Annotated in this window: 210 protein-coding genes and 7 pseudogenes (2 of these 217 running past the window's edge); 112 read left to right on the top strand and 105 right to left on the bottom strand. The window is 61.4% G+C overall.

Features of this window, described 5'->3' with window-relative positions; genetic code table 11:
• From NKH80_RS04110 to NKH80_RS04095, 4 genes and pseudogenes are all read left to right on the top strand, one after another.
• Positions 1-694, top strand: the 3' end of a protein-coding gene (locus NKH80_RS04110; protein ID WP_352989789.1) for a mannose-1-phosphate guanylyltransferase/mannose-6-phosphate isomerase. The gene continues 722 nt to the left of window position 1, outside the view; the window shows 694 of its 1,416 coding nt (coding positions 723-1,416); its start codon lies beyond the left edge, outside the window; it ends in the stop codon at positions 692-694.
• A 645-nt stretch (positions 695-1,339) separates the two neighbouring features.
• Positions 1,340-1,666: pseudogene (locus tag NKH80_RS04105) on the top strand (DUF4917 family protein); the annotation flags it as partial.
• 237 nt (positions 1,667-1,903) lie between these two features.
• Positions 1,904-2,362: a (2Fe-2S)-binding protein gene (locus NKH80_RS04100; RefSeq protein ID WP_352467057.1), complete on the top strand. Its 459-nt coding sequence runs from the start codon at positions 1,904-1,906 to the stop codon at positions 2,360-2,362.
• A gap of 3 nt (positions 2,363-2,365) precedes the next feature.
• A complete protein-coding gene (locus NKH80_RS04095; protein WP_352989787.1) occupies positions 2,366-4,567 on the top strand; it encodes a xanthine dehydrogenase family protein molybdopterin-binding subunit in 2,202 nt (733 codons plus the stop codon).
• Between the two features lie 597 nt (positions 4,568-5,164).
• On the opposite strand, the gene NKH80_RS04090 is transcribed toward NKH80_RS04095, so the two are convergent.
• Positions 5,165-5,305 carry a hypothetical protein gene (locus NKH80_RS04090; protein ID WP_352989785.1) on the bottom strand — a complete coding sequence of 47 codons (141 nt, stop codon included), beginning with the start codon at positions 5,303-5,305 and terminating at the stop codon, positions 5,165-5,167.
• Positions 5,306-5,639: 334 nt separating this feature from the next.
• Between NKH80_RS04090 and NKH80_RS04085 the strand changes: the two genes are divergently transcribed.
• The 3 genes from NKH80_RS04085 (at position 5,640) to NKH80_RS04075 (ending at position 7,503) form a co-directional block, all read left to right on the top strand.
• Positions 5,640-5,822: a DUF982 domain-containing protein gene (locus NKH80_RS04085; RefSeq protein ID WP_352881831.1), complete on the top strand. Its 183-nt coding sequence runs from the start codon at positions 5,640-5,642 to the stop codon at positions 5,820-5,822.
• 165 nt (positions 5,823-5,987) lie between these two features.
• Complete coding sequence (locus tag NKH80_RS04080) at positions 5,988-6,626, top strand: DUF1326 domain-containing protein (protein ID WP_352989780.1); 639 nt, start codon at positions 5,988-5,990, stop codon at positions 6,624-6,626.
• Between the two features lie 4 nt (positions 6,627-6,630).
• Positions 6,631-7,503, top strand: a complete 873-nt coding sequence (locus NKH80_RS04075; protein ID WP_352989777.1) for a DUF2182 domain-containing protein — start codon at positions 6,631-6,633, stop codon at positions 7,501-7,503.
• A gap of 5 nt (positions 7,504-7,508) precedes the next feature.
• On the opposite strand, the pseudogene NKH80_RS04070 reads toward NKH80_RS04075, so the two are convergent.
• Positions 7,509-7,706 (bottom strand): annotated as a pseudogene (locus NKH80_RS04070) (multicopper oxidase domain-containing protein); the annotation flags it as partial.
• Between the two features lie 199 nt (positions 7,707-7,905).
• Positions 7,906-8,658 (bottom strand): TetR/AcrR family transcriptional regulator, encoded by a 753-nt coding sequence (locus NKH80_RS04065; protein WP_352989774.1) that lies wholly within the window; start codon positions 8,656-8,658, stop codon positions 7,906-7,908.
• Here NKH80_RS04065 and NKH80_RS04060 point away from each other — a divergent pair.
• A complete protein-coding gene (locus tag NKH80_RS04060; protein WP_352989769.1) occupies positions 8,657-9,532 on the top strand; it encodes a class I SAM-dependent methyltransferase in 876 nt (291 codons plus the stop codon). The two genes, NKH80_RS04065 and NKH80_RS04060, sit on opposite strands and share 2 nt — an antisense overlap.
• Positions 9,533-10,021: 489 nt before the next feature.
• Here the strand turns inward: NKH80_RS04060 and NKH80_RS04055 are convergent, their stop codons facing one another.
• The 8 genes from NKH80_RS04055 to NKH80_RS04020 form a co-directional block, all read right to left on the bottom strand.
• Positions 10,022-10,576, bottom strand: coding sequence for a hypothetical protein (locus NKH80_RS04055; protein ID WP_352989766.1), 555 nt, complete (start codon positions 10,574-10,576; stop codon positions 10,022-10,024).
• Positions 10,573-11,229: a DsbA family protein gene (locus NKH80_RS04050; RefSeq protein WP_352989763.1), complete on the bottom strand. Its 657-nt coding sequence runs from the start codon at positions 11,227-11,229 to the stop codon at positions 10,573-10,575. The genes NKH80_RS04055 and NKH80_RS04050 overlap by 4 nt, the downstream gene beginning before the upstream one ends.
• Positions 11,230-11,404: 175 nt before the next feature.
• Positions 11,405-12,157, bottom strand: coding sequence for an SCO family protein (locus NKH80_RS04045; RefSeq protein WP_352989760.1), 753 nt, complete (start codon positions 12,155-12,157; stop codon positions 11,405-11,407).
• Positions 12,157-12,705, bottom strand: coding sequence for a TlpA family protein disulfide reductase (locus NKH80_RS04040; protein ID WP_254819350.1), 549 nt, complete (start codon positions 12,703-12,705; stop codon positions 12,157-12,159). The genes NKH80_RS04045 and NKH80_RS04040 overlap by 1 nt, the downstream gene beginning before the upstream one ends.
• Before the next feature lie 7 nt (positions 12,706-12,712).
• On the bottom strand, positions 12,713-13,153 hold the full coding sequence (locus NKH80_RS04035; RefSeq protein WP_352691287.1) for a DUF411 domain-containing protein: 441 nt from the start codon (positions 13,151-13,153) through the stop codon (positions 12,713-12,715).
• 28 nt (positions 13,154-13,181) lie between these two features.
• Positions 13,182-14,618: a multicopper oxidase family protein gene (locus NKH80_RS04030; RefSeq protein WP_352989757.1), complete on the bottom strand. Its 1,437-nt coding sequence runs from the start codon at positions 14,616-14,618 to the stop codon at positions 13,182-13,184.
• A gap of 139 nt (positions 14,619-14,757) precedes the next feature.
• A complete protein-coding gene (locus NKH80_RS04025) occupies positions 14,758-15,534 on the bottom strand; it encodes a phosphorylase family protein (RefSeq protein WP_352989755.1) in 777 nt (258 codons plus the stop codon).
• Positions 15,535-15,729: 195 nt separating this feature from the next.
• Positions 15,730-16,398, bottom strand: coding sequence for an ArsR/SmtB family transcription factor (locus NKH80_RS04020; RefSeq protein ID WP_352648338.1), 669 nt, complete (start codon positions 16,396-16,398; stop codon positions 15,730-15,732).
• A 70-nt stretch (positions 16,399-16,468) separates the two neighbouring features.
• Between NKH80_RS04020 and NKH80_RS04015 the strand changes: the two genes are divergently transcribed.
• Both NKH80_RS04015 and NKH80_RS04010 read left to right on the top strand, forming a co-directional pair.
• The gene (locus NKH80_RS04015; protein ID WP_352989751.1) at positions 16,469-17,206 is read left to right on the top strand and encodes an MBL fold metallo-hydrolase; all 738 of its coding nucleotides are present in this window, start codon (positions 16,469-16,471) and stop codon (positions 17,204-17,206) included.
• A gap of 78 nt (positions 17,207-17,284) precedes the next feature.
• Positions 17,285-18,475, top strand: coding sequence for an MFS transporter (locus NKH80_RS04010; protein ID WP_352989748.1), 1,191 nt, complete (start codon positions 17,285-17,287; stop codon positions 18,473-18,475).
• A 56-nt stretch (positions 18,476-18,531) separates the two neighbouring features.
• Here NKH80_RS04010 and NKH80_RS04005 read toward each other — a convergent pair whose 3' ends face one another.
• Together NKH80_RS04005 and NKH80_RS04000 are read right to left on the bottom strand one after the other, a co-directional pair.
• On the bottom strand, positions 18,532-18,726 hold the full coding sequence (locus NKH80_RS04005) for a hypothetical protein (RefSeq protein WP_352740979.1): 195 nt from the start codon (positions 18,724-18,726) through the stop codon (positions 18,532-18,534).
• Between the two features lie 160 nt (positions 18,727-18,886).
• Positions 18,887-19,143: pseudogene (locus tag NKH80_RS04000) on the bottom strand (KUP/HAK/KT family potassium transporter); the annotation flags it as partial.
• A 122-nt stretch (positions 19,144-19,265) separates the two neighbouring features.
• Between NKH80_RS04000 and NKH80_RS03995 the strand changes: the two are divergent.
• On the top strand, positions 19,266-19,910 hold the full coding sequence (locus NKH80_RS03995) for a hypothetical protein (protein ID WP_352989745.1): 645 nt from the start codon (positions 19,266-19,268) through the stop codon (positions 19,908-19,910).
• Positions 19,911-20,076: 166 nt separating this feature from the next.
• On the opposite strand, the gene NKH80_RS03990 is transcribed toward NKH80_RS03995, so the two are convergent.
• The 10 genes from NKH80_RS03990 to NKH80_RS03945 all read right to left on the bottom strand — a co-directional run bounded on the left by NKH80_RS03990 (position 20,077) and on the right by NKH80_RS03945 (position 30,524).
• Entirely contained in the window at positions 20,077-20,988 is a 912-nt protein-coding gene (locus tag NKH80_RS03990; RefSeq protein WP_254819358.1) for an ABC transporter permease, read from the bottom strand.
• A complete protein-coding gene (locus tag NKH80_RS03985) occupies positions 20,985-22,085 on the bottom strand; it encodes an ABC transporter permease (RefSeq protein WP_352509020.1) in 1,101 nt (366 codons plus the stop codon). Before NKH80_RS03985 ends, NKH80_RS03990 begins: the two co-directional genes overlap by 4 nt.
• On the bottom strand, positions 22,082-23,608 hold the full coding sequence (locus NKH80_RS03980) for an ABC transporter ATP-binding protein (protein WP_352752477.1): 1,527 nt from the start codon (positions 23,606-23,608) through the stop codon (positions 22,082-22,084). Before NKH80_RS03980 ends, NKH80_RS03985 begins: the two co-directional genes overlap by 4 nt.
• Positions 23,609-23,610: 2 nt before the next feature.
• Positions 23,611-24,705 carry a BMP family ABC transporter substrate-binding protein gene (locus tag NKH80_RS03975; protein ID WP_352509036.1) on the bottom strand — a complete coding sequence of 365 codons (1,095 nt, stop codon included), beginning with the start codon at positions 24,703-24,705 and terminating at the stop codon, positions 23,611-23,613.
• Between the two features lie 27 nt (positions 24,706-24,732).
• Positions 24,733-26,112, bottom strand: coding sequence for an amidohydrolase (locus NKH80_RS03970; protein ID WP_352704690.1), 1,380 nt, complete (start codon positions 26,110-26,112; stop codon positions 24,733-24,735).
• 1 nt (position 26,113) lies between these two features.
• Positions 26,114-26,773: a glutathione S-transferase family protein gene (locus NKH80_RS03965; RefSeq protein ID WP_254819361.1), complete on the bottom strand. Its 660-nt coding sequence runs from the start codon at positions 26,771-26,773 to the stop codon at positions 26,114-26,116.
• Positions 26,770-27,615 carry an aromatic ring-hydroxylating dioxygenase subunit alpha gene (locus NKH80_RS03960; RefSeq protein ID WP_352479347.1) on the bottom strand — a complete coding sequence of 282 codons (846 nt, stop codon included), beginning with the start codon at positions 27,613-27,615 and terminating at the stop codon, positions 26,770-26,772. The genes NKH80_RS03965 and NKH80_RS03960 overlap by 4 nt, the downstream gene beginning before the upstream one ends.
• The gene (locus NKH80_RS03955) at positions 27,612-28,262 is read right to left on the bottom strand and encodes an aromatic ring-hydroxylating oxygenase subunit alpha (RefSeq protein ID WP_352479346.1); all 651 of its coding nucleotides are present in this window, start codon (positions 28,260-28,262) and stop codon (positions 27,612-27,614) included. Before NKH80_RS03955 ends, NKH80_RS03960 begins: the two co-directional genes overlap by 4 nt.
• Positions 28,263-28,403: 141 nt before the next feature.
• On the bottom strand, positions 28,404-28,673 hold the full coding sequence (locus NKH80_RS03950) for an acylphosphatase (RefSeq protein WP_254819364.1): 270 nt from the start codon (positions 28,671-28,673) through the stop codon (positions 28,404-28,406).
• Between the two features lie 816 nt (positions 28,674-29,489).
• The gene (locus NKH80_RS03945) at positions 29,490-30,524 is read right to left on the bottom strand and encodes a LacI family DNA-binding transcriptional regulator (RefSeq protein WP_352704847.1); all 1,035 of its coding nucleotides are present in this window, start codon (positions 30,522-30,524) and stop codon (positions 29,490-29,492) included.
• A 167-nt stretch (positions 30,525-30,691) separates the two neighbouring features.
• Between NKH80_RS03945 and NKH80_RS03940 the strand changes: the two genes are divergently transcribed.
• The 12 genes and pseudogenes from NKH80_RS03940 (at position 30,692) to NKH80_RS03885 (ending at position 39,998) form a co-directional block, all read left to right on the top strand.
• Positions 30,692-31,738: a sterol desaturase family protein gene (locus tag NKH80_RS03940; protein WP_352740937.1), complete on the top strand. Its 1,047-nt coding sequence runs from the start codon at positions 30,692-30,694 to the stop codon at positions 31,736-31,738.
• A 91-nt stretch (positions 31,739-31,829) separates the two neighbouring features.
• Positions 31,830-32,795, top strand: a complete 966-nt coding sequence (locus tag NKH80_RS03935) for a sugar ABC transporter substrate-binding protein (protein WP_352509023.1) — start codon at positions 31,830-31,832, stop codon at positions 32,793-32,795.
• A 134-nt stretch (positions 32,796-32,929) separates the two neighbouring features.
• Positions 32,930-33,940, top strand: coding sequence for an ABC transporter permease (locus tag NKH80_RS03930; RefSeq protein ID WP_352989861.1), 1,011 nt, complete (start codon positions 32,930-32,932; stop codon positions 33,938-33,940).
• Positions 33,941-33,949: 9 nt separating this feature from the next.
• Positions 33,950-34,972: an ABC transporter permease gene (locus tag NKH80_RS03925; RefSeq protein WP_352704698.1), complete on the top strand. Its 1,023-nt coding sequence runs from the start codon at positions 33,950-33,952 to the stop codon at positions 34,970-34,972.
• A 57-nt stretch (positions 34,973-35,029) separates the two neighbouring features.
• Entirely contained in the window at positions 35,030-35,824 is a 795-nt protein-coding gene (locus tag NKH80_RS03920; protein ID WP_287219718.1) for an ATP-binding cassette domain-containing protein, read from the top strand.
• A gap of 138 nt (positions 35,825-35,962) precedes the next feature.
• The gene (locus NKH80_RS03915; protein WP_352989741.1) at positions 35,963-36,967 is read left to right on the top strand and encodes a Gfo/Idh/MocA family oxidoreductase; all 1,005 of its coding nucleotides are present in this window, start codon (positions 35,963-35,965) and stop codon (positions 36,965-36,967) included.
• Positions 36,964-37,923, top strand: coding sequence for a sugar phosphate isomerase/epimerase family protein (locus tag NKH80_RS03910; RefSeq protein WP_352989738.1), 960 nt, complete (start codon positions 36,964-36,966; stop codon positions 37,921-37,923). The genes NKH80_RS03915 and NKH80_RS03910 overlap by 4 nt, the downstream gene beginning before the upstream one ends.
• An 11-nt stretch (positions 37,924-37,934) precedes the next feature.
• Positions 37,935-38,240 (top strand): MocE family 2Fe-2S type ferredoxin, encoded by a 306-nt coding sequence (locus NKH80_RS03905; protein WP_352704704.1) that lies wholly within the window; start codon positions 37,935-37,937, stop codon positions 38,238-38,240.
• A gap of 5 nt (positions 38,241-38,245) precedes the next feature.
• Positions 38,246-38,332: pseudogene (locus NKH80_RS30085) on the top strand (hydroxypyruvate isomerase); the annotation flags it as partial.
• Positions 38,333-38,382: 50 nt separating this feature from the next.
• Complete coding sequence (locus NKH80_RS03895) at positions 38,383-39,207, top strand: 3-methyl-2-oxobutanoate hydroxymethyltransferase (RefSeq protein ID WP_352479337.1); 825 nt, start codon at positions 38,383-38,385, stop codon at positions 39,205-39,207.
• 5 nt (positions 39,208-39,212) lie between these two features.
• On the top strand, positions 39,213-39,563 hold the full coding sequence (locus tag NKH80_RS03890) for a MurR/RpiR family transcriptional regulator (protein WP_352479336.1): 351 nt from the start codon (positions 39,213-39,215) through the stop codon (positions 39,561-39,563).
• A 36-nt stretch (positions 39,564-39,599) separates the two neighbouring features.
• On the top strand, positions 39,600-39,998 hold the full coding sequence (locus NKH80_RS03885; RefSeq protein ID WP_352648295.1) for an MBL fold metallo-hydrolase: 399 nt from the start codon (positions 39,600-39,602) through the stop codon (positions 39,996-39,998).
• A gap of 209 nt (positions 39,999-40,207) precedes the next feature.
• Here NKH80_RS03885 and NKH80_RS03880 read toward each other — a convergent pair whose 3' ends face one another.
• The gene (locus NKH80_RS03880) at positions 40,208-41,077 is read right to left on the bottom strand and encodes a LysR family transcriptional regulator (protein WP_352648298.1); all 870 of its coding nucleotides are present in this window, start codon (positions 41,075-41,077) and stop codon (positions 40,208-40,210) included.
• 234 nt (positions 41,078-41,311) lie between these two features.
• Between NKH80_RS03880 and NKH80_RS03875 the strand changes: the two genes are divergently transcribed.
• Both NKH80_RS03875 and NKH80_RS03870 read left to right on the top strand, forming a co-directional pair.
• Entirely contained in the window at positions 41,312-41,467 is a 156-nt protein-coding gene (locus tag NKH80_RS03875; protein WP_352648301.1) for a YjiS-like domain-containing protein, read from the top strand.
• 10 nt (positions 41,468-41,477) lie between these two features.
• Entirely contained in the window at positions 41,478-42,461 is a 984-nt protein-coding gene (locus NKH80_RS03870; protein WP_352989730.1) for an aldo/keto reductase, read from the top strand.
• 153 nt (positions 42,462-42,614) lie between these two features.
• On the opposite strand, the gene NKH80_RS03865 is transcribed toward NKH80_RS03870, so the two are convergent.
• Together NKH80_RS03865 and NKH80_RS03860 are read right to left on the bottom strand one after the other, a co-directional pair.
• Positions 42,615-44,414, bottom strand: a complete 1,800-nt coding sequence (locus NKH80_RS03865) for a calcium-binding protein (RefSeq protein WP_352989727.1) — start codon at positions 44,412-44,414, stop codon at positions 42,615-42,617.
• A gap of 1,097 nt (positions 44,415-45,511) precedes the next feature.
• Positions 45,512-47,443, bottom strand: coding sequence for a calcium-binding protein (locus tag NKH80_RS03860; protein ID WP_352989724.1), 1,932 nt, complete (start codon positions 47,441-47,443; stop codon positions 45,512-45,514).
• An 886-nt stretch (positions 47,444-48,329) separates the two neighbouring features.
• Between NKH80_RS03860 and NKH80_RS03855 the strand changes: the two genes are divergently transcribed.
• From NKH80_RS03855 to NKH80_RS03840, 4 genes are read left to right on the top strand one after another with little or no spacing between them, the layout of a single operon-like run.
• Positions 48,330-49,550: a glycosyltransferase family 4 protein gene (locus tag NKH80_RS03855; RefSeq protein WP_352884552.1), complete on the top strand. Its 1,221-nt coding sequence runs from the start codon at positions 48,330-48,332 to the stop codon at positions 49,548-49,550.
• Positions 49,547-50,803 (top strand): O-antigen ligase family protein, encoded by a 1,257-nt coding sequence (locus NKH80_RS03850; protein ID WP_352704724.1) that lies wholly within the window; start codon positions 49,547-49,549, stop codon positions 50,801-50,803. Before NKH80_RS03855 ends, NKH80_RS03850 begins: the two co-directional genes overlap by 4 nt.
• A gap of 4 nt (positions 50,804-50,807) precedes the next feature.
• Complete coding sequence (asnB, locus tag NKH80_RS03845) at positions 50,808-52,802, top strand: asparagine synthase (glutamine-hydrolyzing) (RefSeq protein WP_352989722.1); 1,995 nt, start codon at positions 50,808-50,810, stop codon at positions 52,800-52,802.
• A gap of 1 nt (position 52,803) precedes the next feature.
• Positions 52,804-55,020, top strand: a complete 2,217-nt coding sequence (locus tag NKH80_RS03840) for a GumC family protein (RefSeq protein WP_352884549.1) — start codon at positions 52,804-52,806, stop codon at positions 55,018-55,020.
• 315 nt (positions 55,021-55,335) lie between these two features.
• Here the strand turns inward: NKH80_RS03840 and NKH80_RS03835 are convergent, their stop codons facing one another.
• The 5 genes from NKH80_RS03835 to NKH80_RS03815 form a co-directional block, all read right to left on the bottom strand.
• Complete coding sequence (locus NKH80_RS03835) at positions 55,336-56,382, bottom strand: class I SAM-dependent methyltransferase (RefSeq protein ID WP_352507241.1); 1,047 nt, start codon at positions 56,380-56,382, stop codon at positions 55,336-55,338.
• A gap of 95 nt (positions 56,383-56,477) precedes the next feature.
• Positions 56,478-57,521: a glycosyltransferase family 2 protein gene (locus tag NKH80_RS03830; protein WP_352507240.1), complete on the bottom strand. Its 1,044-nt coding sequence runs from the start codon at positions 57,519-57,521 to the stop codon at positions 56,478-56,480.
• Positions 57,518-58,768: a lipopolysaccharide biosynthesis protein gene (locus NKH80_RS03825; protein WP_352507239.1), complete on the bottom strand. Its 1,251-nt coding sequence runs from the start codon at positions 58,766-58,768 to the stop codon at positions 57,518-57,520. The genes NKH80_RS03830 and NKH80_RS03825 overlap by 4 nt, the downstream gene beginning before the upstream one ends.
• Positions 58,769-59,215: 447 nt before the next feature.
• Positions 59,216-60,298 carry an NAD-dependent epimerase/dehydratase family protein gene (locus NKH80_RS03820; protein ID WP_352989858.1) on the bottom strand — a complete coding sequence of 361 codons (1,083 nt, stop codon included), beginning with the start codon at positions 60,296-60,298 and terminating at the stop codon, positions 59,216-59,218.
• Positions 60,299-60,541: 243 nt separating this feature from the next.
• Positions 60,542-61,252, bottom strand: a complete 711-nt coding sequence (locus NKH80_RS03815) for a helix-turn-helix transcriptional regulator (protein WP_352507238.1) — start codon at positions 61,250-61,252, stop codon at positions 60,542-60,544.
• 287 nt (positions 61,253-61,539) lie between these two features.
• On the opposite strand from NKH80_RS03815, the gene NKH80_RS03810 reads away from it, so the two are divergent.
• A complete protein-coding gene (locus tag NKH80_RS03810) occupies positions 61,540-63,279 on the top strand; it encodes a PAS domain S-box protein (protein WP_352507237.1) in 1,740 nt (579 codons plus the stop codon).
• Positions 63,280-63,460: 181 nt separating this feature from the next.
• Here NKH80_RS03810 and NKH80_RS03805 read toward each other — a convergent pair whose 3' ends face one another.
• Positions 63,461-64,135: a LuxR C-terminal-related transcriptional regulator gene (locus NKH80_RS03805; RefSeq protein ID WP_352480474.1), complete on the bottom strand. Its 675-nt coding sequence runs from the start codon at positions 64,133-64,135 to the stop codon at positions 63,461-63,463.
• A gap of 511 nt (positions 64,136-64,646) precedes the next feature.
• Here NKH80_RS03805 and NKH80_RS03800 point away from each other — a divergent pair.
• The 6 genes from NKH80_RS03800 (at position 64,647) to NKH80_RS03775 (ending at position 70,823) form a co-directional block, all read left to right on the top strand.
• Positions 64,647-65,369, top strand: coding sequence for a nucleotidyltransferase family protein (locus NKH80_RS03800; RefSeq protein ID WP_023675619.1), 723 nt, complete (start codon positions 64,647-64,649; stop codon positions 65,367-65,369).
• Between the two features lie 47 nt (positions 65,370-65,416).
• A complete protein-coding gene (locus NKH80_RS03795; RefSeq protein WP_352480475.1) occupies positions 65,417-66,553 on the top strand; it encodes a DegT/DnrJ/EryC1/StrS family aminotransferase in 1,137 nt (378 codons plus the stop codon).
• A complete protein-coding gene (locus NKH80_RS03790; RefSeq protein WP_352507236.1) occupies positions 66,550-67,224 on the top strand; it encodes a sugar transferase in 675 nt (224 codons plus the stop codon). Before NKH80_RS03795 ends, NKH80_RS03790 begins: the two co-directional genes overlap by 4 nt.
• 74 nt (positions 67,225-67,298) lie before the next feature.
• Positions 67,299-68,303, top strand: coding sequence for an SDR family NAD(P)-dependent oxidoreductase (locus tag NKH80_RS03785; RefSeq protein WP_352480477.1), 1,005 nt, complete (start codon positions 67,299-67,301; stop codon positions 68,301-68,303).
• Positions 68,300-69,574, top strand: a complete 1,275-nt coding sequence (locus NKH80_RS03780; RefSeq protein WP_352507235.1) for a hypothetical protein — start codon at positions 68,300-68,302, stop codon at positions 69,572-69,574. Before NKH80_RS03785 ends, NKH80_RS03780 begins: the two co-directional genes overlap by 4 nt.
• Positions 69,561-70,823, top strand: a complete 1,263-nt coding sequence (locus tag NKH80_RS03775) for a polysaccharide biosynthesis/export family protein (protein ID WP_352507234.1) — start codon at positions 69,561-69,563, stop codon at positions 70,821-70,823. Before NKH80_RS03780 ends, NKH80_RS03775 begins: the two co-directional genes overlap by 14 nt.
• Before the next feature lie 37 nt (positions 70,824-70,860).
• Here NKH80_RS03775 and NKH80_RS03770 read toward each other — a convergent pair whose 3' ends face one another.
• Both NKH80_RS03770 and NKH80_RS03765 read right to left on the bottom strand, forming a co-directional pair.
• The gene (locus NKH80_RS03770; RefSeq protein ID WP_352507233.1) at positions 70,861-72,159 is read right to left on the bottom strand and encodes an HlyD family type I secretion periplasmic adaptor subunit; all 1,299 of its coding nucleotides are present in this window, start codon (positions 72,157-72,159) and stop codon (positions 70,861-70,863) included.
• A 242-nt stretch (positions 72,160-72,401) separates the two neighbouring features.
• Positions 72,402-74,153, bottom strand: coding sequence for a type I secretion system permease/ATPase (locus NKH80_RS03765; protein ID WP_352989719.1), 1,752 nt, complete (start codon positions 74,151-74,153; stop codon positions 72,402-72,404).
• Between the two features lie 406 nt (positions 74,154-74,559).
• Between NKH80_RS03765 and NKH80_RS03760 the strand changes: the two genes are divergently transcribed.
• On the top strand, positions 74,560-75,252 hold the full coding sequence (locus tag NKH80_RS03760; protein ID WP_352802995.1) for a N5-glutamine methyltransferase family protein: 693 nt from the start codon (positions 74,560-74,562) through the stop codon (positions 75,250-75,252).
• Between the two features lie 85 nt (positions 75,253-75,337).
• On the opposite strand, the gene NKH80_RS03755 is transcribed toward NKH80_RS03760, so the two are convergent.
• The 7 genes and pseudogenes from NKH80_RS03755 to NKH80_RS03725 form a co-directional block, all read right to left on the bottom strand.
• Positions 75,338-75,604 (bottom strand): acyl carrier protein, encoded by a 267-nt coding sequence (locus tag NKH80_RS03755; RefSeq protein WP_254819389.1) that lies wholly within the window; start codon positions 75,602-75,604, stop codon positions 75,338-75,340.
• Between the two features lie 56 nt (positions 75,605-75,660).
• A complete protein-coding gene (locus NKH80_RS03750) occupies positions 75,661-77,217 on the bottom strand; it encodes a class I adenylate-forming enzyme family protein (RefSeq protein ID WP_352651107.1) in 1,557 nt (518 codons plus the stop codon).
• On the bottom strand, positions 77,214-79,235 hold the full coding sequence (gene asnB / locus NKH80_RS03745; RefSeq protein ID WP_352507230.1) for an asparagine synthase (glutamine-hydrolyzing): 2,022 nt from the start codon (positions 79,233-79,235) through the stop codon (positions 77,214-77,216). The genes NKH80_RS03750 and asnB (NKH80_RS03745) overlap by 4 nt, the downstream gene beginning before the upstream one ends.
• A 3-nt stretch (positions 79,236-79,238) precedes the next feature.
• Positions 79,239-80,222 (bottom strand): NAD(+) synthase, encoded by a 984-nt coding sequence (gene nadE / locus NKH80_RS03740; RefSeq protein WP_352989855.1) that lies wholly within the window; start codon positions 80,220-80,222, stop codon positions 79,239-79,241.
• Positions 80,219-82,957, bottom strand: a complete 2,739-nt coding sequence (locus NKH80_RS03735) for an AMP-binding protein (protein WP_502900902.1) — start codon at positions 82,955-82,957, stop codon at positions 80,219-80,221. Before NKH80_RS03735 ends, nadE begins: the two co-directional genes overlap by 4 nt.
• Positions 82,958-83,217: 260 nt before the next feature.
• Entirely contained in the window at positions 83,218-83,466 is a 249-nt protein-coding gene (locus tag NKH80_RS03730) for a hypothetical protein (protein WP_254819531.1), read from the bottom strand.
• Positions 83,467-83,727: 261 nt separating this feature from the next.
• A pseudogene (locus NKH80_RS03725) lies at positions 83,728-84,040 on the bottom strand (proline iminopeptidase-family hydrolase); the annotation flags it as partial.
• On the opposite strand from NKH80_RS03725, the gene NKH80_RS03720 reads away from it, so the two are divergent.
• The 6 genes from NKH80_RS03720 (at position 83,966) to NKH80_RS03695 (ending at position 89,153) form a co-directional block, all read left to right on the top strand.
• Entirely contained in the window at positions 83,966-84,271 is a 306-nt protein-coding gene (locus NKH80_RS03720; RefSeq protein WP_352989713.1) for an oligopeptide/dipeptide ABC transporter ATP-binding protein, read from the top strand. The pseudogene NKH80_RS03725 and the gene NKH80_RS03720 sit on opposite strands and share 75 nt — an antisense overlap.
• A gap of 311 nt (positions 84,272-84,582) precedes the next feature.
• Entirely contained in the window at positions 84,583-85,791 is a 1,209-nt protein-coding gene (locus NKH80_RS03715; RefSeq protein ID WP_352989711.1) for an ABC transporter substrate-binding protein, read from the top strand.
• A gap of 11 nt (positions 85,792-85,802) precedes the next feature.
• The gene (locus tag NKH80_RS03710; protein ID WP_352989708.1) at positions 85,803-86,576 is read left to right on the top strand and encodes an ABC transporter ATP-binding protein; all 774 of its coding nucleotides are present in this window, start codon (positions 85,803-85,805) and stop codon (positions 86,574-86,576) included.
• A complete protein-coding gene (locus NKH80_RS03705; RefSeq protein ID WP_352507224.1) occupies positions 86,569-87,279 on the top strand; it encodes an ABC transporter ATP-binding protein in 711 nt (236 codons plus the stop codon). Before NKH80_RS03710 ends, NKH80_RS03705 begins: the two co-directional genes overlap by 8 nt.
• Positions 87,280-87,286: 7 nt before the next feature.
• Positions 87,287-88,174 (top strand): branched-chain amino acid ABC transporter permease, encoded by an 888-nt coding sequence (locus tag NKH80_RS03700; protein WP_352507223.1) that lies wholly within the window; start codon positions 87,287-87,289, stop codon positions 88,172-88,174.
• Between the two features lies 1 nt (position 88,175).
• Positions 88,176-89,153: a branched-chain amino acid ABC transporter permease gene (locus NKH80_RS03695; protein WP_352507222.1), complete on the top strand. Its 978-nt coding sequence runs from the start codon at positions 88,176-88,178 to the stop codon at positions 89,151-89,153.
• Positions 89,154-89,172: 19 nt separating this feature from the next.
• On the opposite strand, the gene NKH80_RS03690 is transcribed toward NKH80_RS03695, so the two are convergent.
• The 4 genes from NKH80_RS03690 to NKH80_RS03675 are packed head-to-tail and all read right to left on the bottom strand — an operon-like array spanning position 89,173 to position 93,202.
• Entirely contained in the window at positions 89,173-90,348 is a 1,176-nt protein-coding gene (locus NKH80_RS03690) for an ABC transporter ATP-binding protein (RefSeq protein ID WP_352507221.1), read from the bottom strand.
• Positions 90,341-91,483, bottom strand: coding sequence for an extracellular solute-binding protein (locus tag NKH80_RS03685; protein WP_254819524.1), 1,143 nt, complete (start codon positions 91,481-91,483; stop codon positions 90,341-90,343). Before NKH80_RS03685 ends, NKH80_RS03690 begins: the two co-directional genes overlap by 8 nt.
• 22 nt (positions 91,484-91,505) lie before the next feature.
• Positions 91,506-92,327 (bottom strand): ABC transporter permease, encoded by an 822-nt coding sequence (locus tag NKH80_RS03680; RefSeq protein WP_352507220.1) that lies wholly within the window; start codon positions 92,325-92,327, stop codon positions 91,506-91,508.
• Positions 92,324-93,202, bottom strand: a complete 879-nt coding sequence (locus NKH80_RS03675; RefSeq protein WP_254819522.1) for an ABC transporter permease — start codon at positions 93,200-93,202, stop codon at positions 92,324-92,326. Before NKH80_RS03675 ends, NKH80_RS03680 begins: the two co-directional genes overlap by 4 nt.
• A gap of 252 nt (positions 93,203-93,454) precedes the next feature.
• On the opposite strand from NKH80_RS03675, the gene NKH80_RS03670 reads away from it, so the two are divergent.
• The 6 genes from NKH80_RS03670 (at position 93,455) to NKH80_RS03645 (ending at position 100,415) form a co-directional block, all read left to right on the top strand.
• On the top strand, positions 93,455-94,381 hold the full coding sequence (locus NKH80_RS03670) for an ArsR/SmtB family transcription factor (RefSeq protein ID WP_352507219.1): 927 nt from the start codon (positions 93,455-93,457) through the stop codon (positions 94,379-94,381).
• Between the two features lie 185 nt (positions 94,382-94,566).
• Positions 94,567-96,078, top strand: a complete 1,512-nt coding sequence (gene arfA / locus NKH80_RS03665) for an arabinosylfuranosidase ArfA (protein WP_352507217.1) — start codon at positions 94,567-94,569, stop codon at positions 96,076-96,078.
• Positions 96,079-96,127: 49 nt separating this feature from the next.
• Positions 96,128-97,219, top strand: a complete 1,092-nt coding sequence (locus tag NKH80_RS03660; protein WP_352507216.1) for an ABC transporter ATP-binding protein — start codon at positions 96,128-96,130, stop codon at positions 97,217-97,219.
• Between the two features lies 1 nt (position 97,220).
• Entirely contained in the window at positions 97,221-98,156 is a 936-nt protein-coding gene (locus NKH80_RS03655) for a carbohydrate ABC transporter permease (RefSeq protein ID WP_352507215.1), read from the top strand.
• Positions 98,153-99,001, top strand: coding sequence for a carbohydrate ABC transporter permease (locus tag NKH80_RS03650; RefSeq protein ID WP_352507214.1), 849 nt, complete (start codon positions 98,153-98,155; stop codon positions 98,999-99,001). Before NKH80_RS03655 ends, NKH80_RS03650 begins: the two co-directional genes overlap by 4 nt.
• 94 nt (positions 99,002-99,095) lie before the next feature.
• A complete protein-coding gene (locus NKH80_RS03645) occupies positions 99,096-100,415 on the top strand; it encodes an ABC transporter substrate-binding protein (RefSeq protein ID WP_352475706.1) in 1,320 nt (439 codons plus the stop codon).
• 183 nt (positions 100,416-100,598) lie between these two features.
• Here the strand turns inward: NKH80_RS03645 and minE are convergent, their stop codons facing one another.
• From minE to minC, 3 genes are read right to left on the bottom strand one after another with little or no spacing between them, the layout of a single operon-like run.
• Complete coding sequence (gene minE / locus NKH80_RS03640; RefSeq protein ID WP_023677151.1) at positions 100,599-100,871, bottom strand: cell division topological specificity factor MinE; 273 nt, start codon at positions 100,869-100,871, stop codon at positions 100,599-100,601.
• On the bottom strand, positions 100,868-101,683 hold the full coding sequence (gene minD, locus NKH80_RS03635; RefSeq protein WP_254819515.1) for a septum site-determining protein MinD: 816 nt from the start codon (positions 101,681-101,683) through the stop codon (positions 100,868-100,870). The genes minE and minD overlap by 4 nt, the downstream gene beginning before the upstream one ends.
• A 19-nt stretch (positions 101,684-101,702) precedes the next feature.
• Positions 101,703-102,422: a septum site-determining protein MinC gene (gene minC / locus NKH80_RS03630; RefSeq protein WP_352737328.1), complete on the bottom strand. Its 720-nt coding sequence runs from the start codon at positions 102,420-102,422 to the stop codon at positions 101,703-101,705.
• 236 nt (positions 102,423-102,658) lie between these two features.
• Between minC and NKH80_RS03625 the strand changes: the two genes are divergently transcribed.
• On the top strand, positions 102,659-103,519 hold the full coding sequence (locus NKH80_RS03625; protein ID WP_352989704.1) for an alpha/beta hydrolase: 861 nt from the start codon (positions 102,659-102,661) through the stop codon (positions 103,517-103,519).
• A 98-nt stretch (positions 103,520-103,617) separates the two neighbouring features.
• Here the strand turns inward: NKH80_RS03625 and NKH80_RS03620 are convergent, their stop codons facing one another.
• Positions 103,618-104,724 (bottom strand): glycosyltransferase, encoded by a 1,107-nt coding sequence (locus NKH80_RS03620; protein ID WP_352989701.1) that lies wholly within the window; start codon positions 104,722-104,724, stop codon positions 103,618-103,620.
• An 8-nt stretch (positions 104,725-104,732) separates the two neighbouring features.
• On the bottom strand, positions 104,733-106,283 hold the full coding sequence (locus tag NKH80_RS03615) for a GumC family protein (protein WP_352822618.1): 1,551 nt from the start codon (positions 106,281-106,283) through the stop codon (positions 104,733-104,735).
• A gap of 166 nt (positions 106,284-106,449) precedes the next feature.
• Between NKH80_RS03615 and NKH80_RS03610 the strand changes: the two genes are divergently transcribed.
• Positions 106,450-107,727 carry a VpsF family polysaccharide biosynthesis protein gene (locus NKH80_RS03610; RefSeq protein ID WP_254819510.1) on the top strand — a complete coding sequence of 426 codons (1,278 nt, stop codon included), beginning with the start codon at positions 106,450-106,452 and terminating at the stop codon, positions 107,725-107,727.
• Between the two features lie 19 nt (positions 107,728-107,746).
• Here NKH80_RS03610 and NKH80_RS03605 read toward each other — a convergent pair whose 3' ends face one another.
• Positions 107,747-108,868: a glucosamine inositolphosphorylceramide transferase family protein gene (locus NKH80_RS03605; protein WP_352989697.1), complete on the bottom strand. Its 1,122-nt coding sequence runs from the start codon at positions 108,866-108,868 to the stop codon at positions 107,747-107,749.
• A 522-nt stretch (positions 108,869-109,390) separates the two neighbouring features.
• Between NKH80_RS03605 and wecB the strand changes: the two genes are divergently transcribed.
• From wecB to NKH80_RS03590, 3 genes are read left to right on the top strand one after another with little or no spacing between them, the layout of a single operon-like run.
• On the top strand, positions 109,391-110,545 hold the full coding sequence (gene wecB / locus NKH80_RS03600) for a non-hydrolyzing UDP-N-acetylglucosamine 2-epimerase (RefSeq protein ID WP_352507206.1): 1,155 nt from the start codon (positions 109,391-109,393) through the stop codon (positions 110,543-110,545).
• Positions 110,538-111,869, top strand: coding sequence for a UDP-N-acetyl-D-mannosamine dehydrogenase (wecC, locus tag NKH80_RS03595; protein ID WP_352989694.1), 1,332 nt, complete (start codon positions 110,538-110,540; stop codon positions 111,867-111,869). Before wecB ends, wecC begins: the two co-directional genes overlap by 8 nt.
• On the top strand, positions 111,866-112,669 hold the full coding sequence (locus tag NKH80_RS03590; RefSeq protein ID WP_352507204.1) for a WecB/TagA/CpsF family glycosyltransferase: 804 nt from the start codon (positions 111,866-111,868) through the stop codon (positions 112,667-112,669). The genes wecC and NKH80_RS03590 overlap by 4 nt, the downstream gene beginning before the upstream one ends.
• A 43-nt stretch (positions 112,670-112,712) precedes the next feature.
• Here the strand turns inward: NKH80_RS03590 and NKH80_RS03585 are convergent, their stop codons facing one another.
• Positions 112,713-114,152, bottom strand: coding sequence for a lipopolysaccharide biosynthesis protein (locus NKH80_RS03585; protein WP_352989691.1), 1,440 nt, complete (start codon positions 114,150-114,152; stop codon positions 112,713-112,715).
• A 169-nt stretch (positions 114,153-114,321) separates the two neighbouring features.
• On the opposite strand from NKH80_RS03585, the gene NKH80_RS03580 reads away from it, so the two are divergent.
• Complete coding sequence (locus NKH80_RS03580; protein WP_352507202.1) at positions 114,322-115,440, top strand: glycosyltransferase family 4 protein; 1,119 nt, start codon at positions 114,322-114,324, stop codon at positions 115,438-115,440.
• Here the strand turns inward: NKH80_RS03580 and asnB (NKH80_RS03575) are convergent.
• A complete protein-coding gene (asnB, locus tag NKH80_RS03575; protein WP_352989689.1) occupies positions 115,414-117,339 on the bottom strand; it encodes an asparagine synthase (glutamine-hydrolyzing) in 1,926 nt (641 codons plus the stop codon). The two genes, NKH80_RS03580 and asnB (NKH80_RS03575), sit on opposite strands and share 27 nt — an antisense overlap.
• Positions 117,340-117,505: 166 nt before the next feature.
• Positions 117,506-118,747, bottom strand: a complete 1,242-nt coding sequence (locus NKH80_RS03570; RefSeq protein ID WP_352989686.1) for a glycoside hydrolase family 5 protein — start codon at positions 118,745-118,747, stop codon at positions 117,506-117,508.
• 116 nt (positions 118,748-118,863) lie between these two features.
• On the opposite strand from NKH80_RS03570, the gene NKH80_RS03565 reads away from it, so the two are divergent.
• The 3 genes from NKH80_RS03565 (at position 118,864) to NKH80_RS03555 (ending at position 123,190) form a co-directional block, all read left to right on the top strand.
• Positions 118,864-120,792: a heparinase II/III family protein gene (locus NKH80_RS03565; RefSeq protein WP_352989685.1), complete on the top strand. Its 1,929-nt coding sequence runs from the start codon at positions 118,864-118,866 to the stop codon at positions 120,790-120,792.
• 236 nt (positions 120,793-121,028) lie between these two features.
• Positions 121,029-122,024, top strand: a complete 996-nt coding sequence (locus tag NKH80_RS03560; RefSeq protein WP_352989681.1) for a sterol desaturase family protein — start codon at positions 121,029-121,031, stop codon at positions 122,022-122,024.
• A 185-nt stretch (positions 122,025-122,209) separates the two neighbouring features.
• A complete protein-coding gene (locus tag NKH80_RS03555; RefSeq protein ID WP_352989678.1) occupies positions 122,210-123,190 on the top strand; it encodes a GNAT family N-acetyltransferase in 981 nt (326 codons plus the stop codon).
• A 111-nt stretch (positions 123,191-123,301) separates the two neighbouring features.
• Here NKH80_RS03555 and NKH80_RS03550 read toward each other — a convergent pair whose 3' ends face one another.
• The 5 genes from NKH80_RS03550 to NKH80_RS03530 form a co-directional block, all read right to left on the bottom strand.
• Positions 123,302-123,613, bottom strand: a complete 312-nt coding sequence (locus NKH80_RS03550; protein ID WP_036238601.1) for a UBP-type zinc finger domain-containing protein — start codon at positions 123,611-123,613, stop codon at positions 123,302-123,304.
• Positions 123,610-125,301, bottom strand: a complete 1,692-nt coding sequence (locus NKH80_RS03545) for an FAD-dependent oxidoreductase (protein ID WP_352989675.1) — start codon at positions 125,299-125,301, stop codon at positions 123,610-123,612. The genes NKH80_RS03550 and NKH80_RS03545 overlap by 4 nt, the downstream gene beginning before the upstream one ends.
• Positions 125,302-125,662: 361 nt before the next feature.
• Positions 125,663-126,586 carry an NADP-dependent oxidoreductase gene (locus NKH80_RS03540; RefSeq protein WP_352989672.1) on the bottom strand — a complete coding sequence of 308 codons (924 nt, stop codon included), beginning with the start codon at positions 126,584-126,586 and terminating at the stop codon, positions 125,663-125,665.
• A gap of 113 nt (positions 126,587-126,699) precedes the next feature.
• The gene (locus NKH80_RS03535) at positions 126,700-127,137 is read right to left on the bottom strand and encodes a CBS domain-containing protein (protein WP_352472517.1); all 438 of its coding nucleotides are present in this window, start codon (positions 127,135-127,137) and stop codon (positions 126,700-126,702) included.
• 490 nt (positions 127,138-127,627) lie between these two features.
• Positions 127,628-128,425, bottom strand: a complete 798-nt coding sequence (locus tag NKH80_RS03530) for an AraC family transcriptional regulator (protein ID WP_352989852.1) — start codon at positions 128,423-128,425, stop codon at positions 127,628-127,630.
• A gap of 277 nt (positions 128,426-128,702) precedes the next feature.
• On the opposite strand from NKH80_RS03530, the gene NKH80_RS03525 reads away from it, so the two are divergent.
• The 6 genes from NKH80_RS03525 to NKH80_RS03500 all read left to right on the top strand — a co-directional run bounded on the left by NKH80_RS03525 (position 128,703) and on the right by NKH80_RS03500 (position 137,697).
• Positions 128,703-130,169, top strand: coding sequence for an alpha-glucosidase/alpha-galactosidase (locus NKH80_RS03525; RefSeq protein ID WP_254819493.1), 1,467 nt, complete (start codon positions 128,703-128,705; stop codon positions 130,167-130,169).
• Between the two features lie 125 nt (positions 130,170-130,294).
• Entirely contained in the window at positions 130,295-132,379 is a 2,085-nt protein-coding gene (locus tag NKH80_RS03520) for an ABC transporter substrate-binding protein (RefSeq protein WP_254819492.1), read from the top strand.
• A 105-nt stretch (positions 132,380-132,484) separates the two neighbouring features.
• A complete protein-coding gene (locus tag NKH80_RS03515) occupies positions 132,485-133,492 on the top strand; it encodes an ABC transporter permease (RefSeq protein WP_352650414.1) in 1,008 nt (335 codons plus the stop codon).
• 1 nt (position 133,493) lies between these two features.
• On the top strand, positions 133,494-134,627 hold the full coding sequence (locus NKH80_RS03510; protein ID WP_292653801.1) for an ABC transporter permease: 1,134 nt from the start codon (positions 133,494-133,496) through the stop codon (positions 134,625-134,627).
• A gap of 10 nt (positions 134,628-134,637) precedes the next feature.
• The gene (locus NKH80_RS03505; RefSeq protein WP_352989850.1) at positions 134,638-136,305 is read left to right on the top strand and encodes an ABC transporter ATP-binding protein; all 1,668 of its coding nucleotides are present in this window, start codon (positions 134,638-134,640) and stop codon (positions 136,303-136,305) included.
• 21 nt (positions 136,306-136,326) lie between these two features.
• Entirely contained in the window at positions 136,327-137,697 is a 1,371-nt protein-coding gene (locus tag NKH80_RS03500; protein WP_352989669.1) for an alpha-glucosidase/alpha-galactosidase, read from the top strand.
• A gap of 96 nt (positions 137,698-137,793) precedes the next feature.
• Here the strand turns inward: NKH80_RS03500 and ftsZ are convergent, their stop codons facing one another.
• Together ftsZ and NKH80_RS03490 are read right to left on the bottom strand one after the other, a co-directional pair.
• Entirely contained in the window at positions 137,794-138,801 is a 1,008-nt protein-coding gene (ftsZ, locus tag NKH80_RS03495; protein WP_023677189.1) for a cell division protein FtsZ, read from the bottom strand.
• Positions 138,802-139,021: 220 nt separating this feature from the next.
• Entirely contained in the window at positions 139,022-140,140 is a 1,119-nt protein-coding gene (locus NKH80_RS03490) for an NAD(P)/FAD-dependent oxidoreductase (protein ID WP_352989665.1), read from the bottom strand.
• Positions 140,141-140,305: 165 nt separating this feature from the next.
• Here NKH80_RS03490 and NKH80_RS03485 point away from each other — a divergent pair, with 165 nt between their 5' ends.
• On the top strand, positions 140,306-141,682 hold the full coding sequence (locus NKH80_RS03485; RefSeq protein ID WP_352989662.1) for an aspartate aminotransferase family protein: 1,377 nt from the start codon (positions 140,306-140,308) through the stop codon (positions 141,680-141,682).
• Between the two features lie 5 nt (positions 141,683-141,687).
• Here the strand turns inward: NKH80_RS03485 and NKH80_RS03480 are convergent.
• The 4 genes and pseudogenes from NKH80_RS03480 to NKH80_RS03465 form a co-directional block, all read right to left on the bottom strand.
• Positions 141,688-142,787: pseudogene (locus NKH80_RS03480) on the bottom strand (alcohol dehydrogenase family protein).
• A 9-nt stretch (positions 142,788-142,796) separates the two neighbouring features.
• Positions 142,797-144,176 carry an aspartate aminotransferase family protein gene (locus tag NKH80_RS03475; RefSeq protein WP_352989659.1) on the bottom strand — a complete coding sequence of 460 codons (1,380 nt, stop codon included), beginning with the start codon at positions 144,174-144,176 and terminating at the stop codon, positions 142,797-142,799.
• A 33-nt stretch (positions 144,177-144,209) separates the two neighbouring features.
• Positions 144,210-145,703 (bottom strand): NAD-dependent succinate-semialdehyde dehydrogenase, encoded by a 1,494-nt coding sequence (locus tag NKH80_RS03470; protein ID WP_352989848.1) that lies wholly within the window; start codon positions 145,701-145,703, stop codon positions 144,210-144,212.
• 127 nt (positions 145,704-145,830) lie between these two features.
• Entirely contained in the window at positions 145,831-146,322 is a 492-nt protein-coding gene (locus NKH80_RS03465; protein WP_031211913.1) for an Lrp/AsnC family transcriptional regulator, read from the bottom strand.
• An 82-nt stretch (positions 146,323-146,404) separates the two neighbouring features.
• Between NKH80_RS03465 and ehuR the strand changes: the two genes are divergently transcribed.
• The 10 genes from ehuR to doeB all read left to right on the top strand — a co-directional run bounded on the left by ehuR (position 146,405) and on the right by doeB (position 156,124).
• A complete protein-coding gene (ehuR, locus tag NKH80_RS03460) occupies positions 146,405-147,790 on the top strand; it encodes a MocR-like ectoine utilization transcription factor EhuR (RefSeq protein WP_352989657.1) in 1,386 nt (461 codons plus the stop codon).
• Between the two features lie 122 nt (positions 147,791-147,912).
• The gene (ehuA, locus tag NKH80_RS03455; RefSeq protein ID WP_023677199.1) at positions 147,913-148,698 is read left to right on the top strand and encodes an ectoine/hydroxyectoine ABC transporter ATP-binding protein EhuA; all 786 of its coding nucleotides are present in this window, start codon (positions 147,913-147,915) and stop codon (positions 148,696-148,698) included.
• A gap of 65 nt (positions 148,699-148,763) precedes the next feature.
• Positions 148,764-149,615, top strand: coding sequence for an ectoine/hydroxyectoine ABC transporter substrate-binding protein EhuB (gene ehuB, locus NKH80_RS03450; RefSeq protein ID WP_254819482.1), 852 nt, complete (start codon positions 148,764-148,766; stop codon positions 149,613-149,615).
• A gap of 187 nt (positions 149,616-149,802) precedes the next feature.
• Positions 149,803-150,462, top strand: a complete 660-nt coding sequence (gene ehuC, locus NKH80_RS03445; protein WP_254819481.1) for an ectoine/hydroxyectoine ABC transporter permease subunit EhuC — start codon at positions 149,803-149,805, stop codon at positions 150,460-150,462.
• Positions 150,463-150,478: 16 nt separating this feature from the next.
• Positions 150,479-151,138, top strand: a complete 660-nt coding sequence (ehuD, locus tag NKH80_RS03440; RefSeq protein WP_254819480.1) for an ectoine/hydroxyectoine ABC transporter permease subunit EhuD — start codon at positions 150,479-150,481, stop codon at positions 151,136-151,138.
• Positions 151,135-151,908: an ectoine utilization protein EutA gene (gene eutA / locus NKH80_RS03435; RefSeq protein ID WP_352989654.1), complete on the top strand. Its 774-nt coding sequence runs from the start codon at positions 151,135-151,137 to the stop codon at positions 151,906-151,908. The genes ehuD and eutA overlap by 4 nt, the downstream gene beginning before the upstream one ends.
• A gap of 10 nt (positions 151,909-151,918) precedes the next feature.
• Positions 151,919-152,911: a hydroxyectoine utilization dehydratase EutB gene (eutB, locus tag NKH80_RS03430; RefSeq protein WP_352989651.1), complete on the top strand. Its 993-nt coding sequence runs from the start codon at positions 151,919-151,921 to the stop codon at positions 152,909-152,911.
• Positions 152,908-153,900 (top strand): cyclodeaminase, encoded by a 993-nt coding sequence (locus tag NKH80_RS03425; protein WP_352989648.1) that lies wholly within the window; start codon positions 152,908-152,910, stop codon positions 153,898-153,900. The genes eutB and NKH80_RS03425 overlap by 4 nt, the downstream gene beginning before the upstream one ends.
• Before the next feature lie 38 nt (positions 153,901-153,938).
• Entirely contained in the window at positions 153,939-155,117 is a 1,179-nt protein-coding gene (gene doeA / locus NKH80_RS03420) for an ectoine hydrolase DoeA (protein ID WP_352989645.1), read from the top strand.
• Between the two features lie 5 nt (positions 155,118-155,122).
• The gene (gene doeB / locus NKH80_RS03415) at positions 155,123-156,124 is read left to right on the top strand and encodes a N(2)-acetyl-L-2,4-diaminobutanoate deacetylase DoeB (protein ID WP_352989642.1); all 1,002 of its coding nucleotides are present in this window, start codon (positions 155,123-155,125) and stop codon (positions 156,122-156,124) included.
• Between the two features lie 98 nt (positions 156,125-156,222).
• On the opposite strand, the gene NKH80_RS03410 is transcribed toward doeB, so the two are convergent.
• Positions 156,223-156,882: a GntR family transcriptional regulator gene (locus NKH80_RS03410; protein ID WP_352989846.1), complete on the bottom strand. Its 660-nt coding sequence runs from the start codon at positions 156,880-156,882 to the stop codon at positions 156,223-156,225.
• Between the two features lie 322 nt (positions 156,883-157,204).
• On the opposite strand from NKH80_RS03410, the gene NKH80_RS03405 reads away from it, so the two are divergent.
• The 8 genes from NKH80_RS03405 to atzF are packed head-to-tail and all read left to right on the top strand — an operon-like array spanning position 157,205 to position 165,472.
• Positions 157,205-158,332 (top strand): BMP family ABC transporter substrate-binding protein, encoded by a 1,128-nt coding sequence (locus NKH80_RS03405; protein ID WP_352704823.1) that lies wholly within the window; start codon positions 157,205-157,207, stop codon positions 158,330-158,332.
• Between the two features lie 20 nt (positions 158,333-158,352).
• Positions 158,353-159,477, top strand: coding sequence for an ABC transporter permease (locus NKH80_RS03400; protein WP_352704825.1), 1,125 nt, complete (start codon positions 158,353-158,355; stop codon positions 159,475-159,477).
• A complete protein-coding gene (locus NKH80_RS03395; RefSeq protein WP_352989638.1) occupies positions 159,477-160,403 on the top strand; it encodes an ABC transporter permease in 927 nt (308 codons plus the stop codon). The genes NKH80_RS03400 and NKH80_RS03395 overlap by 1 nt, the downstream gene beginning before the upstream one ends.
• A 14-nt stretch (positions 160,404-160,417) precedes the next feature.
• Positions 160,418-161,119 carry a biuret amidohydrolase gene (gene biuH, locus NKH80_RS03390; RefSeq protein WP_352989635.1) on the top strand — a complete coding sequence of 234 codons (702 nt, stop codon included), beginning with the start codon at positions 160,418-160,420 and terminating at the stop codon, positions 161,117-161,119.
• Positions 161,120-161,177: 58 nt separating this feature from the next.
• On the top strand, positions 161,178-162,656 hold the full coding sequence (locus NKH80_RS03385) for an ABC transporter ATP-binding protein (protein WP_352989843.1): 1,479 nt from the start codon (positions 161,178-161,180) through the stop codon (positions 162,654-162,656).
• On the top strand, positions 162,656-163,324 hold the full coding sequence (locus NKH80_RS03380) for a cysteine hydrolase family protein (RefSeq protein ID WP_352803558.1): 669 nt from the start codon (positions 162,656-162,658) through the stop codon (positions 163,322-163,324). Before NKH80_RS03385 ends, NKH80_RS03380 begins: the two co-directional genes overlap by 1 nt.
• Complete coding sequence (locus tag NKH80_RS03375; protein ID WP_352989632.1) at positions 163,317-163,667, top strand: cupin domain-containing protein; 351 nt, start codon at positions 163,317-163,319, stop codon at positions 163,665-163,667. Before NKH80_RS03380 ends, NKH80_RS03375 begins: the two co-directional genes overlap by 8 nt.
• The gene (atzF, locus tag NKH80_RS03370; RefSeq protein WP_352507102.1) at positions 163,664-165,472 is read left to right on the top strand and encodes an allophanate hydrolase; all 1,809 of its coding nucleotides are present in this window, start codon (positions 163,664-163,666) and stop codon (positions 165,470-165,472) included. Before NKH80_RS03375 ends, atzF begins: the two co-directional genes overlap by 4 nt.
• 5 nt (positions 165,473-165,477) lie before the next feature.
• Here atzF and NKH80_RS03365 read toward each other — a convergent pair whose 3' ends face one another.
• Both NKH80_RS03365 and NKH80_RS03360 read right to left on the bottom strand, forming a co-directional pair.
• Positions 165,478-166,035, bottom strand: coding sequence for a cytochrome c (locus NKH80_RS03365; protein WP_352507103.1), 558 nt, complete (start codon positions 166,033-166,035; stop codon positions 165,478-165,480).
• 17 nt (positions 166,036-166,052) lie between these two features.
• Entirely contained in the window at positions 166,053-166,595 is a 543-nt protein-coding gene (locus NKH80_RS03360; protein WP_352507104.1) for a phosphatase PAP2 family protein, read from the bottom strand.
• Between the two features lie 41 nt (positions 166,596-166,636).
• On the opposite strand from NKH80_RS03360, the gene NKH80_RS03355 reads away from it, so the two are divergent.
• Positions 166,637-167,119, top strand: a complete 483-nt coding sequence (locus NKH80_RS03355) for a DUF2127 domain-containing protein (protein ID WP_352452336.1) — start codon at positions 166,637-166,639, stop codon at positions 167,117-167,119.
• A gap of 42 nt (positions 167,120-167,161) precedes the next feature.
• Here NKH80_RS03355 and cueR read toward each other — a convergent pair whose 3' ends face one another.
• Entirely contained in the window at positions 167,162-167,560 is a 399-nt protein-coding gene (gene cueR, locus NKH80_RS03350; RefSeq protein ID WP_352452335.1) for a Cu(I)-responsive transcriptional regulator, read from the bottom strand.
• 254 nt (positions 167,561-167,814) lie between these two features.
• Between cueR and NKH80_RS03345 the strand changes: the two genes are divergently transcribed.
• The 4 genes from NKH80_RS03345 (at position 167,815) to NKH80_RS03330 (ending at position 171,585) form a co-directional block, all read left to right on the top strand.
• Positions 167,815-168,882, top strand: coding sequence for a type III polyketide synthase (locus tag NKH80_RS03345; protein WP_352507106.1), 1,068 nt, complete (start codon positions 167,815-167,817; stop codon positions 168,880-168,882).
• Entirely contained in the window at positions 168,879-169,592 is a 714-nt protein-coding gene (locus tag NKH80_RS03340; RefSeq protein ID WP_352989629.1) for a methyltransferase domain-containing protein, read from the top strand. Before NKH80_RS03345 ends, NKH80_RS03340 begins: the two co-directional genes overlap by 4 nt.
• Complete coding sequence (locus tag NKH80_RS03335) at positions 169,589-170,809, top strand: NAD(P)/FAD-dependent oxidoreductase (protein ID WP_352989626.1); 1,221 nt, start codon at positions 169,589-169,591, stop codon at positions 170,807-170,809. Before NKH80_RS03340 ends, NKH80_RS03335 begins: the two co-directional genes overlap by 4 nt.
• A 179-nt stretch (positions 170,810-170,988) precedes the next feature.
• Positions 170,989-171,585 (top strand): cation efflux transmembrane domain-containing protein, encoded by a 597-nt coding sequence (locus tag NKH80_RS03330; protein WP_352645553.1) that lies wholly within the window; start codon positions 170,989-170,991, stop codon positions 171,583-171,585.
• Positions 171,586-171,870: 285 nt separating this feature from the next.
• Here the strand turns inward: NKH80_RS03330 and NKH80_RS03325 are convergent, their stop codons facing one another.
• The gene (locus NKH80_RS03325; protein ID WP_352989623.1) at positions 171,871-172,293 is read right to left on the bottom strand and encodes a hypothetical protein; all 423 of its coding nucleotides are present in this window, start codon (positions 172,291-172,293) and stop codon (positions 171,871-171,873) included.
• Between the two features lie 189 nt (positions 172,294-172,482).
• On the opposite strand from NKH80_RS03325, the gene NKH80_RS03320 reads away from it, so the two are divergent.
• The 4 genes from NKH80_RS03320 (at position 172,483) to NKH80_RS03305 (ending at position 177,636) form a co-directional block, all read left to right on the top strand.
• Positions 172,483-173,295, top strand: a complete 813-nt coding sequence (locus tag NKH80_RS03320; RefSeq protein WP_352989620.1) for a class I SAM-dependent methyltransferase — start codon at positions 172,483-172,485, stop codon at positions 173,293-173,295.
• A 570-nt stretch (positions 173,296-173,865) separates the two neighbouring features.
• Positions 173,866-175,374, top strand: coding sequence for a tlde1 domain-containing protein (locus NKH80_RS03315; RefSeq protein ID WP_352989618.1), 1,509 nt, complete (start codon positions 173,866-173,868; stop codon positions 175,372-175,374).
• Positions 175,375-175,736: 362 nt separating this feature from the next.
• Positions 175,737-176,522 (top strand): ThuA domain-containing protein, encoded by a 786-nt coding sequence (locus NKH80_RS03310; RefSeq protein ID WP_352989615.1) that lies wholly within the window; start codon positions 175,737-175,739, stop codon positions 176,520-176,522.
• A gap of 55 nt (positions 176,523-176,577) precedes the next feature.
• Positions 176,578-177,636, top strand: a complete 1,059-nt coding sequence (locus NKH80_RS03305) for a Gfo/Idh/MocA family protein (protein ID WP_352989612.1) — start codon at positions 176,578-176,580, stop codon at positions 177,634-177,636.
• A gap of 228 nt (positions 177,637-177,864) precedes the next feature.
• On the opposite strand, the gene NKH80_RS03300 is transcribed toward NKH80_RS03305, so the two are convergent.
• The 10 genes from NKH80_RS03300 to NKH80_RS03255 form a co-directional block, all read right to left on the bottom strand.
• The gene (locus tag NKH80_RS03300; protein ID WP_352989609.1) at positions 177,865-178,440 is read right to left on the bottom strand and encodes a hypothetical protein; all 576 of its coding nucleotides are present in this window, start codon (positions 178,438-178,440) and stop codon (positions 177,865-177,867) included.
• A 100-nt stretch (positions 178,441-178,540) separates the two neighbouring features.
• Complete coding sequence (locus NKH80_RS03295) at positions 178,541-179,191, bottom strand: TrmH family RNA methyltransferase (RefSeq protein ID WP_352879965.1); 651 nt, start codon at positions 179,189-179,191, stop codon at positions 178,541-178,543.
• A gap of 142 nt (positions 179,192-179,333) precedes the next feature.
• The gene (locus NKH80_RS03290; protein ID WP_352989606.1) at positions 179,334-180,062 is read right to left on the bottom strand and encodes an amino acid ABC transporter ATP-binding protein; all 729 of its coding nucleotides are present in this window, start codon (positions 180,060-180,062) and stop codon (positions 179,334-179,336) included.
• 29 nt (positions 180,063-180,091) lie between these two features.
• Positions 180,092-180,766, bottom strand: coding sequence for an amino acid ABC transporter permease (locus tag NKH80_RS03285; protein WP_352989603.1), 675 nt, complete (start codon positions 180,764-180,766; stop codon positions 180,092-180,094).
• Positions 180,763-181,434 carry an amino acid ABC transporter permease gene (locus NKH80_RS03280; RefSeq protein ID WP_352989840.1) on the bottom strand — a complete coding sequence of 224 codons (672 nt, stop codon included), beginning with the start codon at positions 181,432-181,434 and terminating at the stop codon, positions 180,763-180,765. The genes NKH80_RS03285 and NKH80_RS03280 overlap by 4 nt, the downstream gene beginning before the upstream one ends.
• Before the next feature lie 110 nt (positions 181,435-181,544).
• Entirely contained in the window at positions 181,545-182,333 is a 789-nt protein-coding gene (locus NKH80_RS03275; protein WP_254819451.1) for an ABC transporter substrate-binding protein, read from the bottom strand.
• A gap of 109 nt (positions 182,334-182,442) precedes the next feature.
• Entirely contained in the window at positions 182,443-183,606 is a 1,164-nt protein-coding gene (locus NKH80_RS03270; protein ID WP_352507118.1) for a saccharopine dehydrogenase family protein, read from the bottom strand.
• Positions 183,603-184,106 (bottom strand): Lrp/AsnC family transcriptional regulator, encoded by a 504-nt coding sequence (locus NKH80_RS03265; RefSeq protein WP_352507119.1) that lies wholly within the window; start codon positions 184,104-184,106, stop codon positions 183,603-183,605. The genes NKH80_RS03270 and NKH80_RS03265 overlap by 4 nt, the downstream gene beginning before the upstream one ends.
• A gap of 317 nt (positions 184,107-184,423) precedes the next feature.
• Positions 184,424-185,467, bottom strand: coding sequence for an acyltransferase family protein (locus NKH80_RS03260; RefSeq protein ID WP_352507120.1), 1,044 nt, complete (start codon positions 185,465-185,467; stop codon positions 184,424-184,426).
• A 215-nt stretch (positions 185,468-185,682) separates the two neighbouring features.
• Positions 185,683-186,408: a 3-keto-5-aminohexanoate cleavage protein gene (locus NKH80_RS03255; protein WP_352989600.1), complete on the bottom strand. Its 726-nt coding sequence runs from the start codon at positions 186,406-186,408 to the stop codon at positions 185,683-185,685.
• A 161-nt stretch (positions 186,409-186,569) separates the two neighbouring features.
• Between NKH80_RS03255 and NKH80_RS03250 the strand changes: the two genes are divergently transcribed.
• Positions 186,570-187,313, top strand: coding sequence for a 2OG-Fe(II) oxygenase (locus NKH80_RS03250; RefSeq protein ID WP_352507122.1), 744 nt, complete (start codon positions 186,570-186,572; stop codon positions 187,311-187,313).
• A 28-nt stretch (positions 187,314-187,341) separates the two neighbouring features.
• Here the strand turns inward: NKH80_RS03250 and NKH80_RS03245 are convergent, their stop codons facing one another.
• Positions 187,342-188,697 carry a sigma-54-dependent transcriptional regulator gene (locus NKH80_RS03245; RefSeq protein WP_352690371.1) on the bottom strand — a complete coding sequence of 452 codons (1,356 nt, stop codon included), beginning with the start codon at positions 188,695-188,697 and terminating at the stop codon, positions 187,342-187,344.
• Positions 188,698-188,703: 6 nt separating this feature from the next.
• Positions 188,704-190,563: a sensor histidine kinase gene (locus NKH80_RS03240; protein ID WP_352507124.1), complete on the bottom strand. Its 1,860-nt coding sequence runs from the start codon at positions 190,561-190,563 to the stop codon at positions 188,704-188,706.
• Between the two features lie 236 nt (positions 190,564-190,799).
• Between NKH80_RS03240 and NKH80_RS03235 the strand changes: the two genes are divergently transcribed.
• The 4 genes from NKH80_RS03235 to NKH80_RS03220 all read left to right on the top strand — a co-directional run bounded on the left by NKH80_RS03235 (position 190,800) and on the right by NKH80_RS03220 (position 194,435).
• On the top strand, positions 190,800-192,131 hold the full coding sequence (locus NKH80_RS03235) for a dicarboxylate/amino acid:cation symporter (protein ID WP_254819444.1): 1,332 nt from the start codon (positions 190,800-190,802) through the stop codon (positions 192,129-192,131).
• Between the two features lie 470 nt (positions 192,132-192,601).
• Positions 192,602-193,669, top strand: coding sequence for a glycosyltransferase family 2 protein (locus tag NKH80_RS03230; RefSeq protein ID WP_352989596.1), 1,068 nt, complete (start codon positions 192,602-192,604; stop codon positions 193,667-193,669).
• A gap of 152 nt (positions 193,670-193,821) precedes the next feature.
• Entirely contained in the window at positions 193,822-194,100 is a 279-nt protein-coding gene (locus NKH80_RS03225; protein ID WP_352507177.1) for a type II toxin-antitoxin system RelE/ParE family toxin, read from the top strand.
• Between the two features lie 26 nt (positions 194,101-194,126).
• Positions 194,127-194,435, top strand: a complete 309-nt coding sequence (locus tag NKH80_RS03220; RefSeq protein WP_352507126.1) for a HigA family addiction module antitoxin — start codon at positions 194,127-194,129, stop codon at positions 194,433-194,435.
• A 43-nt stretch (positions 194,436-194,478) separates the two neighbouring features.
• On the opposite strand, the gene NKH80_RS03215 is transcribed toward NKH80_RS03220, so the two are convergent.
• The 6 genes from NKH80_RS03215 to NKH80_RS03190 all read right to left on the bottom strand — a co-directional run bounded on the left by NKH80_RS03215 (position 194,479) and on the right by NKH80_RS03190 (position 199,940).
• Positions 194,479-194,766, bottom strand: a complete 288-nt coding sequence (locus tag NKH80_RS03215; protein WP_352475640.1) for a DUF982 domain-containing protein — start codon at positions 194,764-194,766, stop codon at positions 194,479-194,481.
• Positions 194,767-194,854: 88 nt separating this feature from the next.
• The gene (locus NKH80_RS03210) at positions 194,855-195,661 is read right to left on the bottom strand and encodes an ABC transporter permease (RefSeq protein ID WP_352507127.1); all 807 of its coding nucleotides are present in this window, start codon (positions 195,659-195,661) and stop codon (positions 194,855-194,857) included.
• Positions 195,662-195,665: 4 nt separating this feature from the next.
• A complete protein-coding gene (locus NKH80_RS03205; protein ID WP_352507128.1) occupies positions 195,666-196,499 on the bottom strand; it encodes an ABC transporter permease in 834 nt (277 codons plus the stop codon).
• 24 nt (positions 196,500-196,523) lie between these two features.
• Positions 196,524-197,639, bottom strand: a complete 1,116-nt coding sequence (locus NKH80_RS03200; RefSeq protein WP_352507129.1) for an ABC transporter substrate-binding protein — start codon at positions 197,637-197,639, stop codon at positions 196,524-196,526.
• A 67-nt stretch (positions 197,640-197,706) separates the two neighbouring features.
• The gene (locus tag NKH80_RS03195) at positions 197,707-198,801 is read right to left on the bottom strand and encodes an ABC transporter ATP-binding protein (protein ID WP_352507130.1); all 1,095 of its coding nucleotides are present in this window, start codon (positions 198,799-198,801) and stop codon (positions 197,707-197,709) included.
• Between the two features lie 251 nt (positions 198,802-199,052).
• Positions 199,053-199,940: a LysR substrate-binding domain-containing protein gene (locus NKH80_RS03190; RefSeq protein ID WP_254819437.1), complete on the bottom strand. Its 888-nt coding sequence runs from the start codon at positions 199,938-199,940 to the stop codon at positions 199,053-199,055.
• Between the two features lie 75 nt (positions 199,941-200,015).
• Here NKH80_RS03190 and NKH80_RS03185 point away from each other — a divergent pair, with 75 nt between their 5' ends.
• Both NKH80_RS03185 and NKH80_RS03180 read left to right on the top strand, forming a co-directional pair.
• On the top strand, positions 200,016-201,608 hold the full coding sequence (locus NKH80_RS03185) for a zinc-binding metallopeptidase family protein (RefSeq protein ID WP_352507178.1): 1,593 nt from the start codon (positions 200,016-200,018) through the stop codon (positions 201,606-201,608).
• Between the two features lie 33 nt (positions 201,609-201,641).
• Complete coding sequence (locus tag NKH80_RS03180; RefSeq protein ID WP_352989590.1) at positions 201,642-202,574, top strand: dimethylarginine dimethylaminohydrolase family protein; 933 nt, start codon at positions 201,642-201,644, stop codon at positions 202,572-202,574.
• Between the two features lie 12 nt (positions 202,575-202,586).
• Here NKH80_RS03180 and NKH80_RS03175 read toward each other — a convergent pair whose 3' ends face one another.
• On the bottom strand, positions 202,587-203,594 hold the full coding sequence (locus NKH80_RS03175; protein ID WP_352507132.1) for an ornithine cyclodeaminase family protein: 1,008 nt from the start codon (positions 203,592-203,594) through the stop codon (positions 202,587-202,589).
• 160 nt (positions 203,595-203,754) lie between these two features.
• Here NKH80_RS03175 and NKH80_RS03170 point away from each other — a divergent pair, with 160 nt between their 5' ends.
• Positions 203,755-204,216, top strand: coding sequence for an Lrp/AsnC family transcriptional regulator (locus NKH80_RS03170; RefSeq protein WP_352690359.1), 462 nt, complete (start codon positions 203,755-203,757; stop codon positions 204,214-204,216).
• Between the two features lie 118 nt (positions 204,217-204,334).
• Here the strand turns inward: NKH80_RS03170 and NKH80_RS03165 are convergent, their stop codons facing one another.
• Together NKH80_RS03165 and NKH80_RS03160 are read right to left on the bottom strand one after the other, a co-directional pair.
• Positions 204,335-204,718 (bottom strand): YybH family protein, encoded by a 384-nt coding sequence (locus NKH80_RS03165; RefSeq protein WP_352705684.1) that lies wholly within the window; start codon positions 204,716-204,718, stop codon positions 204,335-204,337.
• Between the two features lie 161 nt (positions 204,719-204,879).
• Entirely contained in the window at positions 204,880-205,629 is a 750-nt protein-coding gene (locus tag NKH80_RS03160; protein WP_352989587.1) for an SDR family NAD(P)-dependent oxidoreductase, read from the bottom strand.
• Positions 205,630-205,725: 96 nt separating this feature from the next.
• Here NKH80_RS03160 and NKH80_RS03155 point away from each other — a divergent pair, with 96 nt between their 5' ends.
• A complete protein-coding gene (locus NKH80_RS03155) occupies positions 205,726-206,619 on the top strand; it encodes a LysR family transcriptional regulator (RefSeq protein WP_352989584.1) in 894 nt (297 codons plus the stop codon).
• Between the two features lie 79 nt (positions 206,620-206,698).
• On the opposite strand, the gene NKH80_RS03150 is transcribed toward NKH80_RS03155, so the two are convergent.
• Positions 206,699-207,118: a VOC family protein gene (locus NKH80_RS03150; RefSeq protein ID WP_352989581.1), complete on the bottom strand. Its 420-nt coding sequence runs from the start codon at positions 207,116-207,118 to the stop codon at positions 206,699-206,701.
• A gap of 217 nt (positions 207,119-207,335) precedes the next feature.
• Between NKH80_RS03150 and NKH80_RS03145 the strand changes: the two genes are divergently transcribed.
• A complete protein-coding gene (locus tag NKH80_RS03145) occupies positions 207,336-208,538 on the top strand; it encodes an MFS transporter (protein WP_352989578.1) in 1,203 nt (400 codons plus the stop codon).
• An 88-nt stretch (positions 208,539-208,626) separates the two neighbouring features.
• On the opposite strand, the gene NKH80_RS03140 is transcribed toward NKH80_RS03145, so the two are convergent.
• Positions 208,627-209,529 carry a sigma-70 family RNA polymerase sigma factor gene (locus tag NKH80_RS03140; RefSeq protein ID WP_352705678.1) on the bottom strand — a complete coding sequence of 301 codons (903 nt, stop codon included), beginning with the start codon at positions 209,527-209,529 and terminating at the stop codon, positions 208,627-208,629.
• 18 nt (positions 209,530-209,547) lie between these two features.
• On the opposite strand from NKH80_RS03140, the gene NKH80_RS03135 reads away from it, so the two are divergent.
• The 6 genes from NKH80_RS03135 to NKH80_RS03110 all read left to right on the top strand — a co-directional run bounded on the left by NKH80_RS03135 (position 209,548) and on the right by NKH80_RS03110 (position 216,830).
• Complete coding sequence (locus tag NKH80_RS03135; RefSeq protein WP_352884529.1) at positions 209,548-211,140, top strand: MFS transporter; 1,593 nt, start codon at positions 209,548-209,550, stop codon at positions 211,138-211,140.
• A gap of 226 nt (positions 211,141-211,366) precedes the next feature.
• Positions 211,367-211,702: a hypothetical protein gene (locus tag NKH80_RS03130; protein ID WP_352690348.1), complete on the top strand. Its 336-nt coding sequence runs from the start codon at positions 211,367-211,369 to the stop codon at positions 211,700-211,702.
• Positions 211,702-212,895 carry an acyltransferase family protein gene (locus NKH80_RS03125; protein WP_352989575.1) on the top strand — a complete coding sequence of 398 codons (1,194 nt, stop codon included), beginning with the start codon at positions 211,702-211,704 and terminating at the stop codon, positions 212,893-212,895. The genes NKH80_RS03130 and NKH80_RS03125 overlap by 1 nt, the downstream gene beginning before the upstream one ends.
• 2 nt (positions 212,896-212,897) lie before the next feature.
• The gene (locus tag NKH80_RS03120; protein ID WP_352989573.1) at positions 212,898-214,001 is read left to right on the top strand and encodes a glycosyltransferase family 2 protein; all 1,104 of its coding nucleotides are present in this window, start codon (positions 212,898-212,900) and stop codon (positions 213,999-214,001) included.
• 63 nt (positions 214,002-214,064) lie between these two features.
• Entirely contained in the window at positions 214,065-215,036 is a 972-nt protein-coding gene (locus NKH80_RS03115; protein WP_352649671.1) for a glycosyltransferase family 2 protein, read from the top strand.
• Positions 215,037-215,045: 9 nt separating this feature from the next.
• The gene (locus NKH80_RS03110) at positions 215,046-216,830 is read left to right on the top strand and encodes an ABC transporter ATP-binding protein (RefSeq protein WP_502900901.1); all 1,785 of its coding nucleotides are present in this window, start codon (positions 215,046-215,048) and stop codon (positions 216,828-216,830) included.
• An 850-nt stretch (positions 216,831-217,680) separates the two neighbouring features.
• On the opposite strand, the gene NKH80_RS03105 is transcribed toward NKH80_RS03110, so the two are convergent.
• The gene (locus NKH80_RS03105; RefSeq protein ID WP_352989570.1) at positions 217,681-219,702 is read right to left on the bottom strand and encodes a diguanylate cyclase; all 2,022 of its coding nucleotides are present in this window, start codon (positions 219,700-219,702) and stop codon (positions 217,681-217,683) included.
• A 477-nt stretch (positions 219,703-220,179) separates the two neighbouring features.
• Here NKH80_RS03105 and NKH80_RS03100 point away from each other — a divergent pair, with 477 nt between their 5' ends.
• Both NKH80_RS03100 and NKH80_RS03095 read left to right on the top strand, forming a co-directional pair.
• Positions 220,180-220,401: a hypothetical protein gene (locus NKH80_RS03100; protein WP_254819423.1), complete on the top strand. Its 222-nt coding sequence runs from the start codon at positions 220,180-220,182 to the stop codon at positions 220,399-220,401.
• A 112-nt stretch (positions 220,402-220,513) separates the two neighbouring features.
• Positions 220,514-221,218 carry an SOS response-associated peptidase gene (locus NKH80_RS03095; protein ID WP_352989567.1) on the top strand — a complete coding sequence of 235 codons (705 nt, stop codon included), beginning with the start codon at positions 220,514-220,516 and terminating at the stop codon, positions 221,216-221,218.
• Here NKH80_RS03095 and NKH80_RS03090 read toward each other — a convergent pair.
• Both NKH80_RS03090 and NKH80_RS03085 read right to left on the bottom strand, forming a co-directional pair.
• The gene (locus NKH80_RS03090; protein ID WP_023677293.1) at positions 221,215-221,475 is read right to left on the bottom strand and encodes a hypothetical protein; all 261 of its coding nucleotides are present in this window, start codon (positions 221,473-221,475) and stop codon (positions 221,215-221,217) included. The two genes, NKH80_RS03095 and NKH80_RS03090, sit on opposite strands and share 4 nt — an antisense overlap.
• 3 nt (positions 221,476-221,478) lie before the next feature.
• Complete coding sequence (locus tag NKH80_RS03085; protein ID WP_352989564.1) at positions 221,479-221,739, bottom strand: hypothetical protein; 261 nt, start codon at positions 221,737-221,739, stop codon at positions 221,479-221,481.
• Positions 221,740-221,875: 136 nt separating this feature from the next.
• Between NKH80_RS03085 and NKH80_RS03080 the strand changes: the two genes are divergently transcribed.
• Positions 221,876-222,055 carry a hypothetical protein gene (locus NKH80_RS03080; protein ID WP_352989561.1) on the top strand — a complete coding sequence of 60 codons (180 nt, stop codon included), beginning with the start codon at positions 221,876-221,878 and terminating at the stop codon, positions 222,053-222,055.
• Positions 222,056-222,226: 171 nt separating this feature from the next.
• Positions 222,227-222,766 (top strand): hypothetical protein, encoded by a 540-nt coding sequence (locus NKH80_RS03075; RefSeq protein ID WP_352989558.1) that lies wholly within the window; start codon positions 222,227-222,229, stop codon positions 222,764-222,766.
• 72 nt (positions 222,767-222,838) lie between these two features.
• Here NKH80_RS03075 and NKH80_RS03070 read toward each other — a convergent pair whose 3' ends face one another.
• From NKH80_RS03070 to NKH80_RS03030, 9 genes and pseudogenes are all read right to left on the bottom strand, one after another.
• Entirely contained in the window at positions 222,839-226,237 is a 3,399-nt protein-coding gene (locus NKH80_RS03070) for a TIR domain-containing protein (RefSeq protein WP_352989556.1), read from the bottom strand.
• 1 nt (position 226,238) lies between these two features.
• Positions 226,239-227,846 (bottom strand): anti-phage dCTP deaminase, encoded by a 1,608-nt coding sequence (locus NKH80_RS03065; protein WP_352900757.1) that lies wholly within the window; start codon positions 227,844-227,846, stop codon positions 226,239-226,241.
• A 295-nt stretch (positions 227,847-228,141) separates the two neighbouring features.
• Positions 228,142-228,236, bottom strand: a pseudogene (locus tag NKH80_RS03060) (BA14K family protein); the annotation flags it as partial.
• 12 nt (positions 228,237-228,248) lie between these two features.
• A complete protein-coding gene (locus NKH80_RS03055; protein ID WP_352989865.1) occupies positions 228,249-228,428 on the bottom strand; it encodes a hypothetical protein in 180 nt (59 codons plus the stop codon).
• A gap of 9 nt (positions 228,429-228,437) precedes the next feature.
• Positions 228,438-228,587, bottom strand: a complete 150-nt coding sequence (locus tag NKH80_RS03050; protein WP_023677295.1) for a hypothetical protein — start codon at positions 228,585-228,587, stop codon at positions 228,438-228,440.
• Between the two features lie 3 nt (positions 228,588-228,590).
• Positions 228,591-228,920 (bottom strand): DUF2934 domain-containing protein, encoded by a 330-nt coding sequence (locus NKH80_RS03045; protein ID WP_352989553.1) that lies wholly within the window; start codon positions 228,918-228,920, stop codon positions 228,591-228,593.
• Positions 228,921-229,036: 116 nt separating this feature from the next.
• Positions 229,037-229,666 carry a BA14K family protein gene (locus tag NKH80_RS03040; RefSeq protein ID WP_352989550.1) on the bottom strand — a complete coding sequence of 210 codons (630 nt, stop codon included), beginning with the start codon at positions 229,664-229,666 and terminating at the stop codon, positions 229,037-229,039.
• 168 nt (positions 229,667-229,834) lie between these two features.
• Complete coding sequence (locus tag NKH80_RS03035; protein WP_502900900.1) at positions 229,835-230,605, bottom strand: ABC transporter ATP-binding protein; 771 nt, start codon at positions 230,603-230,605, stop codon at positions 229,835-229,837.
• 32 nt (positions 230,606-230,637) lie between these two features.
• Positions 230,638-230,686: the final stretch of an ABC transporter substrate-binding protein gene (locus NKH80_RS03030; RefSeq protein ID WP_352822725.1), read on the bottom strand. The gene runs 950 nt beyond the window's last position; 49 of the gene's 999 nt are visible here — the last part of the coding sequence; its start codon lies off the right edge, out of view; it ends in the stop codon at positions 230,638-230,640.

The following is a 230,686-nucleotide window of genomic DNA, read 5'->3' as shown; positions in this document are numbered from 1 at the left end:
TTTCGGCTCCGCGCCGCGAATCTCGCTCGACCACGCTGTCATGGAGAAGACGAACAAACTTGCCGTGGTTGCCTGCGACATGGATTGGAACGACATCGGATCCTGGAACGCAATGGCCGATTTGATCGCCGCCGACGAAAGCGGGAACAGGATACGCGGTGATGTGCATATGGTCGACACGACCGGCAGCTATGTGAGCTCCGACAAGCGCGTCATCGGCACGGTCGGTGTCAGCGATCTGGTGATCGTCGATTCCCCGGACGCTTTGCTTGTCGCATCCCGCGACCGCGTTCAGGACGTCAAGAAGCTGTTCGAGGGCCTCAAGGCTTCAGGACATGAAGCTCACCTGGTCCACAGCACGGTACACCGGCCGTGGGGTACCTACACGGTTCTTGAGGAAGGCGAGCGCTTCAAGATCAAACGCATCGAGGTGAAGCCCGGTCGGCGGCTGAGCCTGCAGATGCACTATCATCGTTCGGAGCACTGGGTCGTGGTCAGCGGCTCCGCGAAAATCGTCAATGGCGAGCAGGAGTCGTTCCTGGCGACAAACGAATCAGCCTACATCCCCTGCGGCCATAAGCATCGGCTGGAGAACCCAGGCAGAATTGACCTAGTGATCATTGAAGTGCAGAGCGGCGATTATCTCGGCGAGGATGATATCGTTCGCTTCGACGACGTATATGGTCGAACGTAGATTTCACCCGCATGAGGAGAACGGTCAACGTGTCGCTGACTAATTACCACTAGGAAGGCCGTCTGCCCACTCAGGACCGGATGCTTGTGGAATCGGGAATTGACCAAGGCAGCGGCGAAGGACCGCAATCGGCATCAGGGGTGGGACAAATCAACCGGAAAAGACCGGAGAGCATAGTAACGCAACACAGTCCCACTGTCGAATAGCCTTTGATATTTCTGACTTTCCAAGCACCCTTAGGGCCCACCAAAATTGTATCAATGGCTTATGGCCGACTTTGCTCTGAAGTGGGCCAAATCGACCTCGCTATCCCCGCAGCACTCAGTTTGATTGTTTTCGCATGAAAACGAGCAAGGACAGGGAAGGGCGATCTTGTGCTGGCTTCTATGTCCAATCTTGCTCCTGTTCGTCGTCAGGTTGTGTGCAGCCACATAGCGCGGCTATCGCGAGGCTGGAAGGCCTCCGATCGATAGGTGCGGCGAACGGCGGCAACGAGGTGCGAATAGGATGGCTGAGCGTATGATCGAGAATACCGCAGCTGCGGTCTAGCGCGAAATGCAGCGTCTGTGACTCATCGGTCATTGCAGCGCGATGAACTGGAAATCATGACCCTAAGCCGCCCTTCATCAGCCCACCAGCGCCCAGAAGAAGGCGAAGATCCGTCACAATGCCTACCTGTACCAAGGCTTCAAGCAGTTCACCGCAAATGTGAAGACCGCCAGCCATTGCTTCTTCATTTTCGGCCATTCGCTCGCTACGAATGACGACCACATCCTTAACCGCATAGCGCGTGGCAAGTTTCGCAAGCTCGGTGTTGGCATCTATGGTGAACCAGCATCCGCGCATAACCAGCGGATCATGAACCACGCGAACGAGCTAGCGGTGCAGCGCAACGAAAAATCGCCGCTTGATGTCGTCTTTTATGATGCTGCTACAGTTCATGTCTGGGGTTTAGGCTTAGAAGCGGAATGACTGCCAACCAGGTCATTGAGCCGGAAACTGACCGGCCGGTCGGCCCAAAAATGACATTCAGTTGCCTCCAGCCTTTCGACACGAGCCACTTCACGATCTCGCGATTGCCAGCTAGCGGCTTGTTGCTCGAGCTGCGCGATCCTAGTCTGTGGTCGCTATGCCTCAGCAAGAAGAGTCCGGTTCCTAGCCGGGCGGAGGCGCAACGAGATAGCCAGCTCAGGACAAGGAGAGCAAGCCATGGTCGCTTTTACCCTCAATGGCGAGGCGCGAACACTCGACGTCGATCCAGAGATGCCGCTGCTCTGGGCGATCCGTGACGGCATCGGACTCACAGGAACGAAATTCGGTTGCGGCCTTGCCCAGTGCGGCGCTTGCACGGTTCACGTTAACGGCATGCCGACGCGCTCGTGCCAGACCGCAGTCGGCGACATCGAAGGAGCCTCGATCACCACCATTGAGGGCGTGTCGGGCAAGATCGGCGAAACGGTCCAGGCCGTGTGGGCCGAGTTCGACGTACCTCAATGCGGCTATTGCCAGTCTGGCCAGATCATGTCGGCCGTGGCCCTCCTGACAGAGACGCCGAAGCCGACGGACGATGATATTGATTCGGCGATGAGCGGCAATCTCTGCCGCTGCGCCACCTATCATCGCATCCGCGCGGCCATCCACGAGACCGCCAACCGGCTGGAGACCTGAGGCATGTTGCAGTTTCTCCCGAAGCATAATGCCGTGGGGCCCACGCGCCGCCAGTTCCTCCTCGGCACGGCCGTCACCACCGCGGGCCTCGCCGTGGGCTACCGGCTAATGATGGCCGCGCCCGCCAACGCACAAACGACGCCTGCAGCGGTCCAGGCGAACCCCTTCCAGACCTATGTCGAGATCACACCGGAGAACCGAATCGTCATCCACTCGTCGCAGTTCGAGATGGGACAAGGCTCCTATTTCGGCATCGCCACCCTGGTTATGGAAGAGCTCGACGGCGCCTGGGCGCAGGTCCACGTGGTCGGCGGATATGGCAATACCGCGCTCTACGGCAATCTCGCCTGGGGCGGGGCCGCGCAGGGAACCGGTGGCTCCACGTCGATGAGCTCGTCGTGGGAGCGCTACCGCAAGGCGGGTGCTGCCGCACGGGCCATGCTGGTGGCGGCCGCGGCGCAGCGGTGGGACGTGCCAGCCGGCGAGATCACAGTCGCTTCCGGGGTCGTGTCGCACGCCTCAGGGATGCAGGCGCGCTTCGGTGACCTGGCTGAAGCCGCAGCGGGAATGCCGGTTCCCGACGACGTGCCGCTAAAGCCGCGCGACAAGTGGGCCCAGATCGGATCGGACAGCCTTAAGCGCTACGATTCCGCCGGCAAGACCAATGGCGCGCAGACCTACACGATCGACCTCAAGATGGATGGACTCAATACGGCCGTTATGATCCATCCGCCGAAGTTCGGCGCTGAGATCGAGAGCTTCGACGCCTCCAAAGCCAAGGCACTCGACGGCATTGTCGATGTCGTCCAGACGCCGCGCGGCATTGCCGTGGTCGGCAGGGACATGTGGACGGCGCTCAAGGGCCGCGATCTCGTGGAGGTGACCTGGAACGAAGAGAAGGCCGAAAGGCGCGGCACGGCCGAGATCATGGCCGAATACACTAAGGCAGCAGACGATCCGGGCGCGGCCACCGCGCGCGACGACGGTAACACTCCCGCAGCGTTGGCCAGTGCTGAGAAAGTCATCCAAGGGCACTACGAATTCCCCTATCTTGTCCATGCTTCGATCGAGCCACTCAACGCGGCCGCCCGAATCAACGAAGACGGCACCATCGACGTCTGGGGCGGACACCAGATGCCCGACCTTTATCAGGCGGCTGCCGCTCAAGTAGGCGGCACCACGCCGGACAAGGTGAGGCTGCACGTGATGAAGACCGGCGGCAGCTTCGGCCGCCGAGCGGTCTCGGACGCAGATCTCATTATCGAAGCTGTTTCCACAGCGCGTGCACTGGGACCCGGCAAGCCAGTGAAGGTGCAGTGGACCCGCGAGAACGACATGCGGGGTGGGCGGTACCGGCCGGTCTATGTGCACGCAGTCAAGGCGGGGCTCGACAAGGAAGGCAATGTCGTCGCTCTCCATGACCACATCGTGGGCCAATCGATCGCGGGCGGTTCGCCCTTTGCGGCGATGATCGAGAACGGCATCGATCCGACCTCCGTGGAGGGCGCCACCAACCTGCCCTATGCGATCCCGAACCTGAAGGTCGAGCTGACCACGACGGACGTGAACATCCCAGTGCTGTGGTGGCGTTCGGTAGGCTCCACCCACACCGCTTACGCAATGGAAACCCTGATCGATGAGCTCGCCGCCGCTGCGAACCGTGATCCGGTCGATTTCCGCTTGTCGATGCTCGGTCACCATCCACGGCATGCCGGCGTGCTGAAATTGGCTGCTGAGAAGGCAGGCTGGGACAAGCCTCTGCCGGAAGGCCGTTTCCGCGGCGTGGCCCTGCATGAAAGCCTCTCGACCTATGTCGCCGAGGTGGTGGAGATCACCTTCAACGATGGAAATGATTTCAAAGTCGACCGCGTCGTCTGCGCGGTAGATTGCGGCACCGCGATAAATCCTGACCAGATCCGCGCTCAGATGGAGGGCGGTATCGGCTTCGGGCTAGGCGCGATCCTCCAGGAGGAGCTGACCCTGACGGGCGGTGTCATAGACCAAGAGAACTACGACACCTATACGCCGCTCAGGATCGAGCAGATGCCGCGCGTCGAGGTGCACATTGTGCCGTCCGACGAGCCGCCCACGGGCGTTGGCGAGCCCGGTGTGCCGCCGATCGGCCCGGCCGTCGCCAACGCGCTACGGGCGGCGACGGGCAAGACGATCCGCAAGCTGCCGATCATAAAGAACTTATCAGCATAGCCGGGAATGACACCATGAAAACGGCCGCGATGAAGATCGCGGTCGTAGGTCATTTTTGAACGCCTCCTGACAGGCGATCACCTCCATTCGATCTATTTCCGGCGGCTGCCCGGTCCAATATCCGGTTTAGAGACGGTAACCCGTGTTCTGAACGACCGCAGACGGTCGTTGGTGCTGGTAGCACTGAAGAAACGCTTTCGAGACGCAAATGCCGCACGCAAATGTCTCGAAAGGGTCACGCTAGAGACTTTTGTACCACCTAGTTGCATGTCTGCTATCGCTTTCTGGGCGAGAAGCGGCCGGTCCTCTGACGGCCCCATAACAGGACATTGATGTCTTCGCGCTGAGCGTCAGCAGTTGGCTCTACCGCGACCTTTCTCAGGAAGGCTGCACACCGACGCGATCTTCCTTTCACCTTGCGCAAACCTCCCTTCCGAGTGAGGCGTTCAGTGCGTCGGTTTGGTGGACTGAGGCACTTCTGAGTGGGACAACAACATCGAAAAACATTGGAAAAGATTTGAATGCTTTGAAGTCCCACTGATCTCTTACCAATTGATTTTTATGGCTTTCTGAATACCCTCCGGGCCCACCATTGGCTCACCTGCTGCCATTGCCCGCCAGTGCGCACGAAAGCTCGGCCGCGAGCTCCGGCAGCAACGGCAATTCGACGACCACCGGCTGGCTGCGCACCTTGCTTTTGTCTGTCTTGCACGGCTTGATCCGGATCCACTTCTCCACGGGTCGGACTGCCCAGTGCGGCAAAAGGGCGGCTGCGGCGTGAAAATAGGACAGGAGAAGAGGCCGATCTGGTCCGCGTTCTGCGCAGAGGGTGAGCGTGTGCCATAGACCAAGCGAGTGACGTTCGTTCAACCCACCGGCTGGACCGAGCGGGCCGTCGCCTGAGTAGCACTCACCGTGTCCGTCGTAACCGAGGACTTTTGTCGGATAGCGCACTGGCTTCATGCGGTCTTGACGTCGAAAATCGGCCTTCACATATTTCCCGCAGGTCGCTGCCGATTGCTGGGGCGACCATCCTCAACCACCTGAAATCGTTCAAAGATTGGAGGTTTCGATGAGCGAGAGAGCATTTGAGAGTCCCGTGTTCGTGAGAGCCGCGGAAGGTCTCATTCAAGAGATCGCCTGTCTTGAGGATGCTTTCGATTTTCTCGACGAATGGCCGAAGCATCGGCGAGGCGTGATCTACGAAACGGCAAAGCGTGCGTGTCACCGCGCCTTCGATGGCTTCGCTGACTAGATGGGGTAACGGACCGCCAAGCAGGCCGCGAGCGGAGCGCGCCATTCAAGCGCCGTCGCAAAGTGAGCCGCCCGCTTAGCGGCCCATTACCCCGCCTAGGTAAGACGTGGCGCCGCGAGCGCCGACGGAGTAATCTTGCCCCATCAGTTCTCGGGAGTAAGAGCCATGAACGCAGTTCCTCGATGGCGGCTCGCAGGCGACTGGTTCGACATCTGCAGCTGCGACATCCCTTGCCCTTGCGAATTTGCACAGCCGCCGACCGGCAATCACTGCCAGGGCGTGCTCGCCTGGCACGTGCGTGAGGGCCAATACGGCGACGTGAAGCTCGACGGCCTGACGCTGGTGGCGCTCGGAGAGTTCGAAGGCAATCTCTGGGCCGGCGAGGCAAAGGCCGTCATGGGCATGTACCTTGATGAGAAGGCCAACGAGAAGCAGCGCGAGGCGCTGCAGACCATCTTCGGCGGGCAGGCCGGCGGCTGGCCGGCGGGCTTTGCCGCCAACATTGGCGAAATGCGCGGCATGGAGTTTGTGCCGATCGCCTTCGAGGTGGCGGGCGACCTCGCCACCTGGCGGGTCGAGATCCCTGGCCGCGTCGTCGGGCGTGCGGAAGCGCTTTCGGGGCCGACTACCCCACCCGGCAAGCGCGTGCAGACGATCAACCCACCGGGCTCCGAGGTCGGTCCCGGCCAGGTTGCCACCTGGGGCCGTTCCGTCGAGGTCAGCACCAAGGGCTTCGGCCTCGACTGGACCGGCACTGCCCGCTGGAGCAAGCACATACCGTTCGAGTGGACCGGCCCGAGCTGAGGCGGTGGCAGACCCACGCGCCATCGGCCGGTTCTCCTTGCCGCCGCCTGTCAGAAGGCTGGGCGGCGTGCCACTCGGCCTGCTTGCTTCCCTCGCGCTGCTGACGGCGGCAGCCTGGGCGGTCACGCTCTACCAAACCCTCAGCATGAACATGCCGATGGGCATTGCCGTGCGCGGCCGGATGGAAGGCGTGGAGGGTATGGCCGACATGGCGATGGGCGGCATCGCCGCCGAGCCTTGGTCGATCGGCAACGCCGCCGTGTTTCTCGCGGTATGGACCGTGATGATGGCGGCGATGATGCTGCCTGCTGCTGCGCCGATGACCTTCATGTTCGCGTCGGCACAGTCAAGGCGCGAACGCCGCGTTGCAGTTCCGACCTGGATCTTCGTCGCCGGCTATATCCTCGTCTGGGCTGGAGCCGGCTTTCTAGTGTATGCGCTGGTCCAGCTCGGCAGCGATATCGCGAGAAGCTTCGATCCGCCTCAGCGTTCGCGTTGGGCGCCGCTCGCGCTCGGCGCCACGCTCGCAGCGGCTGGGCTCTACCAGTTCACGGCGGCCAAGCACATCTGCCTCGGGCACTGCCGCTCGCCACTGGCTTTCATTGCCGAGCACTGGCGCGACGGGCGGATCGGCGCCCTTCGCATGGGGCTGCGGCACGGCCTGTACTGCCTCGGCTGCTGCTGGGCGCTGTTTGCCGTTCTGGTCGCGGCCGGTGTCATGAGCCTCGCCTGGATGCTGCTTTTGACGCTGGTCGTCTTCGTCGAGAAGCTGTTGCCGCGCGGCCATCGCTTCGAGGCGACGGTGGGGATCGCGTTGATAGCACTCGGTATCGCGGTGGCGAGCGGCGCGGTGGCGATGCCATGGATGGCAGGGTAGCGCCGACGCTGGCCCGGTCCGACATTACGGGTTCGGCAAGGAAGCGGGCCGAAGGGGAATCGTCTCTCCGTCGCGGGCGACCACCTCGAAGGGTCCGCCATGGATGTGCATGGGGTGGATGAAGCCCTTGTTGGTGCCGATGAAATGCACTTTCAGGTCTCGCCGACCTTCACGCGGATCGTCTCTGTCGCGGGATATGCCTTGCTGGTCCGGCAGGTTGAAGGCCGTACGCAGGGTAGCCGCAAGATCGGCTGCCGCCATGTCGGATGCCAGGCCGGCTGTGGCGCGAGCCGCTGGAGTGGAGCTTTCTCGCCATCGGCACTTCGGCAAGTCCAGCCCGATAAGTCCTCCTGGCGGCCGCTATCAGGCGCCACGTCTGCCGCCGCCAAGGCCAATCCCGTTTTACGAATCGGAGCCTGACGTATCCCAGGCGCCGACACCGTTTCCCGCCATTCCCTGGAACAGATCATCCGCTTGCGCCGGCGAAAGGTTCGTGTCGGTGGCGACCCACCAGGTGAGGACCGCAAGAAATGCGCCGGCGATGAACTGGACGGCGAATTCGACGGGCACTCCACCTCCACCGCCCCGCTTTTCGACAAGTTCTGCTCGAACGGCGCGCCGGATACGCTCGCGCAATTCGCCATGGATCGTGTCGCCGCTGCTCGCAAGCAGCGCGTGGTGAAGCGACCGGAACGCAAGTGCATGTTCGAACATGGGAAGGCTAAACGCAAACAGGCGAGCACCAATCTCCTGACTTGCCGACATGCGCCCACGGCTTAGCGACCCCAGATGCGCCTCGATGGTCGCGCTGCGTAGAGCATCCTTGTCTGCGTAGTGGGTATAGAAGGTCGACCTGCCGACATTTGCTCTCTGGCAAATGTCGTCGACCGTGATGGCCGCATATGCGCGCTCCGGGATCAGGGCAATAAGTGCATCCTGCAGCAGCGCGCGTGTCCGCGCGACGCGGCGATCGATGGTGTTTGAGTCGCTCGTCCGGTCGATTTTTATGGTCATCGCCACTTTCGGCGCCTGCTTCTGGACATTCAAAGCTCTGGTGTCCGGAATCTCATGCTGGACATTGTGTCCAGTATGATACGCCAAGTCCAGAAGCTCAAATCGTATATTGGACAGGCCGCAACGGAAGGTCGCCGACATGCACTTATCTGGTCACCGCACCGGCAACGGGCGGCATTCGCGCAAGGGCGTGATCGCGATGGCCCTGCTTGCCAAACTGTCGCTCGTCGCCGGCTTCCTCTTTCTGGCCAATTTTGGCATGGGCTACATCGGCGCCGGCGCCTGGGTGGCGGCATTCCACGGCCTTATCCTAGCGGCAATCGCGATCGTATTGCTGTGGGGCTTCCTTTCTCGCATAGGCCTCGGCGGAAAAGGCACGCACGGCGCGAGCGACAGGGGGATCGGCATCGTCCTGCACCGGGCGGCGGGCTATGACTGGCTTGCGCGCGTTCTGACCCTCGGCCGCGAGGGGCGGTTTCGCGAGCACATGCTTCGCATGGCGAAGCTCCGGCCCGGCGAAGCGGTGCTTGATGTCGCCTGCGGAACGGGAACCCTTGCGATTGCCGCGAAGCGGCTAGTGGGTTCTGATGGAGGTGTCACGGGCGTTGATGCATCGGCTGAAATGATCGAGAGGGCGCGCGCCAAGGCCAAAAGGTCTGGCCTCGATCTGACTTTCGTCAACGGGACGGCGCAGAAGCTTCCCTTCAAGGACGCACGGTTCGACATTGTGATCGGCACGCTGATGCTGCATCATCTGTCGAAGCCCGTTCGATCGGCCTTCGTCCGCGAGGCAGCACGCGTCTTGAAGCCCACTGGCCGGCTGTTGCTTATCGATTTCGGCAGGCCGGTACGCAAGTCCAGATTGCCGAGATTTCATCGACATGGTCACGTGGACATGAATGGGATCGCCTCGTTGTTGACCGAGAGCGGATTCAAGGTCGGCGACATCGGCGCCGTCGGAACCAAGGACCTGAACTATGTTCGCGCGACGACGGACAAGGTCCGATCAGCGTGACCGAGGCATGCGACAGCCGCCAGACTTAAGCGTCGCCCCGAAAAGTCACGCGACATGGAGCCCGGGCCTCGAAGGCGTAGCAGTCTGGCGGGTCGTGCGAACTGAGCGCCAGCCTTGCCGACTCGTGGCAGGGTCGTCGACGTGGGTCGTGACGGCAAGCCCCTGATCCGCATGTCGTTGCTGATCTCGGCCGAAGCCCGCCGCGGCGGCCAACGTCTCGGCGCTTCAATCGGTCAGCGTTGTAGATATTTGACGAGCGCCGCGATCGCGAGCACGAGGGCGACCAACACCAGGATCCAGATGAGGCCCATCCCACCCATCAACCACATGCCCTCTGACCCATCCATCATGGAAATGATCCTCTAGCGCGAAGGCTGAGTTCGCCGCCCACGATTGGCGAGTGCAAGCTAAGTTAAGTCGCCGGCAACCTCCGCCAAGACAACGGTGATTCCGGTTACAGAACGGGGAAAGATGCATACTCCGGCAATTCTACATTCCCCCGCCGCAGCCGTCGGACAGGTCCCATACATTCACAATTTGCCTGCCGTCAAAGCCGTGTTCGTGGATCAGGTATTTCGCCAGTCCGCCATACACTCTCCAGCGCCAGCACGGGCAGCAGCAGGGGCCCTTCTCCTCGGAATTGGCCATCGCGTAATCGTAGGCCTTCTGCTCGTCCCCGGTGAGCTTCAGATCGTAGTAAGGCAGCATCTGCTGCGCGGTCGCCGCCGGTATGTCGTACGGGTCGCTGGGGATCATCGGGATGGCGCGATATTGGGTAAGCCCATCTACCTGCTCGCGATAGCGTTTCAGTTCCATCGGGCTGCAGCACGAGCCCTTGATGCGCGCCATCGCGGGCATGGTCGCGATCGACTCGGTAAACTTGGCCGAGCAGGTGCTGTTGCCGCTCTCGCTAAGATCTTTGAAACGTTTGGTCAATTCGGGATCGTCGGCAGCGATTGCCAAATCCGGTCCGAGAAAGCCTGCAGCCGTGGCGGCGCCGAAGACGCCGAGAATGACCGTGCGTCGATTTGGGGTCCTTATCATTTGCCGCTCCTCGCCTGCTCGATGAGCTTCTTCAGCGTCGCAAGATCGGTGGCGCCGGGAAAAATCTGGTCGCCGGCGATAAATCCCGGCGTTCCCGTTATTCTCAGCGCCTGGGCCAGTTCCATGTTGCGGTCGATCAGCGCCTGGATGTCCGGCTGCCGCATATCGCCCTTCATGCGCTCGACGTCCAGCCCGGCCTCGGCGGCGATCTTGAGGACGGCCGCCTCGGTCACCCTTGTCTTGGACCCATAGAGCGCCTTGTGAAACGCTGTGTATTTGCCCTGCTTGTCGGCGGCGAGCGCCGCCTTGGCCGCGAACACCGAATCTGGGCCGAGGATGGGGAATTCCTTGTAGACGATCCTGAGTTGCGGATCGTCGGCCGCAGCCTGTTCGATGACCGGCGCCATCTGCCTGCAATAGGGGCAATTATAGTCGAAGAACTCGACCAGGGTAACGTTGCCCTCGGCGTTGCCGCCGACTGGACTTTGCTTGTCACGGAAGATGTCGTCCGCGCGCGCCTTGAGCACCTGCCTGGCCTGGGCTGCATCTGCTTCACGCTGGCGCTGGTCCAGGCTTTTCAGCGCCTGCACGAGAACCTCCGGATGCGCCAGGATATAGTCGTGTATCCGCTGGTCGAACTGATCCTGGGACATCTCGCCTGCAGCATTCGCCTGTATGGCTTGAAAGCCCGGATTGAGCAGGAACCATCCTGTCGGCCGGCAAAGAGCAGGGCGCGGGCGATGCCGCTGCAATACCTGGCTGCATCTCTTGGCTTGGTGAACATGCGCGTCTCCCTTTCTTGTCGTCGAGAATGTCGGTGCCTCTCCGTCAAAAGAGGCTCTTCAATTTTGCCAGCCAGCCTTCGTCCCGTTCGTGGTGCGTGCGCTCGACATTGTTGGTGAGCGCGTTGACGAAGGTGACGAGATTGACGGGCGCGAAGTTCAGGCCGTGGAAATTCGCCCGCCAGCGGCCCTCCTTGTCGATCACATGCGTGACGATCCCGTGCATCTGGTAGCCATCATTGGTCAGGCTGAATTTGTGACCGAAGGCTTCCGCCAGATTGCGGGTCATATCCTCCGGCTGGCCCGGGGCAGTGGTCAGGAACAGCCAGTTGACAGGGTCGAGCCCATGCGCCGGTCCATAGGCATTGAGCACATCGGGCTTGTCCTTTGTGGGATCGGTGGTGATCGTCACGAAGGTGACCTGATCCTTCATCGGCGTGCTATTCACCATCTTCTGGATCTCGGCGATCTTCTCGGCATGCAGCGGGCAGACGTCCGGGCACGATGTGTAGATGAAATGGAGGACGACGACCTTGCCGATGAGGTCGGCCGGCCGCACGATGCGACCGTCGGCGGTGCGCAGCGTGAAATCGGGCGTTGGCCTGTCGATCTGCTGGAAATATTTCTCGTCGTTCTGCAGCATGGCGTCGACTTCGTCCATTGAATGCGCCCGCGCTCCATGCGTGAAGCCGGCGATCAGCGCGGTGAAGACGATCAGGCCGCACAACAGACGCCTCCATTCGTTCCAGGCGGATGAAACGTCCCGAACCGCCGGCTCGTCCCGGTTTCTGGCAAGCATCAGCCTTTTCCTTTCGGGCTAGCGGCAATACGGCTGCGGATGAAATCGACCATGTCGGGAGAATCCCATTCAGCCGGCCCGATCAGCCGGCCGATCTCCTTGCCGTCGCGGTTGATAAGCACGGTCATCGGCAGGCCCACCGCGCCGAGCGTGAACATGACTTTGGCCGAGGTATCGATGTTCAGCGCAAGGTGTGTAACGCCGGTCTCGGCGAAGAATTTCTTCACGGCGTCGGGACCCTTCCGGTCCATCGACAGCGCGACGACCTCGAAATCCGGTCCGCCGAGCTTGGCCTGCAGCCGATCAAGCGTCGGCATTTCCTTGCGGCAGGGCGCGCACCATGTCGCCCAGATGTTGAGCAGAACCACCTTACCGGAGAAATCGGCGAGCGTTTTCGGCTTGCCGGTGCCGTCCTCGAAGCTGATTTCCGGCACGGCGGCGGGCGTATCGAGCAGTGTGAAGTTCTCAGATGCCCCCGCTGCCACGGAGGGCGGCGGAAACGCCAGCAGCGAGCAGACAAGGAAGATAGCCCATTTGCACTTGATCATGGTGCGCTCACTCGGTAGCATAGACGGTCGGCGCCTTGCCGTCCTTGGTGAAGGCGTAGATCGTCCAGGTCTCGGACTTCTCGCCGCCCATGCCGGGCGCGCCTGCCGGCATGCCGGCCAGCGTGATGCCGCTAATGGCTGGCCGCTCGGTCAACAGCTTCTTGACGATTTCGACTGGCACAAGGCCGTCGACGACATAGCCGTCGACAATCAGTGTATGGCAGCCCTCAAGGTCCGCCGGCACGCCGGCATCGCTGCTGATTTGAGAGAGATTGTTGACCGGCTTGATATCGACCTTGAAGCCATTGTGCTCAAGATAGTTGGCGTAGGATTCACAGCAGCTGCATTGCGGGTTCTTGTACATGACGGCGTTGATCGTTGCGGCGAAGGCGGGCAGCGGCGTTGCGATCAGCAGGGACAGTGCGGCAAGGCGGTAGGTCAGTTTCATTGCAGTTCTCCTTGGTTGGATAAAACTTTCAGGTCACGCGGAACACTGTCATCAGGCCGGCCATCTGGTGATCGGCGACATGGCAGTGCAGCATCCAGCCACCGGGATTGTCGGCAACGAAGGCGCATTCGATTGTGTCCTTGGGGGCGAGCAGCACCGTGTCCTGCCATTGCCGGTGCGGTACCGGCAAGCCGTTGCGCGAAAGCACCGACAGGCTGAAGCCGTGAACGTGCATGGGGTGCCACCAGGCGGTTTCGTTGCGCACAGTGAGGTGGCAAGTCACGCCGCGTTTGAGCGTAAACTGCGGCGCCATGCCGGCATGGCCATCGCCAGTCATCGACATGCCGTTGATTGCCCAGGCGGCGGCGCCGTTCATGCCGGGCATCGCCATGCCCATCATGCCGCCGACGCCGGCCAGCTTGCCGCCGCCCATCATGCCGCCTTGCAGGACGATCTCATGCTGTTCAGCCTTGGCCAGGTCGGGGGCCGGCAGCGGATTGGCGGGCAGGCGACGCGGAGCATCGAGAAGATGGTGGCGCAGCGGCGGCGCCTTGTCATAGGCAAGCGTTGTCAGCGTGTAGACGAGGCCGTCATAGAAGTCGTCGACCACCGCGTGCCTGCTGCCGGGACCACCCTGCATGTCGAGCATAATGTCGATGCGCATGGCCGGTGCCAGCACCAGGCGGCCGTCTTCCGGTTCATGCGGGTCGCAGGGCTGGCCGTCGACCGCGACGATCACCGGACGGTGACCCTCGAAGCGCAGCGCCACCATGCGGGCAAGGCAGGCATTGGCGAGCCGCAGTCTGACGCGCTCACCTGCCGTCACGCTCAGGTCGGCCGGCGCCGCGCCATTGATGGTGACGGCATTGCCGACGCGGCCCGACATCGACGCATCCATCATGCTGCCGAAGCCGCCGGCGATCTGGCCGTCGCTGGTGAGCCGCCAGTCCTGCAGCAGCCAGAGGAGATCGCGGTCGGCGGCGACGGGTTCACGTTCCTCAACGATCAGCGGGCCGGCGAGTCCACGGCCGATCTGCACCAGGCTGTCGGCATGCGAATGGTACCAGAAGGTGCCGGCATCTGGCGGCGTGAACTCATAGACGAAGTTCTCGCCCGGTCCGATCGGCCTCTGGGTCAGGCCCGGCACGCCGTCCATGGCGTTCGGCAAACGGATGCCATGCCAATGGACGGTCGTGTCTTCGTCTAGTCCGTTCTCGACAGTGATGCGGACCGGCTGGCCCTGCCGCAGGCGCAATGTTGGGCCGGGGGTGGTGCCGCTATAGGTCCAGACTGCGGTAGACGGACCGTCGGCGCCATTGAGCAGCGCCTGGCCCGGGCCGGCCTTGATCCTGCGCTCGTCCTCGGTCGAGGCGCGTGCAGGACGCAGCGAGCAGGACACGGCAGCGCCCGCCGCGGCCGCAAAAAACCCGCGGCGCGATATCGAATGACTGAAATCGTATTTCACCCTGCTTGCCCTTTGCGATCTCGATCGATGGCGAGCCACTCGGCATCGAACTGGAATGCTGTATGCGCCCGCGCGCGCAACGATGCGCAACACAGGCGATCAGGCGCCGGGAATCAGCCGCGTCACGGCTGAAACGGCGTCAAGCGCTGAGTCGGGGAGGGTATGGGTCGGGTAGGGAACTTCGTCCCTGCAGGAACGGGGCAGCTTGCGTCGATGGCTGCTGCACGTGGAGAACTGCCGTCACCGCAAGGTCTTGCGGCAGCACCGCCAGCACCGGTGCGATGCAGGTCGGCGGACAATGCGTCGGGTTGCCACTGTCGCCGATGTCTTTGAGGCACGCCTTGCAGTCGCCGTTCATGGAAGCACCGGCCAAAGTGCCTGTGCTGGCACCGCTGGGCATCGCCATAGCGTCCGCCATCTTGGCCGACATGACGCTGGCCTGAGCCGCAGACAGGCTCAATCCGGCGGTCAGGAAGACCGCTATTAGCATGACGAGGAGATGTTTTGGCGACAGCCGGGCCATCATCCGCCTAGGCTGGCGGCAAAATGCAGCTTTTGCAAGTCCCCGATGCTGCGACATCAAGACTTCCGCGATAAGCTCTGGATCGGCTTCGCTGAATTCAGCGTGCGGAACGTAATGATGGCTAGTTCCCTCATCGCGAAGGCCCCGGTCGATCAGCACGAAATAGGGCGGTGGTCCAAGCGCCGTGATCTGGCCGGCCGAGGTGATGCTGATCAGCAGGCGGCACCCCGACGCGAAAAGCTGCTCGGCGAACAGCACGGCGAACGAGGAGCCGACCGCACAGCCAATGATGCCAAGCGTCTGGCCATCCAGTTCGAACTCGTGAAGGACGGTATGATAGCAGGCCCAGCCTGACGATGGGCGCGCGCGGCCTTCTTTGCGCAACCGGCACACTACGTCGCCGTCCGGATCAAGGACACACAGAAGGCACGCGTTCCGGCGACAGGCCTTTTTGCCGCCGCGCCTCGCGAAGCATGCTTTCAACCTGAAACACGGACTCGGCCGAATAGTCCTTCAGCTCAAGCAGCGGTGATCGCGGAACTGGTGGCGTCATGTTGTTCGACCGAAAACTTTTGGCTGCGGGACCACTCAGGCCGCTGCCTCAATTGGAAGGCCTGCGGCCTTCCAATCGGGATACCCGTCCTCGAGCCGGTGAGCGACATACCCTCGCGCCCGCAGTGCCGCGACAGCCTCGAACGAGAGAACGCAATAAGGGCCGCGGCAATAGGCAATGACCTCCCGGTTCGCGGGAAGTTCCGCCAGCCGGTTTTCAAGTTCAGCGAACGGGATGTTGAGCGCTCCCGGTAGATGTCCGAGCGCGAATTCGTCCTCCGACCGGACATCGAGAACCGTGACAAGGCCATCACGCAACCTTGAGACAAGCTCTTCACGCGACACAGCCTCCAAGGCGTCGCGAGCCTGGAAATAGTCGGTCATGACGCGGTTGACCTCGGCGACGTTCCGCTCGCCCACGCGTCCCAGAGCCTTCATTAATTCAACCACCAGAACATCTCCTGCAAGGCGATAGAGCATGTGCTTGCCCTGCCGCTCGGCCTCGACAAGTCGCGCGCGTCGAAGGATTTGAAGGTGGCGTGAAGCGTTGGCAAAGTTGAGGCTGGCCCGAGCCGCAAGTCCTTCGACGCTGCGTTCACCCTGTGCGAGGTGCTCCAGCAATTCCAGCCGGTGCGCATGCCCGAGCGCCTGAGCCACCTCGGCAAGGCTGGCGAAAATCGCCTGTTTTGGTCCAATGCTTGACACGACTGTTCCTCGGTGAAACATTCAGCAGAATAATTGAATATTACCGCAGGCGAGGTAGGGAGCGCAAGCCATGATCCTCCGTCAATTCCTCCATTCCGATCCCGTCGCCGCATCCTACCTGTTCGGATGTGGTGGAAAATCGGCCGCTGCGGTGGTCGATCCGGTCGGTGACATTGCGCCTTACCTTAGGGTCGCCGAGGCGACGGGCATGCGCATCCTCTATGTGGTCGACACGCACATCCATGCCGACCACATTTCCGTCGGGCGGGCGCTCGCTGCAGCGTCCGGCGCGGAATACCTGCTCTTCGAAGGCGCGGAGGCCGGGTTCCCGTTTCTGCGCGCCAAGGACGGTGACGTGCTCGAACTCGGCAATGTGACGATGGCCGTCATGCACACGCCCGGGCATACGCCGGAGCACATTTCGCTCTTGATCACCGATCGGACACGCGCGAGCGAGCCGTGGTTCGTGCTGACAGGCCACACGCTGATGGTTGGCGATCTCGGGCGAACCGAACTGGCAACCGACGCCGAGGCCGGCGCGCGGACGCTGTTTTCCAGCGTGCGCCGTCTCAAGCAACTGCCGGATCACGTCGAGGTGCTGCCCGGCGCATATTCCGGCTCGGTCTGCGGGCGCTCGCTCAGCGGCAAGCCGACATCGACGATTGGCTTCGAGAAGCGCTTCAACAAAGCATTCCGCATTGAGGACGAGGGCACCTTCGTCGCCACGATGGTCGCCGACATACCACCCCCGCCGCCGGATGCGGCGCGCAACCGAGCCACCAATGCCGGGTTGGTCGCCGCGGCCTGACCGATGGGCGTTTCGCGGTCAGCAGGCTCGACTGTCAGACTTGGGCTTAGGGAAAACTGGCGGCAGTTTGCTCTCCTGATGCTGGTGAATGCTTTTGTCGGCGGCATGGTCGGGATCGAGCGAACGGTCGTGCCGCTCATCGGATCGGAAGAGTTCGGCATCACGTCGACGACACTTGTCGTCTCCTTCATCGTGAGCTTCGGCGTGGTAAAGGCGCTTGCCAATCTCGTCTCCGGCCAACTCGCCGATAGCTGGGGGCGCATGCGCGTTCTCGTCCTCGGCTGGCTTGTCGGCTTGCCGGTTCCGTTCATGATCATCTGGGCTCCGAGCTGGGGATGGGTGATTGCGGCCAATGCACTGCTCGGCATCAATCAAGGACTGGCCTGGTCGATGACTGTGGTCATGAAGGTCGATCTCGTCGGTCCGAAATCACGTGGCCTTGCAGTCGGCCTCAATGAGTTTGCCGGCTATCTCGCCGTCGGCGTAACGGCATTCCTCACGGGCTATCTCGCTTCGCGATACGGCCTGCGCCCGGTGCCCATCTATCTCGGGATCGGCTACGCCATCGTCGGCACCGTATTGTCGGTGCTGCTAATCCGTGACACGCGCGACCACCTCCGGTTGGAAACATCCGCTCACGCAATGCAATCCGCGCCGATCAGTTTCCGGGAGGTGTTTGCGCTGACCTCGTTCCGGAATCGCAATCTGTTCGCGGCTTCGCAAGCCGGCCTCGTCAACAACCTCAACGACGGCATGAGCTGGGGTATTTTCCCATTGTTCTTCGTGTCCTTCGGACTTGGCATCGAGCGCATCGGCATCCTGAAGGCGGTCTATCCCGCAACATGGGGAATCCTGCAGGTCGTCACCGGCCCCTTGAGCGATCGCTGGGGCCGCAAGGGCCTGATCGTCGCCGGGATGTGGACCCAGGCCGGCGGTCTGTTTCTTACCGCCGCCACGGGCCGGTTCGAATGGTGGCTCATCGGCAGTCTTCTGCTCGGCCTTGGAACGGCAATGGTCTATCCAAGTCTGATCGCTGCCGTTTCCGACGCCTCGCATCCCAGCTGGCGCGCCCGCTCGCTCAGCGTCTATCGGTTCTGGCGCGATCTCGGCTACGCGATCGGCGCGCTCTCAGCAGGTCTCATCGCCGATCGCTTCGGGCTCTCGTGGGCGGTAACATCGATTGCCGCATTGACGTTTGTCTCTGGCGCAATTGTTGCCATCGCGATGCAGGAGGCCGCCAAAGGTTCGCGCCAACCTTCCCGCAGATAGTCGACCGGGGGTCGGCCTGATATCCGATGGCACTCACGGACTCGCTCACGCTCATCCTACGGTACATTGGTGTTGCGCAACTGGCCATCATTGCCGGCCTGGCCGTTCGTGATCTGCGCTTCAGTCTCGTCGGCTACCTCGTTGCGGTGTTCTGCTTTGGGGTCGCCTCCAGCACCAGATTGCGAGCCTGCCGGCTCGGCAATCCTTAGCGTGTAGTATTCGATCGGAACGCCTCTCGTACCGACGCGCATCAGCTTGTTCCTCGCTAAAGGAACGCGTTCAGGCAGTATGCTCGCATGGGTTGGACAAATCCATATGATGTCGACGCGAGCCAATGCGCCTGTGGGCTCACGTGGGTTGACGGATGGGCAGGTGCCAAGTCGGACCAGCGCCTACTGTATATGCAGAAGCTTAGACAGCCACCTGGGTTCCGATCTCGACCACACGTCCGGTCGGAATCTTGCAATATTCAGTCGCATCAGCCGCCGTGCGCGCCAGCCCGGTGAACAGCTTGTCCTGCCAGACTGGCATGCCGGAATTGGGCGATGTCTTGAGCGAGCGCCGCGACAGGAAGAAGGATCTCGTGATGTCGAACTTCCAGCCTTCTTGCGGCAGATCGCCAGCGCGCGGGGGATGTTGGGCTGCCCCATATAGCCGAAGGTCAGCGTCCCGAAAAACCTTGGTCAAGCAACGGGGTAGAGCCCTCCAATTTCTGGAGCAGGGAACTTGCTTCTTCACGGGAAACACCGGAGGAATGATGATCAACTGAGAATTGATTCGGAGCTTGTGCATGCGCGGGGTGCAAGCGGCTTTGGCTGCGCTGATTCTGACCGGTTCCTTCACTTCCGCCCTCGCCGACAACAGTTCTCCCTTCATCTATTTTGCAACCGAAGATCCTTTCGCTGCCGGTCAACCGACGAAGAACGACGTCTATGTTTTTGGGGGCGTCTTTGTGACCGGGTCCTTCGGGGATACTATCAACGTCTTCGGGGCCGACTATACGAACAATTACATGATTGGAGCTGCTTACGGCCGTGATTTCGCCGATGTTGGCGCCGGTTTTGTCCTTGGCGGTGTGACTGGGGCTGCCATAAGGTTTGGCGAGGACGACGATACATCCGGAGAGCTTTGGGCCGGGATGCGGCTTCGCCACCAGGGCCTTGTCATCGGCGATCTGGCGATTGCGCCAGCGCTGACGGCCGGTGTCAGTGCCGTTACAGGCGTCACCGAGATCGAGCACGCCCGCGAAATCCATTACAATGGCGATGCATCCTTCCTTGGTTTTATCGGCGCGGAGCTTTCTTTCAGACTGAGGCAAGCTCCCAACGTCGAGCTTGTCTATCAACTCCATCACAGATCCGGCGCCGGTGGCACGTTTGGAAACATGGGAGAGGGTTCCAACGCGAATACTGTTGGAGTGCGTTATCGCTTCTAGCTGACGCCTGAATGCTTCGAGTCGGGGCTGACATTCTGTGAAGGTGCGCCGGTTGCCGCCGCCCGTAGGCGACGAGCGGGGCCGAGTCGGCGCGCTGGATGGCTTCAGAGTGCGGGCGCAATCCACCGTTCTTCACGGGATCCTCGATGGGCCGTACCAAGCGACACTATCGTTCGAAAGGTTCTCCCAGCGAAGCCACGCCGTTGAGCTTGAGCAGACGGCGGTTCGAAGAGATGATGCCGAGCACGATCACGGTCACGAGATAAGGCAAGCTCGATAGAAGTTGCGAGGAAACGTCCAGCCCTGTCGCCTGGGCCGCGAGGCTTGCGAGGGACACGGCGCCGAAGAGGCACGCACCGAGGAAGATACGGCTGGCAAGCCAAGTGCCGAAGACGACGAGCGCAATCGCAATCCAGCCGCGCCCTGCGATCATGCCATCGGCCCAGAGCGGAGTGTAGACCACGGATGCGTAGGCACCGGCGAAACCTGCCAACGCGCCGCCGAAGGCGACCGCGGCGAAGCGCACGGCGATCACCGGATAGCCGAGCGCACGGGCCGCCTTGGGGTTCTCGCCGACGGCGCGGACGACGAGGCCTGTTTTGGTGTAGGCGAACATCGCCCAGATGGCGACGGTCGCGGCAAGCGAAAGCCACACGACAACGTCTTGGGCGAACAAGCCGCCGATCACCGGGATATCCGAAAGCCCGGGCAATGAAAGCTTCGGAAGCCCCTTAACCGTGAGGCTCTCATAGCTCTTGCCGAACAGCGCCGAGAGGCCTTGGCCGAGGATGCCTATGGCAAGGCCTACCGCAACCTGGTTTGCGCGAAATCCCAGCGCGATGACGGCAAAGACCAGGGAAAGAGCCGCGCTGGCGAGGCCTGCGGCGAGGAAACCGAGGAGATGCCCGCCGCCTTGATAGACGATAATGAAGGCGATGACGGCGCCGAGGGCCATCAGTCCCTCCACCCCGAGATTGAGGACGCCGGCCCGCTCGGCCACCAGTTCGCCGAGCGCCGCCAGGAGAAACGGCGTAGCCGCCGCCAACATCCCGGCGATGATGAACTCGACGGCGTTCATGACGTGCTTCCGTGGGCGGCATGGCGCCATTCGAGCCGGTAGCGGACGAAGGCGATGGCGACGAGATATGCGAGCAGCAGGCTGCCCTGGAAAACCCTGACCGCAGCGACCGGCAGATTTGCCGAGACCATGGCGTTATCGCCGCCGATATAGAGGGCCGCCATGAGCAACGCGGAAAAGGTGATGCCGACCGGGTGAAGGCCACCGAGATAGGCCACGATGATGGCGGCATAGCCGTAGCCGGTCGAGATGGAGCGCTGCAGCTGGCCGAGCGGCCCGGCCACCTCGGCCGCTCCGGCGAGGCCTGCCGCGAAACCGCCGATGAGCAGGGAAAGCCAGATCGCCCGTCCTTCGTTGAAGCCGGCGTATCCGGCCGCGCGCGGCGCGAGGCCGCCGACCTGCAGCTTGAAGCCGGCGAAACTCCTCTGCATGAAGATCCAGGCCGCAAGGGAGAGCGCGCAGGCGATAAGCAGCGAGACGTTGACGCGGGTGCCGGGGATCAGGATCGGCACCATCGCGTCGGACTGGAACATCACCGATTGCGGGAAGTTGAACCCGTTTGGGTCCTTCCAGGGGCCGAGAAGCAGGTAGTTGAGCAGTTGCGCGGCAACGAGCGCCAGCATGAGCGATACGAGAATCTCGTTTGCATTGAGCTTCACGCGCCAGAAGGCGGTGAGCGACGCCCACAGAGCGCCGCCCAGCGCACCGATGACAAGCATGGAGGGCCAGATCCATTGGCCCGTTGCCTCTGGGAACCAGATGGGAATGGCCGATGCGAAGATCGCGCCGAGGATGAACTGGCCCTCGGCGCCGATGTTGAAGACCTTTGCGCGAAAGCCGATCGCAAGCCCCTGCGCGATCAGCAGTAGCGGCGCGGTCTTAAGCAGGACTTCCGAGAAAGAGGCCCAGGACAGGAAGGGCTCCAGAAGCATCGCGTGGAAAACGGCTACCGGATCGCGGCCCATAAGGAGGTAGATCCCGAGATTGAGAAGCGTCGCCAAGGCGAGCGCGACGGGCGGGGCGATCAGTTTGACGGGAAGCGAGGCATGCTCCCGGCGAACGAGAACAGGCAGGAGCGGCGCGGACAGAGCGCTCATGCAGGGACCTTTTTGGCCGTCGAATGCGCGCCGATCATGTAGCGGCCGATCTCCTCGGGTCTCGTGTCGCGCGTCACCAGCGGCGGGCTCAGCCGGCCTTGATGGATCACCTGGATCGAATCGCAGAGTTCGAACAGTTCCTCCAGTTCCTCCGAGATGACGAGGATACCCATGCCTTCGTTGCGCAGGGCAACGAGGCGCCGGCGGATGGCGGACGCGGCGCCGATGTCGACGCCCCAGGTGGGTTGCGCCACGAACAGCAATTGCGGGGACAGCATTATCTCTCGACCGACGATGAACTTTTGCAGATTGCCGCCCGAAAGCGAGCCGGCCTCCGCTTCCGAACCGGGCGTGCGCACGTCGTATTGCCGGATGCAGTCCTCGGTGAAAGCCTTCACCTGGTTCGTGTCGACGAGGCCGCGTTTCAACAGGCCGAACGGATGGGCGGTCAGAAGGCTGTTGAGGACGAGCGACATTTCCGGCACCGCGCCGCGGCCGAGCCGTTCCTCGGGAACGAAGGCGAAGCCCAGTCGGCGGCGGGCGGCCGCGTCGAGCGCGCCGACATCCTTTCCCATCATGTAGATACGGTCGGACTGTTCGCGCGGCAGCACCGTTTCGCCTGAAATCAACGCTGCCAGTTCACTTTGCCCGTTGCCCGATATGCCCGCGATCCCGAGGATCTCGCCGGCCCGGACCGTCAGGCTGACGTCGGAAAGCGGCACGGCGAAGGGATCGTCCGGCCGCCGATGGTCGAGGCCGACGATTTCGAGGCGCTTTTCACCGCCGGAATGCGCAAGCGCCGGCATGGGCTGCGGCATGTCGCGGCCGATCATCATCCGGGCGAGGTCGTGCGCGTCGTGGTCGCGCGGGTCCACGCGGCCGGTGATGCGCCCACCGCGCAGGATGGTCGCGCGGTCGCAGACCGCGCGGATCTCCTCCAGCTTGTGCGAGATGAACAGGATGGACACGCCGCGGTCGCGCAGCCGCCGCAATGTCTCGAATAGCTTGTCCACCGATTGCGGGGGCAGGACGGAGGTCGGCTCATCGAGGATCAGGAGTTGGGGTTCGGTCATCAGGCAGCGGATGATTTCCACCCGCTGCCGCTCTCCGACAGAGAGCGCGTGCACATGGGCGAGCGGATCGACTTCGAGTCCGAACTCGCGGCCGAGCATGCGGATGCGATCCGCAAGATCCGATTTGCCCCTGGGCACGACCAGCCGGATGTTCTCCACCACCGTCAGCGTCTCGAACAAGGAGAAATGCTGGAAGACCATGCCGATCCCCTTGCGCCTCGCATCCGCCGGGGAAGCGAGGACCAGGGGTTCCCCTTTCCAGGTCGCCATTCCGGCGTCCGGCTGCTCGACGCCATAGATCAGCTTCATCAGCGTCGACTTGCCCGCTCCGTTTTCCCCGAGGATCGCATGGATCGAGCACGGAGCCACATCCAGATCGATGTCTCTATTGGCATGGATTTGGCCGTAGCTCTTGGAGATGCCGCGCAGCGACAGGAGCGGGGTGGTCACGGTCACTTGGGCAGCGGCGTGGTGACACCCTTGACGTGCCAGTCCATTGCGACGATATCGGCATCGGTCATCGTTTTGCCGGCGGGGACTCCCTCGCTGCCGTCGGCCTTGGCGACCGGACCGGCAAAGGGCGAGAAGCTGCCGCCGGCGATCTTGGCTCCAACCTCTTTGATCCTGTTCATCGTGTCGGCCGGGATACCCGGGTTCCAGTCAACGACCTCTACAACCTTGTCGCCGACACCCAGGAAAGCGTTGGCGCCCTTGAACTTGCCGGCGAGGTGGGCGTCGACCGAGGCTTTGAAGAAGGGTGACCAATCCGTCGCCACGCAGCCGAGATAGGTTTTAGGCGCGTATTTCTTCATCGACGAATTGAGGTTGAAGGCAGGGACGCCGGCCTCCTCGCAGGCCGACACGACGGAGGGCGTGTCCTGCGCGTTGGAGAAGATTACGTCGCATTTCTGCGCCAGCAGCGCCTTGGCGGCTTCCTGCTCCTTGGCCGGATCGAACCAGGAGTTCACCCATACGACCGAAACCTCGACATCGGGTTTCACTGCTTGCGCGCCCAGCGTGAAGGCATTGATGGAGGTGATCAGTTCGGGAATGGCGAAGGCGGAGACCGAGCCGAGCTTGCCGGTCTTTGACAGCGCGGCGGCCGCCATGCCCATCAGGTAGGTACCTTGGAAATATTGGGCCGCGAAGGGCGAGAAGTTCGGCGCTACCTGGAAACCGGAAGCATGCAGCACGGTGACGTCGGGGTTACGGCGCGCGATCTGCAGGGCACCGTTCTGGTAGCCGAAGGAGCCGGCGATCAGGAACTTGTTCCCGTCGGCGACCACCTTGTTCATGATGCGGTCGGCATCCGGTCCTTCCTGTATATTCTCGATGATGGTGACCTTCACCTTGTCGCCGTAGGCTGCCTTCACCGGCTCGAGCCCGTCGGCGAGCGCACGGCCCCAGCCGACATCGCCGACCGGCGACGGGACCACGAGCACGATGCCCAGAGGTTCGTCGGCAGCAAGCGCGCGGCCACCCACCGCTGCGACGAGTCCGGAGGCGGCCGCGCCCTTCATCAATGTTCTGCGGGTAAGATTTGTCAGCATGTAGGTTCCCCTTGTTTTCGGTTTCTAGAATTCCACGGTCGCGAGCGCCGCCTCGGCTTCAGCGAACAGCTGCGCCTCGTCGAGCCCCGGGAACTCGCCCTTGGCCCAGACGATGCGGCCGTTGATCATGGTCATGTCGGTCGGCATCCCGATGCCCACCTTGGCAAGCAGGCTCAGCGGATCGTGCCGCGTGCCGACATAGTCCATGCGCCGCGTGTCGATGGCGAAAAGGTCGGCAGCCATGCCAGGCGTCAGCCTGCCGATGTCGCCGCGCCCGAGCAGCGCCGCGCCCCCGGTCGTCGCATAACCGAGAAAATCGGCCGGCGGCGGAACGGGATGGTCGCGTGTCGATGCCGACAGACATTGCAGCATGTAGGCGGAATGGATGCAGTGCATCAGGTTGGAATTGTCGTTCGAGGCTGCACCGTCGCAACCTAGTCCTATGCTGAGGCCGAAGGCCGACATCGCCGGGATATCGGTGATTTCGGCGCCGACGAGATAGACCGGCTCAGGGCAATGCGAAACGCCGGTGCCGCTTGAGGCCATCTTGCGCAGCTCGTCGTGGGTTAGCTCCCAGCAATGGGCATAGAAGGCATCCGGCCCGCAGAAGCCGATCTCCGCGCAGTAATCCACCGTCCGCATGCCGTGACGGTCCTCGATGACCGGGCTTTCGCCCTCGCCGACATGGGTATGCATACGCACCCCGCGATCACGCGCTAGCGCCACCGATTCCACGAAGGTCTCGCGATAGCAGTTGACTGGCTGGCAGGGCGCGACGGCCACCTGGCGCATGCTGAAAGGACCGGCATCATGATAGGCGTCGATCAGCCGGGCGCAATCGGCGATGAACTCGTCCGTCGTCTCCAGCATGGCATCGGGGATGGTCGAGCCTTTCGATTTCGGTAGCGTGTTGCCGCCGCGTCCGGCATGGAAGCGCATACCGAGGAGTTCGGCTGCTTCGAACTGCCGGTCGACCAGCCGCTTGCCGGCCTTCCACGGAAAGCAATACTGATGGTCGAATGCGGTCGTGCAACCGTGCTTTATCAGCTCGGCCATCGCCGTGACCGAAGCGTGGTAGAAGCATTCCTCGGTCAGCCGCGAGAAAATGGGATAGATGCGGTCGAGCCATTCGATGACCGACAACTTCGTCCAGTCCAGATCGGCGCGGTTGCGCACGAAGCATTGAAAGAAGTGATGATGGGTGTTGACGAGGCCGGGATAGACGAACCAGCCGGCGGCGTCCTGCGTGACGGTCCCGACGGGCAACTCTCCCTTGTCGAGGCCTTCGCCGATGGCCCGTATCGCCGGGCCGTCGGTCAAGACATCGACATTGCGCCGGATGTCCGGACCGTTGCCCTCGTCCACGATGACCGCTGCGCAGTTCTTCAGCAAGTGGCCCGCCAAGTCACGCCTCGCCGGCTTCGAGGACGGGCTCGGGCTTCAGTTCGTGCAGCCGGTGGATACCGGGCATCTCGATGAAGCCCTCGAGACTGCGGATCGCCCGCGACCAGAGCCGGATCGCGGGATAGGGGTCGAGCGAAACGCCGCCGTCCGGCGCCAGCGCCACATAAGGAAAGCAGGCGACGTCCGCGATCGTCGGCCTGTCCGACGCGAGGAAGCGCTGGCCGCGGATATGCTGTTCGACGAGGCCGGCTTCCAGCTCCCGCAGGGCCGCTATCCCCTGCCCATGCAGGGTGGCGATATCGCCCGGACGCAGCAGCATCTCGTGCAAGCGCGCCGCCCCCAGGCTGCCGGTCAGCCGATGCGAGAAGGAAAGCCATTGCTGGACGCGTGCCGCCTGCAGAGCAGTATCGTTGCCCAGCCATTGCGGTGCGGCCTTCGCGGCAAGATAGACCAGCATGGCCGAGGATTCGGTCAGGACGAGGTCGCCATCCTCCAGGATCGGGATCGAACCCGCCGGATTGAGCGCCATGAGTTCGGGACCGCGATGCTCGGCGCCGGGATGGAAATCGACGGGGCGGATGTCAAGCTTCACCCCGGTCAGCGCCGCCATCAGGCGCGCCTTGTAGCAACTCGGGGACAGCACGTAGTCGTAGAGCTTCATTGCGCCACCAGTTGCGCGCCGTAGGTGTAGCCGTGGCGTTTCAGCCAGCGCCGGTAGGCAACCGATGTCAGGTCCGCCCTTGTGGGGATCTCCATGCCCGGATCGAGCGGCAGCAGCCTCGGGATCTGGTTTTCGAGAATCGACCGGTCCTGAAGGAAGATCGTCTGCTGGAAATGGATCAGGTCTGCCATCGATGTTTCGTCGTCGAACAACGCCATCCACGGCCAGACGTCGCACAGGTCTTCGGCAAGCGGCTGCACGAAAAGCGTGATGACGTCCCATTCATCCGGGCGCGGCGGGCAGGTCTTGTAGAGGATCGAGCAGGTCGGCGCAGGCACGCGATACATGTATTCGGTGGTTATGCCGCCTTCCGCCGACTTGGCGGCCTGCGGCTGGTAGAACTTCACCTGGGTCGCCCAAACCTCGTCTTCGTCCTCCCGTATCTCGACCTTGTAGTTCGGGACTTCCGTGTGCGGTTCGGCCCCTAATATGTCCGTATGCACGAAGGGGAAATGCGCAATGTCCAGGAAGTTCTCCACCGCGCGCAGCGGCGAGCAGCGCACGCGCACAACCCCGACATCGACGAGCCGGCGGCCGGGCTGATCAGCCTCGGGGATGGCAAAGAGCGCCTTTTGCGGGTCGCCGAGCGACGACCAGACATGGCCGTAGCGGATGCAGACCGGCAGGGCACGCCCGTTGCTGCCCGTAACCTTCGCGTTTCCGTCTGCGCCGAGCCTCACCCCGATCGGCTCGCCCATGAGCGCCGTCTGGCGCTCATGCGTGTCAAGCCGGCCGGCAAGGCCGACCGGATACCATTCGTCGATCATCGCGTTGCGGGTCATTGGGCGACGCCACCGCGCAGAATATCCTCGGCCGTCCGCCGTAGCGTCTCGGCTGCCCTCGACGCAGCGATACGCTTGGCCGGACCAGTGCCTTCGTCGACCAGAACATGCATCAGCGTCCGCGCTTTCCCCTGGGGGGTCAGCAGTAGCCGTAGGGTCTGGGCATTTTGCGCGTAGTCGAGCAGGCCTCCGTCGGCCTTCGTACCGGCGGCCGCCTCCAGCGCGGCAATGCCCGCCTCTACTATCATGGAGCGAAGAGGGGCTAGGCCGTCGAACCGCGGCGGCCGAGCGGTGGGTTCGCCTACGGAAATCCATATGATTCCGCCGCTGTCCTCGACGGGCTGTGTTGCGACACCAATCGTTTCCGGCGGCGTCAGGCCCGGATGGGCCGGAATGCGCAAGCAGTTTCCGGCCTGGGCATAGCTCCAACCGTGATAAATGCAGGACAGGGCCTCGCCGCGCACGAAACCACGGGAAAGGCGCATGCCGCGATGAGGGCATCTGTCCGCAAAGGCCGCCGCGCGGCCGGACCGGCTTCGCCAAAGGGCAATCGGTCCGACCGGGGTTTGCGCCGGCATTACGGTTCCCGCTGGCAAGTCCGCGGAGAGGGCAACTGGCATCCATGAACCGGACGGATAGGGCAGCATGCATCAACCTTCGAACGACATCGACCCATCTTCCCAAATGCAGATTCGCGGTCAAGACATGACGATCAGTCCGATCACGTTTGCACAATATTTTCGCACTGGCAACAATGCCCAAAAAAGAGGCAGAGACCCGGTCCCAACCTAGCCTGATTCGTTTTCTATCGGCGTCCGACGAATGGCCTCGACCCAGACATCGATTGGTCCAAGAGAGCACCCCATCTCCATCATATCGACCAGTTCCGCAGGACCGGCAACGTCGAGTTCGATCCGGTCGGCACCGGCAACGAATATTGCCGGCGCGAGGCCGAGCTTGGCGGCATGACGCTCGATCCATGGAAGAAAGGATGCCGCTTTGACATCGCCGAGGATTGTCATGCGCTCGCGCGTAAAACGTCGATCTTGCTCGTTCATGAAGGACCTTAGCAACGAAATTGATATACAGATACGTCGTATCCAATCACGTGGCTAAGGGCGTGAAAAGGCGGGCGGATCTTTCGCCGACAAGAACGCTCGTCATCCTCGCCGACCGGTCAAGACCGGTCGCTGCCGTCCCGATGCTCCTTGGTAAGCGACAGACCTTTGACGGCCATGTCCGGTAGCCCGTCATCGAGGGATCGGTTCGGAACTGCGTCGCAAGATCGGTCATCCGGCTCCAGGACTTTCCTAAAAGCGTATTTTCGGGAAACCAAGCCAGACGGCACCTGCGGAATAGTGGCGCCGGGGTCGCGGAACCATACGGAACGATGCGGGAAGATTTCTGATTTATACGAAAGGAGTACAATTCATTGAGGTCGGCCAGGAACCACCGACGGCTGGCGGTTGGCCAACTCCTGAAGGGCTCACGCAAAGGGCTGTATCGATGGCCACAGCGTTGGTTGTTCAAAGCGCTGCAGCCGGGATTGCTCGGCGCCGGAGATGGCGCGCAGCTCTTCGTGGATGATGCGAAGCAGGCATTTGGTGTGGCCAATTTCAAAGCGTCCGGTGGGGGCGGAACGATACGAGACAATACGGGAAACTCTCTGATTTAGGCCCACGAAAAAGCCAATAAAATCAATAGTTCGAGGACGTCCTCCAACAGTGCGCGACAGTGACCGTCCTACCAATAATGAATGGTGCCTTTAAATTGTTCATGCAGTCTCGACGAGGTTCGGAACCAGCGATCGGCAGCCTTGGCCGGACTAGCCCGATCCGCAAAGCACCGCTTGAATCATCGCCGAGATAAAAGCGTCAGATGTTTTCCGGCGTGACTATTTCAAAAGGTATAGACCGCTGAAGGGTCGCGACCGGTGCTTGCGGTCCAATCACGTCAATCATCGTCTGCACAAGGAGAGCCGAGGTCGCCTCGAGTGGATGACAAAGAGCTGCAGTGATCATTCCCTCGGACAAGCCTTTTCGCGTATCGGGGCCAATGTCACGGCAAACCAGCTTGATGCCCGCCCGCCTTTCGGCAGGGATCTCTCGAAGCGCACGGAGCACTCCAGTTATTCCGCCGCCCACGATCAGAATTCCTACGAGATCATCAGTCGTCTTCAGGAGTTCGGCCACCATACGGTAAGCCTCGCTCGATTCCTCATGAGTAGGGCGACTTTCTTCCACTGTGAGCCGCGGAGCGTGTTCGCGCAAATACGAACGGAAGCTGGCATCTGAAACGTCTTGGCATTGATATCGGTGATTTCCTATGAAAACCGCAATGCGACCCGGACCTTGGGTGGTTTGCGCAATCAAGAATGCCGCCGTACGCCCCAGCTTCCAGTTGTCTGTGCCCACGTAGGCCGCTCTTTCCGGCGCGGATTGGTCGGTAATGTAAGCAACAACGGGCTTCCCAATTTCCTTCAGTGAACGGATGGCCTGTCCTATGATAGGGTGATCTGGTGCGATCACCGCGACTGCGTCGCAGGTGTTGCCGAGCGCGATAAGGCGGCTAGAGATAGTCTCCGGCGTCAGTAGATCCACAAACTCGACGATGGCCTCGACCACCTCATCGCGACGATCGCGACAGGCTGCGATGATTTTCTTCCCGAACAGTTGGTAGAGTTCACGGGTCGATTGCTGCAACAGGAAACCCAATCGATGATGCGGCGATATTTTCTTGGCACGGTCGTCGATCGCTCCGATCCCATAGAAGCCGATTTCTTCGGCTGCTCTTTGTACGCGTTGAACAGTCTTTGGGCGAACCGAGACAGTGCCGCTGAGGATTCTGTTCACGGTCGCTACGGATACGCCGGCGGCTTGAGCGAGGTCGCGAATCGTAGGCCGCCTCATTAATCCTCCCAATGCTGTATCATCATGATTGCCACTAAATGATACGAATGCGATCTCCATACTATTTTTGTATTCCGATGATATCAAGCCTCCGATATGAATCGCCTCCGCACTAGAGCCCGAACTGGTTCAAGGCCGATTGGATGGTCGGTCGGGAGGCTGTTAAGATGGATGACCTTCAGTATGGAATGCGCGACAAACGCGGAAACTGGGTCCCGCACCGCCGCGCCGAGCCGGTGCCGATCTGGCATCGCCCGTTCAACGCCAAAAAGGTACTAGCCTGGATTCCCGAGTTTCTTTGGCCTTGGAACGCGTTCCACATGGCCACGGCAATCATCTGGGTCAACTTGCTCATCCCGAGCTGGGACAGCCTGGCAAGCTTTTCGCTGCTCAACTACCTTTGGCTTTACGGGCTGAACGCGGGGGGCATTTTTCTCTTCTACGGATTCTTTGAGCTGCGCTATTACATCCAGCGCAAGCAAGAGACGCGCTTCAAGTATAATCCGAAATTCCCCTCCGACGCGCCGTCCGACGTCTTCTGGTTTCAGAGCCAGAATATCGACAATTTCAGCCGGTCGTTTTTCATCACCATACCGCTGTGGACCGTGGTCGAAATCGTGATGCTATGGGCATACGCGAACAGCTGGGCCGTCTGGCTGCCGTGGACGACGCATTGGCTGTACCTGTCGTTCCTCGTCATCATCGCTCCGGCTGTGCACGAAGTGTACTTCTTCTTCCTGCACCGCGCGATCCACTGGCCGCCCCTCTACAAATGGGTTCATTCGGTTCACCACAACTCGATCAACCCCAGTCCGTGGTCGTCGCTGTCCATGCATCCGGTCGAGGGGTTCCTCTACCATGCCGAGGCCTGGCTGCACCTGCTGATCCCATCCAACCCGGTCTGCGCGTACTTCACGCTGCATGGGGCCGGCTTCGGCGCGGTGAATGGCCATCTTGGGTTTGAAACCTTCGAACTCACCGACAAGGTCAAGCTCGATAGCCATTCCTACGTCCACTACCTGCACCACAAGTATTTCGAGGTGAACTACGGCGGTGACGGTCTGGTCCCTCTCGATAAGCTTTTCGGCACTTGGCACGACGGTAGCAAAGAAGCTGACCAGGCTATGAAGGCGCGCTTCCGCAAGAAGAAGGAAAAGCTCCGCGCCAAGCAGGAAGCCTCCGACGGCAGGGCCTCTGACATGCCGGCAGAGTAATCAACCGCCGCTGTTTCGTGTGCCCAGAGGAGGGGGCGGATCAGCCATGTTTTTTTCAAACCCGCGGGGCGGGTAAACCGGGAGGAAGACTATGAAGCTTTTCAAGATACTTGTGTCCACAGCAGTGCTGGCTGCGTACAGCACCAGCAGCACGCTCGCCGCCGACATCTTCGTTATCGGCGGCAAGCCGGACGATCCATTCTGGTCAATCGTCAAGCGTGGTGCCGAAGACGCCGGTAAGGTGGTCGAAGCTCAAGGTGGTAAAGTCACCTGGCTCGGGCCGCAGAACTACGACAATCTGGGTGTGGACGCGGCCGAACTGATCCGCCAAGCCATCGACCAGAAGGCCGACGCCATTGTCGGTCCGGACTGGGTGCCGGAAGCCATGGATCCGGCGTTCAAGGCGGTTGTGGACGCTGGCATTCCGCTTGTTATCTACAATGCCGGCGGTTTGCAGGCGGCTGATCGCCTCGGCGCTATGAACTATGTCGGCTCGGACGATTACAAAGGTGGCGTCGCCGGCGGCGAGTATCTCGCTAAGGCCGGCAACAAGAAAGGCGTCTGCATCAACACACTGCCGGGTGCGGCCAATATCGAGGCCTACTGTGGTGGCTTTAGGGAAGGGATGAAGAATGGCGGCGGCGAGGCCGATGTGTTGCCGTTGCCAGCTACCTCCTTCGGCTCGGCAACAGCAGTGGCGCAGGCGGTGAAGGCCTATCTGCTGCAGCATCAAGCCGTGACCGCGGTGTTCACCATCGGCAATGTCGACGCCAATTCGGCCATGAACGGTATTACCCAGGCCGGCAAGGCCGGGCAGGTTCAACTCTGCGGCATCAACTTTGACGAGACCATCCTGAACAACATCAAGGATGGAAAACAGGCCTGCGCGATCGACCAGCAGGGCTACTGGCAAGGCTATCTCGCCGTCTCAATCTTGAATGGCAAGGTAAACTACGGGCTGACTGTGCCGACGCGCGAGATCCTCACCGGTCCTGGTATCATCGACAAGAACACTGTCGAGCTGACCATTGCGGGCGTGAAGGCCGGCGCGCGCTAGGTGTCCTTACGGCCGCCCGCCGTGTGAGGCGGGCGGCCAGTGCATTCTACTTCCATAGCGACCGCAATTTTTGGCGCTCGATAACTCGCGGATTACCCATGACGGCACATCCCGTGACATCCACCCCAACGCCGATGGCAAATCGCGGCCGTTCTGGACTGGCCCCAGGTCATCTGGCACGGCGGCCCGAGACGGGCTCGTTCCTGGGCATGGTCGCAGTCTTTTTGTTCTTCGCCATATTCGGAGGCAGTGGCTTTTTGTCAGCAGCCGGTACGGCCAGTTGGCTGAGCATCGCCTCCGAGATCGGCATCATCGCTCTGCCGATAGGGCTGCTGATGATCGCTGGTGAGCTGGACATTTCGGTCGGCGCCGTGATTCCCGCGGCCTCTCTAACGGCCGCGATCATATCCGGCTACTATGGCCTGCCTGATTGGCTCGGCATCACGGCCGCCCTTGGGCTCGGTCTCGCCATCGGCTTAATCAACGGCGTGTTCGTCACGCGAACCGCGATCCCGTCCCTGATAATCACAATAGGAACGATGTTCGGCACAATGGGCCTGACGCTGGGCCTTACTGTGATGATCGCCGGCAGCACCGGTGTCTCGCTGGTACCCGACGAACTCACGAAGATGCTTCTCGGCCAATATCTCGGGGGCATGTTCCAAGTGACGATTCTCTGGTGGCTCGTCTACATCGCCGCCCTTCTCTGGCTCCTCCACATCTCGCCCGTGGGCAACTGGATCTATGCACTCGGGGGCGACAAGGAGAGCGCGCGCAACGCGGGCATCCCCACCAAGCGGCTTACCATCGGTCTATTCATGCTTTCGGGGTTTTCCGCCGCGTTCGTCGGAGTCAGCCAGGTGATGGTCTACCAGAGCGCTCAGGTTCTGGCTGGGCAGTCCTTCATCTTCAATTCGATCATGTGCGTAGTCATCGGAGGCGTTCTGCTTACCGGCGGATTTGGCTCTGTCGTAGGTATCGTGTTCGGCACGATCACCTTCTCTATCGTAAACCAGGGCATCTACTTCACGAGTATCGATCCCAACATGGGAAGCGTCATCATCGGCGCGCTTCTCCTGATCGCCGTACTCACCAACGACACCTTTCGGCAGCTGGCGCTCAGCTACTCATCGAAGAAGGCTTGAGGGACCGCCATGACTGAGGCAATCAAATCCTTGTTGCGCCGCCCGGAAGCAGGCTCGATCCTCAGCCTGATCGGGGTGGTGCTGTTCTTCGTATTTTTCGGTGGCGTGGACCTGGGCACACTCCTTGGGGCGGCGAGTTGGGTGAACTTCGCCGCCAATCTCGGCATTGTCGCCATTCCGGTCGGTCTGCTGATGATCTCGGGTGAACTCGACATCTCCATCGGCGCATTGATTCCCGCGGGCTCTATGACCACCGCCATCCTTAGCGGCTACTATGACCTGCCCATCGCGGTGGGCATGGCCGGCGCCCTGGCGGTCGGTGTGGCGGTCGGCCTTGTCAATGGTTTGCTGACGATCCGCACCTCGGTGCCTTCGTTGATCATTACGCTCGCCACCCTGGTTGCGATGCAGGGCTTGGTGCTCAGTGGGTCCGTGTTGCTAACTGGCAACGCTAGCGTTGCCGTCACCGCGCCCGAATGGGCCAAATTCCTGTTCGGACAGCTTATCGGTGGAAGCCACCAGGTCATCATCGTCTGGTGGGTGGTGTTCGCTGTCATCATTGGCTTCGTGCTGCACAAGACCCGCTTTGGCAACTGGCTGTTTGCAATGGGCGGCGATCGCGTCAGCGCCCGCAATGCAGGCATTCCGACAAGCCGCATGACCATCGCACTGTTCGTGCTGTCCGCCGTCAGCGCCACATTCGTTGGCATGTGCCAGGCGATCCTGTTCAACTCGGCCCAGGTTTCCGGCGGAATGAACTTCATCTTCAACGCGATCGTGTCCGTGGTGGTCGGCGGCGTGCTGCTCACGGGAGGGTTCGGCTCGGTCATCGGCATCTTCGTCGGTACCATCACGTTCGCCATTGTCAGCCAGGGCATCTACTTCACCCAGATCGACCGGAACTGGTCGAACCTGATCATCGGCGTGATGCTTTTGACGGCGGTGCTGATGAATCAGGCATTCCGGGAACTGGCTCTGTCTTACCGGCGAGGTTCAAAACAAAGCGTGCCGAGGGCACCCATACAGCACTGAGCGATGCGGCTGCAGTTGCGATCAGCGACTGCTTGGAAGAACGAAGATGCGATAATTATGAGCGAAAAACCTGCCATTCTCGAACTGAAAAATGTCAACAAGTCTTTCGGCCCGATCGACGTGTTGCATAACATCTCGCTGCAAATTCGCCGGGGTGAGGTCTTGTGTCTCCTCGGCGACAACGGCGCAGGAAAGTCCACTCTCATCAAGGTGTTGGCAGGCGTCCACAAGCCGACCAGCGGCGAGATACTGATGGACGGAAAGGCGGTCAGCTTCGACCGTCCGAGCGCTGCGCAGGAGCGGGGCATTGCCACCGTGCACCAGTTCGGCGGAACGTTCCCCTTAATGAGCATCGGCCGCTCCTTCTTCGTTGGGTTGGAGCCGACAAAGGGTTGGGGTCCGTTCAAGATCTACGACCGCAAGCGCGCCAACGAGATCGCGGTGAAAGCGGTGCGGGATTTCGGCATCACGCGTATCGACGACGGTGACCGGCTTGTTGGTGGCCTGTCAGGCGGGGAACGCCAGTCTTTGGCCATTGCCCGCGCCGTGCATTTCGGCGCTCGCGTTCTGATCCTCGATGAGCCGACAGCAGCGCTCGGCGTCAAGCAGGCAGCTCACGTGCTGCGCATCGTCAATGAAGCCAAGCGGCGCGGTCTCGCGGTCGTCTTCATCACCCACCAGGTGATGCACGCGATGGCGGTGGGAGACCATTTCGCCGTCCTCATTCGCGGTGCGATCGCCGCCGATTTCCGGAAGCGCGAGAAAACCCGCGAGGAGATCACCGATCTGATGGCCGGCGGTGAAACCATGGCTGACCTCGAGGCGGAAATCGAACATGAATTGCATGCATGATCACAATGAAAATGCGCCGCCTCTCGAGCTGGATGGGCGGGCGGCCCGATCGTTTTCCTCGGGAAACCTCTGCCTTCGACCGGCCCTGATGACCCTTGGCGCCACCAGCCTCTTCACGTCGAACAAAGCAGAAGAAATATGACAATACGGATTGCGGTGATCGGTGCCGGTGTGATGGGCGCCGACCACGCCAGGATAGTGGCGGAAGACCTTCCCGGAGCAAGCCTTCAGCTGGTGTGCGACATGGATGAGGCGCGTGCCCGCACTGTTGCCGACACCTTTGGTGCGCTCGACATCTCCACCGATCCAGAAGGCGTTGCCGCGCGGAAGGACGTGGACGCAATCATCGTGGCGAGTCCCGATGCCACGCATGCGCCGCTGTCGAAAGCTTGTATTGCCGCCGGCAAGCGTGTGTTGTGCGAAAAGCCCCTCTCCCAAGCGTCCGCTAACTGTATCGCGGTGATGGAGGCCGAACAGAAGTCGGGCGCGAAATTCGTCCAGCTTGGTTTCATGCGGCGCTACGATCGCTCCTACGAAGAGATTAAGCGGGCGCTCGCAGACGGCCGCCTTGGCCGGCCCCTGATTATGCACAATTTTCACCGGAATGTCGAAACGCCGGCTGCAGATTTCACCGGCGCAATGGCTATCACCAATTCGGCTCCACACGAGTTCGATGTCGTGCGCTATGTGCTCTCGACGGAATATGCGTCGATTTCGGCCTTCCAGCCGAAGCGCTCAGATGCCCGGGTCGCGCCTGTCTTCATGGTGCTGGAGACGGTCGATGGCCAACTCGTCAACATCGAGATCAACAACAATGCCGCCTATGGTTACGATGTCCGTGCCGAGCTGATCGGCGAGCGGGGCACCGTTGCGATGAACAACGTCGCCTACACTCGCATCGATTCTGCGCTTACACAGAGCACGAGCTACGACTCCGACTGGCGGACCCGCTATGCCGATGCCTACCGTCGGCAGAACCGCGACTTCCTACGCTTCGTCATGACTGGTGAGTTCCCCGCAACCGCAGCGAATTGCTGGGACGGTTATTGCGCCGCCATCGTTGCCGAGGCGGGCGTGAAGGCGCTGCATGAGGGCCGCCGCGTACCTGTTCAAATGATCGCAAAGCCGGAGTTTTACGCGTGAAGCTGGGTTTCGTTTCAGACAGCCTCAGCAACCTGCCCTTCGAAACGATGCTGGATCATGCGAAGCGCATGGGTGTCTCCGGCGTCGAGGTAAACACCTGTGGCTGGTCCACGGCACCGCATTTTCGGCTTTCGTCCATGCTGGGCAACAAAGAAGGCCAGAAACGTTTCGTTGGAGCATTCGAGGAGCGTGGGCTTGAGATCATCTGCCTCAACGCAAATGGCAATCCGCTCCACCCAACCGACCCGGCCCAGCGCGAAGGGCTGAGAGACACAATCCGTGTCGCTGGCGAACTTGGCATCCGTACCGTCTGCACCATGAGCGGGCTCCCGGCCGGCAATGCTACCGACACGATACCTAACTGGATCGTCTCGTCCTGGCCTCCGGAAACGCAGACCATCCTGAAATACCAGTGGGAAGAGAAATTGATCCCGTTCTGGACCGAGATCGTCGCGCTTGCGAACGCGAACGGCGTCGAGCGCATTGCGCTGGAGCTCCATGGCAACCAGTGCGTCTACAACGTACCCTCGCTTTTGAAACTACGGCAGGCGGTCGGACCGATCATCGGCACCAATCTGGACCCTTCCCACCTGTTCTGGATGGGTGCCGATCCGCTTGTGGCCGCCCAGGCGCTCGGCGAGGCCGTTTATCACGTTCATGCCAAGGACACGATGCTCAACGCACCGGTGCAGGCGACGACCTCTCTGCTCGAGAATGGCAGCCTGATGGATCTTCCGGCCCGGTCATGGAGCTACATCACGCTTGGCTTCGGCCACGGGGAGGAGTGGTGGCGGCAATTCTGCTATCGCCTCAAGATGGCCGGCTATGACGGCTGGCTTTCCATCGAGCATGAAGACGTCCTCCTGAACTCTCTGGAGGGACTCGAAAAGTCCGTGGCGCTGCTGCAGGGGGTCATGCCGTCCGCCCCCGCCGATTACAAACCGCAAGCCATCTGAAGGAAGATTCCATGCCTTGGATCGACGCCTGTGCCGCCGACATCGAAGCCGAGGAAGCCAGGCGCTTCGATCATGGCGGTCGCACCTTTGCGATCTTTCGAAATGACGGGGACGAATATTTCTGCACCGACGGGCTTTGCACGCACGAGAGTATTCATCTCGCTGACGGCCTCGTCATGGGGAATACAGTGGAGTGCCCTAAACACGCATCCGTCTTCGACTTCACGACCGGCGACGTAGAGACCCCGCCCGCTTGCGAGAATCTCAAGACGTACAAGACGAAGGTCGAAAATGGCCGCGTCATGATCGAGATCTGAGCCATATGGACCAGCCGTTCCAGCTTGCAGCCTGCGCCGAGATGCTCTGGCGCGACCGCCCGATTACTTGGCGCGCCGAAATGAATTGGCCATTCATCGCCAAGGCGCTGTTTGACGGCCTGATCCCCTGCGGAGGCTGATTATGGGCATGTATCACAACCGTCCTCATGTCGAGGACATCCGCAAGATGAAGAAGAGCGGACAGAAAATCTCCATGCTCTTCGTCAGCACGCCGGATGAGGCGGCTGCCGCAGCCGCTGCCGGCATCCATATGCTCTCCATCGAAGGTCGATATTTCGATCCGGAAATGCGCCAAGCAGCCGGCGATTGTTTCGTACAAGTCGGTTTGCCATATGGCAGCTATGGGAGTTTCGCGGGCCGCCCGCTCGCAACAGCGGAGGACTATCTGCGTGCAGCGTTCCACTTTGCCGGCACAGGCGGCGACGCCTTTTATTGTGCGGCGTCATACGACATCCAGAAGACGTTATGCGACAACTACATTCCTGTCGTTGGCCATATCGGCCTAGTGCCGTCTTATATCACCTGGACGGGTTGGCGCGCAGTCGGCAAGACCGCGGACGAAGCAGTGCGCATTTGGCGACACACCCAAAAGCTGGAGCAAATAGGAGTCTTCGGCGCGGAGCTGGAAGTCGTCCCAGATCGCGTCGCGAAATTCCTCACCGAAAACTCCTCGCTTGTCATGCTAGGCATGGGCGCTGGCAAATATGCCGATGCGCAGTACCTCTTCACAGAAGACGTTTGCGGTTACGGCAAGAACCATAAGCCGCGACACGGAAAAGTTTATCGAAACCTTGGCCCTGAGCTGGAGAAGATTCAGGACGAGCGCGTCGCTGCCTTTAAGGACTACAAGGCAGACGTCGATTCAGGCAGATATCCCGGTTACGAGCACACGGTTCCGATTGTGGATGCCGAGTTCGATATCTTCATGAAGATAGTTAAAGGTTGAGAACTATGTCTGTGGGCTCATCTTATCCCTCACGGACATGCGGTCGACAGCGCGTATCAGTTGACAACCGACGAGCGCCATCGCTTGACGAGCTCAAAGCGCTGATTGCCAAAAGGGAACTGACACTTCCGGAGAAGTCGGAGGCTGTCGCCCGGGTGATATTTGCGGAGCCGGATTACGTGGCTTTCGAAAATGCCGCCGCAATCGCGCGCCGATGCCATGTATCACCCGCGACCGTGTCCCGACTTGCATCGCGTCTCGGGTTTGGGTCGTTTGTGGAAATGCAGAGCTGCTTCCGAAATCATATACTGCATCGATTCAAACTTCAGGAAGAACACGTGAAGGCGAACTGCTGAGGATCATGTGCACGGACTTTTGACCCCGACAGCCGAGTGCTCTTTCCAAACTTGACGGCGATCGTAATTCCCGAGGCGGCTGTTGGGAGCTTTTTCGCTTACGCCCACCTTGCGCAGTTCCGGCCCCTGCTGAAGCCTGTCGAGAATGGCGACCTGGTGGGTGAGCGATTGAGGGCGGTCGCCCTGCCGGGTCATGCTCCCGGTCATACCGGCTACGCGTTCGACACGGACGAGGACCGTTTCCTATTCTTCGGGGACGTCGTTCATGTGCCGGCCTTGCAGTTCGGCAATCCCGCGTTCAGTTGGGGCCATGACGACGATCAGCCGACGGCGCGCGCAACCCGCCTGAAGGTTTTCAGTGACGCGGCCAAGGCGGGGGACGTGGATCGCCGGCGCGCACCTTGGCTGGCCGGGCATCGGTCGCGTGGTGCGTAAGGGCGAAGCATACGGCTATGAGCCGGCAGGAGGACGAGTGACCGGATAGGCGGCCCGGTGCTGATCGGTTTATACCGCTCCCTTCGCCCAAGGCAAGGATCTCGACGAGCAGCGCGCCTCACTCCGGCGTCCTCAACAGCGGCGGCGCATCGTCCGGCCCACAAAATATCTGATTCTTGATCCACTGGCGGCCGATCGACGCCTGAGGCTTACCGGATCGGCGTCTCGCCGCGAAACAGCGGCTGGTGCGCCCGCATCAAGGCGGCAATCCGGTCGGCGACTTTTCGTACCGGCGGCGAGTGACGTTCCTCGTGATGGGTGACGATCCATTGGTCGGTTTCGAGCTCGGGGATAGGCTGAGCGACGCGAACCAGCCGCGGATCGCTGTCACCGACGAAGCACGGAAAGACCGAAAGGCCGGCGCCGGCGGCCACCAGTTCACGCACCGCATGGGTGTTGTTGCCACGTACGGCGATGCGGTCGCCGTGATGGGCTTGCAGCCAGCGCGCCGATGCAACGTTTGCGCCTTCGCCGGTGACGCCGACGAACAATCCAGCGGCGATGCCGTTGATCAGGTGACGTCCGGAATAAATGGCGTGAGCGACTTTGCCGCTCTGACGGCCGGCCAGCCACTGCTCGGTCGGACGCTCGCTGCGGATGCCGATGTCGGCGGCACGGCGGCCGATGTCGACCCGCTCGGTCGTGGTGACAAGCTCCACCCTTATGCCGTCATCGACCGTCCAGATCTCGCCGATATGGGCGGAAACGAAGGCCGACGTCCATGGCCCGGCCGAGACGCGGACAATGCGGTCGGGCAGGTTTCCCTCGCGCCAGCGGGTCAGCGACTGCATTGCTGCCTCGACGTCTTCGGCGCGCCGCAGCAGTTCTTCGCCGACCGGGGTCAGCCGGTAGCCGGTCTGCTGGCGCACGAACAGAGGTTCGCCGATCTGCTTTTCCAGCGCGGTGACGCGTCGTCCAAGGGTGGCTGCGCTGAGGCGCGTGGTTCCCGTCGCTGCGCTCAAGCCACCCAGCCGCGCAACGTCGAGAAACAACCTCAGATCGTCCCAGCCGATATCCATTTTGCAGAAATGAAAAACTCCTTGCGACCGTGGCTGTAGCGCGAAGGGGCATCATGCGCAAGTATGCAGGCGTTGGACGCGTTGGACATTCTTGCTTGGCGGGACAGTGACAAGCGCCTCGGCTGGCTAAGAAGCCACCGCAATCTTTTCGATCGCGCATGCGCTTCGCGCCGATGCTTTGCGCTTTCGACCAACCCAAGCGCGCGGGCATTCTCCACGCCAAAGGAGACGATCATGTTGGATGAACTTCGACACCGTTTCGCCCGCTGGCTTGCCTATCGCCAGACGCTTGCGAGCTTGAGGCGGGCCCCAGACAGCACACTTGCGGATGCTGGCATTTCTCGCGAAGAGATCCGCGAGCATGCCCGCCACGCCAGCGTGCGTCGTTGAGGAACCGGGCATGCAGATGATTGAGCTTTGGGATGGCCGCTCGGTACCGGGCATTGGCATCGGCACCTGGGCGGCGGGTGGCCCCGCGCGTTGGCGTGACACGGCGACAACCTATGGCGAGGTCGATGACATCAGGTCGCAAGCCGCGCTGGCGATGGCCTATGAGATCGGCGCGCGGGTGTTCGACACGGCGGCCGCCTATGGCGCCGGCAATGCCGAACTGATCCTCGGGCGAGCGTTGACGGGTAAGGACAAAGCCGTCATCGTCACCAAGGTCGGCTATTTCGGCGATCCTGAAACGCGCAAGATTGCTCCCGAGGATGCCTCTGCCGCAGCGATCCGGACATCGATCGACAATTCGCGGCAGCGCCTGCAGCGCGATTGTATCGACGTCGCGCTGCTACATATCAACGAGTATCCGATCGAGCGCGCCGGCGAGGTGTTCGATACGCTCGGCCTGTTGCGCCAGGAGGGCAAGATCGGCGGCTTCGGCTGGAGCACCGATCACCGCGAACGGCTTGCCGCCTACGCGCCGCGCGAGGGCTTCGTCGCCGTAGAGAACGACTTCAATGTGTTTACCCCGGCGAACGGGCTGATGGCCGTTGCGGCGCGCGAGAACCTCGTCTCGTTCAGCCGGCTGCCGCTGGCAATGGGGTTGCTCACCGGCAAATACACGCCGGCCATGCGGCTGCCCACCAACGATATGCGCGGCGGCAATGCCGAATGGATGGTATTTTTCAGGGATGGGGCCGCCAACCCGCATTATCTGTCAAGGCTCTCGGCAATCCGCGACCTGCTCACGTCGGGCGGACGCACGCTTGCGCAGGGCGCGCTCGGCTGGATCCTCGCCAAGTCGGCAATCGCGCTGCCGGTTCCCGGCTTCACGCGGCCCGAGCAGGTCGAGGACAATCTCGGTGCGCTGGAAAAAGGGCCGCTGCCGGCAGCGGTGATGGCCGAGATCGACGCCGTGCTGAAAATTGCCGAGACTGCTTAGGGTGTGGCGAATCCGAAATTCGCATTGGCGATAACGCGACCAACTTCGATCTCTCTGCTGTCTGCCGACATCGCATTTTTCTTAGTCAAGCTTCCGTGGCGCGATTGAAGGAGCGGCGGACACGCTCGAGTTGAAGGTCCGCCGCTCCGGTTTTCAGATCAAAGAGTGATGCTGCAACGGGAGATGGGTGGCGAGCTGCGCTTGAGCTGAGCCGCCGACCGCGTCGCTGTCGAGAGAGAGCGACCCGGTTGAGCTGTCAAAGATGATGTGGTGGGAACCATCATCCGTGGCCGTACCAGCAGGAGACGCATGCAATGAAAGCCCGCCCGACTTAAGCTCGGCAAGAGCGGCTTGATCGAGGTGGAGCTTGTCCTGAAGCTTGCTGAAGTCGAAGGCATCGTTGCCTCCGTGACCCGACATGATCTCGGCGGCGGCGCCGTTCTTTGCCTGGGCCCCGACATTTTCACCGCTCTGCACGGTCTGGGCGAACCCATGGCCGGTCAGGTTGGTTGCCGTTCTGTCGGAGTGATTGTTGGTGGCGAGAAACTCCGAGCCGGCAGAAAGAGCATGGCTCAACACAGCCAGCACCCGGTCAACGCCGCTGCCCAAATCGTCCATCTTGTTGCCGCCAGTGTCGACATGGGAGGTGTCGTTGCCGCTATGGCCCGCCATTTCGTCGGTGCTTGCACTTGCATGGGAGGCATCACTGGTGGCCTTTCCGTGACTGGCCGTGCGGTGGGAAGTCGCAGCTCCAGCAGAATTACTATCGCTAGTGCTGGCGTCGGAAGGGGCGATGGCGGTAGCAGTCGCAGTAGAAGTGCCATGGCTGGTCTTGGAGTCGGAGGCGGCCACAGTAGAGCTATTATCGGCAGCGGTGGCAGCGGAAGGCACAATTGCAGTGGAACTGCTATCGCCCGTCGCGGCTTCGGAAGAGGCCGCGGCAGTCGAACTGGTATTGCCGGTGGCGTCGTCGGAAGCGGCAGTTACAGTCGAACTGCTATCGCCGGTGGCGTCATGGGAAGGGGCCGTGGCAGTCGAACTGATATCGCCGGTGGCGTCATGGGAAGGGGCAGTCGCAGTCGAAGTGTTGTCGCCGGTGGCGTCATGGGATGGGGCAGTCACAGTCGAACTGCTATCGCTGGCGGCGGCATCGGAAGGGGGTGTCGCGGCAGCGCTGCCGTCGCTGGTGTCGGAAGGTTCGGCCCCGGTGGTAGCGAGGTTGTGCTCCCGGAAAACGGCTTGCAATTCGGAGGAGCTTTCAAGCGCGGTGTCGCCGTTCTGCGTTCCCCATTTGTAGGTGTAGTCGAAGCCGGGCGTCGGAACCAATGCGGCCCAATGATCGATCATGGTTTGCATCTGTTCGGGGGTGGGCATGACATGTCTTCCGCCATCGGAAGTCTCCCAGTTACCGCCGCCAAAGGCCTGATATACCGGAACGATGTTGTTAGCCGGGATGCCCGACTTCACCGCTGCAGCCACGGCTCGATCGATCATGTCGTAATCGACCGTGTCCGTTCCCGTGCGCACCGGATAGGGGTCTATTCCGAAATAGTCGATATGCGTGTTGGCCGGATTGTAGGTGTTCGTAAAATCCGGATTGGTCGGGGATCCCATATTCATCATGGTGATGAAGGTCTTGGCGCCCGGAAAATGCTCATGGATCCAGTCGGATTCCGCCTTCAGGTTCTCAGCGGTTGCGTAGGTGCCCCACCTGCCGGTGGGATCGGGCTCGTCAACAAGATAGAATCCGAACACGTTCGGATTGCCGAGGAAGGGGGTCATTTTCTCGATGAAGGATGAGGTTACGCCCTCGTGCTCATTCAGATACACCAGGCCCTTCATGCCATCCGGCAATGCGTTGACCTGGCTAACATATTGAACGTCGGCCAGATTGAAGCCAGCGTTTGCGATTTCGGTGGCGGAACCACCCGAGGTGTAGTGCAGAGTTGCCATCCAGTAATCCTTTTTCTCGTTCGATAGCGCCCGAGGCCTACCTACTAGAGGGTGTATATTAGCGCCAAATCACATAAAGACACTAGTTGATAAAATCATTGAGCGTTTGTAGGAATGCTGCATTAATTGTGGCTTTTTTTGATAAAAGCGGGCTGTACACAAGAAACTTATCGATTTTCTCAGGTCACAATCCCGGCGGAATCGCGACTTTATTTTGAAATAGCTGTGGCTTTGCAACTTATGACGTTTAAATTACGGGAAATTACATTCTTGTTTGTTTTTGATTTATCAATTTACCTTACGAGATGAAAATCAGACAGACGTTAACCACAAGAGCCAAGCCGCTCCGCGGTCTCACTGCCGCAAGCAATTAGTTGTGGACAATTCGTAGGCATCTGCGCGCTCAGCGGGCGGCAGATCTCCGTGATCGAGATCAGTCAATGTAGGAAGCCGCTCAAGGTGAGAATAGGGGCGGTTCCCAGTTGGAGCGCCTACCGCACTCGCCCATGACGAAGACTTAAGCGACATCAAAGCGGTTCGGCCCACGTTTACAAGCGAGCGACAACTGCGGAATGACTGCCGGGTTCGCGGTGCCTGGTTCCTGCTCTCGCGCTCAAGTAATTGGCAGTCCCGATTTATCGATCGTGATCTGCGAAGGGGCGGTTTGTGAAGCCATGGCCGCTATTGCGCAGCGGATCTGATAGCGGCCCAGGGATCTGATACTCGATACCGGGCTCAGATGGGATCTGACCGTGCGTTGCCGACAAGAATCGAATAAGAGTAAAGAAACGAGAAAGTGCACACCGGATTACTCGCGAAGCCGTTTTGCTTCGTCGTCATGCAGGGTGCGATGAGCTTCTCTTTCACTGAGATGCACTAAGTCCGTTCAAGACACGGAAGCGGGCCGCGAACCGCGCCGAGTAAACTCGGTGGCGGGCAGATTCAAGCCACCCTTCAATGATACCCTGCTAGCGAACCCGCTGGTGACGAAGGTTGAGTATAAGCCCGAATGGGCACCCGCTTTGGAAAAATCCGGTGCTTGAACAAAGACGGAGCGGCGGACCGGCTCGAGCAGAAGGTCCGCCGTTCCGGGTCGTTCAGATCACAAGAAACGAACCTGCTGCAAGCGACAGACCTGGAGAGAGCGTGGCGAACTGTATTTGAGCTGCGCCACCGATCCCGTCGCTGTCGAAAGAGAGTGCTCCGGTTGAGTTGTTGTAGATGATATGATCGGAGCTATCATGTGCGGCCGCACCCGCAAAGAAAGCATCGGATGAAAGGCCTCCCAGCTTAAGCCCGGCAAAAACCGCGTCGTCGAGCTGGATCTTGTCCTGAAGCTTGTTGAAGTCGGTGATCCTGTCGACATTGCCGGCTCCAAGAGCGCTGTTGAACATGAAGGCATCATTGCCTCCGTTACCGGTCAAGACGTCGGCACCGCCGCCACCATTGATGATGTTCGCGCCGGCGTTGCCTTGGATGGTCTGGGCAAAGGTGTTGCCTGTCAGGTTGATTGCTGACGTACCGGATGGGCTGGTGGTGGCGAGAAGCTCGATCTGTGAACTGGCCGAAAGCGCATGGCTCACAGCAGCGAACACCCTGTCGGTACCGCCGCCGACCGCCTCGTAAACTCTGTCGCCGGCATTGTCCACATAGTAGGTATCGTTGCCGCCATAGCCGACCATCGTATCAGCGCCACCGCCGCCATTAATGACATTGGCGCCGGCGTTGCCCCCGATGCTCTGGGCGAACTCATTGCCGGTGAGGTTGATCGCCGATGTGCCTGACGGGTTGGTGGCAAGAAGCTCAATCTGCGAGCCGGCCGAAAGCGTGTGGCTTACAGTAGCGAACACCCTGTCTGTACCACCGCCCACCGACTCGAACACCCTGTCGCCGACATTGTCTACATAGTACGTGTCGTTGCCGCCATAGCCGACCAACGTATCGGCCCCACCGGCGCCGTTGATGACATTGGCGCCGGCATTGCCCTGGATAGTCTGGGCGAACGCATTGCCGGTCAGGTTGATCGCCGTGGTGCCGGACGGGCTGTTGGTGGCGAGAAGTTCGATTTCCGATCCGGCCGCAAGCGCATGACTTACGGAGGCGAATGCTTTGTCGGTACCGCCGCCCGCAGCCTCAATCTCCTTATCGCGGACATCGTCGACATAATAGGTATCATTGCCGCCATAGCCGATCATCGTGTGGCCGCCGGCTCCGTGAAACACATCGTCGCCGCTGGTGCCATACAAGGTGTCGCTTGTCTCGACGGGAGGCGGTTCGGTCCCGGTGGTAGCGAGGTTGTGCTCCCGGAAAACGGCTTGCAGTTCCGGGGAGCTTTCAAGTGCGGTGTCGCCGTTCTGCGTTCCCCATTTGTAGGTGTAGTCGAAGGCAGGTGACGGCACCAGTGCGGCCCAATGATCGATCATGATTTGCATCTGTTCGGGGGTGGGCATGACCTGTCTTCCGCCATCGGAAGTCTCCCAGTTACCGCCGCCAAAGGCCTGATAGACCGGAACGATGTTGCTAACCGGGATGCCCGATTTCACCGCTGCAGCCACGGCTCGATCGATCATGTCATAATCGACCGTGTCCGTTCCCGTGCGCACCGGATAGGGGTCTATTCCGAAATAGTCGATATGCGTGTTGGCCGGATTGTAGGTGTTCGTAAAATCCGGATTGGTCGGGGACCCCATGTTCATCATGGTGATGAAGGTCTTGGCGCCTGGAAAATGCTCATGGATCCAGTCGGATTCCGCCTTCAGATTCTCAGCGGTTGCGTAGGTGCCCCACCTGCCGGTGGGATCGGGCTCGTCAACAAGATAGAACCCAAACACATTCGGATTGCCGAGGAAGGGGGTCATTTTCTCGATGAAGGATGAGGTTACGCCCTCGTGCTCATTGAGGTACACCAGACCCTTCATGCCATCCGGCAATGCGTTGACCAGCGAAACATACTGAACGTCAGCCAGATTGAAGCCGGCGGTTGCGATTTCGGTGGCGGAACCACCCGAGGCGTAGTGCAGAGTTGCCATCCAATATTCCTTTGTCTCATTCGATAGCGCCCCGGGGATTGCCTACTAGAGGGTGTATATTAGCGCCAAATCACATACCTGCAGGCGCTGATAGAATGGTTGATCGCCAATAGGAATGCTGCACGAAGAGAGAAATCCCAATAGATGTATTAAATAAATATCAAGAATATAACCACGTTAAGCTCGCACGGCTATGCAGATCAATCCAATTAATTGGAAATAGATAGTTTAATTGTCTAAAAATTTAGCCTGCATGTCGCGGAATTCAATTGTTAATTTAGCTGTTAACCTGCAAATTTACATATCATAAGAACATTTAATCTAAGGGACAAGGCCCTTCGTAGTCTCGTTGCCGCAACCAATTAGTTGTGGACAATTCGTAAGCGTCTGCCCGCGCGTCGCGGGATATCGGTCGGCAGATCAGTTTCCGACATCGGAGGGGTCGAATCGGCTTGCCCGCTGGTCGCATGAAGGCAAGTCGCGTCAGGGGTTGTGGGTGAGAGGGCTGATCATCATGCCTGGTAACACGCGGACCGGACAGGGAGCTTAGGAATCCCAGCGTAGAGCAGCCGTACAGCGCACGACTGTCGGAAGGGCTTTCTTCGGTTGGCTTATCAGTGACGAGTCCGGCTTGGCAGAACTCGCCAGAGTTCGAGGCACAATTCATCGGCGTATCCACAAGATGCCGTCGAGGTGCTTCGCGCTATGCGTAAGGCCGTGATCCCAATGCGGTTTACCTCATTCAAACAGACGAGGACAGTAGGCAAGCCTCCTCCTACCGTACCCTTTCACGCGCACAGAAGTAACGAAGCAGAACCATGAAAGCAGATGCGAAAGGTAGTTACTTCATGCGACCGAAACACGGCGCACGGACGGGAGCTTCGGGATGAATCCGCATCTCGTTTGTGTGGGAGGCGAAGATCACGCCCTGAGAATTCCGTTCCTAATGTCGCTGCGCGAAAGCGGCTTCCGGGTCACAGCGGTTTCGACCGGCGATGAGGCTGCGTTTTTGCGGCATGGCATTCCGCATCGCGGCTACGGTTTCGACCGATTTGCCAGCGGCGGTGGCGAGTGGACCGCCGTAAGAGCGATTCGGAAACTGGTTGCGGAACTCCGGCCTGACATTGTCCAAAGTTTCGACACCAAGCCTAACCTGCTGGCACCCCTTTCGCTGCGCGGAACAGTTCCGGTCGTACGCACGATCAACGGCCTCGGCTGGACATTCTCCTCGCTGGAACCGCGGGCTCTGGCCTTGCGTCCAATCTTTTGCGGACTGCAGTGGCTTGCTTCCTTCTGGACGGCAGCGACGGTGTTTCAGAACCGGGACGATGAGGCCTTCTTCAAGCGCTTTCGATTAATTGAACCCGGCAGCGGAAGAGTGATCCGCAGTTCTGGCATCGACGTCGATGCGTTCGCCATGGCGAGGCATCTTGCTCCGCCGGCAACGAAAATGCGCAAGGAATTAGGGCTCCAGTCAGCGGAGATCGTGATTTTTGTGGGCCGGCTGACCCGCCAGAAGGGCATCCCGATACTGCTTCAAGCAGTGCCCCGCGTCCTTTCCAAAAGACCTAACGCTCGTTTCGTGCTTGTCGGCCCTTGGGAGTCCGAAGGTCCATTTGCAGTCGACAAGTCGGAAATCGATCGACACGCTCCTCATGTTATCGCGCTTGGCCCACGACGCGATGTTTCAGCCCTTCTTGGCATGGCCGACGTGTTCGCCTTCCCCACACAATATCGGGAAGGAATCCCGCGCGTCCTGCTCGAGGCAGGGCTGGCGGGTTTGCCCATCGTTGCCTCGAACATGCCCGGCTGCAATGAAGTGGTCGAGGATGGATGGAACGGCTATCTTGTCCAACCGCACGACGCCAATGGTCTTGCATCTCGAATAGTTGACATCCTTTCCGACCGCAGTCGCGGAAAGGTCATGGGCGGTCGTTCCGTCGAACTTGTCCGGGAGCAGTTCGCGCTGCCGCGGGTGGTGGCCCAATATTGCGATCTGTACAAAAATATCCTTGGCGCCAAACCCCACAGCGATCTCGCCCGACCGGCGTCTCCGATCTTGTTTGGAGAGGGTGCTGCGAGAAGCAGATTGGACTGGCGCCGATGATCCGGGACGCGATCCTGGCCTGCGGCCTCGCAACGACCTATGCGGTGCAACTCGACATTCCAGGGTCGCCCTTAGGGGTTGGCGAACTGTTCATCGTACTTTGGATCATGCTGTCGATTGGGCGCGTACTCGCCGGGGGCCACCTGGAGACAAGGCCGGCGCTGACACGCCTTGTGAGCTTCTGGACGATCATGGCGCTTGCTCTCGGGATCGGCACCGTCGTCGGCTATCTGACCACAATTCTATATCTGACGGGCCTGATGCACGATACGATGGCCTACCTGCTGTTGGTCAGCATCACCTGCCTTGCCGCTGCAGAACCCGACGCTGATCGCCGGCTGCGTCGTACTGGCTGGTGGGTTGTGGGCATCGCGAATATCGCGCTTGCCATTCAGCTGGGACAGGGCTGGGGCTGGATCCCCCAAGCTGGCGTCGATCCCTGGTACTGGGACCGCTTTCGTGGCTGGTCGCATAATCCAAACCAGCTCGCGCTCTACTGCGCAATCTTTGGCCCGCTAGCCTTGCATCTTGCGACCACCACCAGCAATCGATGGGGCAGGTTTCTTGGGATCGCCAGCTTGTTCCTGACCTTCTATGTCGGGAGGCTGACAAAGAGCGATACCTATTTGTACACCAGCATCCTGACCTGCCTGACGTTCCTCGGGCTGCGGATCAGGACATGGCTCAAGACCGGTGGCAACAGAGTCAGCTTTTCACGGCAAGCCGTCCTCCTGTTGCTTGTCGGTATCCTTCCGTTGGCGATCGCGATAACCCCTTACGCCGTAACTGAGGCGAGCGTCCTCGAAAATTTCGCCAAGGGCCTGACCAAGGACAAAGGCGGCGAGGCCACTGCCGAAACCGTCGCACTCCGCGTGCATCTCTGGAACGAAGCGCTGGAGAAGGGCGCCGAATCCGGGTCGCTGGGCCTTGGTCCAGGTCCGCATCTCGAGCGCCCATCAGTGTTCGACTCGCAATTTCTGGAACGGCCCTTCGAGGCTCACAACACGATCCTCGACCTGTACACTCAAGGTGGTCTCATTGCGGTTCTGGCGCTGGTCTGGATAGTCGGCGCCGCCATCATATCGGTGTGGCGTGCGAAGCTCGACGCGCTGTTAGCGCTCGTGGTGTCAATCATCATCTTCGGGATGCCGCATCTGATCATCCGCCACCCGATCGTATGGTTTGCGCTAACCATCTGCCTTGTCGCCGGTACGCCGAAAGCAGTTTCTGCAATCTCCAACAATCCGGGGTAATGGTATGTGTGGTATTGCCGGAATTCTTCTTGCCTCCGATTCAGCCGACACGAGGCCGCTCAGGGCAATAGAGCAGATGACGGCCGCACTTCGTCACCGCGGGCCGGATGGCGAGGCATTCTGGGTAAACTGTGAATCGGGGGTCGCCTTCGGTCACAGGCGGCTGGCCATAGTTGACCTGTCGGAGGCTGGCCGTCAGCCGATGCATTCTGAAAGCGGCCGATATGTCATTACATTCAACGGCGAAATATACAATTTCCGTGATTTGCGCCGTGAGCTGGAGAGTACAGGCCATCATTTTCGGAGCGCCAGCGATACCGAAGTCATGCTCGCCGCAATTGAGAGTTGGGGCCTCGAAAAAGCACTCACCCGTTTCGCCGGCATGTTCGCTTTAGGATTGTGGGACCTTAGGACAAGGACGCTCCATCTCGCCCGCGACCGAATGGGTAAAAAGCCGCTTTATATCGCCTCAACACGCGATGCACTTGTTTTTGCTTCCGAGTTGAAGGCGATCAACCGTTTTCCAGGGTTTTGCCAGGAGCTCGATATCGATGCGGCCGCGGCAATGCTTTCGAAGGGATGGGTACCGGATGACAGCTGCATTTGGCGAGGCGTGTTCAAGCTGCCGCCGGGTTCGGTCCTGTCGGTAACGGCCGCTGAGTTCTCCGGGGAACGCAGTGTCGCCTGTCTGTCGCATCGCATTCGACACTGGTGGTCGCTGGCCGAAGCCGCCACGAAAGGGCGGGCGGAACAGGTCGCCGGCAGCGACGAGGAACTCACCAATGAACTGGACGGCCTGCTTCGACTTGCCGTTCGGGAGCGCATGATCGCTGACGTCCCGCTCGGGGCCTTCCTGTCGGGCGGAATAGATAGCTCGACGGTTGTGGCCCTTATGCAGGCTCAATCGGAAAAGCCCGTGCGCACGTTCACGATCGCTTTCGGAGAGGGCGGGTTCGATGAGGCTCCCCACGCTGCGGAAGTCGCGCGCCATCTGGGGACCGACCATACCGAACTCCACCTTTCGGCTGCCGTAGCGCGCGACGTCATTCCAGAACTGCCGCAGATCTGGGACGAGCCATTCGCTGACGAATCGCAGATACCAACTCTGCTGGTGGCGCGGCTCGCCCGGCGGCACGTTACGGTGGCTCTGTCGGGCGACGGTGGCGATGAATGCTTCGCCGGCTACGCCCGCCACTTCATGGCGGCCCGCCTGCGACGACAGCATATTCTGCCGTCAGCACTGCGTCGGGCGCTCGCGGCAGGCACTGGGTTATTGGCCCGTGCAGCCCGCCACGATCTCGTCGGCAAGCTGCCGCTTTCGGAGGGTGCACGGCATGCGCTTCGGGGGGATCGGCTGAATCGCCTAGCTCAGCTGCTTGCTGCAGCCAACGAGGACGAGTTGTATCGGCGACTTACGGGATCATCGAACGAGAACCTGAGCCTCCACCAGCCACCCTCATCAATTCACGTCGATCACCGGCTTGATGGGCTGCTGTCCCGTCTTTTGTATGACGATATGGCTGGATACCTCCCCGGGGATATATTGGTGAAGCTGGACCGCGCCAGCATGGCCAACAGCCTCGAGGGGCGATGCCCGCTGCTCGATCATCGGGTTGTCGAATTTGCCTGGCGCCTGCCGACGAATACGAAAGTTCGTAATGGCAAAGGCAAGTGGATTCTTCGTCAGTTGTTGCGCCGGTACGTTCCGCAGCGGCTGATCGAGCGGCCGAAGCAAGGTTTTGATGTTCCTATAGCAGTCTGGCTGAGAGGCCCGCTGCTGAGTTGGGCAAACGACCTTGTCGCCGATATGCGTTTGTCCGGAGACGGGATTTTCGACCTTGCAGAGGTGGATGCGTGCTGGCGCGATCACGTTGACGGCAGGCACGACCATTCTCGTGAATTGTGGCCCGCTTTGATGTTCCAGGCCTGGCACAACGAGGCAAGGCGGCCATCGCCCACAGCAACGGGTTCTCGCGTGCCCGAACTTACAGGAGATTAAGATGGAAGGGTCCATAGTTAGCCGCATCCACCTTCCGCACGTTAACGAAATGCACGTGCCTGCGCGCGAAATCGCTCCGCGCATGAAACGGCCTTTACGCGAACAGATGGACACGCAAACCCCATTCCATCAGCTCCTCATTACCCTCTCAAGAAAAAAATGGTTCCTGCTGGCCATGGTCATCACTGGCGGTGTATTAGCCGCGCTTGCGGGTCTTGCACGGCCTGCCCTGTATGAAGCCACCGCACAGGTAATCGTCGACGCACCTAGTAGAGCAGCCCCTGCCGGCGGCTCGGTCTCTACTCAAGATGTGCTGGATTCCAGCATTGACGACCACATCACCATGCTCTCGTCGCAAGGCCATCTGCGAAGCGTGGTGGCAGCGCTGCGCAAAACGGACGCTCTCAACAATACTAGAAAGGTTGATGCTGCTACCGAAAATTCTGCTGCTGACCCTGCGGGCGTCGAGCCGCCGAAGTTGCGCTCGGGTACAGCCGATCTGCTGGCCAAAATTTGGCCGCGAAGCACTCCGGCGGAGCCAGATGCGGCTGAACTCAAGATACTCCGTAAGGGTATAAGGATCGGCCAGGAGCTGCGATCGAGGGTCATCAGTGTCGGCTTCACCGATCACGATCCGGCGCGAGCTGCTTTGATCGCCAATACCTTTGTCCAAGTGTATATTGGCGATCTGGCAAGGAAAAGCCAAGCATCGGACAGACTGGAACTTGAATCGATAGTTGCCGGACTTCCAGCTACACAGAACAGTCTCGCAGAAGCGACCGATCGTCTTGAGAGGTATCGGCTGAGCCATGGCGCGATCGACCAAGGTGCAGCGGATAATGCCGCCAAGGAGATAGTCGAACTCACCCAGCAAATCTCCTTGTCGAAAGCCGATCTCTCCGCATCGGAATCTCGACTTCAACACATTCAGGACTTGCGAAAGGGGGGCGCGTCGGTTGCCGCGGTAGCCGAAACCATCGGATCACCCGTGCTGGCCGATCTCTTGGCACGCCAGGCCAACGGCACAACAGATGAGGATGTCACAAATGCGATCGATCGTGAGATCGAACAAGAAATCGCCCGCGTCGCTGCCGAGACGAACATCTATCGCTCCCAAATAGCGGTGCTGCAAAAGCGTAAGGACGTCCTGGATGCGGTTGTGGCCGATACAGCCGGCCGGCTTTCCGGATTGCGCGCTCTCGAGCCCCAGGTCGGCATCCTGACGCAGCGTTACAACGACCTTTTGACCCGGCAACAAGACTTGATGCGGCGTATCGCAAGTCCATCCCCCGGAGTCAGGCTTCTCTCAGCGGCGTGGCCTCCTACCAATCCAACGACTCTGTCGCCAATATTTCTTATTCCGCCCGGCATGGTTGTGTTTGGCCTGATTGGGGGGATCTTCATACTTGTCCGCCAACGCTTCGATAGCACCTTGCACGGAGAGGCCGAAGCTGAAGCCGCGCTCAAAGTTCCGTGCCTCGGGCTGATACCCCAGGCTGCCACAACGCACGCGAGGCGACTGCAGCAGCTGGTTTCAGGTCAGCAGGAGTCAAGATACAGCCGCGCCGTGACGGCCCTGCTTGTCGCTGCAGCGCCCCAGCGGGCGAGGGATTGCTCGAACATAATCTTGATAACATCCTGCAGTGAGGATGATGGCAAGACCGAGCTCGCATGGAGCATGGCCTTGGCGGCCACAAGACTTGGAGGGCGAGTACTCTTTATTGATCTGGACCGCACGGACCGCCGCCTTACAGGCGAGTTTGTGAAGGAATTCAGCGCACGTAAGCCGCACAATTTTTTTGGAGACTATATCAATGACCGTTGTGCGCTGCGTGATGCGATAGCTGGAATGTCGGCAATCGGAATCGATTTCATGGCGCTCGCACCGTCGGAGGATCTGCTGCCCTTACTGTCCAGTGTCGATGGCTCCCCTTTCAAAGATGAACTGCACTCGGTCTATCGGGTGGTCATCATAAATGGGCCGCTGGGGCTTGAGGGACCAGAGGCCAGACTCCTGACAGGCTGGGGTGACGTGGTTCTTTTCGCCATTCGCTGGGCGAAAACGCGACGCAGCATCGCGCGAGGCGTCCTAGACTTGCTTGCGGGCGATACGCCAGCTTCGGTTCCCGTCGCAAGCGTTCTCACGAAGGTTAATCTCAGGAAGCACGCGGGTTACCGGTTTGGGGACAGCGCTGATCTCTTGCTGGAGGGAGCATGACGAGCTCGGCTTTTACTGTTGCCTACTTCCCACCACCGCCCGTTGAAAATCCCCGTTTTAGGCGCCGCGCCGATCGGCTGCCGGCGCGGGCCATTCGCCCGTAGCCGGGGTTGCCGCGGAGAGATCCGTCCGGAGCGTGGGGCCGAGGTGTCACAACGGAACCTACTGGCCAGGAGCCGCCGGACGGGCATTCATGAATTTCGGGAGCAACGCCTGAGGCGACGCCCCTGATGCCATCCTTCGTCTGCTTGGCAGGTCCAGCAGCCTGGTGGTGTCAAAATCACCTTCCCGCTGCAAGCGGCGTGGCACCGCTCATTACTGCTTGGCTTGGCGATGAATCCGTGGCGCAGGTGACGAGACTTTGTCGATTTTCGCCCAGAGTGCGCTCCCGCCCATCGTAGATGCGTTCCTGATGGCGTATGCCCATGCCGGCAAGCGTGACGGTGAAATCGCAAGGGCGGTCAAACCTTGCGCCATTCGTTGCGCTTTGCTTCGCGGCAGGGCCCGAACGAACTCACTCAGACTACCTGGTTTTTGGCCCTTTCGCAAAAAGCTGTGGACGATGTCTTGCTTCAGGAATTTGGCGAGATTGAACGGCTCGCGCTCGCATTTGCTCAATTGCAAGCCGTGCCGCCGACATATGGCATCGAAGGCTCCTTTCGTCCATCGGCCAATGTGGTTTGGTGGCATGTCTACGAGCGAACCGTGAGACTCCATATAGTACGTTCTGTTTTCATTTGGCACGGCAATGAAAACAGATCCTTCCGCCTTCAGAAGATATTTTAAGCGAGCAAAGACCTCATCCACTTGGTCCATATGCTCGAAGACCTGAAACATGAAAATAAAATCGAACGCCTCTTTCATGGGATTGAAGCTGCCATCTCGAAAGTCATTTGCAAATGTCTTGAAGCCTTTTGACGCCAGTACTGATCGCGCCGTTTCGTTGTAGTCGACGGCAGAAATATCCGAAGTATGGAAGAATTTATTCTTGATGCGGTCGAGAAAATACCCAAACCCCGATCCCACTTCGAGAGCAGTCTTTCCGCCAGTATTCAGGCCCGCGAGCTCTTCGATTGTTCTTGCATATTCCCATTTCATAGTTGGATAAGAAGGGTACGCCCAGGCTAAGTTATAAAACTCAAAGCCGCCGGCGACGAACGGATCTGCGAAACCGAATCCACAATCTGCGCATTTGCGAATGTCGCAAGTGTTACGGCCCCAGAGATCCGACAGGTGGCTTGTTAACTTTCGGGAGCGATCGGGGTCCTGACGCGGATTGATGAAATGTCGAGAGGCCTCGTCTGCTGTCACTTCGAACAATTTTGCGGTTGATACACTGCCACACGCCGGACAAATGGTCATCTCGCTATCCCCGAAGCCTGGACGAAGGAAAGCCGCCTTCGACGGTGTAGAATGCGTGCCAGCCGGCCAACGCAGGCCTCAATGATGCCGCCACGCTAAATTCGCCTCTGGCTACGCAACCGGCCCAGTCTCGGGCGGATGGCGAACACGTAAGTAAGAATGTGCTGGCTCGCAATTTTCATAACTGATGGGCGAAGAATTTGCATGGCATCTTGGATCGTCGCTCGCCATGACTGCTGGTGGAATCTGCTGGGAATACGAGCAACCCGCAGCGCCCGTAACAAAGTCTCGGGGCGAGGGAGGTGTTTACGATCCTGAATTAGATTCCAGTTAAGCTCTTTGACGGCAAGAGTTACTTGATCAACTTCATCAAAATTCTTAGTTGTAGTGATGCTCGGGTGATTGGTCGCGTCGTAGAAGATCAAGCCGTCATTTATCGCGACCATGTCTCCGTGGCATGCCAGGTCAACAAAGAACAGCTGGTCGACTCCGGCCGGGATAGAATTGTGCGCGCGCATCAGGCAACCCGCGTGAATGACGTCGCGGTTGATCAACAGCGTCGACGGGATGATCCCGAGGCTCCGCGTCGTACGGACCAGATAGAGGTCCGTTAGGCATTGCTGGCTCGAGTAGACGGAGATCCGTTGTCGCCCTTGCGGTGGCAATCGGAATTTCATCCGATCGTCTTCAATTATATTCGCGGCACAGGTCATAAATGCAGCCGAGGGATGCTTGGTGGAAACCTCGGCAAAGGTCTTGAGTGCGCCTGGGGCGAGCCAGTCATCGTCATGGAGCAGCTTGATCCATTTTCCGACGCAAGCGAGCATGGCGTTGTTGGTATTCTCGACCTGACCCCGGCCCCGACCGTTCTCGACAATTCGGATGCGAGGCTCGGTCCGTGCATACTCGGTGACGATTGCCCAGGTCGCTCCCTCTCGGCCCTCGTCGTCGCTGACGACCAGCTCCCAACTGGCGAAATCTTGACTCAGAATGCTATCCATCGCCCGGCGGATCGTGTCCGGTCGGCGAAAGGTCGGGATGGCAACTGAAATGAAAGGGCGCAGTCGCGAAGCATCAGCGCGATGATGTTGGTCAACCACATCGGTCGTTAGAAGCTGATCAAGCTGCGAGTGCTTCATGGTGTTTTTCCCTCGAGATGATGACTCTGCTTTGGTATGGCGGCTCCCGATGGTTCGACGTAGTGGCGGAGAAGATACAGAGAGGCCGCCGTTTTCAGTGCAAACCCGACGGCGCCGCCGGCCGCCATCAGATAAATGACTTTGAGTGGTTCCCAACCTGCCTCAGCACCGGCGAGTAGCGGGCCAAATACAAGCGCCGTCCGCGCGCCGTCGACGAGAAGTCGTACCTCTTGCCGCCGCAGAAGAGCCGGGACATCTTGAAGCGGTGTCGACAACGCCTGCGTGGCACCCATGAACGCCAGCGCGGTCATAATGTCTGCGGCGGGAACCCAGGGCGCGCCCAAGAGGGGAACGACGATATATGGCGCGGCCAGGCCAAGCGCTAATATTGGCAATGCGGTGAGGCCGGCTGAAAGCATCAAGAGGCCGTGCGCGGTGCCGAGCAAATGGGCGCGACTGCTGGTTTTGTTCGCCTCAGATACAAAAACATTGCTAAGCGGGTTGGCGATCAGCGTGACGGGTGCAGTCACCAGCCGTGACGCAACTCCCAGGTAGCCGGCAAAAGCGGCGCCAAACAGCGAACCAACGAGTATTGCGGGAAGATTGATGATGGCAAAACTCGCTAGGGCCGACGGAATGTCAAACAATGGAAACTTGTATTCTCGCCTGGCGACTGCAAAGACGGTCCGCCACGGCGCTCGGGCGATGCCGCCTATGTCCTTCCTGCTCAGAATCCGAGAGCCGAGGATTCCGATGAAGATGAATTGGCTCAGGATATGAGCATGCACCATCGCGTCGCCTCCGAAATGGGCGAGCCCAAAAGTTAGTTGCAGCAGGGCCATGGTCACCGGCAAAATCAGGCGGCCGAGGGCGAAGTCGCGTAGCAGGCCTACGCGCAGACTCCAGCAGTTCATTGCTTCGACGAGGCCGGCACCCCCCATCCCAAGTGGAATGAGCCAGGCGAGGTGGCCAACTCGCGCTGGAGCGATGCTCGCCCACAGCAGTCCTGCCCCAAAGGCCAGGACACTCGTCACCAAGACAGCCAGGAGAATGAGCTTAACGGTCACGTACGCCTGCGCACTGTCCTTGACCCCATAAAGCGAGGCCTCGAAACGCAATGCTGCGATCGCACCGAGGATGTTTACGATCGACAGGTAAATCGTGAAGATCCCGAAATCTGCCGGGGAATAGAGCCGGGCCAAAACGGGAATGGCGGCGACCAGGGTCAGCTGGCCGGCAATCGCCATGGCCGAAACGCCTCCTGCCGCGCGAAGAATACCGCCGATCGGGCTTGGAGGAACACGGGTGATTATTTTCTCGACCGTAGCAACCGTCCTGGATCTCAGAAAGTAGCTTTGGGACATGAGCTCGCGATTCCGAGGAGGCAAAATGCGGTCGAATAGAGCTTACGATGGAGCCCGAACGTCACCATCATCCATCTGAATGACATTGTTCGGCAGAGCGCGGATGCGGCGAATTCTTTGTGCTCCGTGCCAAGTGCAACTTCAGTCTCCGAATCGAGATCGCTCATTGGAACTGCCCGCGATAAGCTGATTTGCGCGAGGATCGCGCGGGGCATCGATGACCGGAAAATGTCGTCGTGACGCTGTGCGGCATCAGCTGATCTTTTGACCAGACCAGCAGCCCCGACAGGATAACAGACGCGTGGATCCGTCGCTCCGACAAGGCGCGGATCACACGGTGGCCTCTACATGCACCAACGTTTGTTGCCGTATGCTGGTCGCGGCATCCCTTCCATGAAAGTCCCGGTACCATTCGACAAAGCGTTGCACTCCGTCCTCAAGCCGCGTCGTCGGGGCGAAGCCGACGGCCTTGCGAAGGTCGCTGACGTCGGCGCGTGTCTCTAAAACGTCGCCAGGCGGCAACGGCACATCCACGCGAAGCGCCCGGCAGCCAAGGGCGGTCTCGATGATCGAAATGAGCCGGTTGATCTCCTCGGGCCAGTCGTTGCCGATGTTGTAGACGCGATGCGGCGCGGAACTTGTAGCAGGATCGGCGGTGAAGGGGTCCCAATGCGGATCGGGCCGCGGCGGTGCAGCAAGTGCTCGAACCACGCCCTCAGCGATATCGTCGATATAGGTGAAGTCTCGCCACACGCGGCCGGCATTGGCTACTTCGATTGGATTCCCCTCGATAATCGCACGCGTGAACATATAGACCGCCATATCGGGCCTGCCCCAGGGGCCATAAACGGTGAAGAAGCGCAGTCCAGTCATAGGTAAGCCGAACAAGTGACTGTATGAGTGCGCCATGAATTCGTTTGAACGCTTGGTTGCGGCGTACAGACTGACAGGATGATCGGCGCCGTGATGCTCGGAAAACGGTATGGTTCGATTTGAGCCGTAGACGGAGCTCGAAGAGGCATAGACGAGGTGACTAACGCCGAAGTGCCGACAGCCCTCAAGAACGTTGAGAAAGGCTATTATGTTCGATTGCAGATAGGCATGCGGGTCAACTAGTGAATGTCGCACGCCGGCCTGAGCCGCGAGATGCACAACGTTTGAAGGTCGAACTTCTGAAAACAGCAACTGGACACGCGCCGCATCCGCCAGATCAATTCGCATCGGAGTGAAGCCCGACTCGGTACAGAGGCGCGCAAATCGCGCTTCCTTGAGTCGTGGATCGTAGTAGAGGGAGAAATTGTCGACGCCGATGACTTCGACACCCAGACGCAAAAGCCGCAAAGCGACGTGAAAACCAATGAAGCCTGCCGCGCCGGTGACGACGATCGGTCCGGTCCGTGCCAGTCTCTTCACCGCGCGGTCCGAACGCGATCGAGCGATTTCCACCTTCTCCGCTGCGGCAAGAACAGACTCGCTGCCTAGATCGTTGTCCAACTTGTCGCCTTTCGAATCCGTTCGACAGTACCGAATGGCCGGTCCGGGATTGCGGCTTCCGTCATGCGGTGCACGACCTGCCAAGTCATGACACTCCAACTTGCGCCGTCTGAATCCCCGGGCGGATGCCGACGTCCGGCGATGGTATCCAGTGGCCTGCCTCTACGGCAGGACCGAAATGCGGCCAAGAAGGGCCACCAGTTCCGCCTGGCGTTTTGTTTCGGTCTTGGCGAACAGCGAGGCAAGCTGGGAACGGATCGTGGTGCGGCTGAGGCGCCAGCTGCGAGCGATCTCCAAAGGAGCGTCGCCCTGAGCCAGGCGCAAGGCGAGGTGCGTTTCTGCGCTCGTCAGGCCAAACATTCTTTGCAACGTGCGAGGATTTGGCCCAGATCTGTTATCCCGATCCAGCAACGCCACAATGCTCGTTCCGTCGGGAGCGATAACGCCGTTCTCGTTCAGAATCACCGGACGGTCGCCTCTGCTGCGGATCACCACCCAGGATAGTGAGCCCGGCAGGAATTGACCCGGAACATTTGCGATCAGCCGCCTTAGGGCGGTCGTAAGCCCGCTCGCAGTGTCGGCCGCTTCCCCCTGGCGCTCAAGCGTGGTTTGGGCGGCTGCGTTCCACTCGACCACCTTTCTCTCGCGATTCAGCACGAGATAGCCACAGCCAATGCGATCAAGCACGCCGGTTATGGATTCCAGACTGCGGCCTTTTTGTTCGCCGAACCTTGCGTCCAATAGATCCGATGCGCGATCGGCAAGGTGACCAGAAGAGGGCCGCGTATTCCGCGCTTCAAAATCATACCTGGTCCTCGTAGCAATGTACCGATTGCTCGAAGAAGCATTGACCTGTCTATCGATCAGATTCATTTTCTACCCCTAACCCAAAGTTTCACACGCCCGAAATAAGTATTCGGGATTCATGTAGTCTTCTATGTGTCGCTGGATTCTAGTCTTCTATGCGCTGACGGATAATATGTTCATCGCCACCTTGAAAAACTTAATATGATCCGACAGTTCTAAGGCAGCTCTTAGGCCCCGCTGCGTCCGATAAAATGCGCGCTATGATAGCGGTATGGCAATCCGGCAGTGGTACTAAGCTGTACGTTTTTTGCTCTAGTCTCGACGGGCTAGTCAGAAGGTTGTAGTCTGTGTCCATGAGCTCGCAGTCGCGCAGGTCGAATTCGAACCCGTCGGGCAGATTGCTAACTCATATTGCCTCTGCATCGGTGTTAGCTGCCACACTGATATTTGAAATCAAATCGTCAGCCTATATTGGGCAAGGCGCCAGTTTTCTGGAATTTATTCCGGCTATTATTATTATCGCCTATCTCGAAGACCGCGTGGCAGCGCTTGCTGCGACCATTCTGATGGTGACTGTCGGCCTGTGGGCGCGAGGACACGATCACATTTCAAATGGAGATTGGGCACGCGCAATCCTGCTTCTGGTTTCGGGCGGGGTAATTGCCATGACGTTCCATCGCCTTCGGCAGGACTTGCGTGAGTTGCTGGAAGTCGCGGAGGCCAGGCTAGCTGCCGTCGAAGCGACAGAAAGCCGCTATCGTTGGGCCTTCGAACGTGCTGCCCTGGGATTCGCGAACACCAACGAGAAAGGTGAGTTGCTTCAGTCCAACAAACGCCTTTGCGAGATGACCGGGTACAAGGAGGAGGAGCTTGCCCAATTGCGGCTCGATACGCTCGCCCATCCGAACGACCGGCATACCTTGGCGCAATTGTTGGCAAGGCTGGGCAATGACATCTCTTCGTTCGTTTCCGAGGTCCGTCTGTTAAGAAAGGACGGTATGGCATTCTGGGCTCGGCTAACGCTTTCTTCGTCCGTGCCCAAGGGGGGACTCTCGGAGAGCATCTTCGTGGTGGTCGACGATATTTCGGAACGACGCGCTGTTCACGAAGCGCTTCGGGCTCAGAAGGAATGGCTGGACCTCGCTCTGTCTGCTGGACGCTTGGGCACGTGGCGCATCGACCTTAAAGACGGGACAGTCACGGGCTCGGACACGTTCTGGGACATTCTCGGCCTGGCCCAGGCCAATAGCCGCAGTTTGGAGGAACTGTCAGCTGTCGTCCATCCGGCGGACTGGCCAAAGCTGGCGGCATCGAGAAAGGCCGCACCATCGGTCACGAATTACGATGTTGAGATACGTGTCCGCCGACCGGACGGACATATCCGCTGGGTTGCGCTGCGCGGAAGGGAGGAAAGACATGATGATGGTGGACAGCGGCTTGGAGTGGCTGCCGATCTGAGCGAGAGACGACAAACCACGCTGCTGCGTGCCGCGGCAAAGAAGCGGGAGCGCATCATGCTCGAACAGCGTCATAGATTCGGCAATGTTTTCGCGGTGATCACGGCGCTCGTGAAGATGGTCGATGTTCCCGGAAACAACGTCGCCAAATACAAGGAAATGCTGATCGATCGGATACGCGCGCTCGAGGCAACCCATTTGCTTCTTTCACGCAACGGCAGCGTATCGGGGGCGATAAACGATCTCGTTGCGCAAGAGTTGCACCCTTATATGGGGACACGCGCCATATCGGTCAGCGGTCCGTCCGTGGCGATATCGGGAGGCGCCGCCGAGAGTTTTGCAATGATCGTTCACGAGCTTGCCACCAATTCCATGAAATACGGAGCGCTTGGCGATTCAAAAGGCCGGATCGACGTAAGCTGGACGTTCGCAGCTGAAGACACAGGCAGCGATGTCGTGTTCGAGTGGGTGGAATCGGGGCGGCGGCGGACCTCAAGTGTAGTCCGTCATGGCTTCGGTTCCATGATAATCGGAGTGGATGGAGCGCCGCTTGTCGGTCACTCTCCCAGGCTGGAAATATCGGACCAAGGGTTGCGGTATTCGCTGCGGCTGTCGCGCAAGGAAATCGGATTGTAGTGCAGTGCTACAATCGGAAGCAGATATCTAAAGGCGGGTGGCGCTGAGCGGCCTTTGAGATGGGCAGTGTTCTTTCCAAGAATGTCGTTGGCCCAAAGCTGCGCCGTGGCTTTGGGATATGCAGTAATATGCGTGAGGAGTCATGGGATGCCGTTGCACGTCCAAAAGGACGCGCGGCGCTCTAGCTGGCATGTCTCGAAAGCCAAGTCTTCAGCATAACGGCAGCCTCGGTCCGATTGCGTACCCCCAATTCACGCAGAACCGCAGCAGCGTGGATTTTCGTGGTCGCCTCCGCGATTTCCAGATCGCGCGCAATTTCCTTGTTTGAATAGCCTTCCGCCATCAGCTTGAGGACTTCCTTTTGCCTCGAGGTCAGCCTGCCAAGGTTGACGCCAGCGGTACGTCGCTGTGGGCCCTTCTCGGAGTGGGTATGCGCGTGGGTTGCTTGCGTTGCACCCGAGCGTGACAGAAGTGCGGGAACATAGATGCGCCCGGAGAGGATTTCATTGACGGCCAAAACAACCTCTTCGTCCGTCTGCGACTTTACGATGTAACCGTGAAGCCCGATCGACAGAGCCGTGAGTATTTCCGAGCGTGAATCGTTTCCGGAAACGATCGCAAATCGCGTATCCGGATAGGCGGACAGGATCCCGCCGAGCACTTCTTGATTGAACAGGCCTGGCATATTCAGATCCAGGATCGCGAGATCCACGAACGATTGCTCCGCCAGCAAACTGAGCACCGCGTCGAAACAAGACGCTTCAAATATCTCTACACCTGGAATGCCTGCGGTCAGTGCCAATCGCAAGCCGCGACGATACAAGCCGTGATCGTCGGCGATGACGATTCGATACATTGAACTACCCCAACGCGTATCTGAATGGATTGAACGGTGATGGGCCTGAAGTCGTAGCCATTCACTCGTCGATTCATCCAGCCGACGCCGCGGCACCCCCAACACCACAAACGCCGAATTTCTAATATAATCTTAAATAACGGGAAACGCTCCTCTTTTTTTTGCCCCTTGTGAGCGAACCCGCCGAACGTCGTCGAACATACGTTCTGACCTTTTGGAAAGCTGACAGACCGGCTGGTCATTCAGCACTGCCATAGATCCAAAGATATAGAACAGCAAAACGGCCGAATTGTTACCATTCGAATGCACGACGACATCCACCCCGACGGCCACATACCATCCAGATGCAATGTCCGGATCAGGGATCGGTGGGGAAATCTCACCGGTCTTCTGCGGGAAATCTCACCGGTTCTTCGGAGGGGCAAAGAACGTGTTTCCCGGGTGCTGACCAAGGCAGGATAGCCGGCCCGTGACGATAGCGTTCAGGCCGAATGAACAAGGGAGGACCAGGATGAAAGCGGTGATTCAATGTGGAGGAATGGGAACACGCCTCCGCCCCTTCACTTCGGTCTTGCCGAAGCCGCTCATGCCGATCGGCGCACGGCCGGTTCTCGAGATGCTTCTGAAATGGTTGCGACGCAACGGTATTCAGGAAGTCTATATTACAACCGGGTATCTCGGCCACTTGATCCGCACCGTGTGTGGAGATGGCTCGCAGTGGAACCTGAAAATTCGATATACGCAGGAGATGGAGCCGCTTGGCACCATCGGGCCACTGTCTTTGATCAGGGATGAACTGACGGAGCCGTTTATCGTTCTCAATGGCGACGTCCTTACGGATCTAAGCCTCAGTCGATTTGTAGCAGCGCACCGTAAGCACACCGATCCGGTGACGATCGCAACAGCCTGTCGTCTGATCAAGATGGATTTCGGCGTCATCGACGAAGTCGACAATACCGTGCAGGTCTTTCGCGAGAAGCCGACCCTCTCGCATCTGGTCAGCATGGGAATTTACTGCATGAACCCGGACGTTCTGCAGTTTATCCCATCCGGCATACCCTTTGGGTTCGACGACCTGATGCTGCAGATGATGCAGAACGGCACAACCGTGCACGTGTACAAGCATGAGGGTCTCTGGCTCGATATCGGGCGCGTCGACGACTTCCAGAACGCACAGACCATTTCCTGGGAAGACCAATCGGCCTCGATCGAGGTCACCGCGACGGCTGCATGATGAAGTCACGAGCTCGGTTCCCACAATTATCAGTCTAGGAGGTTGTGATGCTCTTGGTCAGTGCCCCGATCCTGGGTGTGCCGGAAAAGACTGCTTTGACCAAGGTCATCGACAGCGGCTGGCTGACAATGGGGGAGCAGGTACGAGCCTTCGAACAAGCTTTTGCCGACGTCCATGGTGCGGAGGATTGCGTCGCGGTCGGTTCTTGTACGGCAGCGCTTCATCTCATTTTGCACGCACTTGGCATCGGACCGGGCGACGAGGTGCTGGTGCCATCCTTGACTTTCGTGGCGACCGCAAATGCGGTCCTCTATGTCGGTGCGACACCGGTCTTCGTGGACATCGAGTCAGCCGACGTGCCGCTGATGTCGATCGTGGAAGCCGAAGCGAAATGCACGACCCGCACCAAGGCAATCATTCTCGTCCATTTCGCCGGCTACCTCGCCGATCGGGAACAATGGCAGAGGTTCGCCCGTGCCCGGGGGCTGCATATCGTCGAGGACGCGGCGCATGCGCCGGGCTTGAAGGAGGTGGGGACATTTGGTGCCGCGGCCGCCTTCAGCTTCTACGGCAACAAGAACATGACCACGGCGGAAGGCGGGGCTGTGATCGCCAGGGATGCCGGTCTGCTCGAGACAATCCGCCAGGCGCGTGGACATGGGATGACCACCGGGACACGTCAAAGGCTGAACAGCCGCACCCCTCAGTATGATGTCACCATGCTCGGATTCAACTATCGCATGGATGAATTGCGGGCTGCGATCGGACTCGTCCAGCTGCAAAATTTGCAGGAGTGGAATGAGATCAGGCGTATCCTGGTCATGCTGTATCGCCGTCTCATAGCCAAGCATTGTCCGGCCGTGACCATCCCGTTCCACGAGCCGCGGACGTCGGCCTACCACATCATGCCTATCCTTTTGCCACGTTACGCCGACAGGCAAGACGTCATCGACGCACTGCGCGCGCAAGGGATACAAACCACTATCCACTACCCGCCGGTGCACCAGATGACGCTCTATCGTGAGCTTATCCCCGATACTCATTTGCCGCGCACCGAAGATTTCGCGCAGCGCGAGCTGACGGTACCGCTGCATCCGCAGGTCACGGCACCTTTGGTCGAAACGGTGGTTGTCGCTCTTGCCGCAGCGGTTAGCGGTTGCGCTCAGACAGGAACAGCCGCATGAATGCCCTGGACGTAGCCATTCACCGGCCTAACGTCTCAAGTGCCGCCCATGGGACTGTGAGACGAGCAATTGATCTCGTCATTGCTGCGGCCGCGGCGATCGTCTTTGCTCCGCTGATGTTGCTGATTGCCGTGGCGCTGCTGCTGGAAGGCGGTCGGCCCATCTTCTTTACGCAGACCCGCGTCGGGGCCGGTGCTCGCCCATTCCGCATGTACAAGTTCCGCAAGTTCAGCGTAAAATGCGATCCCGGTGGCTTGGCGCTGACCATGGCCGATGACAGCCGCATGACGCCGGTAGGACGGTTCCTCGCCGTCACCAAGTTCGACGAGCTGCCGCAGCTTTGGAACGTCTTCAGGGGCGAGATGGCAATCGTCGGGCCGCGCCCGGAGAGCCTTGTCTTCGCCGATTGTTTTCGCGGGGGCTTCGAGGGTATTTTACAATACAAGCCAGGCTTGCTTGGTCCAGCCCAGGTTCTCTTCCGGAATGAAGCGCATTTTTATCCGCGATCCGTGGACCCGTTACTGTTCTACCGTGAGGTCTTGTTTCCGGCCAAAGCCAGGCTTGACCTTTCCTATTATCCGCAACGCACGATCGTCTCCGATGTCGTCTGGATGGTGCGCGGCCTGCTGGCGGTGCTTGGCGTCGTTTCGCCGCCGCCGATCGAAACTTGAGAGCAGATGGGACATCGGCGCTCTCGTGGATTTGCAAAGTCAGTGCCTCACGTCATAGGGGGAACGCTTGGGTCATGGCATACAAGGGCAGGAAAGTTCTGGTTACGGGTGCCGATGGGTTCATCGGTTCGCATCTCACCGAGGCGCTCGTCCGCAGCGGTGCCGACGTCACCGCGGTGGCTCTCTACAATTCCTTCGACAGCCACGGCTGGCTGGACGATTTACCGGACACTATACGAAGCCAGTTGAACCTCATCCGCGGCGATGTTCGCGACAGCGCGTTCGTTAATCGGATCGTGCGCGGCCAGGCGGTCGTGTTTCATCTCGCCGCACTGATCGCTATCCCGTATTCGTATGCCGCCGCCCAGTCCTATGTGGAAACCAACATCCTGGGCACGGTCAACGTCCTCGAAGCGGCGCGCCAATGGGAGACAGAGCGTGTGGTGCACACCTCGACAAGCGAGGTTTATGGCACCGCGCTGACAATGCCTATCAGCGAGTCCCACCCATTGCAGGGACAGTCACCGTATTCGGCATCCAAGATCGGTGCGGACATGATGGCGGAGTCCTACGCCAGATCGTTCGACATTCCCGTGGTTATCATGCGGCCCTTCAATACGTACGGCCCACGCCAAAGTGAGCGGGCCATCGTACCGACCATCATACGTCAGGCTCTCGATAAAAAATGCCCTGCGATCATGGTGGGAGACACAAGCCCGATCCGCGACCTTACTTTCGTGGAAGACACCGCGGCGGCGTTTTTGACCGCAGGTTCGGCCGAGCTCGAATTTGGCCATGCCTACAACGCCGGAAGCCAGCGCGCTGTGACGATCTCGGACATATTGGATCTGGTGATCGAGTTGAGTGGCTGCAAGAAACCAATTCACCGCGACGAGCGCCGGCTGCGGCCGCAGAATTCCGAGGTGCGTGCCTTGCTGGCCGATTCTTCGCTCCTCGAAAGCAAGACTGGATGGCGCGCCCAGACCAGCCTGCGCGAAGGCTTGGAGCGGACCATCGGATGGTGGCAAGGGCGCCTCAGCGAAGGCCGGGTGCGACACGAAATGGGCTACATGACATGACCTTTCGCCCGCGTGGGTTGGCTCCGCTGTTGATTGCGGCTGCCTTGTCGTTGGATTTGTCCACGGCCAGCGGCCGGCAAGACAGCGCGCCGACACAGTTTGTCGCGCCAGTGATGATGGATCTGCCCGATTATCTCCAACCCGCGACGGATCCAGCCTTCGGGACAGTTTTCATGCGCATCACCAAGCCTGGCGCTCTTGGCAATGGCGTCGTATGCGAGAAGAAATTTTGCAGCCACCGTTATTCCAGCTCCCAGGCATGGAATTCAGACCAGAGCCTCCTCGTCATCACCAACGGCTGCAATGGCATGTGCTTTTTCGACGGGCACACCTATGTCCCGCTTTTCCGTCGCGCTCGATCGGCTGAATGCGAATGGCATCCGCAAAATCCCGATCTGATGATTTGCGTTCAGGACCGGAAAATTTCGACCTGGGCGCCACGGACCAATCGCGAAGACGTGCTGTTCGTGTCGCCGAATTACCATGATCTTCAGTTCGGTCCGTCCAAAGGCAATCCTAGCCGCGACGGCGACCGCATAGCAGTGCGCGCGATCCGTGGGGATGGTGCGATGGTTGCCTTTGCCTATGATCTCAAGCAGCGCCGGAAATTTCCTGACATCGATCTTGCCCAGCTTGCCGGAACGGTCAGCGCCTGCTCGATCTCCCCGCTGGGAGCGAACATCCTGTGCTTTCAGAACGTGAACGAAGACACAGAACAGCGAGCTATTTTCTCCGTCGACGGGACGTTGCGGCAGAGGTGGACGGACCATCATCGGCCCGGCCATGGCGATATGACGGTCGATGATGACGGTAGCGAAGTTTTCGTGGGCATCAGCAAATCCGACCCTGACAAATATCACGTCATCAAAAGGAGACTGATTGACGGGAAGGTCACCTCGCTTATGAAATTTGGCGAAGCGGAGCATGCGTCCGCGCGGGCACTGGACAGGAGCGGCTGGGTGTTCGTGAGCTATGGCGGCAATCCCGATGAGATATCTGCCAATCGCGACTGGGCGCCATATGCGCGAGAGGTGATCGCGCTGCGCCTCGACGGCAGCGGTGAGGTTCGACGAGTCACGCAAACCCACAACGTCCCGTCCGACTATTGGAGCGAAACCCATGCCTCGCCGTCCCCCGACGGCTCACAGGTGATCTGGTCGAGCAACTGGGGCGTGCCTGGCGGGCCAGTCTACGAATTCATCACCCGTCTCGATTGGCCGGAAGAGTCGCGGTCGAACCAGAAGGAGATTGCCGCCAATGGTCCTCGTTAATCGAATCCTTCTTGTCGTGCTCGGCATGCTAGCCGCGATGGAAACGGCCGCTGCGGCGGAAGCACGGGTTGCTTATCGACTTTCCGCCGGCGATACCGTCGAGATAGGAATTGCCTCCATCTCTGAGCGAACGCAACGTGCGGTGGTCCAGATGGACGGCACGATCGCGCTTCCCGAAGTCGGGATGGTTTCGGTTGGCGGCCTGACTCCGGCCGAACTGCAGACACGCATGCAGACGATCTTGCCAACCAAGATATTCCACCAGCGGCTGCCTGACGGGCGGGAGCAAATGATCGTCATCAAGCCGACAGACGTGACCGCCGTGGTTGCAGAGTACAGGCCGATCTATGTGACTGGCGACGTGCTCACTCCCGGACAGCAGGCCTATCGCCCGCTGATGACCGTGCGGCAGGCGATTGCGGTGTCAGGTGGCTTCAGCCTTTTGCGGTCCCGGGCAAACCAGGTTGGCCCCGATCCGGTGGATCTGCGGCGCGATTATGAGTCGCTTTGGGGGGAATACACGAGAGACTATTTTCACAGCGCCCGTCTGCGCGCCGAACTTCAGGGTAAGTCGACTTTCGACATGCAGCCACCACAAGGGTCGCCGTTGTCGGCAGGTTTTGCGTCGGCGATCGCGCAGGCCGAAGCAGAAGGGCTGAAGCTCTCGTTGGACAATTTCCAGAAAGAGCAGAGCTTTCTCGACAAAAGTGGCAAGGATGCTGCAGCGCAAACCGAGACCTTGCTCGAGCGCGAGCGGGCCGAAGCGGATGGGGTGAAGGCGGACGAAGACGAACTGGCGCGCGTAAGGAAAGCGTTTGAGTCGGGAAATCTAACCAATACCCGGCTCGCCGACGTCCGGCGCGCTTTGGTGCTCTCTTCCAGCCGGGCACTCGAAACCTCGGTTGAACTTATGAGAGCACGACGTCAGCAGGACGATTTTGCCAGACAGCGCGAACGCAATGACAACCAAAGAAGGATCGGTCTGTTGACCGAGCTGAAGGATACCAACGTGCGCCTTGCCGACGTCAGCGCAAGACTTCGCGCCGCCAGCCAGAAGTTGCAGCCCACGGGAGCGGCCGCCCTGCCGTTGCCGGTTGCCGGCGAAAGGATCCAGGCCGAGGTAACGATCATTCGCAAGCTCGGCGAAGAATGGCGGAAACAGCTTGTCCAAGAAGACACCGAGGTCATGCCGGGAGACACGATCGAGGTCAGGTTCAGCAGCGCTCTCGAAAACGCGGCGACCCGATGAATCGGCCGGGCTGCCGGTTGAGAGTGTGGCAGCCTCCTTACTGCCTGAAGGCCCTGGAGAACTGGTCGGTAAGAGGCTTCATCAAGTAGGACCAGACACTGCGCTCGTCGGTTCTTATGTGGACTTCGGCGGGCATGCCGGGTTTGAGTATTTTCTCTCCAGTCAGGCAGGTCGCTTCATTCTCGACGTCGATGCGAGCCGAAAAATAGGAAAGCTGGCGTTGCTGATCCTTGATCAGATCCGCTGAGACGCGCTTGACCGAGCCTTCGCAAGCAGGTGTGGTGCCGGCGTCGAACGCCGGAAAGCGGATCGATACCTGCTGTCCGGGATGAATCTCATCGATACGCGACGGAGGAATGGAAGCGTCGACGACAAGGTTGTCGGAATCGGGCACAATCATCATGAGCACCTCTCCGGCGCCAATTACGCCTCCGACGGTGTGGACCGAGGATTCTTGTACCGTGCCCGACTGCGGGGCACGAATGTCTGTCCTGCCGAGTTCGTCTTCGGCCACCACCTTGCGCTCACTGAGTTCGGTCTGCTTGGCTTCCGTTTCGCGAAGTTCGTTGGTCACGTCGCTCCGCATTTGTTCGTCGAGCTGAAGCACCTGCAGGTCCGTTTCACTGATGTGAGCCTGTACCTCCGCTATCGCCGCGACAAGGCGTCCCGATTCGCCGCGAGTCCGGGTCTTCTCCAGGCTGACATTGCTCAACCTCTCCTTGGACACCAACTTCTTTGCATAGAGAGATTCGACATCTGCAAGGTTCTTGGTCAGCAGATCCAGAGACTCGTCCGTCGCAGACTGCTGCGATTTGAGGCCATCGATCTGACGTTCCAGCTGCTTCGAGCGGCTTTGCAATTGGGCTTTCTGGCCAGCCAGCGCCGCAGCACGGCTTTCAAACAAGGCACGCTCGCCACTGACAAGTGCCGCCACTTGCGGATCACCCATTTGAGCGCGAAGGTCGGGCGGGATCTGCATTTCCGGCAGACCCTGGCGCTCGGCCTCCAGTCGGGCCAGACGAATGGTGGCGCGATTGAGGTCCTCGGTGATTATCTGCAGGTTTGCTCGGGTCAAGGTGTTGTCCAGCCTGACCAACACGTCGCCGGCCTTCACATGATCGCCGTCCTGCGCGAAGATTCCGCCGATGGTGCCGCCGGTTTGATGCTGCACTTTTTTTATGTTGCTTTCGACCACCACAGTCGCAGGCGCAATCACCGCGCCGGCAATCTTGGTCAATCCCAACCAGAGCCCTCCGCCAAAGACCAACAGCAAGCTGGTTGCCAGGCCCAGGAGCAGATTGGCCCGGATGCCATCCGGATCTGGCTTCGTCTCCAACGAACGGCTCTCACCGCCGGCGGCGACGTATGACGACACGGTAACAGTGGAGCGATACCTCGCATATGCTCGGCCGCACCTTTGCGCGGCGGAACGACAATTTGTTGCCAGGCTCCGGACCAGATTACCCCAGGGTAGATTGGCTCGAATGCCATCCGACTCCGGCTTCGCCCCGGTCGGCTGGCCTTCGCCGCCAACCGCAGCATATGACGACATGGTCACGTTAGACACTAAGCAATACCTCACGCATGCCCGCTTGCACCGTGCTGCAGCGGAACGACAATGTTTGGCTTGTCCGGACGCGGGAAGGGCCGGACCACATTTGCCAGAACGTCTTCGCGCGAGCCGAACGAATGGAGCATCCCGTTCGACAGGACGAGTACCTGATCGATGTTGACGAGAGCGGAGGGGCGATGCGCAACGACGATCACGATACCGCCGCGCTGACGCACAGCCAGGATTGCGCCGGCCAAAGCAGCATCGCCGTCTGCGTCCAGATTGGAATTTGGTTCGTCAAGAACGACGAGGAAGGGATCGCCGTAAAGTGCCCTGGCAAGCCCGACGAGCTGCCTCTGCCCAGCCGAAAGGGCCGCGCCGCCTTCTCCGATGCGTGTTTGAAAACCCTGCGGAAGACGCATGATTATCTTGTCCACGCCCGCAGCCTTGGCAGCTGCCAGCACGCCTTTTGCGTCGCTTTTGCCGCCGAACCTCGAAATGTTATCGGCGATCGTCCCGTCGAACAGCTCAACGTCCTGTGGCAGGTAGCCAATATGAATGCCGAGCAGTTCTGAGTTCCACTGATCGAGCGAGGCGCCGTCCAATCTTACCGTGCCACGAAGCGGCTTCCACGCCCCGACCAAAGCGCGCACGAGCGTGGTCTTGCCGGAGCCGCTCGGGCCGACGACCGCCAACCCTGCGCCTCTTGCCAAGCGGAAGCTTACATTGAAGATGGTTGGCTTCTGCAGGCTTGGTGGCGCGACAGTCAAATCTTCGACCGCAAGCTCCGCCTTTGGGCGCGGCAGTTCCATTGTCTCTTGCTGGCTAACAAAGGCATCCAGCGCTGCCGCCAGCTCGGAATAGCTCTTGCGGGTTGCCAGAAACCCTCTCCAGTTTGCGATGGCCACATCGACCGGCGCTAGTGAGCGGCCCAGCAAAATGGACGATGCAATGATCACGCCGGGCGAGGCCTCGCCCCCGATCACAAGGTAGGCACCAAGCCCCAGCACACATGATTGCAAGGCCATTCGCAGTGTCTTCGACAGTGAGCTTGCTGCGCCGACGACGTCTGAAAGCCGTTCCTGGTTCTTCAGATAAAGATGACTGACCTCGTTCCAGCGCCGGCTAAGCGGAGCAGACAGGCCCATCGCCTGAACGACCTCTGCATTGCGGCGGCCGGAATCGGCCAGCAGCCGCTGCGCGACGAGCGTTTCAGATGCACGAGCCGCAGGTTTGCGGCCGATGATCTCGGCAACCACCGTCAAAAAAACAACGGCGCATGCACCGAGCGTTGCCAGCACGCCAAGGGCGGGGTGCAGCAGATAGATGACCACCATATAAAATGGTATCCAGGGAGCATCGAATAAGACCGTCGGCCCCAGCCCGGAAAGAAAGCCACGTAGCTGGTCCAGATCACGAAGCGGGTGTACCCGGTTCGCGTCCGGCCCGGCGACGAGGGGCAGGGAAAGCGAGGCTGCAAACGCCTTTTGCTGCAGATTTTTATGCAGGCGGCTGCCGATGCGGACCAACAGGCGAAGCCTCACGAAATCGAGGAGCCCATAGGCCGCGTAAAGTCCCAGCATCCCGACGGTAAATCCGATAAGAGTCGGCACGCTCTGCGAAGGCAGCACGCGGTCGTAGACCTGGAGCATGTAGACGGAGCCGGTCAAGGCGAGGATATTTATCAATGCGGAGAAAACGCCTACGCCGACGAGGCCGTGCACACAGCCAAACATTGCGGAGCGTAGATCGAGCGAGCGCTCTTTGGTCGACTTCATGATGCGCGCTCGTTGACGCGAAATTGCCGCGCAATCTCGTCGATTCTTTCGATGAGGGACAAACTTTAACCTTCCGGGAAGCAGCAGCTCCGCCCCGCTGCTGGAACATTACGAATTGCTTACATATGTGCCTTCTTTGATTAAAATGTAGCAAAATCGTGACGCCAGGCTGAGAATTCGGCAACTGGCTCGCCAGCCTGGGGATAACCGGCTCGAGTAAGGAGATATTCCTAATCATGACACGGCGCAGAAGCTTATGGTCATCTTTGTAGCATCAGGGCTTCAAAGCGTCTGAGGCGGGATTGGGTTTTGATTTTGTCGATCGAGAGTTAAGCGGTTTTAAGATACACTTTATCGGTGCGCCATTGTCGGCCACCAACGCCGGATAAAACGGGAGGCGAGTGTCGTGAGCGAAGAGATCAATGTCGCCGATGCCTATGGCAGGGGCCGCAGCACCTTCATGGGACTGCAGCTGCTCGTCTCGCCCGGTGCGCTTGTTCCTCGACCGGAAACGGAACTGCTCGGCAACGCCGCTCTCGATGTTCTGAGCCAACTGAACTTGCCGGTACCTCGCGTTGTCGACATGTGCTGTGGGGCGGGCAATCTGGCGTGCGCCATCGCGCACCACGCCCCCACCGCGCGCGTGTGGGCAAGCGATCTTACCGACGGATGCGTGCAGGTCGCGCGCCGCAACGTCATCCATCTTGATTTGGAGGAGCGGGTAACGGTGCTTCAGGGCGACTTGTTCAGCGCCTTCTCCGGCCTGGAGCTTGACGGCACGATCGATGTGGTCGTTTGCAACCCGCCCTACATTTCGGAAAAACGGCTCGAGGGCGACCGTTCGCATCTGGTCGAACTCGAGCCGCGTGAAGCATTCGCAGCCGGCCCCTACGGCCTGAGCATCCACATGCGGGTGCTCAAGGAGGCGCCGCGTTATTTGCGGCGCGGAGGCATCCTGCTTTTCGAGGTCGGCCTTGGCCAGGACCGGCAGGTCATGAGTTTGCTCGAGCGTTCCAAGGTCTATGAGAGTATCCGGTCAGTCACCAATCCAGCCGGCGAGGGCCGGGTGGTTGTGGCACATACAAAGGCGCAGGCATAAGCGCCACAGTCGCGGCAGGCTTCAGACGCGCTGTCGCGGCTTAAAACAGCCGGGGATTTGAAACAGAGCTGCGGGCTTTCGGCAATCAGTTTCTCTTGCGCATAACGTATCGCGCAATTCCCTGGATGGAATCGAGGTTCTCGGGCAGCAGCTCGCTGTCTTCGACCGTGATGCCGAAGGTCTCCTCGATGAAGCCGATAACCTCGAGCACCCCCGTCGAGTCCACGATGCCCTGGTCGAGAAGCGAGGTGTCGCTCTCCAGACTGTCCGGATCGGCTATATAGAAATTCGAGGCCAGGAAAGCGCGAATTTGTTCACTGAAGGTATCGGTTCTATCCTTGGTAGATAACATTGATTTCGCCTCCGGTACAAAAGATGAATGCTGATCAACTTCGCTTTGGTGCCGACTCATGACAGGGCCGTTTTTTTGAGTTTGCCCGTGTCGGTCATCGGCAGACTGGGTACGATGACGATGGACTTCGGAACCATGAAGTTTTCCAGCCGTCTCTGGCACTCTTTCTGCAACTGCTTTTCGCCGAGCATGCTTCCCTGCTCCATCACGACAAACGCCTTCACTGCTTGCCCGAGCAGCTCGTCCGGAACGCCGATGACCGCGGCTTCCCGTACGCCGGCAATGTTCATCAACGCGTTTTCCACCTCCTTCGGCGCTATCTTCTCTCCGCGCGATTTTATGATCTCGTCGCCGCGACCGACAAAGTAGAGATAGCCCTCGGCGTCCATCCGGCAGTAGTCGCCGGTGTACAGGACCTGCTCACCCGGCAGCGGTCCGGGTTTGAGCTTTCTGGCTGTCGCCTCCGGCTTGCCCCAATAGCCCTTCATCACCGTCGCTCCGCGGATGACGAGCTGACCAACGACGCCGGGTCCGACCCGCCTGTCATGCTCGTCGACAATCCACATTTCCGTGTTGGGGATGGCGATGCCGACGCTCAACGGCTTTCGCTCCAGATCGTCCGGCGGCAGGTAGGTGCAGCGCTTGCATTCGGTAAGGCCGTACATCGAATAGATACGGGCGCCAGAAAACAGCTCCTGCAGCAGGAGAATGTGCTTGAGCGGCAGGGCGGCCGCAGTGTTGGTGACATAGCGAATGCTCGAAAAATCCTGATCCCTCAGAGACTTGAGCTCCCCGAGTGCGGCAAAGATGGTCGGTACGCCGGGAAAGCCCGTCACCCTTTCTTGCTTGATCAGCCCAAGGATCTGCGCCGGGAAGGCGAACGAGCGCTCAAGCACCAGCCGGGCGCCCGCGCCGAACGCCATGATCATCTGGTAAAGACCGTAGTCGAAGGCGAGCGGCAGGACATTGAGGATCACCTCGTCTTCGGCAAGCGCCAGGTACGAGGAAATCGAGGCGCATGCGGCGATCATGTTTCGATGCGTCAGCATCACGCCCTTGGGCTCGCCCGTCGAGCCGGACGTATAAATGATCGCAGCGAGATCGATGTCGATGCAGCGGCGCGCGGGCGGCGTGCTGCGGGCTGCCGCGACCGCAGTATCCCAGCGCACAGCATGCGGAAGTTCTTGCAGGTCGTTGCGTTCGATCGGCCCGGAGACGATCATGCGGCGCAACGATGGGCAATTCCGCGCCGGATCCCTGAAAATCGAGTGCAGGTGTTTGTCGGTGATCAGTGCCGTCGGGCGGCAATCGTTGAGCAAATAATCGAGCTTGTCGCTTTTGGTGAGCGGATTGACGATGCACACCACGGCGTTGGCCTTGAGCACCGCCCAGAAAGCGACGACGGCCTCGACAGTGTTGTCGGCGAAGATCACCACTCGATCGCCACGCGCAATTCCAGCCTCGGTCAAATGGTGCGCTATGGCGTTCGAGCGCATGTCGAGATCGCCATAGGTGACACGTTGATTGCCGCACACCAGGGCCACCTTGGCGCCGAGCCGGCTGGCAGAGTTGGTGAGATAGTCGTGCAGGAGGGGTACGGCGCCATGCATCATGCGAGCACCTCTTCACGATGCTCGCGGTCGATATCGATGCTGAGCTTGAGCGTGCGAGCCCCACTTGGACGGCTCGCGATAAATTGCCGATGGAGAAGCTGCGTCGACAGCACTCCGACCAGCGCCATATTGTCGGAGTTGGACAGGTCGCCGCCGCCGGCGCTGGCTTGGCACTTGCTCAGGAGCCGGGTAACCGATTTGGGATCGAAGACGTTCGCTTCGCGCAGCGCCGCCTCCGAAAGTGCTTCGCGAATGTAGACCGGAGCGCCATCTGCGACGAAGCAAAGCGCGTTGGGGGCCCGGTAAGGCTGTTTCTTGCGGGTGACGATTTCCGACGGCACGATCGGTTGCGCTACACGTTTCAGCACATGCTTTTCGTCGAGCACGCGCAGCTTGTAGGCGGCCGGAAGCGAATTCGCGAGCCTCACGAGTTCATGGTCGAGGAACGGGAAGCGCCCCTCGACGGAATGAGCCATGAGCATCCTGTCCCCTTGTGAGGACAGCAGGTAGCCCGACATCAGCGTCTGGATCTCGATATACTGGTCCTGCGCAAGAGAGCCCCATCGCGAAAACTCCGACGGCAGGCGGGCAAGCAGCTCGGACACGGCGTTATGGCGCTCCGTTTGGGCGCGCATGTCTGGCGAAAACAGCCGCTTGATGGCGCTTGTGGTACGCCAGCGCGTGCCATGCGCAAAACCAGGCGCACCACAGGCGTGGATGTCGCGCCCGAAGAACTGGCGTGCCATAGCTTGCTGCTGTACCGGCGAGCGGCTGAGATAGGGATAGAGGCGCTCCAGCAAACGGGAGCGTCGCTTCGAGGCGGGCTGGCGTCCCCAGAAGCGGCGGACCTTGCCTTCGCGGAACAAATCGTAGCCGGCGAACATTTCGTCGGCCCCTTCGCCGGTCAGCACGACCTTGATGCCATGCTGGCGCACCAGTCTCGAGAGCAGGAACAGCGGCGCCGGCGCGGTTCTTAGGATTGGCCGCTCGGCATGGTAGATAACCTCAGGGAAGATGCCAGCGATATCGCTGCGCGAAACAACCACCTCATGATGGTCGCTGCCGGCCACGCCGGCAACCAGGCGCTGGAAATGCGTCTCATCATATTCGGCGTCGGCAAAACGCAGCGAGAAAGTCTGGAAGCGCTCGCCCGCGAAGCGTCTCCCCAGCGTGGCGACCAGTGAGCTGTCGAGCCCGCCGGACAAATAGCAGCCAACCGGCACGTCGGCGCGTACTATCCTGAGCGCCGTCGCGGTCTCCAAGGCGCTGCGCACTTCCTCCACCGCGTCATCAAGCGAGCCGCTGAATTCATCATCGCCAGGCCCGTCAACCTCTGGATAGGCAGGCTTCCAAAAAGCCCGCTCGCGAACGACGCCGCGGTCATAAATGCGGACATGCCCAGGCGTGAGTTCGCTTACTCCTCCAAACACGCCTTGTGGCGGCGCGACAGTCCAAAGAGTAAAAGTCTGATCGATGCCGGCTGGATCGAACGCGCGGGGTATGTCCGCATCGGCCGCGAAAATGGCCTTCACCTCGCTGGCGAAGTAAAGCCGTCCGCCATGCTCGCAAAAGTGCAGCGGGCAGATGCCGAACCGATCCCGCGACAAGACGAGACGACCAGCCACGGAGTCCCAGATGGCGACTGCCCACTGCCCATTCATTCGCTCGAAGGCGGCCTCGCCCCAGGCATGATAGGCATGGACGATGACCTCGGTGTCGCTGCGTGTGCGGAAGCGATAACCGAGCGCGGCCAGGTCTTGTCGCAGCTCGACGTAATTGAAGATTTCGCCGTTGAAGACGATCCACATTGTGTCGTCCGCGCCGGCGAGTGGCTGCTGGCCGCTTGCGAGATCGATGACGGACAGGCGGGCATGCGCCAATCCTGCACGTCTGTCCCGGTAAAGGCCGCGCTCGTCCGGGCCGCGATGCGCCAGCGCGCCCGCCATACGTATCAGCGCATCCCGGGAAGGGGACGCCGCTGCGGCGCTCAGCGACACAATTCCGGCGATGCCGCACATCGCCTAGCCCTCGCCCATTGAAGAGGACACCAACGGCCGCGCGTGAAGATAACGTGCGGCGCGCCGCTTGCTGTCGATATCCTTGAAAACCTTCTGGACCTGCGCCTCGGTGAGGCCGGTTGCCTCAGCGATCTCTTCGCTGGCTATCCCGTGGTTCAAGCCGTAGAGGCATAGATCCATCAAATAATAAGGCAGCGCGAAGTAGAACTCCTCCTGACTCTGCGGCATCGAGAAGGTGTCCGTGGTGGGCGGTCTTCGCCGGACCTCTTCCTCCACCCCAAGATATTCCGCCAATTGATAGACCTGGGTCTTGTAGAGGTGGACGATTGGCATCAGGTCGGCAATTCCGTCGCCTTGCTTGACGAAGAAGCCCTGGTCGTACTCCAGGCGGTTCGGCGTGCCCGCTACCGCGTAGTTGAGGCGGTCGGCATGGTAGTATTCGGTCATCTTCCGCAGGCGCTGCTTGTAATTGGTTGCCGCGACGATCTGCAGATAGGCTGCCGACGGCAGACGCACCGTGTCGGTCCTGCCCTCAGGGTCCTGAACCGTGAGGCGCGTGATGTTGAGACCGTTGCTCTCGAGAACCGAGGCGAGCACCAGCTTGCATTTCCAGCCGTCCCCATATTCGGGAACGACAGTCTTGATTGCTTCGGTCTGCCGTCTGTAGGCGCCGATCGCTTCGAGGGCCGGCGTTATATCCTCCAGGACCGTATCGATACCAAGCTGCGCGGCGACGGTGCGGCCGAGCCTTAGCGAGTCGCCGGAGGAATGGCGCTCCGGCATGAATATCCCGAGGACCTTGTCTTTTCCGAAGGCGCGAACACACAACGCCGCGACGACTGAGCTGTCGATGCCGCCTGAGAGGCCGACAACCACCCCTCGACGTCGCAGCGTGCCAAAGACCTGCTGGCGCAAGATCTGGACGATGCGATCGACTTCCGCGCCAGCGTCGAGCACCAGGGCGTCCTTGCCGAATGTTGAGATCAGGTCGATGGCTTGTACTCCAGTTTGCGAGACTCGGTTGGCGAATAGGTTTGCGCCACCGCTTTCTCGATAAGGGGACGGTTGGTGGCGAGGTGAGGCTCTATGACCAAGTCGATATGGGTGCCGACGATCGGAATCACGTCCAGATGGGCGAAAACGCGATCCCAGCCGATGGCCAGAGTCATTCCCGGTCGAGCACAGCGAAACAGGGTGCCGGTGATCGGCAGCGCCGGCTTCGGCTCTGTCAGCCATTGGAAGAAGGCCCGTGCCCGCAAAACCTCCTGCAGTTCCAGTTTGGTTCTAAAGCTCGTCGCATTGAATTGTCCCTGAGCGTAGCGATCGAGAAACCGGACCAGTTGCGCCTCTCGCCGCATTTTCACGGCGACTTTCGCGAGGGCGCGGCAAGCCATCCGGGAAGCGGATACGCGGTTGGTCCGGATTCGATTGAATGTGCGCGTAAACGTCTCCAAGTAGGCGCTTCGCTCGCCGACGAGGCTGGTGTCGAGTATGCCGAGGAACTTTACAGTTCGCCCCGCGGCCAGCAGCCGCGCCGCAACTTCGAAAGCAACAGCCCCGCCGAGCGAATGGCCAAGAAGTCGTATGTTACCCGAAGGTTGAGTGCGGCGGATCTGCTCGACGGCGGCATCGGCCATGTCGGCGAGGCTGTTTTGCCCGCGCAGTATCAGAGCCAGGGCGGGATACCTGATCGGGGCAACGCGGGTGACCTTGCCCATCGCTGCTGCAAAGGCAGCAAGGCTCGGGCCATAGCCGACCGACCCCGGGAACAGAAAAAGAATGGGAGGATCGTGCTTCTCGGCGCGCGCGCTTTGGTCGCCTGCCTGTGCAGACACGACCGCCTTGACCATTTCGTCCAGGCTCATCCCGACGGTGAAGGCCTCAAGACCGAGTTCCTGCCCGATAGCGCTTTCGATTTCCATGACGCAGTGCAGCAGCTTCAGTGAATCTCCTCCGGCGTCGTCCCAGCGCCCTGCCGCCACCCGCGTATTAAGAATGCTGGTCCATGCCCGCTGGACGACCTGCTGCGCCGTCAGCTTGCCTCGCGGCTCGAGCGGACGCTCGATCGCTGCCGTCTCTCTGGCTGAAAGATCCATGTCTGCAAGTGTCGTGATGTCGACTTTGCCGCTCGGCAGACGCGGCATCTCGGCGATCGTGTGCAACCGCAGGGGACGCAGCGGCGGCGGCAGATTGGACCTGACAAGCTGGCGAAGCTCGTCTGAAAAGGCCGCTTCGGCCGAGCGCCGAGGAACAACAAAGGCGACAAGCTCATTCGCCGCAGCCACGATTGCCACAGCATCCGCAACAGAGGGTGCGCAACGCAGCACCCGTTCGAGTTCGGCTGGCTCGACGCGTCGACCATTGATCTTTACCTGGCGCCCCTTGCGACCGACGATGTGCAGTAGGCCTTGGTCATCAAGTCGAACGAGGTCACCCGTCGCAAAAATCCGAAGGCTTGGATCGTCCGGGTCTGATGTTGCCTGCACAACCGCCCCGTCCTCCCAATGGCCAAGCAAGACATAGGGGCTCCTGATCAGAAGCTCTCCGCGGTGCCCGGGTTGAACGCGGCGGCCCGCTTTGTCGACAATTGCAAAGGTGATGCCAGGCAGTAGCCAGCCAACTGGAACCGAATCTCCATGCTCCGGCCAGTCTCGCGGCAGGAACCATTGCGAGCCCGTGGTCTCGGTTGACGAGTAACCGATCTGGATGAGGCACGTATCGGAGACGGTCTTGCGCAGCAGGGCGATGTCGCTCCACGGCACCTTCTCGCCACCGATCCGGGCGACTCTGAGTGAATGAAACGCTTCCGCAGGTCCGTCTGCCATAAGCGCGCGAAGCAGTGCCGGCACCAGATAGGTGATTGTCACGCCCGCGGATCGCACCAGACGTTGCACGGCGCGCAAGCCGACCGCTTCGACTTCGACCAGATGCAAGGTGGCGCCGGTGAGAAGAGCCGCAAGAATTTCCCGGCACCCGGCGATTGTGGCGGGTCCGGTCAATGGCAGGAAAACATCATCCGAGTTGATGTGGCATGCATCGACATATTGCTGGACCCGGCACAGCAAGCTGCGCTGGCTGTTAACGATGCCTTTGGGCCGGCCCGTGCTTCCTGACGTATAAAGCACGATGGCGGGCGCATCGACCGAGGCGGAATAAGACTGAGGCACTTGCCCACCCTGCGAGGCCGCACTGGTCGACACATCGATCCAACTGACCCGGTGAGGCAAACCGTCGGGTCGGATATTGCCCTCGCCCAGAATAGCTGAGAGTCGCGCCCCGGCCACGATTTCAAGAATCCGCGAACCAGGATCTCGTGCGTTGAGCGGCACCGAAGGGCGCCCAGCCGCCATGCTTGCCAGCATGGCGATGGGATACCAGGCTGAGTTGGCCTGAAGAATCCCTATCGCCTGTCCATCTGGGACGGCCGCCGCGATCTGGTAGGACAGCGTCTCGACTGACCGGAGAAGCTGGGAATAGGTCAGACGATTGGCGCCGTCGCTGATCGCAAGCTTGTCGGGGTACTGACGGACGATATTTCTCAGGTGCTCGAAGGCCGCAATGTTGGTGAAATCGGCACCCAATCTTTGAAATGGGCGCAGTACGGGACCACCCTGATCCAGTGCGTATTGTGGGACACTTGACCAATTATCGGAGGTCGTTGTCTGACAATCCACCGCTAGATCCTGATCCGCGACTTCTGATCCCAAATATGCCGAAGACATGAGTTGCCTACGCTAAGATTAGGATCACTTATCGCCCCCCGCCCCGATCTTTTCATCGATCATTCTGATGATGCCCTTCGCCTGTTTCGCAAGCCGCGGGCCGAGCCAATCATGCCGAGCTCGCTGGCCGCCGTGGTGCGCATGACACGGCGAGCACTGGCGTTTGTGCCAAGTTGGCAACGCCTGTTGGACACATGCCAAGGCGGGATCGAAGACAAAGGTGGGTTGAAGACGGAATTGCGGCTACTCAGGCATATTGCCTATTCTGTGTTTCTCCCGGGCGATACAGGCGATGCTTCGGTGTCGGAATAGCTGCCGGGGGCGAAACAATATGCATAGATTTGTCCCCGATTTTCGTCGGTCACGCGAATCCAATCCTTTTCCCACGTTCGGAAGGTAATACGCCCGCCCGTCATCATAGCTGCGGCTCTGAACGGACTCGGCGCATTGACAACGCGCACCGATATAACATCGTCGCCGTCCATACGCTCGACGAGATACGTCTGCATGAAAGCCTCCCCATGCCCCGCTAGACCACCCGCACTTTAACGACGGCTAATCAATCCGGTTGCAACGTGTTTTGCGAAACTTGGAGGCGATAGTTTCCATACCCACCGGCGCCGGGGGTCCCTCCCACTCCGTATCCGTCAGATTTTTCAGCGACGGGAAGCCAGTACAGGTTAAGGCAGGCTGATTCCGGCCATGCCGGCCTTCATGACCACTGCGCCGTGTCGACGATCCGTTGGAGCAGAAGGCCTGGTGCTGCAACGTCAATCGTATTTGGCCAGGAAGCGCCCGACGGCGGCGAGGCAGTCGTGCTTTTCCTCGGCATGCGGCATGTGGCTGGAATTCGGGAAGACCAGGCCTTCGACGCGCGGGATAAGATCCAGAAAGGGCTGGACGCACGCCTCGGTCGCTTCGTCGTAGAAGCCGCGGAAAACCAGGGTCGGCGCCTCGATCCGATGCAGGCGGTCGACGATGGTCCAGTCCCCGCATCGTGCCGATGACGTGGAACTCATTGGGAACATTCATGGTGTGATAGACGGTCGGATCTTCCTCGATTGCCGCAAATGTCCGGGCGACCATTACACCGCGGCGCTGCGTTCCGCCGTGCCGATACCCGGCATCGACCGGGCGCGGCGCGGCCGGCTGGTGCTCAAGCGTGACCTGCCCAGCCCGATGAACCCACCCTCGGGGTGCCGGTTCCACGCCCGTTGCCCAGCTGCCACCCCGATCTGCCGCAGCGAGCGCCCGCTTCTCCAAAGCATTGGCGAGGGCCGCCTGGTCGCGTGCCATCATCCAGCCGACGGTTGATTAGGGGATTCTCGTTCAACGATATCCGGACCGTCAGCCGCAATCGTTGCTTCGGCGAGAATAGGGGCCGATCTGGACGCCGCACGATCCGGCGCTATGTTGCGCTTCGGCGGCCGGGCATCGCGGATGCCTAATACTAAAGTAACTGTTCTCGCGTTGCAGAGCGATGCTACGATTTGAAGGACGGTGGCCGTACAGCGCTGCGTGATTTTGCGCTGGAGAGGATGGAATATGGGAGGCCACTCTTCGTGCCGCAGCAGGCAGCCGCCGACATGTTGCTCGGTTGTCGACCATAAGGGAGGAAGTCACCAATGAAGCTATCGTACCTGGTCTCGGCCGCGCTTCTTGCAGCGACTGCGATGCCTGCCGCAGCCGCCGAGATTTCCGACGGCAAGGTCAAGATCGGCATTCTCAACGACCAGTCGGGCGTCTATGCCGATTTCGGCGGCAAGTGGTCGGTCGAGGCCGCCAAAATGGCGGTCGAGGATTTCGGCGGCAAGGTGCAAGGGGCGCCGGTCGAGATCGTCAGCGCCGACCACCAGAACAAGCCGGACATCGCCTCCAACATTGCCCGGCAGTGGTATGACACCGAACAGGTCGATTCCATCATGGAACTCACCACCTCCTCGGTGGCGCTCGCCGTCCAAGGGATTTCCAAGGAAAAGAAGAAAATTGATATCGTTACCGGCGCCGCGACCACCGAGCTAACCGGTAAACAGTGCTCGCCCTATGGCTTCCACTGGGCCTACGACACGCATTCGCAGGCAGTGGGGACCGGTGGCGCTCTCGTCCAGCAAGGCGGCGACAGCTGGTTCTTCGTCACAGTCGACTATGCATTCGGCTATTCGCTGAAGGAGCAGACCGCAAAGTTCGTCGAAAGCCATGGCGGCAAGGTGGTTGGCGAGGTGCGTTACCCGCTCGGCTCGACCGACTATTCATCCTTCCTGCTGCAGGCGCAATCGTCGGGCGCCAAGGTCATCGGCCTGGCGAATGCCGGCCTCGACACCTCCAACTCGATCAAGCAAGCGGCCGAATTCGGTATCGTGCAGGGCGGTCAGCGCCTTGCAGCGCTTCTCTTCACGCTGGCCGAGGTGCATGGGCTCGGTCTCGAGGCGGCGCAAGGCGTGGTGCTGACCGAAGGCTTCTACTGGGATCGCGACGACAAGAGCCGCGAGTTCGCCCAGCGGTTCTTCAAGCGCACCAACCGCATGCCGAATATGATCCAGGCCGCCACCTATTCAGCGGTGACACAGTATTTGAAGGCGATCGACAAAGCCGGCACCGATGGAACTGAGGCGGTCGCCAAGGAATTGCATTCGATGCCGGTGAACGACGTCTTTACGGCGAACGGCAAAGTGCAGTCCGACGGCAACATGGTTCACGACATGTATCTTTATCAGGTCAAGTCGCCGAGTGAGAGCACCAAGGAGTGGGACTATTACAAACCCCTCGCCACGATCCCCGGCAACGAGGCGTTCCTGAGCCCCAAGGAGAGCGGCTGTCCCACGGCTGGCGAGTGATTGGCGGACCGATGGAACCGCCCGAACCGAGTGAGCCGCGGGTGGTGCTTTCCGCCCGCGGTTTGCGGCGCGACTTCGCCGGCTTTGTTGCGGTCAGGAATGTCGATCTCGACCTCTACCACGGCAATATCCACGCGCTGATCGGACCCAACGGCGCCGGCAAGACCACCGTGTTCAACCTGCTCACCAAGTTCCTGCCGCCGACCAGCGGCAGGATCGAACTGCTCGGCCACGACATCACCCGCACCTCGCCGGCCAAGGTCGCGCGGATGGGGCTGGTGCGCTCGTTCCAGATATCGGCAGTGTTTCCGCATCTCAGCGTGCTCGACAATGTGCGCGTTGCATTGCAGCGACCGGGCGGGCTCAGCGTTCAGTTCTGGCGCTCGCTATCGGCGCTCGATAGATTGACGCCGCGCGCCGAGGAGCTTTTGCGGTCTGTCGGTCTCGACGATGCCAAGAACAGGCCCGCCGCCGATCTCTCCTATGGCAGGAAACGTGTGCTCGAGATCGCCACGACGCTGGCGCTCGAGCCGAAAGTGCTGCTGCTCGACGAGCCGATGGCCGGCATGGGGCATGAGGACGTGCGTACGGTTTCCGACATCATCCGCTCGGTTGCCAGGGATCGCGCCGTGCTGATGGTCGAGCACAATCTGACAGTGGTGGCCGATCTTTGCGACTGGATAACCGTCATGCAGCGCGGCGAAATCCTTGCCGCCGGCGACTACCCCACGGTCAGCCGCGACGAGCGGGTGAGGGTCGCCTATATGGGCACCGCCGATGACTGACGCCGCGCCGCTTCTTGCAGTCCGCGACCTCAACGCCTGGTATGGCGAGAGCCATGCGCTGCACGGCGTCGATCTGGAGGTCTTTCCAGGTGAAACTGTGACGTTGCTGGGCCGCAACGGCGTCGGCAAGACCACGACATTGCGCGCCATCATCGGGCTAATCCGCCAGCGGACCGGCCAGATTTTTTTCGACGGCAAGGATCTGATGCGCCTGCCATTGCACCGGACTGCGCAGCAAGGCATCGGCCTGGTGCCGGAGGAACGCGGCATCTTCGCGACGCTGACCGTGGACGAGAATCTGGTGCTGCCCCCGATCGTCGCCGAAGGCGGCATGAGCGTGGAGGAAATATTCGATCTTTTCCCCAATCTGAAGGAGCGCCGTAACAGCCCCGGCACCAGGCTCTCGGGCGGCGAGCAGCAGATGCTGGCGATTGCGCGCATGCTCAGAACCGGCGTGAAAATGCTGCTTCTCGATGAGCCGACCGAGGGCCTGGCTCCGGTCATCGTGCAGCGCATCGGCGATCTGCTGGCGACGATGAAAAAGCGCGGTATGACGATCCTGCTGGTCGAGCAGAATTTCCGCTTTGCCAGCCGCGTCACCGACCGTTTCTACCTGATGGAGCACGGCAAGGTCGTGGCGGCCTTTCCGGTCGGCGAACTGCCGGATCGCATGACGCTGCTGCATGAAGTGCTGGGTGTATGATGGCGCCATGACGATGATCTTCGGAATACCCGTTCAGGCATTCCTCGGCCAATTGCTGGTCGGCCTCATCAACGGCTCGTTCTACGCAATGCTGAGCCTGGGCCTTGCTGTCATATTCGGCCTGTTGCGCGTCATCAATTTCGCTCACGGCGCGCTCTATATGCTCGGCGCCTTCATCGGCTACCTGCTTCTCACCCGGTTCGGTATCGGCTACTGGCCGGCTTTGATCCTGTCGCCGCTGATCGTCGGCGGCTTCGGCATCGTGGTCGAGCGCCTGGCGCTGTCGAGGCTTTACGACATCGACCCGCTCTACGGGCTGCTTTTCACCTTTGGCCTCGCGCTCGTGCTCGAAGGGGTATTCCGTTACTACTATGGCGTATCGGGAAGTCCTTATTCCGTGCCGCCGCTGCTGTCCGGCGGCACCAATCTCGGCTTCATGTTCCTGCCCAATTATCGCGGCTGGGTGGTGGTAGCCTCGATGATCGTCTGTTTCGGCACTTGGGCGCTGATCGAGAAGACCAGGCTGGGCTCCTATCTGCGCGCGGCAACGGAGAACCCCGGCCTGGTGCAGGCTTTCGGCGTCAACGTGCCGTTGCTGCTGACCCTTACCTACGGCCTCGGCGCCGCTCTTGCCGGGCTTGCGGGGGTTCTCGCCGCGCCGATCTATCAGGTGAGCCCGCTGATGGGATCTGACCTCATCATCGTCGTTTTCGCCGTTGTCGTGGTCGGCGGCATGGGATCGATCCTCGGGGCGATCGTCACCGGTTACATGCTTGGCCTCGCCGAAGGCTTGACCAAGGTTTTCTATCCCGAAGCCTCCAATCTGGTGGTCTTCGTCATCATGGCGATCGTGCTTCTGGTCCGGCCAGCCGGCCTGTTCGGAAGGGATGCCTGAGATGGCCGAACTGACCCTTCGCGAGACGCGTGCCAAGAATTCCGCACGGCTTGAATGGGCGCTGGTCGGGCTCGGCATCCTGGCGCTGCTGGTGGCGCCTTTCTTCGTCTATCCGATCTTCCTGATGAAGATGCTGTGCTTTGCGCTGTTTGCCTGCGCGTTCAACCTTCTGCTCGGCTACACCGGCCTGTTGTCCTTCGGCCATGCGACGTTCTTCGGCGGGGCGGCCTATTTCACCGCATACGCGGTCAAGGTCTTGGGCTGGCCGCCGGAAGCCGGCATCCTGCTCGGCGTCCTGGGTGCCGCGCTGCTCGGCCTTGTGATGGGCTTCTTTGCCATCCGCCGGCAAGGCATCTATTTCGCCATGATCACGCTGGCGCTGTCGCAGATGTTCTTCTTCTTCTGCGTGCAGGCACCGTTCACCGGAGGTGAGGACGGCATCCAGGGCGTGCCGCGTGGTAGGCTGCTTGGAATGCTCGACCTGAACGTCTCGATCAACATCTATTATTTCGTGCTGGCAGTCTTCCTCATCGGCGTGTTCGCCATCTGGCGCATCATCAACTCGCCTTTCGGCATGATCCTGCGTTCCATCCGGGAAAACGAGAGCCGGGCCATTTCGCTGGGCTATTCCGTCGCCAACTACAAGCTGGCGGCTTTCGTCATGTCGGCGACATTGGCCGGGCTGGCCGGCGCGCTCAAGGCGATCGTTTTTCAGTTTGCCACGCTCACCGACGTCACCTGGCAGATGTCGGGCGAGGTGATCCTGATGACGCTCCTCGGCGGCATCGGCACCATGGTCGGGCCGATCATCGGGGCCAGTCTGGTCGTCGGCCTGGAAAACACGCTCGCCACCTCGAGTTTTCCGGTGACCATCGCCACCGGCCTGACCTTCATGGTCTGCGTGCTGGTTTTCCGGCGCGGTATTGTCGGTGAGGTCTATGCGCGGTTTCTCGGGCCAAAGGGTAACGGGAAAGACTGAACGGCTCAGTTCCGCCTCGCTACGCGATGCGTAAGCCTTGCGCGTCGAGAAGCACGCAGCCCAGAGGATCGAAGCAGACATCGACCATTTCGCCTTCACGCAGCGGCTGGCCGTCGATCAGCGTGTTGGCGCGCACCAGCGTGCCGGCGCCGATGTCGATCTCGTAGACCGCATTGCCGCCCAGATAGGAGGTCGAGACTATCCGTCCCGCCAGCCTGTTGGCAGCACCGACGGTACCGACGGTAAGCTTCTGCGGGCGAACGACGACGGTGACCGCGCTGCCGGTCGCGAGCGCCTTCGGCGCGGCCGCCTTTACGACATGGCCGCTGGCCAGCGCGATCGTCGCCATCTTGCCGTCCATCACAGTCACGCTGCCGGGCAGCATGTTGGCCTTGCCAAGGAAATTGGCGACGAATGCGGTGGCCGGCTGGTCATAGACCTGCGCGGGGGAGCCGATCTGCTCGATCAGGCCGGCATTCATGACGACGATGTGGTCGGACATCGACAAAGCTTCTTCCTGGTCGTGCGTCACGAAGATAGCGGTGATGCCCGTCTCCCTCTGGATTTTCTTGATCTCGACGCGCATGTCCTCGCGCATGTTGGCGTCGAGTGCCGACAGAGGCTCGTCCAGCAGCAGCACTTCCGGCTCGAAGACGATGGCGCGGGCCAGTGCGATGCGTTGCTGCTGGCCGCCAGAGAGCTGTGATGGCAGCTTTGTCTCACTGCCGGGCAGCCGCACCATGTCCAGCGCCTTCTTGACCCGGCGCACGATTTCCGGTTTCGGCACGTTTCGATATTTCAGGCCGAATGCGACGTTGTCGAAGACGTTCTTGTGCGGAAAGAGCGCGTAGTTTTGGAACACCAGACCAATGTTGCGCTTGTAGATCGGGATGTCGTCGACCCGTTTTCCGCCGATCGAGATCTGGCCGCTGGAGATGTCGACCAGGCCCGCGATCGATCGCAGGATCGTCGTCTTGCCGCAGCCGGACGGCCCGAGCAAGGTGACGAAACTACCCTTGCGGATCGCCAGTGAAAAATCGCGCACAGCGGCGAACTTGCCGTAAAAAATATCGATGTCGCGAAACTCGACCGCAGGCTTTCCTGTCGGCTGTCTCTCACCTTGGGCGAGCGGGTCGCCAGCGGCCCCGGCCGAAGCCGGCCGGGGCTGCTGGTCGTGGCTGTTGTCGTCATGCACCTTTCGACACCCTGTCCCATTGCTTGGTCCAGGCGTCTTCGTTCTTCGCCCAGTAGAGCGGATCGGCGAAGGTCAGCGACTTCATCGATCCGGTCGGATCGAAGGCCGGAAGTGCCGCGATCTTGTCGGTCAGCTTCACCTTGGTCGGGTCAAGCGATGGCGGATAGTTCTGGCCCTCGGCGACGGCGATCGACGTTGCCGGATCCAGCATGAAGTTGATCAGTTCCTCGCATTCGGCCATGGGCGAACCCTTGAGCACCAGCATGTCCTCCATCCACGCGTATGAGCCGGCAGGGTCGAGATAGCCGATTGGCTGGCCCTGCTGCTGCAGGGCGGCGACACGTCCTGACCAGGCGTCGGTGACGACGATCTCGTTTCGCGACAGGAGGTCCATCAGTTCCGCGCCGGAACTCCAGAACTTCTTGGCCAGGTCGCGGGTCTCGCGAACCTTGGCCCAGATGGCATCCATGTCCTGGATGTTGTTGGGGTCCTGTTTCGTCTGCAGCGCCGCATACCAGACGCGCGTCGTCATATCGGCGTAGCCGCCGATCTTGCCGGCATATTTCTTGTCGGTAAGCAGGTTGGCGCCCTTTTCCTTGGCTTCCTCCGGCGAGATGACCTTGTTGTTGTAGGCGATGCCGGTGGTGCCGTAATCATAGGGCACAGCCGACAGCTTTGGCGTGATCTTGCGGAACGGCTCGATCATGGCGGTCAGCACATTTGCCATGTTCGGGATGTTCGCCTCGTTGATCTCCGAATTGAAACCGCCATTGACGTATTTGATGTAGTAGTTGACGCCGGAAGAATGGACGATCTGGAAGTCGCCCGGCTTCGACGTCTTGATCTTGGTGATGATCTCGTTCTCGTCGCCAAAGGTGCCCTGGACGACCTTGACCTTGGACTTGGCGGTGTAAGGCTGGAACGCGTACTTATCGATCGCTTCCTGCACCACGCCGCCCCATCCGTCGAAGCGCACTTCCGAAACCGCGGCCAGCGCCCGTCCCATCCAGGGCATGGAAAGCCCGGTGGCGGCGGCAGCGGCGGCCGTCAGCGTCAGGAATGATCGCCGGCTGATGTCGCCATCGGCATAGCGCTCATTCAGCCGTTCCAGTCGTTTGGTGGTTGTCACTTTCATTTCCGTTCTCCCATTTTCATTTTCACTTGCCTGCCTTGAACCAGGTGAGGCTTTGCAGGATGAGCCCGCCAGCCAAGGGAATGCCGACCGTCAAAAGGATCATGACGGTTCCGAGCGCGTTCACCTCGGGGCTGATCGAGATCTTCAGCATCGAAAGGATTTGCGTCGGCATGGTCTCGACGCCCGCCGGCCGCCAGAACAGGCTGGCCGAAGTGTTGTCGAACGAAATGGTGAAAGCGAGCAGGACGCTGGCAAGCACTGCGGGAATGAGCAGCGGCAGCGTAATCTCGCGGAATGTCGACACACGCGGCGCCCCGAGCGACAGCGCCGCCTCCTCATAGGAACGCTTTATGCCGACCATGCGCGCCTGGACGATCAGCACCACGTAGGGGAGCGTGAGCAGAATGTGGCCGAGCACCAGCAGCGTCATGCTGCGCGGCTGGTCGACGGCTTTGATCATGACCAGCAGGCCGACGCCGAGTATCGTTTCGGGGACCAGCGCGGGAAGAATGACAAGCGTGTTGATCACCTGCTTGCCACGAAACTCGAAGCGCACCAGCGCTAATGCCGCCATGATGCCGAGCAGTGTCGTCACCGTTGCCGTTACCAGGGCAATCCACATCGATGTCCGGAAGGCGTCGAGAACCGGCTCGTTGGTGAGCAGCTTCTCATACCACCGCAGGCTGAAGCCGGTGAGGGGAAAGCCGCCGAACATCGAGGCGTTGAAGGAAAGCACGACCGTGGCGAGGATCGGCGCAAACATGAAGATGTAGACGCACACCGTGATCGCGCCGGTCAGCCGCCAGGCCCATCTGCCTTCGCGATCGGGATGATCCGCTCTCATGCGCTGAGGCCCTTCATGATCTGCGACAGGCCCATATAGCGGCTGTAGGCGGCCGCGGCGGCGCCGAGCAGGACGAACAGGACGATGGAAAGCGTTGCCCCCATCGGCCAATTGAGCTGCCCCATAATGGTATCGTAAATCAGGTTGCCGAACAGCGCATCGCGGCTACCGCCGAGCAACTGCGGCGTCACATAGGAACCGGCCGCCAGCACGAAGCAGAGCAGCAGCCCAGCGCCCAGCCCCGGCATCGATAGTGGCAAGGTCACTTCGCGGAACGCCTGCGCGCTGGTACAGCCCATCGAGCGCGCGGCGGCGATCAGCGTGCGGTCGATGCTTTCCAGGCTGACATAGACGTTCAGGATCATGTAGGGCAGCAGAAAATGCAACAGCCCCATGATGACGGCGCCCTCGGTGTAGAGCATCGGCAACGGCTCGTTGATGACGCCCAGCCTGATGAGCGCCACGTTGATCAGCCCCTGTTCGCCGAGGATGTGGATCCACGAGAACGTCCGGATGGTGAAGCTGATCCAGAACGGCACGATGAGCAGCAGCAACAGCAGCCATTTGTGCCTGAAGGTCGTGGCCCAGATGAAATAGGCGGGGAAATAGCCAAGGATCGCGCAGATCACCGCGGTGATGGCGCCGACGCGAACGGTCTTCCAAAGAAAGCCGTGATAGTAGCTGTCGGTGAGGAATTCCTTCCAGTTATCGAAGGTCAGCACCGCCGACTCAACTCCGGCGGTGACGAAGGTGAAAAACGTGTAGACCGTCATCATCGCGATCGGCAGCAGCAGAAGCAGGGTAAGCAGTATAAGCACAGGCGCGACGAGGACCCAGGCCAGTCGCTGATCGTATAATTTCCACCCTTTGGTCACGACCCGTCCACACCAATTTATGTGCAAGCCGCCATCACCGGGGCTCGGCTCGGGACTAGATTGGGCGATCGGCGTTCAGGTGTCCACTCTGCATGTGACTCCAGCACAAACTCTGTGCAGGGCCACCGGTTGACCCTCGCCCTGCCGGATTCAACAAATTGCCCGGCGTTCCGCCTGCGCATTGATTAAATCAGCTATCTCGATATACAGGGTAAATTTCGAATATGGATTTCGCGTGGGCCGGGCAATTTCATGAGTCGCAATTTTCTGGTGATTGAACCTGAGGAAGGCATTGCCGTGCTCAAAGGGCTTGCCTCCTCGGCGCGGATCTCGATGCTGAAACTGCTGCATGAAAAGGGGCCGATGAATATCAACGAAATCGCCGCCGTGCTGTCGCTGCCGCAGTCGACCGTCTCAACCAACATCCAGGTGCTGGAGGATGCGGGGCTGATCCGAACCGAGAACCTGAAAGCGAAGAAAGGCAGTCAGAAAATCTGTTATCCGACGGCCGAAGAAGTGCTTGTCGTGTTCAAGAGCGAATACCGTGCGGTCAAGAACGATGCGATCGAAGTGTCGATGCCGATCGGGCTTTACACCGGCTTTGAGGTTACCGCGCCCTGCGGCCTTTGTTCGCCGGACGGCATCATCGGCTTGCTCGATGTGCCGAACACTTTCCTTGATCCGGATCGCATGAAAGCCGGTTTGCTGTGGTTCACGCGCGGTTTTGTCGAATACCAGTTCCCCAACAATGCCAAGCTCGCCAATGCCGAGATCACCGGACTCGAAGTGGCGATAGAGCTGTCTTCGGAAGTGCCGGGCACCAGCGCCGATTGGCCCTCGGACATCACGCTGACGATCAATGGTGTCGATGTCGGCACCTGGACGTCGCCGGGGGATTTCGGCGACAAGCGCGGCGTCTTCACGCCCTCCTGGTGGAAGCTCAAGGGCTCGCAATACGGCAAGCTGAAGAACTGGCGAATTGCCAATGACGGCACCTATGTCGACGGTCTCAGGATTTCCGAAACCGGCCTCGCCGCTCTCGATCTGAAGAGCCATCATTCAATCCGCGTCCGTATCGGCGTCAAGGACGACGCCGAGCGCCCCGGCGGGATCAACATTTTCGGCAAGGGCTTTGGAAACTACGATCAGGACATTCTGCTCAGGATCAAAACTGGTTGATATCATGAAATCGGGTTCTGAAGATAACGCAGCAACTTCAACTGTTTGGCTTTCTGCTGTGCCAAAGCGTTGGTCTAATTGTCCTACATTTGGGCATTTTTGACTTGACGAAGGGTTGCCAGTTCCTCTTTGATATCGGGCAAGGTGATTTAAATCATCATTTGTGATATCGATGGGAGGAATGCATGAAGGCAGCCGTTACGGCACATCCGCATTTTGTTGTCTCGGAGATCGATCCGAGACTCTACGGATCCTTCATCGAGCATCTCGGGCGGGCAGTTTACACCGGCATCTATGAGCCCGGCCATCCGACAGCGGATGCCAACGGCATGCGTCAGGACGTCATCGATCTCGTCAGGGAACTCAATGTTCCGATCGTCCGCTATCCCGGCGGCAATTTCGTCTCAGCCTACAATTGGGAAGACGGCATTGGCCCCAAGGAAGAGCGCCCGGTGCGGCTCGACCTCGCCTGGCATACGTCGGAAAGCAACGAAGTCGGCCTGCATGAATTTGCCGATTGGTGCACCTGCGCCAACACCGAGATGATGCTTGCCGTCAATCTCGGCTCGCGCGGCCTCGACGAAGCCCGCAACCTGCTGGAGTACGCTAACCATCCCGGCGGCAGCAAATGGAGCGACAAGCGCATCGCCAACGGCCGCAAGGAGCCCTTCGACGTCAAGCTCTGGTGCCTCGGCAATGAAATGGATGGCCCCTGGCAGATCGGCCACAAGACCGCGGACGAGTATGGCCGCTTGGCGCATGAGACGGCCAAGGCCATGCGCGCCTTCTCCAAGTCACTCGAACTGGTGGTCTGCGGCTCTTCGAACGCCAAGATGCCCACCTACCCTGAATGGGAAGCGACGGTTCTCGACCATACCTACAACGAGGTCGACTACATCTCGCTGCACATGTATTTCGACAACGAAGCCAACGACGCTCCGAACTATCTCGCCATGAGCGAAAAGCTCGACGCCTACATTGTCTCGGTCGCCGGCGTCATCGACTATATCAAGGCCAAGAAGCGCTCCAACAAGCAGGTTTACATCTCGTTTGACGAATGGAACGTCTGGTACCATTCCAAGGAGCAGGACAAGAAGATACTCGGCGGCAGCGACGGTTGGCCGTTCGCCCCGCCGTTGCTCGAAGACATCTATAATTTCGAGGATGTGCTGCAGGTCGGCCTGATCCTCAACACCTTCATCCGCCGTTCCGACGTCGTCAAGATCGCGTGCCTGGCACAACTGGTCAATGTCATCGCGCCGATCATGACCGTTCCGAATGGTCCGGCATGGCGGCAGACGATTTTTTATCCCTATCTGTTTGCTTCCAACTATGGCCGCGGCAATGCGCTGGATCTCAAGGTGGAAAGCCCGACCTACAGATCCAGCGTTGCGGGCGACGTCGCCTATGTCGATGTTGCCGGCGTGCACGACAGGCAAACCGGCCACGTCACCTTCTTCGCCGTCAACCGCCATTCGAGCGAGGTAATCGAAACAGTGGTCGACCTCTCCGGCTTCGGGGCGGCGGAGATCGTCGATCACCAGGTGATGGCACACGCCGATCTGAAAGCCGTCAATTCGGCCGAAAACCCTGGCAATGTCAGCCCCAGGAAGGGTGAGGGCGCCGAAGTCGCCGGCGGCAAACTAAACCTGTCGCTGCCGGCGTATTCCTACCAGTTCATACGCCTGAGGCTCTGAGTTCGGGCGGATCATCGAGAAAGCGCAAACGCTGAGGAGGAGCGTCGACGTGACGGCCGATATCGAGATCAGGAACGTGAGCAAGCAGTTCGGTGCCATGACGGTGCTGGATCATCTGTCGCTCTCCATAAGGGCACGCGAATTCATCGTGTTCCTGGGGCCGTCCGGCTGCGGAAAATCGACGCTTCTTCGGATGATCGCCGGTCTTGAAGCTGTCGATAGCGGCGAGATTGCCATCAACAACGAGCGCATCGATCATCTGCCGCCGGGCAAGCGCGGCATTGCGATGGTGTTCCAGTCCTATGCGCTTTATCCGCATATGACGGTGCGCGACAACATGGCCTTCGGCCTTGCGAATATCGGCGTACCAGGCAAGGTCATCGAGGCGCGCATCAACGAAGCCGCCCGCATCCTCGAAATGGCGCATCTGCTCGATCGCAAGCCGGGCCAGCTCTCCGGCGGTCAGCGGCAGCGCGTCGCGATCGGCCGTGCGATCGTCAAGGAGCCGAAGGCCTTCCTGTTCGACGAGCCGCTCTCCAATCTCGATGCGGCGCTGCGCACCCGAACCCGCATCGAGCTTGCCCAGCTTCACCAGCGGCTGCAATCGACGATGATCTTCGTCACCCACGACCAGGTCGAAGCAATGACGCTGGCCGACCGCATTGTCGTCATGAACAATCGCAAGATCGACCAGATCGGTACCCCTATGGAGATCTACGAACGCCCGGCGACCAAATTCGTCGCGGGTTTCGTCGGCGCGCCGGCGATGAACTTCGTCGATGCGACACTCGACAGATCGGGCAAGAACGCCACGGCCAGATTTGCGGACGGCATCTCGGTGCAGACCGAGATCGCCTCCAGCCAATTGACCGATGGCAACTACACTTTCGGCATCCGTTCGGAAGACGTGCGCATCGTTGCCGCCGGACAGGGCAATGCCGACGGCGTCGTCGATGTGCTCGAGCGGCTCGGCGAACGCACCCTGATCTACGCGCGGCTGGGCGATGGCCAGCAGATCGTCGGCTCCGATGCCGGCAACAGCCGCGTCGCCGTCGGCGACAGAATCGGGCTCGCCTTCGACGGCCAGAAATCGCATCTGTTCAACGAGACCGGCCGCGCCTGGCATGCGAGGGAGGCCTGAGATGGTTGACCGGCTGGCGACGTCCCCGACCGCGACGCTTGCTGTCGGCGTCAGAGCCCCTACCGCCGACATCTATGCGCCGCAATGGCGAAACTTCATTTTCGTTGCGCCATTCTTGTTCTTCTTCACCACGCTGCTGCTCTTCCCGCTGCTCTGGGGGATGTGGCTGAGTTTCCACAAGGCCGACACGTTTTCGTCCGGAAATTTTGTCGGTCTCGGCAATTACGCCAGGCTGTATCACGACAAGGTCTTCCTGCAATCGATCTGGAACACCTTCTACTTCGTGCTTCTGACCGTGCCGACGCTGGCGCTGATCGGCCTTTTCCTGGCGCTTTGCCTCAACCGCCGCACGCGCACTGCCGCGGTTTTGCGGACGCTGTTCTTTTCCTCGTCGGTGCTGTCGGTCACCATCGTCACGCTGATCTGGCGCATCGTCTTCATTCCGAATGTCGGCCTGTTGTCGACGATCTACGGATGGTTCGGCGCAACCGCACCGGCCTTCATTTCCGATCCCAGCCTTGCGATGATCGGCATCGCCATTGCCACCGTCTGGTGGTGCATCGGCCTGCCGATGATGCTCTTTCTCTCGGCGCTCCAGCAGATTCCACAGGATATTTACGAGGCGGCAGCGCTGGACAATGCCAATCGCTGGCAGACGCTACGCTCGATCACGCTGCCGTCGATCAAGCGGACCTTCATCCTGGTGATCATCATCCAGATCGTGCTGCAATTCCAGCTGTTCGGCCAGGCCTGGCTGATGACGCGGGGCGGTCCGAACAACCTGACCAAGCCGATCGTGCTCTACATCTACGATACCGCATTCCGTCGCTGGGATCTCGGCCTGGGCGCCGCGGCATCGGAAATCCTGTTCATCCTCATCCTGGTCGCGGCCATGGCCCAGTACCTGGTGACGCGCAGCAGGGGAGACCAGGCATGAGCGCTCCGGCCGCTTCCATCAAGGGACGGGCATTTGGCGACCATGTGTTGCTGGCCCTCGTCATCCTGCTTTCGATCGTCATGATCGCGCCGGTTCTGTGGGTCATCGGCCTGTCGCTCAAGGACAATACGGAGCTGATGGCCGATCCGAACTCGGTGTTTCACGCGCCCTATACGCTGAAGAACTACATCAACACCGTCGGCACCTCGTCGGTGTTCATCTGGGTGCGCAACAGCATCATCGTCTCAGGCGGGTTGACGTTCGGCACGTTGATCCTGTCGTCGCTCGCCGGCTACGGCTTTGCGCGGCTGAATTTCCCCGGCCGAGACGTGCTGTTCGTGATCGTGCTGTTCGGCCTGGCGGTCCCGGAACAGGCCGTGCTGGTCGCCCGTCACCAGATTTTCAGCATGCTGAAGTTCCACAACACCTATCAAGGGCTCATCCTGCCGGGCCTTTCGGCTCCGTTCGGCGTCTTCCTGATGACCCAGTATTTCAAGGCCATCCCCAAGGAGCTGGACGAAGCCGCCATGCTTGATAACGCCAGCCGGCTCAGGATTTTCTGGAAGGTGCTTCTGCCGCTCACGCTGCCTGCGCAGGCGACGCTCGGCATCTTCACCTTTCTCGGCGCGTGGAACGACTACTTCTGGCCGCTGATTTCGGCGACGAGGAAGGACATGTTCACGCTGACGGTCGGCATGGCCTCGACCCAGACCAATTTCGCCCAGTCCGAAGGCATCGGCTTCCTGATGGCGCAGGCGGTGTTCGCCGGTGCCCCGATCCTGATCGTCTACCTGTTCTTCCAGAAATACATCGTCACGGCGGTCTCCGGCGCTGCGGTGAGATAACGAAGATAGCCTGACGGCCGGGGGAATGGGCAGCGATTGAAGCACGAAAGCCAATCCAGGGTGGAGCGGCGGAAACTCAGTAGGAGGAACTGATATGAAACTGAAGAAAATACTGTTTGCCGCAGTCTCTGCGGGCGCAATGCTGCTCGCAGCTCCAAGCTTCGCGGCCACGGAACTGAGCGTGCAGCGCTTTTTCGGCGCCTGCGATGCTGATTTCGGCACCAACACCGATGCCACCAAGGCCGTTGGCGAATGCGGCATCATTACCTCGCTGATCAACAAGTTCAACGCCGACAATCCCGATGTCCACGTCAACGTCACCACCGTGGAATGGCCCGGCTATGATCAGCTGACCGCCCAGTTCGCTTCAGGCGACGCTCCGGACATCGTCACGATCCATGAATCCGTACTGTCGGATTATCAGTCGAAGGGCCTGTTGATGCCGCTCGACGATCTCTTGAAGTCGGTCGGCGTGACACCCGACGCCTTCACCGACGCGGCACGCAATGGCGCCACCAAAGACGGCAAGATCTATGGCCTGCCGATCGACAGCTGGACGATGCTCTATCACGTCAACATGGATCTTTTCAAACAAGCCGGCCTCGTCAATGCCGACGGCACGCCGATTTTTCCAAAGTCGCCCGAGGAACTGCTCGCCCAGGCCGAACAGTTCAAGCAGAAGACGGGCAAGCCTTATTTCGTCCAGAACCTGGCCAATGAGACTGCACTCTACACACGCAACCTCTACACCTATCTTTTCCAGCAGGATTCCGATTTCTTTGCCGATCCGAAGCATGTGAAATTGAATACGCCGGAAGCCAAGAAGGTCGTCGAGATGTACAAGGCGATCTTCGAGAAGGGCTACACCACCAAGGATCTCGACTATGGCGGCTCGATCAACGCCTTCCTTGCCGGCGAGGGTGGCGTCCATCTCAACGGTACGTGGGTGGTCGGCGATTACAACGCCCAGTCCGAGACCAAGGGGACGGCCCTCAACAAGGGCGGATATGCGGTCTATCCGTATCCGCAGCTGTTTGGCGGCGCCCATGCGCAATATGCCGACGGCCACACCTGGGCCGTTTCGCAGAAAGACCGCACGCCTGAACAGATCGCGGCTATCGGTAAATTCCTGAAGTTCTTCGCCGACAACGACTTCGAATGGTCGCGCACCGGCCACTTGCCGGCCTATAAGGCCGTCATCACTTCGGACGCCTTCAAGGCACTGCCGCATCGCAACACGATCTCTGCGGTCGCTGATCTCGGCAAGCCGCTGCCGTCCGCCGTACAGCGTCAGTTTGCGATCCAGGACATTATCGGCGAAGAGATGAGTGCAGCAATCAGTGGCCAGAAGGACGTCGACACCGCCCTTGCCGACATGGAAAGCCGCGTCAACGAATTGCTCGCCAACATTTGACCACGGGTTTCGAAAGGCCCTCCCAAGGCGCCCCGCGGCTGGAAACGGCCGCGGGGTTTTGGTGAGGGAGTGGTTATTGTCCTCGAATTGCGAGAACTTGCCGGTGGCGATCGGCTCAAGCACACCAACCACGGCGCCGCAATTTCGGCAGCAGCCGACGCAAGCCCTAACCGGAGGGTTTCGTTAGAACGCCGCGGCCATGGGCATTGCGACTTTGTTGGGGATCTGGATGTCGATCTCCAATCTCGACGTCGTTTCGCCGTGATCCATGCTTACCTGCAGGAAATCCTGGTCGACCTGAACATGCCGGGCGATCACCGCCATGATCTCCTCGCGCAACACGGAGACGAGATCGGGCTGGTTGCGGCTTCGACGCTCGTAAGCCAACAGCAGTTGCAAGCGCTCGCGCGCCACGGGCGCGCTGCCGCGGCGCTTGAAGATATCGAGCAGGTTCATGCTGCCCTCCTTCCCAACAGCCGGTCGAGGAGGCCCCTCCGTTCGAAAGGCAGAATGACCGGCAGGTCCTCGCCCTCGAGTCTTCTTGCCGCGTCGATATAGGCGCGTGCGGCGGGGTTGGTGTTTTCGCTGAGCGTAACCGGCGCGCCCACATTGGATGCGCGCAGCACGTCCTGGCTCTCGGGAATTATTCCCAGCAGAGGCGTGGACAGGATCTCGAGAACGTCATCAATGCTGAGCATCTCGCCGCGGGCAGCGCGGGCAGCGTCGTAGCGCGTGACGAGGACGTGTTTGGCAATCGATTCACCTTGCTCTGCTTTCATCGTCCTGGAGTCGAGCAGGCCGATGATGCGATCGGAATCGCGGACCGAGCTCACTTCCGGGTTGGTAACGATTACCGCCTCGTCGGCAAAGCGCATGGCAAGTTGCGCGCCCCGCTCTATGCCGGCCGGGCTGTCGCAGAAGACGTAGTCGAAAACCGATCGGAGCTTGTCGATGACGTCGGCGACGCCTTCCTCGGTGAGAGCATCCTTGTCGCGCGTTTGCGAGGCCGGCAGCAGGAACAGCGTTTCGAGCCGCTTGTCACGGATCAGCGCCTGCGAGAGCTTGGCGGTTCCCTGAATGACGTTGACGATATCGAAAACAACGCGCCGCTCGGCGCCCATGATCAGATCGAGGTTGCGCAGGCCGACATCGAAGTCGACGAGGGCCACCCGCTTGCCGGTTTTCGCGACCGCGGCGCCGAGAGCGGCCGTCGAGGTCGTCTTGCCGACACCCCCTTTGCCGGATGTGACAACCACTACCTTGCCCATATTTGTGCCTCCAATGTTGTTAGTTGAGCGGTGCGACGCAAAGTGCGCCGTCCTCGAGAAAGGCCTGTACCGGCCTTCCTCGCGAGGAGGCGTCCATCTCCTCGGCGGTGCGGTACCAGCCGTCTACCGCCAGAAGTTCGGCTTCATTTTTCCGGCAAAAGATGCGAGCTGCGGAATTTCCCGTGGCGCCGGCGAAGGCACGTCCACGCAACGTGCCGTAGACGTGGATCGATCCTCCGGCGATGATCTCGGATCCGGAACTGACGGAGCCGACAATGACCACGTCGCCATCGGGGTGAAAGATCGACTGGCCGGAGCGGATCGGTGCCTTGATCATCAATGAGTTCGGCGCCTGCGGCTCTTCCGTCTTGGCCTCAGCGGCGGCCTTCGGGTTCGGCTGCGCGTAAAGCGTATCAGCGGTGGCCTCCTTGGTGCCAACGAGGAGCGGCGGCAGATCGGCATCAAGAGCAACATTGCCATTGGCCTCGATCGCGTAAATGCGAATCCCGCGCTCCGCGAGTTGTGAGAGCAGATCCCGCATCTCGCCCACCTCGGGCTTGAACATAGTCAGATCGAGCACAACCGGGCGGCCGGCAAAGAAGCCGGGAGAGTTTTCGGTCCAGTGATCGAGGCTTTGCAGCCATTCCCCTAGCGGGGCCTCAGGGGTGAGGGTGAAGGCTACAAACGAGCGCGCTCGAAAGCGTATGGACTTGTTTTGGATGGGAGCGACGCAGGTCACAGAGGCGAGTCCTTACTGATTGGTTAAGGCTAGCCCGGCATGGTTAACGAAAAGTTAATGGCGGCTGCCCGAGGCGTTGGCGGAGGCATTCTTTTTGCCTCCGATCGTCCCGCCGGCGCTGCTTCCGGTGCAAGACGAGGTCCTCCTCGCGGCTGCCTGGAGGCGCATCCAGTTCACGAAGTCGGCCGACCGGTATATTGTTGTCGGAATGCCGGGCCTATTAAGGAGTTATCGGTTTGACAAGCGTTGCCAAGGGGCCTGTCGCAGATCGCGGTCGCGCTACCTATGACCTTGGCGCGACCGCCATCTTTGCTTCCAAATCAGACCCGCGCTTTCACTACTGCCTGTATGTGCCTCCCGCGGTTGGAGAAGGGGCCAAAGTCGACCTGATGGTCGCCGTTCATGGCACCGGCCGCACCTCTTTTCTTGGATTCCGCGACGCGTTTTCCGAGTTCGGACGCTGGAACGGCTGCGCCGTTTTGTGTCCGCTGTTCCCGATCGGCGTTCTCGGGGATGATGCCCGCAGCGGGTACAAATATATGCTTGAGGGCAACATACGCTACGATCAGGTGCTGCTCGCCATGATTGAGGAGGTCAGCGCCAAATACAGTCAGGATTGGAGCCGCTTTGCCATGTTCGGATTTTCCGGCGGCGGGCATTTCACGCATCGTTTTGCGATGCTGCATCCCGACAGGCTCTGGGCGGCCTCAATCGGCGCGCCAGGCTCGGTGACCTTGCTCGATCCGACGCGTGACTGGTGGGTGGGCATTCGCGATCTCCCGGAGAAGTTCGGCATCACCTTCGATGCCGCAGCGCTGGCAAAAGTGCCTTTCCAGATGATCGTCGGCGACGCCGACCTAGAGACTTGGGAAATCACTCATGTCCAAGGCAGCACCCATTGGATGCCAGGCGCCAACGATGCCGGGCGAACACGGCCGGAACGCCTCATGGCATTGTGTCGATCGTTCGAGGAGGCGGGTGCGCGCGTGCGTTTCGATTTGCTGCCAGGCGTATCTCATGAACGGGACGCGGTTCTCGATTCGGTCAAGGACTTCCTCGCCCAACAACTCAAGGAACGAGGAAACGCCCGACTATGAGCCGCTGCGCTCCAGCTTGTGAAGAGATTAGGGCAATCAAGACCCGCCCGCGTCGATCGCATCCAACCGCGATCTGCTGGCCGTGCGCGACAACTAGACTAGAGCAACGCTTCGTAGCGATCGCCGATCTTGTCGACTGTGAAATCCAGCGCCCTGTTTCTCAGCACGGCAGCAGGGATGGGGTGATCCAGCATTTCGGCCATCGCCTTCGCAAGGGCTGCGGCGTCACCGACTGGCACCAAGGCGCCGAAGCGGCCGTCACCGAGTATTTCTCGCGGGCCATGCGGGGCATCGGTGGAGATTACGGGGACACCTGCAGCCATGGCCTCGACCAACACGTTGCCAAAGCCTTCGCTGGTCGATGACAGAACGAACAGATCGGCTGCGGCATAGCAAGCTGCGGGGTCGTTGACGTAGCCGGCAAAGAGCACGTGCGCGCCGATACCGGTCTCTTCGGCATAGGCGTGCAATTCGGCAGCCAGCGGACCTTCGCCGAAGATGACAAGCCGGGCAGGGCGGCCGGCGCGCAGGGCAGCGAAGGCCCGCAGCAAAGTCCGGTGGTCCTTGACCGGCACCAGGCGTCCGGCGGTGGCGATGACCGGGCCATCGCCCATCGCCGCCAACGCTGCCTGCCAGGCATAGGAATTCCTCTGCGGTGCTTCAGCCGGCGGCAGCGGGTTGTTGATGACGACGACCTTGGATTTGGGGAAGCCGCGGGCGATGATGTCACGGCCGACACCCGCCGAAACGGCGATGGCTTTGGTTGCACGCGCGCCAACCAGCGCGGAAAGCCCGATCGCCAGTCTCGCGCCGAGGCCGCTGGCAGGCAGCGAGGCGGCGGCGTGGAAACTTGGAAAGAATTTTGCCCGGCTTCTGGCCAACATGAGTGACAGCGCCATCACCAGATTGGCGAATTCCGGGGCACTATAGACCGCATCAGGATCAAGGCGGCGGAACAAATTTGCGCTTCGCACGATGCCTTTCAGCGTCGCCGACTTGGCGTAACCCTCGCCGCGCAAGAGAAGGCCGAAGTCGACCAGATGCACGGCAGCGGAACGCAGCGCGGCGTTAGGGCCTTCCGCGTTCCAGGTAAAAAGCGTGACCTCGTGGCCACGCGACGCCAGTTCATTTGCCATCAGGACGAAGACACGTTCGGCGCCGCCGCCCCTCAGGCTGGCGATGTGGAAAACGATGCGCTTCACCATGCCTTGCTTCAGGCTCGGCTGGCGGCAAGGCCTGATCGGTTCGGCGGCCGACGCATGTCGCGGATGATGCCCATGCCGATGGCCAGCAGCATGCCCAGGGCAAAGCCTGCGAACGCTCCTGCGCCTGCTACCAGGGCAGTGCGCGGGGGCCATGAGCGCGCGGGCGGGGGCACCGCGGTCGAAATCACCTGTACGTTTGTCGTGTCGATCTGCTCGCGCTCGCTGATTTGGCGTGCACGTGACAGGAAGCTCTCATAGACGGCTCTCTTCGAGGCGGCATCGCGTTCAAGTTCACGCAGGGCGACTTCGGACTCGCTGTCGGTGAATACATTGCTCTTCAGATCGTTCATCCTGGCGTTGAGAGAAGCCAACGAGGCCCTGGCCTTGTCCAGGCTGGCCTTTGCCGTGCCGACGGTGCGGGAGAACTCGGCCCGGAGTTGCGAGTTGACGGTCTCGAGCTCCGTCCTGAGCCTGACAATCGTCGGGTGACGCGGGCCGAAGGTCATCGACTGTGAATCGATCTGCTGCCGCAGGCTGTTTGACCTGTCGCGCAGCGCTGCGAGCGCTTCCGAAACCGTGGGGTCGGGATTTGCCCCATTGATGCCGGAGGCAACCAGGGCGTCGTAGCTTGCCTGCGCGGCAATGACGCCCGATTGCGCATCGACGATTTCGCCATTGAGCTGCGTCAGCGTCTGCGAACTGACAAGCTGGCCATTGCTGGTGGACAGATTGTGGCTACGCCTGTAGCTCTCGACCTTCTCTTCGGCTGCCTGCACGTCGCTCTTGAGTTGGCCAAGCCGGCTGTCGAGGGCTGCCGCGGCACGGCTGGCGCCGGCAGCTTCTGCCTTGGCCAGTTCTTCCTGGAAGTTTTTGACTAGGGCCTGCGAGATCAGGATCGCCTTGGCGGTGGTTTCCGCAGATACCGAGAGGGTTGTGACGAACGATGTCGGGTCCGCGATGGCGTCTACCCGGTCCGCCAGATTCTTCAAGGCGATGAGCCTCGGGTCGGGCTTCGCCACAGCGCCAGACGAGGATGTGCTCCGGTCCGGATCGAAGAATTCTGGATCGTGAGTCAGATTCAGTTCGTCCACCACACGGGAAAGCACGTTGCCCGAGGTCAGGATACGCTGCTTGCTGCGTGTGCTGAGCAGCTGGCTATCGACCTGGCCCGGTTGCGAGTAGAGGTCGTTTTCCACAACCTGCAAATTGGAAGGGTTGATGAGGACCTCCGTCGTGACGGTGTAACGCTGCTTGCTCAGCAATGCATAGGCGCCGCCGACAATGCCGCCGATTACCGCCAGCATGAACGCCAGGGCGAGGCCGGCCCGCAGCCAGACGAACAGGCGTCGAAAATCGAGCTCGAGGAAATCGCCGATCTTGTCCAGGGTCACCGTGGCGACAGGCTCTGGAGGTTGCGGCGTCACCGGTGCGGAGCTTAACGCTGCGACTGGGCCATGCTGTTGCAGCAATGCCCTGCGCCGTGCATTGGCAATACGCTCGAATGCACTGTTGTTGGAAGCCGTCGCGGAGATAGGGGGGGTGCCGGAACCGGCAGACATGGTGACAACCCTTGTTAAATCATTACGCTTGGCCTGCTCTACAGAAATATCGTTAACATCTTATTTTCCAAGTTGGCCCATTTTGCCGTTCACACGGTCCGCTTGGCGGACGCTGAAGGGATTCGTTGCCCAGAATGCCGTTCGAATATCGCCATTTGGATGGGCCATGAGCTACCCCGCTGCCACTTCGGAACGAGTGTTGTCCAGTCGAGCGCGCCGTCAGAACGCGCTGTCGCTGCTGTTTTTCCTATGTGCAGCGTTCGCGCTCCTGCTTCGCTTTACGGTGTCGCCGCAAGTGATGAACATGGTCGTCGACTATACGGCCCAGGGAGGCTCGTTCTACGAAAAGCTGCATTTCGGCACCTATGCGATCATCCTACTGCTTCCTATCGTTCTTTTCAGCCGGCCGTTTTTGCTGCACGGCGATGAAATTGGAATATTCAAGGCGTTGATCCGCTATTCGGTGCTGATGTTCGCGCTGGTGCCTTATTTGTTCGTTACCGGCCGTGCGGGCTCCTCCGGCTTCATCATCGATACCTATCTGGTGGCCGGCGCCACAGGCCTGCTGATGCTGGCATTGAATGCAGAGGTGCGGCGGGCGTTGGGAGACGTCGTGCTTGGAATGGCGGTCCTGAGCGCTGTCATCGGCACCATCGAGGCGGTGACTCAACATCGGTTGTTGCCCTATGGCTTGAACGAACTGCAATTCAGGCCAACTGGCCTGTCGGCTCATCCGCTGGCACTGGGCGCGCTCTGCGCCACGACCATCGGATTTGTGCCGCTGACGCACTGGCGCATTTGGGCGCGGGTGATGGCGATCTTGCTGTTATTCATCGGTTGCGCTGCGTCAGGCGCTCGCGCTGCGCTGATGCTCGCGACGGCGGAAATCCTCATTCTGCTGCTGTTCGTGCCCTGGCCGGGCCTATCGCTCAAATACGAGCGGCAGGCCAAATTTGTCGTACTGATGTTCACCGTCGCCGGTGGTGCGGTGCTCGTAGCTGTACTGTTTGCGGGCGGTCTGCTGAATCGGTTCAGCAACACCATCTTCGACGAAAACTTCATGGCCCGGGTGACCATTTACCAGGTGTTCGGACTAGTCAGCTGGAACGACATCCTGTTCGGCATGAACGTTGACGACCTGCTGGCGATCGTCAGGCAGAAGCTGCATCTGCCCTACATCGAAAGCGCGCCTGTGGTAATCATCTTGCTCTTCGGCCTGCCCATAGCCCTGCTGTTTACAGCGCTGATATTCTGGTTTGTCTTCCGGCTGCTGCGAGGGGCGCCGCTGCCGGCATGGATCGGCACCATAACGTTCTTGCTTGCTGCGCTGTCGAACAACGCGCTTTCGTCAAAAACGCCGGACATGACGATCATCGTGGTGTTGCTGCTTGCCTACAGGGACCAGTCTTCGGTCGCGGCATTGAAGCCGGCTGGATCTCGTTAAGCACGGGCCTCAAATCCGGTCAGCCGGCGCTGTCCACGACCTCGACACGTCCCGCGCGGTTGAGCGTGTGAATGCCCGCGCGGGCCCATGCCGGCCCCGGATCGATTGGGCGGGGCAGTTCGAAACGGATATCGAAATCATCAAGCCGATCCAGTCGCATTAACCCCAGGCCGCCACCATAGGCTCTTGAGCCGTTTTGCACCGGCAGCAGCAGCGAGCCCTCCTGGCGGATAAAGGCGCCGCCCGGCCGAGTGGCGGAGTGGTCGACCGCGACGGGATTGAGCGCGTGCGCAGCCCACGGCCCACGCAGCGCCGGGGCGGAATAGACCGCCATCGTGTCAGACGCGCTACCGTGACCGAACCGCTCAGTCCCCAACAGCCAGAAGCGGCCGTCGGATTCGAGCAGCGTGGCGTCGTTGAAATCCCTGTTCGTCATCAGCACCGTATCGCGTACCCAGCGATCCGGAAACTGCACGGCACGGTAGAGCACCAGTTCGCGCGCCGTAGCGCTTTCCGGGATCATGAAAATCTCGCCGGAGCGAGCGAACACCTGCGGATATGACAGGTGGTGTGCTTCCTCCAGCACCACCTTCGGCACGCCGAAAGTGCCGTCGGTGCCGAGTTCGGCTACCGAAATCACGCCGCGGCCCGTGGCATAGGGAAATTCCTCGACAAACAGAAAATGGCGGCCGTCGCGCTCGAGAACGAACGGATCGGCGTAGAAGCGCTGCCCGTCATCGGCAAGCACGGTGAACGGCTTACCGTCGAGTCGTCCGGTCTCGGCGACGCCTGGACCGTCGATCAGCCGGTAAGCAACCTGCCAATAGAAGGGGCGCCGACCACGTCGCAGTTTTTGCACCGCGCGGTCGACCATTCCCCTGCCGAAAAAGGGCAGATAGTGCCTGATAAATCCGCCTTTCTGCAGGGGCGGCGCCGGGCTCTCAATAATCGGCGCAAGTTTGCCCGCGGAAAAGCGGGCGACACATTGGGCGATCAGGGAGATGGCGCCGGCGAGCAGGTCGTTGCTGGTCCGGGAGAGCCATAGCCGATCGCTGATCATCGGCCGCGCCCTGGCGACGGCAACGCCGTCGAGGCGCGCGGTGAGTTCGGGCAACCGCCCGCTCGCCAGCATCTCGGTCATGCCCGCGGCAAAGCTGCTGTGGCCGCAAAATTCGAGCGTCAGGACAGGCGTGCCCCGTCGGGCGGCGATAGCGGTAAGATCGACTACAAGATCGACTGGGCCGGTATCGCCGGATCGCAACGGCTCGGAACGGCTTGCCAATGAGGGGCCGAAGCGCCGGCCCTCGAGCGCCAGCACATTATCCATTCCGCGCGCATTGGGTTCAGGCGTCGGCGCGCGGCTACTCGAAACCGCATGTCCAGCCGCACTCAACCGCGCCAGAAGCTCATTTTCCCAGCGCCGGGATGCGTCGGCGTGGCCGATGATTAAAATATTAGTCAATCCAATATATTCTTTTTCAAGACTACTACCGTAGACTACTTGTCAGCCCAACCTTTCACAAGAGTTAAGCCGGGAGAACGCGGCCTTGGTTGTTAATCATATATTAAGAATTGAGATCACGAAGGCGCTTCTCGACGCTATTATAGCTCGTGCGGGCAATAGTCGGCATGTCCCGAAGGCTGCAGGCGACCAGGATCAGCGATGAACGTCCTTTCACGTCCAAAACTGCCATCGAGGCAGAAACTGCTGATCGTGTTCGGCACGAGGCCGGAGGCACTCAAATGCTTTCCAGTGGCGCGCGCCGCCCTTGCTCATCCAGGCTTCATCACCGAAATATGCATAACCGCCCAGCATCGCGAAATGGTCGACCAGGTTGTCGAGCTGACCGGCCTGCCTGTGCATCACGATCTCAACATCATGCAACCCGGCCAGTCGCTGTTCGACGTGACCTCGCGCGTGCTCCTTGGCATGGCCGAGGTGCTGGACAAGGCCAAGCCCGATATCGTCATGGTGCAGGGCGACACCACCACGGCGATGGCCGCGGCTCTGGCTGCCTTCTACAAGCGTATCCCGGTTGCTCATGTCGAAGCAGGATTGCGCAGCCACAACGTCAACTCGCCGTTTCCTGAAGAACTGAACCGCAAGATTGCCGGCGACATCGCCACCTGGCATTTTGCGCCGACCGTTCAGGCGCGCGACAACCTCATCGCCGAAGGAAAAGCCGAAAGCACCATCTTTGTGACCGGTAACACGGTGATCGATACACTGTTGCATTTTTCAAGCGCGATCGATGCCGACAGGCTGATGAACGCGAAGCTCGCTGCCCGCTTCCCTTTCCTCGACCCTTCCAAGAAGATGATCCTCGTCACCGGCCATCGCCGCGAGAATTTCGACGGCGGCATCCAGCGCATCTGTACGGCGTTGAAGGGATTGGCGGCGCGCGGAGACGTGCAGATCGTCTACCCTGTCCATCCAAACCCCAATGTGCGCTCAGTGGTCAACGCAGAGCTGGAAGGCGTGCCGAACATCCACCTGGTCGAGCCGCAGGACTATCTGCCGTTCCTGTACCTGCAGAAGCAGAGCTATCTGGTGCTTACCGATAGCGGTGGCGTGCAGGAAGAAGCGCCTTCACTCGGCAAGCCGGTGCTGGTAATGCGCGAAAATACCGAGCGACCCGAGGGGATCGTGGCCGGCACCGCCCGTCTTGTCGGCACCGATGTCGAGAAAATCCTGTTCAACGCCAATCGCCTGCTCGACGATCAGGCTGCCTATCGCGGCATGGCGGAACGACACAACCCATATGGCGATGGCCGGGCCAGTAACCGGATTGTTGAGGAACTGCTGCATCATGGCTGAAATCAAAACCGTTTCCGTAATCGGCATGGGCTATATCGGCCTGCCGACCTGCGCCATTTTCGCCAGCCGCGGGCTCAACGTCATTGGCGTCGATGTCAACGGAGCGGTGGTCGAGAAGGTCAACCGCGGCGAAATCCACATCGTCGAGCCGGACCTTGACGGTCTGATCCAGAAGGTCGTGGCGAACGGCAAGCTCATGGCCTACAGCACGCCGCAGCCGGCGGACGCCTATATCATCGCCGTGCCGACCCCGATGACCCACGACCATAAGCCGGACGTGACCTACGTGCTCGCGGCGGCACGAAGCATCGCCCCAGTGCTGAAGCGGGGAGACCTTGTGGTATTGGAGTCGACATCGCCGGTCGGAACCACGCGGATCATGACCGGGCTGCTTGCCGAATCGCGGCCCGATCTCAAATTTCCTGTCCAGCATGGCGAAGATGCCGATGTGCTGGTCGCCTATTCGCCCGAGCGCGTGCTGCCGGGAAAGGTGCTGACCGAGCTGATCAACAATGATCGCTCGATCGGTGGATTGTCACGCAAATCGTCGGAACGGACCGCGGCACTCTATGCGACCTTCGTCACTGGCGACCTGTTCATGACAACGGCCGAAAGTGCTGAGCTGGTGAAACTGACGGAGAACGCGTTCCGCGACGTCAACATCGCCTTTGCCAACGAGCTTGCAGCAGTGTGTCAGGATCTGTCTCTCAATGTATGGGAAGTGATCGATCTCGCCAATCGGCACCCTCGCGTGAACATCCTCCAGCCGAGCCCGGGCGTTGGCGGTCACTGCATTGCGGTCGATCCATATTTTATCATCGATGCCGCACCCAACAGCACGCGGCTGATGGCTTCGGCACGCCGGATCAATTCCGAGCGGCCCATGTCGGTGGTCAGGGATATCGAGGCCTTGCTCGATCCCTCCCGCAAGCAGACGATCGCCTGTCTTGGCCTCAGCTTCAAAGCCAACATCGACGATTTGCGCGAGAGCCCGGCCGTCGAAGTGGTGAAGCTTCTGTCCGATATCCCCAATGTGAAGATCATTGCGGCTGAACCCAACACAAATGCGCTGCCGCACGAGCTCGAGGGCAGGGGCATCGCGTTCACCGATGCACTTTCGGCCATCGACAAATCCGATATCGTCGTCCTCCTGGTCGACCATCGGCAATTCAATCTGGTCGACCCCGAAGCGCTCAAGGACAAGAAGCTCGTCGATACGAGGGGCCTGTGGACGTGGCGCAAGGCGCGCAAGCCGGACGCCCGCATCGAAGGCAAGAAACCAGAGATCGCACAAGTGCCGCTTGCAAGGGAGCAGGCCGCATGAACGCGCACGCCCCGGCATGGGCGCAGCATTCCCTGTTGGCGTCACGGCGCCGGGAGTTCCTTGGCGCACCTATCCATGCGCTGACCATGGCAGAGACGCTGGCCATCGCCGAAGAGGCGATGACCCTGCGGCGGCCGCTGCACCATGTGGTGGTGAATGTCGCCAAGCTGGTGACCATGCGCCAGAACGCCGAACTGCGCGACGACGTGGCCGGGGCGGACGTCGTCAATGTCGATGGCATCGGCGTGCTTTGGGGTGCGCGTTTGTGCGGCGTCGCGTTGCCCGAGCGGGTGGCGGGCGTCGACATCATGATCAATCTGCTGAGCCTCTGCGCGATGCGTGGATTCAGGCCGTATCTGCTGGGGGCCGAACAGCACGTTCTCGATGCGGTCGTAGCGAGACTTGCCAATGACCATCCGAGCCTCAGCATAGCGGGAACGCGCAACGGCTATTTCAAGCCGGAGGACGAGGCCGGGATCGTCGCGGCGATCAACGCCTCTGATGCCGACTGCCTGTTGGTGGCCATGCCGACACCGCGCAAGGAACGCTTTCTCAAACGCTACCGCGATGAACTCGCCCCAAGCTTCGTGATGGGCGTGGGCGGCAGTTTCGACGTCTATGGCGGCAAGGTTGCCCGTGCGCCGAGGCTGATACAAGCGGCCGGCCTGGAGTGGCTGTTCCGCGTCGTCCAGGAGCCGCGACGCTTGTGGCGCCGCTACTACGATACCAACACTGCCTATGCCGGGCTGCTCTGCCGGGAGTTCTGGGAGCGTCGCTGGCGCCGAAACGCCGGTTTATAGATTCGCGTTCCCTCACAAACAGGCCTCGGCCCTGGACTTCCCCTTACGCGATCCGCAGCCGCGCCCGCAGCTGGGCGACGAATTGCGTCGCTGCTACAGGATGGAACAACGAGGTCAGCCCGAAGAAGACCGCAGCGCCGGCGGTGCCGCCGGCGACAAGCGAGAAGATCGCCGGCACGTCGCCGGCCACCATGCTGGCAAGCTTGGCGGCCACCCCCGTGCTGAGCGAGATGATTACCGAGACACCGATGTCGCGCCACGGCACCGGCACCGGCGTGAGCCGCTCGCTGATGACAATGCAGGTTATGGAGCCCACTACCGAGCCGCCCGCAAGCGCCAAAGCCGCGCCGATCTCGGCCATCGGGGGGATCAACAGCAGGGACAATGCGATTGTTGCCACCGAGCCGAAGAGGTTGGCGATGATCAGCAGCCACGGCCGCTTGTGCGCGTGCACCACGACGCCATAGACGAAGCTGGTGAGGTTGGCGCACAGCACGCTGAAGGCAATGATTGGAAACAGCAGGCCGAAGCGGCCGTGATATTGCGAGGGCAGCATGAGCTCGGTGATATCGCCGCTGAGCGCGACCAGCATCGCTGCAATAGGCAGGCAAAGCCGCATCATCAAGGCCATCAACTGCGACAGCAACCGACCCGATGCCGCGGGCCCGTCCTCGTCGAAGCGGCTAACCACCTCGGGAAAGGCGCCCATGTTGATGGCGTTGGCGACCATATCGATCGGTTGGCGGGCCAGCGCATAGGCCGCGGCGAAAATCGCCACGGCGCTGGCATCGTAATAGAACTTGAGGAACAGACGCTCCGCGCTGTTGAGCCCGAACCCAACCAGCGCCATGATGATCAGCGGCACACCGAGCGCAAAGAAGTCTCTGTGGGTGAAACGCGGCGGACCGGTAACGACGCGTCGGGATGCCATGATCCCCGCCACGATGCCGGCAATCAAGGCGCCGAGGCTCGAACCGAGCGACACCGTCAGAAAGCTGTCCTGAAAGACAAGGATAGCGCCGATCGGTAACGCGAGTTGCAGCAAGGCACGCAGGGCTTCTAGCATCGAATAGACCGAATGGCGCTGCTGCATCTGCAGCACCGTCAAGGCGAAGCGGCTGATGGACCCAGCGACCAGATAGCCGCAGACCGCGATCGCGAACTCGACCCAGCGTTCAGGCACGATCACCGCCGACGCGCCTACCGATATGACCAGCGCCAGGGCCGTGGTCGCAAGCAACACCTGCCCCGCCAGCATCAGGCTGCCGCGGCTGACCTCGCCCTTGCCGCCAAGCCTGAGCAAGGCGATGCGCAGCCAGTTGGTGACGGCAATGTCGGTCATTTCACCGACGGTCACCACCAGAGTGAGCAGGCCATACTCGGTCTGGTCGATCAAACGCGTCACGACGACCAGCAGGAGCAGCGCCGAAATTCGCGTCAGCAGGATCGCCGGAGCATAAATGAGCGTGGAACGGAGCAGCAAGGGCGTGTCCCTGGAAAACTCACCTTCGACTAGCCGCCGACTGGCGGAAAATCCAGCGCGATGACGGCGAAGGGTGAACAGATTCAGTTTGAACTAAAAGATTTGCCGTAAACCTTATTGGGAACGTTTGCTTTGCAGTTACCCAGTCTGTGTTATTTAGGGTACCATCATGTTGCAGCGCCTCATATCCGATCGAAAAATACATGTCCTGGTCGCGACGCCGTCGGGCGTTTCGGGGCAGGGCGGCATCGACCGCATCATGGGGGCGCTGAAGCAGGAGTTCGAACGGCAAGAAATCGCCGACATCGATGTGTGCTTCCTTGCCAGTCGTGGCCCGGGGCATGTCGGACTTTCGATCTTCTATATGCTCGGCTTTTGCTTACGGATGCTTAAAGCGCGTGTGGCTGGACGTGCCGATGTCATTCACATCAATATCTCAGTTTCCGGCAGCACCTACCGAAAGATGGTGATCGCCGCCTGGGCACGGCTGCTGTCGATACCCTATGTCCTGCATTTGCACGGGGCGCAGTATCAGACATTCTGGAAAGCCGACCGCGGTTTCATAAGCCGCCGTATCAAAGCTTTGTTCGAGCATGCCGATCGGGTGATCGTTTTGGGTCGGCTTTGGCGCGATTTCGTCGCCAGCCGGGCGCCGGGCGCAGCCGGCAATATCGTGATCGTGCCCAATGCGACCGAAGTCCCGCCGCTGGCGCATGTCGGCGGCGGCGACCATGTGCATATCCTGTTCCTGGGCCGCATCGGCGACCGCAAGGGCGTACCGCAATTGCTGGAGGCACTGCACCGCATGAGCCCTGTCAAGAATTGGCGCGCCACGATTGCCGGCGATGGCGAAGTCGAGGCGGCACGGACAAAGTCAGCCGCGCTGCGGATTGCAGACCGGATCGCCTTTCCAGGTTGGGTGGGACCTGACGATGTCGCATCGCTGATTTCTTCGGCCGATATTCTGGTTCTTCCCTCCTTCGCCGAAAATCTGCCGATGTCGGTGATCGAAGGCATGGCAGCCGGTTTGGCGGTGGTGGCGACCCCGGTTGGCGCGGTCGAAGACATAATCACCGACGGGCAATCCGGGCTGCTGGTGCCGCCAGGCGATGTTACAGCGTTGACCGACGCGTTGAGCTGCCTCGTGGAGGACCCGGCACTGAGGGCAAGGCTTGGTGCCGGTGCCATGGCCGTGCATCGGGAACGGCTTGAGCTCGCCCCGTTTGTCGGCGCAATCTGCGACGTCTGGCGGTCGGCCGCGTCAAGCCGTCAACCGGTCAAGGGCTGAGGCCGACGATCGCGGCGGCGCTTCGAGCCTGAATTCGCGGTGGAATATCTCCAAATTCAACAGCGCCCATATCAGCTTTTCGTGGTCGGCGGCACGCGTGGTGTGTTCGGAGACGATTTGATCAAGCTGTTTCGGACTCAGATAGCTGCGAATGACGGAGTGAGGCGAGCAAAGATGGTCATGCACGTAGTTCCTCATCGATCCGCGAAACCACTCGGCGACCGGTACCTTGAACCCGACCTTGCGGCGGCTGAGAATTTCCTCCGGGAGGATATTGGCCATGCTGTCGCGCAGGATCTGCTTGCTGTGCAACCAACCCAGCCTGTAGCGATCGGGCAATTTGCTGACGAACGAAACCAGGTCGCGATCGAGGAACGGCATTCTTCCTTCGATTGAACCGGCCATCATCATGTGGTCGCCTCGTTCCAGGAGATTGTCAGGCAGCCACGACGTCTGATCGAAAAACAGCACGCGGCGAAGATGGGAGGCCGCAGCGCTTGACGAGAACGGAAACTCATTGCGCTCATAACGGCGATTTGCGGACGCACCGATCAGGCACGCGCGCTGCTGCGCGGAAACGGCTCCAAACCAGGAGACCATCCGGGCGGCAAAGTCCCTTTCGCCCGCGGTGCGGGCAAACGTATCGACCTTGGCCGACGCGCCCGGCATCGCGCGTACCACAGGGGAAAGGACGTTATCGTGCAGCGAGGCTGGGACAAGCGACTGGTAGATCCCGGCCAGTGATTCCGCGCGATGCTTGGGATAGCCGCCGAGAATCTCGTCGGCTCCTTCGCCGGTGAGCACCATCTTGACGTCTTGCGAGGCTCGCTCCGACATTAGGTAAATTGGAATATCGCTGCTTTGCGAAACAGGTGCCCCGCGTTGGCGAACCATCGCCGGCAGGTGATCCATCAGATCGCCTGGCTGGATTACAAGTTCGCAATGATCGGTTTTGAAATGATCGGCAACGCGTCGGGCGAATGCAAATTCGCTATAGGCTGCGTCGTCGAACCCGACAGAAAACGTGCGAATGGGCGTGGGGCTGTGCCTGGCCATCAGCGCGACGATAGCCGAGGAGTCGAGCCCTCCGGAGAGAAAGGCCCCAAAAGGTGCATCGCTGCGCATCCTGATCTCGACGGAATAGTCGAGCAGTTCCAGAAATCGCCGCTTGGCGGTTTTTCCGTCGACCCGCTCGGTCACGGCCGCCTGGTCCGGAGGCGTATAGTAGCGCGTTTCCTTGACTACCCCTTGCGACCAGACAGCATAGCTTCCGGGATTGAGCTTGCGGATCTGTTTAAAAAGCGTGCGTGGTCCCGGCACGTAACGCCAGTTCAGATACTCGTCCACGGCATCCAGATCGAGTTGCTGCGCATCTTGCTGCGATGACAGCAATGCGTTGATTTCCGAGGCAAACAGCAGCAATTTTTCGCTTTGCATGAGGTAAAGCGGCTTTTCCCCGAAGGGATCCCGGGCGAGAATCAATTCCTGCCTCTGAGCATCCCAGAGTGCAAAGGCGAACATGCCGCTCAGCCGGTCGAACATTGACAAGCGCCATTGATCGTAGGCTCGGAGCAGCACCTCGGTATCGGAGCGCGTTCGAAATTGATGGCCAAGGCCGATCAGTTCCTGGCGCAACTCGATGTAGTTATATATCTCTCCGTTGAAAATTATTTTGAGACGGCCGTCCTCAATCTGCATCGGCTGATTTGACTCAGGCGCCAAGTCAATGATCGCCAGGCGGCGATGGACCAATGCCAATTGTTGCTCGCCGGTATTCAGGTCCAATATCTCGGTGCCTTCGGCATCGGGACCGCGATGCCGCAATGCGTTTGACATTCTGGCGGCCCGCTCTTGTGGATTTTTAGCCCTTCGACCGATCCATCCGGCAATTCCACACATTGTTCCCCCTAGGCGCGCGCATTCCTCACTTCAGTACAACAAATGTGTTAAACACTTCGTGCCGACACAACCCGACCGGGAGAAAGCTGCCACGGGCCATCCTCGATGGAGCCTGGCGGTCAGGGGTTGCCACCGGTTGTTCGCTGGTGAGGGCGAGTGACGGCACCTATGGCAGGCCCAATGCCTGCAGCATCTCCGGGTCGGGTACCGGGGCGCCATCGGGCAGGATGAGGCTCATCCCATAGGGATTGGAGAACTCCCAGACAGACCATGGGATCGCAAAGCGTTCGGCCTCTCCGCGCACTGCCTTGAGATAGCGCGAACGGTCGGCCTCAAAGGCGCCCATGCGGCCGTCCGCGGACATGAGGATAGCGCCGAATTCGCCCATGAAGAGCCGCCGACTGGGGATGCCATGGCCTTCAGCCCAGTCGACAGCCTGGCGAAAGCTCGCCTCCAGTTGGCTCTGGCCCCAGTTCTGCTCGAAATACCTCGCGATTGCTTGGCGCGCGGTGGCCATGTTCATGACCTGCTCGACCCTGCTCAAGCCGGCAGCCTCCATCCGCGCTCTAAGGGTTTCGGTCACCACTTCGGGTGTACTGCTGTCGGCCGGCCAGGGAAGTCCCGAAGCAAAGCTGATTGTGTCATCGGGCCGCTGGTGGGTGAAGCTGTGCGGCTCATACATATGGAAGCTGTAATAGAGGTTTGGGTCATCAAAGCCGGGGCTGAGGTTGACCAATCCGGCAATGCTGCCGCCGCAGGCGCCGGTTGCAACGATGGTAAGTTCACTGCTGACCGCTCGAATGTCGTGGACGGTCCCTGCCATGATCCGCTGCCAGTCATCGCTGCCGCTCGCATGGCAAGGGTAGTATGTGGGCTCGTTGTAAGGTTCGAGGGCGACTTTGTCGGTGCCAATCTTGACCAGCATGCCGGCGACCGCCACAACCATTTGACGATAGCGGGCAACGCCCTCGCTGTCGGCGCCGCCATAGATCATCTCCATGCTGTAGTCGGGAACCTGAGTGACGCCATGCAGGTCGAAAACCACCTTGAGGCCGGTCGACGTGATCCGCTCGACGGCGGCGGCAAGTATGTCCAGCGCCTGTTGCCGCTTGGCGCCCTCGCTGGCAAGCAGCGGGCCGGGATCGACGCTCAGCCGGACGAAGTCGAAGCCCATCGATCGGATGTGGGCAAACACCTCCCCGGACGGCCAGTCGGCGAGCGGCCTGCTTCCCGCAAGCCACTCCTTTTCGCTGCGATAGGGCGGCCAAACGTAGGTTCCGTCTTTTTCCACCGGCGACCAGTTGAGCCACTGATGCACGCCAATGCCGCGCTTGAGAGGGATGGGCGCTGCGTCGGCCGCCACAAGCAAGGCGAGCACCCAGGCAACAACACACGCCGCTTTTCGCATCGCTCTCTCCGTATGGTCGCCGGAGATATTAACCGCAACGAACGGGAAAGAAGATTGCCGGCCCGCAGCTTTTCGACGGCATGGTATACAAGGACCGAAACGTTGACGGGGCGTGCATGAGAATCGGCTGGTACATCAACCGATTGCGCAGCATGGGACCGGCCGAGGTGCTGCACCGGCTGGTGGAGCAACGTCGAAGGATCGCGTCGCGCCGCCGCGATGATGGGTGGGAGCGCTATCCATCGCCGCGGTTGCACCCAGTGCTGCCCGGATTTCGCCATGCTGCGCTGGCAGCGACCGACGCCCAACGGCAAGCCATAGCGGCGGCCGCGCGAGAGATGCTTCAGGGCCGGTTTTCTGCACTCGGGCGGACATGGCCAAAGCGTGAGCCCGAACTGTTGTTTCCCGCCGAGCTTTGGCGTCTTGATCCGGTGACCGGCAGGCTTTGGCCTGGCCCCGAGGCTCATACTTTCGACATCGATTTTCGCCACGGCGGCGACCTTGGCGATATAAAATATGTCTGGGAGATCAACCGGCTGCAGCAATTGCCGCCACTGGCTGCACACCTGCTCCTCGGCGAGGACGATCGATCCCGGAGTGCCATCGAGGCGGCAATCGGTAGTTGGCACTCCGCCAATCCACCGTTCCGAGGCATCGGCTGGGCGTCCGGCATCGAAGTAGCGCTGCGGGCCATCAGTCTGATCGTCACCCTGGACCTCGTCGGCGACCAGCTTGACCCAGCGACGCTGCGGAAAGCTGGTGAGATACTAGCGGCAAGCGCCTATTGGCTGCCGCGGTTTCCGTCGCGATATTCCTCCGCCAACAACCATCTGGTCGCAGAGTTGGCCGGCGAATATCTGGTCGGCCTGGCGCTCGGGGCCGGATCCGAAATCGCCCGCGGCGCCCTCCTGAATGAGACGCACAAGCAGATACTTGCCGATGGCGCAGGTGCCGAGCAAACACCGACCTATGCAGCCTTCAGCGCCGAACTCATCTTGCTGTGCGCCGCCGCGGCACGCCAGGCGGGAACGCCGTTTCCCTCGGCTGTCGAAGCGCGTCTGGGCGCCTTCGCCAATTTCGTCGGCTGGCTGCCACAGAAAGCCGCCCGCTTCGGCGACGACGATGAGGGCCACGTGCTGAAGCTGGGGGACGAGCCGAACTATATCCGATCCGTCGCGTCCGCCATCCAAGGCTTACTGGGGACGCCGGGCAACGCGCCGGAGCCCGACGACTTTCGTTCGCTTTTCTTTGGTACGCCGTCGGGTCCGGCTCCCGCGGTGCATGGGTTGCAGACATTCGCGCAAGGCGGGCTCTCAGTCTGGCGCGGGGCAATGAATGGCCGCAATGTCGAACTGACGTTCGACCATGGACCGCTCGGATATCTCTCGATAGCGGCGCACGGCCATGCCGACGCGCTGTCGCTCACCCTGTGCATCGACGGTGAGCCGGTGCTGGTCGATCCAGGCACCTGGCTCTACGGTTCGGGAGGCGCATGGCGCGACTGGTTCCGCTCCACACCAGCGCACAACACGCTGAACATCGAGGGCAAGAGCCAAAGTACCATCGCTGGAAATTTCAACTGGTCGCACAAGGCAGTCGCAGCGCTGGTGGAGAGCGAGCCGGGACCGCACTGGAGGCTGAGCGCCCGGCATGATGGCTATAGAAGCCGCTTCGGCGTCGTGCATCAGCGCACTTTGGCGCGCCAGGCCGATGGCATCCTCATCACCGACCAACTGCTCGGCGGCGGGCGTCAGTCCGAGATCGTCTTCCAGCTGGCCGTCGGCCTCCATGCCGACCGGCACGAAGATACGGTCACGGTATTGCGCGGCGACGAGGCGCTGTTGGCCATCCGCTTTCCTGACGCTGCGCTCGACGCCGGCGCCGGCGGTGACATGCCGGGGCAAGGCGGTTGGGTTTCACTGCGCTTTGGCACCAGGCAGCAGGCCGAACGCCTCGCCTGGCACGGTGAAGTGGGCGAAGCCGGAATCCATATCCATCTTGCCCCAATTCACCCGCCACAACGGCAAAAACCGGCGCCAACGTAGAGTTGCCGGGCGAGTTCCAGCCGTATTCGACATTAATTACGTTTGGACATTTAGCGGTTTCGTTACCGTTGATCTGCTAGTCTCGCACCATCCAGCCTGCTTTGCCCGCTGCGTCCGCAACAGCCACTGGTTGCAGGCGGCGTAGCAAGTTTGGCGGGAATTTTGTGCTTTGCTATTCGCCAGATCGCCTGCTTGCAACCCCAGACTGCCTTCTTAGACCAGGAGCCGCTGCAACGATGTTTTCCGAATTTGCCAGAGCGATTGTGGAAAAGCTTTCGAACGTCAATCTGACCACGCTCGGCCTGCTTCTCCTCACCGCACTGGGCAGCGCGGTGATCGCCTACTGGCGAACTGCCGAACATAAGTCCCTCAGGGATTTTTTCGACTTCGCCTTCCCCCAGGAAATCATCCTGCACCCGTCGGCGCGAGCCGACGCCCTGTTCTGGATCACGAAACGGGCGATGATGCCTTTCCTGCTTATTCCCGCCGGCGTCACCTTCGTCGTCGCCATGGGCTATGGCACACGCGAGGCAATCGGCTGGCTCCTTAACATTCACGCGCCGCTTCTCGGCGGCCCGGCGGGACCGGTGACGATCGTCATCTTCACCGCAACCATGCTGGTCGCCTATGATATTTCATACTACCTCTACCACGTCGCCCAGCACCGCTTCCCGTTCCTGTGGGAATTGCACAAGGTGCATCATTCGGCCGAGGTGATGGTGGGGATCACCAAGGACCGGGTTCATCCGCTGGACGATCTGATGAACCGTATGTGGGATGGCGTCATCCCGGGCATCTGCTTCGGTATCTGGAGCCTGATCGCACTCGATCCGGTAGAGGTCGCTATCTTCGGCATCAACGTCTACGTCATCCGTAACATCCTGATGATGGACTTTGTTCGTCATACGCATCTCAAGATCTCGTTCGGCCCGTTGAACAACATCATCCTGTGTCCGCACTGGCACCAGGTGCATCACAGCATCGACCCTCGTCATTATGACAAGAATTTCGGCCTGCTTTTTTCGTTCTGGGATCGTCTGTTCGGAACGCAATTTGTCCCGCAACCGGATGAAGACCTGAAATTTGGCCTGATTGATCGCGATGTGCGCGATTATCAGTCGCTCTTTGGGCTCTACATCCTGCCGCTCAAGAAGATGGCAAGGCATGTCATGCGACTGTTTCACAGGCGGCCCAATGTAGTCGCGCAGCCACAGGACAGTTCTCCTTCATGAACACTGTTGTTTCCATCGACGTCCTAGGCGCGGAGCGCCTGGAAATCGTCCGTTCGGCGGATCGTCTGGCTGCGGTCGAAGCCGCTTGGATGGACCTTTGGCATCGTACCGACGGGCTGATCTTTCAAAGCCATGCCTGGATTTCGGCATGGTGGAGTACCGTACAACGCCGTGACCAGCGCGCGTTGCGGATCGGCCTGGTCTGGAAGGGCGAGAAACTCGTTGCTGTCGTTCCGCTGGCGATCGGCAGGCGCAGGGGGCTGCGGTTTCTCGAATGGGCGGCCGGCAGCTATACCGACTATGGAGATATTCTCGTTGCCCCGGAATGCTCGTTATCGGCGCTGCAGGAACTATGGACCCAACTCTGCGATGCAGGTGGCTTCGATCTTGCCTTGATCAGTCGTCTCTCGCCGGATGCGGCGGCCCGCAAAATTTTCACGCCGGGAGCTTTCGGCGGCATCAGGCTTCGTCACTTTCACCGAACGGAAGTCAGCTATCGCGTTGCCGGAAAATGGGAAAGCGGAGCGGCATGGTTCGCGGACCAGTCGAAAAAGACGCGCCAGAACTATCGGCGCGGCATCAAAGCGCTGGAAGAAACCGGAGAGGTGAGATTTCGCCTGCTTGCCCCCGACGAGCCGCTGCAACCGGTACTGGAGCGCCTCGCGGCCTTGAAGCGGAAATGGCTGACCGAGCGCATGCGTGAGTCAGACCTGTTCGAAGAGGGCGTGCCGGTACTCGCCGCGCTCGTCGATGCGTTGGCGCGCGCCGGCGTGCTGCATATCTTCGTCCTCGAATGCAATGGCGTGATGGTCGCGGTGTCGATCAACTTCGTCCAGCACGACGTGATGATGGCCTTCGTGACGACATTCGATCCGGATTTCGGCCGGGCGTCGCCGGGTGTGATCCTGTTGATGGATTACGTGCAGTGGTCGATCGATCACGGCTTGAGCATGGTCGATTTCCTCTGTGGAGCAGAGTCGTTCAAACACAAATTCTCGACGCAGGCGGTTACGCTGGAATCCGTCATCGGGACGCGCACGGCACAGGGGGCGCTTGCATCTCTTGCCGATCGTGTCCTCCAGACCGTCAGGCAAATGCGCGAGCGTTCATCGGCACCACCAGAGGGACGTGATACGCCCCCTCCAGCCGAAGCAGCCCTGGACTAGAACGGTTCTTCACGGAAACGCCGAACAGCTCCATCCTTTTTGACGCAATTGCGGACAAAAACCGTTCACACTTTTTCTGGAATTGCTCGAGCGGCCCGCTGACAAAAAAGCTCAAATGAAGCGCGGTATCGGTCCGTTTTGCGGCGTGGTGCGGTCGCCGAGGTCGAGGAAGATTTCGTCGATGTAGCACCATCCCCAGCCTTCCGGCGGATCGTAGCCTTCGATGACAGGATGGCCGGTTGCCCGAAAATGCTTGGTGGCATGACGGTTGGGCGAGTCGTCGCAGCAGCCAACGTGACCGCATGTGCGGCAGAGCCGCAGATGCACCCACTGCGAACCGCTCTTCAGGCATTCCTCGCAGCCGAGCGCGCTCGGCGTCACGTCGCGAATGTCCCCGGCGTGCCTGCATTCGTCTGCCATCATACGCTCCTGACCAATTGTGGCGCGACGGCTAGGCTGCCGTTTCGCGCGAGATATGCATGCAGCGCCGCAACCACCTGGGCGCCTTCGCCGACGGCAGCGGCGACGCGCTTGATCGAGCCGGAGCGCACGTCGCCGATGGCGAACACGCCGCCGCGGTTCGTCTCCAGTGCACCACGTTCCTGGCCGATGTCAGGCCCGGTGCGAACGAAGCCCTTCGCGTCCAACGCCACGCCGCATTGCGCCAGCCAGTCGGTGTTCGGATCGGCGCCGATGAACAGGAAGAGGTGGCGGATCGGACGTGTTGTCTCGGTGTCGCGGTTGCGCCAGCGCACTTTGCCAAGATTGCCGTCGGCGCCCTCCAGCGCCGTGATCTGCGTCTCAGCCAGCACTTCGATGTTCGGCTGTGCCCTGACGCGCTCCACCAGATAACGCGACATGCTCGCATCCAGGCTGCTGCCGCGCGCCAGCAGCCATACCTTCTTCACATGCGCCGCCAAATAGACAGCAGCCTGTCCAGCCGAATTGCCGGCGCCGACCAGGGCTACCTCTTGCCCGGCGCAAAGCCGCGCTTCGATCGGCGAAGCCCAGTAATGCACGGAGGTTCCCTCGAATTGCGCCAGGTTTGCCATGTCGAGGCGGCGATAGCGCGCTCCGCTGGCGATCACCACCGAGCGTGCCCGCACGGTCTCCCCGCCGCCGACGGCGAGCGTGTAGTGGGCACCGGACCTGTCGCTTGCGCTGCCCAGCAGCTTCGCCTCGTCCGGTATCACCATCTCGACGCCGAATTTCTGCGCCTGGTTGTAAGCGCGCGCCATCAGCGCCATTCCCGAAATGCCGGTCGGAAAACCGAGGTAGTTCTCGATGCGCGAGGAGGCACCCGCCTGTCCGCCGAACGCACGGCAATCGAGCACGATCGTCGACAACCCTTCGGAAGCCGCGTAGACGGCCGCCGCGAGGCCGGCCGGTCCGGCGCCGACAATGGCCACGTCGTACAGCTTGCCGGCGTCGATCGGCCTCACTAGGCCGATGCAGCGGGCAAGCTCGTTCTCTCCGGGGTTGAGCAGCAGCTTGCCGTTTGGACAAAGCACGATCGGCAAATGGTGGATATCGACATGGAAGCGTTCGATCAGCGTCCTGGCGCAGGGATCGGCAGCCGAATCGAGAACGCGATGCGGCTGACCGCTGCGAGCCAGAAAACCTTGCAGCCTCAAAACGTCGCCGCTGTCGACCGGTCCGACAATGATCGGGCCGGCTGTGCCGCTCTCGAGCAGGCCGACACGGCGCAGGATCAGCGCCCGCATGATGCGCTCGCCGAGGTTTGCTTCCTGGACCATCAGGTCCCTCAGCCTTTGCGAGGGGATGACGAGCGCCTCGACCGGCTCGACCGCCTCCACATCCACCAGTGAGGGTCGGGCTGAAAGCTGCGCCAACTCGCCGACGAAATTGCCCGCACCGTGCGTGACGATTGTTTCGCGCCGGCCGAAGCTGCCGCCCTGGATGATATCCACCTTGCCGGACAGGACCACGACCAGACCGGGCGCCAGCTCGCCGGCTTTAACGATCTGTTCGCCTGCGGCATAGGACACGGCTTCGCCGAAACGGCCGATGCGGTCCAGGTCCCCCTCAGCCAGCACTGGGAACATCTGATCGCGACGGGCAATGGAGATCGGATTGGCGGGTTGAGACATGGTTCGAACCTATCGCCGGTTTCCGACAGTTTGAAGCGGTTTTTTGCGGCTTGCGGCCGGTAGGAACCTAGCCCGCCTGTCGGTAAACGCTGTGCCCTTCGCTTTGCAGTTAACTGACGGCGGCCCGTGCGACGGTGTCGTCGCGACGTGCCTCACAATCCGTTGCATCTCCTTGATTTGTTTGATTTGCGCATCCCGGCAAACCCGGCGCATGCTGCTTCAACCGGCATCTGCCTAAGCCGGCCAGGCCCGGCGGGCCGTCCTGTGTCAAACTCTCGGCCGCCGGGCTTCTGGACAGCAGAAAACGGCCTGTGTCCGAGCGCTCCGCAAACTCGCCTGCGGCCTGTTGTTCGGCGAGTGCTCAGGCAGCTACCTGAAGCACAATCTTGCCGCGCGTGTGCTGCTTCTCGAGCTGTTCCTCGGCCCTGGCGACTTCCTCAAGAGGATAGACTGCCTGCACGAATGGCCTGACCTTCCCGGCGTCGATGAGGCGGCTGATCTCGGCAAGCTGCGCCGCGTTCGGCGTGGTCAAATAAGAAACGCCGCGAGCCCGACGCAGGCGGGCCTTCTCCGCCGACGGTTCGGAAAGCGTTGAGACGAGCGTCCCGCCGGGCTTGAGCACGTCCCACGAGCGGTCCTGTGTTTCACCCGCTACCAGGTCGAAGACGAGGTCGACGTCCTCGACAACCTCCTCGAAGCGCTGGTTCTTGTAGTCGATCGCCTGGTCGGCGCCAAGCCCGCGAACGAAATCGAAATCCTGCGCGGACACGGTCGTCGCGACAAACGCGCCCGCGGCCTTTGCGAACTGCACCGCCAGGTGACCGACGCCGCCGGCGCCGCCATGGATAAGGACCCGCTGCCCGGATTTGAGGCCGCCGTGATCGAAAAGGCCTTGCCACGCGGTAAGGCCCGCAAGTGGCACCGCGGCGGCTTCGGCGTGGCTTAAGCGTTGCGGCTTCGCCGCCGCCTCCGTTGCCTTGACGACGACATATTCGGCGTTGCCGCCGCGGTCGTTGCCGAGCATGGCATATAGCGGATCGCCCTTCAGCGTGTGGGCTCGCGTGCCGCACAGTTCCACCACGCCGGACACGTCGCGGCCGAGCGTGACGGGCAGATCCGCGCCCGAAGAGCCCTCGCGAACCTTGTAGTCGACGGGATTGACGCTTGCCGCGTAGACCTTGAGCGTGACCTCGTCGTCATGGGGCTGAGGCAACGGAACCGCGTCCAGCGAAAGAACCTCCGGTCCACCAAAATCGTGGATACGGACGGCCTTCATAGTAATCATGGCTTGCTCCTCGTCGGGTTGAGTCCAATTCGCCTCTGAACTGTTTCGCCGGCAGACCGGCGTCTATCAAGCCGGCGGTTCGGTCGTGGCAAAGGCCGGCCGGTGGCGCGCCGTCAGTGTATCGTTTGCGAATGCTCGCCGCCGGGTTGCGAGATGCCGCTCAGCGCTTCACCTGCTGTCGCGGTCTCGCTGTTGGTGGCGAGGTCGCCCAGCGAAACGATGCCGACCAGGCGCTTGTCACGGTTTAGCACTGGCAAGCGGCGCACTTTCAGGTCAGCCATGTTGCGCAGAACATCCTCCGCGTCTTCGTCTTCGAAGCAATACCTGACCTCGGTACTCATCACTTCCCGTACCTTGGCGTCAGGTGTCTTGCCTTGGGCGACGCCGCGGATTGCGATGTCGCGATCGGTTACCATGCCGACAAGTCGATCGTTCTCGCCCACCGGCATCGCGCCGGCGTCGAGGCGACCCATCATTTCTGCCGCATCGCGCAGGGTTTGCTGCGGACTGGCGATCTCGACGTCCTTTGTCATGCAGTTGCCAACTTTCATTTTAACCTCCGTTGGTTGCAGGGCCCGCCGCCGAATTTCGTGATGGAAGGGTGAATGAGCGCCAGCGCAAAACGTTCCATGGCAAGACCCGTTTCGAGCGCTTCGCCAAATCACCCATCCTCCACTCCGACCGCCTTCAGGCGGTCGGCCCGGGAAAGGTCGGTTCCGAAGGAATTTCGGAAGGCGTGCCAGGAGGAACTCCAAGTGGCTCCTGATCCGGCGTCGGAATTGGATCCGGCGAGGGCGGGGGTACGCCTGGAGGTTCTCCCGGCGGAGTCTCCGGCGGGGCAGGCGGCCGCGCCGGCTCCGGATTGGGATTGTCCGGCAGTGGAGTCGGGTTGTTCGGATCGGGGTTGTTCATCGATCACTCCCCTGATATCTGTGGCCTGATCTCCACCAGAGCGGGGTGCGGCAGCGGCGAGCGGGCTCTCTTGTCCTAAACCGAGGGGAAGCAAAAGCGTTCCCTCACCTGGTGCCAAGCGGGGCCAATCTATCGGGCGGTTCCCAGGCTGGCATACATTCCGTTGGTGCGGAATTGCGTCGGGTTGATGCCGTAGAGGCGGCGGAAGACCTTGGAAAAATAATTGGCATCCTCGAAGCCGCACATGATGGCGACCTCCTTGACCGGCAGGAAATCGGCCTTCGTCAGCAACTTCGCCGCGCGCTGCAGTCGCTGCTGCAGCACGAATTCGGCGGGCGGAAGTCCCTCGCTCTCGGCGAAGCAGCGCGAGAAATGCGCGCGGCTCAGGCCGCTGATCTCGGCGAGATCGGCAACGCGGAGCGGCCTGTCGAGATTGGCCCTGATGTGGTCGATGACCGGCTGCATGGCGCTCTCGTCGTCGGTGACGGCATGCGAGCCGAAGACATCGTCGTAGAGCGCCATGGCGGCTTCATAGGCGACGGCCGAGGCGGCTCCCGGCGAGACCGCGCCCGTGATCAGGCGTACGCTGCAATCCGCGAGATGATCGATCGTCGAGGGCTGCAGCCGCAGCACCGGACCGACGGCGGCAAGGATCGACTTGTGGATGCGCAGTGCCTCCTCGCCGTTCATCGATATCCAGAAGAACTCCCAGCGTTCGCCCTTGGCCAGCCAGTAACGGTGGTTGTGCGGCACGAGAACCAGCAACGTATCGCCCTTTTGCAGACGGTAGTTCCGGTTCTCGTAGCGCAATCGGCCGGTGCCGCTGATCGTATGCTGGAGCACGGTAAACGGCGTCTGGCCGCGCTTGCGCCCATCCCAGTCGTAGACCTCGTTCTCGCGCACTTCATAGCCGGTGCTTGTCGGCATGGTGTGTAGGCGCTGGCGCCCGCGCGGCAGCGATACCGTCCTGCCCGCCGGCCCGATGTCGATCAAGTTCCGCAGCACAAAATTACCCCTAAAAGCATAATCCTTCTCTGGTCGCGTGCCGAATTAGGCGCATAATCCCTCGAGAAAAGCAAAAGAAACCGCGGTCAACGAGCGGATGGGAGGAAGTGCCGGATTCCAGCCTGCATAATGTGGCAGGCGGGCCAGGCCTCTTTTCGCCGCCTTTGCCCTAGCGTTCGATCAGGTCGAGGTGAGGCTGATGAGTTTCAAGATCGCTATTATCGGTGCGGGAAGCGTCGGGTTCACCAAGAAGCTCTTCACCGACATTTTGTGCGTTCCTGAATTCAGGGATGTCGAATTCGCACTGACCGATCTCAGCGAACGCAACCTCCAGATGATCAAGTCGATCCTCGACAGGGTCGTCGAATTCAACAGGCTGCCGACTAAGGTTACGGCAACGACCGACCGCCGTGCCGCCCTCGAGGGTGCCCGCTACATTATCAGCTGCGTTCGCGTCGGCGGTCTCGAAGCCTATGCGGACGACATCCGCATTCCCTTGAAGTATGGCATCGACCAGTGCGTCGGCGACACGATCTGCGCCGGCGGCATCCTCTATGGCCAGCGCAACATTCCGGTAATCCTCGATTTCTGCAAGGATATCCTCGAAGTCGCCGAGCCTGGGGCGAAATTCCTAAACTACGCCAATCCGATGGCCATGAACACCTGGGCGGCGATCGAATATGGCAAGGTCGATACCGTCGGCCTTTGCCACGGCGTCCAGCATGGCGCCGACCAGATCGCCGAAGTGCTCGGCGCCAAGTCGCGCACCGAGCTCGACTACATCTGCTCCGGCATCAATCATCAGACCTGGTTCATCGACCTGCGTCTCAACGGCCGCAAGATCGGTAAGGACGAACTGGTTGCCGCCTTCGAGGCGCATCCGGTCTATTCGCAGCAGGAAAAGCTGCGCATCGATGTCCTGAAGCGCTTCGGCGTCTATTCGACCGAAAGCAACGGCCATCTTTCCGAATACCTGCCCTGGTATCGCAAGCGGCCGGACGAAATCACCCGCTGGATAGACATGTCCGACTGGATCCACGGCGAGACCGGCGGCTACCTTCGTTATTCGACCGAAACACGCAACTGGTTCGAAACGGAGTTCCCGCAATTTCTGGAATCCGCCGCCAGGCCGATAGACCCCGCCAAGCGCTCCAACGAGCATGCCAGCCACATTCTCGAGGCGCTGGAGACGAACCGCGTTTATCGCGGCCATTTCAACGTCAAGAACAACGGCATCGTCACCAACCTGCCGCAGGACGCCATCATCGAGTCGCCCGGCTTCGTCGATCGCTTCGGCATCAACATGGCTGCAGGCATCACGCTGCCGGAGGCCTGCGCCGCCACTTGCACTTCCTCGATCAACGTCCAGCGCATGTCGGTTCATGCGGCGATCTCAGGCGATATCGACCTGCTGAAGCTCGCCGTCCTGCACGATCCGCTGGTCGGCGCGGTTTCGACGCCGGAAGAGGTTTGGCAGATGGTGGACGAAATGGTCGTCGCCCAGGCCCGCTGGCTGCCTCAATATGCCGATGCGGTGCCGGCCGCGAAGGAGCGGCTTTCCAAATCCAGGATCAAGACCCGTGAATGGGCCGGAGCGGCACGGCGCGACGTCCGTTCGATCGAGGAACTACGTGCGGAAAAAACGGCTCTCAAGCAGGCCGTCTGAATTTCGCCAGGACGGATCGCGGCAAGCTTTCGGGAGGAATTTTCGGCACCGCACCCGGAAGTACATTCGTTCGAGGAGAAATGGAGCGGCGTCAACGCGCTCCTGAACAACAGGGAGGAGAGACGATGAGGAATTTCCGAAACATTGGCATTCTCGCCGGGCTGGCGCTTAGCGTCTCGGCCTCGGCCCTGAACGCGTATGCATCCGAGCCGACCGTGCCGCCGGTGCCCGCGCAATTTCCGGCCGAGGGAAAGATCAAGTACGTCGCGCGCGACTCCATCCTGGAGTTCAAGGCACTTCCGGAATACCACGAACCCGATTGGGTCACCGACAAATACGTCAAGGCAGGCAAGCTGCCGCCGGTCAAGGACCGGTTACCGAAGGAGCCGCTGGTCTTCAAGACCGGCAATATGCCGGACGGCGTCGGTGTCTACGGTGATACGATGCGTCATGTCATCGGCGGCCGGCCGGAGGGCTGGAACTATGGCGCCGGCCAGACGCAGGGCTGGGGCGGCATCGACATCGGCCTTTCCGAATGCCTGACGCGCACCGCGCCGCTGTTCCAGGTCGAGGCCAAGGACACGGAGCCGCTGCCGAACCTCGCCAGGAGCTGGGACTGGTCCAAGGACGGCCACACGCTGACGATGCATCTGGTCGAGGGCGCGAAATGGTCGGACGGCGTTCCGTTCAACGCCGACGATGTGATGTTCTACTGGGACGACGAGGTGATCGACCCTAATGTGTCGCCGCTGAACGGTGCCACGCAGGAGACCTTCGGCGTCGGCACGACGCTGAAGAAAATCGACGACTACACCGTCGAGTGGACGTTCAAGGACGCCTTTCCGAAACAATACCTTTACGCCATGGCTTACGGCACCTTCTGTCCGGGCCCGTCGCATATCCTCAAGCCGCAGCATCCGAAATATTCGAAGAACACCTACGAGCAGTTCAAGAACGCCTTCCCGCCGGAATATATGAACATGCCGGTGATGGGTGCCTGGGTGCCGGTGGCATACCGCCCCGACGACATCATCGTCATGCGTCGCAATCCGTACTATTGGAAGGTCGACGAGAAGGGCAACCAGCTGCCGTATCTCAACGAGTTGCACTACAAATTGTCGACCTGGGCCGACCGCGACGTTCAGGCGGTATCGGGGGCGGGAGACTTCTCCAATCTGGAGCAGCCGGAGAACTTCGTCGCCTCGCTGAAGCGCGCGGCACAAAAGGACGCGCCGGCACGGCTTGCGTTCGGTCCGCGGCTGATCGGCTATAATCTGCGCATGAATTTCTCAGCCAATGGCTGGGGTAACCCCGACGAGCGCGGACAGGCGATACGCGAGCTGAACCGCAACGAGGATTTCCGCAAGGGCGTCACCATGGCGCTCGACCGCAAGGCGCTCGGCGACTCGCTGGTCAAGGGTCCGTTCACTGCCATCTATCCCGGCGGCTTCTCCTCGGGCACGAGCTTCTACGACCGGAAGTCGACGGTCTACTACCCCTTCGATCTCGAAGGCGCCAAGGCGGAACTCGCCAAGGCAGGCCTAAAGGACACGGACGGCGACGGCTTCGTCAATTTTCCTGCCGGCACCGCCGGCGGCAAGAATGTCGAGATCGTGATGCTCGTCAACAACGATTACACCACCGACAAGAGCCTCGCGGAGGGCGTCGTCGGTCAGATGGAGAAGTTAGGTATTCGCGTTGTCCTGAACGGGTTGAACGGTACCCAGCGCGATCAGGCCAATTACTCCGGTCGCTTCGACTGGCTGATAAGGCGCAACGAAACGGAACTCACCTCGGTCGTGCAGAACACCGAGCAACTGGCGCCGGTCGGCCCACGCACCAGCTGGAACCACCGCGCTCCGGAAAACGGCCAGGTAGATCTGATGCCCTTCGAGAAGGACCTTGTCGATATCGTCAACAAGTTTGTCTCGGCGCAGGACAATGACCAGAGGGCCAGCCTGATGAAGCAGTTCCAGAAGATCTCGACGGAACACGTCTATACCGTCGGGCTCACCGAATATCCCGGCGCGCTGATCATCAACAAACGTTTCTCCAATATCCCGCAGGGAACGCCAATCTTCATGTTCAACTGGGCCGAGGACTCGATCGTCCGCGAGCGGGTCTGGGTGGCCGCCGACAAGCAGCAGAAATATGAGCTGTTTCCCGAACAGCTTCCCGGAAAGCCCGGGGACAAGGGTCCGACGAACTGAGTTTCCTCCCCTGACTTGAAAATTCCCGGCCGCGCTGCTGGCGCGGCCGGGACAAAGCCAGCGGTGAGGGATAACTGAGAATCTGAGCGAGGAGCAAAACGGTCGATGCTGCGATTTCTGCTTATGCGCATAGCATCCGCAATACCGGTTCTCGCCATTTTGAGCGTGGTTACCTTCGCGATCATCCAGGCACCGCCGGGTAACTATGCCGACTATATCCGCTTGCAGCTCATCAACCAGGGTGGAGCCTCCTTTGCCGAGGCCGATGCTCAGGCGAAGGCTTACAGCGTGGAGCACGGCCTCGATAAGCCGGTTCCGCTCCAATACCTGAACTGGATCGGCGGCATCATCACCCGCGGCGATTTCGGCCACAGCCTGTATTACAACAAGCCCGTCGCCGACGTGGTTGGCGAGCGGCTGCCGCGCACGCTGCTGCTTGCGCTTGTCTGCCACCTCTTGGCTTCGGTGCTGGGCATCGGCTTTGGTATCTGGGCGGCGACCAGGCAGTACAGCTGGATCGACAGTACGCTGTCAGCGATTTCCTTCCTCGGAATGACGGTACCGCGCTTCCTGATGGCGCTGATCATCGTCTATCTGCTGGTCTTCCAGTTTAACGTCTCCGAGATCGGCAGCTTCTTTTCGCCGCAATTTGGCGGGGCGCCGTGGTCCTGGGCGAAGTTCGTCGATCTCGTCCGGCATGTCTGGCCGGTTGTCGCCATCGCGACCTTCGGCGGGCTCGCCTACAACATGCGGGTGATGCGCGGCAATCTGCTCGACACGCTGAATGCGCAATATGTCGAGACCGCTCGCGCCAAGGGCCTCAGCGGCGGTGCGGTCGTCATGCGCCATGCGGTGCCCAATGCGCTGCATCCGCTGGTTATGTATCAGGGCGTGGTGCTGCCCTATATGCTGACCGGCGAGATCGAGACGGCGATCATCTTTGCCCTGCCGACCGTTGGCCCGGCGATCGTCGGCTCGATGGCGGTTGGCGACGTCTATGTCACGGCGACCTTCATGATGGTGCTGTCGGCGACGCTGATCGTTGGCAACATCATCGCCGACATGCTGCTCGTTATGCTCGACCCGCGTGTGCGCCAATATGCAGGGTCCTGAGATGCTTGCCTTCGAGCCCTCGCTGCCGCCGCTTGCCGAGGAATCGGCCAAGATCAAGCCGCGCGGCAATGAGAGCTACATCGCGCTCGTCTGGCGCCGCCTGAAACGGTCCTGGACCGGCATGGCCGGGCTCATCCTGGTCGCGTTTCTGGTGCTGCTGGCGGTGTTTGCCGACTTCTTCGCACCGATGGATCCCAAGGTGACCGATGTCGGCTTTGCCCCGCCGCAGATGATGAGCTTCCATGACAAGGATGGCAACTTTGTCTTCCAGCCACGCGTCTATGCTCTGGCGGATTCGGAAGACCTCGACCCGGTTACCTTCCAACCCGTCGTCGGGCCGGACTACGACCATCCGCGGCTGCTCGGCTTCTTCGTCAAGGGAGCGGAGTACAGACTGCTCGGCCTGCTTCCCGCGAACCGGCACTTCTTCGGCTCGACCGACGGCCAGCCGGTGCATTTCCTTGGCACCGACAAATTCGGCCGCGATGTGCTGGCTCGTGCGATCTATGGTTCGCGCATCTCGTTGATGATCGCATTGACCGTGGTCTTCATCGTCACCGTGATCGGTACGACAGTCGGCATGGTGTCGGGCTATTTCGGCGGCACATTCGATGTCTGGGTCCAGCGCTTTGTCGAACTGGTGCTCGCATTTCCGCAATTGCCGCTTTATCTGGCGCTGACGTCGCTTGTTCCGGTGACGGCGCCGACGAATGTCTTCCTGGCCTTCGTCATCGTCGTCATGTCGGCGCTCGGCTGGGCGCAGATGTCGCGCGAGGTGCGCGGCAAGACCTTGGCGCTGGCGCGGATCGACTACGTCCGTGCGGCGATGGCGGTCGGCGCCACAGATGGCCGCATCATCATGCAGCACATTTTTCCAAACGTGATGAGCCACGTCATCGTTGCCGTCACATTGGCGATCCCCAGCGTCGTCCTGCTCGAATCCTTCCTCGGTTTTCTCGGCTTCGCGGTGAAGCCGCCGCTGATCTCCTGGGGCCTGATGCTGCAGGACACCGCGACCTATTCGGTCATCGGCACCTATCCCTGGATCCTCTCGCCGGTCGGCTTCGTGCTTGTCACCGTCTTCGCGTTCAACGCGCTTGGCGATGGATTGCGCGATGCGGTCGATCCGTATTGAGCGTGACATGATGCAACACGCGCTCGTCAAATCCTTCGCACCGCCTGTCCGGCTCGACCATGACGGCCGTTCGGAAAAACCGGTCATCGATGCCCGCAACATCGCCGTCGATTTCAAGGTCGAGCACGGCATGATCGAAGCCGTTAAGGACATCTCCTTCCAGCTCTATCGCGGCGAGACGATCGCCATTGTCGGCGAGTCGGGATCGGGCAAGTCGGTGACGGCGCGCACCGTCATGGGACTGTTGTCGAAACGCGCGGTCGTGTCGCCGAAATCGACTGTCGAATACAACGGGGCGAACATCCTGAAATATTCCGAGCGTGCGCGGCGCAAACTGCGCGGCGACCGCATCTCGATGATCTTTCAGGAGCCGATGAGTTCGCTCAACCCGATCTACACGATCGGCAGCCAGATCGTCGAGGCGATACGGGTGCATCGCAAGATGAGCCGCAGGCAGGCCGAAGCAAGAGCGCTCGAGCTGCTGCAGCAGGTACAGATTCCTGAGCCCCAGGCGCGGCTGAAACAATACCCGCACCAGCTTTCCGGCGGCCAACGCCAGCGTGTGATGATCGCCATGGCGCTGGCCAACGATCCCGATGTGCTGATTGCCGATGAGCCGACGACGGCGCTCGACGTCACGGTTCAGGCGCAGCTCCTCAATCTCATCCGAAACCTGCAGAAGAAACTGCGCATGGCGGTGATCCTGATCACGCACGACCTGACCGTGGTGCGGCAGTTCTCCGACTATGTCTACGTCATGCAGCATGGGGAGATGCGCGAGCACAATGTGACGGAGAGGCTGTTTGCCGATCCGCAGCATCCCTACACCTGTCACCTGCTTGCCTCCGAGCCGCGCGGCCAGGCAAATCCGTTGCCCCAAGGCGCCGACGTCATTCTTGAAGCCAAGGATGTGCGCGTCTCCTTCATGCTGCGGCATGGCACGTTCATGAGGCCGGACCTGCGCGAACTCGTCGCCGTCGACAGTCTCAGCCTGACCCTTCGGCGGCACGAGACGCTGGGTCTCGTCGGCGAATCCGGATCGGGCAAGACCACCTTCGGCGAGGCGTTGCTCAGGCTTAACACCACGGACAGTGGCGAGATCTATTTCGATGGCCAGCCGATCCATGGCTGTTCACGTTCGCAGATGCGGCCGTTGCGGTCGCGCATGCAGGTCGTCTTCCAGGATCCGTTCTCGTCGCTCAACCCGCGCATGACGATCGGCCAGATCATCGAGGAAGGGCTGGTCGTCAACCGAATCGGCGCCACCAGGAACGATCGGATCGAGCGGGTGCGCGAGGCGCTGATCAGCGCCGGCATGCCCGGCGATATCCTGTCGCGCTTCCCACACGAGTTTTCCGGCGGCCAGCGCCAGCGTATTGCGATTGCCCGCGCCGTCGCGCTCGAACCGGAATTCATCGTACTCGACGAGCCGACATCGGCGCTGGATCTCTCCGTCCAGGCGCAGATCATCGAATTGCTGCGCAAGCTGCAGCGCGAACGGGGCCTGAGCTACATCTTCATCTCGCACGACCTCAAGGTCGTTCGGGCGCTGTGCCACCGCGTCATCGTCATGCAGCACGGCAAGATCGTCGAAGAGGGGCCGGTCGACGAAGTCCTGTCCCATCCCAAAACCGCTTACACCGAACGGCTGGTCAAAGCCGCTTTCGAGGTAGCCTGATTGCTTATGCCGGAGGTTGTTGTGGCAAGAAATCCCAAGGTCGCTTTCATCGGAGCTGGCTCGACGGTGTTCATGAGGAACATCGTCGGCGACATATTGCAGCGTCCGGCCTTATCCGGCGCGACGATCGCACTGATGGACATCAATCCGCAACGGCTCGAGGAAAGCGCAATCGTGGTCGGCAAGCTGATCTCGACGCTCGGCGTGAGGGCCAAAGCCGAAACCTATTCGGACCAGCGCAAGGCGCTGGCGGGCGCCGATTTCGTCGTCGTCGCCTTCCAGATCGGCGGCTACGAGCCCTGCACCGTTACCGATTTCGAAGTTCCGAAGAAATACGGTCTGCGCCAGACCATCGCCGATACGCTCGGTGTCGGCGGCATCATGCGCGGCTTGAGAACCGTGCCGCATCTCTGGAAGATCTGCGAGGACATGCTCGCAATCTGCCCGCAGGCGATCATGCTGCAGTATGTCAACCCGATGGCGATCAACACCTGGGCGATCGCGGAGAAATATCCCGACATCAAGCAGGTCGGCCTCTGCCATTCGGTACAAGGCACAGCGATGGAACTGGCGCACGATCTCGACATTCCCTACGAGGAGATTCGCTACCGCTCGGCCGGCATCAATCACATGGCCTTCTACCTGAAATTCGAGCATCGCCAGCCGGACGGCTCCTACCGCAACCTCTATCCGGATCTGCTGCGCGCCTACAGCGAAGGGCGGGCGCCGAAGCCGGGATGGAACCCGCGCTGCCCGAACAGAGTGCGCTACGAGATGCTGAAGCGCCTCGGTTACTTCGTCACCGAGAGCTCCGAACATTTCGCGGAATACACGCCCTATTTCATCAAGGACGGGCGCGACGATCTGATCGAGAAATTCGGTATCCCGCTCGACGAATACCCGAAGCGCTGCATCGAGCAGATCGAACGCTGGAAGGGGCAAGCGGAAGCCTATCGCTCGGCTGACAAGATCGAAGTGGAGCAGTCGAAGGAATATGCGTCCTCGATCATGAACTCGGTCTGGACCGGCGAGCCGTCGGTGATCTACGGCAACGTCCGCAACAATGGCTGCATCACGTCATTGCCATATAATTGCGCGGCCGAGGTGCCATGCCTCGTTGACGCCTCCGGCATTCAACCCACCTTCCTCGGCGACCTGCCGGTGCAGCTCACCGCGCTGATCCGCACCAATATCAACGTCCAGGAGCTGACGGTCCAGGCGCTGATGACCGAGAATCGCGAGCACATCTATCACGCGGCGATGATGGACCCGCACACGGCGGCTGAGCTCGACCTCGACCAGATATGGTCGCTGGTCGACGATTTGCTGGTTGCGCATGGCGATTGGCTGCCGGCCTGGGCGCGTGGAGCGCGCAGCGTTCGGGCGGCCTGAGTATCGGATACAGCTCGCGAGCAACCGTCGGCTGATGGGAAGTCATCGACGGCGCGCGGCTCTGGTGACGCGAGGCTGGTAGTCAGCGATACGCGTTCAGTTCATGCGAACTTCCGGTTCGGCAAGCAGTGGAATCTCCAGGCCACGCCGCAAGCCGGTCGCCACGACCGATACCCTGAATTTTCCGGCGAGTGCCTTGTCGAAGATGGCGCCGACGATGATGTCGGCATCGTTGTCGACCTCCTCGCGGATGCGGGTTGCGGCTTCGTCGACTTCGAACAGCGTCATGTCCATGCCGCCCGATATCGAGACAAGGACGCCTTTGGCGCCCATCATCGAAGCTTCGTCGAGCAGCGGGTTGGCGATTGCCGCTTCCGCCGCCTTCTTGGCGCGGCCTTCTCCGGCGGCCTCGCCGGTCCCCATCATGGCGCGGCCCATGTCGCGCATCACCGACTTTACATCGGCGAAGTCGAGATTGATCAGGCCTTCCTTGACGATCAGATCGGTAATACAGCCGACACCCGCATAAAGAACCCGGTCGGCCATGGCGAAGGCGTCGGCGAACGTGGTTCTGGCGTCGGCGATCCTGAACAGGTTCTGGTTGGGGATGACGATGACGGTATCGGCGCTTTCGCGCAGGCGCTCGATGCCCTCGTCGGCAGCGTACATGCGGCGCCTGCCTTCGAAGACAAATGGCTTGGTAACGACGGCGACGGTCAGTATTCCGGCTGCCCGTGCTGCCTGCGCTATGACAGGCGCGGCACCGGTGCCGGTTCCGCCTCCCATGCCGGCGGTCACGAAGCACATATGCGTTCCAGCAAGGTGATCCATGATCTCGTCGATGGATTCCACGGCCGCGGCACGGCCGACCTCGGGCAGGGACCCGGCGCCGAGACCTTCGGTGATATGAGCGCCCAACTGGATCAGCCTCGTTGCCTTCGACATGGCAAGGGCCTGGGCATCGGTGTTGGCGACGATGAATTCCGCGCCCTGCAGGCCTTCGGCGATCATGTTGTTGACGGCGTTGCCGCCGCCGCCGCCGACCCCGACGACGGTGATCTTGGGCCTCATCTCCGAGATTACCGGCCTCGTCGCGGTGTTCATTGCCGTTCTCCCTGGATACGCCGAGTGGTCGCTGGAAGCTTGTCCCGGGCGCACTGCGAAAACTTTGAACCGGGCAGTGCGAATCAGGACAGCCCAGAGTGCAGGGAATCAGAGCGCGGAGCGGGCCGCAAGTGCGCGATGTGCCTCATAGGCGACTTGCGCCTGAAAGTTTACGCAATGCGCCTTGATACAGTGCAGATCGTTGCGCGAGCCCCGCACGCTACAAGTTCGGCGCGAGGCACTGCGCGACATGGTCGGCAATCGCCAGGCAGGAGGTCAGGCCGGGGCTTTCGATGCCGAACAGGTTGACCAGGCTATCCACGCCGTGCACCGCCACGTCCTGGATGACGAAGTCGGCATTGGCCTCACCGGGACCGGACAGTTTTGGCCGGATGCCGCTGTAAGCGGGCTGCAGGCTGTCATCGGCCAGCTCCGGCCAGTATTTGCGGATCTCGCTGTAGAAGCGCTCGCCACGAGCCGGGTCGACGCGATAGTCGAGTTGATCGATCCATTCGACGTCCGGCCCGAAGCGGGTGACGCCGTCGAGATCGACCGTCAGATGAACACCGAGCCCGCCGGGTTCGGGCACCGGATAGACCAATCGCGAGAACGGTGCCCGGCCGATCACCGAAAAATAATTGCCCTTGGCATAATGGAGCTTTGGCACGAATTGCTGATTGAGCCCTTCTAGCGAACCTGCAAGTGCTGCCGCGCCAAGCCCGGCGGCATTGACGAAACGCGGAGTGGTGATTTCGAAGCGCTCGCCGCCTGCAGCGTCCACCGTCTCGAGCACGACGCGGCCCGCTTCGATGCGGCCGGAGGCGATGCGCGTGTTGAGACTAAGTGCCCCCCCGTGCGCTTCGGCATCAGCCAGCAAGGCGAGCATCAGGGCATGGCTGTCGATGATCCCGGTGGCCGGCGACAGCAACGCTGCCGTACACCTAAGGCTGGGCTCCAGCGCATGCGCCTCGGCTTCGCGCAACGGCACCAGGTCGCCGGCGCCGCAAGCGCGTGCATTGGCCCGGATTGAGGCGAGCACCGGCTCCTGTTCGGCATTTGTGGCAACGATGAGCTTGCCGCAGCGCGCGTGCGGGATCGCCCGCTCCTCGCAATAGCGATAGAGTCTTTCCCGGCCGGCCACGCAGAACCGGGCTTTCAGCGATCCAACCGGATAGTGGAGGCCGGCATGGATGACCTCGGAGTTGCGCGAACTTGTCCCGGTGCCGATGGCGTTCTCGGCTTCCAGGACCAGCGTATCGATGCCGCGCTGCGCCATCTCTCGCGCGATCGCCAGGCCTACAACACCGGCGCCGGCGACAATGCAGTCGACATGGTCCACGGTTAGGTCAAGCCGAAGTTCTGCATGCGTCCACCCATCCGCTGGCCCTGTCGAAAGCGCTTGACACTATACCGTTCGAGAAAGATGCATCAAAGGCATAACGCACGGGGACCTGCCGAGCCGGACCGGGGGCAGGACTGTTCCGCGTGCAGCACAGGAGCCGTCATGGACGCACGACCGAATTCACCCGAAGCCCGCGACATAAGCTTTCACATGCATGGCTATACGAATGCGCGCAAGCATCAGGAGTCGGGGCCGCTCGTCATCGAGAAGGGCGACGGCATCTATGTCGAGGACCTTGCCGGCAACCGCTATATCGAGGCGATGGCGGGGCTCTGGAGCGTCGCGGTCGGTTTTTCGGAGAAGCGGCTGGTCGATGCGGCAGTACGGCAAATGTCGAAGCTGCCTTACTATCACGATTTCGGCTCCAAATCGCATTCGCCGCTGATCGATCTCGCCGAGAGACTGGTGCAGATGGCGCCGGTGCCGATGAGCAAGGCGTATTTCACCAATTCCGGTTCCGAGGCCAACGATACGGCCATGAAGATGATCTGGTACCGGTCGAATGCGCTCGGCCAGGCGGCGCGCAAGAAGATCATCAGCCGCAAGAAGGGCTATCACGGCGTCACCATCGCCTCGGCAAGCCTGACCGGACTGCCCAACAACCACACTTCCTTTGACCTGCCGATTGCCAATGTGCTGCATACCTCGACGCCGCACCATTGGCGCGAGGCGCTGCCGGGTGAAAGCGAAGAGCTGTTTTCGACGCGGCTTGCCGACGAGCTGGAAAAGCTGATCCTGGCCGAAGGACCGGAAACCGTCGCCGCCTTCTTCGGCGAACCGATCATGGGCGCCGGCGGCGTCATCGTTCCGCCGGCCGGCTACTGGGAGAAGATACAGGCGGTGCTGTCGAGATACGACGTCCTGCTCATCGCCGACGAGGTGATCTGCGGCTTTGGCCGAACAGGTGAGATGTTCGGCTCGCAGACCTTCGGCATCAGGCCTGACATCATGGTGCTGTCGAAGCAGATCTCTTCGTCCTATCTGCCGATCTCGGCCCTGCTGATCAACGAAAAGGTATTCGAGCCGATCGCTGATGAAAGCAATCGTATCGGCACCTTCGGCCACGGTTTCACCGGCGGCGGCCATCCGGTTGCGGCCGCAGTCGCCCTCGAGAACCTGAAGCTGATCGAGGAGCGCGACATTGTCGGCAATGCGCGCACAGTCGGTGCGCATATGCAGAAGCGGCTGCGCACACTCGCTTCGCACCCGCTTGTCGGCGAGGTGCGTGGCGTCGGCCTGATCGCGGCGGTCGAACTGGTCGGCGACAAGCCGAACAAGGCGCCGTGGGACACGGTCGGGGCGCTGGGCGGGCTCGTCAATGGGTTCATGCAGCAGAACGGCGTCATCTCGCGCAATATGGGTGATGCGCTGGCTTTCTGCCCGCCGCTGATCATCACCGAGCCTCAGGTCGACCAGGTGATCGACGCGTTTGAACGGTCGCTCGAGGCTGCCGCCAAACAGGTTGGATCACAGAGCTGATCGCACTATTTGGCGACGCCAACCGCGTCCGGCACGACGACCAGCTTGCCGACGAAATCCTTGGCGATGAAATCGGCCTGGGCGCGATGAAAATCGGACAGCTTGTAGACGCCGCCGACCAGCGGCCGGATCTTCTTCTCTCGATGTAGCGCACGATGCGGCGGAAATCCGCGCGTGTGCCCTGGCTCGAGCCATGCAGCTGGAGCTGTTTCAGGTACATGGTGCGCAGATCCAGCTGCACGACCGGGCCGGCAATCGCGCCGGCCGTGGTATAGCGGCCTTCCGGCCTGAGGATGCGCAGCAGGTCGTTGAAGATCGCGCCGCCGACGAGGTCGGCCACCACGTCGATCGGCCGGCCGCCGGTCGCTTCGTTGACGGCGGCCGGCAGATCGGCAACGCCGCGGGTGATCACCGCCTCGGCGCCGATGTCACGCACGGCCTGTTCCTTGCCCTTGCCGGCAACCGCATAGGGAATGGCCCCGCGCGCCCGCGCCAGCTGCACGATGCCGGAGCCGACGCCGCCCGAGGCGCCGGTGACCAGCACGCGCTCGCCGGCTTTCAATGAGGCGCGTTCCAGCATCTGCTCGCCGGTGAGATAGGCGCAGCAGAAAGTGGCAAGTTCGACGTCGCTCAGATCGGTGCTGACGACATGGGCGTTCTCGGCAGGCACTGTCTGGTATTCGGCATAGCCGCCGTCGCGGCCGTGGCCCATATAGTCGATGTCGGCGAGTGAATCGTCGTCGCGATTGTAGATGGAGAAATCGACCATCACCCGCTCGCCGATGCGGGCCGGCGACACGCCCTCGCCGACGGCAACGATGTTGCCGACCGTGTCGGTGCCCTGGATGCGCGGGAAGGTCAGTGTGTTGCCTTGCCGCCGCCATGTCGAGACGGCGGCTGCATCCTCCTCAGTGCCATAGGCGCCCTGGCGCACCCAGACATCGGTGTTGTTCATGCCGCAAGCGGTGACCTTGACCAGCACCTCGCCCGGAGCGGGCAAGGGTACTTTGACGTCGGTGCGGTAGACGAGCTTCTCCGGTCCGCCGTGCCCGATCAGCTGCACGGCGGCCATGGTGGCGGGGAGGGTCTTGGTCATGGCATTCATGTCGGTTCTTCAGATGTTGGCAAACACGCTCTTTACCGCGTCGGCCGTCTTGGAGACGACGATGTCGGCCTCTTGCCGTGTCAGGCAGAGCGGCGGCGCGAAACCGAGAATGTCGCCCTGCGGCATGGCGCGGCCGATGACGCCGCTTGCCGCAAGGGTGGTCGCGACCTGCGGTCCGATCTTTTGCGAGGCGTCGAAGAACACGCGGTCGTCCCGGTCGGCGACGAATTCGATTGCCGCCAGCATGCCGTCGCCGCGCACCTCGCCGACGTTTTTATGGCCACCGACGGCTTTCGTCAGCTCAGCGCGGAAATAGGCGCCGGTCTCGCCGGCGTTCCGCACTAGGTCCATCTCGTCGATCAGTTCCAGGTTGGCGACACCGGCGGCAACGCAGATCGGATGCGCCGAATAGGTCCAGCCATGGCCGAGCGAGCCGAGCTTGTCGGAGCCTTGGACGAGCACCTGCCACACCTTGTCGGAGACGATGACGCCGGAGAGCGGCGCATAGGCCGAGGTCAGGCCCTTGGCGATGGTAATCAGGTCGGGCTTGATGCCGTAATGGTCGGAGCCGAACATGGTACCCAATCGGCCGAAGCCGGTGACTACTTCATCGGCGATCAAAAGCACGTCGTATTTCTTCAGCACCGCCTGGATCTTTTCCCAATAGCCGGCCGGCGGCGGCACGATGCCGCCGGTGCCGAGGATCGGCTCGCCGATGAAGGCGGCGACCGTTTCCGGCCCTTCGGCGAGGATCATCTCCTCGAGCTTGTCGGCGCAGTATTGCGAAAACTGCTCTTCACTCAGCGAGCGGTCGGCGCGGCGGAAATAGTAGGGCGCCTCGGTGTGCAGGACCGGCGCACGCGGCAGGTCGAAGGCGTTGTGGAACAGGTCGAGGCCGGTCAGCGATCCGGTCATGATGCCGGAGCCGTGATAACCGCGCCAGCGCGAGATGATCTTCTTCTTCTCGGACCGGCCGAGCACGTTGTTGTAGTACCAGATCAGCTTGATGTTGGTTTCATTGGCGTCTGAACCAGAGAGCCCGAAATAGACCCTCGACATGCCTTGCGGCGCGCGGTCGATGATCATCTTGGACAGCGTGATCGACGCCTCGGTGCCGTGCCCGACATAGGCATGGTAATAAGCGAGATTCTTGGCCTGCGCGGCGATGGCGTCGGCGATCTTCTGGCGGCCATAACCGACATTGACGCAGTAGAGCCCGGCGAAGGCATCGATGCTCTTGCGCCCGTTGTTGTCCCAGATGGTGACGCCTTCGCCGCCGGCGATCACACGGGTTGGGCTCTCGCCACGCGCGTGGGTGCCCATATGGGTCGAGGGATGGAAGAAGTGATCGCGGTCCCAGGCGGCGAGTTCGTTTGACCGATCGAGCATTTTTCTACTCCTGAAGGAAATTGTCGGTGCGGCTCACGCCACGTCGAGGCAGAGATATTTGAGATCGGTAAAGGCTTCGAGCCCATGACGCGAGCCCTCGCGGCCGATGCCGGACTGCTTGACGCCGCCGAAAGGGATCGGCGCGCCGGTGATCTTGACGCGGTTGATGGCGACCATGCCATAGTCGAGCGCGCGGCCGATGCGCAATTGGCGGCCGCCATTCTCAGTCACGACATAGGCAACGAGTCCGTATTCGGTGGCGTTGGCGCGGGCGACGACTTCCTCTTCGCTGTCGAAGGGCGTCACGGCCGCAACCGGACCGAAGGTCTCCTCGCGCATGATCAAAGCGTCGTCTCCCACGTCGGCAAGCAGGGTCGGCTGGTAGAACAGCGGCCCGGCGGAATGGCGCTTGCCACCGGTCAGGCAGCGCGCGCCTTTGGCGAGCGCATCGGCCACCTGCTCCTCGACCTTCTTGACGGCGCGTTCGTGCATCAAGGGTCCGATTTCGGTGTCGTCAGCCAGGCCATTGCCCGTCCGCAATGCCTCGACGCGTTTGGCGAAAGCAGCGCAGAACCGATCGTATAGCGGACGCTGGACATAGATGCGGTTGGCGGCGAGGCAGTCCTGGCCGGAGGTGGCGAATTTAGCGTCGACGGCGATGGTCACAGCCTTGTCGAGATCGGCGTCGGCGAAGACGATCAGAGGCGCATGACCGCCAAGCTCCATCACGAGACGCTTCATCGTCGGCGCACTCTGCGCGGCGATCAACCTGCCGATCTCGGTCGAGCCGGTGAAGCTCATGGCGCGAACGCGCGGGTCTTCGCACATCCGCCCGACGATGATCGAAGCCCTGCCGGTGAGGACGTTGAACACGCCAGCCGGCAGGCCGGCACGTTCGCCAAGCTCGGCCAACGCCAGTGCAGACAGCGGCGTTTCCGAGGAAGGATGCGCGACGATGGTGCAGCCGGCGGCGAGGGCGGCCGCCGCCTTGCGGGTCAGCATGGCAGCGGGAAAATTCCACGGCGTGACGACGCCGACGACACCAAGCGGTTCGCGTCGCACCACCATCTCGGCGTTTGGCAGATGGCTGGTGACGCTTTCCGCGTTGAGGCGTTTGGCCTCCTCGGCATACCATTCCACAAAAGAGGCGGCATAGTCGATCTCGCCGCGCGATTCCTTCAGCGGCTTGCCTTGTTCTAGCGTCATCAGCAGGGCCAGGTCATTTTTGGCGGCGACGATCAGATCGAACCATTTTCGCAAGATTTTCGACCGTTCCTGCGGCAGCAATGCGCGCCAGGCAGGAAAGGCGCGCGATGCCGCATCGATCGCCAATGTGGTCTGCCGGGCATCGAGCGCGGCAACAAAAGCGACGGTGGATCCGGTGGCCGGATCGGTCACCTCGAAACTCTCGGCGGTCTCGCTCGCCGTCCAGTGGCCAGCGACATAGGCGAGTTCGCGCAGCAGCCGCCGGTCGGCGAGGCGATCAAGTGCTTCATGGCGGTGCGAGCGGGCAAAATGTGCGGACATCATCGGGCTCCCGGTTCGGGTGATGCCGCAAGACTATCTCTGCCGTACAAACAGAGAGGCTGTTTGCGTGCCTGCACGTAGAGAGATTGTCTCTATTACCCTGCCCAGCCAGACGATCTCTCCGGTATCAGGAAGATGCCGGCAACAGATCCGCCACTGGCAGCACACTCTCCTCCTTCACCGTCTTGGTGACGATATAGGTGAAATAGCGGTCGATGCCGATCTCGCGCTCGAGCAGAGTGTCGACCAGCCGCTGATAGGCGTCGATGTCGCGCGCCATGACTTTCAGCAGGTAATCGACGCCGCCGCCGACAGACCAGCAGGCGACGATCTCGGGGATGTCGCGGATGACGCGCTCGAAACGGTCGAAATCGGCCTGGCGGTGGCTAGCCAGCGTCACCTCCATCAGCACGGTGGCGACCGGCGCGATGGCGCGCATGGCGATCCTGGCATGATAGCCGCAGACGATGCCGGCCTTTTCCAGCTTGCGCAGCCGCATCCAGCACGGCGTCGGCGACAGGCCGACTTTCTCGGCCAGCGCCAGCTTGGTGATGCGCCCGTCGCGCTGGATGGCGTCGAGGATCTTGAGATCGATCGGATCGAGTTTCGCTGCAGCCATGATCGCCCACTTCCAGTGCCCGACACCATGACGGCGCATTATTTCGATTGTCAATTGCACTGATTTCGATCTCTAATAAGTCATGACATTTTGGCGACCAGATCCCGCTCTTATCCGGCGGCCGGCATATCAATCGCTCGCCGACCAGTTCGCGCGGGCCATTCATGACGGGCGTCTGGCCAATGGCGCGCGCTTGCCGACGCACCGGCAACTGGCCGACGATCTGAAACTTTCCGTGCAGACGGTCAGCCGCGCCTACGAGGAATTGATCCGCCGCGGGCTGGTTTCCGGCGAGGTCGGCCGCGGCAGCTTCGTGCAGACGCAGCGCCGCGAGCCGGAGCCGCCCTATCTGCCGGAGCGGCTGGGCGAGGTCATCGACCTCTCCATCCTGAAGCCGGTCTGTGAACCGATGCATCTGGAGCGGCTGAGGCAGGCACTGGGCTGGCTCGCGGAAAACCTGCCGTCGAGCTCGGCGCTGTCGTTCAGGCCGAACATGGTGTTCCCGCGCCACCGCGCGGTGGGTGTCGAGTGGCTGCGGCTCTGCGGCCTCGACGCGTCGCCGCAGAACATCAGCCTGACCAACGGCGCTACCGCCGGTATGACGGTAGCGCTGATGAGCGTGGCGCCGCCCGGTTCGACCGTCGCCACCGAAGCGATCGGCCATCACACGCTGATCCCGCTGGCGCGCTATCTCGGCTTCAATCTCGAGGGTCTGCCGATCGACGACAATGGGCTGATCCCGGAAGCGCTCGACGAGGCCTGCCGGCTGTCCGACATCCGCGCCGTGTTCGTGCAGCCCTCGGTGATCAACCCGACGGCAACGCTGATGGATGCCGCCCGGCGCGAGCAGATCGCGGCGGTGGCGCGCAGGCACGACATCGCCGTCATCGAGAACGATGTGCTCGGCCCGCTGGTCGAGGACCGGCCGCCGCCGGTCGCGGCGTTTGCCCCCGAGCGCACCCTCTACGTCACCTCCTTCACCAAGATCGTGGTGCCCGGCCTGCGCATCGGCTATCTCGCGGCACCCGATCGTTATGTCGCCGCGGTTGCCAACCGCCACCTGGTCTCGAACTGGATGGCGACCCCGATGGTGGCCGAGATCGCCAGCAAATGGGTGACCGACGGCACCGCGATGGAACTCGTTCGATGGCAGCGCCTGGCTTTGCGGCGGCGTCTGGACATCGCCGCCGAGGTGCTTGCCGGAGTGGATTATCGCGCTCATCGCGACGGGCTTCACGTCTGGCTGCGGCTGCCCGAGGATCGCGGCGAGGAAAGCTTTGTGTCCCAGGCGCGCCTGCAGGGCGTGGCGATTGCGCCCGGCACGTCGTTTCGCATTTCGCAGATGCCTTGGCATCCAGCTGTCCGGATTTCGCTGGGCTCGACCACGGAGGGGGAACTGCGTGCCGGTCTCGGCGTTGTCACAAAGCTTCTGCTCGGCGATCCCGAGCATCTCCTGCTTGCCATCTAGGCAACAAAGGGCGGGGAATTGTGCGGAGTTCGAAATATTGTCATGATATTATTTTCTTGATTGACATGATTTGCCGCGATCCGCATCGTTAAAGGCATAGCTTCTCCAGCACGGGAAATTCATTGTCGGCGCCCATCATCAAGATCGACGGCATTTCGAAAAGCTTCGGCACCTTCAAGGTGCTGGACGGCCTCTCAATGCAAGTCATGCCCGGCGAGAAGCTGGCGCTGATCGGCCCATCGGGTTCGGGCAAGACGACGATCCTGCGTATCCTGATGACGCTTGAGCGCATCGACAGCGGCCACATCCAGGTCGATGGCGAACAGCTGTACCACATGGAGCGTAACGGCCGGCTGCTGACGGCCGATGAACGGCATTTGGCAAAGATGCGCCAGAAGATCGGCATGGTCTTCCAACTGTTCAATCTGTTTCCGCACAAATGCGTCATCGACAATGTGACGCTGGCACCGATGCTGACCAAAGGCGTGCCGCGGGCCGCCGCCGAAAAGCGGGCGATGGAACTGCTCGACATGGTCGGCATGGTCGACAAGGCCAAAGCGATGCCGGCGCAGCTTTCCGGCGGACAGAAGCAGCGCGTCGCGATTGCCCGGGCGTTGGCGCTGTCGCCGAAGATCATGCTGTTCGACGAGGTCACCTCGGCGCTCGACCCGGAGCTCGTCGACGAGGTCCTCAACGTCATGCGCAAGCTCGCCGCCGAGACCGACATGACCATGCTGCTGGTCACCCACGAGATGGGTTTCGCCCATGACTTCGCCGACCGGGTGCTGTTCTTCGATCGCGGCAGAATAGTCGAGGAAGGCAAGCCCGACGAGATTTTCCGCCATCCCAAACAGGAGCGTACGCAAGGTTTCCTGAAGAAGATCATTGCGGCCGGACATCGGGTCTGACTGCCATGCGAGGCGGCGACGCCTCAAGCAAGCCAAGAAGACAGACAAACAAGGAGCTGGGAACAATGAAGAAATTTGCCATTTTGGCCGGCGTCGCCGGTATTGCGCTGGCGGCGGTGCTGGCCGCCTCGACGGCCGGCTCGGCCGATGACAGCAAGCTCGAAGAGCTCAAGGCGCAAGGCTTTGCCCGCGTCGCCATCGCCAACGAGCCGCCTTATACGGCGGTCGCTGCCGACGGCAAGGTTTCGGGTGCGGCGCCTGACGTTGCCCGTGAAATCTTCAAACGTCTTGGCGTCAACGATATCGTCGCCTCGATCTCGGAGTATGGCGCCATGATCCCGGGCTTGCAGGCCGGACGTTTCGACGTCGTCACCGCCGGCCTGTTCATGAAGCCGGAACGTTGTGCTGCGGTTGCCTATTCGGAACCGGTGCTGTGCGACGCCGAGGCGATGCTGGTGAAGAAGGGCAACCCGAAGGGCTTCAAGAGCTACGAGGACGTCGCCAAGGACACCAGCGCAACGATCGGCGCACCGGGTGGCGGCACCGAGGAAAAGCTGGCGCTCACCGCAGGTGTGCCGCGCGAGCGCGTCATCGTCGTGCCGGACGGCCAGAGCGGCCTGAAGATGCTGCAGGACGGCCGTATCGATGCTTATTCACTGCCCGTGCTGTCGATCAACGACCTAGTCAAGAAAGCCAATGATCCGAACCTCGAAGTCATCGCGCCGGTGGTTGGTGCGCCGGTCTATTGCGACGGCGCGGCCTTCAAGAAGGGCGACGAAGCGCTGCGCGACGCCTATGATGTCGAGCTGGCGAAACTGAAGAAGTCCGGCGAGTTCGCCAAGATCATCGAGCCTTACGGCTTCTCGGCGGCGGCGGCAATGTCGACGAGCCGCGACAAGCTCTGCTCGGCGAAGTAGGCGGGTCTTCCTTCTCCCCATTCACGGAGAGAAGGAGGCCCGAAGGGCCGGATGAGGGGCAGCACAAAGTTCTGCCAAGCGGGCTCTGCCCCTCATCTGCCGCCCGGCATCTTTTTTCCCGTGAACGGGGAGAAGGAGGCTGAAGCCAACGTCTCGCTGGACATTCAACGCGGAAACTCTCGACCCAATGACCCAATGGTCCGGCTATTTCGGCCTGATATTGCAAGGAGCACTCGTCACCATCGAGTTGACGCTGATGGGGTCGGTGCTGGCCTTGGTCATGGCCTTTCTTGCCGGGCTGGGGCGGCTGTCGCGGTTTTTCGTGCTGCGCGCGCTGGCCACCGCCTATATCGAGTTCTTCCGCGGCACCTCGATCTTCGTGCAGCTGTTCTGGGCCTATTTCGTGCTGCCTTTCGCCGGCATTTCGCTGACGCCGCTGCAGGCCGGCGTGCTGGCGCTGGGCCTCAATGTCGGCGCTTATGCGGCGGAAGTCGTGCGCGGCGCCATCAAGTCGATCGGCCGCGAACAATATGAGGCCTGCACCGCGCTCAATCTCGGCCGCTGGCAAGCCATGCGCCATATCATTCTGCCGCAAGCGCTTTTGGTGATGCTGCCGACCTTCGGCAACAACGCGATCGAGCTGCTCAAGGCCACCGCCGTCGTTTCGCTGATCTCGCTTGCAGACCTGACCTTCCAGGCGCAGGTGGTCCGCTCGCAGACCGGCAATACACTGGTGCCGTTCAGCACCATCCTCGTCATCTATTTCGTCCTGGCGCTGCTCATCTCCTGGGGCGTGCGGTCGCTGGAACGCCGCATGGCTCGTGGCCTCGACGGGGTGCGCGTATGATTGAGCGGGCCTGCTAATGGAATGGGATTGGGATTTTGTCCGGCAGATCCTGCCGACGCTGATCGAGGGGGTGAAGATCACCATCCTGGCGACGCTGCTCGGCTCGGTGCTGGCGGCCGTCGTCGGGCTGGGCATTGCGTTGGCGCGCCGTTCGCCGAACCGGGCCCTGTCGCGCACCGTCGGTTTCGTTGCCGAGTTCATCCGTGGCACGCCGCTGTTGGTGCAGCTCTATTTCATCTTCTACGTGCTGCCGGATTTCGGCGTCCTGTTGCCGCCGTTGGTGGCGGGCGTCATCGGTCTCGGACTGCATTACGGCACTTACACGGCCGAGGTCTACCGCGCCGGCATCGACAATGTGCCGCGCGGCCAATGGGAAGCGGCCAAGGCCTGCAATCTGAATGCCACACAGACCTGGACGCACATCATCATTCCGCAGGCGATCCCGCCGATGATCCCGGCGCTTGCCAATTATTTCATCGCCATGTTCAAAGAGACGCCGCTGCTGTCGGCGATCACCGTGCTGGAACTGATGAACCAGGCCAAGAGCGTCGCCAACACCTATTATCGGTATATCGAACCGATCACCTTGGTCGGCGCTTTCTTCCTCGCCATCAGCCTGTTCTCGGTGGTGTTGCTGCGCTGGCTGGAACACCGTTATGGGCGGATCGAACGATGAGCGCTGCACCCGATATCCGCCTGCGCTCGGTCCGGCCGCCGCTCGATGCGCGTCCGCTGGAAAAGCGGGTCGGCCTGATCATCCTTGCCACCGACCATACCAGCGAACCGGATTTTCACCGCATGGTGGCAAGCGATCGTATCGGCATCTATGTCGCGCGTATTCCCTATGCCAACCCGACGACGCCGGACAATTTGCGCAAGATGCAGCCGTCACTGACGGCGGCCGCGGCCCTCATCCTGCCCGACGAGCCGCTCGACGCGATCTGCTATTCCTGCACCTCGGCCTCCGTCGTGATCGGCGATGCCGAAATCGAGGCGGCGGTGCAGGCCGCCAAGCCCGGCGCGCCGGTGGTCACGCCGCCGATGGCCGGGATGCGCGGCCTGAAGGCGCTGGGCGCCAGGACGATCAGCATCCTTACCCCTTATACGGTCGAGACCAGCCGGCCGATGGCGACCTATTTCACCGAGCATGGTTTCGAAATCGCCAGCTTCACTTGCCTCGGCTTCGAGGATGATCGCGAGATGGCGCGGATTGTGCCGAAATCCTTGGTCGATCTGGCCCGTGATGCGATGGCCTCGCAGGCCGACGCGCTGTTCGTGTCCTGCACGGCGCTGCGGTCGGCGGCGGCAGTTGTCGGCATGGAAGAGGCTATCGGCCGCCCCGTCGTCACCAGCAACCAGGCGACGGCCTGGAATTGCCTGCGGCTTTGCGACGACGACGAGCCGCGCCCTGAATTCGGCTGTCTGATGACGCTGCCGCTGAACTGATTGATGAGCCATGACTGCTTCCCAGATAAGCCTTCCCGATATCCGCGCCGCGCGCGAGCGCATCGCAGACAAGATCGAGCGTACGCCGGCCGTTCCTTCCCGGAGTCTTTCCCAGCACTTGGACGCTCCTGTTTATCTCAAGCTCGAACATCGGCAGACCACCGGCGCCTTCAAGCTGCGCGGTGCCTCGAACGCTATCGCTTCGCTGAAAGACGAGGAGAGGGCGCGCGGCGTCGTCGCCGCCTCGACCGGCAACCACGGCCGGGCGCTTGCCTATGCCGCACAACTGCAAGGCATCCACGCGACGATCTGCATGTCGCGGCTGGTGCCTCAGAACAAGCTCGACGAGATCCGCCGGCTCGGCGCCGAGATCCGCATCGTCGGCAACAGCCAGGACGATGCGCAGCGGGAGGTCGAACGGCTGGTCGCGGAAGACGGGCTGATCATGCTGCCGCCCTTCGACCATCCTGCCATTGTCGCCGGGCAAGGCACGCTCGGGCTGGAGATCATCGAACAGGTTCCTGATGCCGCCCTTGTGCTGGTGCCGCTTTCTGGCGGTGGACTGGCGGCTGGCGTTGCCGCTGCCGTCAAGGGCGTCAGCCCGGCGACGAAGGTGATGGGCGTTTCAATGGCGCGCGGTGCGGCGATGAAAGCGAGCCTCGACGCCGGGCACCCGGTGCTGGTCGAGGAACTGCCGACGCTGGCGGATTCACTCGGCGGCGGCATCGGCCTCGACAACCGGCTGACCTTTTCCATGTGCCGCGACCTGCTCGACGATGTGATCCTGCTCAGCGAGGACGAGATCGCCGCCGGCATTCGTCACGCTTATGAACAGGAGCGCGAGATCGTCGAAGGCGCCGGCGCGGTCGGCATCGCAGCCGTGCTTGCCGGCAAGGTCAGGGCGAGCGGCCCGACGGTGCTCATTCTGTCCGGCCGCAACATCGACATGGCACTGCACCGCAAGATCATCTGCGGCGAAGCAATTGCGGAGAGCGCCGCATGAGCCGTATGACGATCCTCACCGAAGCTGAATTGCGCAAGATCGTGAAGCTCGATCTTGATGCCGTCGCCTGCGTCGAGAACGCGTTCCGGGCGCTCGCTACCTTGCCGGTGGCGATGCCGCCGATCCTGCGGCTGGACATTCCAGAGCATCGCGGCGAGGTCGACGTCAAGACCGCCTATGTGCCGGGCATCGACGGTTTTGCGATCAAGATCAGCCCAGGTTTCTTCGACAATCCGAAGCTCGGCCTGCCCAGCGTCAACGGCATGATGGTGCTGCTGTCGTCCAAAACCGGATTGGTCGAGGCGCTGCTGCTCGACAATGGCTATCTCACCGACATCCGCACCGCTGCCGCCGGTGCGGTCGCCGCCAAACATCTGTCGCGGGCGGACTCCTCCGTCGCCGCGATCTTCGGCGCCGGTGTTCAGGCCGGACTGCAGCTCGAGGCGCTGATGCTGGTACGGCCAATCACGGAAGCCCGCATCTGGGCAAGGGATGCCGCCAAGGCCGAAGCCGCGGCAGACGCATTGTCCGAAAGACTGGGCATCGCCGTTCACGCCGAGCCGGACGCGGCAAAGGCTGCGGCCGATGCCGACGTCATCGTCACCACGACGCCGTCGACCGAGCCGCTGATCAAGCCCGGCTTCGTCTCCGCCGGCCAGCATATCACTGCCATGGGCTCGGATGCCGAGCACAAGAACGAGATCGCGCCGGCGATCCTGCGCATGGCCGATCTCTACGTTGCTGACAGCGCCAAGCAGACGCGGCGCCTGGGCGAACTGCACCATGCTATCGCGGCGGGCGTGATGGCGGCCGATGCCGAAATCACCGAGCTTGGCCACATCATCGCCGGCGAAAGGCATAGGCGGCGCTCGGGCAGCGACATCACCATTGCCGATCTGACGGGCACAGGCGTGCAGGACACGGCAATCGCCACGCTCGCCCGCGACCGGGCGCGTGCGGCCAAGACCGGCACGATTTTCGAAAGCTGATGCTGGCCGCAAGGCCCAACAAACGAGGACCAAGAACAATGCAGCCAAATTTGAAATTCTCGCGCGGCGAATATGCGGAGCGCCTCGCCAAGACGCGGAAGGCGATGGAGGCCAAGGGCGTCGATCTGCTGATTGTCAGCGATCCGTCCAACATGGCCTGGCTGACCGGCTATGACGGCTGGTCGTTCTATGTGCACCAGGCCGTCATCGTGCCGCCGTCGGGCGAGCCGGTGTGGTACGGGCGCGGCCAGGACGCCAACGGCGCCAAGCGCACCGCCTATCTCGCGCACGACAACATCGTCGGCTATGCCGACAACTACGTGCAGTCGACCGAGCGCCATCCGATGGATTTTCTGTCCGGCGTGCTCTCCGATCGCGGCTGGGGGAAGCTCAGCATCGGTGTTGAGATGGATAATTACTGGTTCTCCGCCGCTGCCTTCGCATCGCTGCAGAAGCACTTGCCCAATGCCCGCTTCGTCGATGCCACGGCGCTGGTCAACTGGCAGCGCGCGGTGAAGAGCCCGACCGAAATCGACTACATGCGCAAAGCCGCCCGCATCGTCGAAGCGATGCACCAGCGCATCGTCGACAAAATCGAAGTCGGCATGCGCAAATGCGACCTGGTCGCCGAGATCTACGATGCCGGCACGCGCGGCGTCGACGGCGTCGGCGGCGACTATCCGGCGATCGTGCCGCTGCTGCCGTCGGGCGCCGACGCGTCGGCGCCGCATTTGACCTGGGACGACCGGCCGATGAAATCGGGCGAGGGTACCTTCTTCGAGATCGCCGGCTGCTACAACCGCTATCACTGCCCGCTGTCGCGCACCGTTTTCCTCGGCAAGCCGACGCAGGAGTTCCTCGACGCCGAAAAGGCGACGCTGGAAGGCATGGAGGCGGGACTTGCCGCCGCAAAGCCCGGCAACACATGCGAGGACATCGCCAACGCCTTCTTCGCGGTGCTGAAGAGATACGGCATCGTCAAGGACAACCGCACCGGCTACCCGATCGGGCTTAGCTATCCGCCGGACTGGGGCGAACGCACGATGAGCCTGCGCCCAGGCGACCGCACCGAGTTGAAGCCCGGCATGACCTTCCATTTCATGACCGGCCTGTGGCTTGAAACGATGGGCTTGGAAATCACCGAATCCATCCTGATCACCGAGACAGGCGTCGAGTGCCTGGCGAATGTGCCGCGCAAGCTGGTGGTGAAGAGTTGAGCCCGATGTCAAGCCTTCGCCCGTCGCCGATCACGCCGACCGTCAATTTCGAGCGCGACGGGGTTCAGCACGGTTTCCTGCGCCTGCCTTACAGCCGCGACGATTCCGCCTGGGGATCGGTGATGATCCCGATCTGCGTCATCCGCAACGGCAAGGGGCCGAGCGCACTGCTCACCGGCGGCAATCATGGCGACGAGTATGAGGGGCCGCTGGCGCTTTACGATCTCGCCCGAACGCTCGACCCGAAGCAAGTCAGCGGCACGATCATCATCGTGCCGGCGATGAATTATCCGGCGTTCCGCGCCGGCACCCGCACCTCGCCGATCGACAAGGGCAATCTCAACCGCAGCTTTCCCGGCCGGCCCGACGGCACCGTGACCGAGAAGATCGCCGATTATTTCCAGCGCGAGCTTCTGCCCCGTACGGACATCGCGCTCGATTTCCACTCCGGCGGCAAGACGCTCGACTTCGTGCCGTTCTGCGCCGCCCACATCCGGCCTGACAAGGTGCTGGAAGCGAAGGGGTTCGCTGCCGTGGCAGCGTTCTCCGCACCCTGGTCGATGAAGATGCTGGAGATCGATGCGGTCGGCATGTTCGACACTGCCGCCGAGGAGATGGGCAAGCTGTTCATCACAACAGAGCTCGGCGGCGGTGGGACTTCGCGCGCCGAAACGGTGCGGATCGCGCGGCGCGGCGTGCTCAACATCTTGCGCCATGCCAGCATCGTCGCCGGCGCGGTCGAGATGCAGCCAACCCGCTGGCTCGACATGCCGTCGGGCGATTGCTTCTCGTTCGCCGAGGACGACGGGATGATCGAAACGATGATCGATCTCGGCGAGCCAGTGGCAGAGAACCAGGTGCTGGCACGTATCCATTCCATAGGCCGCACCGGCGGCGCTCCGCAGGAGATCCGGGCCAAAATGTCCGGTCTGTTGGCGGCGCGGCATTTTCCGGGGCTGGTCAAGGCCGGCGACTGCGCTGCCGTGGTCGCCGTGCTGGTCGATTGAGGGCTAGAGCGGGATGCGTTCAACGGCCATCCCGCTCTATCTGTTTGTTTAGCCGCATTTTCTGCGACGCCAAGTGATTCCCTTGGCTGTAAAATGCTCTAGGAAGCCGATGTCGGGACCGGCTCGGCCTTGCCTTTGGGGCGATCGCCGAGGGCAAAGACGGCGCTCGCCTCGCTGACGATCGAGACATGATCCTTGGCGGCTATTCCGGCGGCCGTACTGTCGCCGCGCATGATTGCGGTGACGATGGCGTCATGCTCCTGCCATGACTGGGCCAGCCGGCCGGGCAGCATGAACTGCGCGCGCCGGAACGGCGCCAGGCGGCCGCGGGTCATGACGGTCAGTTCATAAATGTGCTTGCTGTGGGCGCCGCGATAGAGCCGGGTGTGGAATTCGGTGTTGAAAAGCTCATACTCTTCTTCGGCACCGAGCTGCACCAAGCGCGCCGAGGCCTGGTGTTCGGCCTCCAGCGTGCGGCGCTCGCCGGCCGTCATGCGCTCGGCCGAGAAGCGCGCGCAGATCGCTTCAAGCTCGGCCATGCTCTCGAACATCGAGGCGAGGTGCTCCTGCGTCACCACGGCGACCGTGGCGCCGCGGTTCGGCCGCCTTTCGACCAGTCCCATGGCACTGAGCCGGCTTAGCGCTTCCCTGATCGGCGTGCGTGAGACGTCGAAGCGGGCGGCGAGCGAGGCTTCGTCGAGTTTTTCGCCGGGACGCAGGAAACCGGTGACGATCCGGTCGCTGATCGCCCTCACCATCTGATCGACGGTCGTGCCCGACCTGATCAAATTGCGCTTTCCCGACACGTCTCCTCCGTCCAGTCTTTTCGCCAGAGCCGCAAGCCACTCACCGGCTTCGATTCCTCCGCAGCTCTGTATGCCTATGTTTTAGCCTTCATGTCAAATTGACGACTTTGGAGGCAAAAAGTGTATGCAATTGCTCCGGCTTTGTGCAGTCCACATCGGCACGCTCATTGATATTGCTGAATAAATCCAATTTCTGAAACTGGCATGCTGATTGCATACACTTCTTTCATTGAGGTGTTAACCGGCCCCAAAGGCCCCATAGAGGGAGCATTCAATGTCCGAGAAATTCATGCTTAGCCGCCGCGACCTGCTCAAGACCTCCGCCGCCGGAGCGGCGCTCGGCCTTGCGTCCGCATCGTTTCCGATCAGCAGGGCCTTCGCGGCGACGGCCACCGTCGGCTTCATCTATGTCGGGCCAAAGGACGATTACGGCTACAACCAGGCGCATGCCGAAGGCGCTGCCACGCTGAAGGGGATTGAAGGCATTTCCGTGGTCGAAGAGGAGAACGTGCCTGAGACCGTCGACGTCCAGAAGACGATGGAATCGATGATCAATCTCGACGGTGCGTCGCTGATCTTCCCGACCTCGTTCGGCTATTTCGATCCGCACATGCTCGCCATGTGCGCGAAATTTCCCGACGTGCAGTTCCGCCATTGCGGCGGCATGTGGAACAAGGACAAGCATCCGATGAATGCCGGTTCCTATTTCGGCTATATCGGCATGGGCCAGTATCTTAACGGCGTCGTCGCCGGCCACACCAGCAAGTCCAAGAAGCTCGGCTTCGTCGCGGCAAAGCCGATCCCGCAGGTGCTGCTCAACATCAATTCCTTCCTGCTCGGCGCGCGCTCGGTCGACCCGACCATCACCTGCCAGGTGATCTTCACCGGCGAGTGGTCGCTGGCGGTCAAGGAGGCGGAGGCCGCCAATGCGCTGGTCGACCAGGGTGCCGACGTCATCACCTGTCATGTCGACAGCCCCAAGGTGGTGGTCGAGACGGCGGCCGGGCGTGGCGCCTTCGTCTGCGGCTATCATGCCAACCAGAGCCCGCTGGCGCCGGAAAAATACCTGACCGGCGCGGAATGGAACTGGGCCAAGGTCTACAAGATGTTCGTCGACGATCTGGTGGCCGGCACGCCGCTGCCCAATTTCACGCGCGGCGGCCTGGCCGACGGCTTCGTCAAGATGAGCCCGCTCGGCCCCGCCGTCGGTGACGCCGCCCGCAAGCAGTTCGACGGCACGCTGGCCGAAATGATGAAAGGCGGATTTTCCGTCATCAAGGGTCCGCTGAAGAGCAACAAGGGCGTCGTCGTCGCGACCGAGGGCCAAGCCTTCGTCGAGACCGCGCTCGAACTCGAAAGCATGGACTACCTGGTCGAGGGCGTCGTCGGTTCGACCGCCTGAACCGGATCGGAGACGGGGCCATGGCAGACACGGTCGGCACTGCGGGCGCACCGGCGCTGTTTGGCGCCAGGAATTATCCGGCGGCGCTCGAATGGGCGGCGCGGCGGGCGGAAGCCTTCGTCATACCGCTCGCGGCGCTGATCGTCGGCATGGCGCTGTTCAGCGTATTTATCGCGCTGGTCGGCAAATCGCCGGTGCAACTCTACGAGACGATGTGGCGTGGCGGCTTCGGCTCGTGGTTCTCGATCCAGAACTCGCTGTCGCGGGCAGCACCGCTTTTATTGGCAGCGCTCTGCGTGGCGCTGCCGGCACGACTTGGCCTTGTCGTCATCGGCGGCGAAGGCGCGATCGTGCTGGGCGGCGTTGCCGCCGCCGCCATCGGCGTGGCAGTGAATGGCGCGCCGGCTTTTCTGGTCATCCTGCTGATGGGCGTGGCGGGCGTGGTCGCCGGCGGCATCTGGGTCGGTGCCGTCGGCGCACTCCGCCACTACCGCGCCGTCAACGAAACCATCTCCAGCCTGCTGATGGCCTATATCGCCATCGCGGTGATGAACCATCTGGTCGAAGGGCCGCTGCGCGATCCGGCCTCGCTCAACAAACCCTCGACCGAGCCGCTGGCGGATGCCTACCGCATCGGCAACATTCCAGGCATGGACGTGCACTGGGGCCTTGTCCTCGGTATCGTCGCCTGCGTCCTGTCCTGGCTGCTGATCGAAAAGACGCGCTGGGGGTTTGCCGCCCGCATTGCCGGCGGCAATGTCAGGGCGGCCCAGGTGCAGGGGCTTGCCGTCGGGCCGCTGATCGTCGGCTTCACCGGGCTCGCCGGCGGCTTTGCCGGGCTAGCCGGCATGCTGGAGGTCGGCGCGGTGCAAGGCAGCGCCAACGCCTCGCTCGCCGCCGGCTACGGCTATACGGGCATCCTCGTCGCCTTCCTCGCCCGCCACAATCCGCTCGCCATCATCCCGGTCGCTTTCCTGCTCGGCGGCATCGGCGCTTCCGGCGGGCTGATCCAGCGCCGCATGGACCTGCCCGACGCCACCGTGCTGGTGCTGCAGGGCATGCTCTTCGTCGTCATCCTGTTTAGCGAAACCTTTTACGGCCGCTTCAAGGTCTTCAATCCCGATCTGTGGAAGAGGGGCTCCTGATGGACGCGACCGAGATCGGCCTGTGGGGCGTGCCGCTCGCCATTCTCGGCGGCGCCATCCGCGTTTCGACGCCCTTCATCTTCGTCTCGCTTGGCGAAGCCATCACCGAGCGCTCCGGCCGCATCAATCTCGGCCTCGAAGGCACGCTGGTCTTCGGTGCCATGACCGCCTATGCCGTCGCGGTGATGACCGGCTCGCCATGGCTCGGCCTGCTGGCTGCCGCAGGTGCCGGTCTTTGCTTCGGGCTGTTCCACGGCTGGATCTGCAAATTCCGCGGGGTGAACGACATCGCCATCGGCATCGCGCTGATGCTGTTCGGCTCCGGTCTCGCCTTCTTCTTCGGCAAGCCGTTCATCCAGCCCTCGGCACCAGACCTGCCGGCCATCGCCTTCGGTGGCTGGTCGAATATCCCGCAGGTGCAGGCGGCGCTCAACGTCAACATCCTGTTCCTGATCGGTGCGGCACTTGCCGTGTCCCTATGGTGGGCCTTCCGCAACACGCGCGCCGGCCTGATCGTGCGCGTCGTCGGCGACAGCTCCGATGCGGCGCGCGCCATGGGCCTCAATCCCAACACCGTGCGCCTGCTTGCGACAGGTGCCGGCGGTGCGCTCGCCGGCATCGGCGGCGCCTATCTGTCACTCTATTATCCCGGCAGCTGGACCGAACGCATCTCGTCGGGGCAGGGGCTGATGGCGGTGGCGCTGGTCATCTTCGCGCGCTGGAATCCGCTTGGCTGCTTTGCCGCGGCACTTTTGTTCGGCGGTGCCGGCGCGCTGGGCCCGGCACTGCAATCGGTCGGGGTGACGCAGGGCTACTATCTCTTCTACGCCGCGCCTTACATCCTCACGCTCATCATCATGATCGCCACCTCGTCGCCGAGCCGCTCGCTTGCCGGCGCGCCGGGCGAATTGTCGATCACCAAATGACTGGAGTTTTTCCGATGAACGCCAGAGCCGAGATCACCCAGCGCTACATCGATGCCGATCCCTATCCATGGCCCTATAATGGCGAGCTGCGGCGAGACAATACGGCGCTGATCATCATCGATATGCAGACCGATTTCTGCGGGCCGGGCGGCTATGTCGATCATATGGGCTACGATCTTTCGCTGGTGCGGGCGCCGATCGAGCCGATCAAGTCGGTGCTCGCAGCCATGCGGGCCAAGGGCTACACCATCATCCACACGCGCGAGGGCCACCGGCCCGATCTCGCCGACCTGCCGGCCAACAAGCGCTGGCGCTCGCGCCGCATCAATGCCGGCATCGGCGACCCCGGACCATGCGGGCGCATCCTGGTGCGCGGCGAACCCGGCTGGGACATCATCCCCGACCTCTATCCGGCGGCGGGCGAACCGATTATCGACAAGCCGGGCAAGGGCTCGTTCTGCGCCACCGACCTCGAACTGATCCTGCACCAGCGCGGCATCGAAAACATCGTGCTGACCGGCATCACCACCGATGTCTGCGTCCACACGACGATGCGCGAGGCCAACGATCGCGGCTTCGAATGCGTGATGCTGGAGGATTGCTGCGGCGCGACCGATTACGGCAACCATCTTGCCGCGATCAAGATGATCAAGATGCAGGGCGGCGTGTTCGGCGCGGTGTCGAACTCGGCATCCTTCGTCGCGCAGCTGCCGTGAGGACAAGATCTTGAGCGGAGCCAAGAAAGCCGTCGGCGTCGAGACCATCGGCTTGACCATGCGCTTCGGCGCCTTCACCGCGCTGGACGACGTCTCGATAAAGGTGTCGGCGGGATCGTTCCATGCGCTGCTCGGCGAAAATGGCGCCGGCAAGTCGACGCTGGTCAAATGCATGATGGGTTTTTATCACCCGACCGCCGGCGACATGCTGGTCGAAGGCCGCGAGGTCGCGATCGCCAGTCCCAAGGACGCCTCGGCGCTAGGGCTCGGCATGGTCTATCAGCATTTCACGCTCGTCCCGTCGCTGACCGGCGCGGAGAATCTGGTTATTTCGCGCGAGAAGGTGCCCGGGGTCATCGACTGGCGCAAGGAGCGCGCCGCACTTGCGCAATTCATGCAGCGTATGCCGTTCAAGCTGCCGCTCGACGTCAAGGTGGCGGAACTTGCGGCCGGCGAGAAGCAGAAGCTCGAAATCATCAAGCAGCTCTATCTCGGCCGCAGTTTCCTGGTGCTCGACGAGCCGACCTCGGTGCTCACTCCCGGCGAAGCGCAGGAGGTGCTTGGGCTGGTGCGCGACATGACAAGGAGCGGCGACCTTACGGTGCTGATGATCTCGCATAAATTCCGCGAGGTGACGGCGTTTGCCGACGACATCACGGTGCTGCGCAAGGGCAGGCTGACCGGAACCGGGAAGGTCTCCGAACTCTCCCACAAGCAGATGGCGGCGATGATGATCGGCGACCAGCCGATTTCAGCGCTCGACAGTCGTGCTCCGGTGCCGGCCGGAGCCCGGCAGGCGCTGATGGTGAAGTCGCTGAAGGCGCCCGACCGCACCGGCTTGAAAACCATCGACATCGGCGAGCTCGATGTGAAGTCCGGCGAGATCGTCGGCATTGCCGGCATCTCCGGCAACGGCCAGAAGGAGTTTCTTGAAGTTCTTGCCGGACAGCGGGCGCGCAATGCCGGCGACATTCTGGTGAAGGGCTCGCCCTATGGCGCCAGCCGCAGCGAGGCGCGCACGCTCAATGTCCGCTTCATTCCGGAGGAACCGTTGCGCAATGCCTGCGCACCGAAGATGACGGTCGCGGAAAACATGGCCTTCCGGACCTTCGACCTCGATGAGGCCGGCAAGCCGGTCAGTTGGATCAGGATGGGCGCGATCAGGGACTACGCGGCCCGTCTGGTCGAACAGTTCAAGGTCAAGACGGCATCCCTAGCTTCGCCGATTTCGTCGCTCTCGGGCGGCAATGTGCAGCGCGCGGTGCTGGCGCGGGAACTGACCGGCGAAGTCGATCTTCTGATCGTCTCGAACCCGTGCTTCGGCCTCGACTTCTCCGCCGTGGCCGAAATCCGCGCCCGTATCATGAAGGCGCGCAATGCCGGCGCCGCGGTGCTCTTGATGTCGGAAGATCTCGACGAGCTGCTTGAACTTTCAGACCGCATCTTCGTCATGTCCGACGGTGCGCTGGTCTACGAGACGCCGATCGCGCAGGCGAGCGTGCAGACGATCGGCGAGCACATGGCGGGACATCATTGATGGCGGAGATCGAGGCGCTGCCGTTTCCGTTTGCCTTCAAGCCTGAGACGATGGCGCTGGTCGTCATCGACATGCAGCGCGATTTCGCCGAGCCGGGCGGCTTCGGCGCCAGCCTCGGCAACGACGTCAGCCGGGTCACGGCGATTGTGCCGACGGTGAAGAGGCTGATCGAGGGGTTCCGCACCGCCGGCCTGCCGGTGATCCACACGATGGAGTGCCACAAGGCAGACCTTTCGGATCTGCCGCCGGCCAAGCGCAACCGCGGCAACCCATCGATGCGGATCGGCGACGTCGGTCCAATGGGTCGCGTGCTGATCGTCGGCGAGCCGGGAACGGCGATCCTCGATGAACTTGCGCCACTGCCTGGCGAGATCGTCATCGAAAAACCCGGCAAGGGCGCATTCTATGCCACCAGCTTCGGCGACGACCTAAAGCGGCTCGGCGCACAGCAATTGGTCTTTGCCGGAGTGACGACGGAGGTCTGCGTGCAGACGACGATGCGCGAGGCCAACGACCGCGGCTATGAATGCCTGCTCGCCGAGGATGCGACGGAGAGCTATTTTCCGGAGTTCAAGGCGGCAGCGCTGGCCATGATCAGGGCGCAGGGCGCCATCGTCGGCTGGACCGCAACGACCGATCAGGTGCTCGAGGGAATTTCCAATGCCTAACATTGCATACCGGGCTCTCATTCAAGGGGGCTGGCGCGACCTGCCGTTCGAGCATTTCCGCGATGGCATTACGGTGCATTGGCTGCTCAAGGGCGGACCGACGGAACCGTCGGTGGCGATCCTTAACTACCGGCCGGGCGCCGGCGTGCCGCGCCATCGCCATGCCGGGCTGGAAACGATCATCGTGCTGGAAGGCACACAGAGCGACGAGAACGGCGATTATGCCGCGGGCAGCGTGATCCTGAACCCGGTCGGAACCGAGCATTCGGTGTGGACAAAAGACGGCTGCGTCGTACTCATCCAGTGGAACCTGCCGGTAGTCATTCTGGACGAGGCCAAATGAGCGACATCCGCTTCGATATAGCGAGCTTGCACGCCGCCTATCAGGCCGGCGCCGCCGTCGGCGAGGTGATCGATACGATCCATGCGCGGCTCGCGACAGCCGACGATCCGGGCATCTTCATTCATCTGGCGAGCAGGGCGGAGATGCTTGCCGAAGCAGAAAAGCTCGGCCCGTTCGACCCCGTGTCAAAGCCGCTGTGGGGCGTACCATTCGCGGTCAAGGACAACATCGATGTCGCCGGCATGCCGACGACGGCAGCATGTGCGGAATATGCCTACTTGCCGGTAAGAGACGCCAACGTCGTCGCACGCCTCAAGGCCGCCGGCGCGCTGGTCGTCGGCAAGAGCAATCTCGACCAGTTCGCCACCGGCCTCGTCGGCGTGCGCACGCCCTATCCGATCCCGAGGAACGCGATTGATCCAAAACTGGTGCCAGGCGGCTCGTCTTGCGGCTCGGCCGTGGCGACGGCACGCGGCATCGTCTCATTCGCGCTCGGCACCGACACCGCCGGCTCGGGGCGCATACCCGCCGGCCTCAACAACATTATCGGGCTGAAGCCGAGCGTCGGCGCGCTGTCGGCCGCCGGCGTCGTGCCGGCCTGCCGGACACTAGACTGCGTCTCGGTGTTCGCGCTCACCGTCGACGACGCCTACAGGGTGTTCGAGATCGCGGCGGCAAAGGACAACGCCGATCCCTATTCGCGCGACTTCGCCATTCAGGCCCTTGCCGCGCGCCCGCCGGTGCTGACGGTCGGCGTGCCGGCCGGGGCCGACTGGACGTTCTTCGGCGACCAGGCGATGCAGGCGGGCTTCGAGGCCGCTCTTGCCGCGCTGGAAGAGCTGGGCTGCAGGCTGGTCGAAATCCCGTTCGGCGATTTCTACGCCACCGCCAATCTGCTTTACGAGGGCGCCTGGGTGGCGGAGCGTTACGCCGCGATCAAGGACTTCATGGAAGCCAACGAGGCGGCCATGCATCCGGTGACGCGGCAGATCATCGGCGGTGCGCGAAAACTTTCCGCCGCGGACGCCTTCAACGGGCTCTATGCCTTGCAAGGCTACAAGGCCAGGCTTGCGCCGGTCATCGCCTCGGTCGACCTATTCTGTGTGCCGACCGCGCCGACCCACTACACAGTCGAGGCGGTTCTCGCCGATCCGATCGTCACCAACAGCCGGCTCGGCACCTACACCAACTTCGTCAATCTGCTCGACATGTGCGGCATCGCCGTGCCGACCGGAACACGCAGCGACGGTTTGCCGATGAGCGTCACCTTGCTTGCCGCGGCGGGCAAGGACCATCTGACGGCGTCGCTTGCGCAGGATGTCCATGCGGCAAGCGGCCTTGCGCTGGGCGCTACAGGCTGGCCGCTGCCGCCGCGTGGCGATGTTCGCGTCGACGTGGACGAGGGCACGATCGAGCTGGCCGTGGTCGGCGCGCATCTATCGGGGATGGCGCTGAACGGCCAGTTGCAGCAGCTCGGCGCGATTTTCGCCCGGGGGGCAAGAACGGCGCCGCTCTACCGGCTTTACGCGCTTGCCGGCCAGTCGGTGCCGCGACCGGGGCTCGAACGGATCTGCAATGGCAAGGGGGCAGCGATCGAGGTCGAAGTCTGGCGGCTCTCGCCACAAGCGTTCGGGCGCTTCGTCGCCGCGATCCCGCCGCCGCTCGGCATCGGGACGCTTCTGCTTGATGACGGAACTTCGCCGAAAGGCTTCCTCGTCGAAAGTGCCGGCCTCACCGATGCAAAGGAGATTTCGCATTTCGGCGGCTGGCGCAATTTCATGGCGGGTCAGCTGCAGCGGAGCTGACGCTATCACTCGACCTTTTGCCGGAATTTCGAATGGCAGCTCGAGCAATCCTGCAAGATGAGATGCAGGAGGTGCTCCGCCGGCAATTTAGTGGGATCGGCTTCCGCGAGTGATGGTCGCTTGCCAAGCAGGCTGCCACCGCCCATCGCCAGGCCGGAACCCATTCTCATGTCGTCGGTGATGCGCGGCGGCGCCCGCTCGGCGTCGGAGGCCAAGGCGCTGGCCAGCGTCCCGATGTGGCGAGCCAGCTCTTCGAACTCCGCGCGGGCGGGGTCGATATCCGGCTTGGCGCCTGAAGGCGCGCCCAATGTCGCGCTGGGGAATTCGGCAATCAGGGCACGGCCGGTGCGGGCGCGGATGGTCTCGGCCGCCGCCTTGAAGGCTGCGGCGTCGTACGCCTGCTTGCCGTCGAACATCCCAGCGATCGCCTTTGCCGCCGCGGCCATTTCCTTCATCGAGGCCTGGCGAGCCTCGATGACCGCATCACGACCCGAATGGGCGGCGGCGAGCACGACAGAGACGCAGGCAAGCGACAGGACCGCTATGATAGCTGCTCGTCTCATCGTTGGCACATAAGGAGCTAGAGAATTCTTGTGACCAGACTGTCCAGTCGGGAGTTCTCGCGATAGGCCAATCGGACCACAACGGCACCTAAGACGCCAGTGATGGCACCGCCTATCACGTCGGTGAGATAGTGGGTGCCGATATAAATTCTCGACCAGCAGATCAGCAATGCCATGATGGAGAGGGCCAGCGTCCGGCGCGGCAGACCTTGCATTGCAAGAGCCGCAACAACCGCAAAGCTGGCTGTCGCGTGGTCGGAGGGAAACGACCAGTCGGCGCTGGGCGCAATCAGCAGATGCGTCACGCCGGCATCGTAGGGCCGCAGCCGGTGGACGAATAGCAAAATGAACTGATTGATCGCCAGACCGAGCAGGAACGCCAAGCCGGCGGACAAGGCAGCATGGCGCACATGGTAGCGGTCGGCCTTTGCCCACCATTGCAGGGCAACAGCCAGCACCATCAGCGGAACGCCGATTTGTGAGACGGCGATCATTGCCTTATCAAGAAAAGGGCTGATCCCGGCTGCCGCGTTGATCCAGTGGGTTAGGGCTGCATCCATCGTTTCTCGTTTCCGCTGTTGTCGATCGCAAGGTGAATTTTGTGAAAGCAGTAGACGAACGCCGCATCCATCAGATTTTCGAGCTCAGCATCTGGCTTAAAGGGGCGCATGCCCTGATCGAATGCGTGGGCGGGATCCTGCTTTATGTCGTCACCACCGACGCCATTGCCTCCTGGGTCAATACATTCACCCAAGAGGAATTGATCGAAGATCCGAACGATTTCATAGCTGGCTATCTGTCGCAGATGGCAAGCCACTTTTCCGTCGCCAGCAAGGAGTTTTATGCCTTCTACCTGCTTAGCCACGGCCTGATAAAACTGCTGCTCGTTGTCGGGCTTTTGAGAGGCAAGCTGTGGTCGTATCCGGCATCGCTTGCGGCGCTGGGCGCATTTATGTTCTATCAAGTCTACCGCTACTCCTACACCCATTCGTTCGGCCTGCTTGTCCTGACCGTATTCGATGCTGTCGTCATGGTGCTGATCTGGCATGAATGGAAGGTCGTGCGGCAGCACAAGCCGGCATGACAGCGAAGTTCGCACGTCAGCCGCTCCGATTTTCAATCCACCTCACTGGGCGACGCCTTGTCCTGCCAGCTCGTCGATGATCGGGCAATCCGGCCGCTCGTCGCCGTGGCAGTGACTGACCAGATGGTGGAGCAAGCCGCGCAATCCGACCAGTTCGGCGATCTTCCTGTCGATCTCCACCAGCTTGGCTTTCGCGATCGCCTTCACGTCGGCGCTGTCACGTTCCCTGTCCTGGTACAGCGAGAGCAACTGGCGGCATTCGTCGACCGAAAACCCCAGGCTTCGCGAGCGCTGCAGGAAGCGCAGCCGGTGAATATCGGCCGTCGAGTAATCGCGATAGCCATTGTCTGTCCGGGCCGGATGCAAGAGCCCGATGTCCTCGTAATAACGGATCGTCTTGGACGGCAGGCCGGATTTTTCGGATGCGATACCGATGTTCATGGCGGAAATCTCCTTTGTCAGAGGAAATAGACCTTCCAGTAGATGGAAGGTCAACATGATGTGGCGATTTTGGATGCCCGACGCAACCGCCCACCGGCTCCAACCGTTTGCCTGCCAACAGCACGTGCTGAACCTTCGGGAAGAAATCAGTTTTCGGAAACGTTTATCGAACAGCTCAATCCGGTGTTCGACATCGGTGTCAATAACCAAAGACCCTCCGGCGGCACACCGTGCATACGCCGAGGAGACAGAATATGTCCGTCAAAGCCTATATCAACCGGATCGCGACAGCGGTGCCGGAGCACGAGGTTCATCAATTCTACCTGCGTTTTGCGGCCTCGATGCTCGCGGCCGATCGCCGGAGGATCTTCGAACGCATGGCCGATCTTGCCGGCATCGAGCACCGCTATTCCTGCTTTGCGCCGGCGTCCGACCCCGAGGGACCGTCCGCCGACCTAGCGGGGACGTTCATCCGCGGTGCGTTTCCCGGAACGGCGATGAGAATGGCAATGTTCGACGATGCAGCACCTGTTCTGGCGCAAAAGGGCATCGACGGATTGCAGCTTGGCGACGACGCCTCCCGCATCACCCATTTGATCGTCACCACCTGCACCGGTTTTTCGGCGCCGGGCATCGATCTCGAACTGGTTGCCCGGTGTGGGCTGCCGGATAGTGTCGAACGCACGATGATCGGGTTCATGGGTTGCTACGCGGCAATCAACGGCCTCAAGCTGGCCCACCACATCGTTCGCTCCGACCCACAGGCCAAGGTCCTGCTGGTCAATATCGAGCTCTGCACGATGCATCTGCGCGAAACCACTGAACTCGAAAAACTGCTGTCGTTCTGCCTTTGGGGTGACGGCTGCGCGGCCGCGCTCGTGACCGCCGAGCCGGCCGGCATCGAGCTCGATAGCTTTCACTGTCTGGTGGCGAGGGAGCGGCGGGAGCTGATGCGCTGGAACATTCGCGACCACGGCTTCGAAATGGTTCTTTCCGGCCAGGTTCCGGCAGCCATTCATGAAGCGTTGCGGAGCAACCAGGCCGCCATCCTCGGCGGTCGATCGGCGGAAGACATCGACCTTTGGGCCGTGCACCCGGGTGGACGTTCGGTTCTCGACGCCGTCGAAAGGGCCCTGAAACTGGTGTCCACCGCGCTGGACCCATCGCGCGAGGTGTTGCGCCGGTATGGGAACATGTCGTCCGCGACCGTCATGTTCGTGATGAAGGAGATGTTGAAGGCGCCACCCGGCCTGCTCGGTTGCGGCATGTCGTTCGGACCAGGATTGACGGCGGAAACCATGCTCTTTCGAACGGTGTCATGAGCGGCCTGGAGCGTCGGCAGCTTGCGCCGGAAATCCTCGACGGACTTGCTGCCGACGATCCGCGAGCGCTTGTCGCGCGCCGTGACCTTCGTCGCATCAATATGCTGATGTTTCAGGCGCCGATCATGACGTCGTTGCTCAGGAGGTTCGTGCCAAAACCGCCACGCCGCATCCTGGAGATCGGCGCCGGCGATGGCTCCTTCATGCTGGCGGTGGCGCGGCGCATGGCCAGGCATTGGCCCGGGGTCGAACTGGTGATGCTCGACCGCGTCGACCTCGTCACCGCGCAATTGCGCGGTGATTTCGACAGGCTGGGATGGAAGGCCGAAGGCCTCACCGCCGATATCTTCGATTGGGCAGGAAAGATTGAGGGCGTGCGGTTCGACGCCATCACCGTCAATCTGTTTCTGCATCATCTCGACGATGCGCAGCTCGTGCGTCTGTTTTCGCTGATCCGGCCGAAAGCCCCGTTGCTCATCGCGACAGAGCCGCTGCGGGCGAAACTGGCGCTGGCCGCGACCCGTCTTCTCCCGGCAATCGGCGCCAACGACGTCACACGAAACGACGCGGCTCAGAGCGTGCGTGCCGGCTTTCGCGGCAGCGAGCTTTCGGGCCTCTGGCTTGCGGCCAACGGCAAACCGGTCGAGGAGCGGCGCGCCGGCCTGTTTTCCCACATCTTCGTCGGCGCCAGTGCCAGTGTCGAGCCATGACGCGATTGTCGACTCATGACGCGATCGTCATTGGTGCCGGCCCGGCGGGCACCTCCGTCGCGCTCACGCTGGCCCGGCGCGGGTGGGTCGTGGCCATTGTGGAAAAGAGTGCGTTTCCGCGCCGCAAAGTCTGCGGCGAATACATCTCGGCAAGCAATCTTGCGCTTCTCGACCGGCTCGAGATCGGCGATGCCTGGCGTGCCAAGGCGGGCCCCGAAATCCGCCGCGTCGGCCTGTTTTCCGGGGAGACCTGTGTCGAGGCGGCAATGCCACGTGCAGGAGCTGGGCCTCGTGGGAAAGACAGCTTCGGCCGGGCGCTCGGCCGGGACATTCTCGACTCTTTGCTTTTGCAAGCGGCGCGATCGGCGGGTGTCGAAATCTTTCAACCCTGCCGCGCCGTCGCCATCGAGCCGGACGGTGAGATGCGAAGGGTGCGAATTCAGGCCGGGGATGAAGCGGCGATATTGCGAGCGCCGGTGATTGTCGCCGCACACGGCTCGTGGGAACCGGGACCATTGCCCAGCCAACTCGCAAAGGCCAATCGGCCGTCGGACCTGCTCGGCTTCAAGGCGCATTTCACCGGGTCGTCGCTGGCGCCGGATTTGATGCCTCTGCTGGCCTTTCCCGGCGGCTATGGCGGCATGGTTTCGGCGGATCATGGCCGGTTGTCGATCTCGTGCTGCATCCGGCGCGACATGCTCGCGCGGCTGCGTAAACAATATGGCCCCAAACAACGGAGCCACGTGTCGGCCGCCGATGCGGTCTCCCGGCATCTCCTGAATTCATGCCGGGGCGTGCGGGACGCCCTGGAGCCGGCGCACCTCGACGGTCCGTGGCTTGCCGCAGGTCCGATCCGGCCGGGAATTCGCTCCTGCTACGAACAGGACATCTTCCGGGTCGGCAATGCAGCCGGAGAGTCTCATCCCGTTATCGCCGAGGGCATCTCGATGGCGCTTCAGTCCGGCTGGCTGCTGGCTAGCGAACTCGCATCCGCGCCAAGTGGCCAAGCGGGGCGCGAGGCCGCCGCCAGACGCTACGAGGCGGCCTGGAAAAGACTGTTTTCGACCCGGGTCTACGCTGCCGCTGCTATTGCCGGAATTGCCCTTCGCCCCGGCAGCGCCACCGCGATGGCGGCGATCGTCCGGAATTTCCCGCAGGCGCTGACATTGGGCGCGCAACTGAGCGGCAAGACCAAGCCGGTTCCCGGCTTTGCCTGACGAGCGGCGCGCATGAGGGCACGCCCAAAACAGGGTGACCATCCTGTTTTGGCTCGCAGGTGTTTTGGTGACAGACGTGCCATGTTCGGCCTAGGCTGGCCTCAAAGCCTGCGAGATCGAGACGGTCGAGGAACGGGACGCCCAGCAACAACATTAACGCCATCACATCGGGGCAGACCATGCAGCAAGCCATCACGTCGGACGGCCTTCGCCGGGTGGTGCTTGTCGTCGCACTGCTGAACCTGGGTTATTTCGGCATTGAATTCGCCGTCGCGCTGGCGATCGGCTCGGTGTCGCTGTTCGCCGACAGCGTCGATTTTCTGGAAGATGCCTCGGTCAATCTCCTCATACTGCTCGCCATGGGATGGTCGCTGCGTGCCCGCTCGCGGGTCGGCATGGCGCTGGCGCTTATCCTGCTGGTGCCGGGCCTGGCGACGCTGTGGACCGCGTGGGAAAAGTTCAACATGCCGGTGCCGCCGCAGCCAACGGCTCTGACGCTGGCGGGGTTGGGCGCTCTCGCGGTCAATCTGTCATGCGCCTACATGTTGGCGCGCTACCGCCATCACAGCGGCAGTCTTACCAGGGCGGCATTCCTCTCGGCCCGCAACGATGCGGTCGCCAATGTTGCGATCATACTGGCCGGATTGGTGACGGCCTTCCTGTGGCGCTCGGCGTGGCCGGATCTGATCGTCGGCCTGGGAATCGCGGCACTGAATGCAGACGCGGCGCGCGAGGTCTGGGAGGCAGCTCGGGAAGAGCACCGGGCCATTTCGTGAACTCCAAAACGCTCAGCGCGCTGCCGATTGCCACTCCGCCAATGCAGCAGTCAGCCGGAAACCTGCGCGATCTCTAATATAATCGCACCCTTTCAAAGCGGGCGGAGGGAGAACCGCTCATAAGTAAAAATCGGAGGAAAACCATGAACAGCATGAGCCTCACCACACTTGGACGAAGTCGACCGGGTCGAAGCGGTGAAACGATGAACCGCTCAAGACCACGCACGTCATCAAAAGGCCCGCGTCCCTGATGGAGGACGCGGGCCCGATTTTCGGCGGCATGCCCTAGGCAGGTATCAAGACGGCGATGCGGTGGATGCCGACCACCTTGCTGGTGTTGGCTGCCTCGTCGGTCTTGCCCTTGGAGCAGGTGTACACGTCACCTTCCTTGAGCTTGAATTCCTTGTCCGCCTTCTTGATCGTGAATTCACCGGCAGCAATGGTGCAGACCATGTCGTTGTCCATCACCATTTGAGGGGCGGCTGCTCCGGGCTGAAAGACTATATCGACAATTGAGATGCTCTTGTAGGCGGGGATATCGGAATTTCCGGTGCCGACCTCAACCACCCTGACGCCGGGGGCTATTTCCTTGCCTTCCTTCGGGCCATATTTCTTGACCTTTGCAGCTGCCGCCAGCGTGAACAAAGGCGTTACCGCGGCCGCCGTTACCCCAAGCGCGATTGCAGACCTGCGATTTATGGTTTTCATAGTATCCTCCCATTATATTGGCCACGCACCGATGCGCATGGCCGCAATATATTAGCACATATGCAGGTAATTGCAGCACGACGTTTCGGAGCTTCCGGGAGCGAGACCGCCCCTCGGTCGAATGCGACCGAATAGCAAACAATTCCATGCTATGCTGGCGAGCCATCAAACGGGCGACGGGGGATAGCAATGTTGGAAACGGACAAGGTGTTCGCTGGCTCAATTCCGGAAAACTACGACCGCTATATGGTGCCGTTGATTTTCGAGCCGTTCGCCGCAGATCTTGCACGGCGAGCAGCGTCCCTGTCGCCAAGCGCCGTTCTGGAAACCGCCGCAGGTACCGGGGTTGTCACCCGCGCATTGGCGCCAAAACTGTCCGCCGATGCAAGCTATGTCGTAACCGACCTCAACCAGCCGATGCTCGACTACGCCGCTTCGCGGCAAAGTCCCGACGATCGCATCAGATGGCGTCAGGCTGATGCTCTGGCGCTACCGTTCGAAAATGCGGCCTTCGATCTCGTTTGTTGTCAGTTCGGTGCGATGTTCTTTCCCAACCGCTCATCTGCCTACCGTGAAGCCCGGCGAGTCCTGAAGCCCGGAGGACATTTTCTATTCAGCGTATGGGATCGCATCGAAGAGAATGTATTTGCGGACGATGTGACGAATGCTCTGGCGAGGATTTTTCCGAACGATCCGCCGCGCTTTCTGGCACGCACGCCGCATGGCTACCACGATACGGCACTGATCCGTAGCGAGCTGGAGGACGCAGGTTTTTCCGGTGTGGTGATCGAGACGAGGGCCGAACAAAGCCGTGCCTCCTCGCCGCGCCTTCCGGCCGTTGCTTATTGCCAGGGCACTCTCCTTCGCAACGAAATCGAGGCCAGAGAGGCGGGGAAGCTGGACGCTGCAACCGACTATGCCGCAGCCGCCATTGCAGACAGGCATGGCAGCGGCAAGGTTGCTGCCAAAATTCAGGCTCACATAGTGGTGGCTGTGGTCTAGGTGTTGGATATCCCGCTCCGGCACTTGGCGACATTCAGCTGCTGCGCGGCAAACATCTTGCCGCTATCCCGAATTCTCAGACGTTAATCGCTCATTCGCCCGAGTGGCAGGTCGGCAAGTGCCGGGTCGATAATCGCCGGTCTGATCGATCGCCGCGGCTTGATGGCGGCGGCTGCCGGCTGCACGATTCTTGTCGACCAGGCTTTACTTTCGCAGCCGTCGCCGACCTGCCCCAGCAAGGTCTAGTCATTTCGCTTTCTTGACTCGGCCGACAAAAACGGGCAGCAAAGTCATCATTGGAGGGCAGTTTTGCCAACTATGCAGGTTTTGGAGGGCGTTTTTTGGTGTGACCGTCGCCCAATCGGCGGTCGGTAGAGGGATTGGTTAACCAACTTTGTCCATCTTTTGAATCAATCGGCAACAGACGCGAAGCGTGCTGGGGGCACCAGGCGAACTGTGAATGTCACGGCTGCGAAATCCGCTAGCCGGCATCGGCCGATTGAGAGTGGTTGAATGGCGTTTGTAAGTGCGAAAACCCGGGGTGACAGTCCTGCAACTGGATTGACTTCGATGAGGCCCGGCCTGCGCTGGGTCGCGGTTCCGGCCGTCGGCGCAGCCATTGCTTTATGGTCGGTGGCGACCTTGGCCGGCCTTTATTCGATGGGAACCTCGCTCACCGCCGCTTCCAACGGTCTCCCGCAAAGCCTGCTCGCGCCGCGCACCATCGCGCTCGCCGATCCTCGCCGCAGCCTTGCAAAGGCGCAGGCCCCGACATGGGCCGCGACAAACGCAGCGCTGTCGGCCCGGCTGCTGCAGCATGGATGCGATGCCAATTGCCTGCGGTCGGCGTCGAACTTCGTTCACCAGGGAAAATCGGCGCGTCTCAAGCGAACCGCCGTGCCGCCTGTCGCCGCCGCATCGCGGCATCCAAGCTTCGACGACGTGGTGGCCAAAGCGGGGCTGTCGCCGCAGAAGCTTGCCGCCGCCTCTGCCCGCGCCGGCTCACCCGTCATGCTCGCAAGCCTGCCGGCCGACGCCCGGTTCGCCGAGCCGGTACGCATACCCGACCCGAACGGCCCGGCATCCGTGCGCTTCGGGCCGGCGGTGGCGGAGATCGAACGTTCGTCGCGCCTAGCGCTGGCGCTGGCGAATACATTGCCGGAGCAGATGATCGACGTGCTCCCGGCAGCCGTCGCGGCAAGCGAGCCCGCGGCTTCGCAGGAGCCGCAAGAACCCGAGATCCAGCTGGTCTCGCTGCCGCCGCAGGACGACATGCCCGACAGCGTTCCGCTGCCGACCCTGCGTCCGCAGGCGAACATCGATGAGCCGGCGCCCCAGGCTCAAGCCTCGAAAGACCGGACGTCAAAGGATCAAGCATCAAAGGCCCAGGCAGCAAAAACGGAGCCGCCACAGAAATCCAAGGCCCAGGCATCCAGGGCGAGCAAGGTCCAGACGGCCGACGCTCCGCCGGTCGAGACGCTACCCGGCAGCCTGTCGCCTCGCAATTCGTCACAAGCGGCAGTGCCGGCCGTGTCGGGCAAGCCGGGCAAACGGTCGAAGACGCAGGGCGGCGACATGCTGGCCTATGCCAAGCCCGACATGCCTTCCGGCGGACTCGGCGGAGCCTTCAGGAACCTGTTCACCACGCCCAACATGGGCAGCGGCGTCGCCGTCTACGACATCTCGGCCAAGACCGTCTATATGCCCGACGGCTCGCGGCTGGAGGCACATTCGGGACTGGGCGCGATGGTCGACCAGCCGCGCTACGTTCACAAGAAGAATGTCGGTCCGACGCCGCCCGACACCTACAATCTGACGCTGCGGGAATCGCGCTTCCATGGCGTCGAGGCCCTGCGTCTCACCCCTGCCAGCGGCAGCAACAAATATGGCCGCGACGGCCTGCTCGCCCACACCTACATGCTGCGCGGCGGGCGCGCCGAATCCAATGGCTGCGTCGTCTTCAAGGACTATGCCCGCTTCCTCGCCGCCTACAAGAAAGGCAAGATCAAGCGCCTTGTCGTCGTGCCGCGCCTGTCGAAGCCGCTGACACGCGTCGCCCAAGAGGGGCGAGGGGCTTAGGTCGTTCGCGGCAGTCCTTCATGGCTTCGTCATCCCAGGGCGGAGCGAACGCGAAGCGGAGCGCAGACCCTGGGATCCATGCCGTTACGTCAGCCGAAGAATGCAACGACGCAGATTGAAAGCCGTTCTGTAGCGATCCCTTTCACCTCCTGTCCTTCCCGCATCAAAAAGTCCCGCCCGTTGCACCGCGGAGAGGTCACGGCATGGATCCCAGGGTCTTCGCGACGTCGCTTCGCGCCTGCTCCGCCCTAGGATGACGAAGCTGGGGAGGTTTGGCCAATCTCGAGGTTTTCATTCCCGGCCGAGGATATTATGACTGACCCGCAGGGGCGGCTCGAGCTTCAAACAATCACGAGGACATCATGACAATACGCGCTGTCGTCTGGGGCGAGAATATTCATGAGCGGACCAACGAGGTGGTCGCCGGCATCTATCCCGAGGGCATGCATGCGACGATCGCCAATGCACTGAAGCTCGACCCGGAGATTTCGGTATCGTGGGCGACGCTGGAGCAGAAGGAGCATGGGCTGCCGGCCGACCGTCTGGCCGAGACCGACGTCTTGCTGTGGTGGGGACACAAGGACCATGGCGCCGTCGCCGACGAAGTGGTCGAGCGCGTGGCGCGCCGCGTCTGGGAAGGCATGGGGCTGATCGTTCTCCATTCCGGCCATTTCTCGAAGATCTTCAAGAAGCTGATGGGCACGCCGTGCACGCTGAAATGGCGCGAGGCGGGCGAGCGCGAACGGCTCTGGGTGACCAGCGCAAGCCACCCGATCGCTGCCGGGATCGGCGAGTATTTCGAGCTCGAGAACGAGGAGATGTATGGCGAGCAGTTCGCCGTGCCGGAGCCGCTCGAGACCGTGTTCATCTCCTGGTTCCAGGGCGGCGAAGTGTTCCGGTCGGGGCTGACCTATCGCCGCGGCGCCGGCAACATTTTCTATTTCAGGCCCGGCCACGAGACCTATCCGACCTATCACGACGCCAACGTCCACCAGGTGCTGCGCAATGCGGTGAGATGGGCGCACAACCCCCAAGGCTCCAATCCGGCCATCCTCGATGCGCCGAACGTGCCGGTGGAAAAGGCGCTCGAGCCGATCGTCGAGCGTGGCGGAAAGCTTCATTCCGCCGGCGAAGCCGGCTTCCGCTAGATGACAAATCCATGATCGAACAAGAAGATAAAGCCCTGTCCTAAGGATAAGAATCATGCGTCTGTTGATACTCGGTACCGGCTGGATGGCGGAGGAGCATGCCAGGCAGTTCGGCAAGATCGAGGGCGTCGAACTGATTGGCGCCGTCGATCTCGACCGTACGCGTGTCGACAAGTTTTCGGACATCTATGGCATCCCCAACCGCTTCGCGTCGCTGGACGAGGCGCTGGCATGGGGCAAGTTCGATGCGGTGGCGAACGTGACGCCCGATCGCATCCACCATCCGACCACCATGATGCTGATCGCGGCGGGCAAGCCGGTGCTTTGCGAAAAGCCGCTGGCCGAAAACTTCGAGAAGGCCAGTGAGATGGCCGATGCCGCCGAGCGAGCCGGCATCATCAACATGGTCAACCTGACCTATCGCAATGTCGCGCCGCTGCAGAGAGCGCGCGCCATGGTGCTGGCCGGCGACATCGGCACGGTCAGGCATGTCGAGGCCTCCTATCTGCAGAGCTGGCTGGTGTCCAAATTCTGGGGCGACTGGCGCACCGATTCGAAATGGCTGTGGCGCCTGTCGCGCGGCCACGGCTCCAATGGCGTGCTGGGCGACGTCGGCATCCACATCCTCGATTTCGCCAGCTATGGCGCCGCACTCGACATCGACCATGTGTTCTGCCGCCTGCGATCCTTCGACAAGGCGCCCGAAAACCGGATCGGCGAGTACGAGCTCGACGCCAACGACAGTTTCACCATGGCGCTGGATTTCAGCAATGGCGCTTTCGGTGTCGTTCATGCCAGCCGCTGGGCGACGGGCCATCTCAACGAACTCCGCCTGCGCATCTACGGCGACAAGGGTGGCATCGAAGTCGTGCACAATCTGACCAGCTCGGAGCTGAAAGCCTGCATCGGCGAGGACATCGAGAACGCCAAATGGCAGGTTCTGGACGCCGGAACGGTGGCGACCAACTACCAGCGCTTCGTCGATGCGGTGCGCAACGGCGTTCAGGCCGAGCCGTCGTTCCGCCATGCTGCTGAATTGCAGAAGGTGCTCGACCTCGCCGTGGTGTCGGATGAGAAGAGGGCAGAGCTCAGGGCCCATGCCGAAACCCGTTGATGTCAAAGATCGAGAAGAGTGCTGTGCAACCCTTCGAAGACCGAATGATTGGCAAGTCGGTCCGCTCCATTGAAAGGAGAGAACCGGGTTTGGGATCTCCGTTCTTTTCTCCGACGGAACTGGGCTTACCGTTCATACAGAGGTGTCGCTGCGCATGAGTTGTTCGTCTACCAAGACACAGACGACACCTTTGTCATCGAGAACTAACAGGCTTTCCGCCCTATGCGGCTACTGCACGTTGCGTCCGCAGCCGAAGCGCTGACGGGCCAGTTTTATGATGTAGCCAGCATCCATGTCGCCGTTTTCCACATGCAGCCCAAAAGGATCTCTAAGTTCGCTCCTTAAAGCTAAAATTTCGATCAGCGCAGCGCGAGCCGACAACTGCTCCGGATCGTCTGGATCACAGAATATCGCAACCAATTGGCAGCCCAGTTCATCGTCTCTGAAGCCGTTCAAATAGATGGGCGCGAGATGGATAGCAGCCATCCGACTGTTGCTCCATCCGATATCGGTCGGCGACATGATCAGTTCGCGTATAAGCGATCGAAAGCGATCAATAAGGCGGAGATAACGGCACAGCGCTGTCAATGCAGTTTCGCCTTGCACGTCTCGTTCCGGCCCGTGGAGATAGCTCTCGATTAGCGCAGCATCGGACACGCTTCCACATAAGCCCACAATGTACAGAGCTGACCCCACGTCGCCTCGACGCTTCAGCAGGATGGCGCGCGCGAACTCCAGCTCTTCTGCCGTGACCCCACCTTTGGCGACGCCTTGCGCTCGATTTCGAATATCGTCGATGTCCATGGCGAAGCGTAATAGCACACTAGATGTCTTAGAAATCGCACCGTCCGCTTCCCATCCATCTCGGCCACTGGCGGCAGCCAGCTGATGAGTTGGAGCCTAGCTAGGTCTTTGGAGTGATTACGGTCGGCAACGGGGTTGATCGCTCCCCCCTTTGATCACGCTTCCTGAACTTGCTTTGATATTCACGTCTTTGCTTCGCGACTTCGTACAAGACGATCCCCGAGCTTGTCCCGAGGTTAAGGCTTTCGATCATTCCGAACATCGGAACGCAGACGCACATGTCGCTTCTTTCGACGGCAAGATCGCTGATACCCATCGCTTCGCTGCCGAACCAGACCGCGAGTTTGCTGTGAGTGGTGTAGTCGCCTTCGTGAAGGAAAATGCTGGCCTTGCCTTTCACGTGCGGCGACGTGACGATCGATTTGAATCCTTTTCTTTCGAGATGGCCGAAGCACTCATCGGTGCTGTCGAAGCGTCTTACGAACGTCCATTTCACGGCAGAGACAGAGGTCTTCGAAACCGATTTCCGATCGCGCAAATCCTGCCAATCGTCGGGCAGAGATCGGCGAGGATCGACGACATAAACCTTCTCGACACCCAAGGCGTTCACATTCCGGATCACCGTTCCAATATTCTTCACATCAGTCGGATTCTCAAGCACGGCAATCAGGTTCTTGCAGCGAAACTGTTTGATTTCGTCGGCCCGCCTGCGGACTGACTTCTTTGATTCGGCTCTTTCTTGCATGGCCATCCTGGACGTTTCTCTCACGATGAATGCCTAACTTCCTAAACCGATGCAACCCGGAGACGCCAACCTTGTTCGTGGAACGCGCAGCACCGTCCACTTCCCACCCGTCCCGGCCATGGGCGGCAGCGAACTGACTGAGTTGACCCTAATGCCGCAGGATCTTGCTCAGAAAAGCGCGGCTGCGGTCGGTCTTCGGGTTGGAGAAGAACTCATCCGGCGTGCCGCTTTCGACAATGGCGCCGGCGTCCATGAACACGACGCGCTGGGCGACCTTGCGGGCAAAGCCCATCTCGTGCGTCACCACCATCATCGTCATGCCTTCCTCGGCCACCGCGACCATGACGTCGAGCACTTCCGAGATCATCTCGGGATCGAGCGCCGAGGTCGGCTCGTCGAACAGCATGATCTTGGGGCGCATGCCGAGGCAGCGGGCGATCGCCACGCGCTGCTGCTGGCCGCCTGAGAGCTGCGCCGGATAGGCGTCGATCTTGTCGGCAAGACCGACCTTGGCGAGCAATTCGCGCCCGGCCATTTCGGCCTCGGCGCGCGGGATCTTGCGGACATGGATCGGCGCCAGCGTGACGTTCTCGAGCGCCGTCTTGTGCGGATAGAGGTTGAACGACTGGAAGACGAAGCCGATCTCGGTGCGCAGCCGCGTCATGTTGGTGGCGGGGTCGCCGAGGCGCTGGCCGTCGACCGTCAGGTCGCCGTCGCGGATCGTCTCCAGGCCGTTGATGCAGCGGATCAGGGTGCTCTTGCCCGAGCCGCTCGGGCCGCAGACGACGACCACTTCGCGCGGCTCGACGCTCAACGTGATATCCCTGAGCACGTTGAGCTGGCCGAACCATTTGTTGACGCCGCGAAATTCGATCATGCCAGTGCCATTTTTGCTAAGGTTCGACATCACAACTGCACCTCGCCATGCGCCGCGCCCATGTGTTGCTCCAGCCGGCGGGCCAGCATGATCAGGGGGTAGCAGACGATGAAGTAACCGAGCCCGACGAGGAAGAAGACCAGCAGGCCGTTGGGTACACGCTGCACCACCAGCCAGCCGACGCGGGTGAGGTCGGTGAGCCCGATGGCCGAAACGACGGAGGAATCCTTGATCAGCAGCACATATTGCCCGACCAGCGGCGGCAGCACGATGCGCATCGCCTGCGGCAGCACCACCTGGCGCATGCGCTGCCAGCGCGACAGGCCGGACGCAAGTGCTGCCTCGACCTGGCCGGTCGGCACCGAGCGGATGCCGGCGACGACGATCTCGCAGATGAAGCAGGCGGCCAGGTTGGTCAGCGCAATGATGCCGGCGGTGAAGGCGTCGAGCTCGATGCCGAGTTCCGGCAGGATGAAGAAGATCAGGAAGATCTGCACCAGGAACGGCGTGCCACGGATCAGGTCGACCCAGGCACCGATCGCGCCGCTGATCAGCCGGTTGCCGCCGGTGCGCAGGATGCCGAGGCCGAAGCCGAGCAGCGTGCCCAGCACCAGGCTGATCAGCGACAGCACCACGGTCATGCCGAGGCCGCGCAAGGCGAGGGGATAGCTGCCGGCGATGCTTTGCAGCTGCTGCCAGATCATGTCCGTGCCCCCGCGAGGCCGAGCCAGCGCCCGGAGAGCGCCGCCAGCCCCTTCAGCCCGTAATAGAGCAGGAGGTAGAAGGCGGCGATGGTGATGAAACCTTCCGCCGGCATGAAGCGGTCGGAGGCGAGCAATTGTCCGGCACGCGTCAGTTCGGCAACCGAGATCAGCGACAGCAGGGCGGAATCCTTGACCAGCACGATTGCCTGGCCGAGCAGCGGCGGGATCGTCACCTTGAACGCCTGCGGCAGGATGACGAGACGCATACGCTGGACATAGGTCATGCCCGAAGCGACGCCGGCCTCGACCTGGCCGCGCGGGATCGACAGGATGCCGGCACGGATGATCTCGGCGACATAGGCGCCGCTGTTCAGCGATAAAGCGAGGATGCCGACGACGAACTCGGGCAGGATAAAGCCGAGCCGCGGCAGGCCGAAATAGAGGAAATAGAGCTGCGCCAGTAAGGGCGTGGTGCGCACCGCGTCGATATAGGCCTTGGCCGGGACGCGGAACAGCCGGCCGCGCTGCAAATTCATCGCGGCTAGCACGATGCCGACGGCGAGCGCGCCGGCAAAGGAGAGCGCAGACAGCCACACGGTCGTGACGAGGCCCTGCCCGAACAGGGGCAGATATTCGACGATGGTGCGGAAGCTGAAGTTTTCGAGCATGGTGAGTAGGCAGTAGTGAGTAGGCAGTAGTGAGTAGTGAAGGTGTCCGGAATGGCCATCAGCCACTCCATGCTCCCTATTTCTACTTCCTACTCCCTACTCCCTATCCGTTAGTGGTCTTTCTTCCAGGCGTCGGAATTCACCCAGTAATCGAGGTTCTTTTGCAGGCGGCCGTCGAGGCTGACCTGGTCGAGGAACAGGTTCATCCAGACCAGCAGGTCCTGCTCGTCATAGCGCGTGGCGAAGGCCAGCGGCTCCTTCGACAGCATATCCGGCATGATGTTGAAGCTGCCGGCTGGGTACGCGGTCGACTGGCCCTTGACCGCCGAGACGTCGTTGACGCCGCAATCGGCCTGGCCGTTGTTGACGGCGTCGAGCAGCAGCGGGCCGCCGCCCTTGTAGCTCTTGATGTCGGCATCGGGGAAGGCGGCCTTGGCTTCCTTCTCGCCGGTGGCGCCGAGCAGCACCGCGATCTTGGTGCCTTTGGCCTTGCAGTCCTCGGTGGATTTGAAGGCGGTCCCAGCCTTGGTGAAGACGGTGCTGCCCGTGTACATGTAGGGCTTGGTAAAGGCGACCTTCATGCCGCGCGCCAGCGTCGGCGTCATGTCGGCGACCAGAAGATCGGCCTTGCCCGACAGCAGCGCCGGGATCAGGCCGTCCCAGTCGAAGTCGAGGAAGGTGATCTTGACGCCCATTTCCTTGGCCATCAATTCGGCGAGTTCGACCGAACTGCCGGTGCGTTCGCCGGCGGCACCCACCAGCGAAAAGGGCGGGCCTTGCGTCTGCACCGCAACGCGCAACTCACCGCGCTTGGTAATCTCGTCGAGGGTTCCGGCACTGGCGGCAGCGGTGAGGCCGGCGAGCGCAAGTCCGGCGATGAAAAGCTTGGCAATCTTCATTTGGGCATTCCTCCTTGTTGTCGTTTGTTGTTCCACTTGTTGTTTCACCCCATCGGGTGCTTTTTGAGCGGCAGCGCCGTTGCCGGCGGCAACCACCGTTCGAAAATCTTCAATCCCAGCTCACCGTTTCGGCGACCTTGATGCCGCGCCTGGCCAGCTCGTCGAGGAAGCGGCCATCGGGCACATGCAGCAGTGGGTTGAGCAGGCCGGGCGTGGCGATCTCGCGCCGTGCCAGCATCTGCGCCACGATGCTGGCGGGATAGCCGACGCCAAGGCTCATGCCGAACAGGCCGGAGGCGAGGTCGCGTTCGATGACCAGCTCCGAGGTCACCGTCTTGCGGCGGCCGCCTTCGCTGCCGACAAAGACATTGCGCATCACGCAAAGGTCCTTCTCGTCGGCGCCATATTGCAGTTGCGGGCCAAGCAGCCGGCCGAGGAATTCGCGTGGGCTGACACCGGTGCCGGATACCTTTTCCTCGGACAGGAAGCCGAGCTGCTTCAGCGGCGCCCAGAACGCCGACCAGCCAAGCCAGCGCAGCGAATATCGGCCGGAGCGCTGCAGCCCCTTTGCGGCGGCAAGCATGCCGGCATAATGCGGCGCGTCGCCATTGGGGAAGGCTTCCAGCCTGCCCAGCCCCGCCACCTCGATCTCGTGGATGAAGCGATTGTCGTGCTGGCGGGCGGCCGGCACATCGACCCGTTCGCCATTCTCGACCAGCACACTGTCGCGGTTCTGGCTGACCAGAACCATGTCGAAATTCCAGCTCACCTTGTAGCGCAGCGGCTCGACCACCGCTTTCGGCTCGGGAATGCCGCCGCAGTAGGAATCGATCGCGGTGATGGTGTCGAACTGGCTTGCGGCGCGCGCGTAGAGCACAAGGTCGATGCCGGGGTCGAGCCCGCATTCGGTGACGATCGAGACGCCGGCCTTTTCGGCCTCCGGCGCGAGATCGGCGATGGCCTTGCCGTAATTGGTGGTGACCAGCGGCGTGCGCGTCGCGATCGCCGCCTGCACCGCCTCGCGCATCAGCGGTTGCGGCAACAGGTCGATGACCGCGTCGACGTCCTTCATCACATCGGCCAATGCTGGGCCGATCGCGTCCTCCGGCACGACGAAACGCACCCGGGCAAGGTCGGTCAGGCCGCCAAGCCGCGCAGCGCCGTCGGTTGCGGTGTCGACACAGACCACTTGCTCGACGCCGTCACTGGCAACGAGATCGGCGATCGCCGCCCGGCCTTGCAGGCCGAGGCCGCCGAGAACCGCGATCTTCATGCCATTTCCTTCCGCGGCTCGTCCGACCAGCAGCCTTCCGGCAGGCTGACCCATTTGTTGCAGGAGGCCATGACGACGAAGGTCTCGCTGCGCACGACTTCGCCCGGCTCACCGGCGCCGGGGATCAGCTCGCTGGTGACGCGGTAGAGATCGGCGACATCACCGGCCACAGTCACGTCGACGATGATGTCGAAGCGTCCGGTGACGACGGCTGCCGAGTTCACGAAAGGCAGTTCGGAGATGCGCTGCGCCAGTTCCCGGGCGCGGCCGCGTCCCTGCGCATTGATGCCGACGATCGCCGAGATCAGCTCGGGGCGTTCGGTGAGGTTGAGCAGCCCGACGATCTTGAGCAGGTTGCGGTCGAGCAGGTTGCGCAGCCGCATGCGCACCGTCGGCACCGAGATCGCCATCTTCTCGGCGAGGCGGTTGACGCCAAGCTGCGCGTCCTGCGACAGCAGCTTGACCAGTCGCCGGTCGGTCTGATCGAGATGTTCGCGCAAACGCTCAGGCTTTCATAAAGGGAAATAAACGGTCGGATTTTCTTTCGGATATGAAAATACGTTATGAGAGATTTTTAACAATGGCAAGAGGCATGTCGTGCGCGGTGCCCCTATGCCTGTCGGCAGTTTCGTCGAGGACGCCACATTTTGTTCTTGCTTTGTGCCGGCAGCTATGCTATTAATTTGGATATGGTGCCAATTTGGCTCCAACGACCCATCCTCCCGAGGCGGGTTTTTGTTTCCGGATCTTTTGAAGGTTCAGCGCCGCCGGTCTAAGGTTGGCGAGACAGCGTGGTTCCGCGGAGCGCAGCCGCAGTTCATGCCTTCACGTGACGGGCGGAAAGGCTCATCCGCGAAATGGCCAAAATCGGCTTTTCAACAAAACTGTAGCTGGCCAGGGAGACGGCAATGCAGGCGGTGACAATAACCATGCCAGCAAGCCATGGTGATACGCTGACGCTTGCAACGACAGGAGCGGTCGCAAGCAGCACGATAGGATGCGTCAGATAGAGAGAGTAGGAGGCATCGCCCAACCTTGCCAGCAGGCGAGGAGCAAAAAGCCGGAAGTAGTTTTCCAGGCTGATGCAACCGGCGACAAGGATCAAGGCCGGGATTCCCTGAGCAAGGGTTCGCGGCAAGTTGAAGCCAAGTACCATCACCAGCATGGACACGATGGCGAACACGAGCGCCGAGACACCCAGGACGGTAGGCAAACGCGCCAGTCTGCCGACCAGGTGGCCGAGCGCCATGCCGGCAAGGAACTCAAACAGGATTGGCGTGGTATAGAAAAACAGCACAGTGTCGGCGGCGGGTTTGAAGACGATGCGCGCCGCTACGGCGATTGCAAAGACAACGCCGACCATGGCCATTTGCGTCAGCGTGCCGACACGCATAGTCGCCGCGAACAGAATGTAAAACAGGATTTCCAGATTGAGCGTCCAACCCACGCCCAGCACCGGTTGGACATAGCCTGTGACCGTATCGAGATAGGGTATGAAAAGCAGGCTATTGGTGATCTGCTCAAGAGACACTGCACGATCGGCAAACAACCAAAGTGCGGCGACCATGAGGAAGGTCATAACCCAATAGAACGGAACGACGCGCGTGAACCGCTGCATCAAAAAAGCACGGTGGTCTGAGCGTCTGTTCTCCGTCGAGAGAACCATGACAAAACCACTGATGACGAAAAACAAGTCGACGCCACTGTTCAGAACGGGAATACGCAGGTCGAGCATGCCCAGTGCGCCCGGAAGATGATAGGTAACAACCATGAGGGCTGCCAGCCCCCGCAGGATCTGTATCGATGTATACTGTTGAATCCGGCGCGGCGCGGCGTGATCATTCTGCGGAATGATTTTCATAAAAATGGTCCCCGGTGCGGGAGAGCACTAACATACGGGGTCGTTGATGTGCTGATTAATTGCTGGTTTAATTAATATGTAAAGTTTTAGATAGATTTTACTGACATTAGCGTGCTGCCACGCTTGAGTTCGCCGACTTAGACCTGCCTATTTGCCAAAACTTGCTATCTCCCCCCTGAAGAGGGGGATCGGCGGCCATCGACGCTTTCCCCGTGCTAACGACTGGTCTCGAAGATAGCGACGGCTGCCGCTGTCAGCGCAGCGTTACCGGGTGCTACTGTTCCATCAGGAAGCTCCTTGCCGTCTTCCAGTCCGACGCGCGTCGACCAACGGCGTTCCGCCGCCCGGTGCACGAAAGGCCAGACCGTGGCGTCGGCGCCGTGCAGCAGGATTGCCCGGCGCATTCCGGCGCCGTCGAGCACGGCGGCGATATCGTCGCTGATCTCAAGCGCAGCGTCCGGCTCCTGCTCGGAGATTTCGATCAGGATGCGCAGCACGCGGTTGCCATGGTCGAGGCTCACCAGGCGTTCGGCGTCGGCTACGGAGGCAAGCCCCGCCTCGATGCCAATGCCGCGCTGGCGCAGACGGCCCATGACTGCCGGTGCTGCATTCTCGCTGAGATTGACCGAGGCATAGTCGGGCAGCTCGCTCCAGCGGGCGATCGCGGCAAGCGTGCGCTCGTCGTCGCTCTCGATCCAGGCGCCGGTGGAGACGCCGATCAGCGTTCCCGGGCAGGCGCGGCGCAGCGCCAGCACGGTCGGGTCCATTGCGTTAGGGGCAAGGCTTTCGCGGCCATCGAGCCCGCGTGCATGGACATGCAACTCGGCCGCACCTGCGGCCACGCAGGCCGTGCCGTCTCGCGCAATGGCTTCGGGATCAAGCGGCAGTCGGGGGTGGAAATCGGCGCTGCGCGCGCCATTGATGCAGGTCTGGACGATCATGAGGTGGTGGTCCCGTTGAGTGGAACAAGTTTAGCCCATGACCACGAAATCGGAAATTGAATGACGTCCCGTCCCGCAAGGCTCACCCGGCAAGAAACGGGTGGTCTGCGCGGGCCGCTTCACCCATTTCAATTGACAGAGAAGCCACAGGAGGCGAAGCCATGACCATCCATTCGATAGGCGCGAAAGCGGCGGTGAAATCGGCGGAGGTGCGCGTTGCCGGATATGATTGGCGGACGCTGGCCGATGAGCTGAGCGGCTATGGCTGCGCGGTGATGGAAAAGCTGCTGACGCCGCAGGAGTGCCGGCATATCGCCGGGCTCTATCCGGACGAGAGCCATTTCCGCAGCCATGTGCACATGGCGCGGCATGGTTTCGGCAAGGGCGAGTACCGCTATTTCCGCTATCCCTTGCCCGACTTGATCGGCGGCTTGCGCACCGCGCTCTATCCGCGCCTGGCCGCGGTTGCCAACGACTGGAACGCGCGCATGGGTATCGCGCAGCGCTATCCCGACGAACACGCGGCGTTCCTCGAGCAATGCCACGAGCAGGGCCAGACGCGGCCGACGCCGCTCCTGCTGCAATATGTCCCCGGCGACTTCAACTGCCTGCACCAGGATCTCTACGGCGATCTTGCCTTCCCGCTGCAGGTGGCGATCCTATTGTCGGAACCAGGCAAGGATTTCACCGGCGGCGAGTTCGTGCTGACCGAGCAGCGTCCGCGCATGCAGAGCCGCGTCGAGGTGGTGCCGCTGCGCCAGGGCGATGCGGTCGCCTTCGCGGTCCACAATCGTCCGGTCCAGGGCAGCAAGGGCAATTACCGCGTCAACCTCAGGCATGGCGTCAGCCGGCTACGCTCCGGCATGCGCCACACTGTGGGCATCATCTTCCACGACGCCAAGTAACCGAGCCGCCGGTCCAGGCCGCCGGCGATTACCGGGAAAAATCGCTGCGCACGATGCCGTGGCGCTGGAGCTTGTCGTAGAAAGTCTTGCGCGGAATCCCCAGCGCTTCGATCGTGCGCCTGACATCGCCGTCGTTGCGGCCAAGCGTCTCGCGGATGATGTCGGCCTCGTAGCGCTCCAGCCGCTCCGGCAGCTTCATGGCGGCGTTCGATTGGGTCGGGGCAGGGGGTTGCGTCTCGGCGCCTTCCTCCAATCCAAGCACGAACCGCTCGGCGAAATGCGCCAGCTCGCGCACATTTCCCGGCCAGTCATGGTCGCTCAGATGGCGATGCACCGTCGCTGGAACTGCCGGCACAGGGCGGTGGAAGCGGGCGGCGGCGCGCTCCGCAAAATAGAAAAACAGCAGGGCGACATCGTCGCGGCGCTCGCGCAGCGGCGGGATCGAGATCGTCACCACGTTGAGCCGGTAATAGAGATCCTCGCGGAAAGCGCCGCGCTGGCGCGGATCGCCGAGGTCGACCTTGGCGGCGGCGACGACGCGCAGATCCACCGGCCGCACCTCGTTGGTGCCGAGCGGCGTGACCTCGCGCATCTCCAGCACGCGCAGCATCTGCACCTGTGTCGAGACCGGCATGCTTTCGATCTCGTCGAGGAACAGCGTGCCGCCGCTGGCGTGCTCGATGCGGCCGATCCGTTTCTTCTGCGCGCCGGTGAAGGCGCCGGCCTCATGGCCGAACAACTCGCTCTCGATGACGGTCTCCGGCAGCGTGCCGCAATTCAGCGCGACGAAATTGCCCTTGGCGCGGCGGCTCCAGCGATGCAGAAGACTTGCCACCACCTCCTTGCCGGAGCCGGTCTCGCCGGTCACCAGCACGTCGACGTCGGTATCGGCGATCTGGCGCAGCGTACGGCGCAGCCTGTCCATCGCCGGCGTCTGGCCGATCAGCGGCAGGCTGTCCTGCGCCTCTCCGGCCGCCTCGCGCAAGGCCCGGTTCTCCATTACCAGGCGGCGCTTTTCCGCTGCGCGGCGCACGCTCTGCACCAGCCGGTCGGCGGCGAAGGGCTTGGTGATGAAGTCGTAGGCGCCGTCCTTGATCGCCTTGACGGCCATGGCGATGTCGCCATGGCCGGTGACGAGGATGACGGGAATGTCGGCATCCAGCCGCAGGATGCGATTGAAAAGCTGCAAGCCGTCGATCTGAGGCATGCGGATATCCGACACCACGACGCCGGCAAAACCGGCGTCGAGCGTGGCCAGCGCCTCGGCCGCCACCGCAAAGGCCGAGACCGAGAAGCCGGCAAGCTCCAGCGTCTGCGCGGTGGCCTTGAGGAGATCGCGATCGTCATCGATCAGGACCACCGGTGCGGAATTGTCGTTCGTCATGATGGCTTACGCTGCTTTCTGGAGATGAATGGTGAAGCGGGTGCCGCTGTCGCCGCTCGAAACCTCGATGCGTCCGCCATAGTCGGCGACGATGTCCTTGGAGATGACGAGGCCGAGGCCAAGGCCTTTTTCCTTGGAGGTGTTGAACGGCGTGAACAGCGATTTGAGGATCGCCGGCGGAATGCCGGGCCCGTTGTCGGATACGCTGATCGTCACGCCGTCCGCGGTCTCTTCGACCGAGACCTGCACATGAGCGTCGTCGCGGCCGTCGAGCGCCTCCAGCGCGTTCTGGAAGAGATTGATCAGCACCTGTTCGAGCCGCACCCGATTGCCCATGACCTTGAGGCTCGGCAGCGGCAGGTCGACGACCAATGCGTCGAGCCGGCCGGCAAAGCGGCTTCTCAACAGCATGACGGCGCCTTCGATGACGCCGCGCAATTCGACGGGCTCGGCGGCGGTGCGGCCCTTGCGGGCAAATGCCTTCAACTCCTCGGTGATTGAGCCGATGCGTTCGGTAAGGGCTGCAATGGCGCCGAGATTTTCCTCAGCCGGCCCGGTCTGCTTGCGGTCGAGGAAGGTGCGGGCGTTGTCGGCATAGGCACGGATGGTGGCGACCGGCTGGTTGATCTCGTGGGCGACGCCGGCGGCGACCTGGCCGAGGATGGCGAGGCGGTTGGCCTGGACCAGGTCCTGCTGCACCACCTGGAGCTTTGCCTCCGTGTTGCGGTGGCCGGTGATCTCGGCCTGCAACCGGTCGCGGGCTCGGCTCAGATCCTCGGTGCGTTCGACAACGCGGCGTTCGAGTTCGGTGCGCGCCGCCTGTTCGGCGGCAATCCGCATCTGCGCCGACTGCCGGCGCCACAACAGATACGCGGCCAGGCCGAGCAGCGGCACGACGACACCCAGTGCCAGAAGCCGCATTTCGCGGACGGCGGCGGCGATCGGCGCTTCAGCCGGGATCAGATATTCGAGCCGCCAGGGGGTCGAAGGAACCGGCGTCGAAAGGCTGAGATACTGCGCGTCGCTGCCGCCGGGCGTCACCGCGTGGACGATCGACACATCCGGGCTGAGCGCCTGCGCGTGCATGATCGGCAACGGCACAAGCGGCGCGTCGCCGAACTGTTGGCTGTCGCGAATTGCGGCTTGCTTGGGTGCGGCCAGCGGCGCGGTTGTCATGAAGCGCCAGGACGGCACGCTGGTGATCAGTACGACGCCGTTCTCGTCGCTGACATAGGCCGGGCGGTTGGCCTCGCGCCAGTCGGCTTCGAGCTGGTCGAACTCCATCTTGACGACGACGACGCCGAGCGGTGCGGCGGCATCGCCGACGCGCCGCGAAATGTAGAGGCCGGGACGCTTGCTGACATTGCCGAGCGCAAAATATTCGGCGGTTCCGGCCTGCATCGCGCCGGAGAAATAATCGCGAAAACGGTAGTCGTTGCCGACGAAGCTGATCGGCTCGCGCCAGTTGCTGGAGGCGATCGCCAGTCCGTCGGCGCCGATCACATAGAGCACCGACGCCTTGGTGCCGGAGACCAGCCCCTCGAGCTTGCGGTTCAGCACATCTATTGCCGCGGCGTTTTTCTGCGTCAGCGCATCACGCACTTGCTGGTCCGCGGACAACAGCAGGGGCAGGGCGCGCGGGCTTTCGAGCACGGCGCGCAGCAGCGCGACCTTCAGATTGGCGTCGGTACGCCCCTGCGCCGCCAGGGTCCCGATCTCGGCGGTACGGCCGTAAAGGCCGGCGCCGTAGAGCGCTGCCGTGACGATCAAAAGCGCGACGGCCGCAAACAGCAGCCAGGCTCGGCGCGCCCGCCTGGCGAGTTGCTCGGGCGTCGAAGACAAGGCACCGGCGGGGCGTTGCAGCATCGCCCATTTGTGCATGAACTCGCACAAAACACAATTCGACCTATGCGGAGAGTCGCACTTGACCATGCGTCCGGCAGTGCGGCCGTTTGTGAATGCTCAACAAAATCAATGATGAATAACTCTTCTGCGTATCTGGCACGGCTGTTGCAAACACGAATTCGGCAGTCGCGAGGCTGCTGGTCAAAACAACTGCCCCGGGGAGTCGAGCTTTCGATCGGGGCGCCATGGAGGACGTCATGCAGACAGCAATCGCTGCCGCCGAGCCGCGCGGCAAACTTCCCTTATACCGGCATCTTTATGTGCAGGTGCTCGCGGCGATCGCCGCCGGCGTGCTGCTCGGCCATTTCTATCCCGAAACCGGCGAGGCGATGAAGCCGTTCGGCGACGCCTTCATCAAGCTGGTGAAGATGGTGATCGCGCCGGTGATCTTCCTGACCGTGGCGACCGGTATCGCCGGTGTTTCCGACCTGCAGAAGGTCGGCCGCGTCGCCGGCAAGGCGATGATCTATTTCCTGGTGTTCTCGACGCTGGCGCTGGTCGTCGGCCTGGTCGTCTCCAATGTCGTCCAGCCCGGCGCCGGCATGCACATCAATCCGGCCACGCTCGATACCGCCAAGGTGACGGCCTATGCCGAGAAGGCGCACGACACGACCATCGTCGGCTTCCTCATGAACATCATCCCCGACACCATCACCGGCGCCTTCGCGCAAGGCGACATTTTGCAGGTGCTGTTCTTCTCGGTGCTGTTCGGTGTCGCCCTGGCGCTGGTCGGCGATCGCGGCCGTCCGGTCGTCGATTTCCTGCAGGCGCTGACCACGCCGATCTTCCGCCTCGTCGCCATCCTGATGAAGGCCGCGCCGATCGGCGCGTTTGGCGCCATGGCCTTCACCATCGGCAAATACGGCATCGGCTCGATCGCCAACCTGGCCATGCTGATCGGCACATTCTACCTGACCGCGTTGCTGTTCGTGCTGGTGGTGCTCGGCGCGGTTGCCCGCTACAACGGCTTCTCGATCCTGGCGCTGATCCGCTACATCAAAGAGGAGCTGCTGCTGGTGCTCGGCACCTCGTCCTCGGAAGCGGCATTGCCGGGCCTCATGGCCAAGATGGAGCGCGCCGGCTGCAACCGCTCGGTGGTCGGCCTGGTCATCCCGACCGGCTATTCCTTCAATCTGGACGGCACCAACATCTATATGACGCTGGCCGCGCTGTTCATCGCACAGGCGACCGACACGCCACTCACCTACGGCGACCAGATCCTGCTGCTCGCCGTCGCCATGCTGAGCTCCAAGGGTGCCGCCGGCATCACCGGCGCCGGCTTCATCACCCTGGCGGCGACGCTTTCGGTCGTCCCCACCGTGCCGGTCGCCGGCATGGCGCTGATCCTCGGCGTCGACCGCTTCATGTCGGAATGCCGGGCGCTGACCAACTTCATCGGCAATGCGGTGGCGACGGTCGTGGTGGCACGCTGGGAAGGAGAACTCGATCAGACGAAGTTCGCCGCCGCCATGGCCGGCGACTTACCGGAGGAAGTCGACCTGTCGCTGCCGGGTTTGCAGGCCGCCTGACTGTTTAGGCCACATGACCATAAGCCCCGGAGGCGGTTCGCCGGCTCCGGGGCAAAAGCGCCGGCGGTCGCGGCATGCCGCCTGAAACGCAACCTGAAGTGGCCCTGTTTTCGACGCGGGGCTTGTTCCAGCCGCATTTGCAGGCCACTATCCGCCATGTCTTCAGGGCACCCGTCCGCTTCGCTCCCGACCTGATCGCGAGGCGAGACATTTCCGTCGGGCTCGGCTGCGACATCACCTTGGCCGAACGTCGGAGCTTTTGCTGCCGCCGACCCTCTGCGCATGGCAGCAGCCCTTGAAGGCAATGGCGGCCTCAATACGAAGTCGCAAAGCGAAACGTGACCGTCTCCTCGTGGAAAGCGCAAGCTTTCTCCTCCGGGGAACTCGTCGCGCGTCAAGAGGGGCGCTTGAAGAAGGGCGAGCCCATGAGGGCTTTTGCCGAACCAAAGCAAGATGCGAGGTCAAACGCGATGCAGTCTGTCCAAAACCGGCTTCCGGTATCCATCATCATCCCGAACTACAACTATGCGCGGTTCCTTAAACGCAGCATCGACAGCGCTCTCGAGCAGGACTACGCGGATGTCGAGGTCATCGTCGTCGACGATGCATCGCAGGACAATTCCACGACGATCATGGAATCGTATCACGACGAGATCCTCGCATGCCCGCGAGCGCAAAATGGCGGACACGCGGCGGCATTCAACACCGGCTTCGCTGCGAGCTCGGGCAAGATCGTCCTGTTCCTCGACGCCGACGATTATCTTTATCCAACCGCCGTCTCCACCATTGTCGACACCTGGGACGAGGCAACCGCTCAGGTCCAGTCCAGACTGCATATCGTCGACGAGGGGCAACGCATCAAGGATGTCTTTCCGCCGCCCGAACTGCCTTTCGACAGCGGCGACGTCATGCCGAAACTCCTGCACAAGGGTCGCTACCAGACCACCGTGACCAGCGGGCTCGCCTGTGACCGCGCAACGCTCGAATCGATCATGCCGATACCGGAGCCGGAGTTCCGCCAGGGCGCCGACGGCTATCTGGCAACGCTGGCGCCGATGTACGGGCACGTCCAGTCCATCGACGAATGCCTCGGCGCCTACCGGATCCACGGCGCCAATCATTCGGTCTTCGGTGAAAAGCTCGCCGAGCGGGCACGCTGGCGGGTGACCCACGATTTCCGCCGCATGCAGGCGCTGTCGGACCAGGCCTCCGGGATCGGCCTGACCATCGTGCCGTCGGATGCTGTCCGCCACGATCCGGTCCACCTGGAAGAGCGGCTGGCGTCGCTTTGCGCGGACCGAGACCGACACCCCGTGGCCGACGATTCCCGGCTGGCGCTCGGGGCGGCCGGCGCCGTCGCCAGCCTTGAAATGACCGCATCGCTGCGGCGGCGCGCCATCCTTGCCGCCTGGTTCCTGTCGGTCGGGGTGCTGCCGCGGAAAATGGCGACCGCAGTCCTGTCGTGGAAGCTTGATGCGTCGTCGAGACCGGCATTTTTGAGCCGCCTGTCCAAGAGAATCCGCCAGGCGATGGGTTAGCGGATAATGCCGTGACATCGGTCCGCCAGGTATTCGGCTGGCCCGGCCCAGCGTCCAGCGGGCGTATTATTGCCTTCGATGGGCTCGGACCATTCCGTAAATCATTTGCTTACACCTGCTTGACCCGTGTAAGCGATATGCTTACATGCTGCATGATCAAGTCGTTCGAGCACAAGGCGCTGGCGGACCTCTTTCAAACCGGAAAGACCGGAAAGATCGACGCCAAGATGCATAAGCGCATCCTTGTCCGGCTTGACCGTTTGGAAGTCACGGCAAGACCTGACGACATGGACCTGCCCGGCTTCGACTTCCACGCATTAAAGGGCTTCAGCCCGACCCGCTACACGGTGCATGTCAACGGGCCGTGGTGCATCACATTTGAATTCGACGCCAATGATGCTGTCCGCGTCGATTTCGAACAGTACCATTGAGACGGCTTAGATTGGAGAAATCGATTATGAGCGTGTATGAGCCGATGCATCCGATGGAGCGCTGCCCATCCCACCCCGGGGCGTTGCTCGACGACATTATCCCGGCAACCGGCAAGACCAAGGTGGAAATCGCCAATCTGCTCGGAATCTCGCGCCAGCAGCTTTACGACATCATCCGCGAAAAGAAGCCGGTGTCGCCGGCTGTTGCGGCGCGCCTTGGAAAGATGTTCGGCGACGGCGCCGCGATCTGGCTCAGGATGCAGGCCGCTTACGATGCGTGGCACGCGGAGCGCGAGGTCGACGTCAGCGCCATTCCAAGGCTGCATGCTGCCTGAGATGCAATAGATCGGCCGAACCACCGAGGCTCTCATAAATCGATCACGGTCCCGCCTGCCTGGACCGGTCCTGCGGTTCGACGGCTCGCTCGACCAGGACATGCGCCTCCCGCGCGGCCTCGATGAACGCGTCCCTGGCGGCTTCGGTCCAGCGATCGTCGCTCATGGCGCGGCGGCATGTGCGCAGTGCCAAGCCGTGTTTGGCGCTGCCGGCGTCGCGCCAGTGGGCTTCCAGCAATTCGACAGCCTGCCGTGCATTGGAAATGTTGCGGATATCTCCCACGATGCCGACCGCAACCGCAACCGGCTTGGAAAACCATCCTTGGTTCATGGCGAAGCCTTCGACGTGTTGAACTACCTATAACGAAAATCGTAGCGCAAGGTTTCATTTGCGCCAGTCACCACGGCGTGAGGCGCGTCTACTGCGCCGCGCGCAGCCTGACCACGACGCTGCGCGCCACAAGCACCAGCACGGTGATGACGATCAGGATCACCGAGAGCGCTGCGATCGCCGGGTCGATGTTGTCGCGCAGGCCCATCCACATTAGCCGCGGCAGCGTGATGGCGTTGACCGAGGTGATGAACAGGGTGACGCCGATCTCTTCCCAGGACAGCACGAAGGAGAGCAGTGCTGCGGTGACGATGCCGAACTTGATATTGGGCATGATGATGCGGGTGGCGCGCTCCCATACGGTCGCGCCGAGGCCGCGGGCGGCGAGGTCGATGCGGCGGTCGAGCTGGCTGAGCGACACCAGGATCAGCACCGTGGCGAAGGGCACCGTCATCACCGCATGCGCCATCGCGACACCCAGCCAGGTGTCATAGCCGAAGAACGACGAGAACCCCGAGATCGAGGTCAGCAGGAAATAGAGCGTGATTGCCGACACCACCGGCGGCACTACCATCGGCAGCAGCACGAAGCCGACGAGAGCGGCGGTGAAGCGCGGCTGGAACATCCAGACGCCGAGGCTGAAGCCCAGCGCCAGCACCGTGGAAAAGGCGCTGCTGACTATGCCGATCCTGATCGAGAGCAGGATCGCATTGATCCAGCGCGGATCCTCGATCAGCGCCTGGTAATGGCGCAGCGACAGTTCGCCCGACGGCATCGCCAGCATGCGGCTCGGCGTCAGCGACACCGGGATCACGGCGAGCAACGGCAACAGCAGGAATAGCGCGACCAGGGCGGCGAGGATCAGCGAGACGGGACCGGGGCGGTAGGTCGGCATCGCGCTACACCAACTGCTTCGGCCTGATATAGCGGAAAAGCAGCGCCATCAGCGCGCCGACGAACAGCACCAGCACCACGCTGATCGCCGCACCCAGGCCCCAGTCCGGGCTCTGGAAGATGCGGAGATAGATCAGCTCGGCGATCATCACGCTGCGGCCGCCGCCGAGAATCGCCGGCGTGACGAAGAAGCCGAGCGAAAAGACGAAGACGATCAGCGCCGAGCCGATGATGCCGGAGCGGGTCATCGGCACGAACACCGACCAGAAGGTGCGCATGCGGCTGGAGCCGAGGCCGCGCGCCGCCAGCAGCACACGGTCGTCGAGGCTTCGCATCGAAGAGGCCAGTGGAAACACCGCGAAGGGGATGAGGAAATGCGTCATGCCGACGATAACGCCGAACTCGTTGCGCACCAGAGCCAGCGGCTCCGAGATGAAGCCGACCGCCTGCAGCCAAGTGTTGATCAGGCCGCGATTGGACAAAAGCGCCACCCAGCCGAAGGCGCGCGTCAGCACCGAGATCCAGAACGGCACCAGGATGCAGAACTCGGCCACGACGCGCTGCACCGGCGTGCCGCGCACCCAGACAACGGTAATGGCGTAGGCGGCGGCAACCGAAACGATGGTGACGATCGCGGCGATGCGCAGTGTGCGGATGAAGACCGACTGCACCAGCTGATCCGTGAGCAGCGCATTGTACTGCCCCAGCCCCGGCGTAGGCAGGGTGAAGCTCCATTTGACCACGCCGAGGAATGGCCAGGCGTAAGCCAGCACAAGAAAGAGGAGCAGCGGCGCCATCAGCAGCGCCGCGCCCATCCTGTCGGAGAGGTGTGCTCTCATCTCGCCCCTGGCTATCCCGGCTTGTCAGGCGGAGATGATCTTCGTGTATTCGTCGAGTGCTGCCCCGTAGTTCTTGGCGTACCAATCCATGTCGAGCGGGATCTGCTTTTTCATGTTCTCGGGATCGACGGGGTTGATTCGCTTCTTGTCGGCGGGGATCAGCGCGTCGGCGGCCGGGTTGGCCGGACCTTGGCCGAGCTTGTCGAACATGATGAGTTCCTTCTCCGGGTCCTGGGTGCTGGCGATGAACTTCATCGCCGCGTCCTTGCCGCCGGGATTGCCCTTGAGCACGGCGAGCGCGCCGGGCGAGATCAGGCCCTGGTCCCAGATGAACTTGATCTTGCCGCCGGAATCCTGCTCGATGAGCGAAGCCCGGGTCGACCAGACGATCGCCATCGAGGCCTCGCCATTGAGCAGCACGCTCTGGCTTTCGGCGCCGCCACCCCAATAGGCTACGACGTTCTCCTTGAAGGCAGCGATCTTGTCATGCGCGCGCTTGAGGTCGAGCGGATAGAGCGAGGCCGGCGCGATGCCGTCGGCAAGCAGTGCCGCTTCCCAGCTCGACACGCCCCATTTGTAGAGCGAGCGCTTGCCGGGGAATTTTGCCACGTCGAAGAAGTCGGCCATGCCGGTCGGTGCCTGACTGCCGTATTTCTCGGCATCGTAGGCGATGACATAGGAGAAGAAATAGGTCGAGGCCGCGTATTCCCAGCCGAATCCCGGCCGCATCTTCTTCTTGTCGACGATCGAATAATCGATCGGCTCGAGCATGCCTTGCGCGCCGAGCGTGATGGCCGAGAACGGATCGACGTCGACCAGGTCCCAGGTCGGCGCGCCGCTCTTGAACTGCGCCGCGATCGCGCCTTCGGTCGGGCCGGAGCCGTCCATCTTGACGGTGATGCCGGTCTCCTTGGTGAAGGCTTGGCCATAAGCTGCGTCGTAGGCGGTGATGGCGTCGCCGCCCCAGTTGACCAGCACCAGTTCCTTAGCCGCGGCAAAGGCGCCGGTCGAGCGTAGCAGCATCGGCGTGCCGGCCAGCACCAGTGCGGCCAGTTGCGTGAACTGCCGGCGCGAAATCTCGCCGCGCACTGCCCTGGCGGACAGCGCCTCGATGGAATTTTTCTTGGTTTGATTTGTCATGTCAGTTCCCCTTTTTTGTTGTTGGTGTTTCCTGAAAGTCAGCTTGGCGAATTCGCCACGCCGATCGTCATTGTCCTCCGTCCGGAAGGAGGAAGCCTTTCTCCGCCGGCCAAGTCAGCCACACGGAATTGCCCTTGCTGAGCGCGGAAGCGGCAACCTCGTTCGGCACCGAGACCGTGACCTTGGCGCCTTGGTGCGTCGTCAGATCGAGCCGCGTCGCAGCGCCGAGATAGGTCGAGGCGACGGCAGTCGCGGCAATACCGTTCTCGCCCGCTGCCGCCTCGCGTGCGATCGACATGTATTCGGGCCGGATCGCCAGGATGGCGTCGCCACGGACCTTCTCGGCCTTGCAGCGCATGCTGATCGCGCGGTCTTCGCAGAGGCCGGTCGAGCCATTGTCGGCCGGGCGCACGCCCTTCAACGGCAGCATGTTGATCTCACCCAGGAACTCGGCGACGAAGCGGTTGTCGGGCCGGTCGTAGACCTCGTCGGGCGCGCCGACCTGCAGCAATTTGCCATGGTTGAAGATGGCGACGCGAGACGACAAAGCCAGCGCCTCGCTCTGGTCATGGGTGACGAAGACGAAGGTGGTGCCGGTCTCCTGGTGCAGCCGCTTCATCTCGGCCTGCATCTGGCCGCGCAGGCCCTTGTCGAGCGCCGAAAACGGCTCGTCAAGCAAAAGCACGCCCGGCTCGAAGACCAGCGCCCGCGCCAGCGCCACCCGCTGCTGCTGCCCACCGGACAATTGCGACGGCAGTTTCTTTTCGTGGCCCTTGAGCCCGACGCGCTCGATCATTTCGCCGACGCGGCGCTTGATCTCGGCCGCCGATTTCTTGCGTACCTTGAGTGGGAAGGCGATATTGGCCTCGACCGACATATGCGGGAACAGTGCGTAGCCTTGGAAAACCATGCCGGCGGCGCGCTGCTCGGCCGGCCGCTCGGTGATATCGACGCCGTCGCTGTAAAGGCGACCGTCGGTCGGCTGAATGAAGCCGGCAAGGATCATCAGGAAGGTGGTCTTGCCGGAACCGGAGGGGCCGAGCAGGGTAAGGAACTCACCACGGCCGATATCGAGCGTCAGATCGTCCAGCGCACGGAACGAGCCGAAGCTCTTGCCGATCCCGATTGCCTTGATCTCTGCGGCCCGGCCGGGTTGCTGCATCCTGCCCTTTCCTTAGCGTAGGCGAAATCGTAGGCAGGGCGGCGGCTTACCGCAACCGAATAGTTTTCGCCTGATCGGCAAATTTGATTCATCTATGCGCCAATCTTGGGGAGATTTCGCCGAAGGCGACGGAGGGGGGCGTCTCGCGTGAAGCGCCAACTTCCTCTTTCTTCGAAAATCAGACCGGGCCGAGCCCAGCCAAGCGACCCCCTCTGGCCGCTTCGCGGCCATCTCCCCCTCAAGGGGGGAGATTAACGCTGGTTCTCCGACAGCTTCGACCTCAGCCACCGCCCAAACGCCTCCAGCACCGGATGCGCCGCCTTGGCATGTTCCGAGACCAGAAAATACGAGCGCGGGGAATTGATCGCTATGTCGAAGGGGCGCACCAGCCGGCCTTCGCTCAGTGCCCGGCCGCTGGTCAGTTCGTCGCCCATGGCGATGCCCTGGCCGGCGATCGCCGCCGAAAAGACCAGGTTCATGTCGGAAAAGAAGATGCCGCCTTCCGGGTCGGGGTTCTCGACCTTGGACAGCGCCAGCCAACGCGCCCAGTCCTCGGTGTCACCGAGATGCAGGAGATTGGCGCGCAGCACGTCTGCCGGCTTGGAGAAGCCGCCGATCTTGTTGAGCAGCGTCGGGCTGCACAGCGGCGTGAACGAGATTTCGCACAACAGCTCGACCGCGCGGTTCGGCCAGTTGCCGACGCCAAAGGCGATGAAGGCGTCGGCCTCGGCATTGCTGACGTCATCGAGGCGGCGCGGCGTCAGGATGCGGAGCGCGACATCTGGATACATCTGCCGGAATTCGCCAATGTGAGTGCACAGGAAAAGCGAGGCGAAGCCAGGGGTGCAACTGACGCTGAACGAACCGCCGACGCCGGTGCCGGCATGGCGCGTCACCGCGTCACCCAACACCGTCAGCGCCTTGCGCACGTCGCTGGCATAGCGCTGGCCACGCGGCGTGAGCGCCACGCCCTTGCCGATGCGTTCGAGCAGATCGAAGCCGAGATCGCGTTCGAGCAGGCGCAATTGATGGCTCACCGCACTGCGGGTCAGATGCAGTTCGTCGGCGGCGCGCCAGACGCTGCCGTGGCGGGCAAAACTGTCGAGGGCGCGCAGCGCCTGCGTCGAGGGAATTCTCAAGAGGTGAACCGAATTTGCATGAGCCGGGAAAACATATCACTTTTTGGTGGGGCGCTTCACTGCTTTCTTTCCGCCATGGAGAAACCGGTGACCTCGGCACAAGCGACCGCGCTTGCCTGTCTGGACGACATCCAGCCGTCCCTGTCGGCGTGGACGCGGACCATCTTCGACTTCGGCGAGACCGCCTGGCGCGAATACCAGTCGGCCGCCTGGTATGTGGAGCAGTTGAAGCACGAAGGCTTTTCGGTCGAGGAAGGCTCCGGCGGTATGCCAACGGCCTTCTGCGCCCATTGGATCAACGGGACCGGCCCGACGATCGGCATGTACGCCGAATACGACGCGGTGCCGGGCAATTGCCAGGACGCGGCAACGGTGAAGCGACCGCGTCCCGGCCTCGGCGAACAGGCGGGCGGCCACACCGATCCGCATTCCGGCCTCGGCATTGCCAGCCTCGGCGGCCTTTTGGCGACCAAGGCAGCAATGCAGCGCCACGGCATATCAGGCACGCTGCGCTTCACCGGCGAGCCGGCGGAGAAGGTGCGCGGGTCAAAGCCGATCCATGCGGCGAAGGGCTATTACGATGGGCTGGCGGGTATGATCTCCTTCCATCCTTTCTACATGCTGCCGCTCTGCAACACGGCGCGCTGGGACACGCATTGCGGTGCGGCCTATGCGATGATCCACCGCTTCATCTGCGACGAGCCGGAACATTGGGCGAGGGCAGCGGGCACCGCAGCACCCATCCCGCAGGCGCATTCGGCGGTCAGGGCGCCCGGCGCCAACGACGCGCTCATGATGATGTACATGGCGTCCAAGGCGCTGCGCGATTCCATGCTGCCGCATCAGGGCGGCTGGTCGATCAGCGAGGCGATCCTGACGGCGGGCCAGGCGACCGCCGACAATCTGCCGGCCGGGCTGGCCGAGATCCAGTACATGATCCGCGTGCCGACGCTTGCTATGGCCGAGCAGGTCACCGCCATGCTCGACCGCAATGCGGAAGCCGCAGCCAGGATAAGCGGCTGCCGCCATGAGCGGCACTGGGTGTCGAAGTCGCGGCCGGGGCTGGCCAATCACGTCATGGCCGGCATTGCCTTCGACGCGCTGGCGGCAGTCGGGCCGCCGCGCTGGGACGAGACGGCCAAGGCGATCGCCCGCGAAATCCAGGTCAATGCCGGCGGCGAGGCGAGCGACGAACCGTTCATCGCCGAGCTGGAGCGGCTGATTGCGCCGCAGGATGCAGAGGCGCTGCTGCGTCGCGACCTGCCGCCATCGCAGCTCAATTCGACCTCCGACGACTACACGGACATGTCGTGGCATACGCCAACGGCGCGGTTCTATGTCGCCCGCCCGGCACTGCGCTCGGAGAATGGTCACGCCTATCCGGGCTGGGCGATGAATGCGCTGGGCGGCATTTCTGCCACCATCGACCCAATGGTCATCTGCGCCGCAAAGACCATTGCGCTCGCGGCACTTCGCTTGTTGGAAGACGAGGCTGCGCGCGACGCGGCGATGGACGAATTCGTCGCCCGAACCGGCGGTGGCATCGGCGGCTCGAACTGGATCGCCCCGCTCTGCGACTACGATCCGCCGATCGGATTTCGCTGGCCGGAATACATCACCACCCCGCGCGGACGGGATTGGTGGATACCAAGCAACCAAGCCGCATGATCAACCAGCCGCCCCCATCACGAGGAGAGACCCATGACCGTCCATGACCGCATCGTCGCCGAGCCGTTTTCGCTGCAGCGCCGCAACCCGGCGGGCGGCACCAAGCCGTTGACCGCCTGGGGCTTCGCCAACGAGACCGACGTGCTGACCGACGTGCTGCTCGGCTCGCCGAATTTCCTGCGTCATCTCTCGACCAGCTCGCTGTCGCGAAAACATCTGCGCGAGGCGCCTTGCAACCTCCAGATCGCGCAGGCACAGCACAAGGACCTGGCCGCCGCCTATGAGCATTTCGGCGTCAACATCCACTGGCACGAGCCGACGCCGGAGCTGCCGATGCAGGTCTATTCGCGCGATTCCAGCGTCATGACGCCCTACGGCGCCATCATCACCGCGATGGCCCAGTGGTGGCGGCGCGGCGAGAACTACGCGGCGATCCGCACCTATGAGAAGCTCGGCATCCCGATCTACGACATGGTCACCGCCGGCACCTTCGAAGGCGGCGACTTCAATGTCATCGAGGATGGCGTGGTGCTGATCGGCTGCGGCGGCGCCCGCACGCAGGAGGAGGGCGCGCGCCAGGTGCAGGCCTGGTTCGACAAGGAGGGCTGGGAGACCCGCATCGCCTTCATCGACGAATATTACGTCCATATCGACCTGATGGTGGTGCCGATTGCGGAAAAGCTGACGGCCGTCTGCCTTGCCTGTACGGAGCCCGGCATCGTCGACTGGCTGAAGGGCAAGGGCCACGAGATTATCGACGTGCCGTTCCAGGACACGATGGCGCTCGGCTGCAACTTCATGTCGCTGGGCAAGGACAGGGTGATCGCGCCGACTTCGAGCCAGACGCTGATCGGCCAGCTCAAAGCGCGCGGCTTCGAGGTGGCCGCCATCGACATGAGCGAAATCTCGAAGACCGGCGGCGGCATCCACTGCATGGCACAGGCATTGAAGCGCGAGCCTGCGTGAGGCGGCACGCGCCTACAGCACGACGAGCTTTCCCTTGCGCAGACGCCGGGCGCAGCAATAGGCCAGGTCGGCGGCGACCATGTCTTCCATCGCAATGCCCATCGCCTTGTAGGTGGTGATCTGCTGATCCGAAACGCGGCCCGGCGCGCGGTCGAGTAGCATGGCGCCAAGCTCGGTGCCGAAATCCGGGTCGAAGCCGGCAAGCTCGCAGGAACCGACCGGGGTCGGTTTGAATGCATCCTTGGTTTCGACAAAAAGACTGGATTTGGCGATGAGCTCGATCGGCATTTCACCGCGGGGCGGCGCCACCCCGACCGACGAGACATGCGTGCCCGGCTGGACCCAGCCTGCGTCGATCACCGGCTGATAGGAGTGGGTCGCCAGGCACACCACGTCGGAACTGCGCACTGCCGCCTCGAGGTCGGCGACCGCCACCACCGACGGGTGCAGCCGGGCAAGCGCTGCCGCATCGTCGAAGCTCTTCGAAGCGACGCGGATTTCGGTAAAGTCCCGCACCAGCGGCAACAAATGGAGATGCTGGTTGGCCTGCACGCCGGCGCCGACCACTGTCGCTATCCTGGCATCCCGGCGGGCAAGCGCGCGCACCGACAGCACAGCGGAGCCGGAGGTTCGCACCGCCGTTATGAAAGTGCCGTCCATGATGCAGACCGGCAGGCCGGACAGCGGATCGAACAGGCTGATGGTGGCGAGGTGGCTGGGCAGGTTCTTGGCCAAGTTGCCTTCGAAGACATTGACGATCTTGACGGTCAGGTTCATGCCTTCCATCCAGGCCGGCATGGCGAGGCTGTAGCCGGCTCCGGGGATGTCGAGCTGTGGCCGGGGTGGATTGACAACCTTACCTTGTGACAGCGCCTTGAAGCCGTCTTCCAGAACATCGAGAAGCTGGCTGAGGTCGATGCACGCCATCACGTCGGCTTCGCTCAGCACCAGGATCTCGGTCGCTCCCTTGCTGATTTCCGCCGCACTCTTGCCGGCTGGACTGAACGCTTCCTTGGTCATCCTGCACTCCCTTTGTTCGTCGAAATCGGCTCACCCCGTTTGCTTCGCGTGGGTGAGGGAAGTGCAAGCTATTGCGAGGTTTCATGTGATGAAATACGTTGATTTTGGCATCTCTGCGTGAAATCAACACATAAATCCCTGAGATAGAGTGGATTGTGAAATGGACGACCTCGACCAGATAGACCGCAGCTTGCTCCGGCTGCTGCAGGAGGACGGGCGCCGAACGACGCTTGATCTGGCCGGGCGTATCGGGCTGTCGCCGACCGGAACCAGCCAGCGGGTGAAGCGCCTGTTCCGCGACGGGTTCATCACCGCGGTCAGAGCCGTGCTCGATCCGCGCAAGGTCGGCCGGGGAACGCTGGTGTTCATAGAGGTCCGGCTTGACCACACGGCGCCGCATGTCTTTGACCGTTTTGCCGAAGCCGTGGCGAAAGCCCCGGAGGTTCTGGAGTGCCATATGGTGGTTGGCGGCTTCGACTATCTGGTCAAGGCGCGGATCGCCGATATGGCGGTGTTCCAGGACTTCCTGCAGCGGGTCATCCTGCCGCTGCCGGGTGTGCGCGAAACGCACACTTTCGCCTCCATCGCCGATGTCAAGCAGAACGCCCTCTTGCCCGTGTGATCAGGTAGAGGAGGAACACTGTTCAGGGCGGCTTGCATCGCATCCTCGCCATCTTATCGGTCCCCCTTGGCCGCTCTCCCTTTGCCCGCCTTCCGGTGCAGGATGTCGGAGACCGGCGCTAGCCTTGCGCAGTCAGCAGGTTCGCGTCGCGCGCGAGCCGCCACTCACCGTCTGCCTCCTTGCGCAGCAGCGTCAGTGCATATCCCGATCGATGGACCGGCTCGCCATTCGGCGGAGTCGCCGTCATGTCGATGCGGCTGCGGATGAAGGCCCAATTGCCGAGAAGCTGTAATTCCACGATATCGCTGGTGCCGTCGATATGAACGCCGGCCGTCTCCCGCGCGGCTGCCGCGAAGATCTCCTTGTCGAAGGGTTCCCGGCCGGGAACCATGAAGATCGCGTCGTCCGTCATCAAGCTGAGCACGGTCGCAATGTCACCACGCTTGCTCGCATCCATCCACGTCTCGACCAGCCTTCGGATTGCTTTTTCGTCGCCCGTCATCCGTTACCTCCTTGGCATCTAGCGGTCATCGATAGCGCACGGCGCTCCTCCCTTGCTGAGAAACATAGGGCTTGGATCCCCGTCGTCATCGATTGCGGTGTTCCTCGATGTCACGCTGCGGGGGCATGGTCCGTAAAACGGCAGGTCCGCGCCCTGCATATCTATCGCCAGCCGCCCGAGGCGGTGATGCGCTCGCCGGTCAGCCATGACGCTTCGTCGGAAGCGAGGAACACCGCGACGCGGGCGACGTCGTCGGGCAGGCCGAAGCGGCCGAGCGGGGTCATGGCGACGATCTGTTTTTCGAAGTCGCTGCCGACGATGCCGATACGCTCGAGGCCTTCGGTGTCGACGCCGCCGGGCGCAATGGCGTTGACGCGGATATTGCGGGCGCCGAGTTCCCGCGACATCGACAGCGTGATCGTGTCCACCGCTCCCTTGGTGGCGGCATAGACGAGCGAGTTCGGCTGCGGATTGCGGCTGGCGACCGAGCTTATGTTGATGATGCTGCCGCCGCTCGGGCCAAAATGGCTCACTGCTGCTTGCGTGGTCAGAATGATGCCCAGCACATTGGTGTCGAACTCACGGTGGAACTCGGCCTCCGTCACCGCTTCCAGCGGCTCGAATGCGAAGACGCCGGCATTGTTGACCAATATGTCGAGCCCGCCGAACTCTGACTTCGCCGCCTCGAACAGGCGGCGCACGTCGGCCGATTGCGATACGTCGCCCTGGACGGCGACGGCGCGGCCGCCACGGTCCTCGATCTCCGCGACGACGCGGTCGGCGCCTTCCCGTGACGAGGCGTAGTTGACGACCACCGCGGCACCGGCCGTGGCAAGACCCTTGGCAATGGCGGCGCCGATACCCTTGGACGCGCCGGTGACGATGGCGACCTTGCCGTTCAGCTTGCTCATCAATCTCTCCTTTGTCGACGATGAGCGGTATTTAATGGTGATCAAAAAGCGTATTAGGATCATTATGATCCATTCTTTCGTGCCTGGAATTCCGGAATGACGACCATCCTCGAAAAGACCGCCGGTCTCGTCGCCTTCGTCCGAACCGTCGATGCCGGCTCATTCCATGCCGCCAGCCGGCTGGTCGGCTCGAGCCCATCGGCGGTGTCGAAAAGCGTGGCACGGCTCGAGCGGCGGCTCGGGGTCAGGCTGATCCAGCGCTCGACGCGTCAGCTCGGGCTCACCAGCGAAGGCCTCGCCTACTACGAGCGGGTGGCGCCGCTGCTCAGGGCGCTGGACGATGCGGAAGACATCGTCCAGGTGGCCGATATGGCGCGCGGCCTGCTGCGCGTTACAGCGCCGGTCGAGCTCGGGCGCGGCCTGATCGCGACATGGGCGCAGGCGTTCCTTGCGCAGCATGGCGAAGTGAAAGTCGAGCTCAGCGTCACCGACCGTCACGCCGATCTGATCCGCGAAGGCTATGACGTTGCCGTGCGCATGGGGGCGCTGTCGGACACGGGGCTGGTTGCCCGCAAGATCGCCAATCTGCCGATCGTGCTGGTGGCCTCGCCGGCGTATGTCGAGCGGCGCGGCCGTCCGGCATCGGTCGAGGATCTGGCGAACCATGACTTCATCCGCTACCAGATGGCCGGCCGGCCCTATCCGGTCACCTTTGCCGACGGTACGATGATCCTCCCGGATGGGCGGCTCGATACCGATGATGGCGGCGCCATCCGCAATGCAGCACTTGCCGGTGCTGGAATAGCGCATCTGATGCGGTTTGCGGTGCAGGGCGATCTCGACGCGGGCCGCTTGGTCCGCATCCTGCCCGAGGTGGCGATGCCGACCATGCCGGTGCACATCGTCCATGCCTACGGGCGGCAGCTACCGGTCCGGGCGCGGCTCTTCGTCGACTTCCTGGCGAGCCAGATGGCGGCGCTGACGCGATAGGGCAGACGCGGTCTGACGCAAGCACCCAGGTTTGCAGAGACCAACCGTGCCGGCCGGTGCGAACCACCTTTACCGGAAGCTAGAAAGTGATCTTCACTGAATCGGCGCTGCGGCTGGCCGGGCCGTGGTGGACGGCCTCGATGTTGTTGCCGTCGGGATCGAGCAGGAAGGCGGCGTAATAGCCGGGATGGTAGGATCGCTCGCCCGGCGCACCATTGTCGGTGCCGCCGGCCTCAAGCCCGGCCTTGTAGAAGGCATCGACCATCGCACGGTCCTTTGCCTGGAAGGCAAGGTGATGGCGCCCGGTCAGCTTTCCCAGGGCCGCCGGGCTGTCGGGGCTGGAAATGAACAGTTCGTCGGCCCAGAAATAATCCTCGCCGGCGCCACCGATCGGTATGCCGAGCACGTTGAGAACTGCCTCGTAGAAGCGGCGGCTGGCCTTGAGATCCCTGACCACCAGCTGGAGGTGGTCGATGAGACGGCCGCGATGAAGTTCCATGCCCGATAGCTCCTGATGGCCAGGCTGGAAATCTAGCTCGGGACGATGCACGGTCAATGCATTGGAGCAGTTGAGCGGCGCAATTTCCTGACTGGATAAAAAATGCAACCGGATTGTCGGATTCAAAACATCTCCAACGTCCTTCGGACGCAAGCGGCTCGGCGAAGCTCGAAAAGGTCGTGCCGTATCAACGCTTCCGGCATGGGAGAAAATTGAAATGAGCCTTCCCTATCGTTGGGTTATCGTCGCGGCTGGCGCGCTGATGACCTGTGTCGCTCTCGGGGCGATGTTCTCACTGGCGATCTTCCTCGAACCGATGGCGCTCGACACACAATGGTCGCGCGCCGGCATATCGAGCGCGATGACGCTGAACTTCCTGGTAATGGGGCTCGGCGGCTTCGCCTGGGGCGCCATTTACGACCGCTTCGGCGCCCGCATCGTCGTCATGACCGGCGCCGTGCTGCTCGGCCTGGCGCTGGTGCTGGCCAGCCGCACCGGTTCGCTGCTCGTTTTCCAGTTGGCCTACGGCGTGCTCGTCGGCCTCGCGGCAAGTGCCTTCTTCGCGCCGATGATCGCGCTCACCTCCGCCTGGTTCGACACGAACCGCAGCCTCGCCGTCTCGCTGGTCTCGGCCGGCATGGGCGTGGCGCCAATGACCATCTCGCCCTTCGCGCGCTGGCTGATTTCGGCCTACGACTGGCGCACCGCGATGTTCGACATCGGCATAACCGCGTGGGTGCTGCTACTGCCGGCCGCGCTTCTGGTGCGCCGGCCGCCCAAACCCGCTGCCGAAGGCGCTGCCCCAAGCGTTGCCGCCGAGGGTGCCGGCATGACGGTTCCGCAGGCGCTGCGCTCGCCGCAATTCATCGTGTTGGGACTGACCTTCTTTGCCTGCTGCGCGGCCCATTCCGGGCCGATCTTCCATATGGTGAGCTATGCGATGCTGTGCGGCATCGCGCCGATGGCGGCGGTCAGCATCTACAGCATCGAGGGCCTGGCAGGGCTGGGTGGCCGGCTGCTTTACGGCGTGCTCGCCGACCGGCTGGGCGTCAAGCCGGTGCTGATCACCGGGCTGGCTATACAGGCCGTGGTCATCGCAGCCTATCTTGCGGTCAGCGAGCTTGGTCAATTCTACACGCTCGCCGTCATCTTCGGCGCCACCTATGGCGGCGTCATGCCGCTCTATGCGGTGCTGGCGCGCGAATATTTTGGCCAGCGCATCCTCGGCACCGTGTTCGGTGCCGTAACCATGCTGTCCAGCCTTGGCATGGCTTTCGGCCCGCTCGCCGGCGGCATGGTGTTCGATGCCTATGCCAGCTATTCTTGGCTGTTCATCGGCTCGGCCCTTGTCGGGCTTGGTGCGATGGCGATTGCGATCGCCTTCCCGCCGCTGCCGCGCAGGGAGTTGCAACCGGCTTAAAGCAGGATCGACGAAAAAGGGCGGCCGCTTGGATGGCAAGCGGCCGCGATCCTGGCAGTGGTTGTTCGGCATTATGAAACGCGAATTGCTATGCCCGCAGAGGCACTACTTCGGCGCCATCAAGCGTGTAGCGCGCATAGCGGAAATCGCGAATTCTCGCCAATCTGTCGCCCGCCCATTCCAGCAGGATAAAGTATTTTGGCCCTCCGGCCGGGTCATCCCGATCGATCACAAGAATGGCTGGGTGCCGATCGACCTGGCCTGGAAGCAGTTGCCAATCGTGGATACCCGCGTAATTGTGGAAGTATCGGCCCACTTTCGCGCGGCCGCTCGCCCGGAGCCGGTTGACGAGGTCAAGCCGCACGTCTTCGGCCAACATGTCGCGGATCGCATCGAAGTCGCGGGCGTTGAACCGATCTACGTAGGCTGCCAGACGCGCCCGCTCGGGCTCGGTCAACACCGGCACAGGCCGATCGTCAGGCTGGCCGGCGACCTCGCGCAGGCGCAGACGGCCGCGATGCAGAGCGGCTTTCACCGCCGGAACGCTGCTGTCGATAATGTTGCCGATCTCTTCGATCGTATAGCCGAGCACATCCATGAGGATGACGCTGCTACGCTGCGCCGCGGGCAGCCGCATGAAGGTCTGCAGGCTTGCGGCTGCAGTGTGACGACCCTCGGCCGACATACCGGGGTCAGGTATCATGTCGATATCGTCGACGGCATGCGCGGCATCCGCCCTGGCGCGACGGCGCAGGTGGTCGAGCGCGGCATTGTGCGCGATGCGGAACAGCCAGCCCTCGACATTGGCTATCGGCCCGCTCCCGGGGAACGCCTCGAGCGCCTTGACCGTAGCTTCCTGAACGACATCCTCGGCATCGATCACCGAACCGGTCATGCGGGCGCAGTAACGGTGCAGTTTCGGCCGCAATTCGCCGAGCAGCCGGTCAAATGGCTCCCGTCCTTCTGGCGTGCCGATTGCGGATCCGGTCATCGCACAAGCGTCGATTTCATGCGTATCTCCCAGGCAGGGCGCCCGCCATCGCGGGCAGCGTCCTATAGACGCTCGACGATGGCAAAAGGATTCGGTCGAAAAAAACTTTCTTTAGCTGGAATCCTTTGGTGGTGCCTCCGCGTCACTGGATCACGGGCCCGCGAGACTGGCGGGCCATCTGTTCAAGCCGGAGGCGTCATAATCATGAGCAAGCAAAGTGCGGGGTCAACGAAGGTCTGGGTTCTCGCCCTCACGTCGATAGGCTCCTTGATGGTCGTTCTCGATGCGATGGTCGTGGCGACCGCATTGAGCACGATGCGGGTCGAACTCGATGCCTCGCTGGAGACGCTGCAATGGACGATGAACGCCTACAATTTGAGTTTTGCCGTCCTGCTTATGACCGGGGCGGCGCTCGGTGACAGGTTCGGCCGCCGCCGCATCTTCATCGCCGGATTGGCGCTGTTCGTCGCAGCGTCGGTTGCCTGCGCGCTCGCTGGAAATGCCGGATTGCTGATTGCGGCCCGCGCGGTTCAGGGCGCGGGTGCCGCAATGGTCATGCCGCTGGCCATGGCGCTGCTGAGCGTCGCTTTTCCTCCGGAGGAACGAGGCAAGGCGCTGGGTATCTTCAGCAGCATCACCGGCCTGGCGCTGATCATCGGTCCGATGGCCGGCGGTGCGATCTCCGAAGGCCTCTCCTGGCACTGGATCTTCTGGCTCAATGTTCCGGTCGGCATCGTTCTCATCCCGCTGGTGCTGCGTCGGATTCCGGAGAGTCACGGGCCGGGCACGGCAATCGATGTCCTCGGCGTCGTCCTGGTAACTGCGGCGGCATTTGGAGTGGTCTGGGGTCTGATGCGCGGCAACATCGTGGGCTGGAGCAGCTCTGAAGTGCTGTCGGCGCTGACGGCCGGGCTGCTTCTCGCCATCGCATTCGTCCTTTGGCAGTTGCGTACCCGTGAGCCCATGCTGCCTTTGCGGTTTTTCCGGGCGCGCGCATTCTCCTCGGGCGTAGGTGCGAACTTCCTGCTCTGCGCCGCCATGTACGGCCTCGTATTCCTGTTGCCGCAGTTTCTGCAGTTTTCCCAGAGCCGTGGGCCGCTCGGCGCCGGCATGGGATTGCTGCCCTGGACCGCCACGCTTTTTGTGGTCGCACCGATCGCCGGCAGCCTGATCAACCGCGTCGGTGAGCGCTGGCTTGTGGTGGCCGGATTGATCCTGCAAGCGGCCGGAATGGCCTGGCTGGCGCAGATCGCAGCACCTGATTTGCCCTACATCCAGCTCGTCGCGCCGCTGATCATTACCGGCGCAGGCGTATCGATGGCCATGCCTGCCGCGCAGAACGCGGTGCTCAATGCGGTTGCGCGGCCGGAGGTCGGCAAGGCTGCCGGCACGTTCAACACGTTCCGCTTTCTTGGCGGCGTATCTGGGATCGCGATCGCCGGTGCGGTGTTCGCCGGGACCGGAAGCTTCGCGTCCACCGATGCGTTCAGTGATGGCTTCACCTCGGCAATCGACGTCTCCGCTCTGCTCTCGCTCGCCGGTGCGCTCGTCGGAATGGGGCTGCCGGAGCGTCGCACAGTGGCGCTCGCGAACGCGAGCAAGGAGGCGTAACCCGGAGGCGGGAAGCTTGCGCGTGAGTGGGTCCCGCGAAGCAGCCCCTCCTTCAACACGCCTTCCTATTGGCCCGGCGGATGCGAGGGTGCCGCTCGCTATGAGGTCCCACAGCTGGTCGGCGCTCAGGTGCCTGGGGGATCCATCATAGGCCACGCGTCCGAGGCTGAGGACCACGATCCTGTCGGCCAGCGCCCGCACCGTGGAGAGATCATGCGCGACGAGGATGACGCCGGTGCTGCCGGCGGCGATCGAGCGGACGAGCTTCGCGGCGGCGGCGAGCATGTTGCATCGCAGCACCCCTGCCGCCGAAATTGGTCGGCCAAGGCAGGGTGTGAAAATCGTCAAAAATGGACAATTCGGGCTGGTTCCTGCTGTTTCTTGTGCTTTATTAGTAGCGTCTCACGTTCCTGTTTCAAATGTGTCAACTTTTTGTGTTGCGTTGCACAATGGTGGCCCTATTCTGGGTGAGGGGGGCGCTACCGATTGGAAATGCGCCGTGAACGACGCCGCCATGTTGACCGATTGGCAGTTTCGCCGTCCCGCCGGCGTACGCCGCTAATGGGAAATGCGCGCGACACCCAATTGGACGCGCTGAGGGCCATCGCCGTGACGATGGTGCTGTACGCCCACTTCTTCGCGGCCGGAGGATCCTCGTTCTGGGGCCATATTGGCGTGCGCCTGTTTTTCGTGCTGAGCGGCTTTCTGATCACGCGACTGCTGCTGGAAGCCAGAGCGGCCGCCGAATTCGAAACCGGACCGGCGCTGAAATCCTTCTATATCAGGCGGGCGCTGCGGATATTCCCGCCTTATTTCGCCGTGCTGGGTTTCGTCTGGCTGGTGGACCTGGAGCAGTCCAGAGGGTCGCTGGCCTGGCATGCGCTCTATCTGTCGAACTTCTGGTACGCATCGCAGAATGAATGGACGCCCTGGCTGCTCTGCCATTTCTGGAGCCTGAGCATCGAGGAGCAGTTCTACATCGCCTGGCCGCTGATCATCCTGCTGGCGCCGCGCCGGCGCCTGGAATCGATCTGCATCGGCGTTATCGCGCTGTCGCTGGCCTATCGCTTTTATTGGCCGATCGCGGGAACGCCCAGCCTGGCGCGCGACCTGCTGCCGCCGGCGTCTATGGATGCACTGGCGTCAGGCGCGCTGCTCGCCGCCTACCGGTCAAGAGCTGCTGGCTTGCCGCAATGGCTTCGAGTTGGCTGGCCGGGGCTCGCTGCGGCGTTTTTCGTTCTGCAGTGGTTTGCGCCGACGCCTGCAAATCCGGTGCAGGAATGGGGCCTCTGGCTGCTGTTGCAGATCCTGCCTGTCGCGCCGCTGGTGGTCATCGTTGCAAGCTGTTCGAGGGGCATTGGCGGGCGCGCCGGAAAACTTCTCGAACTGCCGCCGCTGCTCGGTTTTGGCCGCATCAGCTACGGCGTCTATCTCTACCATCCCATAGTGCTGGCGCTGGTCGTCAAATCACAGCCGTGGATCCCGCTCAACGTCTCGGAGCAAGGGCCTGGGCGGTTCCTGGTGGCGGGAACGGCAACGCTCATGCTGGCCTCGGCTTCGTGGCTGCTTTTCGAAAAGCCGCTCAACAGCCTCAAGCGCCACTTCCCCTATGTTGCTCGAAGAGTCCCAGGCGCCGCCCCGGCAGGCATCGACGTGGGCAATGCCGGATGGCTTACGGCCGGAGCATATCTGGGTGGACCGCCTGATGGCCCCTCACGCTTGCCACGCAAGCTGCAACGAACCGATCGGGGCTGATCATGGCTGCTCCCTTAGTCTCCGTTCTGCTGCCGATCTACAATGCGGGACCTTATCTGGCAGCTGCGCTGGGCAGCATCCTGCGCCAGGATTACAAGCATCTTGAGGTCATCGCCATCGATGACGGCTCGACCGACAACTCGCTGCAGATCCTGCGGAAATACCGCCAGGCCGACAGCCGCATCTCGATCGTCTCACGCGAAAACCGCGGCCTGATCGCAACGCTGAACGAAGGCTTGGCCATGGCCCGCGGCGATCTGGTCGCCAGGATGGATGCCGACGACATCGCCTATCCCCAACGCCTGTCGCGGCAGGTAGCACTGTTCGACCAGCAGCCTGACCTCGCTCTGTGCGGCGCAAGCTTCGATACCTTGCTCGGCAACCGCATCGTTAGGGGGTCGCCCGATCCGATATTCCACGACAATAGCCTGCGCATATTGTCGATGTTCTTCACGATCTTCATGCATTCAACGGTCGTTTATAACCGGAAGGTCATCGAAGACGGCGTTCTACATTATGACGAGAGCTATAAGCACGCCGAGGATTTCGACCTGTTCAGGCGACTGACCGACCGCTACCCGGCGGCCATGATCCCCGAAAGCCTGATCGCTTATCGAATCCATAACGACAGCGTGACCAACCGGCACAAGCGCGAAATGCGCAGGACGCATTTGAAGATCGTCGCCGAGAACCTCGAGCGCGAAGGACTCGCACAAGAGACGCAAGACCTCCGCGCCATCGGTGAGGTCCTGTCGATGGAGACGATTCGCCGTGCCGCCGAATGGATCCTCGCGCTGGAAGAAAGGATAGCCGCGCTTCCGGCCGAGACGAGGCCGAGCTACCAGGCCGGCACGCTGAACCTGTTCTTTTTCCTCTATCAGCTGATAGCGGGAGAAAGGCAGCCGCTGCTGATGCATGAATTCCTGACACGGACGGCGAAATGGAAGCTCATCCGGCGCCGCGAGCAGTACGTGTTTCGCACCGGTGCTTTCGCGCCGCGCTTCAGTCTCGCCTCGATGTCGGTCACCAGGCAGGTGGATGCCCTGTCGCGGTATCTGCAGTCCGTGCCGGCCGCGGCGGTGTTGCCTTCGAACCAGTTGAGCTAGCAACCCATGTTCGTCAAATCGCACCAGCTCCAGCAACGCGGCCGCTCGATGATGCCGGCGGCCATGTCGCCGCGGCCGCAGCAAGGACCGGTGCCGGCGGTCAGCTTCATTGTCTGCACCCGCGACCGTGTCGCCGTACTCGAGCCCTGCATCAGCTCGATCCAGGCCGCGTGTCGTGCCCATGCCGACTTTGCCGCCGAGCTGGTGGTTGTCGACAACGGCTCGACCGACAGCACGGCCAAACGCCTGGCCAGCATCGCCGAACTGTCGGACATCCCGTTCACTGCCATTTGCGAGCCGCGACCCGGATTGGCGGCCGCGCGCAACGCCGGGCTGGAGCGGGCGCGGGGCCGCGTCCTGGTCTTCGTCGATGATGATTGCGCGGTCCACAAGGATTATCTGCGCGATCTGCAGCGGCACTATGCGGCCGGCGAACGGGTCATCCGCGGTGGCCGCGTCGAGCTTGGCGATCCCCGCGACCTGCCGTTCACCATCAAGCGGTCACCGGTGCGCGCGCGGCTCACGCCGGATGTCCATCCTGGTGGCTTCGTGCTCGGCTGCAATATGACGATGCACCGCGATGTTGCCGCCCGAATCGGGCGTTTCGACGAACGCTTCGGCGCCGGCGGCCCGCTGCGCTCCGCGGAAGATACGGACTATCTCGTCCGGGCCGTGCTGCTCGGCATTCCGGTCGAATACGTGCCCGACATGACCATCTATCACCATCACGGCCGGCGCGACCGCAAGGCCATCGAAAAGCTGCATCGCGATTACAGCATGGGCAATGGCGGGCTTTGCCTGAAGCATATCCGCCACGCGCCGTGGCTGCTTCGGCATTTCTACTGGTCGATGAGGGCAGCCTTGCGCGAACTAAGGAAAGGCCCGCTGTTCGATCGTGAACTCAAGCTGTCGCACTGGCCGATCATCGGCATGAATCTGCTCGGCGCGGCCAAGTTCGCGGTGCTTTTGCTGGCGAGATCGCCAAAGACAACGGAAATGCGACAGGAGCAGCAGGCAAATGCCGAAGCGAGGTGATCCGTCATCATGCGACTGATGCCGCCCTGCCTGCCGATGCTGCGCCGCGCGCTCGGGCAAAAGCAGTTGCGCCTGCTTCCGGCCGTCGTGGTGCTCGGGCTGCTCAGCGCCGCGCTCGAAGGCTTCGGCATCGGCCTGATCATCCCGTTGCTGAACATAATCATGGGGCAGGGGCAGACCGGCATGGCTGGTTTTTCCGCCGTCTTCCAGCATGTCGGAGCGAGCCTGAGCGAGCGCGACCGACTGATCGCCATATCGGTCGCCATCCTCGGCTCGATCGTTCTGAAAAATCTGTTCGCCTACGCCAACACGCTGCTGACCACCTTCATCTACGGCAAGGCCAGCCATTCGATCCGCAGCGCGCTGTCGGAGCAGCTGCTTAGGGTAGGCTACCCGTTCTTCCTGCAGCAAAGCCCTGGACGGCTGCTCAACATCATCTCCAACGAATCCTGGCGGGCCTCGGATGCCATCCAGATCACGCTGGGTGCAATCGTCAACGCATCGGCCGCGATCATCCTCCTCACCTTCCTGCTGCTCCTGTCGTGGCAGATGACGTTGCTGGTCACGCTGGGCCTGGCGCTGGTGCAGGTCGCGCACGCCATGCTGTCCGCCAATCTGAAGGCGCCGAGCCGCAGCGTCGCCTCCCGCAACAGTCAGCTCGCATCACAGATGCTGCATCTGGTGCATGCCGGGCGGCTGATCCGCATCTTCGGCCAGGAGCAACGCGAGAAGGCGGCATTCGACCAGGCATCGGATGCGGTGCGCCGGGCGGCGTTCGTGCTTTTGACGCGTCAGGGAGCGTTGCCGCCGCTGACCGAGGTTCTGCACGCCATGCTGTTCCTGGCGGTGGTGATCGGCGCCTGGTTCGCCAATGTTTCCTTCCCGCTGATCGTCGCCTTCGTCATCCTGCTCTACAGGCTGCAGCCCTATATGCGGTCTTTGCAAATGGCCTGGACACAGCTGCAGGGCCTGAGCGGATCGCTGGAAGAGGTGACGTGGATGCTGGACCCATCCGACAAGCCCGCGCCGCCGCAAGGCAGCGCAGCGTTCCCCGGGCTCAGCCAAGGCATCAAGTTCGAGGACGTCACCTTTACCTATTCCGGCTCGGAGCAGCGCGCGGTGGTGCTGCATGCGGCGAGTTTCGATATCCGCAGCGGCCGCTCGACCGCGCTGATCGGCCGGTCGGGCGCCGGCAAGACGACGATCGTCAACCTTTTGTGCCGCTTCGTCGAACCGGATAGCGGTAGGATCCTCGTCGATGGATCGCCGCTGGACCGCATCGACCCCAGCCAGTGGCGAAAGCACATTGCGCTTGCCAGCCAGGAACTGGAACTGGTCGACGGCACGATTTTCGAAAACATTGTCTACGGCCAGGACGCGGCCTCATCCGACGATGCCGAGCGCGCGGCAAAACTGGCCGAGGCGCATGGCTTCATCGAGCAACTGCCGCAAGGCTACAGGACCGTCGTCGGCTACCGCGGCGTCAATCTCTCGGCGGGACAGCGGCAGCGGATCGCACTGGCCAGGGCCCTGGTGCGCGATCCCGATATCCTGATCCTCGACGAAGCCACCAATGCGGTAGACGGACTGTCGGAGGCGGCGATCGTCGAGACGCTGAAGTCGCGCGCCGGCCGCCGCACCACCATCGTCATCAGCCATCATCGCAGCACCATCTCGTTCTGCGACGACGTGGTGATCCTGAGCCACGGCCGCGTGAAAAAGCAGGCGCCGTTCGCCGCGCTGGCGACGCTCAGTATGGACGAGCTTTACCAGCACGAGGCGCTGGAGGGCTGAGGCCTCGATCCTGCTGCGCGCATTCTGGCCGTCGTGCCGGGTGCAAAGCCAAGCATCTCAGGGGCGAGGAGCCCTCCGCCATGCCTCTCTGCAGGATTTCTGGGATGATGAGTGATCCCGAGCTTACCCCGCTTTCGATCTGGACCATACAGAACCAAGGGTCCGCCTGCCAAATCCAGCAATGGCGAGCGGACCCCAATCAGCGCATGAAGGGACTGATTCTGCGCCGATGTCTCCTCGAGGAGGTGACGCCATCAACTGAAGACGGGCGCAGTTGTTCCCGAAGTTGCCTGTGCACGGGACCATTGCGCAGGCAGGTCAGACTTAGGTCCCTGCGAACGGGCATCGCTGGCTGTGAGTGAAGATCGGATCGGCTCGGTGGTAGCGAAACTTCGTCCGGAGATAGATGCAGCCATCGGGTTCCGGGGCATGCGGCTCGGCGCTGATCATGGGCGTCGATCGACCCCCGCACGGCTGATGCGGAGGGCGCTTGCATTCCTGCGGAATGCGCATCCAATCCGGCGCCAACTGAACTTGTCCAGGCGGTACAGGGCTCAGCGGTCGTCAAGCTGTTGCTAATATGCAGCACAGGCAGTGCTCTATGAACAGCGTCGCTTGGAACCGCTACCTCCGGCCAACCGTTGGTGTCACAATGACAAAATAAAAAAGTGAGGCTGACGATGGACCCGCGGCAAAACAACACGTTGGAGATCTGGTGTCTTGCAGCCGTTCCGCTGTCACTGCTCCTTACGGTGTTATTAGCCGGATTTATTCTTTAGTCGAACCCAACGAGGCCGGCTTGGCCTTCGTGCGAGCGTCGCTTGGCAATCAGCGGCAAGATGGCGTCCGGCTATTTTTTGGGAGCCGTTACCAACTGGATTTGTCGCTCGCCGGGGGCGCTGTTGCGCGCAACCACGACCCGATCGCGACCCTCACCCTTGGCCTCGTAGAGCGCATGATCCGCGGCATTTGTGAGTTCGGCCCAGCCCGCTCCGTGGTCGGGGTAAGCGGCCACCCCGAACGAAACGGTAACAGTGCCCAGCGTCCTGCCTCGATGCGCCAGGTGAAGCTGTCTGATTGCCTGGCGCAGCGCCTCCGCCCGCTCAGCACCCTCTTCAAGCGAGCACCCCGGCATCACAAGGGCGAATTCCTCGCCGCCATAGCGCGATACGACATCGCTATCCCTGGCATGCTCGATCAAGGTGGCGGCAACTTGCTTCAACACCAGGTCACCGGCCTCGTGGCCGAACGTATCGTTGAACTGTTTGAAATGATCGACGTCAAGCATCATGACGACCAATGGCTGACCCGAGCGCTCCATTCGGCGCAGTTCACGGCTGCTGGTCTCCTCGAGATACCGTCTGTTGAACAGACCGGTATTCGGATCGCGGATCGATTGCTGCCGCAGCGTCTCGCGCAGGCGCAGATTCGCCAGCGCCAATGCCAGCGTGTCGACGACGCCGCGCAGGATCTGCTGCCTTTCAGCCAGCCATTGCGGTTTGTCCGCCGCATTCGGTTCACACAAATGCAAGATGCCCAGTGTTTCGCCTTGCGCCGCCAGCGGCATGCAGACGTAACCCTTGCCGCCATTCTCGGTGATATGGGCGCAACGCGGCGACAACATGCCCGGGCCGGCGACATGCTCCTGGCCGCGCCGCAACGCCCAGCAGTCTTCCGGCGCAAATTGGCCAGCGCTCGACCGGACGGCGCCCCAATGCGCTACCTCTTCCACCAGGTTACGCGAGGCGCTGGTCAGGTGGACGGTTCCGCTTAAGCCGCCGAGGAACTCGGCCATGGCGGTGCCGACCACTGAAAACGCTTCAGGAAACGTAACGCAGGCCTGCAGCAGCTCCCCCAGCTTCACCAGACGGGACGTTGTTTCCGACTTCTCGTGCAATTCGCGGTTCAGCCCCGCCAGCTGATCGGCACGCTCGTTCACAACGCTCTCCGCGCGGCGCAGTTCGCTGATGTCGTTGAGCGTGAGGACGAGGCTTCCGTCCGACTTGCTGAGCGGACTGCAGCTCGCGATCACCGGCAAATGCGAGCCGTCCAATTTGGTCAAGCGCACTTCGCCCTGGTGTTGGCGGCCCGAGGTCAAGGCCAGCTCGATGGGAGACGTCCCGGCGGCGAATTCGTCGCCTTTCGGATCACGTATCGTCATGACCGAGCGCCACTCCTGGCCGACGATCTTGTTGGCGCGCCGCCCGATCATCGAGACCGCCGCGGGATTGACGCTGGCAATCCGGCCATCACCGTCGAGGACGGCAATGCCTTCAGCCGCCGTCTCGACGATATCCTCGATGTGGGCCCGCGCCGATTCCAGCTCGGCGGCCATCATGTTGAAGCCGTGCGCCAGCTGCCCGAACTCATCTTTGCCGGTGTAGCTTACACGCGTCATGGCGTTGCCTTTGGCCAGCGATTCCATGCCTCCCATCATGCCAGAAAGGCCGGTACCGAAACGACGCAGCAGTACAGCGGCGAATCCCGCCGCAACCAGCATGGCGGCTGTCGCGCTGAGGCCAACCAACCAAAGCATGTTGCTGGTGCGCCGTTCGGCATCGCCTAGCAACGGGTCGTATTCCAGGAGCACGGCACCGATGATCGTGTCCTCGGGATGTTCGATCGGAACGACCAGCATGTCGTTGGCCTCATGAGCATCCTCAAACCTGCGGGAGATGCCATCTTTCAGAGTCTGGCCGACTTCATCGCCGGCGTCGTGATCGAACTTGTCGCCGACCTTGTGGTCCTCGTCGGAAGCGTGGGCCAGAAGGACCTTGTTGCGATCGACGATCAGGAAATCCCTGCGCGAACCATGGTGCTGATGCTCCAAAAACTCCCGGAGCGCGTCGGGTCGGTCGAACAGCGACGGCACCCCGTCGGATGACCTGAACACGATCGTGTTGGCCAGTTCGCGCGCGACATTGGTCGCTTCGGTCAACCCCAACGCCCTGATCGCCGCCATCTGCGTGAAAATCGCAACGCCGCCGACCACCCCGATCAAAGCCGCGGCGGCCATCATACTGAGAAGGATCTGGCTTTTGATGCGCACGTCACAGGCCCACTGAGAACGACAGCATCATAGATGCCCGATCAAGCCAGCATTTCATTTCCCGCCTTTTATTACCAAATGCTTATCAACGTCCTAACAATTAGCCTGCCCGAAGGCCGGGTTTCGATCGGGTCGGTACGCGGCGCTTGCCCACCGGACCGGTGCGAGGCTGCACATCTGACCTCGCACAGCCCCGGTACGTTTCTTACACAATCTCTGATTGGTGGACTCGCCCGACGCCATCGACGTTAATTTTGCGTTAGCGACAGGAGGGGGGAGATCGCTAAAGGGAGGAAGAAAATGAAAGAAAACTACGATCTGACGATCGACTACGACGACGACGAGCCTTACGACAACAAACCCTACGATCTGGTCACATTCGCGAGAAAGCACGGGCTCAACATGCGAGCCGCCGAGCTTCTCCTTTTCGCCAAGGGTCCGTCCCGAGCGGCCTGCGATGCCGCGGCCAGGGCTTTTCTCGCGGCAGTCGCCGCACAAGCTATGAGACAATCGGCGCGGTAGGTCTCACAAAACCATTGCTGACACGGCCTGCCGTGTCAGCAACCCGACGGACAGCGCTGGAAATTCCGGGCCGTTTCCAACAAGATGCCTGAGCATCCGGGAACGGCCTGAAATGTGCAATCTTTACAATATCACGACCAGCCAGGAGGCCATTCGCCAGTGGACCCGCGCCTTGCGCGATATCCTCGGCAATCTCGAACCCTCCATCGACATCTATCCCAACCAGCCAGGCCCGGTGGTGCGCAATGCGCCGGACGGCGAACGCGAATTAGCCAATCTGCTGTGGGGCATGCCGACGCCACTGGAGCGGGTCAAGGGCAAGGCCGACTACGGCACCACCAACATCCGCAATCCGCAATACGGCCACTGGCAGCAATATCTCGGCATCGAGAACCGCTGCGTGGTGCCCGTCACCAGCTTCGCCGAGCCCAGCCCGACGCCCGGCGACAAGGACCCCGAGACCGGCATTCAGCGCAACTTCTGGTTTGCACTCGGCGAGGACCGCACGCTGTTCTTCTTTGCCGGCCTGTGGACGCGCTGGCAGGGCATTCGCAAGGTCAAGGACGGCCCCGCCGAGCACCAGGTCTATGGCTTCATGACGACCAGGCCCAACGCGCTGATCGCGCCGATCCACGACAAGGCAATGCCGGTGATCCTGACCACGCCGGAAGAAACCGAGGCTTGGCTCAGCGCGCCATGGTCGGAGGCAAGACATCTGCAGCGCACGGCGCCCGATGACGCGCTGGTGATCGTCGACAAGCCGGCGACGCAGATCAAGTTTCCGCAGCAGGCGCCGGCGCAAGGCTCATTGTTTTAGCGCTTGAATTTCTGCAGCACCCAGATGTAGCCCTTGGGCGGATGATCCTGGTCGATGAACTGCGTCTTCACCGTCGTGTCCTTGCGGCTGCATCGCTTGCACCTGAACCTGATCGCTTCCAGCGGTTTGTTCCAGCCCACCACCTGGGCCACGTCATTCGCCCTGAAGCGCCCGACGTGGTAGCAGTGGCCGCACTCCACGATAAGCAGCATGTTGGCCTTGGCGGCACGCCCAACGCTGTCCATCGGCCCGGCCATGGCTCATTTCCGGGTCGAGTAATCCTCGGGGAGGGGAAGCAGGCCAAACTCCGCCATCCGATAATCGGGCTCCTTCTCCGCTACGCTGGCCAGCACCTCGTGCAATTTCTCGACAAGCCCGCAAAGCTGCCAGAACAGCTCGCCATGCGCCTTCAGATGCAGCTGCGACGACAGCACCGTCCGGCGCAGGCTCAAAGCGTCCCTGATGATCGCCTCCGCATCCCTCGCCGACAGCCTGTCGAACCGGCTTTTTCGTCTGCCCATCGCGGCTCTCCTCGATTTGTGAGCAACCGCCCCACCTACTGACAAATAGGAAGGCATTCCTCGCAGAGTCAATTCGCTCTTGACACTTTTGTTCCCGTTTTGTTCAATTTGAACAGAAACTATCGGAGGCATCGCCATGGATTACATCGTGACGCTGGACAGCCGCCAGGAGGCAGCGCTGCAGGCCATCGCCGACAGGTTCATTGCATTGCATAAGGGCGATGCGGTGAAGGCGCTGAAGGAGATGATCGTGCTGAATGGGCATCTGCAGGAGCGGTTGGATGCGGTGGAGAGCCGGCGCCGAGCGATGCGCTAAGAGTGGAGTTGCCAATGTCCAGGAGTGAAGGGCGTTGGACGGTTTCGGTGTCCACCGAGGGTTCCTGGATGGGCGGACGAGGCCTCGCGGCGAGAGCCGGCGAGCATGTTGCACAAATCCGTGATGGCTGGGGAGCTGGCTGCAGCCTGACTGGATGGTCGCAGCGCTGAGATGGCAGGCACTGCGCGCAGAACAGCCGCATCACCTAGTGCCGAGATGAAAAGACAGGCGATCTGTGGCAAAGTCCGCTTCATGGAAATCGATGAGATTCTCGGCCGTTTTGAAAAAGGGCTTGGGCTGTTCTTGGACGAACAAGCACAGCTGCTAGAACTTGACGTCAACGAACGCGCTATCGGCACGGTACTCGCGCATCTCTATCTACGACCACTTTTTCCGGATCACCGCGTTGACGCCGAGTACAATCGCGTAGGGCTTGATGGCAGCGCGAAGCGACTGAACCTTCCGGCTGAATGCGGTGGTGAAAATAAACGCGTCTTTCCTGACATTGTGGTGCACAGGCGGGGAGCTAATGAGGAGAATATACTTGTCGTTGAAATAAAGATGACGACGAACACGCAGGCCCGCCGATGCGATCTAGTCAAACTGGAAGCGTTTCGCGAACAACTGCACTATCAGGTCGGCGTATTTATCGATCTCCCTGCCGGTAAGGACGTGGGTAAGAAAGACGTCGCCTTCACATGGTTCAGGTAACAAGCCTGTTGGTTCAGGCAACAAGGCTGTTTTAACCTCAATGTGCAGGCACTTGGACACCCAATTCTATTGCTAGATGTAGTGCCTAAACGGAAGCGGAGGAACCTCCCGGTCGCCCGTCGCCATGAGGACATCACCAATAGCGTCGGCAAAGCGCATCGTGACGGGATATCCATCCGCAAAAACCGCGGTGTTAAAGTTCATTTTCGTTAGGGTCATTATATCGCGAAGAACCGTATCCAAGGGGACTTTCGATTGTCCGCATAGTTCCACCCTTAACGGATTGGGTGTCTCCCTTCCCTGATATGTGTTCAAAGCATTGACGAAGCCAGAGGTCCATATCAAACCAACCCTGTTAGTAAGTTTTTGATACGTTCCACGCCGAACCGGTAGGTCCCCGCTTCCAAAGAGCTTGTAATCGTTTGTTCGAGTTATTCGGACCCCGGTAATCTCCGACTTTCCTGCACATGCATCTGCAAAGCCGTTCAGCTCTTGGTCGGAAAAGCGGGTCCGCCCGTGAACAAAAATCTCTCTGGGAACGATACTGTGGATCGACTTGAACGCCTCAATCACCTTCGACATGAGCGTTTCGGCCGCAAACGAGGTTAGGTGAAACTGTTTCGTATCCGGAGAGTACCAAGGTCCTGGTGTTCCTTTGAAAACTATGCCTTCCCCAGAATCCAAAAATAGCTGAGCACCGCAACACGCATGCCGTTTATCCCCGAGTTCATCGTGTTTGAAGATCAGTCCGACGTAGCAAACGCCAGGCCTAGCGGTTGCAACCCGCCAAGGCCTCCCGCCAGCCTTAAAGAAGCTCGCTGTTCCAATGTTCCAAGCGACGTCCGATGGGGACTGCATCCGCCTTGTGAGTGAAGCCGTATTTGACTTCTGATCCACGTCTTCGTCGTCTTCCTCTGGTACGCCATCGATCGGATTCAATGACTGTTGGATCGACGACTCTCGAAATATCTGAGTGACAGATCCGCTTTTAAGAAGTCGCGATTTTAGTTGATGATGGAAATCGGCGTGATGCTCATAAATCTTCGCAGCCTGATTGTCCTCATCGAACAATGATGGTGCAACGCTGCTAAACCGGCGCGCGACTTTCTTGTTAACTGCCGATACGGGGGCGATAGAAATTGCACTCGGAACATGCGCATTTGGTCGACCATATAGATAGACCTCGTCTGGGATAACCACGAACCATATGTCGACGAGAGGATCGTCCTCTCGCGTTGCCTTCTCGATTCCGGCAACGAAGATATCCACGGCCTTGTACACGGCCTGATGACGATCCCTGATTCGGATGGTGTTCAACAAGTCGTTGCGAGAAATTGCTAAAGCGATCGCGGCCGATGGTGGCCATTGGGCTGCAAAAGCGGCTCCAAATCCCGGGAACGCGACTTCTCCCTTTGCGAGTTGCTCCGCTCTTAGCTGTACGGGTTTCTTGAACTTCGCACACCATTGCCGAAAGAGATCAAGGCCCTCGCTAGTCCCGACCACGCCGATCCGAATTTCCTTAGGATTCCGGTCAAACTTTACTGGACCAAATAGCGCTAGCCCCTTGCGAGGATCGAGCACCTTTTGGTCGAAGCCGACGTCAATCGGCGGCTCGTCGATCAGACCAATCATAGATGACAAACCAACGTCAGTAGATGTCAGCTTGCCAGTGACGACTATGCGTTCTGACGGAGAGACAGGAAGATCCCAAGTTTCGTTCCCGTCCGCAAGGAAATGCAAAATGGCCATCAGAAGATCGCGCCAACGGTCATTCCACCAATTTCTGCAGAAGCTTCGGCGAAGCGAGTGCTGTTTACTAATAGAATCAATGGGCCGCACGCCGTCCTCGGTAAAGATAACGTGCGGCTTCAAACGGAGCGAGTGATCTCCAATAACGACTTTCGCCTCTATCCCGAAGTGCCAATAGACTTTCTTTTTTTTGCTCGATCCCACTAAACTACGCTGCCTAGTCTTGCTGTTCGCGTCACGGAGTGAGACACGGTTGTTTGGGTTGAAGCCATTGCTAGGAAACCAACAAAGGTTGTTGTTGGCGAGAACGTAGGGCAAGAGGCCCTTCCGCCGACATGCCTCGTCCCAGGCAGAGCGAGTGAGTGACGTCAGGGCACGGGACAGATCGTGAGGATTGTCTCGTAAGATCTGGCCGATTTCCCTTGCAAGAACTGCTGACGTCACTATCTCGCCAGAGCGTGAAATTGAACCACGCAGCTTCGTTGCCTCTTCGATTTCGTGCAGGGTCGCGAATGAGAATGCCCCCCCAGGCCCGGAGGCCAAAGCGACGAACTCTGGCCCTTGAGTTGATGAGCCCAAGCGCGGGGCGTTATATTTTCTGAGGGCCTTAGGCCACGCCGAAATTCGAATTTGGTTGTGTATCAGCCTGTCCCATTGGGCTGGATTGGGACTCTGACCACGCTCCCCGAATGTTTCAGTCAGACGTCCCAAGTCGCTGGGTACACTTGCAAGGCTTCTTGGCACGTCTGCTGCCTCGAGAGCCGCAAAGATATCCCGGAGGGCAACGTTGAGGTCTCCACTTCCATCGATAATGTTCTTTCGAGCGATGTTTGCCCGAATGTCGCCAAAGGGCAGGTCATCAATGCGCACGGGGATGACAAAGCCATCCAACTTCATGCGTCTCTCCACCGAAACCGCGATATTAATCTCGTCGAGGACACCGGGCTTCTGGTGACCCTTCTCGGAAAGAAGGACGACGACCCTAGCTGCCCGATGTCGAATAATGTCCTCAATCGTGTCCCAGAAAAGCTCGCCGCCCACCAACCGAGTTATGTCAGTCCAAACCTTGTAACCCAGCAGGACAAGTCTGCTGGCGAACCATCGAGCTATATCGTTGTCTTGTGGATTGGCGTGACTAATAAATACGATGTCCCGCTTATGTTCACTGTGCAAAACCTCCTTTGATATTTGCCAGATGGCAATTCGCCAGCCTCGAGAATCTTGCGCCGGCAACTCGATCGCCACTGCTTCGATAAAAGGCTCCGTCATGTGTTCGGGATCGAGGAAAAAGAGAGCGGGGCCACTCAAACTAGTCGGCCTCACAACAAGATTCTCCATGATGTTTGGTATGAGGAGGCGAGGATTGAAGGCCGTATCGCGCGGTGACTTCGCGCCAAGGTATCCGGCAACGTCGAAGTACGTAATGCCCAGATTCTCAAACAGTGAAAAAACCGCCCTCCTAGACAGCTTTCCTTTGGTAAAATCGGGCACCTGCCGGAGATCAAAAATGTATCTCGGCCTAGCCTCGTGAAGCAGATTCAGAAGAGTCGATGGCTCCATCTCGGAAACTTCAATGAAGCCGAGCGTTTGTCCGTCCGCATCGGAGAATAGGGAATGTTGGCTGCCCGTTCCGTCCCAACTCGGCGTTCGAGATTGCGGCGCCGGCCGATCCGTCGGCTCGACGAGCCGCAGGTACGGTAGCTCTCTTCGCTCTGCGGTCAATCTAAAAGCCCTTCGTAAGCGTTACCTCAAACTCGGCATAACTGGATTTGGAGATGTCATAGGGTGATCCCCATTCGGGCGGTGAAATTTGCATTGATCCTGTAAACTTGTCCTTGAGTTCTCGGTCCTTCTGAAAGGCTCGCCGATACATCCGCGGGGCTACGCCTGTGAAGGGTCGAAAGAGCACTTTGCCACCGCCCTCGCTTGGCGGCTCCCACTTCCCATCAGCATTGTCATTTTGAATCGAATCGCTGTGGAGACTGAATGCCTTGCTCTTCGGATAGGGCTCAATGAACTGAACCTCGTCAACGCCTGCAGATACAATGTGCCGAGCGCAATAGTGGCAAGGGAATGTTGTAACGAACAGGCGGCAACCGACTGTGCTCGCTCCTTTTCTGCCCGCTGCCAGCAGTGCATCCATTTCGGCGTGTACCGCCCGACTAAATTCGAGCAACTCGCCTATCCGACCGGAGCGCAACCTCTGGACCACCGAAGCTTTGTCGCTTTCATTCTTCATTTCTTTAGCAATGTCTTCAAATATTGCCCCCGCTATCGCCTGCTGCTCACGAGTATTACTGCAATATTTATTTCCCATGAAGCATCGGTCATCAACCGATTCGTTGCCAAAATTTTCGCCGTAAACACCTCCGCCAGCCTTTGGGACCTCATTTGATCCAGTTGCGACCACGTTGCCTTTTGCGTCAAGCAAAGCCGCACCCACTTGCCGAGAAAGGCAAGCGCTTCGCATCGCAGCACCAGATGCCTCGAACATGGCGGTTTCATCGATTTTAGGTCGCTCGATTTCATCATGGCTGACGAGCTTAATTAGGCGCGTTAGACCAGCCACGATATCCCAATGCGGATTAGCCTTCCGGTGGTCTTTGTCGAGATATCGGGCTGCGGTGTTGTCCAGAAAGTAATCAGAGAGATGGAATGCGTCGGACACACGTTGCCCATGTTTCTGTCCGGCGTTGGCATCGCGATCCATAAATGCCTCCGCTGCATCGAGGCCAGCGTCACGATACTTCTGGCTTAGCCGTTCCTTCCTCACTGTTTGCTCACAGACAACCCCCACCAGCACAAAGCCATCACCATAGAGATGGCGAAGCAAATTAACTTCAGCAGGATGCCGGATCGAGTCTACGATGAACGCTCTGGGATTTCCGTCGGGAATGACCGGTTCATTGTCGATAGGAGTGACGCCTTGGAATTCAGCTCGACGCGTTCTGATCTCTACGATCGCTCCCCGTGCTACCGCAGCGTGGTCTCGTTTCGTTTCCCGCATCTTGTCGCCGAGGTCTTGAAATCGTTCGACTTCGGCAATGGTGAAGTGGCCAGATCCAGGATATGATTCGCCTTGGCTGTCCGCCCAGCTCTCGATGACTTTTCTGGCCTTTACAATTTCGCATTGATACTTCTTCCCATTGCGATCTTGGCCCAGCAGAACGCTTTTAAGCGTTTCCGCAATGGTACTTGTACCGGAGCCGACGTGCCCGACTATCCCAAAGACGAGTTCTTGAGATGCATACTGTCTGGCAAGCTCTTCCGAACCTAAAGCGTCACTTGCAATGTCCGCAGTCGGACGAGCCTTTATCGCAGCTTTCCCCATGACTTCCCCCCAACAAAGCGCATAAGCACACTATTGCCCATTACTCGACAACGACGAATCCCAGCCCACGCGTCAAGCGACAATACTACATTGTTTCCAGAATAGTCGGGATTATTTCGAAATCTCCCGTGCGCCCTCACCCCACCATCCTGCCCACGACTCCGCCAGGTGCTGCCCTCCCGCGCCTCAACACAGGTGGCCCCGCGGCATTTTCTCTCCGCCGTCCGGGAGGTCGAGCACATAGATGGGATTGCAGATGCCCGGCACGCGCGCACAAGGCGCCGCTCAGCCCTGCCTACTCGCACTGCCTGCGCGGGCCGCCGGAGTAAGGCTGATAGCTGTTGTCTTCCGGCCGGTAGGAGCGGTAGGGCTGGAGCAATATTGCCGGTGGTGGGGCGAAAGCTAGGCGGCGCCGGCTTCCTGCGACGGAACGTAGCCATCCATTGGCAACGTGTCGCTCGCCTCGACATAGCTGGCGCCATCGTCGGGAGGCTGTGCGGCGCAGTCGGCAGCGCCGGCATCGGAATAGGAATTCAGGTTCCGCCAGGCATGCCGCGCGACTGGCTGGCGGGCACCGGCCACCAACGCCCCTCAATGCCTCTTGAAATATTGCACCTCCCGTTCGTGCTTCTCGGCGGCCTCGCGGGTATCGAAGGTGCCGAGATTGCGGCGCTTGCCGGTCTTTTCGTCCTTCTTGCGCGAATAGAGGCGGTATTTTCCGTCTTTGAGTTTTCTGATCATCTGTCACTCCCCGAGCCGCTGCTTCCCCTTGAGGTTGCGCGAGGCTTGTTCGATCGCCGCCCTGTCGTTGCCCAGCCTGTCGATCAGCTCCTGCGCCTGTTCGCCCGATATGCCGGTGCGCACCGCCAGGGCCTCCACCGTCAAGACGTCGGAGCTTGCGACATCGCGGGTTTCCGGCAGGGCATCGCCTGCCGTCAGTGGCAGGGCTGCCTCCCTGTCGATCTCGGCCTCGGCCCGGTGCCAGTGCCGCTCGGGATCGCCATGGATCCCGCCTTCGCGTTCCCAGATCTGGTATGCGCGCTCACGAATCTTGTCGTCCCGGTCGTCGCCCATGTTGATTTCTCCTTTGGGTATCGGATGAACGCCGCGCCAACCCGAACGATCCAAGAAATCTGCGTGATCGTTGGTCGCACAAGGCGCCATGCACTGCGGCCGCCGGCCCGCCCCCGCTACTCGCACTGCCTCCGCGGCCCCCCAGAATACGGCTGATAGCTATTGTCTTCCGGTCGGTACGAGCGGTAGCGGCCGAAGCAGTATTGCACGTGATCGGATGAGAGCTCGGCGTCGCCGGTTTCGTCCGGCCGCGGGTAGCCCTCCACCGACGACGTATCGCTCGCCTCGACGTAGCTGCCGTCATCGGTGATGTCGAGATAGGGCGAGATGCAGGGGCGCTGTTGTCCGCTGTAGGAGGTGTAGCGGTTGTCGCCTGGCCGGTAGGAGCGGTAGCGGCTGGTACACCATTCGACATGAGCGGCGGGCAGCGCCCGCTGCTCTTCCACCGCCGGCTTGATGGAGCCGGTGGTGTCGGGTGTCGAAGCTGCGGCGGTGTCGGCGGGTCTCGCGGTGCGATCAGCTTCCGAGGTGCGAACGGGAACCGGGCGGGCCGGGAGGCGCTCGAGGCGCTGCGAGGCCGGGTTTACCGGGCGCGGATCCTTGGCCCACAGTTCGGCGACGCTGGAGGCCGGGGCGGCCGGCCGCACCGGCTTGGCTATCAATAGCCAGGTGGCGAAGGCGAGACCGCTGGCGAATACGGCGAGCGTCAGGACGAAGCCGCCAAAGATTGCGAACAAAGCTTTCATGCCGCGCTCCTTTGCCTCCCGGTTAAGGAAATGCGGGGGCGGGGAATCCGGTTCCAGGAAAGAGCGCGGGGCAGGGGCACTCAAAGGAAGGCCTTCTCCGTCTCGGCTTCGCCGAGACACCTCTCCCCGCTTCGCGGGGCGAGGAATCCAAGCCCTCTTAGGCGGCTTTCAGTGCAGGCCGAACTCGCGCAGCAGTTCTTCGCGGTAGCGTACGAAGCGGCTTTCGCTGCGCTCGCGCGGGCGGGGCAGGTCGATGTCGATCAGCCGCGCCGCGCCGCCTTTCTCCCTGGGCAGGATCAGCACCCTGTCGGCGAGGTAGATCGCTTCCTCGAGGTCGTGCGTCACCATTACCATGGTGACGTTCTCCTCGCTCCAGATGCGCGCCAGTTCCTCCTGCATGCCGATCTTGGTCATCGCGTCGAGCGCGCCTAGCGGCTCGTCAAGCAGCAGGATTTTGGGCTGCACGGTCAGGGCGCGGGCGATACCGACGCGCTGCGCCATGCCGCCCGACAGCTGCCTTGGAAACGCATCGCCGAATTCGGCGAGGCCGACGAGCGCGATGTAGAAGCGCGCCCGTTCCTCGGCCTCAGCCTTCGGCACGCCGCGCACTTCGAGGCCGAAGGCGACGTTGCCGAGCACCGTCAGCCAGGGCAGCAGGCGCGGTTCCTGGAAAATCACCGCGCGCTCGGCGCCGACGCCGTGCACCGGCTTGCCGTCGATGGCGACGCCGCCGCTGTCGGCCGCCTCCAGTCCGGCCAGGATGCGCAGCAGCGTTGTCTTGCCCGATCCGCTGGCGCCGACGATGACCAGGCATTCACCCGAGCGGATGTCGAGATTGAGGGTCCTCAGCACGGCAAGCGAACGCCCGCCGATGCTGAACGATTTGGACAGGTCGCGTATGCTGACCTCACCGCCGCTTGTGCCGCTCATCGCGCTCATCTCCCAGCTGATTGCCTTGCCGGTTGGCCTTGTCAGTTGGTCTTGGTTTCGCCGGGCCGGTAGAGGATATCTGCTGCCTTC

Source organism: Mesorhizobium sp. M0904 (genome assembly GCF_040319475.1).
In the GTDB taxonomy this organism is placed as follows: Bacteria; Pseudomonadota; Alphaproteobacteria; order Rhizobiales; family Rhizobiaceae; genus Mesorhizobium.
This window is presented reverse-complemented; position numbering and strand designations above follow the sequence as displayed.

Coding starts and splice junctions, on each gene's coding strand:
- NKH80_RS04100 (WP_352467057.1), top strand. CDS start 1,904: ATGGTCGCTTTTACCCTCAATGGCGAGGCGCGAACACTCGACGTCGAT.
- NKH80_RS04095 (WP_352989787.1), top strand. CDS start 2,366: ATGTTGCAGTTTCTCCCGAAGCATAATGCCGTGGGGCCCACGCGCCGC.
- NKH80_RS04085 (WP_352881831.1), top strand. CDS start 5,640: ATGAGCGAGAGAGCATTTGAGAGTCCCGTGTTCGTGAGAGCCGCGGAA.
- NKH80_RS04080 (WP_352989780.1), top strand. CDS start 5,988: ATGAACGCAGTTCCTCGATGGCGGCTCGCAGGCGACTGGTTCGACATC.
- NKH80_RS04060 (WP_352989769.1), top strand. CDS start 8,657: ATGCACTTATCTGGTCACCGCACCGGCAACGGGCGGCATTCGCGCAAG.
- NKH80_RS04065 (WP_352989774.1), bottom strand. CDS start 8,658: ATGTCGGCGACCTTCCGTTGCGGCCTGTCCAATATACGATTTGAGCTT.
- NKH80_RS04055 (WP_352989766.1), bottom strand. CDS start 10,576: ATGATAAGGACCCCAAATCGACGCACGGTCATTCTCGGCGTCTTCGGC.
- NKH80_RS04050 (WP_352989763.1), bottom strand. CDS start 11,229: ATGTCCCAGGATCAGTTCGACCAGCGGATACACGACTATATCCTGGCG.
- NKH80_RS04045 (WP_352989760.1), bottom strand. CDS start 12,157: ATGCTTGCCAGAAACCGGGACGAGCCGGCGGTTCGGGACGTTTCATCC.
- NKH80_RS04040 (WP_254819350.1), bottom strand. CDS start 12,705: ATGATCAAGTGCAAATGGGCTATCTTCCTTGTCTGCTCGCTGCTGGCG.
- NKH80_RS04035 (WP_352691287.1), bottom strand. CDS start 13,153: ATGAAACTGACCTACCGCCTTGCCGCACTGTCCCTGCTGATCGCAACG.
- NKH80_RS04015 (WP_352989751.1), top strand. CDS start 16,469: ATGATCCTCCGTCAATTCCTCCATTCCGATCCCGTCGCCGCATCCTAC.
- NKH80_RS04010 (WP_352989748.1), top strand. CDS start 17,285: ATGCTGGTGAATGCTTTTGTCGGCGGCATGGTCGGGATCGAGCGAACG.
- NKH80_RS04005 (WP_352740979.1), bottom strand. CDS start 18,726: ATGCGCGTCGGTACGAGAGGCGTTCCGATCGAATACTACACGCTAAGG.
- NKH80_RS03995 (WP_352989745.1), top strand. CDS start 19,266: ATGCGCGGGGTGCAAGCGGCTTTGGCTGCGCTGATTCTGACCGGTTCC.
- NKH80_RS03990 (WP_254819358.1), bottom strand. CDS start 20,988: ATGAACGCCGTCGAGTTCATCATCGCCGGGATGTTGGCGGCGGCTACG.
- NKH80_RS03985 (WP_352509020.1), bottom strand. CDS start 22,085: ATGAGCGCTCTGTCCGCGCCGCTCCTGCCTGTTCTCGTTCGCCGGGAG.
- NKH80_RS03965 (WP_254819361.1), bottom strand. CDS start 26,773: ATGAAGCTCTACGACTACGTGCTGTCCCCGAGTTGCTACAAGGCGCGC.
- NKH80_RS03960 (WP_352479347.1), bottom strand. CDS start 27,615: ATGACCCGCAACGCGATGATCGACGAATGGTATCCGGTCGGCCTTGCC.
- NKH80_RS03955 (WP_352479346.1), bottom strand. CDS start 28,262: ATGCTGCCCTATCCGTCCGGTTCATGGATGCCAGTTGCCCTCTCCGCG.
- NKH80_RS03950 (WP_254819364.1), bottom strand. CDS start 28,673: ATGAACGAGCAAGATCGACGTTTTACGCGCGAGCGCATGACAATCCTC.
- NKH80_RS03945 (WP_352704847.1), bottom strand. CDS start 30,524: ATGAGGCGGCCTACGATTCGCGACCTCGCTCAAGCCGCCGGCGTATCC.
- NKH80_RS03940 (WP_352740937.1), top strand. CDS start 30,692: ATGGATGACCTTCAGTATGGAATGCGCGACAAACGCGGAAACTGGGTC.
- NKH80_RS03935 (WP_352509023.1), top strand. CDS start 31,830: ATGAAGCTTTTCAAGATACTTGTGTCCACAGCAGTGCTGGCTGCGTAC.
- NKH80_RS03930 (WP_352989861.1), top strand. CDS start 32,930: ATGGCAAATCGCGGCCGTTCTGGACTGGCCCCAGGTCATCTGGCACGG.
- NKH80_RS03925 (WP_352704698.1), top strand. CDS start 33,950: ATGACTGAGGCAATCAAATCCTTGTTGCGCCGCCCGGAAGCAGGCTCG.
- NKH80_RS03920 (WP_287219718.1), top strand. CDS start 35,030: ATGAGCGAAAAACCTGCCATTCTCGAACTGAAAAATGTCAACAAGTCT.
- NKH80_RS03915 (WP_352989741.1), top strand. CDS start 35,963: ATGACAATACGGATTGCGGTGATCGGTGCCGGTGTGATGGGCGCCGAC.
- NKH80_RS03905 (WP_352704704.1), top strand. CDS start 37,935: ATGCCTTGGATCGACGCCTGTGCCGCCGACATCGAAGCCGAGGAAGCC.
- NKH80_RS03895 (WP_352479337.1), top strand. CDS start 38,383: ATGGGCATGTATCACAACCGTCCTCATGTCGAGGACATCCGCAAGATG.
- NKH80_RS03890 (WP_352479336.1), top strand. CDS start 39,213: ATGTCTGTGGGCTCATCTTATCCCTCACGGACATGCGGTCGACAGCGC.
- NKH80_RS03880 (WP_352648298.1), bottom strand. CDS start 41,077: ATGGATATCGGCTGGGACGATCTGAGGTTGTTTCTCGACGTTGCGCGG.
- NKH80_RS03875 (WP_352648301.1), top strand. CDS start 41,312: ATGTTGGATGAACTTCGACACCGTTTCGCCCGCTGGCTTGCCTATCGC.
- NKH80_RS03870 (WP_352989730.1), top strand. CDS start 41,478: ATGCAGATGATTGAGCTTTGGGATGGCCGCTCGGTACCGGGCATTGGC.
- NKH80_RS03865 (WP_352989727.1), bottom strand. CDS start 44,414: ATGGCAACTCTGCACTACACCTCGGGTGGTTCCGCCACCGAAATCGCA.
- NKH80_RS03860 (WP_352989724.1), bottom strand. CDS start 47,443: ATGGCAACTCTGCACTACGCCTCGGGTGGTTCCGCCACCGAAATCGCA.
- NKH80_RS03855 (WP_352884552.1), top strand. CDS start 48,330: ATGAATCCGCATCTCGTTTGTGTGGGAGGCGAAGATCACGCCCTGAGA.
- NKH80_RS03850 (WP_352704724.1), top strand. CDS start 49,547: ATGATCCGGGACGCGATCCTGGCCTGCGGCCTCGCAACGACCTATGCG.
- asnB (WP_352989722.1), top strand. CDS start 50,808: ATGTGTGGTATTGCCGGAATTCTTCTTGCCTCCGATTCAGCCGACACG.
- NKH80_RS03840 (WP_352884549.1), top strand. CDS start 52,804: ATGGAAGGGTCCATAGTTAGCCGCATCCACCTTCCGCACGTTAACGAA.
- NKH80_RS03835 (WP_352507241.1), bottom strand. CDS start 56,382: ATGACCATTTGTCCGGCGTGTGGCAGTGTATCAACCGCAAAATTGTTC.
- NKH80_RS03830 (WP_352507240.1), bottom strand. CDS start 57,521: ATGAAGCACTCGCAGCTTGATCAGCTTCTAACGACCGATGTGGTTGAC.
- NKH80_RS03825 (WP_352507239.1), bottom strand. CDS start 58,768: ATGGCGATTGCCGGCCAGCTGACCCTGGTCGCCGCCATTCCCGTTTTG.
- NKH80_RS03815 (WP_352507238.1), bottom strand. CDS start 61,252: ATGAATCTGATCGATAGACAGGTCAATGCTTCTTCGAGCAATCGGTAC.
- NKH80_RS03810 (WP_352507237.1), top strand. CDS start 61,540: ATGAGCTCGCAGTCGCGCAGGTCGAATTCGAACCCGTCGGGCAGATTG.
- NKH80_RS03805 (WP_352480474.1), bottom strand. CDS start 64,135: ATGTATCGAATCGTCATCGCCGACGATCACGGCTTGTATCGTCGCGGC.
- NKH80_RS03800 (WP_023675619.1), top strand. CDS start 64,647: ATGAAAGCGGTGATTCAATGTGGAGGAATGGGAACACGCCTCCGCCCC.
- NKH80_RS03795 (WP_352480475.1), top strand. CDS start 65,417: ATGCTCTTGGTCAGTGCCCCGATCCTGGGTGTGCCGGAAAAGACTGCT.
- NKH80_RS03790 (WP_352507236.1), top strand. CDS start 66,550: ATGAATGCCCTGGACGTAGCCATTCACCGGCCTAACGTCTCAAGTGCC.
- NKH80_RS03785 (WP_352480477.1), top strand. CDS start 67,299: ATGGCATACAAGGGCAGGAAAGTTCTGGTTACGGGTGCCGATGGGTTC.
- NKH80_RS03780 (WP_352507235.1), top strand. CDS start 68,300: ATGACCTTTCGCCCGCGTGGGTTGGCTCCGCTGTTGATTGCGGCTGCC.
- NKH80_RS03775 (WP_352507234.1), top strand. CDS start 69,561: ATGGTCCTCGTTAATCGAATCCTTCTTGTCGTGCTCGGCATGCTAGCC.
- NKH80_RS03765 (WP_352989719.1), bottom strand. CDS start 74,153: ATGAAGTCGACCAAAGAGCGCTCGCTCGATCTACGCTCCGCAATGTTT.
- NKH80_RS03755 (WP_254819389.1), bottom strand. CDS start 75,604: ATGTTATCTACCAAGGATAGAACCGATACCTTCAGTGAACAAATTCGC.
- NKH80_RS03750 (WP_352651107.1), bottom strand. CDS start 77,217: ATGATGCATGGCGCCGTACCCCTCCTGCACGACTATCTCACCAACTCT.
- asnB (WP_352507230.1), bottom strand. CDS start 79,235: ATGTGCGGCATCGCCGGAATTGTGTCGCTGAGCGCCGCAGCGGCGTCC.
- NKH80_RS03735 (WP_502900902.1), bottom strand. CDS start 82,957: ATGTCTTCGGCATATTTGGGATCAGAAGTCGCGGATCAGGATCTAGCG.
- NKH80_RS03730 (WP_254819531.1), bottom strand. CDS start 83,466: ATGCAGACGTATCTCGTCGAGCGTATGGACGGCGACGATGTTATATCG.
- NKH80_RS03715 (WP_352989711.1), top strand. CDS start 84,583: ATGAAGCTATCGTACCTGGTCTCGGCCGCGCTTCTTGCAGCGACTGCG.
- NKH80_RS03710 (WP_352989708.1), top strand. CDS start 85,803: ATGGAACCGCCCGAACCGAGTGAGCCGCGGGTGGTGCTTTCCGCCCGC.
- NKH80_RS03705 (WP_352507224.1), top strand. CDS start 86,569: ATGACTGACGCCGCGCCGCTTCTTGCAGTCCGCGACCTCAACGCCTGG.
- NKH80_RS03700 (WP_352507223.1), top strand. CDS start 87,287: ATGACGATGATCTTCGGAATACCCGTTCAGGCATTCCTCGGCCAATTG.
- NKH80_RS03695 (WP_352507222.1), top strand. CDS start 88,176: ATGGCCGAACTGACCCTTCGCGAGACGCGTGCCAAGAATTCCGCACGG.
- NKH80_RS03685 (WP_254819524.1), bottom strand. CDS start 91,483: ATGAAAGTGACAACCACCAAACGACTGGAACGGCTGAATGAGCGCTAT.
- NKH80_RS03680 (WP_352507220.1), bottom strand. CDS start 92,327: ATGAGAGCGGATCATCCCGATCGCGAAGGCAGATGGGCCTGGCGGCTG.
- NKH80_RS03670 (WP_352507219.1), top strand. CDS start 93,455: ATGAGTCGCAATTTTCTGGTGATTGAACCTGAGGAAGGCATTGCCGTG.
- arfA (WP_352507217.1), top strand. CDS start 94,567: ATGAAGGCAGCCGTTACGGCACATCCGCATTTTGTTGTCTCGGAGATC.
- NKH80_RS03655 (WP_352507215.1), top strand. CDS start 97,221: ATGGTTGACCGGCTGGCGACGTCCCCGACCGCGACGCTTGCTGTCGGC.
- NKH80_RS03650 (WP_352507214.1), top strand. CDS start 98,153: ATGAGCGCTCCGGCCGCTTCCATCAAGGGACGGGCATTTGGCGACCAT.
- NKH80_RS03645 (WP_352475706.1), top strand. CDS start 99,096: ATGAAACTGAAGAAAATACTGTTTGCCGCAGTCTCTGCGGGCGCAATG.
- minE (WP_023677151.1), bottom strand. CDS start 100,871: ATGAACCTGCTCGATATCTTCAAGCGCCGCGGCAGCGCGCCCGTGGCG.
- minD (WP_254819515.1), bottom strand. CDS start 101,683: ATGGGCAAGGTAGTGGTTGTCACATCCGGCAAAGGGGGTGTCGGCAAG.
- NKH80_RS03620 (WP_352989701.1), bottom strand. CDS start 104,724: ATGGTGAAGCGCATCGTTTTCCACATCGCCAGCCTGAGGGGCGGCGGC.
- NKH80_RS03615 (WP_352822618.1), bottom strand. CDS start 106,283: ATGTCTGCCGGTTCCGGCACCCCCCCTATCTCCGCGACGGCTTCCAAC.
- NKH80_RS03610 (WP_254819510.1), top strand. CDS start 106,450: ATGAGCTACCCCGCTGCCACTTCGGAACGAGTGTTGTCCAGTCGAGCG.
- NKH80_RS03605 (WP_352989697.1), bottom strand. CDS start 108,868: ATGACCGAGATGCTGGCGAGCGGGCGGTTGCCCGAACTCACCGCGCGC.
- wecB (WP_352507206.1), top strand. CDS start 109,391: ATGAACGTCCTTTCACGTCCAAAACTGCCATCGAGGCAGAAACTGCTG.
- wecC (WP_352989694.1), top strand. CDS start 110,538: ATGGCTGAAATCAAAACCGTTTCCGTAATCGGCATGGGCTATATCGGC.
- NKH80_RS03590 (WP_352507204.1), top strand. CDS start 111,866: ATGAACGCGCACGCCCCGGCATGGGCGCAGCATTCCCTGTTGGCGTCA.
- NKH80_RS03580 (WP_352507202.1), top strand. CDS start 114,322: ATGTTGCAGCGCCTCATATCCGATCGAAAAATACATGTCCTGGTCGCG.
- asnB (WP_352989689.1), bottom strand. CDS start 117,339: ATGTGTGGAATTGCCGGATGGATCGGTCGAAGGGCTAAAAATCCACAA.
- NKH80_RS03570 (WP_352989686.1), bottom strand. CDS start 118,747: ATGCGAAAAGCGGCGTGTGTTGTTGCCTGGGTGCTCGCCTTGCTTGTG.
- NKH80_RS03565 (WP_352989685.1), top strand. CDS start 118,864: ATGAGAATCGGCTGGTACATCAACCGATTGCGCAGCATGGGACCGGCC.
- NKH80_RS03560 (WP_352989681.1), top strand. CDS start 121,029: ATGTTTTCCGAATTTGCCAGAGCGATTGTGGAAAAGCTTTCGAACGTC.
- NKH80_RS03550 (WP_036238601.1), bottom strand. CDS start 123,613: ATGATGGCAGACGAATGCAGGCACGCCGGGGACATTCGCGACGTGACG.
- NKH80_RS03545 (WP_352989675.1), bottom strand. CDS start 125,301: ATGTCTCAACCCGCCAATCCGATCTCCATTGCCCGTCGCGATCAGATG.
- NKH80_RS03540 (WP_352989672.1), bottom strand. CDS start 126,586: ATGATTACTATGAAGGCCGTCCGTATCCACGATTTTGGTGGACCGGAG.
- NKH80_RS03535 (WP_352472517.1), bottom strand. CDS start 127,137: ATGAAAGTTGGCAACTGCATGACAAAGGACGTCGAGATCGCCAGTCCG.
- NKH80_RS03530 (WP_352989852.1), bottom strand. CDS start 128,425: ATGCCGACAAGCACCGGCTATGAAGTGCGCGAGAACGAGGTCTACGAC.
- NKH80_RS03525 (WP_254819493.1), top strand. CDS start 128,703: ATGAGTTTCAAGATCGCTATTATCGGTGCGGGAAGCGTCGGGTTCACC.
- NKH80_RS03520 (WP_254819492.1), top strand. CDS start 130,295: ATGAGGAATTTCCGAAACATTGGCATTCTCGCCGGGCTGGCGCTTAGC.
- NKH80_RS03515 (WP_352650414.1), top strand. CDS start 132,485: ATGCTGCGATTTCTGCTTATGCGCATAGCATCCGCAATACCGGTTCTC.
- NKH80_RS03510 (WP_292653801.1), top strand. CDS start 133,494: ATGCTTGCCTTCGAGCCCTCGCTGCCGCCGCTTGCCGAGGAATCGGCC.
- NKH80_RS03505 (WP_352989850.1), top strand. CDS start 134,638: ATGCAACACGCGCTCGTCAAATCCTTCGCACCGCCTGTCCGGCTCGAC.
- ftsZ (WP_023677189.1), bottom strand. CDS start 138,801: ATGAACACCGCGACGAGGCCGGTAATCTCGGAGATGAGGCCCAAGATC.
- NKH80_RS03485 (WP_352989662.1), top strand. CDS start 140,306: ATGGACGCACGACCGAATTCACCCGAAGCCCGCGACATAAGCTTTCAC.
- NKH80_RS03475 (WP_352989659.1), bottom strand. CDS start 144,176: ATGCTCGATCGGTCAAACGAACTCGCCGCCTGGGACCGCGATCACTTC.
- NKH80_RS03470 (WP_352989848.1), bottom strand. CDS start 145,703: ATGTCCGCACATTTTGCCCGCTCGCACCGCCATGAAGCACTTGATCGC.
- NKH80_RS03465 (WP_031211913.1), bottom strand. CDS start 146,322: ATGGCTGCAGCGAAACTCGATCCGATCGATCTCAAGATCCTCGACGCC.
- ehuR (WP_352989657.1), top strand. CDS start 146,405: ATGACATTTTGGCGACCAGATCCCGCTCTTATCCGGCGGCCGGCATAT.
- ehuB (WP_254819482.1), top strand. CDS start 148,764: ATGAAGAAATTTGCCATTTTGGCCGGCGTCGCCGGTATTGCGCTGGCG.
- ehuC (WP_254819481.1), top strand. CDS start 149,803: ATGACCCAATGGTCCGGCTATTTCGGCCTGATATTGCAAGGAGCACTC.
- ehuD (WP_254819480.1), top strand. CDS start 150,479: ATGGAATGGGATTGGGATTTTGTCCGGCAGATCCTGCCGACGCTGATC.
- eutA (WP_352989654.1), top strand. CDS start 151,135: ATGAGCGCTGCACCCGATATCCGCCTGCGCTCGGTCCGGCCGCCGCTC.
- eutB (WP_352989651.1), top strand. CDS start 151,919: ATGACTGCTTCCCAGATAAGCCTTCCCGATATCCGCGCCGCGCGCGAG.
- NKH80_RS03425 (WP_352989648.1), top strand. CDS start 152,908: ATGAGCCGTATGACGATCCTCACCGAAGCTGAATTGCGCAAGATCGTG.
- doeA (WP_352989645.1), top strand. CDS start 153,939: ATGCAGCCAAATTTGAAATTCTCGCGCGGCGAATATGCGGAGCGCCTC.
- doeB (WP_352989642.1), top strand. CDS start 155,123: ATGTCAAGCCTTCGCCCGTCGCCGATCACGCCGACCGTCAATTTCGAG.
- NKH80_RS03410 (WP_352989846.1), bottom strand. CDS start 156,882: ATGGTGAGGGCGATCAGCGACCGGATCGTCACCGGTTTCCTGCGTCCC.
- NKH80_RS03405 (WP_352704823.1), top strand. CDS start 157,205: ATGTCCGAGAAATTCATGCTTAGCCGCCGCGACCTGCTCAAGACCTCC.
- NKH80_RS03400 (WP_352704825.1), top strand. CDS start 158,353: ATGGCAGACACGGTCGGCACTGCGGGCGCACCGGCGCTGTTTGGCGCC.
- NKH80_RS03395 (WP_352989638.1), top strand. CDS start 159,477: ATGGACGCGACCGAGATCGGCCTGTGGGGCGTGCCGCTCGCCATTCTC.
- biuH (WP_352989635.1), top strand. CDS start 160,418: ATGAACGCCAGAGCCGAGATCACCCAGCGCTACATCGATGCCGATCCC.
- NKH80_RS03385 (WP_352989843.1), top strand. CDS start 161,178: ATGCGCTTCGGCGCCTTCACCGCGCTGGACGACGTCTCGATAAAGGTG.
- NKH80_RS03380 (WP_352803558.1), top strand. CDS start 162,656: ATGGCGGAGATCGAGGCGCTGCCGTTTCCGTTTGCCTTCAAGCCTGAG.
- NKH80_RS03375 (WP_352989632.1), top strand. CDS start 163,317: ATGCCTAACATTGCATACCGGGCTCTCATTCAAGGGGGCTGGCGCGAC.
- atzF (WP_352507102.1), top strand. CDS start 163,664: ATGAGCGACATCCGCTTCGATATAGCGAGCTTGCACGCCGCCTATCAG.
- NKH80_RS03365 (WP_352507103.1), bottom strand. CDS start 166,035: ATGAGACGAGCAGCTATCATAGCGGTCCTGTCGCTTGCCTGCGTCTCT.
- NKH80_RS03360 (WP_352507104.1), bottom strand. CDS start 166,595: ATGGATGCAGCCCTAACCCACTGGATCAACGCGGCAGCCGGGATCAGC.
- cueR (WP_352452335.1), bottom strand. CDS start 167,560: ATGAACATCGGTATCGCATCCGAAAAATCCGGCCTGCCGTCCAAGACG.
- NKH80_RS03345 (WP_352507106.1), top strand. CDS start 167,815: ATGTCCGTCAAAGCCTATATCAACCGGATCGCGACAGCGGTGCCGGAG.
- NKH80_RS03340 (WP_352989629.1), top strand. CDS start 168,879: ATGAGCGGCCTGGAGCGTCGGCAGCTTGCGCCGGAAATCCTCGACGGA.
- NKH80_RS03335 (WP_352989626.1), top strand. CDS start 169,589: ATGACGCGATTGTCGACTCATGACGCGATCGTCATTGGTGCCGGCCCG.
- NKH80_RS03330 (WP_352645553.1), top strand. CDS start 170,989: ATGCAGCAAGCCATCACGTCGGACGGCCTTCGCCGGGTGGTGCTTGTC.
- NKH80_RS03325 (WP_352989623.1), bottom strand. CDS start 172,293: ATGAAAACCATAAATCGCAGGTCTGCAATCGCGCTTGGGGTAACGGCG.
- NKH80_RS03320 (WP_352989620.1), top strand. CDS start 172,483: ATGTTGGAAACGGACAAGGTGTTCGCTGGCTCAATTCCGGAAAACTAC.
- NKH80_RS03315 (WP_352989618.1), top strand. CDS start 173,866: ATGAGGCCCGGCCTGCGCTGGGTCGCGGTTCCGGCCGTCGGCGCAGCC.
- NKH80_RS03310 (WP_352989615.1), top strand. CDS start 175,737: ATGACAATACGCGCTGTCGTCTGGGGCGAGAATATTCATGAGCGGACC.
- NKH80_RS03305 (WP_352989612.1), top strand. CDS start 176,578: ATGCGTCTGTTGATACTCGGTACCGGCTGGATGGCGGAGGAGCATGCC.
- NKH80_RS03300 (WP_352989609.1), bottom strand. CDS start 178,440: ATGGACATCGACGATATTCGAAATCGAGCGCAAGGCGTCGCCAAAGGT.
- NKH80_RS03295 (WP_352879965.1), bottom strand. CDS start 179,191: ATGGCCATGCAAGAAAGAGCCGAATCAAAGAAGTCAGTCCGCAGGCGG.
- NKH80_RS03290 (WP_352989606.1), bottom strand. CDS start 180,062: ATGATCGAATTTCGCGGCGTCAACAAATGGTTCGGCCAGCTCAACGTG.
- NKH80_RS03285 (WP_352989603.1), bottom strand. CDS start 180,766: ATGATCTGGCAGCAGCTGCAAAGCATCGCCGGCAGCTATCCCCTCGCC.
- NKH80_RS03280 (WP_352989840.1), bottom strand. CDS start 181,434: ATGCTCGAAAACTTCAGCTTCCGCACCATCGTCGAATATCTGCCCCTG.
- NKH80_RS03275 (WP_254819451.1), bottom strand. CDS start 182,333: ATGAAGATTGCCAAGCTTTTCATCGCCGGACTTGCGCTCGCCGGCCTC.
- NKH80_RS03270 (WP_352507118.1), bottom strand. CDS start 183,606: ATGAAGATCGCGGTTCTCGGCGGCCTCGGCCTGCAAGGCCGGGCGGCG.
- NKH80_RS03260 (WP_352507120.1), bottom strand. CDS start 185,467: ATGAAAATCATTCCGCAGAATGATCACGCCGCGCCGCGCCGGATTCAA.
- NKH80_RS03255 (WP_352989600.1), bottom strand. CDS start 186,408: ATGATCGTCCAGACCTGCATCAATGGCGCGCGCAGCGCCGATTTCCAC.
- NKH80_RS03250 (WP_352507122.1), top strand. CDS start 186,570: ATGACCATCCATTCGATAGGCGCGAAAGCGGCGGTGAAATCGGCGGAG.
- NKH80_RS03245 (WP_352690371.1), bottom strand. CDS start 188,697: ATGACGAACGACAATTCCGCACCGGTGGTCCTGATCGATGACGATCGC.
- NKH80_RS03240 (WP_352507124.1), bottom strand. CDS start 190,563: ATGCTGCAACGCCCCGCCGGTGCCTTGTCTTCGACGCCCGAGCAACTC.
- NKH80_RS03235 (WP_254819444.1), top strand. CDS start 190,800: ATGCAGACAGCAATCGCTGCCGCCGAGCCGCGCGGCAAACTTCCCTTA.
- NKH80_RS03230 (WP_352989596.1), top strand. CDS start 192,602: ATGCAGTCTGTCCAAAACCGGCTTCCGGTATCCATCATCATCCCGAAC.
- NKH80_RS03225 (WP_352507177.1), top strand. CDS start 193,822: ATGATCAAGTCGTTCGAGCACAAGGCGCTGGCGGACCTCTTTCAAACC.
- NKH80_RS03220 (WP_352507126.1), top strand. CDS start 194,127: ATGAGCGTGTATGAGCCGATGCATCCGATGGAGCGCTGCCCATCCCAC.
- NKH80_RS03215 (WP_352475640.1), bottom strand. CDS start 194,766: ATGAACCAAGGATGGTTTTCCAAGCCGGTTGCGGTTGCGGTCGGCATC.
- NKH80_RS03210 (WP_352507127.1), bottom strand. CDS start 195,661: ATGCCGACCTACCGCCCCGGTCCCGTCTCGCTGATCCTCGCCGCCCTG.
- NKH80_RS03205 (WP_352507128.1), bottom strand. CDS start 196,499: ATGAGAGCACACCTCTCCGACAGGATGGGCGCGGCGCTGCTGATGGCG.
- NKH80_RS03200 (WP_352507129.1), bottom strand. CDS start 197,639: ATGACAAATCAAACCAAGAAAAATTCCATCGAGGCGCTGTCCGCCAGG.
- NKH80_RS03195 (WP_352507130.1), bottom strand. CDS start 198,801: ATGCAGCAACCCGGCCGGGCCGCAGAGATCAAGGCAATCGGGATCGGC.
- NKH80_RS03185 (WP_352507178.1), top strand. CDS start 200,016: ATGGAGAAACCGGTGACCTCGGCACAAGCGACCGCGCTTGCCTGTCTG.
- NKH80_RS03180 (WP_352989590.1), top strand. CDS start 201,642: ATGACCGTCCATGACCGCATCGTCGCCGAGCCGTTTTCGCTGCAGCGC.
- NKH80_RS03175 (WP_352507132.1), bottom strand. CDS start 203,594: ATGACCAAGGAAGCGTTCAGTCCAGCCGGCAAGAGTGCGGCGGAAATC.
- NKH80_RS03170 (WP_352690359.1), top strand. CDS start 203,755: ATGGACGACCTCGACCAGATAGACCGCAGCTTGCTCCGGCTGCTGCAG.
- NKH80_RS03165 (WP_352705684.1), bottom strand. CDS start 204,718: ATGACGGGCGACGAAAAAGCAATCCGAAGGCTGGTCGAGACGTGGATG.
- NKH80_RS03160 (WP_352989587.1), bottom strand. CDS start 205,629: ATGAGCAAGCTGAACGGCAAGGTCGCCATCGTCACCGGCGCGTCCAAG.
- NKH80_RS03155 (WP_352989584.1), top strand. CDS start 205,726: ATGACGACCATCCTCGAAAAGACCGCCGGTCTCGTCGCCTTCGTCCGA.
- NKH80_RS03150 (WP_352989581.1), bottom strand. CDS start 207,118: ATGGAACTTCATCGCGGCCGTCTCATCGACCACCTCCAGCTGGTGGTC.
- NKH80_RS03145 (WP_352989578.1), top strand. CDS start 207,336: ATGAGCCTTCCCTATCGTTGGGTTATCGTCGCGGCTGGCGCGCTGATG.
- NKH80_RS03140 (WP_352705678.1), bottom strand. CDS start 209,529: ATGACCGGATCCGCAATCGGCACGCCAGAAGGACGGGAGCCATTTGAC.
- NKH80_RS03135 (WP_352884529.1), top strand. CDS start 209,548: ATGCGTATCTCCCAGGCAGGGCGCCCGCCATCGCGGGCAGCGTCCTAT.
- NKH80_RS03130 (WP_352690348.1), top strand. CDS start 211,367: ATGACGCCGGTGCTGCCGGCGGCGATCGAGCGGACGAGCTTCGCGGCG.
- NKH80_RS03125 (WP_352989575.1), top strand. CDS start 211,702: ATGGGAAATGCGCGCGACACCCAATTGGACGCGCTGAGGGCCATCGCC.
- NKH80_RS03120 (WP_352989573.1), top strand. CDS start 212,898: ATGGCTGCTCCCTTAGTCTCCGTTCTGCTGCCGATCTACAATGCGGGA.
- NKH80_RS03115 (WP_352649671.1), top strand. CDS start 214,065: ATGTCGCCGCGGCCGCAGCAAGGACCGGTGCCGGCGGTCAGCTTCATT.
- NKH80_RS03110 (WP_502900901.1), top strand. CDS start 215,046: ATGCGACTGATGCCGCCCTGCCTGCCGATGCTGCGCCGCGCGCTCGGG.
- NKH80_RS03100 (WP_254819423.1), top strand. CDS start 220,180: ATGAAAGAAAACTACGATCTGACGATCGACTACGACGACGACGAGCCT.
- NKH80_RS03095 (WP_352989567.1), top strand. CDS start 220,514: ATGTGCAATCTTTACAATATCACGACCAGCCAGGAGGCCATTCGCCAG.
- NKH80_RS03090 (WP_023677293.1), bottom strand. CDS start 221,475: ATGGCCGGGCCGATGGACAGCGTTGGGCGTGCCGCCAAGGCCAACATG.
- NKH80_RS03085 (WP_352989564.1), bottom strand. CDS start 221,739: ATGGGCAGACGAAAAAGCCGGTTCGACAGGCTGTCGGCGAGGGATGCG.
- NKH80_RS03080 (WP_352989561.1), top strand. CDS start 221,876: ATGGATTACATCGTGACGCTGGACAGCCGCCAGGAGGCAGCGCTGCAG.
- NKH80_RS03075 (WP_352989558.1), top strand. CDS start 222,227: ATGGCAGGCACTGCGCGCAGAACAGCCGCATCACCTAGTGCCGAGATG.
- NKH80_RS03065 (WP_352900757.1), bottom strand. CDS start 227,846: ATGGGGAAAGCTGCGATAAAGGCTCGTCCGACTGCGGACATTGCAAGT.
- NKH80_RS03050 (WP_023677295.1), bottom strand. CDS start 228,587: ATGATCAGAAAACTCAAAGACGGAAAATACCGCCTCTATTCGCGCAAG.
- NKH80_RS03045 (WP_352989553.1), bottom strand. CDS start 228,920: ATGGGCGACGACCGGGACGACAAGATTCGTGAGCGCGCATACCAGATC.
- NKH80_RS03040 (WP_352989550.1), bottom strand. CDS start 229,666: ATGAAAGCTTTGTTCGCAATCTTTGGCGGCTTCGTCCTGACGCTCGCC.
- NKH80_RS03035 (WP_502900900.1), bottom strand. CDS start 230,605: ATGAGCGCGATGAGCGGCACAAGCGGCGGTGAGGTCAGCATACGCGAC.